Consider the following 230,686-nt stretch of genomic DNA (forward strand, 5'->3'; position numbering starts at 1 on the left):
TCCTGGAACCAAGCGATGGTAAGAGTTAAGCGAAGGATTCGTAAATGCAAGCACAGAAGAAGCGTGCTTAATCAAGCCGCCAATGTACCAACGTGCAATATCAGAAAGTTGAGCGTAGCCAGTTTCCGCATAGAACAATGGCTTGCCATCCTTCCAAAGCGACTGATGGCAGTGCATGCCAGTGCCGTTATCTCCAGCAATTGGCTTTGGCATAAATGTTGCAGCCTTACCAGCTAAAGCGGCAGTTTCATGAACCACATACTTGTATTTCATCAAATCATCGCCAGCATGAACAAGCGTATTGTAACGGTAGTTGATTTCCTGCTGACCTGCGCCGCCGACTTCGTGGTGAGAACGCTCAAGAATCAAACCAACTTTTTGCAAGTTGTAAACCATGTCATCGCGCAAATCCTGATTGTGATCTACTGGTGGCACAGGGAAGTAGCCGTGCTTTACTCGATTCTTAAAACCAATATTGTTGCTACCGTCATCTTCAGTGTCGATGCCAGAATTCCAAGGAGCTTCGTTAGAATCAACCTCATAGAAGGAGCGCTGCATGTCGTTAGCAAAACGCACCTTGTCAAAGATGAAGAACTCAGCTTCAGGGGCAAAGCTTGCAGTGTCAGCAATGCCAGTTGATTTCAAATAGGATTCTGCTTTAATAGCGACTTGACGAGGATCCCTAGAATATGGCTCATCTGTTACAGGGTCAACAATAGAGAAAGCAACATTCAGAGTCTTATGCTTACGGAATGGGTCAATATAAGCAGTGTCAACATCTGGAATAAGCTTCATATCTGATTCGTTAATAGCCTGGAAGCCTTGCATTGAAGAACCATCGAACGCCATTCCATCAGTGAAAGCGCTGTGTAAGAACTCGTCAGCAGGAACAGTAAAGTGCTGCTGAACGCCAATTAAATCAGTAAATCGTACGGATACGTACTCAATGCCTTCCTTTTCAATAAGGGCTGCGGCATCTTCTTTAGTTTGCAAAGTGGTCATGGTCACCATTCCTTTCTTAAAAAACCCAGTAATGAGTTTATGACTATGAATGCCATTTTGGATTTCAGCGACTCGAATATCTCGTTACGTTTGTGTTACATAATGTTACGTGTAGTTGCGTAGATGCGCATAATTGCAATCGTTTAGTAGGAAATAGTAGAAAATTGTAATAAATAGTAATAAATAGCGTAACTATTAAGTATTACAAAAATAGTTACCATTACATGCCGCTAATTCGCATTCATCAGTTCGCGCAGTTACAATAGTACCTATGAATTACCAAGAGCAAGAAATGCATGAATATAAGATGCATGAGCATATTAAGGAAAGTGAAAATAAGCTAGATTTAGCTTCACTTTTCCCAGCCAAAGGCGATGACAGAAGGCCGCCAGATTGGCTAGGTCGTGCACTTATTTACGTTGCAATTATTACTTTTGTGTCTATCTTCTTATGGTTCGCTTGGAATAGCATTTCATTCATTGTTTTCGATGTTGTGATTTCTATTTTTATTGCGCTCGCAATGGAACCGCTTGTTGTTCGGTTAATTAAGCATGGTTGGAGGCGAGGAGTTGCTTCTGGCTTTACGCTAACGGGCTTGCTTGTTGTAATTAGCTTGCTACTTGCTTTGTTTGGTAATTTATTTGCTCAGCAGGTTGTTTCAATGGTTATGGGCTTGCCTGATTTATACAATCAATTTGCAAATTTTGTGCTTCACTATACCGGTTTTAAAATGCCTAATATTGAGCAGCTTGGCATGGAAATTTTGAAGCATGTGCAAACATCTTGGGTTGTTGATTTTGCTGGCCAAGCACTTAACACAACATGGGGATTGATGACTGTTCTGCTTGATTTACTTACCATTATTATGGTTACGTATTACATTTCTGCAGCAGGTCCGGCTATGCGTCGTAGCATGTGCCGTTGGATGAATCCGCAATCTCAGCGTCGTTTCCTATTTATTTGGTCAGTTGTTCAAGAGCAGATTTCGAGCTTCTTATTTTCGCGAATTATTTTGGCAGCGATTAACGCAGTGGGTACCGCAATTTTCCTTATTGTGATGAATATACCGTATTGGCTTCCGCTATCCTTATTCTGCGGAATTGTTTCGCAGTTTGTGCCTACAATTGGTGGCTATTTGGGTGGAGCTTTGCCTATCTTGGTTGCATGGGGTTCCAATGGTTTTGGTGCGGCTGTTGCAACATTAATTTTTATTACGATTTATCAGCAAATTGAGAACATGGTTATTTCGCCGAAGATTTCCGAGAAGACTATGGATCTGAATCCTGCAGTAGCTTTTATTTCAGTTCTTGTAATGGGCGCTGTATTTGGTGCTCTTGGAGCATTTTTGGCTTTGCCTGTGACTGCAAGTTTGCAAGCAATTTTTAGAGTATGCACGAAGCAATATAGTTTAGTTTCTTCTCCGCTTATGAACGATCCTCACCCTGATCATACTTCTATTATTGTTCGTTGCGTTGAAGCGATTGGCCGTAAGTTCATGAATCCAATGAGTGAAAGTGTTCATCGTGTAATGAAAGGCACAAGCTCTCGCATTTCTCTGAACGAGGATATTCTATATTGGTATAAGCAAGCTTATGTGTCAGACTCTGACGATGCGAATGGTAGCAAAGTTTCTTCTAACGATTCTGATCAAACTGACGTATTGGCAACAATGCCAATTTCGCGCGAAATATTAGATGCCGTAAATAAAGATATTGCAAATCGTAAAGTAAATTCTGAAAATAAGGATTCTCCTAAAGCAAAATTGCAAGTAGGCGAGTCTAAAATAGTAAAAAATACAAAAAATAATAAAAGTAACGTAAAAAATAATCCACGGAGCGGATGGAAGCGATGATTCTTCTATCAATATTTGATGTACTAGTAATACTTATTGGCATAAGCGGTGTTGTGTATCAAGGTGTTTGTGCTGTTGCATCTTTATTCGCTAAGCCTATTGTTTTTCCTGAAGCACCAATGGATAAGCATTATGCTGTGCTTATTTCTGCGCGCAATGAGGAAGCTGTTATAGGTAATCTTATTCATTGCATTCAAACTCAAACATATAGACAAGATTTTATTGATATTTGGCTTGTTGCAGATAATTGCACTGATTCTACTGCACAAGTTGGTCGCAATTGTGGATGCAACGTAGTCGAACGTTTTGATAAAGAGCATATTGGTAAAGGTTATGCGCTCAGCTATCTTCTCGATCATATTATGAAAATTGGTGCAGATAAAGTTTATGACGCATACTTTGTTTTCGATGCAGACAATAAACTTGATCCGCATTATTTTGAGGAAATGAATAAAGGTTTCCACGCAGGATATCAAATTTTAACCAGCTATCGTAATTCCGTGAATCTTTCAGATAATTGGGTTTCTTCTGGCTCTGCACTTTGGTTTATTCGAGAATCGCGATTTACTAACAACTCTCGAATGCTATTCGGTTCGAGTTGCCATGCTGGTGGAACTGGATTCATGTTCTCGCGTGAGATTATGCACAGAAATAGCGGATGGAAATTCCATCTTCTTACTGAGGATCTTGAATTTACTATGGACGCTATTCTTCACGGAGACAAAGTTGGATATTGCGGTTCTGCAGTATTGTATGATGAACAACCTGTGTCGTTTAGGCAGAGCTGGAGGCAGCGTCTTCGTTGGAGCAAGGGATTCTTGCAGGTATTTCGTTACTATGGAGCAGCTCTTATTCGACATGGTATTCGCGAAAGAGATTTTTCGTCGGTTGATTTTACGCTTATGCTTTTCCCATTTATGGTTTTGGCTGTTGCAAGAATAATACTTGGGTTTATTTTTGCTGCATTTGGATTTGTAACATGGATGAGTCAAATCTATTCAATGATTAACTTCATTACAACTACTGTTACAAGTGTTTTAGGCATGATGATATTTGTGTCGCTCACTATTTTAGTTGAACACGATAAGCTTGGTGCAACGAATAAGGAACTATTTGCGTACGCTCTTAGCTTCCCGATTTTTATGCTTTCGTACGTGCCTATTGCGTTCCAAGCTATTTTCTCAAAGAGCGAGTGGAAGCCGATTCAGCACACTGGTCGCTGAGTGCTCTTGCTTATTGTGGTGCGAGTTTTGGGCTGGTGTTTGGCTGGCGTGTTTCTGAAGTGGCTGTGAGTGGTGGGTGTTACTAGCGCGACGACATGCTTGAGCGTAGCATTGTACGCGCGAGAGCAATTCGGAGCGTGAGCTTGCTCAAGTTGAAAGCACGGTGTGCTTTCAACGCAAGCTCAGTCGAACGGCGATTAGCCGTAAGGACAGCGCTCCACTCTTATACCTTATTTGGACTTAGCGGTTGCGTAGTTAAGTTTAGTTTTTTTACTTACTTTCTTTTAAAAATAGTATTCGTCAACAAGATTATTACTATCGTTCCGCTTTTATATTGCTCGACCAAGCAACAACCACCCCTCACTCGTAAATTCACCCACAGTTGTTTTTAGTGTGGTAGGGGTGTTTGGTGTGGCGTGCGCAGTAGCAATGATGCTAGTGTTCGCTATGAATAAATACTCAACGTCTGCAGAGCACAACTGCAAAACTTCATAAGCATGCAAACATTCAATCAGTGCGAAAAATCTCAAATCTCTACCACACGAATATGAAGGTAGCGTGCGGATAGTGCTAGCATTGCGATTGCGCAAAAATTGCGGGTATGAGATAATAGAAGCCTTGATATAAGCGTGTGATTGCGCAATTAATGTAGTGCAATGCGTGCGTTTATCTGTATACTGCGAGGTTTCTATGGTAGATTCTATTCCGTCTGAATATCCGTCCGAGTATCCGTCCGGAAATACTTTTGCTAGCAGCGTTCCAGTTTTTGGCGCAAACACTTACGACGCTACTAACGAAGATGTTCCAGCGGTTTCTATTAGCGGATTTGTTAAGACTTTTGGCAAGAAAGTTGCTGTAGATAATCTTTCGTTGAGCATTCCAGTAGGCTCTTTCTATGGATTAGTCGGCCCGAACGGTGCTGGCAAAACCACTACGATTAAAATGCTTACGGGCTTGCTTATGCCAGATGCTGGCTCAGCTTCGATTTTTGGCAACGACGTTTGGAGTGACGTAAATAGTGCTAAGCGCGCAATCGGTTTAATGCCTCAGGCCGACGAGATTTTTAAGACGATTACTGGCCTTCAGCTTTTAACTTACGCTGGCATGCTTCGCGAGATGAGCCGCGCTGAGGCTGTTCGTCGCGCGACCGACTTGCTTTCTGCATTCGACTTAACAGAAGCCGCAAACACCATGGTTTCTGACTATTCAACTGGTATGACTAAGAAGATTTGCCTTGCAACAGCTATGATTCATAGCCCACGCGTGCTTGTGTTGGACGAGCCTTTTGAGGCAGTGGACCCTGTTTCTAGCGCAAATTTGAAGGATATTCTTGCCGAGTATGTTTCTACTGGCGGCACAGTGATTATTTCTTCGCACGTTATGGAATTAGTCGAAAAAATGTGCTCGCACGTTGCGATTATTAACGAAGGTCATGTTGCGGCTGCTGGCTCTCTTGAAGAAGTTGCTCAGGGCAAGAATCTTGAAGATCGCTTCATGGAGCTTGTTGGCGGACGTCACGCGGCTGCGCGCATCGACTGGCTTAACGGCGGCAAATCTGATAACGCTCCTGCATCTTCCACCAATCTCAACGCTTAAAAGGGAAAACCGTAATGTCTATGATTTTTACCATGGTTCGCCTTCGCTGGGCGCTTACTTTTTCTGTTATGCGAAAGTCAATTTGGCAAAAAATTGGCTTTGCTATAGCAATTGTTTTTGGACTTGCGCTTATATGCGCTCTTGGTTTTGCTGGCTGGGAAACTGGCAAGTACATTAATCCAGGAATGCTTGCAGATACTAAAAATTGGCAGGAATTCCAATTGGCTCCAATAATGGTTGCGTCGATTGTGTCAATTTTTACGCTGTTTATAAACGTGTTTATGTTTGGCAGCGACACAACACTAAAATCGCGTAGTTTTGCGCTTTACGGCATTCCTTACGTAAAGCAGCAAGCTGGCATGCTTCTTGGCTCTCTTTTTGGAGCGCTTTCAGTAAGCTGCACAATCGCGCTTGCTTTGTGGTCTTTAGCGTACAGAAGCTTTGGAATTGTGCCGGTTTTAGTCAGCGTAATTGCAGCTCCGCTTTACGTTGCAACAATCGTGTCTTTAAGCAAAATGCTTATTGAGCTTTTAGATACTATTTTAATAAACAAGCGTTCAAGAAACATTTTTTACTTTGCCATTTTTATAGCGTACATGATTTTTGTTTCATCAATGAATACGCATAGCCCTTCGCCAAATGGAATTGCGCTAGGCACAAGTTTCTGTGCTGCGTCCGCTTTTACACCATTAAGTGCAGCTATGGCTTTGCCGCTCGATGCTATTAATGGCAATTGGCTTGCTCTTGCTATTCGCTTCCTTATTTGCGTTGTAACGATTGCTGCTTGCTTTGCAATCTCTGTATTTTGCGCAAAATTAGAGCCGAAGTTGCTTCGTGGTGAGCAAAAAACAGTTGTTAAAACTAAGGGAATCGGCTTGTTTGCAGCAGTTCCAGACAACACAGTTGGTGCGATTATTGCGCGAATTATTAGCGTTATGAGAAGAGATATGCGTCAGCTATTTTTGCTTATTGCGCCGCTTTTTATGCTGGTAGTTGCAGGAGGAAGTAGTTTTAAGGCTAAAGGATTTGATTCTCTAACAGATAACTTAGGTGTTTCTGGATGGATGATGTATGCTGCTTTGCTTATGGGCATGGTTGTTGGAAACAATATTGCTTACGATGGCACAGCTTTTACTATGCATGCGATTATTGGAGTAAAAGGTTTGCACGATCGCTTAGCGAACGCAATAGTTTGGTCAGTGATTTGCGCTGTTTATTTTGCGATTATTGGAGTAGGGGTTTACGTTTTCCTTTTCTTTGTAGCAAATGTTAAGCAAAATGTGAATGCAGTTATGTTCCAGATTCTTTCGCCAATTGGAATAGCTTTTGCTTCCATAGGCATTGGCTTAATTTCTTCGTGCATTGCAATGTACCCTGTGGCATCAATCGAAAAGCCATTTTCTAGGCCGCAAGGAAGTGCTGGCGGGCGAAGTTTTGCAGCTATAGGCTTTATGCTTCTTTCTGTAGTTTGCATGATTCCTTCGGTTGCGGCTGCGATTGCGTTTATGATTCTTGCGCCGCAACTGCTGTGGATTGCAAGCATTTTGTTTGTAGTAAACGGCTTGATTGTGCTGGTTGTTGGCGTGATTCTTGGTGGCAAAGTAATGGATAAGCGCATGATTCGCATTGTAGAAAACTTGCGCAGATTCGCGTCTATTACTGCGTAACTTACGCACGCTTTGTTGCAAGCGCAATGTATAGTTAAGCGCGGTATTTGCAATCGATTTAAAGGTGTGCTCGCATGGAAAGTAATAAAGGCTTAAACGATGCCTTAAATATTCCTAATGCGAGCACGCCAGCGCAAAGCGGCGAACCCAACAAAAGTATCGAGCCTAAACCAAGTAGTGAAAAAAAACTAAGTAGTGAATCTAAATCAAGCAGTGAGATTAAACCAAGTAGCGCACAGAAGAAAAGTAAATACGCTGCTATGGTTTTAAGAAGCCAATATCCTTCTCGTTGGCGATTGCTTATTGCATTTATAGCAGTTATAGTTAGTGCAGCAATTATTTTTACTTATTTTTTGCTTGACGTATACGATATTCTTCCTGGTCCTTTGACGTTGCGAAAACAACATTATGCTGTAACTGTTTCTTCTCCTAAATCACTTTTGCGAGTTAAATCACTAGCTAAAGGCGTGACTTATGGTAAAGAAATAAATCATTCGCAAGCTCAAAAACTTATTAACGAGTTGGTTTCCGATGCTTCTATGAGTAGCAGCACTTCAGCAGTAATTATGGATGCTAATGGGCGAGTAGTTGCTTCACATGAGCCAAATGCTTTAAGAGAGCCAGCGTCAACGCTTAAAACTTTAACTGCTAGCGTAGCTTCTCGCACTCTTGACATGGGTTCAACTCTTGATACTCAAGTATTTTTGTTGCCTAAAACAGGCGGTGAACCAGAACGAGCTTCTAGTACGAATGCTAGAAAGCTTGTGCTTCGCGGCAATGGTGACATGCTTCTTGGCGTTGGAGAAAACGATTGGCACCATGTCAATGGCAGAGCAGGTTTAACGACATTAGCGAGAAGAACAGCCAACGCGTTGAAGCTTGAAAATATTCACACAGTTTCTTTAGCTGTTGATGACTCATTGTTTGGCGCAAAACGTGCTCCTGATTTGATTTATGAAACAGATGTTGAACGCCGCTTTTATGCTCAAACGTCATCTTTGGCTATAGATGATGCTCGTCAGCGTGACCTTTCAGTGCAAGGTGTTGACGCTGACGCTATGACAGATTTTCCGCTTTCTGATCCTCATCCTGCTTTAAGTGTCGGTCATGTTTTTGCTAAATTATTAAGCAAACAAGGAATAGTTATAAGTAATTATTCTAATAAAACCGCTTCTGATGAAAAAAATTCCGGTTCAGGCTCGTCTGCAGATGATTCTTCTGAAAACAATAAAGATTCTGAAAATGAAAATAAGTCTGCACAATCTGAAAATCTTGTAATACCAGTAAGCGAAACTCAATCGTTAATATCATCTAATTCGCGTTTAATTGCACAAGTTTCTTCTGCACCTTTAAACGAAATAATGGCATATACGCTTCGTATTTCAGACAACACATTGGCGGAAGAGTTTGGTCGTTTGACTGCGCTTGCAACTCACAAATCCAACTCTCCGGAGGGTGCAGTTCAGGCAGTAAAAGAGGGATTGCGCAAGCTCAATATCGATATACGTGGTTTGCACATGTCTGATTGCTCAGGCTTGTCTCCAAAATCAAGGTTGCGCGCAACAACGCTAGCTCAAGTACAAGTGTTTAATATTAAAGCCGATTCTGGAGGTGCTGCAGCTGCTGAAGGATTGTCTCTTCCTGGTTTAGTTGGAACAGCAAGAAAGCGTTTAGCGGATGAATCTTCTGCCGGCATGCTTCGCGTAAAGACTGGTTCTTTAAGTGAAGTTACTTCTATGGTTGGTAATGTATCTAGGAAAAGTGCTGGAGTGCTAACTTTCGCTGTTGTTGCGAACCAGCCAGCTGATATTTGGGGAGCGTTCGTAGCGATTAATAAGTTTATGGCAGAATTGCCAAAACTATGATTTATGAGTTGCAATTTAGCATTATTGGCGCGCTACACTAGAAGCTATGGTGTATTCTTCTCGCATACGCGCAGGAATTGGCGCAATCAAGCATTGTTTTGACGAACTTTCATTATGTGCACAAGACGCGCGTTTTTCCGAACATGGCAATCACGCGACAGATGTTGATGCTCCTCTGGTTCTTATTGCGTGCTCTGGAGGTAGAGATTCTCTTGCACTTACAGCATTGAGCGTGATTGTGTGCGCAAGTAGGGGTATTCGTTGCGGTGTCGTAATAGTAGATCACCATTTGCAGCCACACTCAACTGAAATTGCCAATACTGCTGCTAAACATTGTTTGCAATCTGGAATAGATGAAAAGTACGTGTATATTCAATCTGTGAACGTTGAAGATTCGGGAGAAGGCGAAGAATCTGCTGCTAGAAATGCTAGGTATCAAGCAATTATTGAGGTCGCTAAAAAGCAGCGAGCTGCAGCCGTGCTTCTAGCTCATACTGCAAATGATCAAGCAGAAACTGTAATGATGGGGCTAAAAGATTCTGCAGGTTTAGAAGCAGTTGCTGGCATGAAAGCAGTGACATTGCGTCAAAACGTGCTTTTTGCGAGGCCTCTTATTAAGCTTAGTAGAGAAGATACTACTGGTATTTGCGAGGATTTAGGCATTTCATGGTGGGATGATCCTACAAATGGTGACGATATTTCGCAAAATGAGGAACTTTCAGAAAATTATCCATTGAGATCTCGAGTTAGACACACGTTAATGCCTTATATTTCGCGATTTTTTAATGCAAATATGGTTACTTTGCTTTCTCGTGGAGCTGAAATAGCTAGAGACGATCTTGACTATATTAATTCTCAAGTTGACGAAGCTAGTTCACAAGTGATGGAATTTGATAAAAATGCGAAAACTGTTAGGTTAAAAGCTGAGAAGTTAGCGCAATATCATCCATCAATTCGTAGACGAATTATAGTGCGTGCGTTAAGTGAGCTTGGTCTGCGTTTCTCGTCAAGTCACATATCGGCAGTGGACGAACTATGTACAAAATGGCATGGTCAGAAGCCTTTTTCGCTGCCAAATTATTACGAAGCGACTCGGCTCTCGCGCAATATCGTCATTCGCTTATGCAAAGATAGTGAACATGCAAATTGCAGATATACGAGATGACATCGACTATGAATTAATTAGCCACGAAGACCTTATGAAGCGTATTCGTGAAGTTGCTAAACAAGTAAGTGAAGATTACAAAAACCGTAATGTTTTGCTTGTTGCAGTTCTCAAAGGTGCTGTAAATACTCTTGCTGTATTTTCGCAAGAATTAAGCATTAACGCATCAATGGACTTTATGAGCTTGTCTAGTTACGGCAGTGGCACTCAAACTAGCGGACAAATCACTGTTCGCGAAGATTTAAGTACTGATGTACGTGGTCGAGATGTGCTTATTGTAGAAGACATTGTTGATTCCGGTCGCACGCTAGCTTGGCTTGTAGATGAGCTAAAAGGTCGTGGTGCTGCAAGTGTAAAAGTTTTTGCATTGCTCAGTAAGCCTGCACGTCGCGAAGTAGACGTACAAATCGACTACTCGGGCTTTGAAATTCCTGATGCATTTGTCGTTGGTTTCGGAATGGACTACGACGAACGCTACCGCAATCTCAATAGTATTGCGGTATTAAAGCCATCAGTGTATGGTGCTTGATTTTATAGATTCTATTCAGAATTTTTATATAAATTGAGGAGTTTGAAAGGAGCCTTATTACATGGGCGCTTCTCCTATGACACCGCAAGGCCCAATGGGCGGTCCTGGGCGTGGAAATAACGGGAATAATCCGTTTTTAAATCCACGTAACCCTAGGAATCAGCGAAACAACGGTCAACAGGGCAAGAATAATAAAAATAACGAGAACAACCATAACAATCGTCGTTCCTTCTGGCAGTCGCCATGGACGTGGATTGTGCTTCTTGTGTTGCTTTCAGTTGTCGGATTCCAAATGTTTGTTCATAACGGATCGCAAACTATCGATACTCAGGATGGTATTGAGTTAGTGCGATCTCATAAAGCAAGTTATGTGGAAATTATTGACAATAAACAGTTAGTTAAGCTTACGCTTGATAGTCCGTTTAAGAAGTTCGATAAACGAAGTAAGCAAAAGCGTGACTTTGGCAAGGATGTGCAATTCTACTACGCGTATGCACAAGGTAGGTCAATTGTACAAGAAGTCGAAAAGGCGAAGCCTTCTAACGGCTGGACTGCTAGCTTACAGTCATCTAGCATTATTTCGTATTTGATTACTTCGCTTGCTCCAATATTGTTCTTCCTTGGCATGATTTGGTTCATGTTTAGCAGAATAGGCGGTGCCGGTGGAAGTATGCTTGGCATGGGTGGCGGACGTGGCCGTGGCAAGTTGCTTGAAGGTCAGACTCCTAAAACTAAGTTTGCTGACGTTGCTGGCGAACAAGCTGCTGTTGAAGAAGTTGAAGAGATTAAAGACTTCTTGAAGGATCCTTCGCGCTACAAGGCTTTGGGCGCTCGCATTCCGCGCGGTGTGCTGCTTTATGGTCCTCCAGGAACTGGTAAGACTTTGTTGGCTCGTGCTATTGCAGGTGAAGCTGGTGTGCCGTTCTATGCAATGGCTGGCTCTGACTTCGTGGAAATGTTCGTAGGCTTGGGCGCGTCTCGCGTTCGTGAACTTTTTGACGAAGCTAAGAAGAATGCTCCTGCAATCATCTTTATCGATGAGATTGATGCTGTTGGTCGTCGCCGCGGAAGTGGCATGACTGGCGGTCATGATGAGCGCGAGCAGACACTTAATCAGCTGCTTGTTGAGATGGACGGCTTCGACAACGACACTAATTTGATTATTATTGCCGCAACAAACCGTCCAGATGTGCTTGATTCCGCACTTCTTCGTCCTGGTCGTTTTGACCGTCAGGTGGCTGTTGAGGCTCCTGATTTGGAAGGTCGCGAGGCAATTTTGAAGGTTCACGCTAAGGGTAAGCCTTTTGTGCCGGATGTTGATCTTCATATGGTTGCTGTGCGCACTCCTGGTTTTACTGGTGCAGACTTAGCTAACGTGCTTAACGAAGCTGCGTTGCTTTGCGCTCGATCTGGTGCTCAATATATCGATAATCGCGCTATTGATGAGGCAATTGATCGTGTTCAAGCAGGACCTCGACGTAAGTCTAAGGGTATGGCTTTGGATGAATTGCGTAACACTGCTTACCATGAGGGTGGTCATGCGCTTGTTGCTGCTGCGTTGCACCACACGGATCCTGTTACTAAAGTAACGATTTTGCCGCGAGGTCACGCACTTGGCTACACTGCTGTGATGCCAACAAGCGACCGTTACTCGCAGTCTCGCAACGAATTATTGGATCAAATGGCATATGCTATGGGCGGACGCACAGCAGAGGAAGTTGTGTTCCATGATCCAACAACTGGTGCTTCTAACGACATTGAGAAAGCTACTGCTATTGCTCGTAAGATGGTTGTTGAATATGGTTTCTCAGCGAAGCTTGGAGCTGTTAAGTGGATGGATACTGACGAAGATTCTTCCGGTTCACTCGATTCTTTGCAACCTCGTAAGTTCTCGAATCGTACTGCTGAAGTAATCGATGAAGAAGTTCATAAGCTTATCGAAACTGCTCATACTGAAGCGTGGGAGATTATTAACAATAATCGTGACGTATTAGATGAGCTGGTTCGTCAGTTGCTCGCTAAGGAAACTCTTAACGAGAAGGAACTTAAGGAAATCTTCAGTAAGATTCGTAAGGCTCCTGAGCGTACTCTTTGGCTTTCGGACGATAGAAGACCAGATTCTGATCTTCCTCCTGTTGAAATTCCAGAAAGTTTAAAGCGCAACGTTGAAGGTAAGAATGAGCAGAGTGAAGCTTCTGAACTTTCTGAATCTTCCAATAACGCAACTTCACAAAACCAGCAGTCTGATCAGATGCCTGTTGATACGTCTATTCAGACTACTGCACCTGCTCCTCGAACTGTTATTGGAACTGTTAAACCACCAGTTAATCCGTCTACTAATCAAAATGACGGCACTCAATTTGGTGCTTAATAGTGTAAATACAGTGCTAAGAAGCAGATAAAATACAATCATTAATAAACGCTGATAACAATATAATTTATTGCTGTCAGCGTTTATTTTTATTTTTCTAAGAATTTAATAATAAAAATTAGTGTTATATGCAAAAAATTACGCATGTTGATTTATATCGAGTACAATGTATCGAAATATTAATTTTGCGTATTATAGGTAAGAGTAAAAGATAAATAAACGAATAATTGGAATTTTAAATTGTTTTTATTAGAGAGTAGAAGATGAAATTATGAATACAACCATAAGTTTGAAGGGTATTCGCCCAAGCGGTGACTCAATAGTCATTGGATTATATTCTTCTATTTACATAGATGCTGTTTTAAAAGTTAATTTGAGTAATGCATTAGACGGAGATGAGACTAACGCAATAGATATTCCTCAAATTGCTGAGCGTCTTGCTTTTATGCTTAAACGTTGCGAAAAAGATAGCGAAATTGAGGAGCATCCTGCTATAGCTTTAGAACTTATTGCTAAATCTGTTTTAAATTCTGCTATGCACACTTGGCAAATTAGTGAGGCTGATATTACTGTTCATGCTGCTTTAAGAAGCGAATATTACGGCATGAAAAGCACTGTTGACGATATTTGTGTTACTTTGAATAGTGTTTCTAGAGAAGAGTTAAATTATTCGGAACGGCGTGTAATTCCTGATTCTCTTGCGCATGTTGCTGTTCGTAGTGGAAGCGTATCAGTTGACGATCTTGAGGAAGGCGAAATAGCAGATTACTATCGTTCTCTTATTGAGGAAGATAGAAAAGAAAAGCAGCGCAAAGAAGACGAGGACGCTGCTGCAGCTGCTAAAGCTGCCGTTGATATCGCAAATTCTTTCGCGGATGATTATGAAAATAATGGAGATTCAGAGTGCTCTTGTGTCGATGAATCTAAAAGTGTCAATTATGGCAGTGAGCTTGTTAAAAGAGAAACTAAGTCTCCTTTGTTCCGTATATGTCCGACTCCGTTACAGACAACTGCAGTAATTTCTATGAAGGGTGTCGCGAAACAAGACACGCGTTCTGCTATGCTGAGAATAGTTGCAATGCTTGAGCAGGATAGAGAATCTCGCGTAGATGGCGTATCGGCACTATATGTTGCCAATATGCTTGAAGGTGATTATTACGCGGCTGTATTTATTCTGTCTTCGGGCGGTGACGAGTATGAACTGCTTCGCTTGCTTCGCGCTGTTGCTACTTTGTATAAAGATAAGGTGACTGTGCGAGTGTTGGGTACGCGTTCATATGGTGCTTCTGCTGCTGATACAAGAACTGTTGATGCAGAAAAATTGCCGCAACAACTAGCGGAAATGGTGATGGTTGACCCTAAGTCGCCTGAACTTATGCCGTGGCTGCAGATAGAGTCGGATGCTGCTTTGGATGACAACTCAGTTTCGTACTCATTAGCGTTTGCTTTTGATGCTCAAACTGTTGGGGTATACTCAGAGCAATGGCTTATAGGGGATGGTTGTTAATGAAAGCGTATCGCACACCTTGGTGGTATCTGGTACTAGGGTTACTGTTTGGCTTTGTGCTGGGCGCATTTCTAGTGTCGTCAACAGAGTCTAGTGCTATGTCGTTAGCAGGAGCTCCGTGGGTTGTTGTTGCAATTATGGTGATTGCTGGCTTAATAACTTTTGTTATGGCGTTGCAAACTCATCAAAGTGTTGCTAACAAAGATAAAAATAAGAAGCCTGTAAGTTCTCAATTTGCTGTTGCAGCTCTTATGCTGTCTAAGGCATTGGGAATGGCAGGTGCTATTTTGTCTGGCTGGTACGTTGGGCAGTTGTTAATGAGTCTGCCGCACAGTGAAATAATTCTGTATAACTCTGTTGTGCGTGAATGCTCTATTGCTGGCTTGGTGTGCTTTATTGATATGGTCGTTGGGATTTTGGGCGAGTGGCTCTGCCAGATTCCGCCTGAAGATGATTCTGAGTCTGTCAATAAGTCAAATCGTACGCCAGCAACGTGCTAGTATTTGCTAGCTATTAGTTTGCGTAGTTTTATGTAAGTTGCATCTTGCTTGAATTAAGTAGGTAAAAGTACTAAACGCTTTTTACGCAAGTTGCAACAAACGCTGGAATTTCAACGTTTGTAAGGATGGTATATTACTTTGGCTGAATTTATCTATCAGATGATTAAGGCGCGTAAATCGTACGGAGATCGTGTAATTCTCGACGATGTTACTTTAAGCTTCCTTCCGGGCGCAAAAATTGGTGTTGTGGGTCCGAACGGCATGGGTAAGTCGACGCTGCTGAAAATTATGGCCGGTTTGGAAAATGTGACCAATGGTGAAGCTTCTTTGACTCCTGGCTATACGGTAGGTATTTTGCAGCAGGAACCACCTCTTGATGACACTAAGACGGTTGGCGAAAACATTAAGATGGCTTTTGGTGAGATTGCGCAAAAAGTGGCGCGTTTTAACCAAATCGGCGAAGAAATGGCTAATCCAGACGCTGATTTTGATGCGTTAATGGAAGAAATGGGTAAGCTTCAGACTGAAATTGACGCTGCAAACGGTTGGGATTTGGATTCGCAGCTTGAGCAGGCTATGGATGCTTTGCAATGCCCAGATCCGGATTCGCCTGTTTCTGTGTGCTCTGGTGGTGAAAGGCGTCGAGTTGCATTGTGTAAGCTTCTTCTTGAAGCTCCAGATTTGCTGCTTTTGGATGAGCCTACTAACCATTTGGATGCGGAATCTATTTTGTGGCTTGAACAGTTCTTGCACAAGTACGAGGGTGCTGTCATTGCTGTTACGCACGACCGCTACTTTATGGATAACGTAGCGGAGTGGATTTGCGAAGTTGACCGTGGTCAGCTTTATCCATATAAGGGAAATTACTCAACGTATTTGGAAACTAAAGCAAAGCGTATGGAAATCCAGGGTGCCAAGGATGCCAAGCTTGCTAAGCGTTTGAAGAATGAGCTTGATTGGGTGCGTAGCTCGCCGAAAGCTCGCCAAGCTAAGAACAAGGCTCGTTTGGAACGCTACGACCAAATGGAGCAAGAGGCACGTAATTCCAAGAAGCTTGACTTCTCTGAAATTCAAATTCCAGCAGGTCCACGTTTGGGCTCGCAAGTTTTGGAAGCAAAGCATATTCACAAGGCTTTTGGCGACCGTGTACTTATCGACGACTTGTCGTTTACGCTGCCTCGTAACGGTATTGTTGGCGTGATTGGTCCAAACGGCGTTGGTAAGTCTACGCTGTTCAAGACGATTGTGGGCTTGGAGCCTCTTTCTGGCGGAGAGCTTATTGTTGGCGATACTGTGAAGATTTCTTACGTGGATCAGAATCGTGCAGGATTGGATCCTAATAAGAACTTGTGGGAAGCTGTTTCCGGCGGACTTGATTTTATTGAGGTTGCAGGCGTTGAGATTCCTACTCGCGCATATGTTGCAAGCTTTGGATTTAAAGGTTCGGATCAGCAGAAGCTTACTGGTGTGCTTTCCGGCGGTGAGCGTAACCGTTTGAACTTGGCTTTGACTCTTAAGCAGGGTGGAAACTTGCTTCTTCTCGATGAGCCTACTAACGATTTGGATGTTGAGACTTTGGAAAGCTTGGAAAACGCTTTACTTGATTTCCCAGGCTGCGCTGTTGTGGTTTCGCACGATCGCTGGTTCCTCGACCGAGTTGCAACGCATATTCTTGCTTGGGAAGGCGACGACGAGAATCCTGCAAAGTGGTACTGGTTCGAAGGTAACTTCCAAGCTTACGAAGAAAATAAGATTGCGCGCTTGGGTGAGGAAGCTGCTCGTCCGCATCGCTTGCACCGTAAGCTCACTCGCTAGTTGAGTTTTGTTTTCATTTCTTGGTGGAAACATTTGCTGGTGATTTTTCCGGCGTTTGCGCGACGACCTGCTTTCGCGCTTGGAGCGTAGTGTGCGAAAGTAACTCGGAGCGTGAGCTTGCGTGGAAAGTCCAGTGGACTTTTTCCATGCAAGCTCAGAAGCGAGTGCTTATAGTGCGAGCATCTTGGCGCTTTTTGACAACATTTGCCGTGATTGTGCCAGGCGTATGCTAAGCTCGATTAGTTCACGTTTTGAAATTTAAGTTTTGAATACACATATTTTACGAAAGGCTATTGTGCCGCATACTCATCATGCTGCGTTCGCCCAAAAGCGAGGCGCGAAGAATACCAAGAACGTCAAAAATACTAGGAAATCAGCTGAAAAACGCAATCCTTTTGAATATCAGGGTAGTCATAAAAATTACGGTTCTAATCATGAGTTCAATTCGCGCAGGGAGCGCAATCGCAAAGCAGAAAAAGCTCGTCAAAAAGCGCGCGAAAAAGCTTTGCGTTATGAAGAAGTAGCTATTGCGGATGCTGAACAAGATTTTGCTAAAAATAATGTTGTTAAGCATAATATTGCTAAAAATAATGTTGTTAAAAATGATATTGCAAAATCTCATAATACAAAACAAAATTCTGCAATATCTTTGCGTCCTACTTCAAAAAAGCAAAATCAAGATTCTCATAACGCAACAATTATTCCAGACTCTGCTATTGAATCTTGTGAAAATTACCGTGACGATGTCACTTTTGCGCAACTTGGAGTCCCAGAGCCCTTGGTAGAAGTGTTGCGTGCTGATGGGAAAACTACTGCATTCCCAATTCAGCAAGCAACGCTTCCTGATTCATTACAAGGTGCAAATATCCTAGGGCGAGGTCGCACAGGAAGTGGTAAAACATTAGCATTTTCTATTCCACTTGTTGCGCGTTTAGCTGAGAATTTTGTTGATTTAATTCATTCTGATAAAAACCGTAAGTCACGCGAGTTTAGTGAAATTCCTGCTCCTAGAGCAATAATTCTTGCTCCAACTCGCGAGCTTGTGCATCAAATTGATGACGTAATAGCGCCGCTTGCTACAGCTTATGGCATGCGTACTGTGACAGTGTATGGAGGTGTGAGATACCAGCGTCAGGTATCGCAACTTAAGCAGGGTGCGCAGATTGTGCTTGCTTGCCCTGGTCGTTTGGAAGATTTGCTGCGTCAGGGAGCACTTACGCTTGAAAAAGTGATGGTTAGTGTGCTTGATGAAGCAGATGAAATGGCGGATATGGGATTCCTTCCTGCTGTTACTAGACTTCTTGAACAAGTTGCGCCAGATGGTCAACGCATGCTGTTTTCTGCAACGCTTGATAAGCAAGTTTCTACATTGGTTGAGCGTTTCCTTCCAAATGCTGTTGTTCATGCTGTGGATGATGCTGATTGCCAAGTTGACACTATGACGCATCATATTTTTGCTGTGTCTGCAGGGGATAAATACGAAGTTTTGCGAAAGCTTGCTTCTGGAAAGAAACGTTCTATATTCTTTACGCGCACGAAATATCAAGCGAAGAATATGGCGAAAAAATTTGTGCAGCAAGGTATTCCTGCAGTTGATTTGCAAGGTAATTTGTCGCAGAATCAGCGAGATCGTCATTTGGCTGTGTTCGCTGAAGGCTTGGTGCGCGTGCTGGTTGCTACGGACGTTGCTGCGCGAGGTATTGATATTAGCGACGTTGCATTAGTTGTGCAAACTGAGCCTCCTGAGGATCCTAAGTCTTTCTTGCATCGTTCGGGTCGCACTGCTCGAGCTGGTGAAGAAGGCGATGTCGTAACGCTTGTGCTTCCTAATCAGAAGCGCGCTGCTCATATGATGCTTCGTAAGGCTGGAATTCATGCGAAAGCTGAGGATGTGAGTCCTTCTTCATCGGTTCTAGATGAGATTGTTGGTGAAGCTGCCGAGCTTCAAGAAGGCTGGAGTATGCCGGAGCCGGAGCAGCAGAAGCGTAAAGGTCGCGGTCGTGGACGCGGTGGGCGCGGGCGCGTACGTGGGCAACGTGGTGAGCGCAGTGAACGTCGTTGGCACGGTAAACGTGGCGAACGCGGTAGTCGTGTTCATCGCTTCGGTCGTGAGTTTTAGAAACAAATGCTGTGTGTTTTACAGCATTTGTTTTCGTTTTCACTACTTTTGATAACATTCGCCAGTGATTTTCCGGCTTTTGTTTTCGCTTTAGTTTTCTTGTCTGTTGTGGTGCGAGGCTGTGATATTTTTCTCCTCGCGCTTTTTATTTGCGTTATTCTTGTATTTTTGTCTATTTCGCCGAATGATTATGTGTTTTCGACAGAATTGCCCTATGTTTTATATATAGCACCAACTGGTTTGGTGTTTTCGACAAAACAGCAGCAATACTACAAAAGTAAGTAGCAAGTTGGCAAGCAATAAGCAACTTAGTAATCAGTTAATCAGCCTGTTAAGCAAGTCAACAGTCGGTTGAACTAGTTAAGCCAATTAGCAAATACTTACTTAGATTGACCTTTACCAAATGCGCGCAGTTGAACGCCGTTCCAGTCAGTGCTTACGGTTAACGGAGTGGCTGCGTTCATGCCAGCTGTTTTTGCTGCAGATTGAACGGTACTAGAACTTGGGGAACCTTCGCGACCTGGTTTTGGAGTAAGAACCCACATAGGAGCGTCATTGTCAAGCATATTTGTGGCATCCATAATAGTGTCTGCGAGCTCATCTTCGTCGTCGCCGTCGCGCCACCAAATAATCACACCATCAACAGCAGCGTCGTAATCCTCATCTACCAACTCTTCGCCGGTAAGTTTCTCGATGCTTTCGCAAATTGTTTCGTCAACATCGTCATCCCAGAGCCATTGTTGGACAATGTCTCCTGGTTGGAATCCGAATTCCTGTGCATGCTGAAAAGCTATCTGTTCCACGTGATTTAATATATCAAAGCGTCACGAAGTGCGCACATTTAACGGCGTGTATTCAGTAATTTATCGTTTATCAATTACGACACACCAGGACACGCCGCAAAAATCGCGATTGTGACATAAATCACTATATATAGGTGGTTATCTTTGCGTCTTGCCCTAGATATTGTGCATGAGTTGGGTTATAGTAGAGCGAGTTGTTAGAAATAGTTCCCATGTTTGCAACGAGAGATTTTGCTAGAAGGAACAGTGTTTGAGAAAGGTCTGTACCGATGCAGGTTTTGGAAGAAACTGCTGTCACAAGCGCAGAAAATTGTACGGATGATGTAGTTGAAATTCCAGTTTCTCGCGTGCAGGTCGAAAAGCGCGATGGTCGCGTAGTTGATTTTGATCCGCTGAATATCATTATGGCAATCAAGGCTGCTTTTAAGGATTTGGGCAAGGAAGTCGGTCCGCAAGAAGAGCAGTTGATTCGTAATATTTCTGATCATATTGAGGCTGAAATTCAAGATCGTTACAATGGCCCGGCGAAGATTGAAGATATTCAGACCTTGGTTGAGCATAGTCTTATTGAAAATCACCTTTATGAGGTTGCTCGTTGCTACACGAGCTACCGACTGAACCGAGATATAGACCGCGCTAAAGCTACTGATATTAACGAGGCTGTTAACCGTCTTGTAAATCGTGATGAGTCTCTTGTTCGTGAAAACGCAAATAAGGATTCTAATGTTTATGCAACTCAGCGTGATCTTCTTGCAGGTGCTGTTTCTAAAGCTTCTGCGTTCTCTATGCTTCCTCACGCAGTTTCTAACGCTCATATGAAGGGTGATATTCACTTCCATGACGCTGATTATTCGCCATTTACTTGCATGAGCAACTGCTCGCTTCCTGATTTTGGCGATATGCTTGCTAAGGGATTTGCTCTTGGTAATGCAATGATGGATAGTCCAAAGTCTATTGGTACTGCTGCAACTCAGGTTACGCAAATTATTAAGGATATTGCTGGCGCGCAATACGGTGGTCAGACTGTTAATCGCGCTGACGAAATGCTTGAGCCTTACGCTAAGTGCGATTACGACAAGAATCTTGCTATGGCACACGCAATGATTCCTGATTCCACGCCAATTCAAGTCGCAAAAGATATGATTGACGGCTTGAAGGCTCAGGAGCCTAAGAATCTCCACTGCTTGGACAGGGATCCACTGCCTGCTGATACTCCTTTTGATAAGAATTTGGGCGAGTTGGATCAGCTCCGTGAAGTTTACGCAAAGATTATGACGCGTAAGGCGATCTACGACGCTATGCAAACAATGGAATATCAAATCAATTCTAACCGCGTTTCTAACGGTCAGACTCCGTTCGTAACTGTTGGCTTTGGCTTGGGTACTTCTTGGTTTGCTCGTGAAATTCAGCGCGCTATTTTGCTTAACCGTATTCGTGGTCTCGGCAAAGATCGTCATACTGCAATCTTCCCTAAGCTTGTGTTTACTATTAAGCACGGTGTTAACGCGGACGCTGGCGACCCGAACTACGATTTGAAGCAGCTTGCGCTTGAGTGCTCTACAAAGCGCATGTACCCAGACGTTGTGTTCTACGAGAATATTGTTAAGATTACTGGCTCCTTCAAGGCTCCTATGGGTTGCCGTTCGTTCCTTCAGGGTTGGATTGATCCAAAGACCGGCAAGGACGTTGAAGATGGCCGTATGAATCTTGGCGTTGTAACTGTTAACATGCCACGTATTGCTCTTGAATCTCACGGCGATGTGACTCGCTTCTGGAAGCTTTTCGACGAGCGTATGGAAGTAGCTCACCAAGCTTTGCGATTCCGTATTATGCGTTGCAAGCAGGCAACTCCTGTAAATGCTCCAACGCTGTTCCGTTACGGTGCTTTTGGTCGTTTGGAAGCTAACGAAAGCGTGGATCAGTTGTTCCGTAATGAGCGCGCAACTGTTTCTCTTGGCTACATTGGTTTGTACGAAACTACGGCCGTGTTCTTCGGCAAGGATTGGATGCAAGATCACAGCTGGAATGAGGAAGGCAAGGAGTTTGCGCTTTCTTTGGTTCGCCGCATGAATAAGCTTTGCCAGCAGTGGTCAAAGGCGGAAGGTTACCATTATTCCGTTTACTCAACTCCTGCTGAGTCTTTGACTGACCGCTTTAACCGCATGGATCGCCAGAAGTTCGGTCGCATTGAAGGCGTAACCGATCACGACTTCTACACTAATTCCTTCCATTACCCTGTTTGGTTGCAGCCAACTCCTATGGAGAAGCTTCGCTACGAGGTAGACTTCCCGTATCTTGCTTCCGGCGGTTTTATTAACTACTGCGAGTTCCCATGTTTGCAGGCGAATCCTAAGGCTTTGGAAGCCGTTTGGGATTACGCTTACAAGATTGGCATTGGTTACTTGGGTACGAATACGCCAATCGATCATTGCTTCGTTTGTGGTTTCCAGGGCGATTTTGAGCCGACTAAAGAAGGCTTCCGCTGCCCTGAGTGCGGAAACAGCGACCCAGATAAGTGCAATGTTACGAAGCGTACTTGCGGCTACTTGGGCAATCCTGTTCAGCGTCCAATGGTTCACGGTCGTCACGAGGAAATCGCTCACCGCGTAAAGCACATGTCTGGCGAAACTGGTCATGTGACTCTTAACAACGGTGAGTCTCGCGAATGGTATGAGGAAACAAAATAAACTTAGCTAATTAGCTATGTTGAAACTTAGTAAAATAAGTATGACTAGATAATTTAGCTAAATAAATAGCTTTTCTTGTGTTTGTTGTTTGGTGATAATCTGGCCGTTAGAAATGTATTGCGTTTTGTGATTGCACTTTCTAACGGCTGGATTTATTTTATTTTCGCAAATTTGGTTGTTTATTTTTAGTTGTTTATTTGGTTTGAAAGGGGGTTGGATATGGCTCGCATGAGTTTGCACGATTTTGCGCCTGCAGATGTGAATCGTGGACCGTGGATTCCTACCTCTCTTTCAAATAACCCTCGCGCAGGACAGTGGTCTAGTGAGCGCATGAGTCAGGGCATGGTTGCCGATTACAAGCGTTTTTTGATGACAGACGGCGAGGGAATTCGCTGCTCGCTTTACGTCTCCGGTTGCCCGTTCCATTGCGTTGAGTGCTATAACGAGTCGATTTGGGATTTTCGCGCTGGGCATCCTTATACTCAAAAGCTTGAAGATCAAATTATGGAAGATTTGGCGCAGCCTTATGTGCAAGGATTGACTTTGCTTGGCGGCGAGCCTTTGCTTAATACGGGCATTTTGCTGCCTCTTTGCAAGCGTATTAGAAAAGAGTTTGGCAATACAAAAGATATTTGGAGTTGGACTGGATACACTTGGGAAGAGCTTATGCGCCCAGGGGAGACTTTGGATAAGCTTGAGTTGCTGCAATACATTGATATTCTTGTTGACGGCCGTTATATGAAGGATTTGCATGATTCGCTTTTGCAATTCCGCGGTTCTAGTAATCAGCGAATTATCAATGTTCCAAAGTCTCTGGAAAATCCGCAAAATCCTCCTGTAATTTGGGAAAAGCTTCACGATCAGGAGCGTTTTATTCCGTCAATTTACGGCAAAGACCGTGCGCAAGGCGAAGGCGATGCTTCATAATCCTATTGAATTTGCTACTCATACGATATATTTAACAATGTTTGCGGACGATTATAAGAATGCATACATATACACATGTTAAGGTAAATATAATTAATCTCGTAACATCTGTATTGCAAACTGCTAAAAGAATTATGCTAACTATGCTCATAAATACTGTAATTAAACGATAGATAGTTTGGTATGTCTTTTCTTTGCATAAATATAAAAGATAGATTATTAATATTAATAGGACGAATGCTTGAATGGTGAGACTAGCAATATTAATACAAGTGTTATCGTCTTTTAATTCCTTCAATTGTTTAAAGAAATAAATAGCTGACGAAATATAACAAAGCAACGTTATTGGCAGTAGAACTACGTGTTTGCTGTTCATATTGTTCCTCACATAATTGTTGATATTAATAATGGAAATTCTCACTGCAAGTCGACACAAATGCCTTTCTGCTGTGTACAGTGCCAACTATCTTCGTGTTGCTCAATAAGTTTCTTCTTGGGTGTTGGCTTGAGCTTGCAATGATAGTAAAAAAGACATGGATAATGCTACTGAGCAAGTAAGCATTTTATTAATAGCTTTTTTATATTCATAACAGTACCTCTTTATACATGCGAATATACATTTTTTCAGTATATAACTTTTATAAGATGAAATTAATGGTTTTTGTAAGTTGAATCTGTAGAAGCACTTTTTCGTATGTGATTTGTCTGTATGCTAATATGTCAAAGATTAATCTATTTATGCATTTGGTAATGAAGTAACTCAATACGGGAATATTTCCATGCGCAATAGTTAAAATTTGAGAAGTGATATTATTAAACCTACACATTACATTATATATGGGGAGGAGCACAATGGCGGGGAATTTGAAGGACAATTCGCGAAAAATTAAAAATAATCCTCCTCGCGCATTGCGTACGATTCTGTCATCTTTAAAAAAGTACCGTTTTCTCGGCGTCTTAACAGCTGTTACTATTCTCGTTGAAGCTGCTATGCAAATTGAGATCCCTACAGTAATGTCAAATCTTATTGATTTTGGCATTATGTCACGTTCTCAAGAAGTTGTGCAATATTATGGTTTGCAATTGCTTATTTTTGCTGCAATTGCAATGATTGCAGGCGTTATTTCTGGTATTTGTTGCGCGCATTCTAGTGCTGGTTTCGGTAAAAATTTACGTCACAACATGTTTTCACGCTTACAAAGTTTAAGTTTTTCTGATTTAGATAAGTTTTCTAGCGGCACTGTTGTTACGCGTATGACTAGCGATGTGTCAAATGTGCAATTTGCTTACCAAATGATTATTCGCTCTGGTGTTCGCAGCGTTATGATTATCATCACTGCTTGGTGGTTTACTTTTTCAATTAGCCCTGCTATCTCGTGGGTTTTTCTTTCTTTCGTGCCTATTATTGGTGCAATTGGCGCTGTTGGAGCTAGTATAGTTGCTCCAGCATTTTCTCGAATTTATCGAATGATTGACGAGATGAATAATAGAGTTGGCGAGAATTTGCATAATATTCGCATCGTAAAGTCTTATGTGCGTTCTGATTATGAAATAAGTCGTTTTACGCGTATTTCACATAAAATCTATGATTATTTTATTAAAGCTGAGTATGTGTTAAATTGTAGTATTCCTTTGTTTAACTTATGTTTTTATTCTGGCATGCTACTTATTGCGTGGTTGGCTTCGCACGAAATTGTGGCTTCGGGAAATAATCCTGCTTTTGGTTTAACAACAGGAAATCTTGCTGCATTAGTAGTGTATGCTTTGCAAATTTTGTTTGCTTTAGCGAATTTAGTTGCAGTTTTTGTAATGTCGTTAACAGCTCGAGCTTCGATGCATCGTATTTCACATGTTTTGCAATCTCGAAATACTGAAGTTGTTTCCAAGCATCCGCTGACAAAGCTTTCTGACGCTTCTGTGCGTTTTGAAAATGTTTCGTTACGCTATCCTCAATCAGATAATACAGATGAATCTGCTCCAGCAGAACAGGAAATTTTACATGATATAAATATATCTATTCCTTCTGGAGCAACTGTTGGTGTTGTTGGTGCAACGGGATCTGGAAAATCAAGTTTAGTGCAATTAATTGCAAGACTTTATGACGTAACTTCTGGCACTCTTTTTGTAGGTGGAAAAGATATTCGCGATTATGATTCTTCTAGTTTGCGTGGAGAAGTTGGCGTTGTCCTACAAAAAAATATTTTGTTTAGTGGCACAATTGCAGAAAATCTTCGCTGGGGTAGAGCGGAAGCAAGCGATGATGATTTGCGTCAAGCTTGCGAAATTGCTTGTGCTGATGAGTTTATTAAAGATTTACCAGATGGCTACAATACGCATATTGATCAGGGCGGTAAGAATGTTTCCGGTGGTCAACGACAGCGTTTGTGTATCGCGCGCGCACTTTTGAGGAAGCCGAAAATTTTAATCCTTGACGACTCGATGAGTGCAGTTGATATGAAAACTGATAGTAAAATTCGCGATGGCTTGAAAAAGTTTATGCCTGATTCTACGCAAATTATCGTTGCTCAGCGCATATCTTCAATCGAACATGCAGATATTATTGTTGTTCTTAAAGATGGTCGTGTTGTTGCTAACGGTTCGCATGATGAATTATTTAAGTCTTGTGAATTTTACAGAAATATGGCGATTTCTCAAGAAAAAAGTAGCATAACTGGCGCAACTAAAGAAGAAGGAGCTAAATAACAATGGCTAAGAATAAAACGGCTCACTCTTCTAAAAATGATTCAGCTATTAGTTGGGAAACTCTTAGCAGACTTGCCTCTTATGTGCTGGTGTATCGAGTTAAAATTTACGTAATTATTGCATCAATAATAGTTAGCGCAATTGTGCAAGCTGCAAGTGCAGTGTTTTTGCAATCTCTTGTGGACTCGTATATTCTTCCGCTTGTTGGTAAGCATAATCAGGATTGGACGCCTCTTGTTCGCATGATTATTCTGATGGCAAGTGTTTACGCTGTTGGTGTGTTTTGTTCTTGGCTTTGGAGCAGACTTGTTGCGAATATATCTGAAAGTGTTATGCGTGATTTGCGAGATTCTATGTTTAAGCATCAGCAGAAGCTTTCATTGCGTTACTTAGATTCTCAAGGTTACGGCGATATTATGAGTCGTTACACAAACGATACTGAGGTTCTTCGTGAGGCAATTTCGTGGGCATTTCCGGACTCTTTTTCTGCACTAATGTCAATTTTGGCAGCGTTTATATCTATTATGTGCCTATCGCTTCCGGTTGCAGTTTTTGTAGTTATATTTACTGCAATATTGCTTTATTTAGTGCGTTTTATGCTAAAGAAATCTGGCAGTCTATTTGAGCAATTCCAGCATGCATTAGGTGAGCTAAATGAGTTTGTTGAAGAATCTGCAACAGGCAGCAAAGTGATTAAAATTTTTAATCATGAGACAGATTCTATTGAAAAATTAGATAATTGCATAGAAAAAGTGCAAAAAATTTCTGCAAGTGCAAATTCTTATGCAAATAATGTAATGCCTGTTATTAGTAATGCAAGCTATTTGCTTTATGTATTAATTGCTTTACTCGGTGCGTGGGCTGCTTCAGCAGGTCTGCCAACGCTGGGATTAGCTGGATCTAGTACTCTTACATTGGGTACACTTATATCTTTGCTGGCACTTTCGCGCGCATTTATTAACCCTATTGGCGAAATTACAATGCAAGCTAACGCACTTATGATGGCTCTTGCAGGAGCTTCTCGTATTTTTGAGTTACTTGATGAAAAGCCAGAACTTGATTCTGGCAGTGTGCAATTAGTTAAAGTGCGTGTACTTCAGTCTGATGAAGATCTTGGAGAAAAATCAGCATTTGATGTGCTTGAAGAAGTAGATGAACAATCTGAAGGAAGCAATATTTATTGGGCTTGGAAAAGATCAAAGCAAGATAATGGTACTAAAGCTAAAAAGCGCGCTCAAAACTTAAGTGAAATGGCTCAAGAGATTGTGTGCCATGCAAAGCGAGATGCTCGCACTTCTAAGGATGGCCGCTATACTTTGCTTCGAGGCGACGTGCGTTTTACGGATGTTGTGTTTGGTTACAAAGAAAATCATCCTGTTTTACACGATATTACGTGGTTTGCGAAACCTGGTCAAAAAGTTGCTCTTGTTGGAGCTACAGGTGCTGGAAAAACTACTATTGCTAACCTTCTTACGCGTTTTTACGACATCGATGATGGGCAAATTTTGTATGATGGCATTGACGTGCGCGATATTTGCAAAACGGATTTGCGCCACGCTATTGGCACTGTTTTGCAAGATGTGAATTTATTTACAGGCACAATAATGGACAATATTCGTTATGGAAATCTTGATGCTAGCGACGAAGATTGTATTCAAGCTGCAAAATTAGCTCATGCTGACGCGTTTATTTCTCATCTTCCTGACGGATACAATACGCAGCTTAACAATGGTGGTGAAGGGCTTTCTCAAGGTCAGAAGCAGCTTATTTCTATTGCTCGTGCTGCAGTAGAAAATCCGCCTGTGTTGATTCTCGATGAAGCAACTTCATCGATTGACACGCATACTGAAGAGTTAGTTCAGCATGGAATGGATTCTTTGATGGAAAGGCGTACTGTGTTTGTAATCGCTCACAGACTGTCTACAGTGCGCAATGCTGATGTGATTATGGTGCTGGATCACGGTCGCATTATTGAGCGCGGTTCACATGAGGAATTATTGGCAAAACGTGGGGAGTATTATCAGCTTTGCACTGGAGCTGTTGAGCTTGAATAATAGCTTGATTTTGTGCGGCAACACGCCGAACACGCGCGGCACTTGCATTTTGCTAAGGATTCTGTAAGATAGTGACTCGGCTGTTCGAGAGAACAAAGCCACGGCCCCGTAGCTCAGTTGGTTAGAGCGCCGCCCTGTCACGGCGGAGGTCACCGGTTCAAGTCCGGCCGGGGTCGCGATTAATAGAATACCCGGTTCGCCGGGTTTTTTATTCGTCATGGCTCTGTAGCTCAGTTGGTAGAGCGAACGACTGAAAATCGTTAGGTCAGCGGATCGATCCCGCTCGGAGCCACAACAAAAACGCGCGACACGATTTGTGCCGCGCGTTTTGTTTTATTCGCTAGTCAAGCTGCTTCCACGAATCAACATCAATATGATGCTCAGGATTTGCCTGCCAAGCTGCCCAAGCAGATTCTACGATATCCTTAACGTCGTAGCGAGCATGCCATCCCATTTCTTCGTTAATTCGCTTCGTGCTGCCAATAAGCTGTGGAGGATCTCCAGCTCTGCGATCAAGAACAGTTTCTTTAAATGGTAAACCGGTAACTCTGCGCACTTCGTCAACAATTTCGCGCACAGACGTGCCCTTACCAGTTCCTACGTTAAAAGCATCGTACTTGCGCTCGTCGCGATCCAAATATGTGAGTGCCGCAATATGCGCGTCTGCTAAATCAGAAACGTGAATATAGTCGCGAATGCAAGTGCCATCAGCAGTAGGATAGTCGTCGCCAAAAATAGCAGGTGCTTTTCCTCGCTGTAGTCTGTCAAGAAGCATAGGAATTAAGTTCAAAATCGCAGGATCTTCCAATTCCACCGGACCGCATCCAGCTACGTTGAAGTAACGCAGTGCGCAGAAGCGAATTCCGTATGTGTGCTCGCAAGCACGTGCCATCCACTCGCCAAAAAGCTTGGTTTGACCATAAGGGTTAATTGGCAACATTGGCACAACATCTTCTGGTACAACTTCAACAGGAGGCACTCCATAAGTTGCTGCAGAAGAAGAAAATACGAGCTTCTTAACTCCGCTATCTTTCATGCCTTCAAGCACATTAAGCATGCCGTTAATATTCTGTTGATAATACCAAAGTGGCTTTTCTACGGACTCTCCAACTTGCTTTCTAGCAGCAAAGTGAATTACAGCATCGACGTGCTCATCTTTCATAATTTGCGCAAGTCGCTTTCCTGCATCAGGAGAAGAGATATCCATACCATAAAGACGTGCGCCTTCAATTCTTGTAGGCTTTCCGTAGCTTAAATCGTCAACGACGACGACATTTTGCTTTGTTTCATGTAAAGCGTGAACTACATGTGCTCCAATGTATCCGCATCCACCTGTAACAAGAACAGTCATTGTCGACCTTCCTTTTGAATAATATCAATACAATCAGTGAGATTATATCTCGTAAAACTGAAGTTTAATGATATGCATCTGTTGCATAACATCTGTTATTCTCGCATTTTGATTCTGTAGCGTATGCTTAACTTGAATGTGTTAGTTGTATTATTTTGTAAGGTGATGTTCGAATGATATTTGTTGCGTTATCTATATTACGTGTGATTATACGCGCTTATTTGATAATAATGATTATTCGAATGGTTGCAGATTGGTTATTTGTGCTTGTTCCTCGTATGCGTCCTAGAGGTGCTTTTAATTTTCTAATACGGATTATTTATTTCATAACAGAACCGCCATTACGCGTATTGCGCAAGTTTATTCCGCCAACTCGTTGTGGAAATATTAGTATTGACGTAAGTTATATGCTTTTATATTTTGCTCTATACGTTCTTCAAATTTGGTTATAGATGAGTTTATGGTTTTTTAACGCGTAATTTTTATAAAAGCGGCGTTTTGTTGCATAAATTTTTGTATTAACCGCACTAATTTTCTGCGGACGTGATAGCATCGAATAGATATATATCAAAGGGCTATGCCCAAAAAGCGAGGTGTAAAGCATATGACTCTGTTGACGCCTAAGGACATTCGAGAGCATACCTTCCAAATTGTACGTTTTAAGGGAGGTTATGACGTTGACGAGGTCGACGAGTTTCTCGATCAGGTTACAGAAACAATAGAAGCACTCGGTCAGCAGGCAGTGCAGGGCCTAGGGGCTTCCACGCAATCTCTTGGCCGTGATGTTGCGGGTTTGAATACGAAGATTGCTGAGTTAACTTCTAAGGTAGAATCCTTAACTAAAGAAAATGAGGCATTGCGTGATGCTTCTAAGAAGCAGGGTGAATCAAATGAAGCTGCTTCTCAACTTGAAGCTACTGCAACTAAGTTGCGTGAAGCTGAAGAAAGTAATCGTGCTTTGACTGCTCAAAACCAGCAGTTGAAGGAACAGTTAGATGGTTTGGGTGCGCAGGTAGATCAGTTAACTGCTCAAACTGCTCAAGCAGACAATGCTAAGCAGGTTCAAAAAGAGCTTGAAACTGTTACTCGCGAGCGTGACGACTTCCGTGCAAGCAGCGAAAACTTGGGTCGCGAGCTTGAAACTGTTCGCCAGCAGCTTGTTGTCACTCAGCAAGAAAACACTAAGATTGAGGAACTTTCCAAGCAGTTGGAAGAGTCTCGTCAGCGTGAAGAGCAGCTTCGAAAGCAGGTTGCTAAGATGGAACCAAATACTGAAACTGGTAGCTTGCAAAAGATTGCTGGTGCTGGTGCAGAAGCACAAGGTTCTGAGCCAGAGCGTGCAACTGCAATGTTGACTCTTGCTATGCAATTGCATGATCAATATGTAGATAAAGGCAAGGCTAAGGCTCAACAAATTGTTGAAGAAAGCCAAGCTCGTTATAACGAAACTGTTGCTAAGGCAGATGAATATTCTGCACGCACTCGTTCTGAAGCTGAAGAATACAGCAAGCAGACTCATGCTGATGCTGACGATTACTCTACTCGTACTCGCGGCGATGCTGATTCTTATGCTGCTCGTGCTCACAATGAGGCTGATGCTTACTCTGGTAAGGTTCGTCAAGCTGCTGATGATTACTCTAAGCAGACGCATGATCAAGCTGACCAGTATGAAGCTGAAGTACAGCATCGTGCTGCAGACTATGATTCTACAACTCGTACAGCTGCTGATGCATATGCTCGTCAGGTACGTGAGAATCTTGAGAAGCAAACTCAAGTTATTGAAGGAAATATTCAGAGCCTCAAGCAATTTGAGACTGAATATCGTACTCGCTTGACTGATTTCCTTGGTCAGTTGGTTGCTCAAGTTTCTGATGAAAATACCTATGCTGCATTAGGCAACAAGCAGGGTGAAGAATCTGGTAAGCAAGAGTAGTTTTTAGCAGTGCGTGACTGATATTTTAAAATGTTGCGCACTGCACCGATACTATTTGAATTACTAAAGATCGGATAAATATTGACGCATAGAGATGTGCGTGTGAAACGGCTACGTACTCGCGTAGCCGTTTTTGCACTAATTGTTTTTATTGGTGTTGTGCTAGATCGCATAACAAAACTTTGGGCTTTGGCGACGCTTAGTGACGGGAAAAACATTGAGCTTGTGCCGCACTTGCTTTCTTTAACTCTTGTACGAAATCCTGGAGCATCATTTGGCTTAGGTTCTTCTTTTACATGGGTTATTAGCGTATTAGCTTGTGCTGCTTGTGGTGCCATGATAGCGGCTATTAAGCACACAAAATCTTTGTATTGGACTATTGCGTTTGCTCTAGCGTTTGCTGGAGCTTTCGGAAACCTCATTGATAGAGCGCAATATGCTCAAGGTTTTTTGAATGGCAAAGTCGTAGATTTTATAAACTACGGTTGGTCTGTTGGGAACGTTGCAGATATTGAGCTTATGTTTGCAGGAATCGCAGTTGTATGCCTTATTTTGATTGGGATTCCTCTTTTCGGGCATGCCGATGAGTGATATTTGCTTTAAAGTTACAAGCCAATTTTCCGGCTGCAGATTTGATGTTTGCTTATCAAAACTAATGGGAGTTTCGCGTGCAAGTGCGATATCTCTTATTGAGCGTAACCAAGCGAAAATCTTAGGTAGAAAATCGCAAAAATCCTCCATTTTGCAAGATGGCGATACGATTGTTGTCGATCAAAAAGAAAGTGCAGAACAAAAAGAAGAGCAAAATAATGAATCTTCTGTATGTAATATTCCAATTATTTACAACGACGACGATGTTGTTGTAATAGATAAGCCTGTTGGAGTTGCCTCTCACGCAGCAAAGGGATGGAGTGGGCCGACAGTTCCAGAATGCCTAGAAGCTGTTGGAATAGATATAAAAACAACGCTGTGCGACGAATCGCGCAAAGGAATCGTAAGCAGATTAGACGTTGGAACAAGCGGATTAATGCTAGTTTGTAAAACAGATTTTGCTTATGAAGTAATGAAAAATCAGTTTGCAAAGCATATCGTTAAAAAAACGTATCATGCGCTTGTTCAAGGAGATTTAGCGCAAGATAAAGCTACTATTGATGCTCCTATAGGTCGCGCAAAAGTATCTGATTTTCGTTTTACTATTACTTCTGACGGCAAGCCTGCTGTTACGCACTGGGATGTGCTTGAGCGTTTTAGTCAAGCAACGTTAGTAAGCGTTAATTTGGAAACTGGTCGTACACATCAAATACGCGTCCATTTTTCGTCTATAGGTCACCCTTTGGTTGGGGATTCAATGTATGGAGCGAACCCAGTTTTGGCTCAAAAACTTGGGTTGCAACGTCAATGGTTGCATTCTATGGAACTTACTTTTACACATCCTCGCACGGGTAAATCAGTGACGGTTAAGTCGCATTATCCTCTTGATTTGCAACACGCGTTAGAAGCTATGCGAGCATTATTAAAGTAACGTTTTTGCATTTTTTCAGTCAACTTTCGCTTATAGAATATCTTTTATGACTCAGCCGGAAACCAACTTCGTACATTTGCACAATCACACGCATTATTCACTTCTAGATGGTGCGTCAAAAATACCTGATTTAGTAGCGCGCGCTAAAGAATTAGGTATGCCGGCTGTAGCTATTACGGATCATGGCAACATGCACGGCGCGTACGAAATGTGGAGTACGGCTGTAAAAGCTGGGATTAAGCCAATTATTGGCATAGAAGCGTATGTTACTCCTGAAACAGCAAGACAAGACAAAAGTCGCGTGCATTGGGGCACGGAAGATCAGCGTGCAGATGACGTTTCTGGCGGCGGTTTAATTACGCATATGACTTTGTGGGCGGAAAACGATACTGGCTTAACAAATCTTCTTAAAGCTTCGTCTGTGGCGAATCTTGAGGGTAGAGTTATGCGCTACCCACGTATGGATAAAGACGTGCTTTCAACCTACTCAAAAGGTGTAATTGCGTCTTCAGGATGCCCTTCTGGAATTATCCAGACGCGTCTTCGCTTAGGTCAGTTCAAAGAGGCTTTACGAGCAGCTGGTGAGTTTCAAGATATTTTCGGGCGTGACAATTTCTTTATCGAGCTTATGAATCACGGGCTTTCTATTGAAACGCGCGTAACTAAAGACTTGCTTGAAATTGCAAAAAAACTTAACGCACCTCTTCTTGCAACAAACGATTTGCATTACGTTCATGAAGAAGATCGTGAAGCGCAAGATGCTATGCTTTGCATTAATTCCGGCTCGCGCTTGGACGATCCTGACCGTTTTAAGTTTGACGGTTCAGGATACTATTTGAAGTCCGCTGAGCAAATGCGTGAGCTTTTTAAAGAATTTCCAGAAGCTTGCGATAACACGCTTGAGATTGCTCGTCGATGCAATGTTATGTTCGACGACGGCGAAGATGGCGCTTTTATGCCGCAATTTGACTGCCCGGAAGGTTGGGATGAGACTTCGCTATTCCTTAAAAAAGTCGAGGAAGGTTTGGAGCGTCGTTACAATAACAACATTCCAATGGAAGTTTTAAAGCAGGCTGATTACGAGTGCGGTGTGATTTGCCAAATGCAATTCTGCGGATACTTTTTAGTTGTTGCAGATTATATTAATTGGGCTAAAGCGCATGGTGTAATGGTAGGTCCTGGTCGTGGTTCTGCTGCAGGCGCTATGGTTGCGTACGCAATGGGCATCACAGAGCTTGATCCTATGAAGCATGGTCTGATTTTTGAACGCTTCTTAAACCCGGAGCGCGTATCCTTGCCTGATATTGATGTTGATTTTGACCCGGATGGCAGGGCCAAAGTTCTTGAATACGTGGGCGAAAAATACGGTAGAGATAAAGTTGCTCAGTGCGTTATTTACGGAACTATTAAAACGAAGCAAGCTCTTAAAGATTCTGCGCGTATTATGGGCTACGAGTTTTCAGTAGGCGAAAAAATTACGAAAGTTCTTCCTCCTGCTAAAAACGGCAAAGATATGAGCTTGCACGATATTTTCGACGAAAAATCAAAGCGTTACGCTGAAGCGCGCGAGTTTCGCGAAATGTACGACACGGATCCAGATACTCATCGCATTACGGAAGAAGCTAAGGGCATTGAAGGTTTGATTCGTCAAACAGGTGTGCATGCTTGTGCAACAATCATGGGCTCGGAGCCAATCACAAACACTTCGCCACTTTTAGAGCGCACTGACGGTACTATTACTACAACTTTTGAGTATCACACTTGTGAAACGCTCGGTCTTGTAAAAATGGACTTTTTGGGTCTTTCCAACTTGACAGTTATTCGCGATACTTTGCGAAATATCGAAAATAATGGGAAGGATCCGATTGATTATACTAAGATTCCGTTAGACGATAAAGCTACTTATCAACTGCTTTCTAGGGGTGATACTTTAGGCGTTTTCCAGCTTGATTCCGACGGTATGCGTGCGCTTCTACGTACTTTGAAACCGGATAATTTCAACGATATTTCGGCTTTGATTGCACTTTACAGGCCTGGTCCTATGGATATGGATTCGCATACGAATTATGCTAAGCGCAAGAATGGTTTGCAAGATATTATCCCTATTCATCCAGAAGTTGCTGAGCCGTTAAAGGAAGTTTTGGACGAAACTTACGGTTTAATTGTTTACCAGGAGCAGGTGCAGTCTGCAGCGCGTATTTTAGCAGGATACAGTCTTGGTAAAGCAGATGTGTTACGTCGAGCAATGGGCAAGAAAAAGCCGGAAGTGCTGGCAAAAGAACAGGTGCCATTCTTTGAAGGTATGAAAGCTCACGGATATTCTGAAGAAGCTGCACAAGCTGTGTGGGATGTTTTGGTTCCGTTCTCTGGTTACGCGTTTAATAAAGCTCACTCTGCAGCTTATGGCTTGATTTCTTACTGGACTGCATACCTAAAAACGCATTATCCTGTGGAATTTATGGCAGCTTTGCTTCAAAACGAACGTACGAATAAAGACAAAACTGCACTGTACTTGGGCGAGGCAAGGCGCATGGGTATTCAAGTTTTGCAACCTGATGTAAACGAGTCTGTTCTTGAGTATTCTGCAGTTGGAGATGTTGTGCGCTTTGGTTTGGGTGCTATTCGTAACGTTGGAGACAAAGCAGTAAACGATATTATTACTGAGCGTGAAGGTGAGCGCGGACGTTTCGTAAACTTTATGGATTTCGTACAACGTGTTCCTATTAGTGCACTTAATCGACGTTTAGTAGAGTCGCTTATTAAAGCTGGAGCTTTTGATTCTATTGATTCAAATCGTCGTGCGCTGTTTCAAATTTGTGATCCTGCAATTGATTCTGTGATTGCGCTTAAGCGCAAGCAGGCAGAGGGTCAGTTTGATTTATTTGCTGATCTTGATTCGTCTTCTGACTCGGATGACGACAACGGTATGGGAGATATGCAAATTACTGTACCTGATGTTGAAGAGTGGGATAAAAAGACAAAGCTTAATTTTGAGCGAGAAATGCTTGGATTGTACGTTTCTGATCATCCACTAAGCGGATTGTCTGCAGTTTTGGCAGATTTACGTGAGATGTCAATCGCTCAACTGATCGACAGAGCAAGAACTATGAGCGATGGTCAGCAAGTAACTATTGCAGGCCTAGTTACGAGCGTAGATAGGCGAGTGTCTCGAAAAGGTAATGCTTGGGCGATTGTCACAGTTGAAGACATGGAAAGTTCAATACAATGCATGTTCTTTGGCAAAGTGTACGAAGCTTCAGCGCAAGAACTTGCAATTGATCAAGTTGTGCGTATTCGTGGACAAGTTGAAGTGCGTGATGAAACTGTTTCCATGCGTGCTACAGAGTTTGAAATACCAACTCTTGAATCAGTGGGTGAGAGACCTTTAACAGTTGTTATTCCTCGTAAAGTTCTAGATAAAGGTCGTGTTGCGCAATTAAGTAATATTTTGAGCCGACATCCAGGCTGCTGTGAAGTGCGCTTGGCTCTTGTCGACGATACAGGCAAGGCGCAAGTTCTTACTTTTGGAGATCGTTTCCGCGTAAAACGAGATACTTCTTTGTTTGCTGAAATGAAAATTGTTTTTGGATCTAGTTGTTTGCCTAGCGCGTAGAAAATATGCACTACTGGTTTGATAAAATATAAAACTAGGTATGCTTTAAGAATTACATTGAAAGAGGAGGAAATAACGAATATGTTAAACAACGGTGACGAGCGTAACAGTGACGATAAGCGTAAAAATGATGGTGAGCGTAACAATGACGATTCTGTGCGCACTTCTTTTACTGATGCGGAATTAGATAATGCGCTCGCTGGATTTGAACGTGAATTTAAAGAAGAGTCGCAAGAAAATTTAAATAGCGAAAATTTAGAAAATAACCAAAAAAGCGACGATAATCAAGAAAATGATTTTCTTGATCAAGCTATGCGCAATATTGAAGAAGCTAATTTTGAAGAAGATTTGCAAGGTTTGCTTGGAAATAAAGCAAAAGTTGCGTTAATGATTACGTATGTGCAGCCTGCTCAGTTACTAGCTGCTTTTTGCAAAATGGCTAGTGTTTCAGCACGATGCTTCGATGAAGAGCAAGGTGCTGTTGCAGTATTAAAAAATTTGGACGGCAATGAGCCGGAAGAAGCAGTGCAAAAATTTGTTGATTTCTTCCGTGGAATGGATGTTATGCTCATTACAAATAGAGCTGATAAATTAACTGCAAAAGTTTACGAATATAATTGCGAACCGCAAGAAATAGTTGCGCCTATGGCGTTAGCTGTGTGGTCGCGTACAGTAGAAGATTTAGCTATTGGCATGGAAACAGTTGAAACTATTTCGAAACAAAATATAGAAATGTTCAATAGTGACGATTTGAGCGATGCGAACGCGTACGAGCTATTCCAAAAATATGGCAAAAGAAAGTAAAAATAATTAAGCAATTAATTGGCATATTAAATTGAAGAAGTTGCGTTAGAAAGTAGAAATTTCATTACAATTACGTAAATTCATTGCAGATAAGCTCAACATATGAAGCGCAATACGAAATAATACACTACAATTGCACGTGAATATGCATATGTGCGTGGCTATGCATACAACCGGATGATACCCAAGGGGTTTATTATGGATCGACAACAAGAGTTTGCTCTACGTACTGTTGAAGAGCGAGACGTGCGTTTTATTCGACTCTGGTTTACGGACGTCTTAGGCACGCTTAAATCCGTTGCTATTGCCCCTGCTGAATTAGAAGCAGCTTTTGAAGAGGGAATAGGGTTCGACGGCTCAGCAATAGAAGGCATGACTCGCGTCCTAGAAGACGATATGATTGTGAAGCCGGATCCGTCGACGTTCCAAATTCTTCCATGGCATGGAGGTCCGGAAGGCACAGCGCGCATGTTCTGCGATGTGCTAACTCCAGACGGAGAGCCTTCACTGGGAGACCCTCGTCACGTTTTGAAGACTGCGCTCGCAAAAGCGAAAGAAAAAGGATTTACTTTCTACGTTCATCCGGAAATTGAGTTTTATTTGTTTGAAGCTCAAGATGATTGGTCCAAAGCTCCTGTGCCGATTGATGAGGGTGGCTATTTTGACCACGTTCCTAGAAGTTCGGCTATGGATTTCCGTCGTAGTGCAGTTAGTATGCTTGAGCAAATGGGTATTTCTGTAGAATACTCGCATCACGAGGGCGGTCCTGGTCAAAACGAAATTGACTTGCGTTATGCAGATGCTCTTACTACCGCGGACAATATTATGACTTTCCGCACTGTAGTTAAGGAAATTTCTCTTGAGCGCGGAATGTATGCAAGCTTTATGCCAAAGCCGCTAACTGATCAGCCTGGATCGGGTATGCATACGCATTTGAGTTTGTTCGAAGGTGACACGAACGCTTTTTATGAGGCGGGTCAAGAATTTAATATGTCTCTTATTGCGCGTCAATTTGCGGCTGGTATTTTGCATCATGCTTCAGAAATTTGTGCTGTAACTGATCAATATGTGAACTCTTACAAGCGTTTGTGGGGTGGTGCGGAAGCTCCTAGCTACGTTTGCTGGGGTCATAGCAACCGTTCTGCACTTCTGCGTGTGCCGCAATACAAGCCTGGTAAAGGCAATTCTTGCCGAATGGAATTCCGTGCGCTAGATCCTGTGGCGAATCCGTATCTTGCTTACTCTGTGCTTCTTGCTGCTGGTTTGGATGGTATTGAAAAGCAAATGACTTTGTGCGATCCAACTAGCGACGATGTTTGGGAGCTTACTGATGCTGAGCGTCAAGCAATGGGTATTCAGCCATTGCCGGAATCCTTGGATGAAGCACTAAAGATTATGGAGCGCTCGGACTTCGTTGCAAGCGTATTAGGTGAACACGCTTTTGAGTACTTCTTGCGCAATAAGCATCAAGAGTGGGAAGAGTACCGTCGTCAGGTTACGCCTTTTGAGCTTGAGAAGTATTTGCCGCGTTTGTAACGCGAGCGACTTTGTACTTTAGAGGCCTTAACGCAGAAACTGTACTGCGTTAGGGTCTTTTGTTTGATGTTTTGGGACACTGCTGCAGATTGCGCTCGCGCGGATTACGCGCTCGCTTACGAAACTCGCGTTGGAAGTCCACTGGACTTCCAACTTTAGCGAGTTTCCGCTCCGAGTTGCCTTCGCGCTAAATGTCAGCGCTCAGGCAGGTCGTCAGCGCACACTAACCACAACCTAGTTTTTAAAGCGCAACCACGCAACTCTGCCCTGCCTTCGTCAATCGAGACGAAGGCAGACCTCGCTTGCGGTGAAAGCACACTGTGCTTTCAACTCTGAGCAAGCTCGGCGCTCCGAGTTGCCTTCGCGCGCTAAATCGCAGCGCTCAAGCAGGTCGTCGCGCTGCGTGAGGGTCTTTTGTTTGTTGTTTTGGGACATTGCTGCAGATTGCATACTGCTTTAGGGTCTTTTGTTTTCTATTGGTGGTTTGCTTCAAAAAAATCAAAAATTTTGTAAAAAAGTGGGGATTTTTGGGGAGGAATGGGGTAAAATGGTGAACAACGTGTAAATGGCATAGTACATGTTGAGTTAAGGAGGTGGAGTATGGCACGTCGTGCTGCTGATAAGCAACCGCGCAATAACGCCAATTCTTCCTCTTCGCATTCCATAAATCAGGCTCAACAAGCTGCTGATTCAAATGTTTCTCAGCAATCGCAGATGCCACTGCAAATGCAAGATTCACAAGTGTCTCAGCAGCAATACGTTCAGCCTGTTCAACCTGTACAGTCTAAGCAGTCAATTCAGGGTTATTATGGTATGCCTTCAACTGTTATGCCAGCAATGCAGCAATATATGCCAGCACCGGTTTTCACCTCCACTCCGTCTGGCGCTGCTGATTCGTCTGCACAAGCTGCAGCTATGCCAGTTGCACCTTTTTATGCTTCTCAATATCAAGAAGCTGTGTCAACTCATCCAGCAACACCTATTTTGTTAGGCACTTATACTCCAAAAATTGACGATAAAGGTCGTGTTGCACTTCCTGCAAAATTCCGTTCTCAGCTCGGAACTGGTTTTGTTATGGCTCGCGGTCAGGAGCATTGTGTTTACGTGCTACCTATGGTTGAGTTCCAGCGTATGGCAACGCAAATTCAGCGCACATCTATGAGCAATAAGTCAGCTCGCGATTATCTTCGTGTGTTCCTTTCTGGTGCTGTTGATGAAGAGCCAGATAAGCAGGGACGCATTGTTGTGCCGCCAATGTTAAGAGATTACGCCAATTTGGGCGATCAAATTGTTGTTATTGGTGTTGGTATGCGTGCAGAGATTTGGAATAAGTCTGCTTGGGAAGAATATCTTGCCGATCGTGAGCAAGGTTATGCAGATATTGCTGACGATGTACTTCCGGCGGTGATGTGATGACTGATGCTATGAAAGATATTACAGCTATTCACGCACCGGTATTATTGCAGGATTGTGTTGATTTAGTTACTCCTTCTTTGCAACACAAAGGCGCAATAGTAGTAGATTGCACTTTAGGCCTTGCTGGTCATGCGACTGCTTTTCTTAAAGCTGCGCCTTTTGCAACACTTATTGGTATTGATCGTGATTCTGAAGCACTTTCGTTAGCAACGCAAAGAATGCGCAGCGAAGGTCTCGAGAATCGTTTTATTCCTGCACATGCAGCATTCGATGAGATTGATGAAGTGCTACAAGAAAACAGCATTGACCGTATTGATGCTGCTTTTATGGATTTGGGTCTTTCAAGTTTGCAAATTGACGAAACTGATCGCGGTTTTTCTTATTCTCACGATACAGCACTTGACATGCGTATGGATACGACGCAAGCAACTACTGCCGCAACGATTTTAGCTACTTATGATTCTCGAGAATTAACTAGAATTTTCCGAGAGTATGGTGAAGAACGTTTTGCTTCTCCTATTGCTCGTCGTATTGTTGAAGTTCGTGCTACGGAGCCTATTGCTACTTCGGGTCAGTTGGTTAGCTTAGTTGACTCTGTAATTCCGAAAGCTCATCGCGCTACTGGAAATCCAGCAAAACGAGTGTTCCAAGCTTTGCGTATTGAAGTGAACGGTGAATTAGATAAATTGAGCCGTACTCTTCCTAAAATTGCTTTACATCTTCGTGAGCATGGTCGCTTAGTTGTTGAATCTTATCATTCGTTGGAAGATACAGCTGTAAAACGTTTTATGAATCAAGGATTAACAGTTGATGTTCCTGCAAACATGCCTGTTATTCCTGATGATGCTCAGCCGTTCTTTAAAGCTCTTACTCGCGGAGCTATGAAAGCTTCTAAAGAAGAAATTGTTCATAACACTAGATCTTCTTCAGTTCGTTTGCGCGCTGTCGAATTATGCCGCCCTATCCCGGAGCGTTGGATTCCAAGGCTTGAAGATGAGGCGGCTGGTCGTAAAGCTATAAAAGGAGGTCGCTGACATGGTATTGAACATGCAAAATCGTGTTTTGCGCTCTTCTGCGTCTTCTGCTTCAGCTCCAGCTGGTCGTACTAAAGATAATTCGACTCGTAAAGAATACGTACATAATTCTGCTCCTTCGGTGTTTAACCCATCTCAACGTAAATCTTCTGCTGTGCTTGAACGATTCAGCAAGGTTATGACATGGAGCAATACGCGCAAAGTACCTCTTGTGAATTGCATGATTATTGTGATTTTTATGGTTGTTACGTTGTTGACTTCGCTTCTTTTGCGTACGCAAATGGCAGAGATTTCCTTCGACCAAACTGCAGTACAGATGCGTATTTCTCGTTTGCATCAGGATGTGGAAGCTCGTCAAGCGAAATTAGATACTTTGGAATCTGAACTTCCTGCAAGAGCGCAACGAATGGGAATGGTTCCGCAACAAGGTTCTATTTCTATTGACTTGAGTGATTATGCAGCAAAACGAAAACATAGTCATTCTGAGAAAACTAAGCACGAAAAACAAGCCGATAACTCAAAACAAACAAATAACTCAAAACAAACAAATAACTCAAATAAAACTCAAAAACAAGACCAACAAAATCGTCAATATCAACAGAAAGCAAAACAGGAGAAACATTGATGCGCCACATTTTTAAACAACGTTTCGCCAGAGAACAAAACTTTGTTCGTAAATGCGCTGTTATTGCTATAGTTTTCGCTTTCATAGGCATTTGTGCCGTTGTAAAGCTTAGCTATATTCAGCTAATTAACGCACGTTCTACTGCACAGGCAGCTCAAGCAGAACGCAGTAGAGTGCGCCCAATTCTTGCTCGTCGTGGCAAAATTTTGGATTCCAATGGTGCTGTTCTTGCACAAAGCGTTGAGAGATTCAATATTATTGGAGACCCTCTTAACGCTCAGGCTTTTAAGCCTACGCCATGCACTAAGCAGACTGAAAATAATTGCCATATGCTAAATGGTAAACCGGTAGAGGGCACGGGCGCTGTGGCGGTTGCTCGTTTGCTAGCTCCGATTCTTCACATGAGTTCTGTAGAGCTTGGCGGAAAATTAGCTGGCGTTGGTCGTTACGTTTTGTTGAAGCGTAACGTAACTCCTGCAGTTAAGCGCGCTATTGACAATCTTAATCTTTCCGGATGCATTTATGCAGAAAATAGTAGTGAGCGCGTGTATTCTAGCGGTCCAATTCTTGGTTCTGTAATTGGCGCAGTTTCAAATGCAGATGAAGTTAATCGTAAAGACTTAAAGAATCGCAAGGGCGAAGTTGGTGTTTCTGGACTTGAGCTAACTCATGACTCCACCTTAAACGGTGTAGACGGCTACCAGCGTTATCAAGGTAATAATGTTGGAAATGAGAAGATTCCAGGAACTGTAACAGAATCTAAACCTGCTGTAAACGGCAGTGATATTAAGCTTACGATTGATAGCGATGTTGATTGGTATGTTAAGAAGGTTCTTCTTGACGGAAAGAAACAATATCGTGCAGCATGGGGTGTTGCAGTAGTTCAGGATGTTCGAACTGGCGAAATTCTTGCTTTGGAAGATACTGACGATATTAAAGCTGGTAGCACACAATCCAAAGTAAACGTGTCTCGTGCAGTAAGTCAAACCTTTGAACCAGGTTCTATTGGTAAGGCTTTTGCAATGGCTGGTATGTTGCAAACCGGCGCTCACAAGCTTAGCGATCAGTTTGCGGTTCCTAACAGCATTAATAAGAATGGTCAAACATATCATGATGCTGTTGATCATGGTGTTGAACATTGGACTTTGGCTGGTATTCTTGCTGAATCTTCAAACATTGGTATGGTTATGGCTGGCGAAAGGTATCCGTTAGATAAGCGCTACGAATATCTTTATAAGTTTGGTCTTGGTCAGTATACCGGATTGAATTTGCAGGGTGAATCTCGCGGTTTGCTTCCTAGCATGCAATCTTGGGATGGTCGTAAGAAAGATACTGTTCTCTTCGGCCAAGGTTATGCTGTGAACGCTTTGCAGCTTACTAATGCTATGGCAACTATTGCGAATAAAGGCGTGAAACTGCGTCAAACTTTGATTAAGTCTGTTATTGATTCTAATGGTCATGTAACTAAAGCTGGGCGTGCTCAAGGAACGCGAGTTATTGATGAGAATGTTGCAGCTCAAATGATGAACGCTCTTGAAAACTCAGGTGAGCATTATCACAGTTTCGCAGGTGTTGATGGTTACCGTGTTGCTGCAAAGAGTGGTACTGCAGAAGTTGCGGGACCTGATGGCCGTCTTAGCTCCACAATTAGCGACTGGTCTGGTGCTATTCCGGCGGATAATCCTCGATTCATCGTAACCGTTGTGCTAAAAGATCCACAAGGTATTTATGGTGGTATGACTGCAGGTCCACTGTTCAAAACTATTGGAGAATTCTTAATGCAAAAGTATGATATTCCAGCTTCTTCTCCACGCACAAATCCTGTTCCTGTGAATTGGTAGTGTACGCATTACAATGTTGTTATCTATAAAGTAGGGTGTGCAATGAGTGCGGTTGATGAATACTCTAGAATTAGAGTGACGCTAGGTTTTGCTGCAAAAAATTATGGTTTTGAAGTTGTTCCTGCGTTTGCTTCAGAGGTAACTATTACTTCTATTGCTCATGATGTGCGTCATGTGCGTCCTGGTGGATTATTTGTGCCAATTGGTCATATCGATCGTCGTCAGCTTGAAGCTGCACGTGATGCTGGGGCATATGCTGCATTAGTTTCACCAGAATTTCGTGGTGAGGCTGCAGATTTAGGTCTGCCTTTGCTTGTTTCTTCTGCTAATCCAGTTGCTTTGGGCAAGCTTGCTTGTGATATTAATGCAGATCCTTCTTCATGCGTTGCAATATTTGCGATTGCTGGTGACGATGATGATGAGATCCATGCTAATGTTTTGCGATTAGCTGATTTTTTGCATATGTTAGGTAATCCTGTTGGTGTTATTAGTGATGCTGGATCTACTTCATTGCAGCGCGAATTGTCTTTGCAATATCCTTTAAATATTGCAGATGTACAGCATGCTTTATCTGTGTGTGCAGAAGATGGTGCTGCAGCTGTTGTTATTGCACTTAATTCTGCAACTTTAGCTAAGAACGCGTTACAATCCGTCAGTATTGATGTTCTTGGCGTTGAGCAAACTCAGAATGAAAGCAATTCTGGCGCAGGGTCTGATTCTCAATCTGATGCTAAGTCTAAAGATAGTTCTGATACTAATTCTGAATCTAAAGATGCAGCCTCAAATGTGAAAGTTAGTGCAAAGGCATCTTCTTCACCGCTTTACCCGGCATATGCAACCGGCATGAGTTTTTATGCGTTGCGTCAACGTTATGGTTTTTCTGGAAGAGAGCACGCTTATTGTGTTACTAGATCGGCTGAGTCTGACGAATTAGCTGAATTAGCGGATCAAATTGGTGGCAATGATGTGCAGCGGCATCTTTCATTATCTATTGCAATGGTGTTAGCTGCTGGTGTTCGTTGTGGGACTATTAAAAGTGCGCTGCGAGTTTCGCATGAACTGCACTGAATTATGCTGATTTCATTCGAGTTTTCAAATAAATTAATTGCGTGAGTTTTGTTTAAGAGCTTTTAATTATGTGGCTAATTTGGAGGATGTTATGAGTTGTGTTGAAACTTCGTGTGCCAGCAATGCTGAGAGTTTAGATCATGCCGATATGATGCCTATGAGCATAAGCGAAATTGCTAAAGCTGTTCATGGGGAAATACACGAGTTTAATAGTTGTGACACAGATTTAGTTGCAAATTCCGTTTTTAGTGATTCTCGTCAAATCCGTAACGGTTCTGTGTTCGTAGCTATAGTTGGTGAACATGTTGACGGTCATGATTATGTAAAGAATGCTGAAAAATCTGGAGCTGTTGTAGCTATTGTTGAACATGTTGTCGAAGGCACTAATCTCAATCAAATAGTTGTGAATAATTCTATAGAAGCGCTGGGCTTGCTAGCTAAACATAATTTGGAACTTCGCCGCAATCTTAACAAACCTTTCACTATTATTGGTATTACTGGTTCCGTTGGCAAAACAACAACGAAAGATATGTTGAAGGCTTTGTTGAGCACGCTAGGCGAAACAGTTGCTCCTGTTGGATCTTTTAATAATAATATTGGTTTGCCTCTTACTGCTTTGCAAGTTGGCAGTAATACTCGATTTTTAATAGCAGAAATGGGAGCTAATCATGTTGGCGAAATTGCCAATTTAACTCATATTGCTCCTCCGGATCTCGCAATAGTGCTTAAAGTTGGTGTGGCTCATTTAGGTGAATTTGGCTCAGTTGAGCGCATTGCGCAAGCAAAAAGTGAGATTGTGCGTGGGCTTTTGCCACATGGCATAGCAGTATTAAATTCCGACGATAAGCGAGTTTCTGCAATGTCTTGTCTTGTAGAAAATAAGCATGTGCGCTGGTTCGGTAGAAATGTTAAAAACGGATTGCTGGAATCAGCTAGTAAAGATGACTACCAACTTTCAGCTAGTAATATAAAGTTAGATTCTTTTGGTAAAGCAGTTTTTACTACCACTGAACGTAGTAATTCTTCTGATCTAATGAATCATATTGAAGTGCATCTTGCTATACAAGGCGAGCATAATGTTATGAATGCGCTTGCAGCAGCAAATGTTGCTAGATATTTGGGAATGACTTTAGATGATATTGCTTCTGTGCTGTCTAAAGTTTCGCATATTAGCCCGCATCGCATGCAATTGAGTACAGTTTCTAAGAATGACGAGAAATTTACACTTATTGATGATTCCTTTAATGCAAATCCTGATTCTATGAAAGCAGGAATCGATGGTTTGTGCGCCTATGAAAATGATTCTTGTAGTGCATCTTCGAAACCTTTCCGTATAGCGGTTCTTGGTTCTATGTTGGAGCTTGGCAGCAACGAAGATGAATTGCACACAAATATTGGAGAATATGTGGCAAATTCGAGTGTCGATGCAGTTGTTGCTGTTGGTTCAAAAACGGACTCTGACTTAGATAAATTAGCTCACTGTATTGCTCAAGGTGCACGTTCTTCTTGGAATAATAAACTACTTTCTTCTCACGATGCAGTCTACTTTGTGCACAGTGCGGATGAGGCTGATGATATTGTTTGGAAAATTGTGGCCGAGCATCCGAGTAGTGTTGTGTTATTGAAAGGCTCTCATGCTTCAGGCTTGAGTGTGCTTGCTGAACATTGGGCAAATATTTAACTGCTCGATGCTCAATATAAGTGTGAAATTAATAAATTAAGTATTATAGCAAACGGAACAGTAAACGGAGGTTAAGCGGTGATTGCGCTTATTGTAGGAATTGTGGTGTCGCTCGTAGTTACGATTGTTGGCACGCCTTTGCTTATTCGTTTAGTGCATCGTTTGCACTACGGTCAGTACATTCGCCAAGATGGACCACAATCTCATTTAGTAAAGCGCGGCACGCCAACTATGGGCGGTGTTGTTATTAACTTTGCTGTAGTAGCAGGTTGGGCTGCTTCTGCTCTTTATAGATATGTTTCTGTTGGTCGCTCGCCTTCATGGTCTGCTGTTTTGGTGCTGTTTGCAATGCTTTCAATGGGTTTGCTTGGCTTTATTGATGATTTTGCTAAGGTTCGTAAAAAGCAGAATCTTGGTCTTTCTGTACATGCGAAGTTTACTGGTCAAATTATTTTTGCAAGTATTTACGCGCTTTTGTCATTGCTATTGCCAACTCAATCTGGTATTGCTAGCGCTCAACCTGGAATGAGTTTTATTGAAAAACCATTTTTTGATTTTTCTATACTCGGCAACGGTGTAGGAATTGTAGTATTTATTGTTTGGGTTAATTTCCTTATTGCTGCTTGGTCTAACGCTGTAAACTTGACTGATGGACTTGATGGTTTAGCTTCTGGATCTTCTATGATTGCTTTTGCTGGTTACGCTTTGATTGCTTTTTGGGAAAGCTACCATGTGCGTGGAGGCGGTCATTTTGGATTCTCTTACGCTGTTTCTGACCCTCTCGATTTAACTATTATTGCTGTTTGCGCTGCTGTTGCTTGCTTTGGATTCTTGTGGTTTAATTCGAATCCTGCTCAAGTATTTATGGGAGATACTGGTTCGTTGGCTTTAGGCGGATTATTTGCAGCTCTTTCTATTGCAACTCACACAGAGTTTTTGGCTGTGATTTTGGGTGGATTATTTGTAATGGAAGCTGCAAGTGACGTTATTCAAGTTGGATTCTTTAAAGCTACGCATAAGCGCGTGTTCAAAATGGCTCCTATTCATCATCATTTTGAATTGCTCGGCTGGACGGAAACTAAAGTTGTTGTACGATTCTGGATGATTGAGCTTATGTTTGTGCTTTCTGCACTTATGATGTTCTACGCCGATTGGGCAGGGCATTCTGGCTTGCTTATTTAATTTCAAAAATTGGAAGGCTTCAATATGAATATTGTCGATGGCAATGAAGTATCTGTTTCGTCTGAATCTACTTGTAAGTCGTGCACAAGCGATAAAGCATTTGCTTTTAAGCGTGTATTAGTTGCAGGTCTTGGAGTTTCGGGTCGTGGCGCAGCTGAGGTTTTGCGCGCTGTTGGATCTGAGCCTGTGACTGCAGACGAAAATAAGCCTGATGCCGATATACATGATTTTTCAGCAATAGACTGGTCTAAAATCGATGCTGTTGTTACATCTCCAGTATTTAACCCTCGCACGCCATTTTTGCAAGAAGCTGCATCGCGCAATATTCCAGTAATGAGCGAAGTTGAATTAGCGTGGCGCTTGCGCGTACCTTCTAAGCGCACGAATAAACCTGCTTATTGGATTGGCATTACTGGCACAAATGGTAAGACTTCTACTACAGAAATGACTTCTGCAATGCTAACCGCTTGCGGATTAAATGCTCCAGCCGTGGGAAATATTGGAAAGTCTGTGTCACATGCTGCTTTGGAATGTGAGCATGATGCTTTATGCGTTGAATTAAGCTCTTTCCAATTGCATTTCACTGATTCTTTAGCTCTTGATTGTGCTGCTATTACTAATATTGCTGCTGATCATTTAGATTGGCATGGTGGCATGGAAGCGTACGCTCGTGACAAGTCAAAAGTATTTAATAATGTGCAAAAAGCTTTGGTTTACAATGCTCAAGATGAGCGTGTAAGCAAATTGGCAGATTGTGCACAAGTTGCTGATGGTTGTAAAAAGATTGGTTTTACGTTAGGAGAGCCTAAAGATGGTGAAATTGGCGTAAAAGACGGTTGGATTGTCGATAACAGCGGTGTTGCTGGAGGAACTAAAGGCACTCTAAAACCTATTGTCGAATTGCGTGAGCTAAAACATCTGTGCGAGCCTGATGGCAGTGTGTATCCGCATTTATTAGCTGATGCTCTTACTGCGTTAGCTTTATCTTTAGGTTTAACTGGTGACGTAGATTCTTCAGTTCGTGCTTTACGCGAATTTGCTCCTGGAGGTCATCGCATTCAAACAGTTGCGACTTTGATGTCTGAAGATGAAAATCCTTCGCATTGTATTAGATTTGTAGATGATTCTAAAGCAACTAATGCTCATGCTGCTTGTGCATCTTTAGCTAGTTTTGCTAATAATTCGGTTGTTTGGATTGCTGGCGGTTTAGCTAAAGGTGGTCATTTTGAAGATTTAATTGCAAACCAACTTCATGTGATTAAAGCAGTTGTTGTTATTGGAATAGATCAACGTCCAATTGTTGAAGCTCTTCACAGTTCAGCTCCTCACATTCCAGTAACTATTGTTTCACAAGATGGTTCTTGCGCTAAATCATATGATTGCGTTGATGACTTAGTTTGTGAGTATATTGAGAATACTTCGCTTGTAAATCCTGATTCTTCATTCGGTGAGGCTGTTATGCGTCAAACTGTAGAAGCTGCTGGGCGTTATGCTAAGCCTGGTGATGTTGTTCTGCTTGCTCCTGCTTGTGCCTCTATGGATCAATTTGTTTCGTACGCCGATCGCGGCAATCGTTTTGCTAAAGAATCTCAACGATGGGTGCATAATCATGGTATTCAACAGTAATAAGCCTAAAAAGTTTTTGCGTTCATTAGCGTGCAAAGTCTCAGAAGTTATTATGGAAGATCATATTGAAACAGATTCAGATTCTTCTCATTCTTCCCAAAAGCAAAAATTTGAATCTTTTAAAAAATCTATTAGAACTTCAGCAAGTAAAGTAGGCGAGTCCGTAAGCAAAGCAGGAGCGTATGCAAGCAAAGCGGGTAAGGAATTAGGCAAATCTGTAGGAAAGTCTGTAAGTAAGTCCGTAAGTAGTTCTGTTACTAAAGTTGGCAAATCTGTAGGTTCTTCTTTAAATGAATCTGTAAAATTTGTAAAAGATGTAAAGAAGTCGAAAGCTGCGAAACCAGCGAAACCAGCAAAGCTAGCGAAACCAGCAAATACAGTAAAGCCAGCAAATACAGCAAAGCCAGCAAATACAGCAAAGCCGGCAAAGTCAATCAAATACGCAAAATTAGCGCATACTGTATCTGGAATATTTTCCTCGAAAAAAGACTACTCAAAAAACTCGTTAGAGCGCAAAACTCAAGATTCAGAATTAAAGAAATACGTTGGCTTGCGCAGTTTAACTAACCCACTGTGGTGCTTATACGGCATGAGAGTATCAGTGGTTATACTGTCGATTTTCGGCTTATTTATGGTGTTTTCTAGTTCTTCAGTAACTATGATCACCTACGGAATTGCACCTTGGGGTCAAGGCGTAAACCAAACAATGTATTGCGTTTTAGGCTTAATTGGCTATATTTTCGCTTCTCGACTTCCAGTTACAGTTTATAGACGATACGTTGCTGTTATTTACATTATTTCTGTTATTGCACAGTTCTTAACATTTGTTCCAGGTTTACGACGTGAAGTTAATGGTAATGCTGGTTGGATTGCTTTCGGCCCTATGACTTTGCAGCCTGCAGAAATTACAAAACTTGCATTATGTATTTGGCTTCCAGTAGCTTTGATTGCTGCAAAACAAGCATATGAGCGTGTGCAAATGCGCGCGTATATTCCTGTAGCAGCAGGACTTGGCGTATCGTTGTTGCTTGTTATTGCAGGTAAGGATCTTGGTACTGCTTTAATTATTATTCTTATTGCACTTATAGCTTTCTACTTAGGTGGATTCCCAACAAAATGGCTTGTTGGAAGCATATTTATTGCTTGCATAATGGTTGCTCTTTTGGTTTTAACAAGCCAAAATCGTATGCGACGTATTCTTGCTACTTTGCACGGATGTGATGCAAAATCAGCTAAAGGCGTTTGTTTCCAAGCAATTCACGCTCAATATGCAATGGCTTCTGGTGGACTATTAGGCGTTGGCATCGGAAACTCTCGTGAAAAATGGAATTATTTGCCTTACGCTCACAATGACTTTATTTTCGCTATTATTGGCGAAGAGATGGGCTTTTTGGTTGCAGCAGCAGTGATTTTGCTATACGTAATTATTGGTTGGTGCATACTATCTTCAGCATTAAAAGCGAAATCGCAATTTATTTCAATCACATTAATGTGTATTGCAACGTGGATTGTAGGCCAAGGATTAGTTAATATTCTTGTTGTTGTGCAAATACTTCCGGTTATGGGAGTGCCTATGCCGTTTGTGTCCGCAGGTGGTTCTTCGCTTGTTATGTGTTTGGTCGCAATTGGCGTAGCTGATGGTCTTATGCGTTCCAATCCGCAACTTACTATATCGAAGTAGTAAGTATTTACAACTTTTTATAATATGAAAGTTATAACAAGGGTAGTGAAATGAAATTTGATAATGCTATTGAGCATGAAGTGCATATTGTTCTTGCAGGCGGGGGCACTGCAGGTCATGTCAATCCTTTGCTTTCTGTCGCAAACGCTATTAAAAAGCTCAATCCTGAAGCGTTAATTAGTGTAATTGGCACAGAAGTTGGTTTGGAAAAAAGTCTTGTTCCGAATGCAGGGTACGAACTTGACACTATAGAAAAAGTGCCGTTCCCGCGTAAGCCAAATCTAGATGCAATTAAGTTTCCAATTCGATGGATGCGCGAAAAACGCAAAGTGCGAAATATACTAGCCGCTAGAAAAGCAGATATAGTAGTGGGCTTCGGTGGCTATGCTTCTGCTCCAGTATATTCTCAAGCTCATGCGCAGCATATTCCTATTGTGATTCACGAGCAGAATGCTAAATCTGGAATGGCAAATCGCTTGGGCGCAAGTTGGGCTGATGCTGTTGGAACAGTTTATGGGAATACTGATTTGCGCACACGAAAAGGTGTCAAAGTTGAAAGAGTTGGTTTACCTCTTAGACCTGCTATTTCTCAATTGTGTGAAAGATTAGAAAAAGATTATGATTCCGCTCGCGTTGAAGGTGCGCAAAAACTTGGCGTTGACCCTAAACGTCCAATTATTCTTGTTACTGGCGGATCTTTGGGTGCAAAAAGCATAAATCAAGCTGTTGCTGCAGCAGCAGGAGATATTTTAAAACATGCGCAAGTAATTCACTTAACTGGTCGCGCAAAAGCGGAAGAAGTGCGAAATATAGTTGCAAAGCAAGTAGGCGAATCGCAAATAAACGATATTAAACCAGAGCATGCTGGCTGTGGCGATTATCATATTGCAGAATATCTAGAGCGTATTGATTGGGCTTTTGCTTGTGCAGATTTAGTTATATGTCGTGCAGGAGCTGGAACGGTTGCAGAAATTTCTGCACTTGGCTTACCTGCTGTATACGTGCCATTGCCTATTGGCAACGGCGAGCAGCGTTTCAATGCTGAGCCTGTAGTAAATGCAGGGGGAGCAGTAATGGTAAATGATGCTGATTTCAATGCAAAGTGGTTTATAGATGAAGGATTAGCTTTATTGCAAAACAAAAAGCAATTACAAGCTATGCGTACTAAATCTTGGAATTATGGTATTCGTGATGCTGCAGACGTTATGGCGAAGCATATTCTTGAAATCGCAAAAGAAGGCAGAAAGTAATGACTAATCTTAATAGCAATACAACTTCATTTCATAATAATATTGATTTAAACCCAGTAAAATCAGCATTTGATGATTCGCAAACAATTTCAAAATTAGGTCGAGTGCATTTTATTGGTATTGGTGGAGCTGGAATGAGTGTTCTGGCAGAAATGTTGCATGAAGAGGGGGTAAGCGTAAGTGGATGTGATCGCGAAGCAAATGATCACACTCAACGCTTGGAAGAATTAGGTATTGAAGTAGAAATTGGACAAAGTGCTTCACACGTTGAGCATGCAGATGTACTCGTGTATTCAAGCGCTATTAAACCGAGCAATCCGGAGATTATGGCAGCACATGAGCGCGGCATAAAGCTTGTTCATCGCAGCGATATTCTTGCGTTATTATTATCTGCAAAAACTGGCGTGACTGTTGCTGGAGCGCATGGTAAAACAACTACTAGCTCACTTCTTTCTCATATATTAACTGTGGCTGCAGCAGGCGATTTGGCTGATCCAAGCTACGCAATCGGCGGATCTATTCAAGCCGCAGACGGAACAGTTTTAGACGGTGGTCATGCTGGCAATGGAATTGTTATGGTTGCTGAAGCTGACGAATCTGACGGAAGTTTTGAAAAATACAGCCCAAGTATTGCAATCGTAACAAATGCTGAAGCAGATCACTTGGATCATTACGGCTCTAGTGAACGATACAGAGAAGCATTTGTTGAGCACGTAAGTCATGCTATTAATAACGTAATAATTTGTGCAGAAGACGAAGGTGCTAGAAAAGTACTTGAAGCTATGCCGGATAATATTTTAAACAAAACAATTGCTTACGGTAATTTGGATACTTGGAGCATGAAAGTCAGCTCGCGCGTACAAAAATTAGCTATGTTCGCAAGTATTGAGCATGAAAATGAGCAAGCTGTAAGTGGTCGAGAAATGTTTACGCTTGTATTGCCAGAAAAAATTTTGGATGAACATGCTAAATGTTCGAATAAGGTGCAAGTTAGCTTGTTAATACCAGGTTTGCATAATGCGCTTAATGCTTCTGCAGCTATTGTTGCTGCAGTATTGCTCGGTATGAATCCAGAAGATGCGGCTCGTAGTGCAGAAAGCTTCCGAGGTGCGTCTCGTCGTTTTGATATTCGTGGATGTGTTGATGGTGTGACAGTTGTGGACGATTATGCTCACCATCCAACTGAAATAGCTGCATTATTGCGCGCTGCTCGAAGAAAGTACACTTCTTCTACTCTTCGCGTGCTGTTTCAGCCTCATTTGTTCTCCAGAACGCAGGCTTTTGCTAATGAGTTTGCAAAATCTTTGGCTCTTGCAGACGATGTAATTGTTACAGGAATTTTCCCAGCTCGCGAAAAGCAGGAAGATTTTCCAAATATTAATGCTGAAACTATTGTTAAAGCTGCAAAATCGCAGAATCTTGATGTAAAAATTGAAGCGGTTGACGATATGCGCGAAGCTGCGTTGAAACTGGCTTCGCGTGCAAAATCTGGTGATGTGCTGCTTACAGTTGGTGCAGGAAGTATTACTGCTATGACGTCTGTTATGCTAGAAGCATTGTAGTGCTTTGAAATTAAGCGATTAAAATATAAATAGATTATTACGAGAGGTAATTATGGGTCGCGTGAGGTCAAGCAAATCGTACGATGCTGATGCAAATAATTCGCATCGTCGTACCGTTTCAAGTCTTAATATTGCGCGTACTGAAGAGTCTCGTAGTAATAAATCCAGCAGCATTACGTCTCGTAGCAGTGCGTCTCGTAGTGCTGAATTGCTTAATAATGAATTACGTAGTGGTGTAGCTCGTGGTGCGAAATCTAATATCGGAAAATCTAATATAAAAAAATCTAGTATCAAAAAAACGCGTGATGAAAAAATTCATATTTCTAAACCTAGATCTGCTTCGTCGTTGCGCAAAGACCAGCGTTTTCAAAGGCATATAATCAGCCAAAACACATCGCAAATACGAGTAGCTGATATCAATGAAAAAAATCATCAAGGTAAGTTTGTTGACGCTAGACTTTTGCCGAAGCTTGATTTTGTAAGAAAAACTTTAAGTCAAACTTCTGGTTCTCTTGGAATGATTACTCGTCCTAGAATAATTAATTTTCGAGAGCGTTTGAAAGAACGTAAATCTGCTTATTTGCAATTTACTGTTAAACGAATTCTTGCAATTCTTGCAGTGATTGCTTCTGTTTCAGCGATTGTTTGGTTTTTATTCTTCTCGCCAGTTTTTCTTCTTAAGTCTAACGATATAAGTATTTCTGGTTCTAACGAGTGGGTGAGTGAGCAAAAAATTGCTTCAATTGCGTCAACTCAGGTTGGTAAATCGCTATTTTTAGTTTCTTCTCAAGAAGTAATTAACCAACTTAACGATATTCCTGGTGTAACTGAAGCAAAAGTTTCTAAGAATTTCCCTAATGGTTTGCATGTTTCTGTACATGCGCAACGTCCTGCAGCAATGCTCAAAACTCGAGATAGCAATAAATTAACTGCTGTTGACGCTAAAGGTCGCGTGTTAAATGCCGTAGCTCAAGTTCCAACGCAAGGAATACCTGTTATCGAAGTTTCAAATGTGCAAAGAAGTTTGAATAATAGAGCGGTACTTGAAGCTGTAAAAATTGTTAGTTCACTTTCGGAATCTTTGCGAGCTAGAGTTACGAAAGTTAGTGCAAAAACTCAAGATTCTGTCGAAACAGAATTAGGGGATGTTAAAAAAACTATCATATGGGGCAATTCGTCTCAGATTGAGTTAAAGAAAGCTATTGTTGCCAAGATTATTGATGATCCTAGTAAAATTGGCAATAAACGCAGCTTAGATGTGTCTGCTCCTGTGCGTCCAATTCTTAAATAGGGTTTTAAAACTTTATTAATTGCATTGTCAAGATTAGGTGTATAATAGCAATTTGTGTGTGCCAACAACGTGCCTTATGTTATAGGCGTGTTGGTTGGGATATCCCAAGTGCCAAAGATAGCGCGCAGTAATGTGTGGCTGGAGGCGCGAGGGCCATCGGGCCGGTGGACTGTGGCTTTTACTCTTTAACCGATTCTTTGGTTATGGTGTGCTGCAGTGTGGCGGTTTTCACCAAATAGAAGATAACAATGAATCGGAGAACTTAAGTTGCCTACGATTGAACAACTTGTCCGTAAAGGACGTCAGGCCAAGCCGAAAAAGTCAAAGACTTTGGCCTTGAAGGGTAGCCCGCTGCGTCGTGGCGTATGCACCCGTGTATACACCACCACTCCTAAGAAGCCAAATTCCGCGCTTCGTAAGGTTGCTCGTGTGCGCCTCAGCTCTGGTATTGAAGTAACCGCCTATATTCCAGGCGAAGGTCACAACTTGCAGGAGCACTCCATCGTGCTCGTGCGTGGTGGCCGTGTGAAGGATCTCCCAGGTGTGCGTTACCACATCGTGCGTGGCGCATTAGATACCCAGGGTGTCAAGGACCGCAAGCAGGGTCGTTCCCTGTATGGAGCAAAGAAGGCGAAGTAAAACATGTCACGTAAAGGACCTGCAAAAAAGCATCAACTGCTTCCTGATCCAATCTACGGCTCGACCGTCGTGGCTCAGTTGATTAACAAAATCCTTCTCGATGGTAAGAAGTCCATCGCAGAAAACATCGTCTACACCGCTCTTGAGCAGGTGAAGGCAAAGACCGAGCAGGAGCCAGTTTCTGTATTGAAGCGCGCTCTTGATAACATTCGTCCAAATCTTGAGGTTCGTTCTCGCCGCGTTGGTGGTGCAACTTATCAGGTTCCAGTCGAAGTTAAGCCTGCTCGCGCAAACACTCTTTCCCTCCGCTGGCTTACTGACTTCTCACGCGCTCGTCGTGAAAAGACTATGGCTGAGCGCTTGGCCAACGAAATTCTCGATGCCTCCAATGGCTTGGGTGCTTCCGTGAAGCGCCGCGAGGATACCCACAAGATGGCAGAAGCAAACAAGGCTTTTGCTCACTATCGCTGGTAATCCACAAGATAATCGGTATCTTAAAGAGCTAAGGATAAGAATATGGCACAAGATGTGCTTAACGACCTGAATATGGTTCGTAATATCGGCATCATGGCGCACATTGATGCTGGTAAGACTACTACCACCGAACGTATTCTTTACTACACTGGTAAGAACTACAAAATCGGTGAAACTCATGATGGTGCTTCTACCATGGACTTCATGGCTCAGGAGCAGGAGCGCGGTATTACTATTCAGTCTGCTGCAACTACCTGCTTCTGGAAGCGTCAAACTCATGACGTTGATGACCGCTATCAGATCAACATCATCGATACCCCAGGTCACGTGGACTTCACCGCTGAGGTGGAACGTTCCCTTCGCGTGCTCGATGGTGCTGTAGCAGTTTTCGATGGTAAGGAAGGTGTGGAACCTCAGTCTGAAACCGTGTGGCGTCAGGCTGATAAGTATAGCGTCCCACGTATCTGCTTCATCAATAAGATGGATAAGCTTGGCGCTGATTTCTACTATTCCGTCAAGACCATCAAGGAGAAGCTCGGTGCAACTCCACTCGTTATTCAGCTTCCAATCGGTGCTGAAAACGACTTCGTTGGCGTTGTTGACTTGATTCGTATGAAGGCTTACGTCTGGAATGACGTTAAGGACGATATGGGTGCTCACTATGACACCGTTGACATTCCTGAAGATTTGCAGGAACGTGCAGAACAGTATCGTGCTGAACTTATGGATCAGGTTGCTGAAGCTGACGATGAGCTGGTTGAGAAGTACCTCGAAACTGGCGAACTTACTGAAGAAGAAATGCGCGCTGGTATCCGTAAGCTTACCATTGAGCGTAAGGCATTCCCAGTAACTTGCGGTTCTGCATTCAAGGATAAGGGTGTTCAGCCAATGCTGGATGCTGTTGTCGACTTCCTCCCAAGCCCAGAAGATGTTCCATCTATTAAGGGCTTCAAGCCAGGCGACGAATCTGTTGAAATTGACCGTAAGCCAGTTAATACAGATCCATTCGCAGCATTGGTATTCAAGATTTCAACCCATCCATTCTATGGCAAGCTCGTGTTCGTGCGCGTTTACTCTGGCGAAGTAAAGCCAGGCGATTCCGTGTACGATTCCACGAAGTCCAAGAAGGAACGCGTTGGTAAGATTTTCCAGATGCATGCTGATAAGGAAAATCCTGTAGATTCAGCTGAAGCTGGTAACATCTACACCTTCGTTGGTTTGAAGAACGTCAGCACTGGTGATACTTTGTGCGACGAAAAGAACCCAATTTCTTTGGAATCCATGACATTCCCAGATCCTGTTATTGAGGTTGCTGTGGAGCCAAAGACGAAGGCTGATCAGGAAAAGATGAGCTTGGCTTTGGCTAAGCTTTCTGACGAGGATCCTACATTCCAGGTTAAGACCGATGAGGAATCTGGTCAGACTTTGATTTCCGGTATGGGCGAGCTTCAGCTTGACATTATCGTTGATCGTATGCGTCGTGAGTTCAAGGTCGAAGCGAATGTTGGTAAGCCACAGGTTGCTTACCGTGAGACGATTCGTAAGGCTGTTATGAACCAGGAATACACTCACAAGAAGCAGACCGGTGGTTCTGGTCAGTTTGCAAAGGTTTTGATGAACTTCGAACCTCTCGACACAGAATCTGGCGAAACCTACCAGTTTGTCAACGAAGTTACCGGCGGTCACATCACCAAGGAATTCATTCCTTCAATCGATGCAGGCGTGCAGGAAGCTATGGAATCCGGCGTTTTGGCTGGCTTCCCAGTTGTGGGTGTAAAGGCAACCGTCACCGACGGTCAGACTCACGATGTCGATTCTTCGGAAATGGCCTTCAAGATCGCAGGTTCCATGTGCTTCAAGGAAGCTGCTCCTAAGGCTAATCCGGTAATTCTCGAACCAATTATGGCTGTCGAAGTCCGTACTCCAGAAGAGTACATGGGCGACGTCATGGGCGATTTGAACTCTCGTCGCGGTAACATCCAGTCTATGACTGATGCCACTGGCGTGAAAGTTATCGACGCCAAGGTGCCGCTGAGCGAAATGTTCGGCTACATTGGCGATCTTCGTTCCAAGACTCAGGGCCGCGCAATGTTCACCATGCAGATGGACTCTTACGCGGAGGTCCCGAAGGCCGTTTCGGACGAGATTATTAAGGCTCAGCGCGGCGAATAAAGCGCACGCTACTTCGGTGTTTTCTGTCCCCGGTCAACGCTAGAATTTCCTACGTTGACTGGGTTCTGGCACCGAAGTGGCACCTAACCCAGAAACCCAGTAATATGTAGCGAAAGACCTCTCACAAATGTGTGAGGCAAACTACGAGACGTCCAGGAGGACAAACACATGGCAAAGGAAAAGTACGAGCGTACTAAGCCGCATGTTAACATTGGTACCATTGGTCACGTTGATCACGGTAAGACTACCTTGACCGCGGCTATTTCTAAGGTGCTGCATGGCGAGTATCCAGATCTGAACCCTCAGTATGACTTCGATCAGATTGATGCCGCTCCAGAAGAGAAGGAACGCGGCATTACCATTAACATCGCACACATCGAGTATCAGACCGCTGAGCGTCACTACGCTCACGTGGACGCTCCAGGCCACGCTGATTACGTGAAGAACATGATCACCGGTGCTGCTCAGATGGATGGCGCAATCCTCGTGGTTGCTGCTACCGATGGTCCTATGGCTCAGACCCGTGAGCACGTTTTGCTCGCTAAGCAGGTCGGTGTCCCGAAGATTCTCGTTGCTTTGAACAAGTGCGATATGGTTGATGATCCAGAACTTATCGACCTCGTCGAAGAAGAGGTTCGTGACCTCCTCGAAGAAAACGGCTTCGATCGCGACTGCCCAGTCATCCGCACCTCTGCTTACGGTGCTTTGCATGATGACGCTCCAGATCACGAGAAGTGGGTAGAGACCGTCAAGGAGCTCATGAAGGCTGTTGACGAGTACATCCCAACCCCAACTCACGATCTTGACAAGCCATTCTTGATGCCAATCGAAGATGTGTTCACCATCTCCGGTCGTGGTACCGTTGTCACCGGTCGTGTTGAGCGTGGTAAGCTCCCAATCAACACCCCAGTTGAGATCGTTGGTTTGCGTCCAACTCAGACCACCACCGTTACCTCCATCGAGACCTTCCACAAGCAGATGGATGAGGCCGAGGCTGGCGATAACACTGGTCTTCTTCTCCGTGGTATCAACCGTACCGATGTTGAGCGTGGTCAGGTTGTGGCTGCTCCAGGTTCTGTGACCCCACACACCAAGTTCGAAGGCGAAGTTTACGTCTTGACCAAGGACGAAGGTGGCCGTCACTCGCCGTTCTTCTCCAACTACCGTCCACAGTTCTACTTCCGCACCACCGACGTCACCGGCGTTATCACCTTGCCAGACGGTGTTGAGATGGTTCAGCCAGGCGATCATGCAACCTTCACTGTTGAGTTGATTCAGGCAATCGCAATGGAAGAGGGCTTGACCTTCGCAGTTCGTGAAGGTGGCCGTACCGTTGGTTCCGGTCGTGTGACCAAGATTCTTGCCTAGTATTTTTTCTAACTGAAAAATATTAGCTAAGGCTTAATAAAGACCCCGCGAGGAAACTCGTGGGGTCTTTTGTTGTATGCGCTTGTTTTATCAGCGCGACGACCTGCTTGAGCGCTGCGATTTAGCGCGCGAAAGCAATTCGGAGCGCCGAGCTTGCTTAGAGTTGAAAGCACGGTGTGCTTTCAACGCAAGCGAGGTCTGCCTTCGTCAATAAAGACGAAGGCAGGGCAGATTAGTGGGGTAGTGTTCTCTTGTTTGGAGTGTTTTGGTGGGTTTGGAGCTCCAATCGTGGGATTTGATGCTCACGTTGGCGTGACGACCTGCTTGAGAGCTGCGATTTAGCGCGCGAAAGCAACTCGGAGCGGAAACTCGCTTAGGTTGGAAGTCCTGGGGACTTCCAACGCGAGTTTCGTAAGCGAGCGCGTTACCCACGTGAGCGCCACTGTTTTTTCGTTACTGGTGCAGTTTGTGTTCTGTGTTAGTGTCTCATTTTGCTTGTTTTAGGACACTGGTGCAGTTTGTGTTCTGCGTCAGTGTCTCATTTTGCTTGTTTTGGGACACTGGTGCAGATTGCGTACTGCGTTAGTGTCTGTCTCTGGTAGGTGATTTGAGAAGTGTGTGAGAGATGGGTGTTAGTAACGCTCGGCACTGTTAACGCATTCGCGTTTGGAGTACAGAGAGCATAATAAAACCCTGCCAAATACTAATCTGGCAGGGTTAAATAGCTAAGCAACTAACACACGTATGTTAGTTTAGTATTGCTAATCTCTATTATCTCCAAGCAACTCTAGCAAGTAGATGAACATGTTAATGAAGTCCAAGAACAGTTGGAATGCGCAGAAAATAGATACTTTCTTAACCATTTCAGGCTGATTTTCATATTGTGCAAGTAATGCGCGAGTTTGCTGAGCATCGTAAGCTGTTAAACCTGCAAAAATAACGATGCCAATTCCAGCCATAAGACGCATTGTTCCAGTATCTTGCCCAATAAACGAAATAATAATTTGCGCAACAACGAATACAAGTAATGCAACCATTAAAATTGGACCAGCTTTAAGCAAATCCTTTTTTGTAGTAAGTGCAAGCATTGTCAAGCACAGGAAGAATCCTGCAGTTAAAGCAAATACTAATGCCACAGATCCAAGGCTAAATACTTGAAAGACTGAGCTTAAAGTAAATCCTGTTAAAGCAGCATAAGCATAGAACAAAACTCGTACTGTTGTCTCACTCATTTTCATTAAGCGTGTTCCAAGAACAACTGCTATCACAACCTGAGCAATTGCCAACATTATCCAACCCCATCCGCGGGTTGCAAACATAAATCTAAGCCAGAAATTACCGCTCTGAGTGAACAGTGCCACAAGAGTTGTAACAATCAATCCAAGCGTCATTTCGCCATAAGTGCGTCCTACTGAAACTCTTTTTGCTTCTTCAAAAGCATATGTTGCCTGAGTGTCAATAACTTCAGGAGCACCGCTTCTGTAATAATCTTGAGTAAAGTTTGTCATTATTTCTCCTTAACAGCTATGAAATAAAACGCTGTCAAGACAACGTTCTCACATAATTATAATTAAAGCATCTGGGAAAATGCTAAAAAAATACAGCATAATTTATACGTTCGTACAATAAGCTGGTTTTAATCTTGCATAAGATTACGCCTAATATGGCATAAGCTTGCGCTTCGTATTTATATTATGCCTTACTATTAGGTGCTTCTTCAACTTGAGGAGCACCATTAATATCGCGGTGAATACCTTGCATTTGTGTTTCAATATTTTGCAAGCTATGCGCGCAATCGAGCAAAGTTTGAGAGTGCTCAGCCAACTTTGCATCCGGCAAACCGGCTTTGTATCTTAAAGCATGCTCCAAGCTAGCCCAATAATCCATAGCAATAGTTCGGAATTGCACCTCAACTGGCGTGTAGTGTGCTCCAGAAGACAAGAACACAGGAACTGCATAAATTACGTGCAAACTGCGGTATCCATTAGATTTTGGATTCTTAATATAATCCTTAACTTGCAATACTTGAATGTCTGTTTGTTTAGAAAGATATTGCGCTACAGAATACACATCGTCGCAGTAGTTGCAAATTACGCGAATTCCAGCTACGTCGAAAAGATTATCGCGTATAGAGCGTGTGGAAATATCTAGATGACGCCTTTGCAGTTTCTCAAAAATTGAGTGCACTGATTTAAGACGACGCTCCATGTGATGAATTGGGTCGTGAGAGAACCGCACCTGAAATTCGCTATCTAGAATCTCGAGCTTTGTACTTATTTCGTACATTGCTCCTTCGTAAATTTGCATCATGTTTACAAATTCGTCGATTTGGTCTTCAGGAAGCATAAGCGAATTAGTTTTGCCGCATTGGGAGCAATTTTGTTGGTTTTTTGTATTGTCAACATTGCTGCTAACGTTGCTGCTTTCATTAGCTGCTTCGTTGCTATGAAGACGCGCATAGAGTTCTGCTGCGTTTACGCGGTTATGACGATCAAGTATCACGTCTTTTAATAATACTATAAAAACTGCTAAACGTCTGGGAGTGCGTATGTAAATGTAATATTCTTTGCAAAGCGTGATATAAATATCTTAGGTAATTGAGCGCAAGCAAAATCTAGCAAAGTATTTTGACGAGGAGTGTATTTTGTCTGAAAATAAGCAGGATAATATTCCTAAAGTAATTTCAATAGTTGGTCCTACGGCTTCAGGCAAAACTAGTCTTGGTATTGCGCTTGCGAAAAAATTAGCTGAGCGTGGGATTCGTGCGGAAATCATCAACGCAGACGCGTATCAAATGTATCGTTATATGGATATTGGCACGGCTAAGGCGAGTGCGCAGGAGCAGGCGGAAGTACCGCACCATTTGCTTGACATAATTGATCCTGAAGAAATGATGACGGTTGCGCGATTTCAAGTTTTGGCCAGGCAGTGTATTAGTGAGTTGCAATCGCGTGGTGTGAGGCCGATTTTAGTTGGAGGATCGGGATTGTATGCTCGTGCTGCTGTGGATGATATTACATTTCCAGGCACGGATGAGTCTATTCGTGCAGCTTGGGAGGAGCGCGAGCGCAAAGAGGGAGCGAGTGCGCTGTTTGATGAGTTGCAACAAAAGGATCCGGTTGCTGCGGCTCATATGGATGCGCGCAATCCGCGACGTACAATTCGCGCGCTTGAAGTGATTGAGCTTACGGGAAAGCCTTATTCCGCAACGCTTCCGAAGTATAAGTATGTGATTGATTGCGTGCAAATTGGCTTAGATTTGCGTCGTGAAGATTTAGATAAGCGCGTGGATTTACGTACGCAAATTATGCGTGAGCAGGGTTTTGTGGATGAGGTGCGCGCGATTCGAGGGCGATTGGGTGTGACTGCAGCTCGTGCTCTTGGCTACCAGCAGATCATGGATTATTTGGATGGCGTGTGGAGCGAGGATGAGGCTTTTGCGGATATTGCACAAAAAACTCGACGACTTGCACGCAAACAAATGGGTTGGTTTGGTAGGGATGCTCGCATCCACTGGTTGGACGCGTTGCGACCGGATCTTGCGGAAGCTGCGCTCGCGATTGTTGATGCTGCGGATGCGGGGGAGTTTGATTGCAATAGTTCTGATGCTACTGAGCACGCTACTCAGCACCATCTCGGAGATGCTTTCGAAGCTTAACTTAAATCTTGGAAACATTGGGTTTTGCTACAAAAAACGCCACTGTGTGAGCAGTGGCGTTATTGCGTTTGTGGAGTCGCGGGGAATTGAACCCCGGTCCGGTGACCGTACCCTCGGTCTTCTACGTGCGTAGTCTGCTGGCCGTGCGGCAGTTTTTCTGCCCCCATGTTATCGCAGACAATTCATGGCGAGCATATCTACAGTAAAAGTCCCTGAATTGCCCTGCAGCCCAGCAATTCAAGCAAGTCTTCTCATGACGTTCAGCACCACCCCGAAGACGTGAGTGGGTGAACGGAGCAGCTGCTCACTGGTTAATCCTGGCGCGAAGCTCAGGCAGCGAGAGCGAACTCAGTGCGATTAGATTTAGCACTTATTCTTTTGCGAAAGGACGTTTACGAGTGGACTTTCGCATTCTCGGCACGCTTCCCCGCGGCGAACAGATCGCCGTCGAAACCGATCGACCCCTTTTGATTTTTCAAACAATCGTTGCGCTAGAGCACACGTTTTTATATTGTATCATATTTTAATGCGACGAATTGCTTGAGCGCTTATTTCTCACGGAATAGCAGTTCGTCTAACGCATGATGATATGGGCGCCCTCACTGAGCTTATTCCTCACGGCATAGTCGTTTGGATGATTTTTTTTGGGGGGGGGGTATTGATTAGTATATTATTAGTTAGGTGATTTTATTTGCCAAGTGTAAATATGAGTTGTAGTTGATTTGTAACGAATAAAAGATTATAACAAATGTTTATTTTATGCCCGTATACTGTATTCATATATAATATATATGAAGATTTATAAGTATGCGCGATTTACTTGAAAATGGTTGGAGTGAGGAGAAATAATGGCAGAGCGTAAAGATTTATATGGTGATATGGCACCAAGAAGAACACTTCGTAAGGCTCATGCAGTGAAGCGTTCTCGTGCTTTGCGTAAGGGAGTTGCTGGAGTTGCTGTTGCTTCAACTTTGGCAATGATGCTTCCATCTGTTGTGGCTTCCGCGCTTCAGCCTACTCAAAAAGATATTATCGATGCGTCTAATACGACGCAAAAATGGGCAAAGGTAAAGCCTGATGTAGATGAATTGAATATGCAGCGGTGGGGTGCTGGCGTACTCAATAAGGGTGCACAAATTCAAAAGTTTGTAGAGCTTGCGCGCCATGATGCACGAATGCAAAAGTTGCGTGAAGCACAACAGCGTGAGATTGAGCAGCGTGAAATAAATAAGAGTGAAGCAAAGCAGCGCGAATCGCAACAACACGAAGTGCAACAGCGTGATGGAATTGACTCGCAGTTAGGTAGTTCTTCAGAACAGGTTAATTTCGGACATTCTTATGCAGTAAGTGCGCCTGCGCCAGTGCAGCCAGTTCATCCAGCAGTAAAGCCAGAGTCGACTCCAACTTTGAAGCCGACTGCAAAGCCAGAATCAACGTCAACTGCAAAACAAGATGCAAAGCAACCTGCAGAAACAAAGCAGCCGGAAGCAAAGCAACCGGAAGAAAATGCTGGTGACGTTAAGCCTGCTGAGGTTAAGCCAGGTGAAAATAAGCAGCCTGCACAACCAGCAAATACGCAGCCTGTAAATACTGAAAGCGCAAAGCCTGCAAACGAGCAGAATACAAGCGAACAACCTTCAAGCACTCACGCAGAAAATACGAATGCGGCAAGCGATGCAAATACGCCAAGAGTGCGTGTTCGTAGGTCTGTTGAGAGCGGCGATGGTGCTTCCGACGGGAATAGTGTAACTACTACAACAAGTGCGCCTGCAACCTCGACTGCACCGTCTGCAAATAATGCGTCTGCAGCTCCGACTGCGAACACTGTAGATAATACGACTGCACCGTCTGCTCCTGCACCTTCAACAGGTACAGCGTCTAACGCTGGTGCTGGAACTACAGCGAAACCAAGTACAGAAAATACAACTGCACAAGGTGCAAATGCAAACGTCTCAGGCGAAGAGAAAAGCACTACGCCTGCTTCGAACAATGAGCATCCTTCACCTGCTTCTACATCGAACGCTGGCACAACAACTAATAACGCAGCAACTGATCCAAACAGCCAGGTAATTAAGCCGAATGAGCAGCATCCAACTGCTGAAAACACAGAGCAAGCCAACGAACAGGTACAAACCGACAAAAAGCCAAAAGCCACTTACAATTTGAAAATTCGCTATACGATTGGTGGTGCTGCGAATAAGCAGCTTGTGCAGCCGTATGAGCTTACAATTGATCAAGAAGACTTCGATAATCTAGGCAAAGATGGCAAGTACGAATACATTGAGCTTCCAAAGGCTGCTGGATACCGTCCGTCCGTATATCACTCCGGTGATTACCAGTACTACATTAAAAACAGCGAAGACAAGTTTGTTATTGACGACGGTACGGATGCGGATGCTAAGCGTTACTTGCGTTTAAGCAAGAAGCTGATTACTGATTACGCTGTAAAGAAAAGGCAGGCTGTTGAAAGCAACAACAGTGCTCAATCTTCGCAGAATCCATCGTCTACGCAGTCAGGTTCGGACGACGGTATTCAGTACTACGGCGAGTTGAATATCAACTACGCTCCTAAAACAGCTAAGTACTATGTGCGTCACTTGGTGCAGGATCTCGATCATAAGGATGAGTTTCACGATGCTCCAAATCTTGGCGTTGGCAAGACTATTGAAGTAACTTACAAAGATGGCAAAAAAGAACGTATCCACGTCACTGAAGTTACTGGCACTGTTGGTTCAGATGTGAGTGCTGTAGCTCTGTACATTCCAGGCTACGAGCCGGAGCATAATCTTATTAGCTCGCCGCTTTCGGATTCTGAAGATGAAAAAGATAAGCTAGTTTTGAACCTTCGCTACTACCGTAAGGCGTATGAAGTTACTTACGATTCTGCTGGCGGCACGGATGTTACTGCTCAAAAAGTGTATTACCAGCAAGATGTGCCACAAGTTACGAAACCAACTAGGCGAGGTTACACTTTTAAAGGATGGTCTTTAGTAGATCCTAGCAAAGAGAGTGATCCGCTTTATGCTGAGAATACTATTGTTTCTCTTGATGACTACAAGATGCCGGATCACAATGTGCAATTCCGCGCTAATTGGGAAGCGAACAATACTACTAGCTACCGCGTGAACGTGTGGGTGCAAAAAGCGGATTTGGTTGACAAAGAGCATCCGGATTCGCTTGCAAACTACGACTTTGTTGGTCTTGTTGAGCGCAAGAACGTGAAGACAGAGAGTGACGTTGCGCTTAATAAGATGAATGATGCCGGCGTTGCTAATGATACTAGTAAGCTTAATGGTAAAAACGAAGATAATTATGTAGAAAACCCAGAGCTTGGCTTAACGAAAGAAGAGTTGCAAGGCACGAAGGATAAGAGTTACAAAGACGGCTTAATTTCAAAGTTCAACTGGATGAACGATACGCCTGTAACAAGCTTAGACGGGTATGATACCGCGAATCCTGGTGACGCTTCAAACAAAGGCAAGGATATATTCACACGCTACTTCCATGTGAATAAGGAGCTTACTAAAAAGCTTAACACTGAGCAATATGATTTTGTGCCGGGTCACCCAGATTTAGGCAAACGTAGTAAATCGCAGCTTTGCGCGAACGACTTAAACAACACTCTTAACTTAGTTTACGACCGCAAGACTTACGAGCTTATTTTTGCTAAGCCTACTGGCGTAGATAGGGGTAACAATGCTGCTATAAAAAGAAAAGACGAAAGCGGCAAAACAACTATTTATTGCTATGCTGATGGTGGCAATTGCTCAACGAAGTATGATAGCGAAAATGAAGATAACGATGGCAACAAAATTGACCATAAGGGCTACCGCGTAAAAGTTCGTTACGGTCAAAAGCTTACTGATATTTGGCCTGATATAAATGAATTAGATTTTAATGAAGAAAATATAGGCTCTTTAGGATGGCAGCTTGGATATGCAGGTGAAGTGAATTATCGTGACACTCCTCCGTATCGTTTTACTATAAAAGAATTTGCTGATCCTAAATTCCGTGTACAAGGTAATAATCAAGCGCCTAAAATTAGTGATGACCCTTCGAATCCTAGTGCACAGCAATACGAGCTAAAAGATAATCAGCGTCTGCTTACGGCTGATATCAGTAGTAAAAGTGCGCCTATACAGGTGATTATTAGGAAGCAAAGTATTGCGTCTGCTAAAAACGGTGGCGATGATATAGACGACAATGATTATGAGCTTTCAACTGATTCATATAGCAAAGATGATACTGACAATTCGGGTTATTTATATACAGCTCCATCTATTGCAGGTTTTAATCCTGCTGATGGTTATGATAAGAAAAATGTTGGTGATTCGTTAGATCCATTCGACTTTGAAGATAATCGGGAAGAGTGGTATAACGAATCTCATGGTCATGGGAATTGGGATGATTTAAGTGATGATGAGAAGAATGCTTTTGCTAAAAAGTATCATTTAGCATTTCGAAAGTATAGGGGCGTTCCAGTAGATGAACAAGAAGATTATTCTGGTGATGCAACTGAATTTGAAACTAACAAACTACTTGAATTTAGGTACAACCGCAAGTCGTACGATGTGCAGTTTTATAATGCGGATGGCAAGGCTATAGCTACAAACGGTAGCGCTGCTACAGAGAGCCTGCCGTTCGAGTATAGTTTGACTAAGCGCGGCAAAAAAGATTTGACGGGCGAAGACAAAGAGCTATACGGAAACGATACATCTTATGATGCTTCTGTAACTAAAGACGATGCCGGTAATACGTCTAAGCAGTTCGACGGCAAGTACACTTTCACGCTTAATAACAAGACTTACTCCATCGTTCGCCCTGCTGATTTGCCAGAAGACTATGTGTTTAAAGGCTGGGCTGTTGATCAGGCTGGTACTCAGTTTATAAATGGCGAAAACAAAGATATTACAATGCCAGTCAACGGCATTAAGCTTTACGCTGCGTGGGGTCTTCCAACTGATATTCAGCACACTGTAACGTTTGACTACCATATGCCGAAAACCGACGACAACGGCAATGAAATAAGTGGCTCCGACGTAGTTACGGAAAAGAAGTTCCCTCGCTACCATGTTATTGACGAAAAGAAGATAAGCACCCCAACGCGCAAAGGCTACGACTTCTACGGCTGGGAGATTAAAAAGAACGGCACGACTTTGCCGTACGCTTTTGGCAATAAAGTAGTAGAAGATATAAAGCTTGATGCAGTGTGGGTTAAGGATACTCGCTACAACGGTACTTTTAAGCACATATTCTTAAAGCCAGGCGTAACGTTTGCTGACTATAAGAAAGAGGGTCTTTCAGACGCAGAAAAAGCCGCGATGGTGGATCACGTTTCTACTCAAACGGTTTCCGGCTTGCGCGAGCATTTGCGCTACAATGCGGAAGCAGTCTACAGCGACGAAACGCACTTCCCAGATAAGCAGTTCACGAGCTTTGAAGCTTCGAGTGATGAGAAGCAGAATACTGGCGAGTTTATTTACCAAACGTACAATACGCGCAAGTATAAGGTAAAGTATATTGATCAAAACGGTAAGGAGCTTCTTCCAGAAAGCGAAGTCAGCTCTGTAAACAGAAAGTACGACGTAGTATTCTACAAGCCGATTGAAGGCTTTGTGCCGGAAAGCACACAGCAGAATATTACTTATACTACTGATAGCGAAGGTAAGCAGACTAGAGAAGATACATTCATCTTCAAATATAAAGACGTTCGCGTGCTTAAACGCAATGACGATAAGCAAGCTCGTCCAGATCACTACACGCGCTACGTGTTCAAAGTGGCTGATGGTCAAGACTCTATGGGCAGCGTTGTTGACTGGCAGAACAAGGATGTAGCTGACGACTCTGCTCTTGTGTACGACGCAATTAAGGGCACAAAAGCTTATCAAATGCCACTTCCAACAGTAAAAGCAAAGCCTGGATTTGAGTTTGTTGGTTGGACTTCAAAAGTCGGTTCGTCTGAAGTTGGCTCGCATACGCTTCAGTATTCCGATGGTGTGAATCGCTTGCCGATTCGCTCCGAAGAGCAGAACAATCCTGAAGTAATTTACATTGCTCACTTCAAGCTTAAAGCTCCTGTTGCTGCAGCTCCGCAAGTGCTTAAGCCAATTGAGAAGATTAGTACTGGAAGTAGTGATGATGCTAAGAAGCTTATAACGAATGCTAGTGATTATCCAGATGGTGCTACGTTCAGCTTTGCGCCTGGCGAAAAGTTTGACAACACTCCAGGATTACACAAGATTAAAGTGCAAGTGCATCTTGGCAATAACATTGCTGAAGCTGAAGTGCTGTACCGCGTGCTGCCGGATTTGGTGTACGCAAGCGAGTGGGATAAGTTTAAAGCTACTGACTACGGCAAAGCGCATATTGACGAGTATGCGCCGATTACTTTCACCGGCAAGAATGATGAAGGCACTATTATTGGTCACGATGGAGATAATGCCAATCATCCTGCTGGTGAAAAAACTACGCTTACTGCGTACGTTTATAAGGGCAAGGAAGTTAGAATCCGCGTGCCGCAAGCTTTCGGCAATGATTACAGCGACCAGCATTACCACTACGTGTTTAAGGGTTGGGCGACTAATGTTGTAAAGCCAACTGCTGAAAATCCAAAACAAGAGCAGACGTTTGACATAAATTCAAGCGACCGCTACAAGAAAGTAAATTTGCAAGACGGCGTAACTTACCACGCTATTTACAAGCGAATCGACTACTTCTCCAGCTCGTCCGACAATGGAACAGTTCCAGAAGATTCTGTAGTTGCAATCTTCAAGCCTGCTCCAGGACGAAAGTGGAAGGACGGCACAGACGGCCCTAAGGTGTTCTACGTAAAGAAGGGTACTGATCTTTCGCAAATTCCTTACAGTGCTAGCGACCAGACTAGTGCGTTGACAAGGCTTCAAGAGAACCTAACCAATGCTAAGGGAACTTGGAATCGAAGCAGCATGATTAATGGCAAAGAAGAAGTAACGCCTATAGATGATGTTTCGAATTGGAAAGTTGATAAACCATTCCAAGAGTTCGTGGCAGATCAAACCCCTTGGACAGAGCCAACAGTGCAGACTGATTACTTGGTCGCTGTGCAAGATAAGCCTGACACGCTTCCAAAGTTAACCGATTTTATAACTAATATGTCTCAGCTCAAAGCAGATGCTGCTGTGAATAATGGCATAGAAGACATAAAAGTCGAATATGATTTGCCAACTGAAGCTGAACAAAATAAGTTAAAGCAGAAGATGCTTAAGAAGCCTGCTTTGTACACTGTTCCTTTGAAAGTTACAGTTAAGTATAAGGATGCAGCAGATTACAAGACTTATAGACTTGTAGGACGCTTAAAGGTGCTTTACCAGTTGATGTACGATAAGAGCCTACCGAAACCAGATAGTACTCAGCCTTCACATCAGCCTGGCGATACTAATCCTCTTACTGGTGTTGCTGCAGAGCGTGATCTTGTTCTCAATAAGGATAAGTATGTTAAGGTCAACTTTATAAATGCCAATCAAGTTGATCATAAAGATCAGGGCAGCCTTGATAAAGATACTACTAAGCTGTACTACGTTCTTAAAGACGATGTTACGGGCGTAAAAGCTCCGCAAGCTGTTGGCAAGAATTATGACGCTGATGGATACCATTACGTGTTCAAAGGCTGGAGGAAGCTTGAGAATTTTGTTGATAATGATAATTCTAATGCTCGTTCGAGTGTAAGAAGAGGCTCAGCAAATCAACCTGAAATTCCTGTCACTACTTTGATGGTAAGTGAACCAGCATCTGCAACTAGCGTTGATGTGCAAAACGCGAATGGTGAAAAGTTGTTAACGAATGATGAGATTCGTAAATTAAAGTACTCTGAAAATACTACATACCAAGCAGTGTATGAAAAGGTGATGAACATCATCGACGCGAAGAGTAATGAGAAAATTCCAGATAACTACGTGCCGTATGTGTTCTTACCAGCTTTCGGAAGGAAGTGGGATGATGGCTCATACAAACCGAAAGTTATCTACTTTAAGTCCGATAGTACTACATATGAAAATGACGTTAATAATAAAACTAATGAGTTAAAGCAACAGCTTAAGGGCTTTAGCAAGTGGGAAGTTTATGATGCAGGCAACAAGCCTGTTCCGTCAACTGACACAAATAAGAATAGACAAATTCGCGTATATGTTGCAAATCAGATTGCTGATATGCCTGTGAATGTATCTCAGTTTGTTAAGAGTGTTGGAGATGAAGTTCCTGCTCCTGATGAGCTTGTGTCTGGTGTTGATCCTAATAACCTAGAGATTGCGGGCATGCACGGTGCTGGTGTAGTTTATTCTTCCGGTGCCAATTCTGTTCGAATTGCGAAGCCTGGAATTACTACCGTTAGAGTGAAGGTTGAAACATCTGATCCAAATAAGAAGGATGCAAAGATAGTACGTTATGAAAATGTACCTATTCAAGTGCTTCCGAATGTGATTGCAGAGCGAGATTTGCCTTCAGCTGGCAGCCAAGCAGGAAAGTTCATTTTAGAAAACTACACAAAGGTAACGTATGTAGCTGGCAATGGCGGAACTATGCAGTCACCAATGCATACATACTGGGTGCGTAAAGATAGAATGTCTGAAATAAAGAATTATATTCCAGACGTTCTTGCTAACAAAGGTTACATATTCAAGAATTGGGATGAAGTATCTTACTCTAAACATATTGATACCATCTATAACAGTGCTGATAACCACAAATCAACTGATATTGAGCGTGAAACATTAGCTAAGATTGCTGAACGCTATGGCATGTCGTTTACAGCTAATGTAATCCGCAAATCTAAGAATTCTACATTTGCGGCTATAAAGAATATTCTTGCTGAAGCTATAAATAACGAGAATATGAGTTATGAAGCAAGTCGTAATAGATTGGCTATTGTTGCTGAAACATTAGGAAAGTCATATACGGCAAAAATAATTCGTAATTCACAACACTCAACTATTGAAGCTTTGAAGAATTTACTTGTGCAAGCTGGTATTACTGACGCCGATATTGCAATGGTATTCCCAGAAAGCGAAACCATTATTACTGCAAACTTCGAGAAGATGGCTCCTATGAAGTTTAAGTTTAGTGGTTCTGCTCGCGAGGGTGTTTTAACGAACTTCAGATTGCAAAACATGACTGAAGGAGATGTTAATAACACAACGGTTACAGTAGACGGCAAGAAAGTAACTATTAACGAGTTAGTTGCTCAAGGCTTAACTTCTGTAAACGGCATTAACGCAAATTGCGCTGGTACTGAATGCAAGATTTCTGGCACGCCTAAGATTGTTGACGGCAAGCCGAAAGTTGAGCTAACGTTTACTACTACCGACAAGTATGGTCGCGAAGCGGAAATTACTGTTGAAATTGATGTGATTTCTGAGAGTAAACCTGCTCCAACGCCTGAACAAGCTATTCCTTCTCTTGATTCTTATACTTCATATGACGTAACTATTGAGAATGAAAAGAAGCAAGAAAAGGATGTAAAAGAAACTGCTGAAGCAAAGCCGGAATTAGCTAAAACTGGTAGCAATACGGTTTCTTCTGCATCCGCTGGTATTTTGTCGGCAGCAATCGCAGCAATTGGTCTCGCGGTTGTAAAGACTGGCAAACACCATCGCAAGCGTCGCAATAATAAATAATTTATTTAAATTTGGAGCGTTTGAATTTTTCATGCGCTCCATTTTTATGCGGATTATAAGCGCGTCGAGGGTGGTGACTAGAATTACGAAGGTTCCGGTTCACGCTTAGCTATTGGGGCTTTGCGACCCGGGTCGCCCGAATTCCATAGGAGACATTATGAAGCAGGGTATTCATCCCGACTATCACGCAGTGCAGGTTACCTGCTCTTGCGGAAGCACTTTCGTAACTCGTTCTACCGCTGATGGCGATCACATGACGGTTGACGTGTGCTCAAAGTGCCACCCATTCTATACCGGCAAGCAGAAGATTCTCGACACCGGCGGTCGCGTGGCTCGCTTCGAGAAGCGCTACGGTAAGAAGACTAAGTAGCTTTTGTGATGCCAGCCCTGCTTTCGTGTAACTCGCGGAATCGGGGCTGGCGTTTTATGTGCTAAACATGTGTGTTTAATATTTAACATTTAAATTTTTGATTTACAATCCGCGTTAAGCGTGACTACAAAGGAATATGATGGCTGAGTCAGTAGAGGAACAATTCCCGGCAGCAGTTACCGCGTTAGAAGAGTATCGCGATATTGAAAGTCGTATGGGAAGCCCGGAAGTTGCGTCAAATCCGGACGCTATTCGTAAGCTTGGTCGTAGGCACGCAGAACTTGGATCAATCGTAAACGCTTACCTAAATTACAAACAGCTTTGCGACGACTTTGAAGCCGCAAACGAAATGGCAAGCGACGATCCAGATTTCGCTGAAGAAGCTAAGCGCTTAGAAGAGCAGATTCCAGCAGCAAAAGAAAAGCTTCGCACTGCATTAATTCCTAGGGATCCGGATGATGCGCGCGATATGATTATGGAAATTAAAGCTGGCACAGGCGGCGAAGAAGCGGCTTTGTTTGCTGGCGATTTATTGCGTATGTACATGCGTTACGCGGAAAAGCGCGGCTGGACTACCGTAATCCAAAGCGAAAATTCAACGGAACTTGGCGGCGTAAAAGACGTGCAGCTTGCGATTCGAGCAAAAGGTACGCCTGCTCCAGAAGATGGCGTGTGGGCAAGCATGAAGTATGAGGGCGGAGTGCATCGCGTGCAGCGAATCCCAGTTACGGAATCGCAGGGACGTATTCAAACTTCCGCAGCTGGCGTAATCGTGTTCCCAGAAGCAGACGAAGATGACGACGAAATCGAAATCGATCCAAAAGATTTGAAGATCGACATTTTCATGAGCTCCGGCCCTGGTGGGCAGTCCGTGAACACTACTTATTCTGCGGTTCGCATGACACATATTCCAACCGGAATTGTTGTTAGCATGCAAGACGAAAAGTCGCAGATTCAAAACCGTGCGGCAGCCCTTCGCGTGTTAAAGTCTCGTTTGCTCGCTATGAAGCACGAGCAGGAGGCAGCAGAAGCGGCGGATATGCGCCACTCACAGGTGCGTTCGCTCGACCGCTCTGAGCGAATCCGCACGTACAATTTCCCAGAAAATCGTATTGTGGATCATCGCACGAATTACAAGGCTTACAATCTTGATCAGGTTCTTGACGGCGATTTGCAGCCTGTTATCGACAGTGATATTCAGGCGGATGAAGCTGACCGCTTAGCGCAAGCCAAGTAAGTCAAGTAAAATTACTGAAATAACCAAGCAATTCTTAAAATGCAAGAACTTTTGCGAGTTTTGCGCGATGCTGTTAAAAAGCTTGATTCTGCAGGCGTGGAGTCAGCAGAATATGATGCACGCTTGCTGCTGGCTCATGCTTGCGGCGTAAGCTTAGCTGAGCTGAACAAGGCGCTAATACTTGGCGATTTAACCGATTTTTCGCAAGATTATGCTAGTAAATATAGCGATTTTGTATCTAGGCGTGCTTCTCGTGAGCCGTTGCAGCATATTGTTGGTCGCGCGCCTTTTCGCTACTTGGATTTGCAAGTTGGTAAGGGCGTTTTTGTGCCGCGGCCGGAAACGGAAATTGTTGTTGAAGCTGGATTGGATTGGCTTAGAGAGTCTGGTATTAGCAAGCCGACGGTAGTCGATTTATGCGCCGGATCGGGCGCAATTGGATTGTCGATTGCGGCGGAAGTTGCAGACGCGCAAGTATGGGCTGTAGAAAAATCTCCTGAAGCTTTCCAATATTTGCAAAAAAATTTCGAAGAAGCTGCAAAAAAGTGGGAAAATATTCAGATTTTCAGTCGCTATCATGCCGTGCTTGCAGACGCAACCAAATCGCATATTTCGGATTGCACGCCGGAACTTCACGCAATTTGTGGCAAAGTAGATTTAGTAATAACGAATCCGCCTTACGTGCCGGAAAGTCAAGTGCCAGAACAGGTTGAAGTGCGAGAGTATGATCCTCCGCTTGCGCTTTATGGCGGTTCTGCGGACGGCTTGCTTATTCCGGAGCAGATTATGCGTGCGGCTTTTGCGCTGCTTAAGTCTGGGGGAGCGATGGTTATGGAGCACGATATTTCGCAAGGGGATGCGCTTAAAAAGTATGCGGAAAGCGTAGGTTTTTTGCGTGCGCGCGTTGGAAACGACTTAACTGGCAGACCGCGGTACACTTTTGCGGAAAAGTAAAATTTTAATCAAAAATAAAACTTGACTCAAACAGAATAAAATAAGCAAAATAAGCAAAATAAGCAATAAAAGAGGCAAAAATGAGCAAAATTTGCAATATCAACGAAGAATCCCTGCAAATGGCAGCGCAAATTATTAACGAAGGCGGCGTAATCGTAGTGCCGACTGACACCGTGTACGGCGTTGCTTGCGATCCATTCAATGAAGCTGCTGTTGCAAAAATTTACGAGCTTAAGCGCAGACCGCGCACAAAGGCGCTGCAAATTTTAATGAGTGGAGTGGAAGATTTAGAAAAACTTGGGCTTTATTTGCCTTCTCCGCTGGATATTCTAGGTAAAAAGTTCCTTCCGGGCGGATATTCTCCGATTGCGCGTGCGAAGAAGGATTCAGTTGCTTCAAATCTTGCAACGCTGTGCAAAACGAATGAAACTGATGCTCAAAACGATGCGAAAACTCAAGCAACTCAAGGCGTGCGCGTGCCGGATTGCCCTGAATTAATGCAAATTTTGCGAGTCACCGGTCCACTGGCTGCTTCTAGCGCGAATCGCAGCGGTAACGAAAGTGCAGACAGTGTAGAAGAAGCATTTGCAGCTTTCGGCAACGAAATTCCGCTGTATTTGAACGCAGGCCCGACTTGCTCGCACGTGGCAAGCACGGTAGTTGGCGCGAATTCAAGCGATAAAGACGGTATTGTGATTTTGCGCGAAGGTGTGATTTCGGAGAGTGAAATTCGTAATGCGTTAAGTGAGTAAGTTTATTAACTTATTTCTGGTACTAAATTTCTGGTACTAACAAATCGCTACAATCAAAATAAGCAAGCGAAAATTTAGCAAACGCTGCTAAAACCAACGAAGTAATCGCATAGCAAAGGACGCATTCATGAGGGTATACCTGTTTATTGCAGCAATTGCAGGCGGTGCTACGTGGCTTATTATGCCGCTTGTTCGTCACCTTGCAATCCGTATGGGTGCTGTTGGCAAAGTTCGCGCGCGCGATGTGCATACTATTCCAACGCCACGTATGGGTGGTGTAGGTATGCTTTTTGGTTTCGCAGTTGCGATGGCTTTCGCTAGTTCTATGCCATTTATTTCCGGGCTTTTTGCAGGAACGCACCAGCCGTGGGTTGTACTAGCAGGAGCCGTTATGATATGCCTGCTTGGGGTATGCGACGACATTTGGGATCTAGATTGGATGCTAAAGCTTGCCGGTCAGCTGCTTATAGCTGTTTTTGTAGCGTGGGGAGGGTTGCAAATCGTAACTTTGCCGCTAGGATCGCTCGTAACGGCATCTCCAAGCGTGTCAATCGCAATAACTGCAATACTAATCGTTGCTTCAATTAATGCAGTAAATTTTGTAGATGGGCTGGACGGACTGGCTTCTGGAATCGTTGCAATCGGCGGCATTGCCTTCGCAACATACTCATACATGCTTGCGCGCACGTCGCCATCCTACGCTTCAATGGCAACTCTTATTGACGTTGCAATGGTAGGTATGTGCGTTGGATTTATTATGCACAATTGGCATCCAGCAAAACTTTTTATGGGTGACTCAGGCTCCATGTTAATCGGCTACTTAATTACTTGCGCGTCGATTATTATGACCGGCCATTTGGATCCTTCCGCCGTTCATACGAGTATTTATTTGCCTGTATTTATGCCGATTTTGTTGCCGATTCTTGTGCTGTTTTTGCCGGTTCTTGACATGTGCTTGGCTATTTTTAGGCGTGTTGCTAAAGGGCAGTCGCCAATGCATCCGGATCGCATGCACTTGCATCATCGCATGCTGCGCATTGGGCATTCTGTGCAGGGTGCTGTGCTGATTTTGTGGGGATGGGCTGCGCTAATTGCGTTTGGCTCTATTATGATTTTGTTCTTTAAAGCTGTGTATGTGCTTGTTGGAATGATTCTTGCTGCTGCGCTACTTACTGTGCTCACAATGATGCCGTACTTGCGTTGTCGCCTGCCCGAACTTCGCAATTCGTAACAACTGCTTAATTTTGTTTTTCTTAATGTGGCGTGGCGCTCAAAACGTGCGAGTACGCTCGTGCTATAAGCGCTCGCTACGAAACTCGCGTTGGAAGTCCACTGGACTTCCAACTTGAGCGAGTTTCCGCTCCGAATTGCTTTCGCGCGCGCTGTGCTGCGCTCAAGCATGTCGTCGCGCCCGCGTTTGGAGGGTGCGTTTCGGCAAACGTCATAGCAAAAACGTATAGTAACCCTATGGCTACAACTGATATGAACACGGAATCCGTGTATGCTCCTGTTCCACCAATTTTCGAGAAGCTCGGTCTCGCTTATGACGATGTCCTTTTGCTTCCAAATGAAACTGATGTTATTCCGTCCGAAGTGGATACTTCCACTCGTCTGACTCGCGAAATTACCATGAAAGTGCCGACTATTTCGGCAGCTATGGATACTGTTACCGAGTCCGATATGGCTATTGCCATGGCGCGTAACGGTGGCATTGGAGTACTTCACCGCAATCTTTCTATTGATGATCAAGCTGCGCAGGTTGATATTGTTAAGCGCAGTGAATCCGGTATGATTACCGACCCGCTTACTGTTCACCCAGATGCTACGCTCGCCGATTTAGATAAATTGTGCGGGCGTTTCCATATTTCTGGTCTTCCGGTAGTGGATAGCGAAAATCGTTTAGTTGGTATTATTACCAACCGCGATATGCGTTTCATTGCTTCCGAAGACTACGATCGCTTGAAAGTTAAGGACGTGATGACGCGCGAAAATCTCGTCACCGGTCCTTCAAATATTTCTAAGGAAGATGCTCACCGCTTGCTTGCGGATAACAAGATTGAAAAGTTGCCTTTGGTTGATGCTGAAGGTAAGCTTACAGGCTTGATTACTGTTAAGGACTTTGTGAAGACTGAACAGTATCCGGATGCTACTAAGGATGATCAGGGTCGCTTGCGCGTTGCTGCTGGCATTGGCTTCTTGGGTGATGCTTGGCAGCGTGCGTGCGCTCTTATGGAAGCTGGAGTTGACGTGCTTGTGGTCGATACCGCAAACGGCGAGGCTCGCTTGGCTCTCGACATGATTCGTCGCATTAAGGCAGATAAGGCTTTCGACGGCGTGCAAATTATTGGCGGAAATATTGCAACTCGCCAAGGCGCACAGGCTATGATTGACGCTGGCGTTGACGCTGTAAAGGTTGGCGTTGGTCCAGGCTCTATTTGCACTACGCGTGTTGTTGCAGGCGTTGGCGTGCCTCAGCTTACCGCAGTTTACGATGCGGCTCAGGCTTGCAAGGCTGCTGGAATTCCATGCATTGCAGACGGTGGTATTCACTATTCCGGCGATATTGCTAAGGCTTTGGTTGCAGGCGCGGACACTGTTATGCTCGGCGGCACTTTGGCTGGATGTGAGGAAGCTCCAGGCGAGAAGGTTCTTCTTCACGGCAAGCAGTACAAGCTTTACCGCGGCATGGGCTCGCTTGGTGCAATGGCTCCTCGCGGTAAGAAGTCTTATTCGAAGGATCGTTACTTCCAGGCAGACGTTACCAGCTCCGACAAGGTGGTTCCAGAAGGCGTTGAAGGCGAAGTTCCATATCGCGGTCCGCTTAACGCTGTGCTTTACCAGCTTCTCGGCGGCTTACACCAGTCAATGTTCTACGTTGGTGCGCACAATATTAAGGAAATGCAAGAGCGCGGCCGCTTTATTCGCATTACTGATGCTGGCCTTCGCGAATCTCATCCTCACGATATTGTGATGACTGCAGAAGCACCAAACTACAGCGGTTTCCACAACTAAGTCGCGTGGTGCGTAAGTTGCGCGATTAAATCGCGTATAAGTCGCGTATAAATCGCAAGTAATTTTGCATTAAACGACGAAAAGTTAAGCAAGTTATCTACAACTTGCCTGCTTTTCGTCGTTTTTAATACGCGTCTCGTCGGTACGAAGATGTAGGCTGATGGGTTCGAAAAAATATTAGGAAAGGAACGAAAATGGCTGAAGCTAAGGAAGATCTTACGTTTACGCCGGAAGAGTCGCGCTTAATTTGGATTGATTGCGAGATGACTGGACTCGATATTTTCCATGACGAATTATGCGAAGTATCTGTAGTTCCAACTGATTTTAATCTGAAAGTTTTGGACGACGGAATTGATTTAGTGATTAAGCCAAGCGACGCTGCTGTGGCTCATATGAACGATTTTGTGCGCAATATGCACACTTCTTCTGGACTTGTTGACGAGTGGAATAAAAACGGTTTGCCTTTGGAAGAAGCGCAAAAGCAGGTAGTTGAATACGTAAAACGCTTCCTGCCGGCTCGCGGAAAAGCTCATCTTGCTGGAAACTCCGTCGGTTCCGACAAAAAGTTCCTCGACCGTTACATGCCAGATTTAATGGCAAATCTGCACTATCGTGTAATAGACGTAAGCACGTTGAAGGAAATTTCGCGCAGGCTTTACCCGGACGTTTACCGCAATAAGCCGGCAAAACATGGCGGTCACCGTGCGCTCGCGGATATTATTGAGTCGATTGACGAGCTTCGTTACTACCGCGATATGATGTTCGTTCCAGCTCCAGGCCCAAGCGAGTCTCAAGCAAAAGCCGGTGCGCAACACATTGAAAGCACGAGCTTGCTTCGTGACTATGAGCGTCGCGGAGAGGCGCTAGAAGACGTAAATTCCGCAGAAAAGCGCGACTACTAAACACAACGCTACTATTAAATAAAGCGCGACTACTAAACGCAATAAAAGGTACTGCCAATGAAGCAATCCGAAGCCTTAACCATAATCAACGCTGGCGCGAGCGCGTTCATTACCGGCGCTCCGGGTGCAGGTAAAACCTACGTATTAAACGAAGCTATTCGCGCAATGCGAAAGAACGGTTTAAGCGTTGCTGTAACTGCCTCTACCGGTATTGCGGCAACGCACTTAAACGGTCAAACCATTCACTCGTGGAGTGGAGTTGGAGTTTCAAACGCGCTTACGGATACGCTTCTTAAAACCATTAGAGCTAGGCGAGGAAAGCGCATAAAAGCCACGGACGTGCTCGTGTTGGACGAAGTTTCCATGATTCACGCGTGGCTTTTTGACATGGTTGATGAAGTTTGCCGGAAGGTGCGCAAAAATCCCGCTCCTTTCGGCGGGCTTCAAGTAGTTATTTCGGGCGACTTCTTCCAATTGCCGCCTGTTAGCACTTCTATGCGAAATCGTGACGTGTTCGAGCCGAGCTCGGAGTTTATTTCGTCGCGCGAAAAGTATACTGCAGCTGGAAAAAATCCGGAAGGCTATATTACGGAATCGTTTGCATGGGACGCTTTGAAACCTGTTGTGTGTTACTTAACTGAGCAACATCGTCAAGACGACGGCAAGTTGCTAGAAGTTTTGACGGATATTCGTAGCGGTCTCGTGAGTGACGACGATAAGCAAGTGCTTGCTAGCCGCCTTGGTGAGTATCCGCAAGATGACGAAGTTGCAGTACATCTTTTCCCAACGAACTCGCAAGCAGATGGCTTAAATAATATGCAGCTTGCGGAAATTAATGCTGAGCCTCACGAATTCGTTGCAACGGAAGCCGGGCCTAAAAATCTTGTTGATCGCTTAAAAAAGAATATGCTTGCTCCGGAGCGTTTAGTTTTGAAGGCCGGAGCTGCTGTGATGGCGTTGCGAAACGATCAGGAAAAGCAGTACGTAAATGGCTCTGTTGGGCGTGTGTTGCGTTTTGCGCCTGAATCTAAGGGCGGCTGGCCGATTGTTGAGTTTGAAAACGGCAATATTGTGACGCTTAAGCCTGCAGCGTGGGAAATGACGGACGGTGAGACTGTACTTGCTAGCGTAAATCAAGTGCCGCTTCGTTGCGCGTGGGGAATTACGATTCATAAGTCGCAAGGTATGACTCTCGATAGTGCGGTAATGGATTTGCGTAGAACTTTCGCTCCTGGAATGGGATATGTTGCGCTTTCTCGCGTGGAAAATCTGGGCGGTCTTTATTTGGAAGGTATTAACGATTGCGCGTTTAGCGTTTCGGCGGATGCTGTACTGCTAGACGGATCTTTGCGTGAGGCGTCAAGGTGCGCAAGTGAGCTGCTTGCTAGCGATGGGGCTTCCGCGTTTGTTGCTAAAAAAGCAGATGGTGATTTTGCGGATCAGCAGGAGTTTAGTCTTTTTGAAAATGCCGGTGATGGCGTTACGGACGAATTTTCTTTCGACGACGAGTTTTAATATTCTATAAGCTTTTGCCTTGTGCACGGCATAAACTACTCGCGGCTGAGTCGTTTTGGTTGCTTTGTTATATTTTTGCACGTTATGATTTAATCGAGTATTACTTTTGTTGATGCGTGTAAACAAGTGTTTATGTCCTCATGCGCAAATAGATTGGAACGCATGAATTCCAATGTACTTCGTATGTCTCAGCTATTCCTTCGTACGCTGCGCGAGGATCCTGCAGACGCGGACGTGACTTCCGCAAAACTTATGCAGCGCGCAGGCTATATTCGTAAATCTGCTCCAGGTGTGTGGACTTGGCTTCCGCTAGGACTTAAGGTTTTAAACAAGGTTCAGGCGATTATTCGCGACGAAATCAACGGTATCGGTGCGCAGGAAGTTCACTTCCCGGCACTTCTTCCGCGTGAGCCTTACGAGGCTACCAACCGTTGGGAAGAATATGGCGACAATATCTTCCGTCTTAAGGATCGCCACCAAGCTGACTATCTTCTTGCTCCAACGCACGAAGAAGTTTTCACGCTTCTCGTTAAGGATATGTATTCTTCTTACAAGGATTTACCAGTTACTTTGTATCAGATTCAAACGAAGTATCGCGACGAGTTCCGTCCGCGCGCTGGTCTTATTCGCGGTCGCGAGTTTATTATGCAGGATGCTTATTCGTTCTCGATTGACGAAGATGGTTTGAAATCTGCTTACGTTGAGGAGCGCGCTGCTTACGCTCGAATTTTCGACCGTTTGGGCATTAAATACGTGATTGTTCACGCTGTTTCCGGCCCAATGGGTGGCTCTGATTCCGAAGAGTTCTTGGCTCCAATGCCAATTGGTGAAGATACTTTTGCGCTCGCACCTTCAGGAAAAGCTTGGAATGTTGAGGCTCTTACCACTCCAGAAATGCAAGATGTTGATTATTCGGCAACTCCTGCAGCGCAATCTCTCGAAACTCCAGACGCTAAGACGATTGAAGCTTTGGTTAAGGTTTCTAACGACTTGCATTCGCGTAAAGATGGTCGCGAATGGCAAGCAGACGACACTTTGAAGAACTTGATTATTGCTGTTAAGCATCCGGCAGATGCTGAAGGCGGCGAGCATGAGGAGCCATGGCGCGAAATCGTGGCGATTGGTATTCCAGGGGATCGCCAAGTAGATATGAAGCGTCTTGAAGCTCAGTTTGCTCCTGCAGAAATCGAAGAAGCAACTGAGGATGATTTGAAGTCTCATCCTGAGTTTGTTAAGGGCTACATTGGCTTTAGCGTATTAGGTCCTCAAGCTCGCAAAGAGGGTAGGGGTATTGAAAATCCTGTTCGCTACTTGATGGATGCTCACGTTGCAAAGGGAAGTGCTTGGATTACAGGAGCTGACGAAGACGGAAAGCACGTTTACAACGCTGTTTACGGCCGCGATTTTGAGGCGGACGGTGTTGTTGAAGCAGCCCAGGTTCGCGATGGCGATATGAGCCCAGATGGTTCCGGTCCGTTGAGCTTCGAACGCGGTGTGGAAATCGGCCAGGTGTTCCAGCTTGGCTTAAAGTATTCTAAGGCTTTGGGCTTAAGCGTTCTTAACGAAAATGGTAAAGCTGTGCCAGTTTGGATGGGTTGCTACGGTATTGGCGTTAGCCGCGTGATCGCATGCTTGGCAGAAACACATCACGACGACGCTGGTCTCGCATGGCCTATGGCAATTGCTCCAGCTCAAGTTCATGTTGTTGCAACAGGCAAAGATCAAGTTGCTTTCGACGCTGCTGAAAAGGTTGTTGAAGAGCTTAGTAAGCAGGGAATCGAAGTAATCTTTGACGACCGTCCAAAGGTTTCTCCAGGCGTAAAGTTTAAGGATGCTGAGCTTGTTGGCGTACCGCTGATTGCTGTAGCAGGTCGCGATACCGTGAACAACGGTACGATTGAAATCCGCGATCGTAACGGCTCAAATGTTGAAGCAGTCCCAGTTGACGAGGCAGCGGCTCGCATTGTAGAGCGCGTCAGTGAGCTCTTAGCTTAATTCATTGTCTTAAAAAATTTGCTATCTGCTTTTACGAAAAACGTGGGTGTATCTTTGTATATCCCACGTTTTTTGTATATGTTTTATGTACAAAAGTAGATTTTCATATGATTATGTTATTGTGTCCGCGAGCGTATCTAAAACTTACATTGTATATTGTGAAAGTGCCAGTTTTGTAAGAATTACAATTAAGAAAAACTTTTTTCGTATTATATTTTTCTTAAATATTGCAAGTATGGAAAACTTCATGATTGAGTTCGGTATTAGTATGCTTGATTACATTATTTTTTTTCTACAGTTATAAGAGTTTTACAAGAATAGAATGTAAGCTGTTGAAGATGAAGTAATGTAGCTATATCAGTTTTCCATGCAAAAGTAGTTATATTATAATGTTATACCCAGATTGAAAGGATGAAAATAATGAAATGCAGTAATTGTGGTGCAGAATGTTATGGTACAGTATGCAAGCAATGTGGAATGAATTTCGAAACTCATAAAATAGAGTTACTTCCTACTGCGGCACAAACGAACTCTGCTACCCCCCCCTACATCTTATACGCAAAATTATGCATTTCCATCTTATCCGGGTAATGTAGCAGCTTATCAGAAGCGTAAAAAACCGATTTATCGAAGATGGTGGTTTTATTTACTTGTAATTGCAGCTATCATTTCAATTGCTAATATTGCTATGCATAGAGATAAAACTATTAATTGGGATGAGATGGTTTTGAGTGCTCAGTTGCCCAAGCCTCCTTCTGATAAAGGTGATGTCATTATTAATTCTGCAGATGAGCTTGATGTTGATATTAAAGACATTTCTGCTAAACAATATAACGATTATACTGTAGATTGTAAGACGAAAAAGGGTTTTACAATTGATGCGGAATCTGATTCCTCAGAATATAAAGCCTACAATAATAAAGGTTATAAATTAGATTTGACCTATTATGAGTCAAGTAAAGAATTGAGTATTCATCTTAATAAGCCGATGGAAATGTCGTCTATTGTATGGCCTTCTAGCAAAGCTGCTAGTCAATTGCCTGTTCCAAAGTCTACTATTGGTAATTTCATTTCAGACAGTGACGATAATCTGAATGTGTATGTTGGTAATACAAGTAGAGAAGATTACAATAATTATGTGAAGGCTTGTGCTGATAGAGGTTTCAAGGTTGGATACGACAATTCAAAGAACAGGTATTCTGCTAAGAATGATGCAGGGTGGGATCTTTCGCTATCCTATGAGGGGAATAGCGTAATGAATATAATGCTTTCAGCTCCAGATAATAATTCTGGTAGTAATGATAATAAGAAGTCAACTAATTCAAAAGATTCATCAAATAGCGCAGAATCTAAGTCTGCTAAACCGCAGCAAAATGATGCTAAATCTGCTAATGGTTTGCGTAGTGATTTTAAGGCAGCTATGGATAGCTATGAATCAACTATGAATGAGTATGTTGAATTCATGAAAAAGTATAAAGCTAATTCAAGTGATGCTGAACTTATCTCGGAATATGCAGATTATATGCAGAAATATGCTGATATGACGGATAAATTCCAAAGTTGGAAGAGCAATAATCTCAACAATGCAGAGTTGTCATATTATCTTGCTGTTCAAGCTAGAGTCACAAAGAAACTAGCTGAAGTAGCATAAATAGTATCAGTGTTTCTCATTGCTGTTTTGTAATAAGAAATAGTAGAAATTAGTTACCACTGTGTTCTAGTTTCTACTATTTCTTAACTATAAATTTAATTTGTATAGATAGAGAAATCTTACATATTAGAAATAAATATTAAAATTTTGAATAGGGAGTGATATATATGAAAAAGTTCAAAATTCCACAAATTGTTAATTTTATTTTTATCTTGATTGGTTTATTAGGTTTGTGGTTGCCGTATGCAACTTCTACTAATGAGCAAAAACAATTTATACTTAGTAATCCTGATGCAATTGCCATTGGTGCATTGAATATGAAATATAGAGATATGATTGATTTGTCTATGATAAAATATTTTCGGTTTTATTTGTATATAGTGAATAATCCCAAAAAAATGATCTTTGCGCGCACTGATGTAATGATTGATTTAGTTCTTATTAGTATACTGGCTGTTTCTATACTTTTTATTGTCTTATTTACTCTATTGAATAAGCCTATTGGTAATATTGTCTTTGCATTCCTTATGCTTGGTGCTTCGCTTATTATGAATTATGATATGGTAAGTCGTGGTGTTATTCCTTCGAAAAGTTACACATATGGAATTAGTTACTATCTTTATGTCATACTTGCGATAGCAATTATCATTTGTTCAATAGCTAATATTGTTGTAAATAAAATAGATAAAAAGAAAATTATAAATAGATATTAAATTTGTGAAATTTGCCGCCAGGAATACTACTATTCTTGGCGGCATTATTGTTTATCGTGGTGCGTGAAGTATTATTTACTTTCTTTAGATATCAGCATCACCTCCATATTCGTCGTCCGTGCTGTCTGAGTGAGAGTCAGTACGTTCTATTTTCTCGTTTTGTGACTGATTGCTGTCTTTCGTATGATCATTTTTAGCGGAATCAGCGTTTCGCTTTGTAAATTGCGTAGTTCCGCGATTTAAATCGTGCCCAATAGCAGAAGCTTCCAAAATTACGCGATTATAATCGTTTCCATCTTTTGTCCAGCTTTCTGTACTCAAATTGCCATATACAACGATTGCATCGCCTTTATGAACGCTTTTTAGCACGTTTGAAGCCAAAGTCCTATACGCTTTCACAGTCATCCAAGTAGTTGGACGCTCATGCCATTGCTGTTCGTCGTTGCGGTAATATGATTGCGTGCTCGCGATTCGTAGCGAACAAGCCGGAGAATTTTCACTTCGCCCAAAGTTTACAGGCTCAGCGCCTACGTATCCACTAATAGTCACGGTCGACTGTTGTTGTGCCATATTTCATAGTCCTTTCACAAATGGACTGCAGCCATTTCAGCCCCGAAATACAGAGCCATCATTGCCTCTGAGCTTCGCAGCCACGAGGAAATGCCGCAGTAATAACAACTATGAACTTTGCGCAACAACTTTGCCAGCAAACTTTTCTATTGTGGTTAAAACCTAGGTTTTATCCACAATGTAATTGATCTCTTGACTACAGCAAAATATTTAGTAAAAGCTCAACAATTAACTGTGCATACGTAATCATTCCTCATTGCAGGGTAGTATTGAGCAAACGTATTGAAAATATTGAATGCAGTGAAGAAGATATTTATGGTGGAAAATAATCAGCAATATGCAAAGCATAAATCTAATATGCGCATAAGTTGGGTTAGTATCCTTGTTATTTCGGCTGTATGCCTAGCTGCGTGTGCAATATCGCAAAATTTTGCTGATTTTACTTTAGAACATTCTAAGGCGTATCATCAGGCGTATAATCGCGAATATCATCATAAGTATCATCAGAATCCAATAATTCAAACAACTAATTTTGCTTCTTCTGCAGCTTTTATTCAGTCAAGTAATGTAGCGCGTTACGTTCTTTCTTCTATTCGAAGCGCAAGATCTAGGCTTTACGATGATCGCAGCACGTATTTTAATGGCGTTCCTTTGCAAGATTACGTGAGCCGCTACGGTCTTACTAAAGAAGCGTATGTTAATAATATTCAGTACGATTCTGCAAATGAAGAGGATGCTTTCCGTCGCGCGCAAGAAACCGCCAGCATGGGCAGTTTGGCCATTTGGGCCCAGATGGTGTGAGCGAGCCTGATTACACTGGCCGAAAAGCGTGGGGTGAAAATTTAAGTTGGGGTGTGGATCTTGCTGGTTCTATGCAATTGTGGATTCAAGATGAAGAGTCGGCTTTGCGCGCAACCGGCGGAAGTTTTAACGAAGATAATGGTCATTTGTATCAGATTTTGAATCCTAGCAATATTTCTTTCGGTTACGGAGAGGCTTCGGGCGGCCCTTATGGTGTTGTTGGAGCGTTGACACTGTCGGAATATAACGGTGATATTGATTATCTGGATGGCAAGATTGGCCCAGAATCTCCCGAAGAGCAAAAAAGCGTGCTGAAGAGGAGCGAAAGAAGAAGGAAGAGCAGAAGCGTAAAGACGAGGAAGCTAAGAAGAAAAAAGCTTTGGCTAAAAAGAAGCATTTGAAGCATAAGCATCATAAAAAGTTAGCGAAAGCTATGAAGAAAAATGCTTCAACGTATAAATTTATTGTGATTATTTCTGCGATTTTAAGCGTGCTTGTTTTGTGCGCAATTGCAGTGGTAGCTTGGATTTTCTTAAGACGAAGAATGATTTCTAAAAATAGTTTGCACGTGAAGCATATTGCGCGTAGCAAAACTTGCGGAAGTGAAAAATCTTCTGATAATTCAAAAGATAAACAATAATATTACTAAAAATATTAATAAAAATAGAAAATAATAAGCCTGCAAACGTTTATTAAGCGTCTGCAGGCTTCTATTTTTGACTTATTTTTGACTTATAGCGACTTATTTGCGATTTATTCGCAACTTACCAAATGTGTACGCGCTCAGCAGGGTCGAGCCACATTTCGTCGCCTTCTTTAACGTCGAAAGCATCGTAGAACAAGTCTACGTTACGAGCAATGCCGTTAGTGCGGCATTCGGCTGGGGAGTGCGGGTCGATTTGAAGCAGCTGTTCCGCAATTTCATTACGAGCCTTGGAACGCCATACTAACGCGTAGCTTAAGAAGAATCGCTGCAAAGCAGTGAAACCATCTACTTCAGGAGCGTTCAACAAAGTTTCGCGAATCGCATCTTCACTTCCGTCAATTTCATGTCCTTCGCTCTTTTGCAAAGCGAAAGCGTATGCTTTAAGCGCAATAGTTACGCCGCTTAAATCGCCAATATTCTCGCCGATTGTTAAAGCACCGTTTACGTGAGGCATCGCATTGCGCTCTTCTTTGCTCTTCAAGTGAGAGTACTTAACGATAAGCTGCGTTGGTGTAAAAGCATTGTATTGTTCAATAAGCTTCTTAGTGCGCTCAGCAAAGTTAGCTTTGTCTTCTTCAGTCCACCAATTGTTAAGCACGCCGTCGCCGTCGTATTCGCAACCCTGATCGTCAAAACCGTGGCCGATTTCATGACCAATCACGGCACCAATAGCACCGTAATTTGCTGCGTCTGGAGCGCTTGGGTTAAAGAATGGCGGTTGCAAAATAGCAGCAGGGAACACGATTACGTTCAGCAGAGGATCGTAGTAAGCGTTCACAGTTTGCGGAGTCATCTGCCATTCTTCGCGATCCACAGGATTTCCGGCTTTTGCAGTATTTTTACCAAAGCCAAATCGATAAACTTCGCGCATATTATCAACTAAGTCAGCGTCTTCCTTAATATTTAGCGCAGAGTAGTCAACCCAATGGTTTGTGTAACCAATATTTGGCTCAAATTTACTAATCTTTTCCAAAGCCTTCGCTTTAGTTTCCTCACCAAGCCAGCTGCTGTGAGAAATCGACTCGCGGTAAGCGTTAATAAGATTGTCAACTAAGCCTTGCATATATTCCTTAGAAGACTCAGGGAAATGCAATCGCACGTATTCGCGTCCAACTTCCTCGCCGCAGGCATCGTCAACAACTCCAACTGCTCGCTTCCAGCGGTCGCGCTGCTTTGTGGCACCAGAAAGCACCTTGCCGTAGAAGTCGAATCGCGCTTGTGCAAAATCTTCACTAAGTAAGCTTGCCCAGCGCAAAATCACGTGCACGCGCGTCCAAAGCTTTAAATCTTCTAAGTCGGCTTCTTGCCAAATCTTATTCAAACCTTCCATAAAGCTTGGCTCGTGAACTACAACTTTGTTAAAAGCTTCACGAAGGTTGATTGGCTGATTTGTTGCTTCTTCGCAATTATCGTACGCTTTTTGAGTAGCGTCTAAGAAAGCGTCGAGATTAAGCGCTTCAAGAGTTTTTGCTAAATCGGCATAATTGCAAGGATTATAAGTTTTTTGAGAATCGCGAGTTGCTACGTTATCCCAATGGTAGCTCGCTATTTTAGTTTCAACATTCAAGAAACGCTCGGCTTGCGCTTGTGTAGTAGTTGCGTCTCCGTAGCCTGCTAAGCGCAGCAAAGAAGCTACCATTTTTACATATTCAGTGCGAATTGGAGCGTAGTTATCTTCGCGATAGTATGCTTCGTCTGGCAAGCCCAATCCCGATTGCTCAATATGCATAATATTCGTCTTAGGATCTTTAGGGTCTCCGTAAACGCCAAAATAAAACATTGCATCTGGACCGCCGTACGGATTAAGCGCGCCAATAGTGCGAACCAAATCTTCCTTAGTTTCTGCTGAATCCACAGCGTCTAAATCGCCCTTAATTGGCGTAATTCCAGCTTTTTCAATAGATGCGGTATCCAAATAGTTACGGTATAAGGTTTGCGACTTTTTGGCTGGGCAATTTTCGTTTTCTAAAATATCTCGAATTTGCTTTTCTGCATCTTCTGCAAGCTTGTGGAAAGCACCATACATTGGTTTGTCTTCTGGGAGAGTGTAAGTGTCAATCCAAGGACCGTTTATGTAACGGAACAAGTCGTCTTGTGGACGAATAACCGACGAGAAGGAGGCTGGGTCAAAATCTACAGCAGAAATTTCCTTCTGCGATTCCTTATTATTACTATTATTATTGTTGTTAGACATGTGATTAGCTTACAAGTATTAAGCGACACTATTGGTTAGTATTTTCGCTATATTTTGCTTTATTTTCGTGCCTGCGCGTTAGTCTTGAAGCATGATTGAACTTAAAACTCCATCTGAAATTGAAGCGATGAAGCCTGCAGGTCGCTTCGTCGGTAGTATTCTTAAAGACTTGAAAGCAATGACCAAAGTTGGCACGAATCTTCTTGAGATTGATGATTTCGTTCGCCAGCGTATTATGAGTCGCAAAGGTGCGTCTTCTTGCTATGTTGATTACGCTCCTGATTTTGGTACAGGTCCTTTTGCGCACTATATTTGCACGTCTGTAAACGATGCTGTTCTTCACGGAGTTCCATACGATTACAACCTTAAAGATGGTGATTTATTAACTCTTGACTTGGCAATTAACGTTGACGGATGGGTTGGAGATTCCGCTATTAGTTTCGTTGTTGGAAAGCATGCAGATCCTGAGGATTTGCGCTTGATTAAGTGCACTGAGGAAGCTTTGGAGGCTGGCATTAACATGGCTCAGCCTGGCAACCGTCTTGGCGATATTTCTGCAGCTGTTGGTTGCGTTGCTCACGAGTATGGTTATAGCGTAAATCTTGAGTTTGGCGGTCACGGAGTCGGTCATATTATGCACGGCGATCCGCATGTTCCTAACGATGGCACTGCTCACCATGGCTACAAGCTTCGCCCAGGTTTAGTTATTGCAATTGAGCCATGGTTCTTAAAGACTACTGACGAAATTTACCAGGATCCTAAGGATGGTTGGACTCTTCGCTCTGCTGATGGTTCTCGCGGTGCTCACAGCGAGCACACGATTGCAATTACGGAAAACGGTCCTGAGATTTTGACCGTGCGCTAAACTTATAAATAGTTGATTTTGTAAGTATTTTGCGAATAGTAATTGCGTAAAACAGGTATGTAAAGAGGTACTTTAAGTAAATGGCGGAATTTGATTTTTCCCAAGCATTAAATGATGTTGAAGCAAAGTATTCTTCGATTTCTAAAGCACTAGACGTTGATTCGTTGAAAGTTACGATTGCTGATTTAGAAAAGCAGGCTGCTGAGCCTGGGCTTTGGGATGATTCGGAGCATGCTCAGCAGGTTACGAGTAAGCTTTCCGCGGCTCAGTCTCAGTTGAAGCGTTTGCAAGCTGTAGATCAGCGCATTGAAGATACTAAGACTTTAATTGAGCTTGGCCAAGAAGAAGGCGATGCTGATTCTATGAGCGAGGCTCAAGATGAGCTTGGCTCTATTGCTCACGAGTTGGACGATATGGAGGTTCAGACTCTTCTTGACGGCGAATATGATGCTCGTTCTGCAGTTGTTACGATTCGCTCTGGTGCGGGCGGCGTGGATGCTGCTGATTTTGCTCAAATGCTTCTTCGTATGTACTTGCGCTGGGCTGAGCGAAACGGTTACAAAACTAAGATGATGGACACGTCTTATGCGGAAGAAGCTGGTATTAAATCTGCTACTTTCCAAGTGGATGCCCCGTACGCGTATGGTCGTCTTTCTGTAGAAGGCGGCACTCACAGAATGGTTCGTATTTCGCCATTCGATAATCAAGGCCGTCGACAGACAGGCTTTAGCGCAGTGGAAGTAATCCCTTTGGTTGAAGCTACAGATCATATTGATATTCCAGATTCGGATATTCGCGTGGATACTTTCCAGGCTTCAGGGCCAGGAGGTCAGGGCGTGAACACTACGTATTCTGCTGTTCGTATTACGCATTTGCCAACCGGCTTAGTTGTTTCTATGCAAGATGAGCGCAGCCAGATTCAAAACCGCGCAGCTGCAATGGCTGTTTTACAATCGCGTTTGCTTGTGCTTAAGCATGCTGAGGAAGCTGCAAAAAAGAAGGAACTTGCTGGAGATATTAAGGCAAGTTGGGGAGATCAAATGCGCTCTTACGTGCTTCACCCTTATCAGATGGTGAAGGATTTGCGCACTGGTTACGAAACTTCACAAACTCAAGCTGTTTTTGACGGCGATATTGACGGTTTTATTGAAGCTGGCATTCGTTGGCGTCACGAGCAGCGAGTTGCAGCTCAAAAAGAAGCTGAAGCAGAATCTTAAATAAAACTAAAGCTAGAACTAAAAACCAATAATTACACATAATCTTCGGAAGGAATTGAAACAATGTCGCTGATTTCATTAGATCATGTGTCAAAAATATATCCTCGAGGTACACGTCCTGCATTAGACGATGTGTCTTTGCATGTAGATCGCGGAGATTTTGTGTTTCTTGTTGGCGCTTCCGGTTCTGGTAAAACTACATTGCTTAGTTTGCTGCTTCGTGAAGAAGAAGCAAATGGTGGGGAAATTCACGTAGCTGGTAACGATTTGCGCAGACTTTCTAACCGACAAGTGCCGCAGTATCGTAGATCTCTTGGCTTTATTTTCCAAGATTATAAGCTGCTTAATAATAAAACAGTTTACCAAAATGTTGCTTTTGCTTTGGAAGTGATTGGCACGAGTCGGTCTACGATTCGTTCACTTGTTCCTCGTGTTCTTGAAACGGTTGGTTTGACTGGTAAAGAAAATAATTACCCACACGAGCTTTCTGGTGGTGAGGCGCAGCGAGTTGCAATTGCTCGCGCATACGTCAATCACCCTCAAATTATTCTTGCAGATGAGCCTACTGGTAATTTGGATCCAACTACTTCTCTTGGAATTATGGAAGTTTTGGATGCTATTAATCGAACTGGCACAACGATTGTTATGGCTACGCATAATGAGGAAATTGTGAACTCAATGCGTAAGCGAGTTGTGGAGCTTCATGCTGGAAAAATTGTGCGTGATGAGCGTGAAGGATCATATGATTCTGCATTGTATTTCCCAGATAGTGAAGTTGAGCATAATTCTAAAGCACAACAAACTGTTGAAAATTCTCAAGATCAATCAGATCGCGATGTTCAAAAATCAATTACTCAATCTGAGCATACTGAACGTCATAAGAGGCTTTCTAAAAAAGCTCAACGTGCTGCTCAGGCGCGTGAAGTTGTTGACATGGTAACGCAATCGTTGAAGAGTGACACTTCAGAAAATGAAGGAATTGCACGTTTGGCTCAGTCTGTTCATTCTGGCAGAACTGGTCGTTACGGCGAAGTGTTCCAGTCTTTGGAAACAACGATGACTTGGGGACGAGGATTGATTTCTTCAAACGATAATGAAGATGTTGAAGAGAATGATTCAGAAGTTGAGATTTCGGAAGATAATAAAGAATCCTCTGAAGTTGCCGGAAATTCTGAAACTGCAGAAACTGCTAATACTACTGAGACTACTGAGACTGCTGATAATCACGAAACTGCAGAAACTAATGAATCTCACGAATCTCACGAAACTACTGAAAACTCTGAAGTGAGCGAAGAATCACAATCCGAAACCGGCGATGAGTTGCAGTCAGAAGCAGAAAGTAAGTTACAATCCGATGCTGAATCTGAGCGTAAATCTCAGCTTCCTCCTATGCCTCCAGCTCCGCCTAAGCCACCTGTTGCAGCTGAAAATACTAATAATGAGAACATTAGTGTTGACGATAGCAATAATGACATTAATAAAACTGAAGGAGCAGAGTAATGCGTTTACGATTTATTTTTTCCGAAACTTGCATTAGTTTGCGTCGTAATGTTTCGATGATTCTTTCGGTTATGCTTGTAACGTTCATCTCTTTCCTTTTTATTGGTGTTTCAGTGCTTATGCAAGCGCAGATTACCAAGGCAAAAGGCGACTGGTATGACAAAGTAGAAGTGGTTGCCTGGCTGTGCCCGGATGGAACTAGCCAATCTCCTTCTTGTGCTTCTGGAAAAGCACCTACTAATGCCGAAATTGTAAAATTGGAGCATATTATTCACCAAGAATTAGGCGATGATGTTTCAAATATCACTTATGTTAGCCGCAATGAATTTTATAAAAACACATTCTTAAAGCAATATCCTAACGGAATGTATCAAGGACGTACTTTAACTGCGGCAGACATGCAAGATTCGTTGCGCTTGAAGCTTACTAATCCTATGAAATATCAGGTTGTCTCAGAAGTTCTTTCTGGACGCGATGGTGTGGAAGAAGTTGTTGATCAGCGTCAGATTTTTGATCCTGTTTTCAGTGTGCTTAATCGCGCTACTGTTGTGACAATTGTGCTTGCAGCAGTTATGGTTGTTGTAGCGATTATGCTTACTGGCACTACGATTCGAATGTCTGCTGCTAGCCGTCGTCAAGAAACCGAAATTATGCGCTTAGTTGGTGCCTCTAACTGGACTATTCGTATGCCGTTTCTTCTTGAAGGAGCGTTCGCGTCGTTTGTGGGTTCTTTACTTGCTGGTGCTGCGCTAAGTTTAGTAGTTAAAGTTTTTGTAACTGATTGGCTTGCGCAGAATGTGCGTTGGATGCCATTTGTTACTCAAACAACTGTGTGGCTATGCGTTCCAATACTTGTAGCTGGTGCAGTAGTGTTATCTATAGTTGCTTCTGCTATTGCTTTGAGGCGATACTTAAAAGCTTAAAATGCAAAATAATAGGTGCGTAATTATTTGCGTTATTTTCGCATGAGCATTGTGAAAGTAATATTTTAGAAGATTTGAAGTAGAAACTCGCGTGATTCCTTGCATTACGGTATAATTCGCAATAGTGATGTTGAAAGGGAAGTGATATGAGCGAAGATCGACATAGCATGTATGCAATTCGACGCACTCACACTGTAGTGAGTTTAATAGTTGCTATTTCAATGATGTTTGCTGGTGTTGCTGGTGCATTATTTAATGCGTCTACAGCAAGTGCTGTCAACATGAAGGAATATAGGCGCAAAATACAACGAAACGAGAATTTGAAGCACCAACTTGCTGGTGTAAGTAAACAACTTGCAAATAAGATCATTGAATTGAATGATTTAAATGAGCATAAAATTCCAAATCAAATACGAGCTGCTCAACAAGCAGAAGAGCAAGCTTCTCAGGCGCGCAGTCTTGTAGAATCAACGCAGCAGCGTCTAGAGTCTGCACAAAAAGATAAGCGTGATTTGGAAGAGAAAATTAAAAAAACTGGTGAAGATTTTGATGATGCTAAGGCTGCTGTAGCACAGCTTGCTCGTAAGAGTTTCCATGGTTCTCAGGCATCTAATGTTATGGATATTGTGACTAAATCAACTACTACAGAACAGTTTGTTGGAAAGTTACAATCCGAGGCTGCTGTTGCTAGAAGTGAAGCAAATGCTGCTAATGATGCTGCTATTAAGTTGAATACTTCTATGAATCGTCGTCAGCGTTTGGCTGCTATTGAAGCAGAAATAACCAAGTTAAAGCAGCAGGCGGATGTTCAAGCGCAAAGTGCTCAAATCGCTGCGAAAGCCGCCAATGATCGCAAAAAGTCCTTGCAAAGTTTGCGAGATCATGGTGAAGAGATTCGTAAGCAGCTGGAAGGTCAAAAGAGTAGTTTGACTTCTCAGTCTGCGCGTGAGGCTGCAGAAATTATAGCAATGAAATCTGCCATCGATGCTCAAGCGCGTGCTCTTGCTAATAAGTCATTCGCTAAAGCTGATCCGAATGCTGGTAATCGCCAGCAATTGAATGGAAGCTCTGGAAAGAATGTTTACCTTCCTCCGATGCAACTTTCTAATGGTGCTGCTAATGGTATGAATTATACTGTTCCTGGAAATTGCGCAGAAGGTTCTAAGTTCTGCTACGGGCATAATACTGGAAACACTGTTGGTGGTTCTGCTTATCCTGCTCGTCAATGCACGTTATGGGCTTATTTGCGTCGTTCGCAACTTGGTCTGCCAGTTGGCTCCTACATGGGTAATGGTGCTGAGTGGGCGAATACTGGTCGTAGGTTTGGATATTTAGTTAATAGAATTCCACATGTTGGTGCTGTTATGGTGTTTGCTCGCGGTCAACGCGTCGGCAACTGGAATGCTGATTGGCAATATGGACATGTTGCGGTTGTGGAACGTGTGAATGCTGATGGATCAGTTCTTATTTCTGAAGGTGGAACTGGTTTTTCGACATTCCCTGCTTATGAAACTATTTATAATCCAGGCGATTACGAGTATGTGCATTATTAAATATAAGTACTTCAAAGTTTTCAATTTGTTGAAATTGAAAACTTTGTAAGTTTACGACTTATTGTTCTTGCCATAAGATAGTAGTATCTTATGGCAAGTTTCTTTTGTGTGTGATGTGTACTGGAGGGGAATTATGGCAAATAAGCCTGCGCAAGATGGCACTGTTACTGTGGCACAAAACCGTAAAGCGCATCATGATTATGTAATTGAAGATTGTTATGAAGCAGGTCTTGCTCTTACTGGTACTGAAGTTAAGTCACTTCGCGAAGGGCGTGCTTCTTTAGCTGAATCATTTGTGAATATTGATCGTCGTGGTGAAATGTGGCTTGAAGGAGCAAATATTCCTGAATATTTAAACGGCACATGGAATAATCATGCTCCTAAGCGCAAGCGTAAGCTTCTGCTTCACGCTGCTGAGATTGCTAAGCTTTCTAGGCAAACTGAGGCGAAAGGCTACACTGTTGTGCCTTTGCGTTTGTATTTTAAGGGAAGCTACGTAAAAGTAGAAATTGCTTTAGCGCGCGGTAAAAAGGAATTTGATAAGCGTCAGGCTTTGCGTGAGGAGCAAGATAAGCGAGAGGCTTTGCGTGAAATGCGTTACCGTAATCTGCGTTCTCGTAGTATTGATTAAGAGTTGACGCTTCTTTTTTATGCGTTTGTGAAACACTTGCTTGCTTCGCACGTGATAAAAAGTGAGGCAATGCGACACGCACATATTATACATTATTGCGAATAATATGCAGTTTTTGTTTATGAAAAGCATAATTATTGTGCAGATGTACCGCATGAGTATCTTTGTATATTCAATAATCGTATAAAAGGCTGTTGAATTTGTAGGGTTATCGTGTATAGTTATACACATTAATGCAAATTATAGATTCTTAGTACATACATGAGGAGAAGAACTATGTTTAAATCTATGAAGCCTGTTGCTATTGTTGCATCTTTAGTAATGATTGGCAGTATTGCTGCATGTGGACCTGCTGATTCTAAAGAAGCAGACCCTGATGTTGCTCGTAGCTATGATGTAAGTCATGTGCAAAAAGATGATGCTGTTGCAGCCTTGGTACCAGCACCAGTTGCAAAAACAGGAGAGTTAACTGTTGGTGTAAACGTAAGTTATGCCCCTGCAGAATTCTTTGCTGCAGACGGTAAAACTCCTGTAGGTTACGAAATTGATTTTTCGAAGGCTCTTGCAAAGGTCATGGGCTTAAAAGCAAAAATTATGCATGCTCAGTTTGACTCAATTATTCCAGCAATAGGAAGCAAATATAATGTCGGTATTTCTGGTTTTACAGTAAATGCTGAACGTATGAAGTCTGTAGACTTTATTACTTATGCAAACGCAGGTTTGTCTTTTGAAGTGCGTAAGGGAAATCCTACTAAAGTAGATCCAAAGAACCTTTGTGGCAAGAAAGTAACTTTGGAAACTGGAACTGTTGGCGAACCTATTATGGAAGAAGCAAAGAAACAGTGCGCAGCTAAAGGAAATAAGCCTCTTGAAATCATGAGCTTCAAGGAGCAAACTGACGCAACTACCGCACTTCTTTCCGGTCGCGCTGATGTTATGTATGCAGATACTCCTGTTGCAGGTTACGCTTCAATTAAGAATCCTGGAAAGCTTGAAATTTTGGAAAACAGCAAGGATTCTGAACCAATGGGAGCGGCTGTTAAAAAGGGTGATGCAGCGATGCTGAAGGCTGTAAAAGCTGGCATTGATAAGCTTATGAAATCCGGCGTCTACAAGGATATCTTGAAGAAGTGGGGCGTTGAAGATGTTGCTATTGAAAAGTCTGTAGTTAATCCAAAACTATAAAACTTTAGCTATGAAACTTTAGCTATCAAATAATTGAATAATTATCTAAAATGATATTGTTAATCTGAGTCGTGATTGAATTCTCGGCTCAGATTGTTTCTTTACTTTGCTGTTTTTGTATAAACGTACTTATTGGAGCATATTTTGAATTCTTTAATTGGTAACTCTGCTAAGAGCAAGTCCGGAGTAACTAACTCTGAACGTATTTTGCCAGTAAAAAAGCCAGGACCTATTATTGCCGGAGTCATTGTAGCTGTAATAGCATGTTCGCTTCTTTACAGTATTATTACTAACCCTCGTTTTGAATGGCAAGTAGTCGGAATATATTTAATAAGCGATAACGTGCTTTCTGGTATTGGCTGGACGTTACTTCTTACGCTAATTGCTATGGTAATTTCAATCGTGTTTGCTGTAGGCTTAGCGATGATGCGCAAGTCAGTTAATCCTGTGCTTCGTGGCGTAAGTTGGTTCTTTATTTGGTTTTTCCGTGGTACTCCTGTTTATACGCAGCTTGTATTTTGGGGCATGTTTGCAGTGCTTGTGCCGAGAATTAGTATTGGCATTCCTTTTACTTCTGTAGAATTTTGGTCTATTGATTCTAATGTAATTATGACTTCTCTTACTGCTGCTGTAGTTGGTTTGTCTTTGAATGAATCCGCTTATTTGTCGGAAATCGTTCGAGCAGGATTGGAAGCCGTTGATAGTGGACAAGTTGAAGCTGCTAAGGCTCTTGGAATGGGTAGAGCTTTAACTATGAGGCGTGTAATTCTTCCTCAAGCAATGCGTATTATTGTTCCTCCGCTTGGTAACGAAACAATCGGTATGCTAAAAACGACTTCGTTAGTTCTTGCAGTTCCGTTTACTCTTGAATTGCAATTTGCTACAAATGCTATTGCTAACCGTATCTATAAACCAATTCCGCTTCTTCTTGTTGCGAGTATTTGGTATTTGATTATTACTTCCATTTTGATGGTTTTGCAATACATGCTCGAGAAGCATTTTGCTAAAGGTTTTGAAGCAAGAGATATTGTAAAGCATGCTCAACTTAATACTGATTCTGATCAGCGCGGCGATCAATCATTAGATGCTAAACGGAAAAATGTTAAAGGACGAAATGATGCTGCTATGCTCGGATTTAATGCTTAAATAAGCGCATAATAGCTTAAATTTTAATATTTTTCTTTGTAAACTTTAAATTTTGCATGAAACAAACAAATTGGATGTGAATAAATGGTAGAAGCAAAATCTAATCTTCCTGCGGTTGCTATTAGCGATGTGCAAAAATCTTTCGGTCAATTGCATGTACTTAACGGTATTAATATGACAGTGAACCCAGGTAGTGTAACAGTTATTTTGGGTCCGTCCGGTTCAGGAAAATCGACATTATTGCGTTTAATTAATCAACTAGAAACTTTGACTGCAGGAAGTATAAGTATTTATGGCGAGCGCATCGGTGTAAAGCAAGTAATGCATAAAGGTGAGAGATGTCTGCAGGCTCTTAACGACAAAGAAATTGCTCAACAGCGTGCGAAGCTTGGCATGGTATTCCAGCGTTTTAATTTATTCCCTCATATGACGGCTTTAGAAAACGTTATGGAAGCTCCTATTCATGTTATGCATATGGAAGCTCAAGAAGCGCGCGATTTAGCTATTGAAGAACTAAAGCGAGTTGGCATGGATGAGCGTATGAACCATTATCCTGCAGAACTTTCAGGCGGTCAGCAGCAGCGCGTTGCAATTGCTCGCGCTCTTGCTATGAAACCGGAAATTATGCTATTTGACGAGCCAACATCTGCGCTAGATCCAGAGCTTGTAGGTGAAGTGTTAACCGTTATGCGAAATCTTGCTAAAGATGGCATGACTATGATTGTAGTAACTCACGAAATTGGTTTTGCGCGTGAGGTTGCAGATCAGGTTGTGTTTATGGATGGCGGTGTCATAGTTGAGCAGGGTAGTGCAGATATTATTACTAGTCCGCAAACTGATCGTTTTAAAGATTTCCTAAATCACGTATTGTAATTTACGTAAGAAACACATCTTATTTATGTAGTTTTGCGTAGTTTTTGTGTGCTTCTCTGGCGTGCACTCGCTCGCATAACGTACAATAGAAGATTATGTGTGGCATTGTAGGATACGCAGGTTTTGGAAAAGTTTGTGCAAAACCTTTAGAAGTTTGTTTAGGTGGGTTAGAGCGTCTAGAATATCGCGGATATGACTCTTCGGGCGTAGCTTTAGTTGCTCCTGGAATGAAATGTGCGACTGTGCGAAAGAAAGCTGGTCGTTTATCTGTTCTTCGCAATGATATTGATGCAAATCCTATGCCTGAGGCGAGTGCAGCTATTGGTCATACTCGTTGGGCTACTAATGGTGCTCCTTGTGACACTAATGCGCATCCTCATACTAGTGCAGATGGCAAAATCGCGCTTATTCATAACGGCATTATTGAAAATGCTGTTGTATTAAAAGAGCAGCTTCACGAAGAAGGATACGAATTTTCTTCTCAAACAGATACTGAAGTTGCTGCAAAATTACTTGGTAAAATTGCGAATGATATTGTAGATGAAACTGGCAAGCCGGATTTATTTACAGCTCTTCGTCATACTGCAAAAATGTTAAAAGGAGCTTTCACGTTACTTGCTGTTGACGTTCGTCAGCCTGGTATTGTGGCTGCTGTTCGTCACGATTCGCCTTTGGTCGTAGGTCTTGGAGACGGTGAATATTTCCTTGGCTCTGACGTTGCAGCTTTTGTTGCTTATACGGATCGAGTCTTGGAAGTTGGTCAAGATCAAGCTGTGTGCATTGGAGATGTAGATGGCAGCGGCAAAGCATCTTTGCTTCTAACTGATTTTGACAATAATATTGTTGAAAATCCTACTTGTTTTACAGTTGACTGGGATGCGTCTGCTGTAGAAAAAGGCGGTTGGGATTCCTTTATGGATAAGGAAATTCATGAGGATCCGCATGCTGTCGCTGACACTTTGCGCGGGCGTTTTGACGCTCAGGGAAATATTGTTCTTGACGAAGTTCATATTAGCCAAGACGTGTTGCGCGCAATTGACAAAATTATTGTTGTTGCTTGCGGAACTGCAAGTTATGCCGGATTGGTTGCAAAATATGCTATTGAGCATTGGGTTCGTGTGCCTGTAGAAGTTGAATTAGCGCACGAGTTTCGCTACCGTGACCCTATTTTGACGCATCGAACATTGGTGGTTGCAATATCGCAGTCTGGCGAAACAATGGACACTCTTATGGCTTTGCGTCACGCGCGCGAGCAGGGAAGTAGGGTTCTTGCAATTTGCAATACGCAAGGTTCTAGCATTCCGCGCGAATCTGATGCAGTTCTTTACACGCATGCAGGTCCCGAAATAGCAGTTGCATCTACTAAAGCTTTTGTTGCGCAAATAGTTGCAGCTTATATGCTTGGTCTGTTTTTGGCGCAAGTAAAAGGCACTATGTATCGCGACGAAATTCAGCAAATCGTTGCGCAATTAAAAGAGATGCCGGATAAAATTCAGCATGTACTTGATACACAATCTGAATCAATTATGAAAGCTGCTGAGCATACTCTGGAAGCTAAATCTTTCCTTTTCTTAGGTCGACATGTTGGCTATCCTGTTGCACTAGAAGGTGCGTTGAAGCTTAAGGAAATTGCGTATACCTTTACTGAAGGTTTTGCTGCAGGTGAGCTTAAGCACGGTCCTATTGCGCTTGTAGATGAAGGTGAGCCGGTAGTTGTGATTGTGCCATCTTCTCGCGGTCGTGATGTGCTTCATGCGAAAGTTATTTCTGGAATTGAAGAAGTTAAAGCGCGCGGAGCTTTCACTATAGCTGTTGCCGAAGAGGGTGATCCGGATGCTTCTCGCTATGCCGATATTGTGTTCTGGCGTCCTAAATGTGCGACTTTGCTAAGTCCTCTTGTAGATGTAGTTGCATTGCAATTATTTGCAATGGATATGGCAAAGTTAAAAGGTTATGATGTTGATAAGCCTCGTAATCTTGCAAAGTCTGTAACTGTTGAGTAATCGCATAACAACGTTGAGTAACATAAAGTAACGGATGGCAAATCTTATGTCTGCATTTGCAAGAATTTTGCAACAACGCAATCATTTTTCGCGCTTGCTTCTGTCGATGCTTTGTGTTTTTTCTTTGCTATTTTCTTGCGGATGCGGAACTAAAGATTCTAGAACTCAAATTAGTGTTTGGTCTTGGGAACCAAGCATGAAGCGACTTGCTGAAGAATTTGAACTACATAATCCGGATGTTCATGTAACTGTAAAAGATACTAGCGGATATAGCAATCTTAATAGCGCTATTCAAGATGGCTATGGTATGCCAGATATTGTTCAATTAGAATATTTTGCTCTTCCGCAATATGCTGTAAGTGGACAGCTTTTAGATATTACTGATCGTGTGAAAAATACTCGCACTTTCTATACTCCTGGAACATGGTCTTCTGTGCAACTTGGTGGACGTGTTTACGGTTTGCCAATGGATTCTGGCCCAATGGCTTGGTTTTATAATGATGACGTGTTTAAGCAGGCTGGTGTAGATGCCACAAAAATACACACTTGGGAAGATTACCGTCATGCTGCTCGTAAGCTTAAAGATATCGGTGTGTATATTGCAGCAGACTCAGGTGACGCAAGTTTCTATAACGCTATGATTTGGCTTGCAGGTGGACACCCGTTTATGACTTCTCATGATGGGAAAACAGTTACTGTTAGATTGAGTAAAGATAAGGGTACTGAAGAGTTCACAAAGTTCTGGCAATCAATGATTGATGAAGGCTTGATTGACATTAGAACTACAACTTGGAGTCAACGCTGGAAGAACGGTGTTGGAGCTGGAAAAATTGCTTCTGTTTTCTCAGGAGCCTGGATGCCGTCTTTGCTTCTGGAAAATGTGCCTGGAACTGCAGGATTGTGGAAGGTGACGAATGTGCCAACTATGCACGGAGAAAAGCGTAATGCAGAAATGGGCGGTTCTTCGTTATCTGTGCTTAAATCGAGTCGTAAGCCTGAAGCAGCAATGCGATTTGTGAATTTTGTATGCCATGATATGCATGGAATTCGTACTCGTGTCAATGGTGGAGCGTTTCCTGCAGATGTTGTTACGCTTAGAGATAAGTCATTTTTAGATAGAGCTACTATTCGTGATTCACGAGGCATTGATATACCTTATTTTGGCGGTCAGAAGTTTAATCGTGTATTTGCAGATGCCGCTAATCGCGTGGATACGGGATACAGGTATTTACCTTTTGAAGTGTACTCGCGAAGTGATTTTAGAGCAACTATGGGTCGAGCATATGACTGGAGTGTTAAATCTTTAGCTAGATTAAACGTGCAAGCCATGATTGATGCTGGTGTTACTCAAGATGATGGAAGTAAATTGTGGCTTCCAGATGATCCTGGTAAACGTATTTCTTTAAAAGATGGTCTTTTATTGTGGGAAAAAGATCTTCAAGAATATGGTTACAATCAAGGATTTGTAGTTAGATAATTTCGTAACTTATTACAATTAAGTGATTTCATAAAAGCAGCTTAATTTTGTATAAATGTAAGATTATTAGCAAAAGTAGTATAAATACAATAGGATAGTATACATACACATACAATACGTGCGCACGTGATTGCAGATTAACTTAATTAATCCGTAAATGCCAATATAGGAAGTAGGCACACATGTTATTAGCAGTAGACATTGGTAATACGAATATTGTGCTGGGTTTTTTGGAAAATAACCGAATTGTTGGCACTTATCGTATGACAACAAAGTCTAATCATACATCAGACGAGTATGGCATTATGATTGCGCAATTTTTGCATTTAAGCGGATTTACAATAAACGATGTTGAAGATGTTATCGTTGCTTCTGTTGTGCCGAAAGTTATGCATTCATTCCGCGCTAGTATTATCAAATTTCTTCATATTGATCCTATGATTGTAGGCCCTGGTGTTAAAACCGGTATGAATATTCGTATTGATGAGCCAAGAACTCTTGGCGCGGATTGTTTAGCTGATTGCGTTGGTGCGTTTAGTGAGTATGGAGGATCTGTACTAGTTATTGATTTTGGTACGGCAACAACTTACAACTATATAGATAAAAGTGGTGCTATTACTTGCGGACTTATTTGCACAGGTATTCGTACTGCAGCTGCGGCACTTTGGGATAACACGGCTCAGCTTCCAGAAGTGGAAATAGCTAGACCGCAGTCTGTTCTTGCAAAATCTACTAAACTCGCAATGCAAGCTGGATTATATTACAGCTTCTTGGGTGGAATTGAGCGCACAATAGAACAGTTTAAGACGGAGATTGGTGAGCCGTTTAAGGTAATTGCTACTGGCGGATTGGGTAGATTGTTTGAAAAAGACGTGAAAACGATTGACTTTTACGATCCTGACTTGATTTTCAAAGGTATGGCTTCGATTTATCAACGAAACTTGCGCTAATAGAAATATCGTTTATTTGTTGTTTTTTGCTCCAAACGTGGGTAATTTTGCTCGTGTTTGGAGGGTTTGGGTTGTGTTGTGCTCCAAATGTGAGGGAGGTCTGCCTTCGTCGATAAATATGAAGGCAGGATAGTTTTCGTTCTGTGTCAATGTTCAGAATAAAAAACCTCCGCAAATATTGCTACTTGCGAAGGTTTGTATGTAACTTATTTAAGATTTACGCTTTAACTGGTGCTTTACTTACGTTTTTATTTGCAAATTCGATTATAAATCCAGGAAAAGCTGGTGGATTCGCGTATCGTTGTCAAGCTCCGGGTGGAAGGATGTGCCGATTTGCTTTCCTTGGCACGCGGCGACAACATGACCATCTACAGTTGCAAGAGCTTTGGCATTAGAGCCTACTTCTGCAATGTAAGGCGCGCGAATAAACGTCATCGGCACATTGCCTAGCTCACCAAACTCAGCCTCGCAATGGAAGCTTCCGAGCTGACGTCCGTAAGCATTGCGTTTAACTGTTACGTCTAAAGTGCCAAAACCGTTTACTTCGTCACCTTCCACGTTCTTCGCAAGCAAAATCAAACCTGCGCAAGTGCCAAGAACAGGTATTCCTCCTGCAATGCGCTCACGCAAAGGTTCGAGCATATTTTGTTCACGAAGAAGCTTAGCTTGCACAGTGCTTTCGCCGCCCGGAAGTACTAAGCGGTCAAAAGACTGCTCCAAGTCGTGCGCTTGACGAAGTTCAATAACGTGTGCGCCTAATTTTTCAAGCATTAAACGATGTTCAAGAAAAGCACCTTGAACAGCTAAAACTGCTACAGTATGAGCGGAGTTATCAGTATTGGTAGGTGAGTTTGACAAAATCACTCGCCTCGCTCAGCCATTAAAAGCTTGATTTCCTGCTCGTTAATGCCAACCATAGCTTCGCCCAAGTTTTCGGAAAGCTTAGCAATCATCTTGGCATCCTTGTAATTAGTTACAGCTTTAACGATTGCTGCAGCACGCTTTGCTGGGTCTCCAGACTTAAAGATACCGGAGCCAACGAATACGCCTTCGGCACCAAGCTGCATCATTAAAGCAGCGTCGGCTGGGGTAGCAACGCCGCCGGCTGCGAAGTTAACAACAGGAAGCTTTCCGTTTTGTGCAACATACTTTACGAGTTCGAAAGGCACGCGCAAATTCTTAGCTTCCTCAAAAAGCTCATCCTCGCGCATGCTTGTAAGCTTACGAATAGCAGAATTCATCATGCGCATGTGACGCACAGCCTGAATCACGTCGCCAGTTCCTGGCTCGCCCTTAGTGCGAATCATGGAAGCACCTTCGTTGATTCGTCGCAAAGCTTCACCCAAATCTTTTGCGCCGCAAACAAAAGGCACGGCAAAATCGCGCTTATTAATGTGGTATACGTCGTCAGCTGGGGAAAGCACTTCGCTTTCGTCAATGTAGTCAATTTCAATAGCTTCAAGCACTTGTGCTTCAACAAAATGACCAATACGGCATTTTGCCATAACAGGAATAGACACAGCTTCCTGAATGCCGTGAATCATTGCTGGATCGCTCATACGAGAAACGCCGCCGGCTGCGCGAATATCAGCAGGAATACGTTCCAAAGCCATAACTGCGCACGCGCCAGAATCCTCAGCAATTCGCGCCTGCTCTGGGGTGGTGACATCCATAATCACGCCGCCTTTAAGCATTTGTGCCAGTTGACGGTTCAATGCTGTACGGTCTTCGCCGCTTTTGTTTTGCGGATCCGAGGATTCGTTCACAGTTACCGTAGTATTCAAGTTCTCAGCCATCATTCCTCGCTTTAGCTTTAACATATGAGCTTTAACATATGAGATACGTGTATGCATCTTAATATTTCGTGAATTTGCGCGCTTCTACGCTGTAATCTTATGTCGATTATTGCGTACGTTTGCAAGTTTACGTTCTGTTGGAATTTAACCACATTCGTAGGATATATCTCATATGTATTGGCATAAAAATATTACAAAAATATACAAAATATGATTTGATTTTTTGGACGCGCCATAGGTGAGACTGGCTTGTCAATCGACTACGATTAGTAATGCAGTCGACTTGTATTTGGGTTTATGTGGTATGCAAATAGTTATGTTTGCAAATGTGCATTTCCAATAAAGCGGCGAGCTATAAGACAAAAATAAATAAAGAATAAATAATAACAAAATAAATAATGTTTATATGCCATTAAGAAAGGTTTATGGTATGTCTAACAGCAAACCTGAGGAAAGCGTGCACGAAGAAAACGGCGCGACTGAAAAATTCTCCGGTAAAACTAACGATGAAGCTAACAAAAGCACTTCTTTCGCTGCGAGCACTGACTCTTCGCTGAATGAAGCTGAAAAATATGCTTATTCAGGCTCGAAACGCAAAATGGGCAAGATATGGCTATTTGGCTTAGCTATTGTTTTGGTAGTAGTGTTTAGTGCAATTTTTGCAACTCTTACTACATCTAATAAACCAAATAAATCAAATTCAGTATCGGAAATTTCGAACAAAACTGTATCTATAGGTCTAAAGCTAGCTCCTACGAATCTTGATATCCGTAATCAATCAGGTTCATCGCTTGACCAGTTGCTTATTGGCAATGTGTATGAAGGCTTAGTTGCTCGCGATGCTACTAATCAGGTAGTTCCTTCGTTAGCTCAAAGCTGGGAAGTAAGTAAAGATGGTTTGCGTTACACATTCCACATTCGTAAGGGCGCTGTATTTTCTAATGGTGATAAACTTACTGCGCATGATGTGGAATGGTCGTTTAACGAGCTTATTGCTAAAAAATATCGCGGCTCTAACATGGTTGGAAAAGTTGAGTCTGCTAAAGCAAAAGATGATTACACGTTTGAAATCACTCTTAAAGAGCCAAATGCTAAGCTTTTGTGGGCACTTTGCAGTCGTTCAGGTTTAGTTTTTGATAAAAACGCAAAGTATGATGCAAAAACTCAAGCAGTCGGTTCTGGACCGTATCTAATTGACAAATTTGTGCCAAATGATCGTGTTGTTTTAAAAGCAAATCCGCGTTATAAAGGTATTCATCGTGCGCAAACTAATAAGATAGTAGTTCGCTATTTTGTTGACGATAACGCAGCAGTTGACGCACTTTCTTCCGGTTCTGTGCAAGCATTAGCTCCTATTTCTGGTCAACTTGCTAAGCCTTTTAAAGATGATTCCAAGCGTTACGATGTCAGTGCAGGTAATGGCACAGATAAATTTGTTCTAGCTATGAATATGAAAGGCGAACGTACTAAAGATAAGCGCGTGCGCAAAGCTATTCGTTACGCGATTGATCACAAGCAAATTATTGCATCTCGTGGCGGCACGGATTTAGCTCTTGGTGGTCCAATTCCTTCTCTTGACCCTGGTTATGAGGATTTAACTAAGCTGTATCCACATGATTTGCATCGCGCTAAGGCGTTAATGAAGGAAGTTGGATTTGACGAATCGCATCCTATGGATTTGACGCTTACTTATCCGAATATTTACGGCACGCAAATTGGCGATCAGCTGCGCTCGCAATTGAAGCCTATTGGAATCAATTTGAAAGTTAATATTGTCGAGTTTACTACTTGGCTTCAGGATGTTTATAAGAATAAGCAGTATGATTTGTCGATGGTTGATCACAATGAGAGTCACGATTTTGGGCAGTGGGCGGATCCTACGTATTACTACGGTTATGACAATAAGCAAGTCCAGGATTTGTATGCTAAAGCTATGCTTTGTGCGGATCCTAAAGAGTCAGATAAATTGCTTGCTCAAGCTGCGCGAATTATTAGCGAGGATGCTCCTGCTGATTGGCTGTTTAACTATCGCGTTGTAACTGCGAAAGTGAAGAATCTTGAAGGAATGTCTTTTGATATGAATCAAGAGATTTTGCCGCTATACAACCTGCGACTTAGTTGATTTTTATTTGCTAGTCGCCATCTAGTTTCTAATGTAGAAATGAAACTGCGCGCGTGTCCGAAAACCACTAATCAGAGACACTCGCGCAGTATGTAATCTGCGTGAGTGTCCCAAAATGGGCAAAATAAGACACTCGCGCAGCGCGCAAACTGCACTAGTGTCCGAATTTGTGTATTTGTGGTGTGTTTCGACTAGAAGAACATAGAAAGTAGGCATTTTATGTTTCGTATGATTTGCTACAGAGTATTGCTGTTTCTTCTTGCTTTACTTGGCATTTCTGTAGTTATTTTCATATCGTTACGTGTACTTCCGGGCGATGTTGCGCAAGTTATGGCCGGCTTAAACGCTCCTAGCGGAAAAGTAGAGGAGCTTAGAGCAGAACTTGGTATTAATAAGCCACTTTTTACGCAGTATGTTGACTGGATTTGTGGTGTTTTCCGCGGTGACTTTGGCGTGTCTATGTTGACTGGTCGTTCTGTAAGTTCAACTATTGCGATGCGTGCTTCTATTACTTTTCCGCTGATTCTTTTGGGTCTGTTTATTGCTTTAGTAGTTGGTATTTCACTTGGTTGTTTGCAAATTACTCATGAAGGCAAACTTTCACAGGCAATTATGCGCTTTTTGGCTATTACAGCAGGCTCTGTTCCAGCATTATGGGGTTGCATGCTACTTATTTTGCTATTAGGACGCGGTATTGGTGTGTTCAGTTTGTTGCCAACTCAAGGTGTCCCTACAGATGGCTGGAGTGAATTTCCTGAAGCTTTTGCGTCTCTTCTTATTCCGGCTCTTACAGTCGGACTTATTGTTGGCTCTAGTTTTATGCGTTACACTGCTGCAACTGTTGAAAATATTGTTAAAAGTGAAGTAGCTTCTCAAGCTATGGCTTGCGGAATGACTCGCAAACAAGTTGTGTGGCGTGTTGGTTTGCGGCTTGCTCTTCCTCAACTTGTATCTGTTATTGGTTTAACTTTCGCTCATATGGTTATGGGTGTGATGGTTATTGAAAACCTGTTTTCCTTACCTGGTATTGGTACGGGTATGGTTCGAGATGTTGGTTTGCGCGATCTAATTGCAGTGCAAGGTGAGCTTTTTATGCTTGCTGCGCTGTTCTTACTAATCGGCTTTGTAGTTGACATTACGCACCGACTACTTGATCCTAGGTTATCTAAAGATAGTTTGAATTAATTTCCTATTGTTGAATCTAACATGCGAATAAGGTGAGTTTTTATGTGCAATATGTCTAAAAAAAGTATCAAAGTAAAATCTACTTTATGTAAGCGCATATGGAATGCTACTTTCGGTAAATTTGTGTGTTTAACGTTTGCAATATGGTTTTTTGTTGCGTTGCTTTCGCTTTTATGGACTCCGTACTCACTTTTAGAAACTAATGGTTTTAAAGTATGGCAGAAGCCGTCTTTTTCGCATTGGCTTGGCACGGACGGCACTGGTTCAGATATGCTTAGTTGGCTTATGGCAGGTTCAAGAATTGAGCTGATTCTCGTTTTTTCTACTGTTCTAGTTGCTGCTTGTGTTGGGTTTATTGTTTTGAGCTTTATGATTTCTAGTTCACAAATGGTTCGCACAATAAGCATTATGTCTGTTGACGCATTGATTTCTGTTCCAACTGTTTTAATTGCGCTTATGCTTGCAGTTCCGTTTGGAGCTAGTGTTGTTGTGATTGTTATTGCTTGTGGAACTGGCTATGGCTTGAATTTAGCACGTATTGTACGACCTAGTGCGCAGCTTGCGTTGCAATCTGATTATGTGACTTCAGCTGTTTTGCAAGGTGCTTCGCGTAAATATGTTCTTATTCATCATGTTTTACCCAATATTATTCCTGTTGCTTTTGTTGAGCTTTCTCTTTCTGCAGGAACTGTTATTTTGGCTGAAAGTGGCTTAACATACTTGGGTATTGGTGTTCCTTCTGGAGTTCCTAGCTGGGGGCGCGTGTTGGCTACTTCTGTTTCGTTAATTCACGTAAATCCTTTATCGGTTGTCTGGCCGGGTTTGATTGTGACTGTGGTTGTTGTTGCTCTTAATCTTTTTGGTGACGTATTGCGCAAAGTTTTAGATCCTTCATCAAAAAGTACGGATAAAGTAGGGGAAAAATGAGCTTAAATATTCAAAATCTTACGCTAAAACTTGGCGGAAAAGTAATTCTTGACAACGTATCAATTGAGATTTCTGACGGTGAGCGTGTTGGCTTAGTTGGTTCCTCTGGCTCTGGTAAATCTATGCTAATTCGAGCTATAACTGGATTATTGCCGTCAAATGCTGAAATTTCAGGCTCTTGTATGCTTGGCAATCTTCAAACGGTGAAAGCAAAAGATGAAAATTTAGCTTCTATTCGCGGAAAATACGTTGGTGTAGTATTTCAGCAAGCTAATAGAGCACTTAATCCAATGCTAAGCGTTGAAAAACAAATTTCTTTGCCTTTGCGAATACATTACAATCTAGATGATGACGATATTCACAATCGAGTATGCATGATGCTTGAAAAAGTGGGGTTGTCGAAAAATCTCGCATCTAAACGCACGTTTGAGCTTTCTGGAGGTCAACAGCAGCGAGTTGGTATTGCTACAGCTTTGATTACCTCTCCGCGTTTGATTTTGGCTGATGAGCCTACTACTGCGCTTGACTCGGTTACACAAAGTGAAGTTGTGCGAATGCTTGCTTCACTTGTAGATGATATGGGCGCTTCAATGCTTTTTGTAACGCACGATTTTTCTGTGCTTTCGCATGCTGCTAATCGTTGCTATGTGCTTGATTCTGGGCGTGTGGTCGATAGTGAAAATATTAAGAATTTGCTTGATAATCCGCGTATTTCTTCGACTAAACAATTAGTGAGTGCTGCTAAAAAGTTGACTTTTAGAGCGCAAAATTTAGGTTCTAAAAATTTAGATTCTGTAAAAGTGGGTTCTGCAAATGTTGATTCTGAAAACGCTGATTTTAAGAAATTTAATTCCCGTATTGGCAATAGTGAAGAAAATTCGCTTATAAATGCAAAAAATATTCACGTTACTTTAGGTCGCGCAAAAACTCGTGCTGAAGTTTTAAGCGGTGTAGATTTGCATCTTAATATTGGCGAATCTTTGGCGATTATTGGCGGATCTGGTTCTGGCAAAACAACTCTTATACGCGCTATGTTGGGGCTTGAAACTCTTTGCGAAGGTAACGTTACTTATTGCGGTGAAATCGTAAATAACGTCAATTTATTAGAAGTAAATAAAAATGCTTGTACACTTATGAGACGCGAATCGTCGCTTGTATTTCAGCATCCGTTTGCTGCATTGGATCCTAGGTGGACAGTTCAAAAAAGTGTTGCTGAGCCTCTTAGAATATGGCGAAAATCGCTTAAATTAGACGATGCAACTATTGAGCAGCGTGTTTGCGAAATGTTGAAATTAGTAGGCTTAAAACCTGAAGATTTTTTGGAACGTCACCCTCACGAGCTTTCTGGCGGTCAAGCGCAATGTGTTTGTATTGCTCGCGCCTTAATTAATAATCCTCGAGTTTTGCTTGCTGACGAGCCTATGAGTGCAATTGACGTTGCTGAAAGAACTCGCATTTTAGACGCTTTTGCGTCCATTCGCTCCGAGCGTAAAAGCATGTCATGCATATTTGTAAGTCATGATTTGGGTATGATCCGGCATTTAGCAACGCGAGTTATTGTTCTTAATGAAGGAAAAGTTGTGGAATGTGGCAGTGTAAATGATGTGCTCAATAATCCACAAAATGACTACACTCGTGCTCTTGTAAACGCAGCAATCATGTAAATAAATCTTTCAACTAATAAATCTTTCAACTAATTAGGCGACTACCGTCTACTATAGAAGTACTCAGTACGTTAAAGAGTACGTTGTTTATTGTGTAGTTAAGTGAAGGGAATGCTTATGAATAAGCAGGATGCGTCTAGACCTAGACCAGAAAGTTTTGAACTAGATCATACTAAAGTAAAAGCACCTTATGTGCGCTATATCAATACGCAAAAAGGTCCTAATGGGGATGTTATTTCCAACTATGATATTCGTTTAACGCAGCCTAATGAGGAAGCGATTCCTACTGCAGCTTTGCACACAATTGAGCATATGATTGCAGTGTTACTTCGCGAGCGTATTGATGGCTATATTGATTGCTCGCCTTTTGGTTGCAGAACTGGTTTTCATCTGCTAACTTGGGGCGAACACAGCACAGAAGATGTGGCGCGCGCTTTAAAGGAATCTCTTGAGTTTATTGCGTTTAAGGCGACTTGGGATGATGTTCCTGCAACAACTATTGAATCTTGTGGCAACTATAGAGACCACAGTTTATTTGGTGCTAGTCAATGGTGTAAAGATATTCTAGCGAAGGGAATTAGTTCGGATCCTTTTGAGCGCAAACTTGTGTAAGTAATAATTAGCTAATTTTGCGTAGTTTTATTTGCTTTCTTTTTAGAGGTTGACATGGAAGATATAACATTGAGAAAAGCAACTCTTGGTGACTTGCGAGATATTGAGCATATTTATGAAAATGCTCGCAAATTTATGCGTGTTACAGGCAATCCTCATCAGTGGGGGAATAGTTTTCCACTTGTTTCAAGTGTTATTGAGGATATTCGTTTAAAACGTTTCTATTTGATTGTTGACGAGGATCCAGAATCGCATAACGAGCGTATTCTAGCGCAATTCGCATTATGCGAAGGTGTTGATGAAGTGTATGCCAGTATTGACGGTGCGTGGCTTGATGATATTTCTCCTTATGTAACAATTCACCGCTTAGCGTCTTCAGGAATAAAACCAAAAATGGCAACAGCGTGCTTGCATTGGGTGCAAGAAAACTATAATAATGTACGCATTGACACGCATCCAGATAACGTAATTATGCAAAAAATAATTACGCGTGCAGGGTTTAGTCGTTGTGGATTGGTCGTTATTCCAGATCGTGCACACAGTGCAGTACGTATTGCATACCAATGGGTGCAAACACTTAATCATGTCATATGAAATGCGCATGTGTTCTTAAAAGCTTATGGAGAGTATACAAAAGAGCATGTAGCATTAAAAGCATACTAAATCAGTTAGGTGAGTTATGAGTACAGATTTAAGTAATGCGGCAAGTAATAGTGCAAGTAATGCGGCAATGTTAGAAGCAAACTATGCTCGCGCGTTAAGTGCATACCCTGGGCAGGTAATCGTCGATTTGAAGGCACTTCGAGACAATATGCGCACTTTGGTTGCGCGCGTTTCGCAAGATTTGCAGCATGGTCAGAATGCGCCGGAAGTTATGGGAGTCGTAAAAGCAGACGGATACGGTCACGGGCTTATTCCTAGTGCACTAGCAGCATTAGCTGGAGGCGCTACTTGGCTTGGCACAGCTCAACCATACGAAGCGTTACGTTTGCGCGCAGCAGGTATTGATTCCAGCTGTTGCCATATTCTCACTTGGCTTACTAGTGCTCCAACTACGAGATTTGCAGATCTGATTACAGCAGATATTGATATTTCAGTAGGCTCTGTTGACTCTCTTGATGCTGTAGCTGTTGCTGCACGTAATTTAGCAAAGCCTGCTCGCGTGCACGTAAAAGTCGATACTGGTTTTGGACGAAACGGTTTTACGCCAGAAGGTTTTAGTGCCGCTTTAGCAAAGTTAAAGCAGTATGCGAGCGAAGGTGTAATTGAGGTTATTGGTCAATGGAGTCACTTAGCTGTGGCAGATTCGCCGGACGTTCCAGAATTTGTAGATGCAACCGACCGGCAAATCCAACAATTCCACGAGTTTACAAATCGCATGAGTGAAGCTGGTTTAGCACCTAAAATCCGCCATTTAGCGAATACTGCTGCAACGCTTAATCGTCCAGAAATTCGTTTTGAGCTTGTTCGTCCAGGAATTGGTTTGTACGGATACGAGCCGGATCCTGCAATGGGGGATTCGCAAACTTATGGATTGCAACCAGCTATGACGCTTCAAGCGCAACTTGGCACTGTAAAAGCTGTAGAAGAAGGGCATGGAATTTCTTACGGGCGTACGTATTTAACTCCAAATAATACGAGTACTGCTATTGTGCCGCTTGGTTACGCTGACGGAATTTTGCGTTCTGCCTCTGGATTTGATATGCAAGGTGCTCGTCATATTGATAAGCCGGGCGGACCGGTTAGAGTAGAAACCAATAAAGGTGCGCGAATTTTGAACGTTTCTGGGCGAGTTTGTATGGATCAGTTCATAGTTGATTTAAAAGGAGATGCTTCAGAGTTAGGCGTTCGAGAAGGCGATACTGTAACGCTTTTTGGACCTGGAAGAGGCGTGAAATTTGCTGAGCCTACTGCAGACGATTGGGCAGAAGCTGCAGGAACAATCAGCTACGAAATCATGACTGGAATTGGGCCTCGCGTGCCGCGGCTTTACCGCAACGCTTACGAAGTGCTATCTTCTAGCGATATTGCAAAACTGGACGCAAAAAGTCTTATATAGCTTGTTACTGCTTGTTTTAGAAGGTTAATAATAGCCTTAATTGCAAATAAAAGAGGTGCTGTATGTGCAACGAAGTAATTGCATCGGATAATGAGATCGTTGGCGAATACGATTTGCATGATACTGAGCGCTGGGCGAGTGAGCCTCATCACACTCGTGTGAGAACGCCTTTTGAACGAGATCGCGCGCGAATCATACACTCGTCTGCGCTTCGTCGATTGGGTGCAAAAAGCCAGGTTTTAGTTGCAGGTTCGGATGATTTTGCTCGCACTCGATTGACGCATACTTTGGAAGTTGCGCAAATTGGTAGGCAAATTGCAGCAATGCTTGGATGTGATCCAGATGTTGTTGATTGCGCTTGCTTATCGCACGACTTAGGGCACCCACCATTTGGTCATAACGGGGAACGCGCACTCGCAGAATTAGCGAAAAATATTGGTGGATTTGAAGGAAACGCACAAACTCTTCGCTTACTTACGCGCTTGGAACCGAAAGTTTTTCGTGAAAACGGCAGTAGTGCAGGAGTAAATCTTACACGCGCAGCATTAGATGCTGCAGTGAAGTATCCGTGGGGATTAGAAGAAGCAAAAGCGCACGATAAAGGCGAGCGTGATTTGAAATTCTGCGTGTATCCGGATGATCGAGATGTGTTTGAATGGCTGAAAATTGGTGCTCCATGCGAAGCAAAACCAATGGAATGTCAAATAATGGATCTTTCAGACGACATTGCTTACAGTGTGCATGATATTGAGGATGCGATTGTAACCGGCGCTTTTAATCCGGCTTTAGTTGCAGATTCAAAAGTTGTAGATGAAGTTATTGAAGAAACCCACGCATGGTATGGTGAGCGTTGGGATGTAGATAAACTTTTGGATGCTTTGAAACGTTTGCGCTCGCTTCACATGTTTCCTAATTCTTTCGACGGTTCTCGTCGAGCGCTAGCGCAGTTGAAAAATATTACTAGTGCTCTTATTGGTCGTTTTGCAAGCTCTGTTGAGCACGCTACGCGTGAGCGTTATGGCAACGGTCCGCTTGTTCGCTACCGAGCAAACCTTGTGATTCCGGAAAATACTTCCTACGAAATTGTGATGCTGAAAAGCTTAGCTGTGCACTTTATAATCGCCCCTCGAGAGCGTGAAGTTTATAAGCGCGAACAGAAAATTTTGACAGATTTAGTAGAAGTATTTATGAGCAAGTCGCCGCGCTCGCACGATGCAATGGAGGAAGTATTCGTGGGAGATTGGAACGAGTGCACTAACGATGATGAGCGTCTTCGTGTTGCAATCGACCAAGTAGCAAGTCTTACAGACGGTTCTGCTACAACTCTTCACGCGGCTTTGTGCTAACGAATCCACTAGGAGTTTCCAGCACTGGCGAAGAAATTTACCACTCGACGCAGATTTGCGATAAGCTAGATAGCATGGTTGGAATGATTGTGAAAGAAGACATTGAGCGCGTGCGCGCTGCGGCAGATTTGTATGACATTGTGTCTGCAACAGTGACGCTTAAGCCTTCCGGAACTGGCACTTTTGTAGGTCTTTGCCCATTCCACGATGAAAAAACGCCAAGTTTTAGTGTGCGACCAAGCTTGGGAGTATGGCACTGTTTCGGTTGCGGCGCTGGCGGCGATGTATTTAAGTACGTTGAGCAAAAAGAGAATATTGATTTTCGTGAAGCGGTCGAGTTTTTAGCAGATCGTTATCACATTGAGATGCATTATAAGCAGGAGCAAAATAATGATTCTCAAGCGCGCGGTTCTAAACGAGCCAGGCTTTTAGAAGCAAATGAAGAAGCGCAAAAGTTTTTCGTTTCAAATCTCGGCACTAAAGAGGCAGCTCCTGCGCGCGAATTACTTGCAGGGCGAAACTTTACTCCGCAACAAAGTGCGCGTTTTTCTTGTGGTTACGCGCCTAAAGGCTGGGATAATTTAGTTAGATATTTGGCAAATAAAGGTTTTACGCGTCAAGAACTTCTTGATGCTGGTCTCGCTAGACTCGGTCAGCGCGGAATATATGACTATTTCCGCGGTCGCTTAACTTGGCCTATTCGCGACTCGACTGGTCGAACTCTTGGCTTTGGTGCAAGAAAGCTTTATGACGACGACTCCATTAGCGCAAAATATATTAACACTCCCGATACTGCACTGTATCGAAAAACGCAAGTTTTGTACGGAATTGACTTAGCTAAAGCAAATATTGTAAAAAAGCGTCAAGTTGTAATTGTCGAAGGCTACACGGACGTTATGGCATGCCATTTAGCTGGTATTGATACTGCAGTTGCAACTTGCGGAACTGCGTTTGGCGTTGAGCATGCAAAAATTGTGCGCCGCCTTATTGCAGACGATTCTTTGGGTGCAATTCAGCTTGTTGGTCCGCTGAAGGTAGATGGACAGTCTGTAAGTTCGCGCATCGTTTTTACTTTCGACGGTGATGCTGCAGGTCAAAAGGCTGCGCTACACGCTTTTGGTTTGGATTCTGCGTTTTTGACGCAAACTTTTGTTGCTGTAGCAGACAATAATCTCGATCCTTGCGATTTGCGTATTCAGCGCGGTGACGACGCTGTGCGTTCGCTTGTTGCACATGCAAGTCCGCTATACGATTTCGTTATTGACACAGTAATTAATCGTTTTGAGACTTCGTACACTACTGGTCAAATGGGCGCTATAAAGGCTGTCGCTCCTCTTATTGCGCAAATTCGAGACCGTTCGCTGCTTGACTTGTATATGCGCAAAGCCGTGCGCTCAATTGGCGTTGATTTAGCTGTTATGCGCAATGAAGTTGAGTCTGCGCGTAGACGTTTGAAAGTGCGTGACGACGATGCTTATGCGCAAAAGCATAACGTTATTCCGCCTTTTGGTCAGCAAATTCATGACGATCGTAATGCAGGTTTTAAAGCTTCTCGCATGGGAATTATTAAAAGTTCTGCTAAAAATCAGCATTATTATCGTGTGGATGATGCTGTATTTATGTGCGAACAACAATTTATGGCGTTACTTTTGCAAGTTCCGCTTGCTTTTGATGAAAAATTATTTGCGCAATTGACTTTGAATAATTTTATTACACCAGTATTTCGTACGCTGTTTCAGGCATTTGTAGCTGCAGGTGGATTGCCAGTTGGCAATGTTTCGCAAGGATTGTGGCTGCACATGATGACAAAAGCTGCAGGTCCTTTGCTTGAATCCGTTATTACAGAACTTTCTGTAATGCCGTTGCCGCTTCCTTCTCCTGCGGATACATTGGAAGATACCGGCAATCGACAGAATCAGCAAGTTTCGAACGGATCTCCTTCAGATTTTTTGCGGAAAGCTACGAGTGCAGAAAGTAAGTATGCAAACGAGCTGCTTATTCGCCTTCTTGATATCGGTTATATGCGTAGAATCGGTGCTGCTAGAGTGCGTATGGCGAAACTCAAGGATGGTCAGGAAAAGCTTGAGCTTCTAGGAAAAATTACTTCAATGGAAGCTGCTCGCAAAAACTTACAATCGCAAATCATGTAGCCTTTCATGCAATCTTTTGTACAAAACTGTACTAACAAACAAAAGACCACGTAATCTAGTGTGATTACGTAGCCTTTTGTCTGCAAAAATTTATTGAAACTCAGTTACTAAAGTCAATATCGCCGAGCTTTTCAATAAGCTTCATATTCTCGCTGTAATCGACTGGGCAAGAAATCACATCGACACCGTTTTCCTGATCCAGCGCTTCACGCAACATGTTGTACAAATCCTCCGGCTTTTTAACAGCATGACCGCGCGCGCCAAAGCTTTCAGCCAGTTTTGGCACATCCGGATTATGGAAATCAACGTATTCGTGCTCGCCTGCATGAAGCTCCATCTTCCACTTAATTAAGCCATAAGCGTTATCTTCCCAAACAAGAACTACCATTCGGCTGCCAACGCGCACTGCAGTTTCAATTTCCTGCACGTTCATCATAAAGCTTCCGTCGCCCATCACAGCCAAAACCGGTTTCGCGTTCATTTTGCCGGAATTATCTCGAATAAACGAAGCTCCAACAGCGCCCGGAAGTGTCCAAGCCATAGTAGAAAGGCTGTTGTCGATTATGCAAGTATTCGGGTGCATAGTTGGGTACAAGCGAGCCATCCACATTTTCAAAGCGCCCGTATCTACAAGCACCTTCGTTCCTTCAGGAACAGCGCGGCGAATATCGTAAACTACGCGCTGAGGTTTCATTGGCATACTTTCGTCGTTTTCGCAAGAATGTAATTCTTCCGTAAGAAGTTGTCGAATACGAGGGTGACTTACGTCGAAAGTAATTTTGCGATCCTTTAATACCGAAGTAAGAGTTTTAAGCGTTTGGCCAATATTCGCCATAATGTTCAGCGCAGTAGGGTAGTGCGCGTCGGTATCTTCCACAAAAGTATTGATGTGAATAATAGTTTTATCAATATTCGGGTTGATTTTCTTAGGATCAAATTGTTGAATTGAAAAACCTACGGCAATAATCAAATCAGCCGTGTCAAAAGCGAAGTTTTCGTAGTCGCGATGCATAAATCCAACGACTCCAAGCGCATTCGGATGATTATCTGGGAAAACGCCTTTTCCTTCAAAAGTAGTTGCGACCGGCACGTTAAGCTGCTCGGCAAACGCAAGAAGCTGATTTTCTGCGTGAGATCGCGCAACACCATTTCCAGCTAAAATAATAGGCTGCTTTGCTTTACTAATAATTTGAGCAGCTTCTTCAATAGTGTCGGGCGCTGGCATAATATGCAGAGGATGAGGAAGTGGAAGAGGTTTTGCGTCGTCAGGTGCTGGCATTTCGCTAATATCTTCCGGAATAACAAGGCACGTGGCTCCCGGACGGTTGCGACCGGCAATAGAGAAAGCTTTTCTGACCATTTCCGGCGCAGATTCTGGAGCAAGCATCATAGAAGACCATTGCGTGATCGGTTGGAAGAGCGCAACCAAATCAATAATTTGGTGAGATTCCTTATAAAGCCTAGAAACATTACCTTGTGCGCAAATCGCTACAAGCGGTGTAGTGCTTGCGTTTGCTTGAGCTACAGGAAGCGTTAAATTCAATGCGCCAGGACCTAGAGTTGCCAAGCATACGCCCGGTTTTCCAGTAATATGAGCGTATGTTGCTGCCATAAAACCGGCACCCTGCTCGTGGCGAGTAAGCACAAAACGAATGCGTCCATCGCGCTCAATTGCTTCAAGAAGCGGAATATTTTCCTCACCTGGAATACCGAATACTGCTTCAACGCCTTCGTTTACCAAGCATTCAACAACTAAATCTGCAGTATTGCGCTTGTGGTTTTCACGAAGATGCTTTTGACGAGCAAGTTTTTGTTCAAGCTTCTGATCTTCTGTTTTGTTTATTTCTGCCATAATTCGCTTCTTGTGTAGACAACAAATTCTTTGTTTTAATATGATATACGCAATCTTGTCTTTAAACGCAATTTTTGCGATGCGCGTGTCATAAAAAAGGGCGGAATTTTGTGTTAGCTACTTTAGGCTAAATCACGCTATTAATAGTTGCTAATTTATTGTTATTGCAACGATTTTGTCGGGAATTTAACCTGATTGTAGGACTGGGTTTCTAGTACAATAGAACCATTGTGTCTATTGCGTTACGGAGGAATGATGAAGCGCTGGCTGTTGAATCTGGTCAAGTGTGAAACCATTCTTATTGTTGCCGCAATTTTAGCGGTTATTTCTTGTTTTTTTGTACCTCCAGATCCGCAATATTTGAGTTATATTCATGTCAACACTATTTCGCAATTAGTGTGTCTTATGATGGTTGTGTGCGGATTCCAGCGCATTGGTGTGTTTCGATCTATTGGTGCGCGTTTGCTAAGGCATGTGCGCACTGAGCGCGGCTTGGTGCTCGTGCTTATGTCGTTAACATTCTTTTCAGCAATGTGGATTACGAACGACGTTGCTTTGGTTACTTTTGTGCCTTTTGCACTATCTGTGCTCGTAATGGCGAATGCTGAAAAGCAGTCAATTCTTGTAATTACGCTTATGACCATTGGTGCCAATGTTGGAAGTATGCTCACTCCTATTGGCAATGCTCACAATCTGTATTTAAAGGCGTTGACTCATATGTCTACGCAAGATTTTTTGAAGATTATGGCTCCTTATACGATTACAGCAGCACTGTTGATGATCGTATTTGCATTCGTATTCTTTAAGTCGCGCACAGTTGACCAGTTTGCAGGTTTGCATGGTGACGATATTGAACAAAGCGTGTTGGCTCCTTCGCATGGTCATCCGCAGCCTGATGAAATTCGTGTTATGGGTTACGGCATGAATTTTACTCGCTGGCGTGTTGCTGTTTATAGTTTGCTGTTTGTCGTTTGCTTGTGTGGTGTTAGTGGATGGATTCCTGACTGGATTATGGTGCTTATTATGGTTGCAGCTTTTCTTGTTTGCGACCGCCACGTATTCCGTGTTTTAGATTGGGCTTTGCCACTCACGTTTATTATGTTCTTTGTTTTTATTGGCAATATGCGCCGAGTTTCTGGATTTAGCGATCTTGCGCAAATGTGGGTTGGTGCGCATCCGATGGAAGTTTCTATTGCTTCAAGCCAATTTATTAGTAATGTACCAACGACAATTCTGCTTTCTGGATTCTGTGATCAGTGGAAGCTTCTTATTATTGGCACGAATCTTGGTGGAATGGGTACTTTGATTGCTTCTATGGCTTCGCTTATTTCTTATAAGGGAATTACGCACCAGTATTCGCATTACCGTGGGCGTTATTTGCTCACGTATACTATTGTCAATGTGTTCTTTCTTGCAGTGTTGATGTCACTTGCGTGGATTATTGAATAACAATTTTTATATAAACGTTTGATATTTATAATTTTATGGCGCGTTGATAACAGTTTTTTGGTATAATAACCATTTGTTTGCCTCTGTAGCTCAAAGGATAGAGCAACGGCCTTCTAATCCGTTGGTTGCGCGTTCGAGTCGCGTCGGGGGCACGATGAAATCTTGAAATAGCATAGTGCATTTCAAGATTTTTCAGAGTGCCTAGCTTGCTTATGGTTGAAAGCACTGTGTGCTTTCAACGCAAGCGAGGTCTGTACGCGTCTTAAAGACGCGTACAGGTTACTTATCTTCTTCGCGGCAGCTTTCGCATAAGCCAAATACTTCTAGCGTATGATCCACCACAGTGTACCCGTGAGATTCAGCTACTTTATGAATCCATCCTTCGTCGTCAGGCGGCTCAATGTCGACGGTTTTTCCGCAACGTTCGCACACTAAATGATGGTGATGAGTATTTTCATCGCAAATACGGAATAATTGCTGTCCATTAAAGCGCACGGTATCTACTTCGCCGCTTTGAGTTAAAGAATTAAGTTGACGATACACTGTTGCTAAGCCAATAATCTCCCCGTCTTTGGCGAGTATTCGGTGCAAATCTTGTGCAGAAACAAAATTACGAGACTCGCGTAAGTAGGAGAGTACTATTTCTTTTTGTTTTGTATGTCTACGCATAGGCTCACTAGACATTTCGCATCCTTTCGTCGTTTTTAGTCTAGCTCGTCGTCCCAGCAGCCTGTTGCATCTAATGCTGCAGCAGCGTCAACAGGATTATCGCATAGCACAGTAATATGACCCATTTTGCGATTCTTACGAACTTCAGCTTTTCCATAATCATGTATATGCCATTCTGGATGTTCCAAAATCAGCGAACGTGTAGGAGCCACATGTTGCCCAAGAACATTTACCATAACAGCAGGGGAAAGTAGCTTAGGCTTCTTTAAAGGCCAACCAACAATACCGCGAATATGTGCTTCAAATTGATCCATATCGCAAGCTTCAATCGTATAATGCCCGGAATTGTGAGGGCGAGGAGCAAGTTCGTTTACTACTACGCGATTATCTTTAGTGATGAAAAGCTCGATTCCTAATGTTCCTGCTAGTTTGAATCCTTTAGCTAAGCGCAAAGCTAATTCGTGAGCTGTTTTTTCAACTTCAGGATCAACTACTGCAGGAGCTAAAGTCATGTGCAAAATACTATTGTGATGCACGTTTTTTACTAGAGGATAAGTTACGAAATCCTTACCATTTCCAGAAACCAAGATTGATGCTTCAAAAGCAAAATCGACGAAACCCTCGAGAATTGAAGGAGGGAATTTTCCTCCGCGATCCGAGCGATGGTGAATGTTAGCAACGTCTTCTTCTGTGCGCAAAACATCTTGACCATGACCGTCGTAGCCGCCGCGACGAGTTTTAAGAATTGCTGGCAAGCCTATTTCGTCAATAGCAGCATCTAAGTCGTCCAAATTATTTACTTCACGCCACGGAGCTGTTTCGATTTTATGACTATTAATGAACGTTTTTTCACTGACGCGATCTTGAGTTACGCGTAACAGGTCAGTTCCTTGTGGGATTGCGGTTAAATGACGAACTTTATCAAGTGCGTCTGCGTTAACATTTTCAAATTCGTAGGTTAATACATCGCAACGTTCAGCAAGCTCACGCAAGCCTTCAGGATCGTCGTAATTAGCTTCAACTTGCAAATCTGCTACTTGGAACACAGGGCAGTCAAGCGTAGGGTCAAGAACACCAATACGAAAACCCATATGGCGAGCTGCAATAGCCATCATGCGCCCTAACTGGCCGCCGCCAATAATTCCAATAGTGGATCCTGGCATTAAACGTTCAACAGCGCCATTAGTTACTTCAGATAAGGTTGGCATTTGATTCCTCGACTTTTTCTTTTAGTTCATTGCGATATTCTGCTAGTTCTTTAGCAAGACGATTATCAGTTGTACTTAAAATGCTTACAGCAAGCAATCCAGCATTTGTCGCACCAGAGTTTCCAACTGCAGTAGTTGCAACAGGAATACCTCCTGGCATTTGTACTATTGAAAGCAATGAATCCCAGCCTGATAGCGCATGCGAGCGTACTGGCACTCCAATAACAGGAAGCGTGGTTTGTGCCGCAATCATGCCAGGCAAGTGGGCGGCTCCGCCGGCTCCAGCAATAATAATGTGGAAACCGTTTGAGCGAGCATTATGCGCAAAATCTGCCATTAATTCCGGTGTACGATGTGCGGAAATAACTCGTTTCATATACGGAACTTGGAATTTATCTAGAATTTCACAAGCATGACGCATGGTTTCCCAATCACTTGAGGATCCCATTACGACAGCGACGGTTGGCTTTACTTCTGACACGATGAACCTCCCTGACGTGCACTTGTTACTTTACGCAACACTAGGGAGAACTCGCCGAAGTTTATCTAAAACTTAACAAATTATTTGTTCGCTTCATTGCTTTTTGGTCGCAACGATTTTACCATTTCTAGTATTTGTTTAGGATTAGCTTCCGGTAAATAGGCGTGAGTTACAGCTAGTGAAATCTGAGCTAATTTTGCAGAATCCATATAGCAAACATATACGGAACTTGCGGATGGCTGGAATTTTTTCTTGAAGAAATATAGCGATTTGAACCCATAAGCTGGTTCCAAAATGTCAGACATCATTTCTAGCGCATGATTAATAACGTTAGAAGATTTTTGACCATTTTCGTTCAATATGTCTTCGTTTATGCCAGCTAGAGGTGCTGCAGAAAGGCTCATAAATTCTACAGAACAGTCTGGGTTTTCTAATCCTTCATCTCTTAAACGTTCTGCCATTCTAGCAATTAATAATTCCATAATCCCATTAGGACTATCTGTGCGGTGACGCATAAAATCAAGTGTCCAACCAATAATTCGATTATTTCTATACGTTGGCATCCAGCTTGTTACTCCAAGTACCCTGCCGTCTTCATTAATAGCGTATAAAATTTTGACGCGGCTATCTTGAAGTTCGTCAAGTCCTCCGAGAGTAAATTTCATTTCTGGAAGAGCTTTTAACTCTGCCCATTCTTCTGAAATTTCTACAATTTGTTGCCGTACGTCCCAAGAGGCTTCGTTATAAGTTGTAAGTACGTCGGCAATTCCATCTCGTTTTGCTTTGTTTATAGCTGTACGAATATCTTGCCATTTTTTCCCTCGCGTCTGCCAAGTATTAGGGTCTACTAGCATGTCTGTTCCGACTTTAATAGAAGTAAATCCAAGTTTTTCTAGTTCTTGACGCGTTTTATCGTGCACAGCATAGAATGCTGGAGACCACGAATTTTGTTCGCAGAATTTAATAAATCCTCGAATATCTTGTGAATACTCTTTTTCATCTCCAAAAGGTTCTGTAAGAGTGAGCGCAATACCGTAATTTAGTCTATAGGCAATTGCAGATTGCCCGCTTTGAGAGAACCAATAATGGTTATTCGCCCAAGTCGTCATAAAGCTCATTGTGTTTCCACCAAGTTCTACTAATGAGCTTGCTTTTTTTCTATCGTTTTCGCTTGTAGAGATGCTGCTGCTGAACCACGTAAAGCAGACAATAAACAATATTGTCCAGAATATCACGCCCACGCTTTGTGCTAGTAAAGAAGATAGGGGTGTTTCAGTGCGAAGCATTGCGTTAGATCTGTTTCCAAATCCCATAGGCATCCAGCGCCCTGGTAAATCTCGCAATAAGTGGTAAATATCAGCAGATGGAGTAAATTCTTCAGGTATCATAAGACCAAAAGCAACATATCCAGCACCAGTTATATACAATGCTATAAAAATTGCTATTAGTCCCAAACGTGCCTGTAGTTTGCTCGTATGAACAGAAAAATGCTTTAAATTAATTATCAACAAAATAGTAAGCAATAATGGTGGGAGAGCGGTAAGCATAAAAGCAACAGCAACAGCATTATGTTGATGTTCCAAAATATTTTGTTTTGTGGCAATTAAAGGCAAAACAGTGAAATACATTCCTGCATATAGCACAGTCAGTGCGTTTATAAATATAGAAGTTAATGCAGCTAGTCTACGCCCTCGTAACATTCCCCACGCAATAATCATCAGTGTGATGCTTGGTAATAGAATGCGAATCCATAATTCGCCAATTGCAGCGTGATGTAGACCTGAATGAAGAAAACAATTATTTGTGCTGTAATTTGTCATGCATCGCGTAAGCCATGTCTTAGAGCCTAGTTGCGGTGACATAAACAAACCAAGAGTAGTAAGAATTCCTGCGTGAGAGCGTGAAGATAATGCCAACACTGGACCTAATGCAATAATGCTCTGAGCTACTGCAAAAAGCCTACGAATTTCGTAATCTGTACCTTCCCACCAGTTTACACTTCGTCTAACGCCTTTTGTTTTGCTCATAATATTGCCGATGATGTGTCCTGTAAGGGCTGCAATAATAGTGCAATAATCGCCTGGATTTCCACTATAAAGAAGCATTGCTGAAGTAGTAGCGTATCCAATTACTAAAGTTCTTCTGCGCCACAAAATAGATTCGTAAGATGCAGAAGCCATAAAAGCGCCAATAAACAGTGTGAATGGAGATAGTCGAATAGGAATCTTGGTAATCCAATGCATGTTTCGAATAATGATTGAAAGATTACCTATGATTGTTAATCCTACAATTATGCCAACAAGTGTGCTAAATATTGCAATATAAATAATATTAAGTCTACTTATACGAGTTTCTGCAACGCCAATAAGTACGGCAACAAGTAAACAATTAACCATAAGAGATGGCATATTATTTACGAAAATAAGCGAATGGCACACTTTTATCAGCAGCTCTGTGACGTTTCCGTGCCCGAAGAATAGGCTTGGACCTTTTGAATGATGATGTCGCATAAACAATTGTGCAAGAGTAGCGCTTGTGCCATAAGTATAAAAATGCATAAGTGCTAATACGAGCCAGTGTATGCAATTTATAACAATAAAAATGCATGTAAGCGTTAATGCAAAAACTTTATGTTGCATCCAGGTTATGAAATCGTGCATCAATATTTTTGTATGCCGAATTGCTGAATGTTTAGAATCAGAATCATTTTTCTTACAACGTTTATGAAAGAAAGACAGCATCATATTAGTCTCGATTCACTTGCTGGTTGATAAGAATTTGTACATTTTGGTAGGTATTAAGTTTTGGTGCAGTGCTTGAAATACCTGTTTTTTTGCAGAATTGATCAATTGCTATTTTTAATCCAGCTTTTACTGTGTGCCAATCATGACCATTGCCTTGAGAAAGCATGGTTATAACATTCATTCCAGCGCGATGTGCGCTTAGTGCGATGGTTGCCTGATTCGCTTGAGATTTAGTATCCCATGAGCCCGCAATAGCGTAATAATTTTGTTTCAAAGGAGCATTTTTACGCATTATCACGCTAGGTACATGTCGCTCATATTCTGATGTGTTTCCATTGAAATAATGATTAATTGTTTCTTGGCGATTCTTATATGTTGGTTCTAGTTCCCCTCCGGCAGAAAAAATGTTTCCAAATATATCAGGGTGAGATGGAACTAGTTGCGTTGAGCAAGTGCCTCCTTGTGAGAAGCCGCCCATAAGCCACATTTTAGGATCTTTGCTTACTGGCAAATGTTTGCGTATCCATTTAGGAACATCATTAATTAAATATGTTTCTGCTTTGCCGAACACATGTGTATCCGCACACAGAGAATTATGCGAAGATTTACCATTTTGGTCAGGGGCTACAACAATAGGTGCAAGACCGTAGTGATTTTTCGCGTAATTGTCTAAAGTATTTGCAATATCGCTTGCTGCAAAAAAGTGATTAGGGCTACCAGGTTGTCCTGCAAACATGACCATAACTGGCAGTTTTGGTGGTTTTTTAACAAGTGCAGCAGGTGGCAAGTATACGTTTGCTATTCTGGCATTGAAATGTGAAGCAGTGTTAGGGATATAAACTGAACGAACAATACCTTTTTTAGGCAGTTTTGGCAGTTTTTGTTGTGCTGCTAACTCTCTCCATTGTTTAATACTAGAGGATGCGGATTTTTGCTTATTAACTTCTAGTTTTGGAAAACCGCCCATTCCAAATATTGAACCTATTGTCGTGTATTCCCCATAAATCATGTCTACATGAAGAGCTGTGCTTGCTAACGTCAAGATAATAGCTATTACTGCAACTAGTTTTCTCCATTTGTGTAAGAAAACAAATGCTGTTGCTGCAAAACCTATAAGCCCGAAGCCGCATGCAATAGAAAAAATAACGAGCCATCCAAGACTTACTTCGAATACAAGAAACACGTCAGAAATAAGCCAAGCAATTATTCCACCGACAAAAAATGTTATGACACCTATTGCAAGTTGTATTAGTAAGTGGAACATTTTCTTGCCGCGTTTTGTTTTCATAAAAAGCAACAAGACTAAAGAAATACCATTTACGCTAAAAAGGCTTACTGGTAGCCATCCTTGCAAAAGACTCACTTTTGCCAATTGCAGCATGTTTGACTCCTATACTTTCTAGTCTAATTTGCGTACCAGTTACTAATCTAAGCGACATATACGCACAGTAATTGCCCAACCTAGTAATGTAATGCTAGTATCTGAAATTTTCCTCAATATTTGTTTTATTTTTTATTATTTATTCTATTTAAATAATAAATATCGAAACATATATTGTAATCAGTCCTAAGTATTAAAATTGCTATTTTTTCTTGTTTCAATGCATTGTTAAAAATTTATGACGATAGCAATAAGTAGACTTGCACATTATTAGTAATAATTAGTACGTGTGTGATTTATTGAGGATAGTATGAAGTCATTTTTGCGCTTGAAAGTTCCGTATTGGCTGTATGCATTTCTTTTCTTTGTTATTGACGGCATGTCGGTAATTATTGTGCAAATGGGTGTGCAGCGCGCTGGAAGAGTTGAGATGACTTCTGCAATGTCTGGTGGACGTTGGGGATTAATAACTAAAACCTGGAAAGAACTTAATTTCGTTATTGTTCTTAGTGCGCTCGTTGTTGCGATGATATACGGTTTAATTCTTTTGATTAGTAACCGATTTTGGATATCAAGTGCAATAATTCTAAGTGTTTCATTGCTTATTGCTGTTATTGAATATATGAAAGTAAATGTTCGTTATGAAACTATTCTTCCTGCGGACTTAAACTTTTTAAAAAGTAACACTGGTAATGTCGCTTCATTTTTGCCAGATAATGCTCCTATGGTCATTGGTGTTGCTTTAGGCGTTTTTATTTTGCTTTTAGTTACAACTGTTTGCTTACACATATTTGATACAAATCATGGAAAGATTGTGCGATTTAAAGATTGGCGTTATTCTGCTGGTATTCGTGTTGCAATTGCGTTGATTTTAATAGGGAATTTAAGCTGGTATATTGGCGGCGTTGGCACAGTTGACTCTTCGGCTAATGTTTTTTCTAAAATGCTTGGTGACAGTCCTGCTATGTGGGATTCTGTTTATGACGCTCAACGCAATGGTGCTATTGTGGCATTTTTGCGTAATGTAAATCCTAAAATTATGGATAGGCCGGCTGATTACAGTGAAGAAACTATGAAGGCTGTATACAAGCGTTATAACGATGAAGCTAAACGTATAAATCGTTCTCGTACAACAAATATGAACGATAATACTTTTATTCTTATCTTGTCTGAATCGTTCTCTGATCCTACTCGTGTTCCTGGTTTGAAGTTGAACAAGAATCCAATACCATTTATTAGCAATTTAAAGAAGCATACGGATAGTGGTTTGATGCTTTCTTCTGGTTATGGTGGCGGTACTGCAAATCTAGAGTACATGTCTTTAACTGGTTTGAGCATGGCTAATTTTGATCCTTCAATGACGAGTCCGTATCAGCAGTTGGTTCCTAATGCTCAATGGTCTCCAACTATTAATCAATATTGGGATGATTCTCGTAATTCTATTAAATCTATAGCTTTCCACCCGTATGAGCCGAGCATGTATTTGCGCGCTACTAATTACAAAAAGTTTGGATTTAGTAAGTTCTACGCATTGCAAGGACCTGATGTTATTGCTCACCGTGATGTTATAGATAAATCACCGTATGTTTCTGACGCATCAGCATATAAGAGTGCGTTAGAAAAGATTAAAGAGCATAAGCAACCTAGGTTCGTACAAATTGTTACTATGCAAAACCATATGCCTTATAGGGATTGGTATGCGAATAATGAATTCGAAGTGTCTTCTAAAGATGGTGCCGCTGATCTTGGTGATGATGAAAAAACTTCTATTGAAACGTATGCTAAGGGTGTGCAGCACACTGATGAGGCAACACAAGCGTTTTTGAAGAGTTTAGATAAACTAAATAAGCCTATTACTGTTATGTTTTATGGTGACCATTTGCCAGGAATTTACGGCACTGCAAGTTCAGATGAAAAGAATTCATTGTCTTTGCATTTGACTGATTATTTTATTTGGTCAAATAAAGTTGCTTTGGAGCGTAAAGAGCGTAGTGAGAAAAAATCTTCAAACAAAAATGTAGAGCATTCTAATACAAGTAAAGATGTAGATCGTACTAATAAGTATTCTTCACCTAACTTCTTTATTTCTCAGGCTGCTTTACATATGAACGCTAAAGTTTCTCCGTATCTTGCTTTCTTAACTTGTTTACATGAGCATGTGAGCGCTATGGAGCCTCCTGTTGTAAATACTATTCAAGGCTGGGATAGAATTCCTGAGGGACAATCAATTTATTTGGATAACGATGGTAATCCTATGATTTTGTCTAAGATGGATAAGAAGTCACGTCAACTTCTTCATGACTATCGCTTAATACAATACGATATTACTGCTGGAAAGCATTATTTGCGTAATACTGATTTTCTGAAATTACCGCGCTAAAAGCTAGTTTGATTATTACAATGCCCCTCGTTTGTATTTGATACATAGTATGTTTCAAATAGCGAGGGGCTTATTGATTTGCAATTTGTTAATGAAAACTATATCAATTAACAAACTATTTTAAGGCTTTAGATGCGATATCATGCCTAAAGAACATGTGTGGAAGATTAAGCTTATTTAATATGCTGTAGACGTTGTTTTGAGCGTCTTTTACGTCATCTCCATGCACTTGCACAAGAGCTACTCTACCTGAAGAAGTAAGAAGTTTGCCGCTTTCTTCATCGCTTTTTACTCCTGCATAATACACGTGTTGACCTTGATTTTCGTCAACAGGAATTTGAGGAAGAGGAGTTCCAGTAACTAAAGTGCCAGGGTAGCCTTCGCTTGCAATAATTACGCCGAGCGTAACACCGTTATTTTTCCAAGTAAAAGTTGGGCTTTTATGTCGCAAAATATTCCATATAGCTTCACCAAAATCTGAAGTAAGGCGAGGAAGCACAACTTCTGTTTCTGGGTCTCCAAAGCGAGCATTAAACTCAATAACTTTAGGACCTGTTGCTGTATCAATTAAGCCAGCATAAAGCACGCCGGTAAAAGGCGTACCCTCTTTAGCTAGTCCTTCAACAGTTGGGCGCACAATTTCGTCGATAGCACGCTGAACTGTTTCGTCGCTAATTTGCGGCACAGGGCTATAAGCTCCCATGCCTCCAGTATTTGGTCCTTTGTCTCCGTCATAAGCACGCTTGTGATCTTGAGAAATAGGCATAACCCAAAAATCAGTTCCGCTTACAAAACTCATAAGCGAAAACTCTTGACCTTGCAAAAATTCTTCAATAACAACTTTTGCTCCAGCTTGACCAAAACGATGATCTACGAAGATATCATCCAAAGCATCAACTGCTGTTTGCTCATCCATAGCAACAGTAACGCCTTTTCCAGCAGCCAAACCATCCGCTTTAATAACAATTGGAGCACCATGCTCAAGAACGTATGCGCGTGCCGGCTCCAAAGCGTCAAATGTTTTGTAGGAGGCAGTTGGAACGTTGTGACGAGCCATAAGCTTTTTTGCGAAATCTTTAGAGCCTTCAATTTGAGCTGCGGCTTTGTTTGGACCAAAAGCGGCAATTCCATGCGCTTCAAAATCGTCAACAATGCCATTCATAAGGGGAACTTCAGGACCAATGAACGCAAAATCGTAGTTATTGTCTTTAACGAACTTAATAAGAGCGTCATGATCTGATTGACTTATGTTTGCAGTTTGAATGCCATCTGCTGCAATACCAGGATTTCCAGGAGCAACAGTTACTTCTTCAACGCTTTCTCCTTTAAGTAGCGCGTGTGCAATAGCATGTTCGCGAGCGCCAGAACCAACTACTAAAACTTTCATTTTTGATCCTTTATTGCTTTAAAATTTTGCTGTTTTGTGGATTACAACAATTCGACTGCAACGTTTTCGCGCTTAGCCATTTTGCCAATAATATAAGCGGTTTCGTTATGCTCTTTTAGTATTCGCATTGCCTCGTCTGCTTTGTTTTCGTCAACTGCCAAAACCATGCCAATACCCATATTAAAAACGTTGAACATTTCAGCGTGAGCAACTTTTCCAGCTTTTTCAATAACTCCAAAAATAGGTGGAACGCTCCAGCTAGTGGTATCAATTTTTGCAGCCAAATCATCTGCGTACATGCGTGGAACATTTTCAATAAATCCGCCGCCTGTAATATGAGCAACTCCCTTAATAAGATGTTCTGCAAAAAGTGGCTTTAAAGCTTTTACGTAGATTCGAGTAGGTTCAAGAAGAACTTCGCCAAGTGTTTTGCCATTAAGCTCATCTAGCTTGGTGTCAACGCTAAAACCTGCTTCTTCAAACAAAGCTTTGCGAACAAGAGAGAATCCATTTGAATGAACTCCTGAAGAAGGAAGTCCGATAAGCACGTCGCCGGCAGTAATAGTGGATCCATCAACAATATTCGAACGTTCTGCAACGCCTACTGCAAAACCTGCAAGATCGTACTCGTCTTCGTCATACATTCCAGGCATTTCAGCAGTTTCGCCGCCAATTAAACCTGCTTCTGATTGCACGCAACCATCTGCAACGCCTGAAACTACCTGCTCAAGTATTTCAGGATTGTTTTTTCCGCATGCAATATAATCGAGGAAGAAAAGCGGCTCGGCACCTTGAGCTGCAATATCGTTTACGCACATTGCAACGCAATCAATGCCAATAGTGTTATGCTTATTCATCATTTTTGCAATCACAAGCTTGGTTCCAACGCCATCCGTGCCAGAAATCAGCACTGGCTCTTTGTAACCAAGAGATGCCAAATCAAATAAGCCGCCAAATCCGCCAATGCCACCTACAACGCCTGGGCGCTTTGTGCGATTTACATGAGATTTAATACGACGTACTACTTCGTATCCTGCTTCTACGCTTACGCCAGCTTCTTCATATGCGTGTGGCATATTGGTTCCTTTCGTAACAATGTTATAAGTATTTTCTTAAGTTTTATTTATAAATTGCAATGAACAATTTAATTAATAAATAATCAAGTTATTAAGTTATATAAGATTTTCGTGTGAATATTTACTGTGCTTCCTTACTTCTTGCAAATGTTCGCGTTCTTCAGGAGTAAGTGAAGCCAAGAATTCTTCGCCATAATCGTCTAGTGCAGTAGGGTAGTCGCCATTAAAGTAAGCAACGCACAAACCGCCATAAGGAGCGGGCTTTTTTAATCCAATCGACTCGACTAATCCATCTAAAGACAAAAATGCTAAGGAATCAGCATCGATATACTCACGAATTTCTTCAACTGAATGCTTTGCTGCAATAAGTTCCTTCGTAGTTTGAATATCGATACCGTAGAAGCAAGGATATTTAAGCGGAGGGGAAGAAATACGCATATGCACTTCTTTAGCGCCAGCTTCTCGAAGCAATTGCACAATGCGCTTAGAAGTAGTTCCGCGAACAATCGAATCGTCAATAACGATAACGCGTTTTCCTGCAACTACACCACGAACAGCAGAAAGTTTCATACGAACGCCTTGCTCGCGTAATTCTTGCGTCGGTTGAATAAAAGTGCGTGCAACATACTGGTTTTTAATCAATCCCATTTCGTTTGGAATTCCGCTTGTTTCAGCGTATCCTGCAGCAGCAGAAAGTGAAGAATTAGGAACTCCAATAACCATATCTGCTTCAACAGGAGATTCTTTAGCCAAACGTGCACCCATGCGCTTTCGTACAGAATGAACATTAATACCGTAAATATTAGAATCTGGGCGAGCGAAATAAATAAATTCCATTGAGCATACTGCATGCTGCACGTGCTTTGTATATTGCTCAATAGTGTAGCCATCGTCATTAATAACAATGATTTCGCCAGGCTCAATATCGCGAATAAACTCTGCTCGCACAATATCAAGCGCACAAGTTTCAGAAGCAAGCACGTACGCGCCGTTCTTCATACGACCAAGCGAAAGAGGGCGGAAACCATTTGGATCAGTTGCTCCGATTAATGCGTCTTGAGTAAGCAATAAGTAAGCAAAACCGCCATGAACAGTTTGTAAAGCTTCTTTTAGGCGATCCATAAAAGTTGCTTTACTAGAGTGGCGAATCAAATGCATCAATATTTCAGTATCAGAATTTGAATGGAATATTGAGCCTTTATCTTCCAAGGAATTACGTAGGCTAGTGCAATTTGTCAAATTTCCGTTATGAGCAAGAGCTACGTCTCCATCGTGGAAACGGAATAGGAAAGGCTGAATGTTATCAACGCTTCCAGAACCTGCAGTAGCATATCGCACGTGACCGATAGCCCGGTTTCCAGTAAGACGATCCATAACTTGTTCATTGCTAAATACTTGAGTTAGCAATCCCAATCCGCGATACCCATGCAGTTTGCCATTGTCGTTAGATACAATGCCGGCACCTTCTTGTCCTCGATGCTGTAGCGCATGAAGTCCAAAATATGTCAGCCTAGCTGCATCTTGATGACCCCACACACCAAATACGCCGCATTCTTCGTGAATATCTTCAAGTTCTGCAGACATTCATACCCCCTAATAATCGATGATTGTAATCGTCGAATTTGTAGTTATTTTGATACAAGTTTTGCAACTGTAAACTAAAGCTCATGCAGTGAAATATTCAACGCCAGCTTCAAACAATGGTTGCTCATGGAAATCAGGAATATTGACATACAAGTCACGACCTGCGCGCTCGCAATGTCCCATTTTTCCAAAAACTCGACCGTCTGGGCTTGTAATACCTTCTACTGACATCATTGAGCCGTTAGGATTTACGTTTAAGCTCATACTTGGTACGCCATTGCTGTCAACATATTGTGTAGCTATTTGACCGTTTTTAATAAGCTTTTCCATAACTTCGTTAGTAGCAATAAAGCGACCTTCTCCATGAGAAATTGCAACAGTATGCATGTCTCCAACTTGCGTATTTGCTAACCATGGTGAAAGATTTGAAGCAACTCTAGTGCGAACAATCCTACTTTGGTGTCTGCCAATAGTGTTGTAGGTAAGAGTTGGGCAGTTAGAATCCATAGGAACAATATCTCCAAAAGGAACCAAGCCCAGCTTAATAAGCGCTTGGAAGCCATTGCAAATTCCAAGCATTAAACCGTCACGATTATTAAGCAAGTCACGAACTGCGTCTGTTACTGCTGGATTCCTAAAGAATGCTGTAATGAATTTCGCAGAACCGTCCGGCTCATCGCCTCCGGAGAAGCCTCCCGGAATCATTACAATTTGACTCTTTTTAATCTCTTCAACCAATTTCTCAGCTGATTGTGCAATATCTTTTGCGCTTAAATTATTAATAATAAGCGTATGAGCGTCTGCTCCAGCTTTTTCAAAAGCAGCTTGCGTATCGTATTCGCAATTATTTCCAGGGAAAACCGGGATAATAACGCGAGGATGCGAAAGCGGCTTTAGTTTTCCTATGTGCATGTGATTTGTAGTAGAAACATTAGTTTTGTTATTAATAGTTTCTACAATCTCGCCAGGCTTTTTGTACGGGAAGATTGAGGAAAGTTCGCTTTCCCAAACCTTTTGCAAATCACTTAAATCAATTTCTTCGCTATTTGATGAAGTAATTGCGTAATTTTCAGTTGTTTCGCCAACAATCTCAACGTCAACCAAGCTTGTATTAGCTAAAGATGGAACTTCAGCGTCTTCCTTGAGTTCAACGTAGAAGCTTCCATATGCTGGCTTAAATAAATCATCGTCGCTTAAATTGTTGAATAATTTAAGACCAATATGATTTCCAAGCGTCATTTTGAATAAGCTTTCTGCGCTAGCACCGTAGCCAGGAGTGGATATAGCAAGAGCTTGCTTGTTTTTCGTAATATTTTCTACAATTTCTAGTGCTTTCAGGAAGCTTTCTTTTTCTGGAGTGATTCCGTCGGATTTATACTTTGGAGCAATACGTATAACTTTATGATTTACACCCTTAAATTCAGGTGAAACAGTTAAACGTGCGTCTCCGGTAGAAACAGCAAACGAAATCAAAGTTGGTGGCACATCCAGATTCTCAAAACTGCCGCTCATAGAATCTTTGCCGCCAATAGCACCAACTCCAAAATCAAGCTGTGCACTTAAAGCACCAAGAACTGCTGCAGCTGGCTTTCCCCAACGCTCTGGAATATCGTGAGGCTTGCCAAAATATTCTTGCAAACTCAAGTAAGCACGTTCGCGCGTGAAACCGCTAGCTGCTAGCTTTGCCAATGATTCAACAACAGCAACATAGGCACCAGTGAATTGGTTTTTTTCCATTAAATACGGATTAAAGCCCCAAGCCATTGCGGAAGCTGTGTTTGTTTCGCCAAATACTGGGAATTTAGCAACCATAGCTTGAGCAGGAGTAAGCTGACGGCGACCGCCAAAAGGCATAAGCACAGTAGCAGCGCCAATAGTAGAATCAAATCGTTCAGATAAGCCTTTATTTGAAGCAATATTAATATCCGAAACTAAGTTATGCATGCGCTTTTCTAACGGCAAATTTGACTGATTCTGCCATGGAGTTTCGTAAGATTCTCCACTTTCAATATGCAGTATCTGCTGTTTTGGAGCGCCATTAGAAGCTAAGAATGCTCTGCTTAAGTCAACAATGGTTTTTCCACGCCAAGTCATTCGCATTCGCGCTTCTTCAGTAACAGTCGCTATTATTTCTGCTTCAAGATTTTCTTCACGAGCATACTTCAAAAATTCTTCAGCATCACTTGACGCAACGTCGACAGCCATGCGCTCTTGAGATTCAGAAATAGCAAGCTCAGTGCCATCGAGACCTTCATACTTTTTAGAAACTTTGTCGAGATTAATAGTTAAGCCGTCGGCAATTTCGCCAGTTGCGACAGAAACGCCGCCAGCGCCAAAATCGTTGCAACGCTTAATAAGTTGGCAAGCATCCTTGCGTCGGAAAAGTCGTTGGAGTTTTCGCTCAATAGGAGCATTACCTTTTTGAACTTCAGCTCCGCACTCTTCAATACTTTCAACATCTTGAGCTTTAGAAGCGCCGGTAGCACCACCAATGCCATCTCTGCCAGTGCGTCCACCAAGAAGAATAATCACATCGCCAGGAGCTGGAGTTTCTCTGCGCACATGGTCGGCTGGGGTAGCGGCAACAACCGCACCAACCTCCATACGTTTTGCAACATAACCCGGATGATAAAGTTCATGCACTTCGCCAGTAGCTAAACCAATTTGATTTCCGTAAGAAGAGTATCCTGCGGCGGCAGAAGTTACGATTTTTCGCTGTGGAAGCTTACCGTTTAAAGTCTCGCTAATAGGCGTGCGTGGATCTGCAGCACCAGTTACGCGCATTGCTTGATACACGTAAGAGCGTCCAGAAAGAGGATCGCGGATGCAGCCACCAATGCACGTTGCAGCTCCACCGAAAGGCTCAATCTCTGTAGGATGATTATGTGTTTCGTTTTTAAACAGGAATAGCCAATCTTCGTCGTGACCGTTTACGTCCACTTTAACTTTTACTGTGCAAGCGTTGATTTCTTCTGACTCGTCCAAATTTTTAAGCTCGCCAGTATGCTTTAAGTATTTTGCGCCAATAGTTGCCATATCCATAAGGCAAACAGGCTTATTTTCGCGATTTAGTTCTTTTCGCAAATCAAGATAACGGCTAAACGCTTCTTGAACAGTGTTATCGTCAATAGAAATATCTGTAAGCTCGGTGCCAAAAGTCGTGTGACGGCAGTGGTCGGACCAGTACGTATCAATAACGCGAATTTCTGTAATAGTAGGATTTCTATGTTCTTCACAGAAATACTTCTGGCAGAACTTTGCGTCAGCCAAATCCATTGCCAAACCGCGAGTATTAATAAAGTCTTGTAATCCAGCTTCGTCTAAATCGTTAAATGAGCTAATTACTTCTACATCAGATGGTACAACTGCTTCTCGCTGTAAACTTTTTACCTCATCAAGTGAAGCTTCTCGCGCTTCAACAGGATTAATAACGTAGTGTTTAATATCGTTTAGTGCTTTTTCGTCAAGATCACCTTTTAAAGCGATTACTCTAGCAGTGCGCACTGTTGGACGTTCGCCTTGACTAATAAGTTGAATGCATTCGCTAGCAGATTGCGCACGCTGATCGAATTGACCAGGCAAAAATTCTACAGCAAATACGTGCTCGTCGGTTTCAATAGGCAAGTAATCGTAAGTATTATCAACTGGAGGTTCGCTTAATACTGTTTGCACAGCATTGTCGAATAAATCTTTGCTGATACCTTCAACGTCATAACGGTTAATAATTCTTGCGGAAGTAATCGCGCTTATGCCAAGAATCTCCCTAAGCTCATGTAAAAGCTGTTGCGCTTGAACGTCAAAACCAGTGCGTTTTTCCACATATACGCGAAATACCACGAGAAACCTACCTTGTTGAATGTGCGGTATGAATGCAGTGTTTATTGTTGTATTGGTTTTAAATTATAAATATTAAATTATTCAAAATCACATTAAGAATGCATGTGGCTCGCACCCCTAAAGGTACGAGCCACAACAATCATTATCGTTCTACGCAATCGTCAGGTTTGCGCACAGAGACATCCAAGCCTTCGCTTTGAGCTAAAGATGCAAGCCTATCGTAAATCTCTTCATAAGCAGGAATGATGTCGCCTAAATCGCGTCTGAACAAGTCCTTGTCCAAATGGCTTACCTCATTCGTACCAGCATTGCGCTTATCCCAAAGTCTGCAAGTATCAGGAGTTATTTCATCAGCGAGAAGAATATTACCTTGCGCGTCTACGCCCTCTTCAATCTTGAAGTCAACAAGCTGAACATCAATCTTGGAGAAAATATCCAACAAAGCATTGTTAACAGCATGAGCTTGACGAGTGACTTCCGTCATTTCTTCATCTGTTGCTAATCCAAGAGCTACAACGCCTTCTGGATTGATAAATGGATCACCAAGCTCGTCGGACTTTACGCAGAACTCCAACAATGGCTTCTTTAAAGGTGTTCCTTCTTTAACGTTATAACGTTTTGCAAAAGAACCTGCAGCAGTATTTCGCATAATAATTTCCAGTGGGAACATGCGCATACGCTTTACAAGTTGTTCAGTATCGGAAATTCGTCCGAGGAAGTGGCTTTTTACGCCGCGCGCCTCAAGTAAATGGAATAGTAACGAAGTAATCCGGTTATTTAAACTGCCTTTACCTGCAATCTGAGCTTTCTTCAGACCGTTACCAGCTGTTGCCTGGTTCATGTATTCAACCCATAGCACATTGGTGTCATCGGTAGCATACAGTTTTTTGGCTTTGCCTTCGTACAACTTCTCAAGTTTTTCCATGATATGCCCTCTCTTATGTGCATTCACAGTTGTAGGCGCAAACCAACAATATTTGTAGGTTTACCTGACCTTTGCCAGCACGATTAGCGTAACAATTGTTACCTACAAAATTTCCCTTCGTACATACTGTAAATTATTATCTTTTTTAACTCTTATGCCTTAATTTTCAATGTATCTAAGCATTCGTTTGTATAGTTTTTAGCGACATAGCGATGCGTGTCGCATTTTCTCTAGCTTCTTCCTGCGTTAATCCAGTAGCTAAAGAAACTGCCATTCGTCTGTGACCATGTACAGAAGGCTTAGCAAAAATACGCAAGTTGCATCGATGATTTTCGCCAGATTGCAAAGCTTGAGCAATATTCGTAAATCCAACAGATCCTTCCGCTTTAATAACAATGGCGTGACTTGCTGCAACTTCATTATTTTTCAAAGAAAGTTCAGTATAGTTAGCTGTAATTGGGACTCCCAAAATAGCCAATGCGTGTAATGCGAATTCACTGTAGTGCTGTGAAATCATAGTTACCATGCCAGTATCGTGTGGGCGAGGTGAAAGCTCGTTAAATAACAGTGAGCCATCTTTTAATACAAATAGTTCGACTCCATAAATGCCCCAACCTGTTTCGCCAGCTTCTTGCGCAATATCAGTCAAACCTTCTACAGCACGCTTTGCAATATCTTTCGCATTAGTGCGGATCGATTCAGGAATATTTGCAGGCTGCCAAGATTCTCTATAGTCTCCGTCTTGCTGACACTGAGCGATCGGCTCACAAGTAGTAATTCCTGCGCAAGAGCTTATTGTAAGTACTGTAAGCTCATAATCAAGCGGAGCTAAAGCTTCAACAATAACGCGTGAACACTCATTTTCATGCCCAGCTGCTGCACGCCTGCCATGCTGAGCTTCATTCCAAGCTGCGAGCAAATTTTCAGAACTACGAACTATTGACTGACCATGACCAGAAGAGCTCATAACAGGTTTAACTACACAAGGATAGCCAACTTTTTTAGCTCCATCCTCTAACTCTTCATAAGATGAAGCGAAACAATACGGTGTAGTAGGCAGTCCTAAATCTTCGTGCGCAATTCTACGCAAGCGCTCGCGATCCATTGCAATCGCGGCAATATCTGAGCTAGGAGCAACTTGAATATTCTTTTTAGCAGCATCTTTCAAAACTTCAGTAGCAATAGCTTCAACTTCTGGGATAATAATGTCAGGATTCACATTGGAAATAAGTTCTTGCAATTCTTGCGGATTCGACATATCTAGCACGTGGTATTCGTGAGCTATTTGCATTGCAGGAGCGTTTTTGTAGCTATCGGCAGCGCATACTCGCACGCCTAATCGCATAAGCTCAATCGCAATTTCCTTGCCAAGCTCGCCTGAGCCAAGAAGAAGTGCTGTCGTGTTGTTGCTGTTTGCAGTTACGCCAAAAATGCGTTGATTTTGCTCAGAAAAACTCATACACCCATTGTTGCATTTGCCATTGTCGAATAATTGATGTTGCTACTACGACGCGCCGAAGTGTGTTGCTCTGGCGGAAATCTAGAAAATCGTGTATAGTATCCCTTTGTTGTGTGATTATGTATGTTTTCACGCGCATGGTGGCTATAGCTCAGTCGGTAGAGCATCTGATTGTGGTTCAGAAGGTCGCGCGTTCAAGCCGCGTTAGCCACCCCACTTAAACGGCTGGTAATTGACCAGCCGTTTTTTGTTAGTTTTGTAACCCTTCAAGCCAAACAGTACATAGGGTAAACTGATATGGTTAGGGTGTTTCCCGACTTAAATTGTGCGTGCGCAATGAAGTAATGCACAGAAGGAGTATTTATGGCTGGTAAGGCTTCACCTAGTGAACCATTGTGGGAGACAATTTTCCTGTTTGTGCCTAGAACTTTAGGAAAGTTAGTGCGCTCGTTTTTTGGTGTTGGAGAATACGATGAGGCATATCGCAGGGATGGTTTGTGCTTCGTTATGCTTGTTCTTGCGATTTTGTTCTGCGCATCAGAATGGTTTAGAGTTAGTGGATTTATTGGAGTAGGTCTCCATTTTGTGTCTTCTAGTTTGCTTGGAATTATGAGCGTTGTTCTGCCTGTGTGGTTAAGCGTTGTTGCTTTTAGGTTGATGCGTAACAGTGGAGCTGGCTCTGGTAATCCTCGTGTTATTAGCGGATTTATTATTCTATTGTTGTCTGTTTGCTCAATTCTTGATATTTCTTCTGCACCTCGCGGAAAAGCGTTTAATTTAGACACTGTACAGAAGTCAGGTGGGTTATTAGGATTTGTGCTCGGATCTCCGCTATCGTGGGGTCTTTCTCGTATTTTTGCAATTATTATTTTTGTAGTAGCTGCTATTTTTTCGATATTAATGATTGCTCACCTTCATGTAACTGATATAGCTCAAAGTGTTGTTACTATTTTTGCTAAATATAACAGTAAAAAGTCTTCTGAAGATTTAGGAAACTCTGAAGAAGATAATTCTGAAAGCAAAACCAATTCTTTGGAATTTGCAGATGGCGTGCCAACTCACAATGAAGAATCGTCTAAAAATAATAGCGGATCTTCTCAAATGTCTTCTGTATTGAAACTGTTTAAATCATTCTTTAAGCGTAAAAACAGCAATAATAATGGGGAATTGCTTGACGAATATGCTGGAGATGACGCATTTTCGCATGCTGCTTCTCACGGTAATAGTGCAGATAATCCTGAAAGAGTTGAACCTCGTAAAGCAAGAACTGTGAGCAGCTCTTCAGACAATAATGCTGCAAATAATTCTCAATTTGAAAATGCTGATAATAATTCGAGTCGACTTACACCTAGAAGTGTTTCATCTTCATCAAAGCCTGTTCCTGAAGAAATATTGCCAAAAGCTCCTATGAGTGATTCCTCTTTATCTGCAAGCGATCCGTGGTCAAGTATTCCAGCTGAACGTATGGATCAATATCGCAGGGATCAAGAAGATTCAGATGATGAAAATGCTGCCGGCAGTGAAAGTGGTGCTGGCAATAATAATGAGCCTTCTTTTGATTCTTCCTCTGAACCTTACAAGCTCCCTGATTTGAATCTTTTAGCTCATGGCAAGCCTCATGCTGCGAGAACTCCAGCAAACGATAACGTTATTCGCGCGTTAACTTCTACTTTCGAACAGTTTGACGTTGACGCTCACGTTATTGGATTCCTTAGAGGCCCATCTGTTACGCAGTACGAGGTTGAGCTTGGTCCTGGTGTAAAAGTTGAAAAAGTTACGAATTTGCAAAAAAATATTGCATACGCTGTAGCTAGTACGGATGTGCGTATTTTGTCGCCAATCCCAGGAAAGTCTGCTATTGGTATTGAAATTCCAAACGTCGACCGCGAAATTGTGCATTTGGGAGATGTTCTGCGCTCGCAAAAAGCTATGAATGACCCTAATCCTATGCTTACAGGCGTTGGAAAAGATGTTGAAGGTCATTTCGTAACGGCAGCTCTCGATAAAATGCCGCATTTGCTTGTTGCTGGTGCTACTGGTTCTGGTAAGTCGAGTTTCATTAATTCAATGCTTACTTCGATTATTATGAGAGCAACTCCTGAACAAGTTCGCATGATTATGGTCGATCCTAAGCGCGTGGAGCTTTCTGCTTATGCTGGCATTCCGCATTTGCTTACTCCGATTATTACAGATCCTAAGAAGGCTGCGCAGGCTCTTGAATGGGTTGTTAAAGAGATGGATGCTCGTTACGATGACTTGCAATTCTTTGGTTTCCGTCATGTTAAAGATTTCAACAAGGCTGTTCGTGAAGGAAAGGTTCATGCTCCGGCTGGATCTGAGCGAAAAGTTGCTCCATACCCGTATTTACTTGTGGTTGTAGATGAGATGGCTGATTTGATGATGGTTGCTAAGAACGATGTGGAAAGTTCTATTCAGCGTATTACTCAGCTTGCTCGAGCTGCAGGTGTGCATTTAGTTCTCGCTACTCAGCGTCCGTCTGTTGATGTTGTAACAGGCCTGATTAAAGCAAATATTCCTTCTCGCTTGGCTTTTGCTACTTCATCTGCAACGGATTCCAGGGTTATTCTCGATACTGTTGGTGCGGAAACTTTGATTGGTCAAGGTGACGCTTTGTTCCTTCCAATGGGTGCTGCTAAGCCTCAGCGTGTGCAGGGTTCGTGGGTGAGTGAATCTGAAATTCGTAAGGCTGTTGAGTATGTTCGCACGCAGCGCAAGCCAAAGTATCGTGAAGATATTGAGCAAATGGCTCAAAAAGCTGATGCTCAAGCTCAAAGCAAGCTTAAAACTAGCGATATTGGCGACGATATGGATGAGTTGCTTCAGGCTGCAGAGCTTGTTGTTAGCTCGCAATTTGGCTCTACTTCAATGCTTCAGCGCAAGTTGCGCGTTGGCTTTGCAAAGGCAGGTCGATTGATGGATTTGCTTGAATCTCGAGGAGTAGTGGGACCTTCTGAAGGTTCTAAAGCTCGCGAAGTTTTGGTTCAGCCGGAAGATTTGCCAAAAGTTTTGGCTTTTATTCGTGGTGAGTCAGATTCGTTATAAGATATTGTATTGTTATGTGCAGTACCAAGTTGTGTGATGTGCTAGAAGTTTTTACTTTGCAGTAGAATGAAGGTTATGTGTATGAAGAAAAAAGCTAAGTCATCATTTTTTGTTGGCTGGAATTATGCTCCGAATATTGTGACTTATATCCGTATTTTGCTTTCGCTTGTTTTTATTGTTTTATATTTGAAAGCAGGTATATGGGGTTTTGATTCAGTTTCGTTGCGTTGGGCTGCGTTTGTGCTGTTTGTTGTAGCTGCTTCTACGGATAAGCTTGACGGGTGGATGGCTCGTAAATATCATAAGGTTACAGAATTAGGTAAGTTGCTTGATCCAATTGCGGATAAAATTCTTATTTTAGCTGCGCTTATTATTGCTTCTGTTTTCGGCGAAATTTATTGGTGGATAACCATCTTGTTCATGATTCGCGAAATTGCCATTACTCTTGTGCGAATTTATGTTGTTAATGTTCGTGGAAGGGTAATTGCTGCATCCTCTGCAGGAAAATATAAGACTCTTACGCAGTCGATTGGTATTGCAATGATTATTGCACCTCTTGTTGCAACTCTTCATGCTAATCCATTGCCTTCTTGGATGGTTTCTTACTATGCAGTTGCTTTTGGCTTGCTTGGTATTTCTTTGGGCTTTGCTTTCTATTCTGCAGTTTTGTATGTCTATAGTGCTTTCTTTGAGGGTTCTTCAAATAGCGAATCTCAAGTTGATGATGCAAAAAATGCAGTGCCTTTGTCTCCTGTGAAGTAAATAAAATATAACGAGTTAAACTTCTTGTTTGTAGCTTACGGTTTTTCATAGATTATCCCTAAAGGGTTTATGTTTTGGAAAATCGTAAGCTACAATCATATCGAGCGTATTATGAATAATTCTTCAGGTTTTAATACAGTTTCTTTAGCTGCGGATCTATTGGAAAAAAGTTTTATTAAAGGAATGCATATTGCTTCAGCAGAGTCGTTAACTGGCGGGCTTTTGGCTGATGCTTTTGTTTCTGTTCCTGGTGCGTCACGAGTTTTTTGTGGATCTGCTGTCACTTATGATATTCATGCTAAATCCAAAATTCTTGGCGTAAATTCTAATCTTTTACAATCTGAAGGCGCGGTTTACCAGGATGTTGCTTTTCAAATGGCGATTGGAGCTGCTCAAATATATCGTGGCAGTGGATGGATGTATGAGGAAGATTGTGAGTGTTGTGCAAATTTTCCTATTATTGGCTTGTCTACAACTGGTGTTGCAGGTCCTGGTCCTGATGGTAATAAACCAGCAGGTTTAGTTTATGTTGGAATATTTTTGCCTCAAGTTAGTGATGTTATGGATTCTGTTAAAGATGTAGCTCGTAAAGAACTTGAAAATGGCTGTGTGAGTAACGTCTATGATTATGATTTTGCTCAAATCGAAAGTCAAAGCGTAACTAAAATTGCGCCATCAAGTGCTGCTTTTGTTTTTGAATTGAGATTATCTGGCAGTCGTCAAGAAGTTCGCGAATCTACTGTATTTCAGTTATTGAGAATAGCTAATGACTTGATTGCTTATGTCGAAGATTGTAAGTAGTTGGGGTGTAATCAAGACACGCGCTATCGAACAAATGTTCGCATATGTAGTATACTTATGTTTGTCGAGATGATTTAAGCTGAGTTAAGTGTTTAAGTGCTTGGATTAAATGTTTTATCCACATTGCACAAAAATGCTTGTACTTGAATCTAGTATGGAACTAAGGTCGTTCGATACATAACGGCATGCGAAAGGAGTAGCATACATGGCGCAAACAAAAAGTAAAGGCAGTATTAATCGCCTTATTGATGCGGATAAAACAGATCCACGTCGCCAAGCAGCGTTAGAAACTGCTTTAGCCAATGTTGAACGACAATATGGAAAAGGTTCTGCAATGCGCTTAGGTGATAGACCTATGCAAGATGTAGAAGTTATTCCTACTGGTTCATTAGCGTTGGACACTGCTTTGGGGATTGGCGGTGTTCCTAGAGGGCGAATAGTTGAAGTCTACGGTCCTGAGTCTTCTGGTAAAACAACTCTTGCTTTGCATATTGTTGCAAATGCTCAAAAAAATGGTGGGGTAGCGGCATTTATTGATGCTGAGCATGCGTTGGATCCTGTCTATGCGCGAAAGCTTGGAGTAGACACGGATGCTCTTATTGTTTCTCAGCCAGATAATGGTGAGCAGGCATTGGAAATTGCTGATATGCTTATTCGTTCTGGTGCGTTAGATGTTATTGTTGTTGATTCTGTAGCGGCATTAGTTCCTAAAGCTGAAATCGATGGCGATATGGGAGATAGTCATGTGGGCTTACAAGCTCGCTTAATGAGTCAGGCGTTGCGTAAGATGACTGGTGCTCTGTCACAAGCTGGCACTACTGCTATTTTTATTAATCAGCTTCGTGAAAAAATTGGCGTATTCTTTGGTAATCCTGAAACTACCACTGGTGGTAAAGCTTTGAAGTTCTATGCGTCTGTGCGTATGGATATTCGCAGAGTTTCTACTATTAAAGAGGGCGAAGAAGCTGTTGGCAACCGAACTAAAGTTAAGATTGTCAAGAATAAAATGGCTCCGCCTTTCAAAACTGCTGAGTTTGATGTTCTTTACGGAGAAGGTATCTCGACTGAAGGTTCTGTTATCGATATGGGACTGCAAGCTGAAGTTATTAAGAAATCTGGTTCTTGGTTTACTTATGAAGGTGAGCAGCTTGGACAAGGTCGTGAAAACGTCCGTAAATTCTTGAAAGATAATCCAGCTATTACTGAAGAAATTAGCGAAAAAGTCAAAGCTTCGTTAGGTTTAATGCATCCTGAAGATCAATTCGCTGAAGATTCTGAACTAGATCAATTCGATGATGATTCTGTAGCTAAAAATTCTGCACAAAAGTCATCCGAATCGAAGTAATAATAAGATTACAGTGTAAAGCGAATGCAATATGCCTATTAGTGTAGAGAATTTTCTTCGCGATCATCCAGTAGAGCGTGCTGAAGAAAATGACGAAAGTAATAGTGTAGTGACACATACTCGCAAAAAAATATCGCATAAGTCAGTACTTTTAAGCGCAAAAAATAATACAAAAAACATGCCGTATGTAAAAAACGCTAAAGTAAGTGATTTAAGCGACGAACTTTGCAATAGTAGTGAAGATGATTGCAGGGAAGCTGCTTTAAGGCTTTTAGATTATGCTCCTCGCTCTGTGATGAACATGCGCAAAAAGCTTAAAGAAAAAGGTTACACGGAAGTTGCTGTTGACGCGGTTATTCATCGCTTGCTTGAATTGCATCTTCTTGATGACAATCAATACGCTCAAATGGTGATTCGCTCTTGCGCAGTGAGGCTTCTTGGTGCTAGAGCTACTCGAATGGAATTGCAGCGTAAAAATGTTGATCCTGCTGCTATTTCACAAAATGTAGCTTCTGCTCAAAACTCTGGAGTATTCACTGAAGCAGCGTGGGAACTCGGTCGCAAAACGGCTTCGCGCACGAGAAATCTTGAGCCTTTAGTTCGAAGACGAAGATTTTTCGCAGCAGCTGCAAGAAAAGGTCATGATTTAAACGTTATTAACGAAGTGTATGCAGCTTTATTCGAAAGTAATAACGAATGAATAGTAAAAGAGGCTGGATTATACAAGTAAACCAGCCTCTTTCGCTTAAAACTTTATGATTATTTTGCGAAATTATGCGCTTGAGCTAAAACATACTCAGGCATATCTTCAACATTAATAACATCATTAAAGCGTGGAGTTTTATTTTCAAGATTTCTAAGCATGCTTGGAGCTTTAGTTCCTGTAGCTTTACTAAGAGCGTCCATGCATTTGAAATCATTCATATCTTGCACATGCTCAATATTCAAAGCTTCAGCAACAACGCGAGGGAATTTGTATGGGCTTGCAGTGCTTAGCAATACTCTAGGTGTGCTTTCGTCATGTGGAATATTTTGCATAACGAAGAATCCGCAAGCAGTATGTGGGTCGATCACATACTTGTACTTGTTCCAGCAGTCATAAATAGCTTCGCGAATTTGATCTTCATTTGCCCAACCGCAGCCAAACAGTGAGCGAATCTTTGCAAGCACATTTTCTGGAATCTCAAAAGCGCCCCACTGCTGTAAATCGTTCATAAGCATTTGTATTAAACGCGTGTCTTTATCGCACATGTAATAAAGCATTCGTTCCAAATTAGAAGAAACCAAAATATCCATAGAAGGAGCAACAGTGTGATGGAATGAGCGCTGACGGTTATAAGTGCCGCTTACCAAAAAATCAAACAAAACATTATTGCTATTGCTTGCAACAATAAGATGTTTTACAGGAAGACCAAGCATTTTTGCGTAATATCCAGCAAGAATATCGCCAAAATTGCCGGTTGGTACGCAAAACTCAACTTCGTCTCCAAGAGCTATTGCTTTACGCTCAACAAGTTGCTTATAAGCCGCAAAATAGTACACGACTTGCGGCACGAGTCGTCCAACATTTATTGAATTAGCAGAAGACAATTCAGTATTCGCAGATTCTTCAATATTTTTATTAAGCTCACTATTGGTGAAAATCTGTTTTACGCCAGTTTGAGCATCGTCAAAATTGCCTCGAACTGCGCAAACTTTCACATTTTCGCCCACCTGCGTAGTCATTTGCAATTCTTGAACGCGGCTAACTTTTCCTTCTGGATAAAAAGTAACCATAGAAGTGCCTGGAACATCAGCAAAACCAGCCAAAGCAGCTTTACCTGTATCTCCAGAAGTTGCAGTTAGAATCATAACGCTTTTTTCAATATCAGATTCGTTTTTGTGTTGAGTTTTAGTGCGAGACATTAATTGTGGCAACATTTGCAAAGCAACGTCTTTAAACGCGCATGTAGGACCATGGAAAAGTTCCATCACAAAATCGCGAGTGTTTCCAAGCTGCTGGAGTGGAGTAATAGCGTTATTAGCCCATTGATTGCCGTATGCCAGTTTAATGCAAGAAGAAAGCTCTTCTGAAGTATAATCTGGCAGTAACAGTTGTAAAATATCTTGCGCAATTTCTTGATACGATTTGCCTTGCAATTTAGAAATATCGTAACGCTCGCTACCAAGGCTATCGGCTACAAATAATCCGCCATCTTCAGCAATTCCTTTACGTATTGCTTCTTTTGAAGTGCATGTTGGCTTAAGCGAACGAGTGCTATGGAAAATAGTTGTATCTGATGCCATAATAACTCCGTAACCGTCTGTTTATAGAGAATATTTTTTACTTACATAGATTATTTATGTAAATTATTTACACAACTTATATCAAATTATGGTACCTGAAGTGCTGGGCGAATGGGCGTGTGCTAATCTCATATGTATAAATGCTTTTGTTTTACTATTAATTAATTGGCGATTAGGCAAATAATCTATAGGGGGAAACGTTGTCTGTTGATGATTTAGTGAATGCTCGTGCGGATTGTGCGCGCAAAGCGTGGCGTAATTTTGCTCATGCAGACACTCGCGCAAAAAATGCGCTTCTCGAAAAAATGGCAGATGCCTTAGAGTATGCAGCTTCAAATATTGCTGAGGCTAACAAAAAAGATCTTAAAGAAGCTGAAGCTAAAGGAATGGATGCTGGAAAGCTCGACAGGCTTAAATTTGACGAAGAGCGAATCCAAGCTTCTGCAAAAAGCGTGCGAAAAATTGCACAATTGCAAGATCCTGTAGGAGAGGTTGTTCGCGGATACACTCTTCCTAATGGCATTAAACTTTCGCAAATTCGAGTTCCAATGGGCGTTATGGGAATGATTTACGAAGCTCGTCCAAACGTAACTATTGATGTAGCTGCTTTGTGTATTAAATCTGGAAATGCTGCGATTTTGCGTGGTGGAAGCGCGGCTCTCCATACGAATCAGGCGAGTATTGAAGTTATACAATCGGTTCTTAAAAATTCTAACTTTAGTGCTGATTTGATTCAGTCTGTTGATGATTTAGGAAGAGACGGAGCTACGTCAATGATGCATGCTCACGGTCATATTGATGTGCTTGTGCCTAGAGGTAGCGCAAATCTTATTGCAGCAGTTGTTCAAGAATCTACGGTTCCTGTTATTGAGACTGGAGCTGGAAACGTACATATTTATGTAGATAAAAGCGCTGATATTAAAAAAGCTGTACCGATTATTATTAATGCAAAAACGCAACGAGTGGGCGTGTGCAACGCTGCTGAAAAATTATTAGTGCATAAAGCTGTTGCGCAAGAATTTTTGCCAAAAATCGCTGCTGCTTTAGCTGAGCATAATGTAATTTTGCATGCAGATGATAAATCTTACGATATTTTACAATCCGCTAATATTCAAGGATTGCAGCTTGAGTGTGCCACTGAGGAAGATTGGAAGCGAGAATATTTGTCGCTGAATATGGGTGTGAAAGTTGTAAATGATTATACTGATGCAGCTTCTCATATTGCGAAATATTCTACTGGTCATACTGAAACCATTATTGCTGAAGATTATTCAACTATTCAAAGTTTTATTGCAAGTGTTGATTCCGCTGTAGTTATGGTAAATGCTTCAACGCGCTTTACGGATGGCGGCGAGTTTGGTTTTGGTGCAGAACTTGGTATTTCTACGCAAAAATTGCATGCAAGAGGCCCTATGGGTTTGTTTGAAATGACAACAACCAAATGGATCGGCTACGGAGATGGGCAGATACGCGAGTAGTACTGGTTTTAATAGTTACGTGGCGGTAAGGTAAGAGTATGCCTAATAATGACGTGAATTTGAGTACAGCTGAGGCGCTTGATGTTGCTGCTGAACGTTTGTCCATTGTGCGATATGTTTTTTTGGTGCAAATTGAAGATGGTATTGCTTCTGCATCGCAACGTTCATCGCTTGAGTATGCTGACGCAGTGTTGATGGGCTGGCCAGATTCTGATTCGAATGATGTGACTATTCCTGATGAAACTTCGTTTAATAATGTTCTTAAAAATGTTCGCAATATGGAAAAGAATATTATTAAGTTTAGCGAATTAGAACGTGATCATGATATTGATGGCATGACATCCATGCTTGCTAAAATTTCGGAATCTGTAGCGAAAATTCGTGGTGCATATCAACCAGATTTCCCTCTTCCAACTTTTGCCGAAATCCAGCGTGTTGTAAAAGATGAGTGGGATGAAGAAATGGGCAATATTAATCCGGATAGCGCAAATGTTGCATCTGGATTAGTGAATGAAACTCAAGTGGAAGACAAGGAATCTGAAGCGAATGAGTCCTGAAATTCACGAAGATGCAGAACGTCGCATGTCTGACCTATTTCATGGCGCGTTTACTGGTAAAGAAGCGGCTCCTCCTGCGGTTGTGAATTCAGTTCATAAACGTACTTCTGCTCGTGGCAATGTGCATGAACGTCAGCGCATTGGAATTATGGGCGGCACATTCGATCCAATACACAATGGTCACTTGGTTGCGGCTTCGGAAGTTGCTTGGGTTTATGATCTTGACGAAGTTATTTTCGTTCCTACCGGTAGGCCTGTTTTTAAGCTTGATAAAAAAGTTACGAATGCAGAAGATCGTTATTTAATGACTGTTATTGCCACAGCCTCAAATCCAAAGTTCACTGTTTCTAGGGTTGATATTGATCGCCCTGGAGTTACTTATACTATCGATACTTTGCGAGATATACGTGCTCAACATCCTGATGCGGAACTTTTCTTTATTACTGGAGCTGACGCTATTGCTGAAATAATGCAATGGAAAAATGCGCGCGAAATGTGGAATTTGGCTCGATTTGTGGCTGTTACTCGTCCTGGCTATTCGAGGCCAGAAAAGTTAGCAGATTCTAATTCTCCGTTAATGCCTCGCCAAATGCATACGAATGATACTGGTATTGCAGCGAATCGTGACGATATGGTTCATTGTGATTCTACGCATTTGCCGGTTGATATTTTAGAGATTCCAGCGTTGTCTATTTCTTCTACTGATGTTCGTCGTCGAGCTGAGCATGGTGAGCCGGTGTGGTATTTAGTTCCAGATGGAGTAGTTCAATACATAGTTAAGCATGGTTTATATCGTGCGTAATTATTGATTTTGTAGGCTTGTCGTTTATCGTCTGTGCAAAAAGTTAGTATTGATTATGTTCATTTCGCGAATTAAAGCGAACTAATGTTTGGAGATATGGTGAGCATCGTCCTTGAAGGAAAGCCAGATAAAAACCTTGTTCTCGTTACCGGTCGCGCACATCCGAAGCTTGCTCGTGATGTAGCTGATCAGCTTGGAATTGATGTACTTGAAACTACGGCATACGATTTTGCTAATGGTGAAATGTATGTTCGCTATACGCAATCTGTGCGTGGTACAGATGTATTCGTGCTTCAAAGCCACAGTGATCCTGTTAACAAGTCCATTATGGAACAGTTAATTATGATTGACGCTTTGAAGAGGGCTTCTGCTCGTTCAATTACTGCAGTATGCCCGTTGCTTGGTTATTCTCGACAAGATAAAAAGCATCGCGGTCGCGAACCTATTTCTTGCCGCTTGATGTTTGATTTGCTAAAGACTGCTGGTGCTGATCGCATTATGAGCGTCGATTTGCATGCAGCTCAGTCTCAAGGATTCTTCGACGGTCCTGTTGATCACTTGATTGCTATGCCAGTTTTGGTTGATTACGTACGTGATCGTTTCCGCGATGATCTTGCAAACGTAACTGTTGTGTCTCCTGATGCTGGTCGTATTCGCGTAGCAGAACAGTGGGCTCAGCGCTTAGGTGGCGGTCCTTTGGCTTTTGTGCACAAAACTCGCGATATCACTTGCCCTAATAAGACGGTTGCAAATCGCGTCGTTGGTGACGTTGCTGGACGCGATTGCGTTATGGTTGACGACTTGATCGATACTGCAGGAACTATTGCAGGAGCTTGCAATGTGTTGAAGGAAGCTGGAGCTAAGTCTGTTACAGTTGTTGCAACTCACGGCGTGCTTTCTGGTCCCGCAGTCGAGCGTTTGAAGTCTTGTGGTGCTAGGGAAGTTGTTTTGACTGATACTGTGCCAATTCCAGAAGAGAAGCGTTGGGATGGTTTGACTGTTCTTTCAATTGCTCCGCTTCTTGCAAGCGCTATTAAAGCAGTGTTTGAGGATGGTTCGGTTGCTAAGCTTTTCGACACTTATCCTGAGCATCACGGACAAGGATTCTTATTTGCTTAAGTATTGATTTCGTACGGTTTGCTTTTCGGCACGCCAATTTGACGTTTTTCGATATTATGGCATAATAGTGACTTGGCGGTTTTTCCGCCGTTCCCTCATGGTGTAATGGCAGCACACGGGTCTTTGGAACCCTTTGTCTTGGTTCGAATCCAGGTGAGGGAGCTTACTTGAAGCGCTACTCGTTGAATCGAGTGGCGTTTTTTGTTTTGAACGCTGCTAATAAGTAATAGAATTACATACAGCGAAATTTATTAAAATAGTATAAGGAGCGTATGCGTGGAAAAGCATGATGTAACTGCGGCAATAATTTTGGCAGCAGGCGATGGGACGCGTATGCGTTCAGAAACTCCGAAAGTACTACATCCATTTGCTGGTAAAACATTTCTCAATCGTGTTATGGATGCCATGAATGGCGTAAATCCTAAAAAACTAGCTGTAGTTGTGCATGCTCAAGCTGAACGCGTAGCTGCTGCTGCTATTAGCTATAACGAAAATGTGCATATTGTAAATCAGGACGAAACTCCTGGAACCGGCAGAGCAGTGCAATGTGCTATTAAAGATCTTAACGAAATTGCTAAAAACGAAACTGGTGAAGCATTAAAAGGAGCTGTGCTGATTGCCGCAAGCGATATGCCGCTACTTGATACGCAAACTTTGCAGTCTTTAGTTGATTTTCACAATAATAATAACAATGTGGCAACAGTTCTTACAGCAGTATTAGACGATGCAACTGGATACGGTCGTATTGTGCGCGAAGCAAACGGTGACGTTTTGCGTATTGTTGAGCATAAGGATGCAAATGCTGGAGAGCTTGCTATTCATGAAGTGAACACTTCTGTATATGTATTCGATGCTACTGTATTATGTGACGCAATTGCAGATCTTAACTCTCAAAATGCCCAAGGTGAGTTCTATTTGACTGATGCTTTGGAACATGCCCGAAAGTTTGGTCATGTTGGTGCAATGTCTGCTCCAGATCCGCTTACTGTAGAGGGCGTAAATAATCGTGTGCAATTAGCTGCGCTCGCAAAAGCACATAATAAGCGCGTGTGCGAAAAATGGATGCTTGAAGGTGTAACTATTCTTGACCCTGATACTACTTGGATTGAAGATAGTGTTACGCTCGCACAAGATGTTACTGTGCTTCCTGGGTGCTTCCTTCAAGGTTGTACTACGGTTGCAAGTGGTGCTGTAGTTGGCCCTTACACGACTCTTATTGATGCGCAAATTGATGAGGATGCTGTGGTTGAACGTTCGCGTGTACAGGAATCGCATATTTGTAGGGCTGCAAACATTGGTCCTTGGACGTATTTGCGTGCAGGAAACGTACTTGGTGAGGAAAGTAAAGCAGGAGCTTTCGTAGAAATGAAGAAAGCTCATATTGGAAATGGCACTAAAGTACCTCATTTAAGCTATATTGGCGATGCTGATTTGGGTGAGCATACGAATATTGGTGGCGGTACGATTACTGCAAATTATGACGGAGTGCATAAGAATCATACTACGATTGGTTCTGGTGCTCACGTTGGTGCAGGAAACCTGTTTGTAGCACCGGTTACTGTGGGAGATGATGTTACTACCGGCGCTGGATCGGTGGTACGTCACGATGTTCCGGCTGATTCTATGGTGTACTCTGAAAATACTCAGCATGTAGTCGAAAATTGGAAGCCAGCTTGGGAACGCTAAAAAGCGTTTGTTGGAGAATTAAGGAGTAGTAACGTTATGACAGCTTTAGAAAGCTCAATTAGTGCAATTCGTATTGCTGCCGCTGCTGCAGACCGTTTGAAAGCAACGAACGAGCAGGCTTTTGATGTAAGCGATTTGCTTGGTATTACGGATGCTATGTTAGTTGTTTCTGCTTCAAACGAGCGTCAAGTATTGGCTGTTGCAGAAGAAATCGAAAAAGACTTGTACTTGAAAGACAACAAGCGCAAGGCTTTATCTCGTGAAGGCTTGGAATTAGCACAGTGGATTTTGCTTGATTTTGGCGATTTTGTGGTTCATGTAATGCATGAGGAAGCACGAGCATTTTACCGCTTGGAACGCCTGTGGAATGATTGCCCAGCAATCGATTTGCAACTGCCAGAGCATGCTAGCGAAACTGGAGATGCTATCGAAACTGAAGATTCTAGCAAAACTGAATAATAAGAAGAAAGTACGGTACGAACCATGGTTGATTTCGTAGAAAATGTTGCGAGTAACGTAAATAATTCCATTAATAGTGCGCACGAAGGAATTGCTCGCTCTGTTATGCTTATTCGCCACGGTCAAACTCCGTATAATGCACAGTTCCGTTTGCAAGGCATGATTGATATTGCTTTGGATGAGTCTGGAATGGATCAGGTAACTCGCTCTGGAAAAGCTTTGCGCGTGCTTTTTGGTGCTTCTGACTTAGAAGATCCAAAGGATCCGAACAGCGCTGAGCATGTGCGCATTACAGCGGAAGAAGCGGACGCGAGTTTTGTGGCGATTGCTTCTCCGCTTATTCGCGCGCAGCAGACAGCTCATGCTTTTGCAGATAAGATTGGGCTTCATGTGCAAGTTGAAAATGGTGTGCGCGAGCGTTTCTTTGGCGAGTGGGAAGGTTTGAATCGCCAGCAGATTAGCGAACAGTGGCCGGAAGATTTCAAAGCTTGGGTCGAAGGTAAAGGCGGGGAGCTTCGTCATGGTGCTGAAGCTAAGCAGGAAGTAGGAGAGCGCGCTGCTACTGCAGTAGAAGATTGGACTCGCAAAACTGGCGCAGACCGCGATTTGCTAGTGTTTTCGCATGGCTCTTGCCTTTCGCAAACTGTTCATAAGCTGCTTGGATTAGATAAAGTAGATCCTTCTTACAAAACGATTGGTGGCATGGGAAATGGTCGCTGGGCGCGCTTAATTCCAAGTCTTAACGCGGATGGTTCGATTCATTGGCGTTTGGATGCTTATGATCAAGGTCCTGCAGCTGACCCTACAAGCCAGCGTCTTATTCGCATTTGGGGAGCGGCTTAATCTGCGTAATATCTCCTTTTTACCGCTTAATTACCGAAAGCTACCGTTTAGCGATTTTGTAAAGACAGACTATTTACAGTGCCGTATAGTCAAAATTACAAAACAAAAAGCTAACAAACGCTAACAGTAGTGCACGGAAAGGAGGCTTGATGAAAGTAACTATTGCTATTGTTCCGCCTGAGGAAGAGCAGTCAGTTCAGTTGTCAATTCACAATATTGACGATGAGCTTAAGCGCATTATCGCTCAGTTACAAAGCATTGACTCAAATGATGCAAATGTAAGAAGTGCTGAAAATAATACTGAAATTAATACTTCAGATAAATTAAGCAATAATAATCCATTCATATACGGTTATATTAACGATTCGATTATTGTTATGCACGAGCCGGATGTGATTATGATTTGCGTTGAAAATTCGCGCGTAATCATTCACAGTGATAAAGGTGAGTGCGTTTCTTACAAGCGCCTAATGGATTTCGACAATCCGCAATTCGCGTCGTTTGTGCGCATATCTAAATCCGCAATCGTGAACTTGAATCGCATTGTTCGAGTCGATCCAGGATTCGGCGGAAGTATGAGCGTAAAAATGGACGACGGAAGCGTTGAGTGGATTAGTCGCAGATGCTTAGCAGGGTTCAAAAAGCGCTTAGGGATGTAGTTATAGTAATAACGAATGTAGCTAGAATGTAGTCAAATATAAAACTATCAAAAATTTTAATACTGATTTTTTTTAATACTAGATTTTAATACTTAAAAGGAAGCGATTATTATGGAAAAGCAAGTTGCAACATTAGGTAAAACAATGGTAAAAAACATTGTTAAAGGCATTGGCATAGGGTGCACTATTTTTACAGTAATGTCTTTTATATCAAGTCTGTTAGCGCATAGTGAGGTTGGAAATAGAATTGCATCTTATGCTGTAGCATCGTTTGTTATAGGCATAGGATATGGAGTGTTCGCTATTTTTTGGTCGAATGAACGCATGTCAAATTTTGCAAAGTTCGTTTTTGCGCTAGTTCCGCCAATTGCTATTCAGTTTATTGTATCGGTGATTGTTGGATGGATTTCGTTCAAAGATGAGCCAGCGGTGATTTGCGGATGGATTGCGTTCACTGTTATTTTACCGATTCCTATTGCTGCAATAATTTATTACTTCGAGAAGAAGAAAGCGAAAGAAATGAACGCTAGACTGAAAGCATTGCGTAAAGAAAGCAAGTAAATTAGTGACAACTAAATAATCAAGTAAAGAATTGAGTGGTGTTCATCTTCGCCGTTGAGGACGAACGCCACTCGATATTGTATGACGCCTACTATAGACGTACTAATTCGGCGTTTTGCGCGACGACCTGCCTGAGCGTTTAAAGCGTAGCGCGCGAAGGCAACTCGGAGCGGAAACTCGCTTAAGTTGGAAGTCCAGTGGACTTCCAACGCGAGTTTCGTAGTGAGCGCGTTACCCGCGCGAGCGTCCGCGCTCAGTGCGAAAAATCTCAAATCTCTACCGCACTAATATCCACACGACTGAATGACGATGTATTAATCTTTTGCAATAGTTTTGCCGGCAGTAGCTCCAGAAGTCAAGTCCTGAATCTCAGTGATTTCCATAACTGGAACTGCAGCTGGCTTCTTCGTACCTTTTTCTTCAGCCACACGCACTTGCTCTTCGTAAATCGCGTCATCAGTGTGAAGGGTGACGGTTCCGCGGAAGCGATAGCCCTTCTTTTCTGCCAAATTAGCAACTGCTACAACCAGCTGGCTGCCGTCTTGCAAGTTCTTATAATGCTGACCTGCAGTGCGCTCGTGGTAGGCAAGGTGGTTGTCGTCGAGTACGAACATAGACATTTTTGGTCCCAAATCAAGCTCGCCATCTTTGCTTACTGTTGCAATCCAAGCCAAATTATTCGCAATAAATTCTTTCATATCTGCGCTAAGAGTTGCCATAATATTCCTTTCCTAACAAGATTGCGCACTTTCTTCGTACGCAATTTATAAGCCTACATTGCTACATTACGCTGATTTAAAAGTGTATACGAGCGTGTAGCGTAAAAAATTGTAAGTTGTGATATAAATCACCCAATTCTTCAATAGTTTCGTGGGTGAAATTTATACAGCAAAATACTTGATTGCCACTGTTTTCTGAAGCGTATATCGGAAATTTTACGAAAGAACGCCAGAAAGTTGTACTTTTCACGATTTTACGGCTATTCTGTCTATTTTATAAGCTAAAACGCTTTATAAAAGAAAAATTTTAAAGAATCAACTTTTATAGTTGAAGGGGAAACATTATGAAGGTGAAATATGAAACAGCTAAATCTATAGCTGAACCGCTTTCGGATAAATCGGGCATGCCTCAAGGTAAAAGTGTTCATACTGCTCAGATTATGTTGTTGATTTGTGCTGCTATTTGGGGTGGCAGCTATGTTTCTTCAAAATATGCTCTTGAAGTGTTTCCTGTGCAATGGCTTATGGGCGTTCGTATGGTTGGTGCTTGCGCAATTATGGCTGTTATTTTTTTCAGTACTCTTCGTAAAACTTTTACAAAAAAGCTTATTGTTCCTTCTTTGCTAACTGGAATTACGTATTATGCTACTTTAATTTTGCAAACTGAAGGGTTACGTTCAATTGATCCAGGTCGTAGCGCGTTTTTGACAGCAGCATATTGCGTAATTACGCCATTTTCTGCTTGGTTAATCGTCAAGAAAAAGCCAACTCTTTTAGGATTAGTAGCTGCAGTTATGTGCGTTGCTGGAGTAGGTTTTGTGGCATTAAAGCCTGGAATGCTTGTGCTCACATTGTCTTATGGAGATTTTCTTACTCTATTATGTGCTGCAATTTTTGCTTTTAATCTTACGTTCCTTGCGTATTATTCTCGTAAATATAATCCAGTTACGTTAACTTTTGGGCAATTTGTTGTTTCAGGCGTACTTTTTGTAGCTGGTGCGCTTATTTGTGAGCCTTTGCCAAACTTTAACGCTGCTAATCATTTCTCTATTTTTGCTAATATGTTCTACCTTACAGTAGTAGTAACAGTAGTTGCACAAATTATGCAAAACTATAGTTTGGTGAATCTTTCTACTGCAAACGCTTCTGTGATTATGTGCACTGAAAGTTTGTTCACGCTTTTATTCTCTACTGTTCTTTTTCATGAGCATGTTTCTAACATGGCTTTTGTGGGATTTGCTTTAATATTTGCTGCAATTATTACTGCAAGCTTAGGTGAGCATTATTGTGATAAAAAAGCGAATTGTGAGCTTTCTTATAAAGATAGAGATTTTGAGGTTGCTAAGTCTTAGGCATTTCAGTTTTGTGTAGCTAAGTTTTATGTATATAAGACTTGTGATTTTGTTGTAAGAATGCTCTGGCAATACTGTGCAATTTTTGCGTAGAGTGATACCATCATTGTTGTAATAATGTTGGTAGTGGAATTTGCATATTTGCCATGCATTTTGGCATTATATTCGCATAAATAGTTAAGGTGCATAAGTGAAGAATTTCTTCAAAGGCATATCGTTTACGCAAGTATTAGCTGGATCGCTCGCTGCAGTGACTTCGTTTTTACTTGCTTCGAAAATTGGTATTGCTGGTTCAGTTATTGGCGTAGCTATTGGTTCTATTGTCTCAGCAGTAGCATCACAGTTGTATCAGAATGTTATTCACGCTTCATCGCGTAAACTTTCGGAAGTAAATCCGAATACTTCTACAGAACAGTCTAATTTTAGTAATGTGTCAGATTCTAGCGTGCGTTCAAATGGTTTAGAGAATGTTGATTCTAAAAGAATTGGAGATGATATTCATATGCAATATTCATCAAATTCGTTGCAATGTAATACTGATCCTTCAGATGACAAAAATATGGCTGTTCAAGATGCAAGATTTGGACGCACTGTTAGTTCGCAAGTCCGTAATCCAGAATTAGAAAATACGCGTATTTTGGAATTGTCGAAATTACGTGAACAGCATGAAGAAGACATGGAACTGTCGGAAGGCACAATTCCAGAGCCGGTGCCGTTATCTAAGGTTGTTAGTGAAAACTACGGTTACTCTTCTAGATCTTACCAAAATAGAAACGATCATCGTACAACAATTGTTGTTGCTGTTATAAGTGCTCTTATGGCTGTTATTGTTACTGCAGGTGCTGTTCTTTTGTTTACACAAGGAAAAGGCACAGACAATATTGATAAGCCTGAAGAAATTAGTCATGAGCAACAGCAAAATCAACCACAACCTAAGCAACGTCTTAATACGAATACTAATCAAGACCATAAGAAATCTCATGATGATTCTGATAGTAAAGATGGTAATGAAGATGAAAATGATGAACATGGCAATGAAAATGCAGATAGTTCGACAGGTGGTCATTCCGATAATGATTTAGGTAGTGATACTAACAATGATTCAGGAACGAATTCAGGTGATGCTGCTAGTGGGAATAGTGGATCGGGTGCTGATAGTTCTGATGCAGGTGCTGGATCTGCTGGATCTTCGGGATCTACTGGTTCTTCAAACAATGTAACTTCTCCTGGTAATGGTGATCAATCTGGAAGTGCCAATGGTAACTAATTTTCGAATTGGTTCTTGAATTGGTTTGCCGAATTGGCGACTAAATTGTTAGTAGAATTCGCAGGATTTTTGGAATTTGTAAGTTGAATTCGACACGCCGCATTTGGATAGAACGGCTATTTGTTGTAACCTATCAAAGGTTCGTTTGAACGGCATAAGTAAAAACGGGGCTATGGCGCAGCTGGTAGCGCATCTCCATGGCATGGAGGGGGTCGGGGGTTCGAATCCCCCTAGCTCCACAAATTTTAAACGTCACCTCTTTTTGGGGTGGCGTTTTTTGTTATTATTTTTTAATTTTTATGCGCCACGCCGTATTTTTTACTGTTTGTCTGCAAGTCGTACTAATAATGAACACCATCGACCAGAGGTCGCGCTCGACAAGAGTAGTAAGCATGAGCTAGGGAAAGCGTTAATTGCTTACAAAAGGGGAGAGCGCCGAAGTTTACTGCTTAATCCCAAAAGTAGTGAGCTGGGACTTGGCTTAATATACCAAGGACTGTCGCAGCGAGTCGGCATTCGCTGCGGAGAGCTATCGACACGCTTGCTTTTGCTTGCTTGTTTTTGCCTCTGATTGTCATGAAAGGAGGAAAAATGAGTAGCTCATTATCATCTACTGCTGCACAGAATACTCAGCAGAATGCTCAGCAAAATAACGATGTTCATCGAGGATTAAAAACCCGACATATTTCCATGATTGCTTTAGGTGGCAGCATTGGTACCGGCTTATTCGTTGCTAGTGGTGCAACAATCCATATGGCTGGTCCTGGTGGTGCTTTGCTTGCTTATGGTGCGATTGGCATTATGGTGTACTTCCTTATGACTTCCCTTGGTGAAATGGCAACATTTATGCCTATTAGTGGATCGTTTGCATCGTATTCTGGACGTTTTATTGATCCTGCACTAGGTTTCGCAATGGGCTGGAACTATTGGTTTAATTGGGCTATTACGGTTGCGGTGGACGTTAGTACTGCAGCAATAGTTCTGCAATATTGGTTCCCAACAGTGCCAATATGGATTTTCTCACTGTCGGTTCTTATGCTTATTTTGGTTATCAATGTGCTTACAGTTAAGTGCTTTGGAGAAACCGAATACTGGCTTTCTATTATTAAAGTGTTGGCAGTAATCGTATTCCTTGTTATCGGTTCGCTTACGATTGTTGGCATTGTTGGCGGCAAAGCGCCATTCTTGCAAAACTTCACTCATAAGGACGCTCCATTTGCAGGCGGTGTTCCTGCAGTGTTGTGTGCGTTCGCTATTGCAGGCTTCTCTTTCCAAGGAACTGAGCTTATTGGTATTACTGCTGGAGAGTCTGCAACTCCTGAAAAGAGTATTCCAAAAGCTGTAAAGCAAGTGTTCTGGCGTATTCTTCTCTTCTACATTCTTGCAATTTTCGTTATTGCTTGCATTATTCCTTATACTGACAAGAACTTACTTGGTTCTGATGTAACTGATATTGCTATTAGTCCGTTTACGCTTGTGTTCCAACGTGCAGGGCTTGCAGCTGCAGCGGCAGTTATGAATGCAGTGATTCTGACTTCTGTTATTTCTGCAGCAAATTCCGGCATGTATGCTTCAACAAGAATGCTTTATTCGCTCGCAAAAGAAGATAATGCTCCAAAAGTATTTGGCAAGGTAAGTCTTCGTGGTATTCCTGTTCCTGCGTTGATTGCTACATTTGTAGTTGCTTTATTTACTTTCTTTATGAGTATTTTTGGTTCGCAAATTTACATGTTCCTGGTTGCTGCAAGTGGTTTGACTGGTTTTATTGCTTGGGCTGGTATTGCTGCAGCTCATTATCGCTTCCGTAAAGCATACTTGGCTCAAGGTCATTCCTTAGATGAATTAGTTTATCGAGCAAAGTGGTATCCGTTTGGTCCTATTGTTGCGTTCTTCTTATGTATTCTTGTTATTGTTGGTCAGGATTTGCATTCATTTGCAACGCTTAACTGGCAGGCTATTGGAATCACGTACATGTCTGTGCCGCTATTTATCGTTCTATACATTGGTTATAAGATTAAAAATCATACTCGAGTAATTCCTCTTGAGGAAGTCGATTTAACTCATGTTCGAGTAGCAAAATGAATGAATAGTTTATAAAGTTCAATATCGTTTACGATGTAGAGTTAGATAATGTAAAAGCTCCCAGCGTATATCACTGGGAGCTTTTATTATTGAGTTAGATAACAGAGGAATATGTTTTATGGTTTTTGTGGAGATTCTGAAGATGGTGGAGGTCCTATTAGATCCGCTTTAGCAGAGGAATCTTGGTCGCCCTTTTTTGCTTTATCATTCGGATCTTCTTGACCATCATTTCCTTTATGGTTTCCGTCGCCAGATCCGTCTTCGCTGCCTTTTGTATCCTTATCTTTTTCTTTGTTCTTTTCCTGTTCTTTTTCCTTATCTTTGTTCTTGTCTTTGTTCTTGTCTTTGTCTTTATTCTTATTCTTCTCAGTCTTCTGTTTCTTAGTGTCTTGAGTATTTGTCGTCGGCGCTGGTGTTGGCTTTGGCTTTGGTGGGACAACATTTGAACGCTGAATTACAATTCCAGTCGATTCATTTATCTCTTGCTTCTTTGTTTCTTCGTCTTGCTTGTCTTTGTCTTTATCTTTTTTGTTATTTTCATCGATTAATGTAACAGCCAACTCGCGCACTCTTTTTGCTTTGACTGCATACCATTCAGAAGCAGCTAAAGCTTCTACGCTTTGGGAACCAAGTTCTTCAGGAGAGTTTGCTGTGCAAGATACTGCGTCAGGAACCTTTTCGCTCATGATTTTAGCAAGTTCTTTTGCGTTATCAGAGTCACCTTTTGTGAGATCTGTTATTACGCTGTTGTGTACTAAACTTTTCCATACGGCTTTGGCTTTAGAAATTTGTGCAACTTTTATTTCGCACTGTTTGCGAGCTGCTTTAGTGCGTTCAGTCTGCTTCATATACCAAAGTGTGCCAACTGCGCCAAGAGCTAAAGCTAGCACAACAATTCCCACAATGAGAATAATGAGCTTTTTCTTTTGACTCTTTTCAACACTATCGGAGCTATGTTGATTCATATTTGTCCTCTGTTATCTATTGCTGCTCAACATTAGCGCATTTAAATACGCAACTTGTTTATATAATACGCCAAAATGTTTATGTTAGCCACGCTCATGAGCACTAAACAATCAAGATTTTGCTTGTGGATACAAGTCGTAATATTTAACGCAAAAAGCCACTGGAAAACCAGTGGCTTCATGGCTCCTGCGGCTGGGCTTGAACCAGCGACCATTCGATTAACAGTCGAACGCTCTGCCAACTGAGCTACGCAGGAATATCTTGTACTCAACTAAGCGCTGTGCACAAGACATTTATATTACACGTAATTTTCAAAGATGCAAATATGGCGTGTTTTGGCGTGTCGAAACAGTGATTATAAGCATATGTTTTATCCACAATGCTTTAAAAGCTTATGATTTTCGCAAATTAGCTGCAAAACTTTTATAAAAGTCGTTTTATAAAAATATGGATGGGGAATATATGTGTATTCGCAAAAATTATGAATTATATTACAAAATATCTGCCTGTTTGGGGATTTTTATAATCTCAGTTATTTTATTAGATACGCTGTTTTTACAACCCGAAATTTCGCAAAATAGTCATCATCTTAAATATTATGTTGTAGAATCTGCTGTGACATGTTGCCACAAGTGTGCTCTTTCTAAAGGCTCTTATAGCGAAAAAACATGCAAGTCAGCTATGCAATGGCCTGTAAAACCTGCACGAATAGTAAAAGCTTTTAATCCTCCGCCTAAACCTTGGATGGCTGGGCATCGCGGCGTAGATTTAGCTGCAAGCACAGGGACTCCTTTATTTGCGCCTGCAGATGGCGTTATTAGTTTTGCTGGTAAAGTCGCTGGTAAATCAGTTGTGACTATTAGGCATGGTGAACTGACATCCACTTTTGAGCCTGCTGTAACAAAGTTTAGCGTTGGTGTTTTTGTGAAAAGAGGCCAGAATTTTGCACATGTCGAAGGAGGTTCGGACCATTGCGGCACAACTTGTGTGCAGTGGGGTTTAAAACGTAAAAATCGTACATATGCTAATCCTGAAAGAATGACTGTTAAGCGTCGCATTGTGCTTAAGCCTGTGGAATAAGCAAAATACTATATTTGTATCGTAGATATTTGTAGATAAATGAACAAAATTTATTACAATCTTGTAGATATTCGCATATGCGAGGGCTTGCAAATCGCGTATAGTAAAGATATACATCAATTCAGCAGATAGAGGAGCTAATATGCAAGAATATTCTCGTCCACTTGATGAGTCTATTGATACAGATGTTAATGTTTTCTCACTGCTAGAAGAGCGAGCAGAGCGCAATCCTAATGGTTCTTTGGTTGAATACGTTGGAGCTGACGGCGTTTGGAAGTCATATACTGCTCAAGAATTTAGAGATACAGTAATAGCTGTCGCTAAAGGCTTTATTGCTAGAGGGGTAATGCCTGGTGACGCTGTGTCAATTATTGCTCACACTTCATGGCAATGGACAATTCTTGATATGGCTATTATGTCTATAGGCGCATTGACAGTGCCAATTTATGAAACAAGCTCTTCGTTGCAAATACAACATATTGTTCAAGATTCTCAAGTATGTTCAATATTTGTGGAGTCTCCTGAAATGTTGCCGAAAGTAGAGGCTGTTCAAGAAGAATGTCCTACTCTTCACGACGTATATGTGATGAATCGTGGTGCTATCGACGCGTGCATTGAATACGGTAAAGCAGTAACTGATGCTGAATTTTATGAGCGAGTGCACGCTGTTAATGGAAGTGACATAGCAACAATTGTGTACACTTCAGGTTCAACTGGTGAGCCAAAAGGAATTGAACTTACTCATAGCAATTTTGTCTTTATTGCTAAATCAGGTGTTATTTCTATGCCAGACATTGCGTTAAAAGGCAGCCCGCGTCTTTTGCTGTTCTTGCCTCTTGCGCACGTTTTTGCTAGGTTTATGCAATTGTTCTGCTTTGCTGGAAATATAACTCTTGGTTTGACGAGTAATTTGAAAACTGTATTGTCTGATTTTCAAACTTTTAAACCAACATTTATTCTTGGGGTTCCACGCATTTTTGAGAAGATTTACAATGCTGCTTCTCAAAAAGCAGGCAGAGGAGTAAAAGGTTTTATTTTTGCTTATGCATCTAAGGTTGCTCGCGAATGGTCTCGCGCTCAACAGTCTAGTTCAATGGTTCCTCCAATGCTCGCTCTTAGCCATTCAATATGTAAAAAATTAGTGTATGCTCCACTACTACACGTATTTGGAGGCTCTGTTTCATACGCTATTTCGGGCGGTGCTCCTTTAGATTTGTCGATTGCACACTTCTTTAATGGCATTGGTTTGCCTCTTCTAGAAGGCTATGGAATGACAGAAACTTGTGCTCCTTCTATGGTGAATCCTACGACAGGTTATCGCATTGGTACCGTTGGTTTGCCTGTAAAGGGTGTATCTGTTGCTATTGCTGATGATGGTGAATTGTGTATTAAAAGTCCTGCAGTGTGCAGAGGCTACCATAATAATCCTGAGCTTACCAAACAGCAGATTGTAAATGGCTGGTTGCATACTGGAGATTTTGGATCTTTAGACGATGACGGTTTTGTGCGTATTACAGGCAGAAAGAAAGATCTTATTATTACTGCTGGCGGTAAGAACTTATCTCCAAATGCGTTAGAAGCTTCATTAATGTCTTCACCTATTATTTCTCAAGCTGTTGTTATCGGAGACAGGAAGCCGTTTGTTTCAGCAATTATTGCGCTCGATTTATCAGAAGTAAATACTTGGCTTTCTTCGCGTGGTGCATGCCCCGTACGGTCTTTAAAAGAAGCTTCACATAACGGTATTGTGCGAGCAGAAGTTGAACGTGCTGTTAGCAAAGCAAATGAGCTAGTTTCTAGAGCTGAGTCTATTCGCAAGTTCGAAATAGTTCCAGATGAGTTTACTCAAGCAAACGGTTTGATTACGCCAAGTTTAAAGGCGCGTCGTCAAGTTGTTGTAGAGCGTTATAACGACCTTATCGAACACGTTATTTATGCTCCACGCAAACGTTAGCTGTGTGTAAATTCGTGGGGAATATAGCTTGAAGTTAGCTTGAAGCTGCAGATTGCGTTCCACAACTTATATTTCACAACTTGCGTTCCATAACTTGCGTTCAAAAATTGTATTTACAAGCCTGCGTCTGCTAATGATACGTAACCTGGGTCAATTAAACGTGACTTTAGATTTGTTGCGCTTACTGCCACTAATTGCTCGTTAACAGTAGGTACAGTTTCCCCGTGTTCAATTTTTATTTGCACTGTAGCGATTTTTTTGTCAAGTTTACCGTTTCTGTTCAAAGAATAACAAGTAGCAGTAAGATCTTGAACAATCTGCTTATGATTTTCTATAGTTGTCATCCATTGCTTTCCGCTCACAATGTTTGGCATAATATTTTTGTACGCGCCATAACCAGTTATTACTGGCCATTTCTTTGCTTCTGATTCTTCTTCCTCATCTTTTTTCTGCTGTTGTTGTAATTCTTTTTCGGATTTCTTTGCAGAATCTTTTGGAGCAGGAACTGGTCTTTTATTAAGATCTCGTTTCCCTATGAAGTTTCCGATAACGTCCGGCAAATTGAAAGATGGGTTTATATCTGCTGCGCTTCCTTCATAACCGAGATTGTTTAGTACTTGTACGGCTTGTAAAGCAATTTGATCATCGAGCGCAATAATTCCATCAACGCGATGCTTTGAGTGTGAAAAAAGACTTGTACTTTTCGTAATTCGTTTTGTTAACTCATTTTTCACAGAGTCAGCTACATCTGCGTCGAAAGCAACATTGGTCCAGTCTTTTTCGCTACTATTCACATTCAATCTTCCAGAAGTGCTTATTAATGTCCCAGAAGCAAAATATGGTCTCAAAACTTTCCAAATGCCAGCGAATGCTTCTTCAGCAAAATCATCATGGAATGCTGTTTCGCTATTTGCATGCGTATTGTTGTTAGAATCATCATCTTCGCTTGCTTCGTCGCTGTTATTTTGTTGATTATTATTGTTTGCATTAATATTTTTTTGATTGTGACATGGCAAAAGAACTTCAATATAGCGTGGATTTTCTTTAGTTGCACGATCTAGAGCGATTTTTTGTATCAGAGTTGTTGCTTGAATTTCGCCAATGGTTCTTGCGTCAGATAAATGGAACATCACATCAGGTTTGAAACCGCTAACACGTCGTGAGAGCATAACAACGTGGATTCCCGCCTTTTTTGCTAGGCGAAGTGAGGATGCCAATCGTTTTTCTGCATTAAGCTCATCTTTAGATGATTGAGAGTTATCGTCGTTTTGTAAATTTAAGTCCTGAGTATTTGATTTTTGTGTATTTTCAGAATTAGACGCAGGCAACGTTGCATAATCTCCATAGTTATTATTGCCGTTTTTGCTAGTCCATGGAGCTATAACAATTGTCGTTTTACTTAATTGTTTTTTGATTTTTGAATTTTCAGAAACAGAATTGTGCTTTCCTGAATTATTCTGTTTTGCATTGTTCAATGAGCTTAGCAAATTTACTACATAATCTTGCACATCGCGGCTTTGTTCTGAAAGGCTAGAAGAAGTTTTAGTAGTAATAGAATTATCGTCAAATCCCTTATCTTTTAACGATTTTATTAATTCTGGAACCAATATGTCCCACGTGCTTAGAGGCTTATTGCGTGTTATTGCTAATCCGTCTGATGGAGTAAAAACAATAACGTTACCGTGATTCGCTTGTTCTTTATTTTCAGATTTTAAAGAAGTTTTTGTTGAACTTGCGCACGAGCTAACAACAAAAAGCATCGTAACTAATGCTGCCAGCATAACTAAAGAACGATGCATAGTTCTGTTGCACAAACGAATCATAGTAGTGACCTCTCGTTTCGTGGTCTATCTGTTGCTGTCTATATGTGATCTACTTGTAACTATCTTCTAACATTGTATATAGCCATGTGCTAAATACTTACATTGCTATTTTAGTGAGCAAAATTATCTTATAGAACTTTTTATAAGACTTTCGCACATATTACGGTATTCGCTCACGTAGCCTCCGCCAAAGAACACGCAATGTCCTGCAATAGGGTAGAGCTGCCAAATAATCATGCGCTGCTCAAAACCTGCTTTAAGTGGATGAACAGACTGATAGCCGTCTAAAATCTGCCTAAAATAGCTGATTCCAAACAGATGAAGCATAGCTAAATCTTCTTCGCGGTGCCCACCATGTGCTGCAGGGTCGATAAGAACAGCTTCAGTGTGTTCGCCGTCTGAACTTTTAGTCCATAACACGTTTCCACTCCACAAGTCTCCGTGAACTCGAGCAGGCTTATCTTCTGCAGCTTTTCCTAATAAATCAGGCAGCGCATCAATAACTTCGTTTGTAAGATCTAAATCGCTTTGAGTAAGCTCTCCGCGAGCAATACCAAGCTCAACCATAGGACGCAATCGTCCGTCCGCAAGGTAGTCAATAACATTACTCCAAGTGCCAGTTGGCATTTCAACTGGATCACTTAAAGGTCCAAAATAGCATTTTCCATCGTAAGCTGCTGGTGCCTCACCAAAATATTTTGCACCGTAATCGTGCATATGAGCGAGCGATGCACCAAACTCAAATGCAGCCATTGGTGTTGCTGAGTGAGTGTCAATGCGCTCAATATTAAGGTAACCGTTTCCCCAATCAAATACTTCAGCCACTCTAGGACCGCCATATTTGTGAGCTTCAGAAAGCCATTTTAAGCCTTTACCTTCGCATTCAAAGAAACGCTCAGGAGCATATAATCTACTTTTCTTATATACAGCGTTGTTCATAGAAGCCTTCTTAACGTAGTAGCGCATACGAAACATGCGCTACATACTTAATAAAATATTTATTAATAAATTAAATTATTCCCAAGCTCACTATTTTACTGAAGTATTAGCACAATCAGATGCTTTGTGTTTAAGTGCAGGGCAGAGCGTTTTTGCAAATTGATAACCAAAAAGTAATCCTGCTAAAAATAGTGCAGTTCCTAAGCCTGTGTAGAACACTGCAATAAACTGTTCTGGAGCTGCGTTAGTTGCGCGCAAAGCAATTCCGCCTGTCATCATAAAAGCCATAATTATGAAGGATTTTACGTCAAAGAATTTTAGGAAAAACTGCTTTTCTTCCGCATAGCTGTTAATTCTTTGAGTATGCTTTTTTACAAGTTTGCCAAAAATTAGGAATTGGAATATGCCAAAAACAAGAATAGACAAAGCATAATTAAGTGGTTGCAAATAATTTTGGTATGCTAACAACCCAATATTGAGAATATTAAAGCCTGCTGCTGCCCAAACTAAACAAGCAATAAGTAGTAGTGTATTCTTCGGTACTTTCAATTCTTAACCTCTTGTATTAAAAAGTTATTTAATAATAATTTGTTTACTATTGTTTTGTTTACTATTGTAATAATGGATTTTATGAAAAAGCTTGTTTGCATAAATTTATTGCATTAAACAGTAAAACTTTCGTAAAAAGCATATTTTTCTTAACAAAACTTGTAAAAAGTGTTGCGTAATGACGATATTAGACGCTATAGTCCTAGGGTATGAACGACAACGATCAACAGTATGCAACAGCTGACAACAAAGCTACTATTGCTGAGCCAGCTTTTCGTTACAACGCGCAGCTCGCACAAGATATTGAGCAGCGCTGGCAAAAAACCTGGGACGAGCAGGGCACATTTTGGGCCGCTAATGTTAAGGGCAATTTGAAGGATGGCGAAGGCAGGAATGCTGACGGTCGTCCTTCTTTCTTTGCAATGGATATGTTCCCGTATCCTTCCGGCAAAGGCTTACATGTTGGACATCCTCTTGGATATTTGGCAACGGATGTTGTAAGCCGCTACCATCGCATGAAGGGTGAGAATGTTCTTCATGCAATGGGTTACGATGCTTTTGGTTTGCCGGCGGAACAGTACGCTGTGCAAACTGGTCAGCACCCTCGCATTACTACCGAAGCGAATATTGCTAATATGCGCAGGCAGCTGCACCGCATGGGCTTGAGCTTTGATGATCGTAGGTCTTTTGCAACTATTGATACGAATTATGTGCGTTGGACGCAGTGGATTTTCTCCAAGCTTTATGACGCTTGGTACAACCCTGATTTTGTGCGCAAAGACGGCGGAAAGGGTTCTGCTCGTCCGATTGTTGAACTCGTTGATGAGTTTAAGAGCGGAAAGCGCGAAATTCCTGGTTTTGCAGGCAAAAAGTGGGAAGAGCTTAATAAAGTAGAGCAAGCGGATGTATTAAACAATTTCCGCATTGCTTATATTTCTAAATCTCCTGTAAATTGGTGCCCAGGCTTGGGAACTGTGCTCGCAAACGAAGAAGTTACTGCAGAAGGTAAGTCTGAACGCGGAAACTTCCCAGTATTCCAGCGCAACCTTCGCCAGTGGTCCATGCGAATTACCGATTATGGACACCGCTTGGTGGAAGATTTGAACACTATTGATTGGCCAGAAAAAGTTAAGCTTATGCAGCGAAACTGGATTGGCGAATCTCACGGTGCATCTGTGCACTTTGAAGTGCCATGTGCGGATGGCGAAACGCGCGATTTGGAAGTGTACACTACTCGTCCAGACACGCTTTTTGGTACAACTTTTGCTGTTGTTTCTGTGGATCACCCAATTCTTGAGCATGTTCCAGAAGCTTGGGGTGCGGACGTTCCAGAAGGCTGGAAGGGCGGTTACGCAAGTCTTAAAGAAGGCTTGGCAGAGTATCAAGCTCAAGCTCGCGCGAAGACTGCTAAAGATCGCACGGAAGACGCAGGAGCAAAAACAGGCTTGTTTACGGGTCTTTATGCAATTAATCCTGTAACTGGAGCAAAGCTTCCACTGTTTGCTGCTGACTACGTGCTTATGGGCTACGGCACAGGTGCAATTATGGCAGTTCCTGGCGGAGACCAGCGCGATTATGATTTCGCAAAAGCATTCGGTTTGCCAGTAATTTACACTGTTGAGCCTTTGCCTGATTCCGAAGAAAAGTTGGAGGATTACGAGGGTAAAGCTCCGTTTGTTTCTCACGACGGAATTGTTATTAATTCAGCAGTAGAACATACTCATAAGCTTGGCGATGCTTTGTCTATTAACGGTTTGCGTGTAGATGAAGCTATTAAAAAGGTGACGACTTGGCTTGAAGCTGCAGGCGTAGGAAAAGGTAGAGTTTCTTACCGACTTCGCGACTGGCTGTTCTCTCGTCAGCGCTACTGGGGTGAACCATTCCCAATCGTTTACGATGAGGACGGTGTTGCTCACTTAGTGTCAGATAGTGAGCTTCCAATTGCATTGCCGGACGTTCCTGATTATCAGCCAAAAACTTACGCTCCAGACGACGCAAATTCTGAGCCTGAAGCACCTTTGAGCCGAAACGAGGATTGGGTAAAAGTTCAGCTCGACCTTGGTGACGGCGTAAAAACCTACTATCGCGACACCAACACTATGCCAAACTGGGCTGGTTCTTGCTGGTATTACATGCGCTACTTGGATCCAAACGACGCTGAGCATATGGTTGACAGCGATGAATATGACTACTGGATGGGCACAAACCGTCCAGGCAAAGAGCATGTTTCTGGCGGCGTTGACCTTTATGTTGGTGGTGTAGAGCACGCAGTTTTGCACTTGCTTTACTCCAGATTCTGGCATAAGGCGCTTTACGACTTGGGTTACGTGGATTCTGCTGAGCCATTCCACCGCTTGTTTAACCAGGGCATGATTCAGGCTTACGCTTATACGGATGAGCGCGGACAGTACGTTCCTGCTGACGAGGTTGAAGAAGGTGCTTCAAACGGCACTGGCGAGCCAACCTTTACGTGGCATGGCGAAACTGTGAACCGCGAGTTCGGCAAAATGGGCAAGAGCTTAAAGAATATTGTGACCCCAGACTACATGTACGAAAACTACGGTGCAGATACGTTCCGCTTGTACGAAATGAGCATGGGTCCGCTTTCTGAGTCTCGTCCGTGGAACACGCGTAACGTTGTTGGTGGCATGCGATTCTTGCAGCGCTTGTGGCGTAACGTTGTGAACGAAGAAACCGGAGCTTGCGTGGTAACTGACGACGCTTTGGATGAGAAGACGTTGAAGATTCTTAACAACACAATTGCAGAAGTGACTGTGGAAATGGAAGCAATGCGTCCAAATACTGCAATTGCTAAGCTGATTGTGCTTAACAACCACTTGACTTCGCTTCCTCACGTGCCGAGAGCAGCTGTTGAGCCGCTGGTTCTTATGTTGGCTCCAATTGCGCCGCATATTTGCGAAGAAATGTGGAGCAAGCTTGGGCATGATAAGTCTATTGCTCACGCAGATTGGCCTGTTGCAGATGCTCGCTACGTTGGTGAGGATACTGTTACTGCCGTTGTGCAAATAAAGGGCAAGGTTCGTGCAAAGCTTGAAGTTGATCCAAATATTGACGCTTCTGAGCTTGAAAAGCTTGCGCTAGAAGCTGTAGCTGATCGCTTGGGCGGTAAGGCTCCGCGCAAGGTGATTGTGAAGGCTCCGAAGATTGTGTCTATTGTGCCTGACGAGAGCTGAGTCAAGGTTAAAGTTGGCTTAATTAAGCTGCGCATTGACTTGCCGGAGCGCTCAAAGCGTAGCGCGCGTAGGCATTTCAATGCGGAAACTCGCTTAAGTTGGAAGTCCAGTGGACTTCCAACGCGAGTTTCGTAGCGAGCGCGTTAACCGCGCGAGCGATTTTTCGTGCTTCACAGCATTTTTTTTCGAGGTTTCTGCGTTAGTAACGAATAAGTGGGGTTATACATTACTTGCGAAGTGCGGTTTCTGCGTTAGTAATACGATTGTAAAAGATAGCGGTGTTGCTCATTTTTTGCTTTTAACCACAGGCGCATATTTTTGTTGCGAAGTGTTATAAGTTGCCCAATAGTTAAGTTAAGAACTTTAAGAGTTGGGGGATTTATGGAAGACTTTGAGCAGAATTTTGGGCAGAATTATGCGCATAATTTTAGGTTTAATAAGCCTGCGTCTGATTTGCCTCGGAGACGAATTGCAACGTCTTTAGAAGAATTTTCTAACAGCAATTTTGGTAAAAATTTTAGTGACGACTATTGCGAAAAAGCTTGTAATTCTTTTGATGAAGAAATTATAAGTAGCAAAACTTCTCCTAGATTTCACATGAAGCCTGTACATACGCTTGCTTTAATGCTGATACTAGTTGCAGCTCTTTGTGCAAGCCTGACAATGCTCATTTCTCAATCCTTAACATATCAACGAGTTCAGAACGAAAAAGCAGGCGCGTTTGCAATAGAAAACGACGATACTAGTCGCGAAAAGTATTCTTTTAATAATGTAAAAGATAAGAATAAAAATGATGATGAAGAAAAAAGCGTAAGTAATGAAAGCGACGAAAACAGCGGAGGTGACGGAAGTGACGGAGATGACGTAAGCAAAGGCAACGGCGGCAGTAAAGGCAACAGAGGAAGTAAAGGTGACAGTAACGACAAAAGCGACAGTAATAACAAAAGCGACAAAAGCAACGAGAATACTGCTTCTCATCAAAGTAACACTGGCAGAATCAATATAAACACTGCAACGCTTGATCAACTACAAACCTTAAAAGGAATCGGCCCCAAAACTGCTGCGCGCATTATTGCTCAGCGTAAAAGAGTTGGTTATTTTCGCAGTTTAGAAGATTTGATGCAAATTAAAGGAATTGGACCTAAAACCTTGAATAAATTCCGTGGGAATGTTGACGTCAAATAGGTGAATTATGCGAGAAAACGTAGAAAAAGTAGAAAACGTTTCTGGAAGTCGTGACTTTCGTATGATTCCTGTTGCTGCAGCGTGCTGGGCTGGGTGCTTAATTGGAAAATTCTTATGCAATTTTACTATAATTTATTGCATTTCAATAGTTTTATTCAATGCAACTATAGTTTCGATTTTTATATTTTGCAAAAAATTTAAGTTTTTTATATGGCGCAGAACAGTTTTAGTAATAATAAACGTTTTTGTAGCTGCGTGCATGCTTTCGTACATAACTCAATATGTGATATCTGGTGACGTTATTATGCGAGAAATACGCGGCAATAATCCTACTAAAGCACTGTATTTTCAAGGAAATAATGCCGAGCGCGCGCGATTTGCAGAATTTACAGTAGTTGCTCCTGTGCGCTCGTCTAGAAGTTTTAAAGGAGATTGCCAAGCTAATGTTCAAGTGCATAAGTTTGATGCGCAAAAAAGTTACGTTCAAGCGCGACTGTATGCGTATTCGCCAATATGCAAGCAACTTAGCTATGGTTCGAGCCTAAGCGTTCCTGTTAGCGTGAAAGCTTCGAGATTTGATAGTAGTAAGCCTGAATTGCATGTAGAAAAAACTCAACGAAACTTGCATGTTGTACAAGACTCAGACTTTTGGCATAAAGCTGTTAGTAATTTGTGGAAATCGTTTTATGACGTAACAAATAAGCTCGATATGCAAGGCAGAATGTTGGTTCCTGGAGTAACTGTTGGCATGCTTGGACAAGAATATGTGCCAGTAGAGGATGCAAGTTCACTTGAGCCGGTCGACGAAACTTATGCGAATATGACGCGTCAACATTTTCAACATGCTGGAATCATGCATGTTATGGCAGTTTCAGGTGGGCACTTTTTGCTACTTAGTATGATTATTCGCAAGTTTTGCGCACGATTACTGTTGCCTCGTTGGTCTACATCTTTAATACAAATTACGTTGCAAATTGCTTTGGCTGCAATAGTTTACCCTTCTGCATCTGTGCTTCGAGCGTTAATTATGGGAATAATATCCGCTGTTGCATGGTGTTGTAAACGACCATACCAGTCAGCTAGTGCTTTAAGTTGGACTGTTATAGGCGTGCTTGTGGTAAATCCCTCATACGCTTGGGACTATGCTTTTGCTCTTTCTTCCGCAGCAACTTTGGGAATTGTTGTTATGGGAGTGCCGATTTCTAAAACGTTTGCAAAATATATGCCATCTTGTGTTGCTTCTGCGCTAGCTATAACGCTTTCTGCACAATTTTGGACTATGCCAGTGCAAATTCTTATGCAACCGGAAGTGTCTTTTATGTCTGTGCCAGCTAACTTAATAGTTGCGCCTCTTATGGATTGGGCAACAGTGTTCGGCTTAATTTCGCTAGTTTGTGCGAGCTTTAACGATGGATTATCGCTTATTTTTGCGAAAGCTTCATCAATTGGAACAAGCTTTATGGAAAAGTGCGCGTATTGGTGTGACGAAGCAGCTTTTGGTGTGTTTCCTTGGATGAAGGGTGCTGCTGGAGCGTGGATGATGGCAGGGGTAGAAGTTGCAATATTTGCTGTTTTTATGCTTGCTTTTCGTGTCTTTCACAATCGAGCTTGCGTTCAGCGTATGAGCATAATCGGGCAATTATGGGAATCTTCTGCAAAGCGAACCATAAGTGAAGCCGCGCAAATCTTCGAGTAATACTAAACACGCACGCATATTCGAATGCAATATTATGATGGTTAAGAGTTGGTTGGTTTAAGGAGCATTATGGCAGCAAATAATAAGCGCGCGCAACGCGTTATGCCAGTTACGCTGGTAGTTGGAGGTGACGCTTACTTAAACGAGCTAAATGCTCGAAATGTGCGTGAAAAAGTTCAAAAAAGTGCTCCGGATGCTGAAATTATTGAACTTGATGCGTCAACTGCGGATCAGTACGCATTTGACGAAGCTGTAGGTCCTTCGCTTTTCGGTGACGGAACGATTGTAATAATAAATAATTTGCAACAAGCAGACGAGTCTTTAGTGGAAGCAATCGAAAATTTCTGCAAACAAGCGCAAAATAGTGAAAATAGCGAAAATAATTTTGTAGACTCTTCTGCAACTTGGGTTATTGCACGTCACGAAGGTGGGCTTAAAGGAAAGTCTATTATTACGCGCCTTACGAAAGCTGGCGCAAACACAATTACAGTGCCGGATCTTAAAAAAGACGATGCCAAGCTCAACTTCGTTATGAGCATATTTGAGCGTCACAATCGAAGCGTTGAGCCTCAAGCAGCACAACGTCTTGTGTCAGTTTTGGGAAGTAAAACGGGAGAGCTTGCAGCATTATGCTCGCAATTATGCTTCGACTATGACGATAATCCAATAACGCTTGATATTGTCGATCGATACTTGGTTGCAGATCCGCAAGTTACCGGCTTTTTTGTTGCAGATAAAGCTGTTGCAGGTCATGCAGGTTCTGCTGTGCTTGCAGCAAGAACTGCAATTGCTCAAGGAGTTGACGCCATAGCATTAATAGGTGCTTTGGCTGCAAAAGTACGCGTAATTGCGCTCGCAATGGCAATTCGCAACGGCACGATTTCTAGTGCTGAAGCGAAAGTAAACCCGTGGGCTCTGAAAATGGCAATGCGTCAGCTTGCTGGATGGAATAGTGCAGGTGTTTCTCAATGTTTGCAATCTTTAGCTTGGGCGGATGAGCAGTGCAAAGGCGGATCTAGTGACGCGAATTATGCGCTTGAAAAATGTATTATGCTCATTGCGTCTCGAGGAAATTAGAAAGCGTAAATTAAGAATCGTGAATAAGAAACGTAAATTAAGAACTGCAAATTAGAAAGATTGTGTTAAGTATGAAAGAAGAAACGGTGTCAGAACAGCAAAAAGTTTGTACTGTGCCTACGGATACTGATATGCGCGAGCTTGGTAAAGCTGTTGCAAAGCTAGTTAAAGAAGGCGACGTTTTGCTGCTTTCTGGCCCTCTTGGAGCTGGTAAAACAACGTTCGCTCAAGGTTTTGGCGCAGGGCTTTCAATTAGTGAGCCGATTGTGTCTCCAACTTTTACGATTGCGCGCGAATTGCATGGCACTTTTGCGGATGGTAAGCCGGCGACGCTAATTCACGTTGACGCTTACCGTTTGGGTGGCGAAGATTTTGCTCCGGGGCAAGATACTGTTTCGCGTTTGCTTGACGAGCTTGAATCTTTGGGACTTGACGAAGCTTTGGAAGAGCCAGGAGACGGCACTGTTGTGCTTATGGAGTGGGGTGAGCAAATGGCAGGAGTGCTTGCTGCTGAGCGCTTAGAAGTTCATATTGCAAGACCTATTGACTCTTCGCAAGTAGACGATTTTACTAGCGATGGCGAGCGAATCGTAACTTTGAAAGCTGCTGGCAAGGATTGGCTTAATCGACTTGCAAAATTGTAATTAAGAAATAGGCAGAGTAATACGCGAGTAATACATAAGTAAATAACGCAGTAAATAACGCAAGTTGTGCTAAGCGAGTAAGCTAGTCTGGTACGTGACTTCGAGGAATGAACATGAGTAATACGCTGATTATTGACACATCATTTGGCTCTACTGTTGGAATTGTGGACCATGAGCCGATTGTTGAAACCGACTCTCGCACTCACGTGGAGCGTTTACAAGTAAATATTGCAAAAGTTGTGGAGGACGCTGGGTTTAAGCCTTCCGATATTAAACGCGTGGTTGTGGGAGTAGGTCCTGCTCCTTTTACAGGACTTCGCGCAGGATTAGTTGCAGCAAAAGCGATTGCGTTTGCAAATAATGCTGAAATTTTGGGGTGTGATAGTCTTCTTCCTCAAAGTTTGATGATGCGTTCTGGCGCGTTCGAAGAAGCTCGCAAAAATGGCAGTATAGAGAAGGGTTTTCTACTAAATCTTCCGAATGATGCTGATTCTTGCGACTCTAATATTCGTCACTACGTGCTTTCACTAAATGATGCACGCCGTCGTCAAGTGTACATGTCCTTGTACGACGACGAAGGAAATGCGCTAATAGATATGGATATTGACTATCCGCAAAATGTTGTATCTCGCGTAAACGAGTATTTAGCAAGACAAACTAACGAAAATTATTGCGTGGATGTGCTCGGACACGGTGCTAAAAAATACGTTGAAGACTGGCGAAATATTGCGCATGTTGGCGTTATTGCAGAAGTTTGCGCGCTTGACTTGGGTGTGCAAGGCTTGCAAATTTTCGAGCAATGCTCTTTGGAATGTGCAAATAAAGATGAGCACGTAAAAGCTGTTGAACCGCTGTATTTGCGCCGTCCGGACGTGTCTGTGCCAAATCCGCTTAAGCATGTGCTTGGCTCTGGTGAAGCGAATAAGGCAAAAGAGAAATAGAAGCGTTTTAACGATTTGAGTAATTATGATTGTTGATATAACGCGTTCTCAATTTCCAGCAGTAGCCGAGAATTGCAATATAGTTCCAAAGTGCGATTTTACTTGCGATGAGTTAGCGCAAAAAATAGCGCCTATTGAAGCTGACTTGTTTGGCAAAGGCTCATGGAATGAGAGCATGATTTCGCAAGAATTGCAAGCTCCTATGCGCGCGTATTACGCTCAAATCGACGAAAATACGCATACATTATGCGGGTATGCTGGCTACTGGTTTGACGGCGATGACGCGCAAATAATGACAATTGGCGTTGCAAAACAATATCAACGAAAAAGCATAGCCTCTAAGCTTTTGTTGATAATGATTAAAACTGCAAAACAAATTGGTGCTAAACGCATGCTGCTAGAAGTGCGAGTTGACAATGTTCCTGCGCTCGCGTTGTATGAACGTTTTGGTTTTAAGAAAATGGGTTTGCGAAAACGTTACTATCAGCCGGAAGGTGTGGATGCGTACACAATGTGTGCTGATCTAACCGCAAAAAATAACGGAACTGAGGAATAACGAGGAATAACGAGGAATAAAATGAGCGAAGCAATCGTATTGGGAATTGAATCAACTTGTGACGAAACTGCCGCAGCTATTGTGCGCGGACGCACGCTGGTGTCAAATGTGGTGGCATCTTCAATGCAAGAGCATGCGCGCTACGGCGGTGTGATTCCAGAAATTGCTTCTCGTGCGCACGCTGAAGCTTTTGTGCCGGTTGTTTCTAAAGCTTTAGCAGACGCAAACATGGATTTAAGCGATGTTGACGCGATTGCAGTAAGCGCAGGTCCTGGTCTTGCTGGCTGCTTAGCTGTGGGAGTTTCGGGAGCTAAAGCATTAGCTTGGGCTGCAAATAAGCCGATTTATGGTATTAATCATGTAATTGGGCATATTGCAGTAACGCAATTGCAATTCGGCGATGTGCCGGAAGATGTACTTGCTTTAATTGTTTCCGGCGGTCACACTTCGCTTCTTCACGTGAACGATATTGCTAAAAGTATTGACGTTGTTGGCACAACTTTGGACGATGCTGCCGGCGAGTGCTTTGATAAGGTTGCGCGATTGCTTGGATTCCCATACCCGGGTGGTCCTCATATTGATAGGCATGGAAGGCTTGGAAATCCGAATACTTTGAAAGTTCCGCAAGGTTTAACGCAAGGTCGTTCCGGCAAAGAGCATCCGTACGATTTCAGCTTCTCGGGTGTAAAAACTGCTGTTGCTCGTTGGGTTGAAGCGCGTGAAGCTCAGGGTCTTGAAATTCCAGTTGATGACGTGTGTGCTTCTTTGGCTAATTCTGTGGCGGAAGTGCTTTCTAGAAAAGCTATGATGGGCTGCGAGCAGTACGGTTCTAAAACGCTTATGATTGGTGGCGGATTCTCCGCTAATTCGCAGCTTCGCGAGCATTTGTTGGCTTGCGGCAAGGAGCATGGAATTGAAGTGCGTTTGCCAGAGCTTAAGCTTTGCACGGATAACGGTGCGATGGTTGCAATGCTAGGCGTGAATTTGGTAGAAGCAGGGGTTCGTCCTTCTGCTCCTGATTTTGCAATCGATTCTGCTATGCCGCTTACGACGGTGAGCTTATAATAGTAGAAATAATAAAAGTCGCGCTAAGAAATCGTGCTCTAAAAATAAGTGAGGTGTTTTGTGCAGTCAGTTAATTCGCGTAGTGGAGTGTTACGAGTAGGTGAGAAGATTCAGTTCACCGATCGTAAAGGTAAGCGAATTACTGCACAGCTTGTTGCAGGCGGGGTTACGCAAACTGAGCACGGTCTTATTTGTCACGACGACGTGATTGGTCAAAGCGAAGGCGTTGTAATTACTACTGTTAGCGCAAAGCGCGAAACGCAACAAACTATTGTTGATCCTTCTAAATCGTCCAACAAACCTTGGAAGGCGGCGCGCGCTATTGGTGGCTGGGATTATGTAGTTATGCGGCCGCGCATGGTTGACTACGTGCTTTCTATGCCTAGGGGTGCGCAAATTATGTATCCGAAAGATATTGCGCAAGTAATCGCTTTAGGAGATATTCGTTCTGGCATGCGCGTTTTGGAGTCGGGGGCAGGCTCTGGCGCGATGAGCTTAAGCCTTTTGGACGCAGTTGGGGAGTGCGGAAAGCTTACTACGATTGAGCTTCGCCCGGATTTTGCACGAATTGCTGAATCTAACGCAACTTTGTACTACGGAAAGCGACCAGAATGGTGGAATTTGCTTACTGGCGATTTTGATTCTGTTGCAAAAACCTTAGATGCGCACAGCGTGGATCGCATTATGCTAGACATGCTTGACCCTTGGAATCGCCTTGAACAAGCACATCGCGTTATTGTGCCTGGAGGCGTGCTTATTGCGTATGTTACGACTACTACGCAAATGTCTCGCATGGCTGAAGCTTTGCGAGAAAGTGGCATGTGGACTGAGCCAGAAATTCAAGAAACATTGGAGCGCACTTGGAAAGCTCAAGGTTTGGCTGTGCGCCCGGATCACGCGATGATTGGTCACACTGGATTTTTGATTGTTTCACGCGCAATGGCTGAAGGTTTTAGTGCTTTGAAGAAGCGTGAACACGGTACTAAAGATACTGTGAGCGATATTGACGATATGACAGCAGAAGAGCGCGCTGAACAGTTGGAAGACTTGTCTTTGCGCGATATTTCGGATCGTAAATTGCGTAAAGTTTTACGTGATTTAGACGTGCAGCTTGCGCAATTGCCGGAAGATTCGCAGTCGCAAGATTTGCAAGATTCGCAGTCTGCACAACAATCAGCGCATAATCAAGCTAAGTAGGAGAGCATTATGGCATCACCAATGAAAAAGCTTATGAAGAAAGCACATCATAGTAAGTACGTTTTGTTGCTGATGCGTCATGCGAAGGCTGAAGCTCCTGAAATGGGCGACGACTGGGGTCGTGGTCTTACTGATAAGGGCTTGAAGCAGGCGAAAATTATGGCAAAAGGCTTGGAATCTTTGAAGCTTGTGCCGAATTATATTGTGTGTTCTAGTGCGAATCGCACTGAGCAAACTTTGAAACGCATGTTGAAGCGTTTTGGCGACTCTCCTGTGGTTGAGTCGCGCAAAAGTCTTTATGATGGCGGCATGCAATCTGTTATGGACGAGTTGCAAGCGATTCGAGGCGATGTTCATACGACGATGATTGTTGGGCATGAGCCGACGATGTCGATGGCTGCGCAGTGGCTTTCTTCGCCTGATTCGGATCCGGATGTGCTTGGGGCGATGCGTTTGGGGCTTGCTAATGCGTCGGTTGTGGTGCTTGTGTCTGATCGTCCATTCGCGACTTGCGGATTGCGCGGTGCTACTGCTCTCGCAATCCTTACGCCCAAATCCTTTGCCTAGCTAAGAATGCGCTGATTTCTGTTGTTCAAGGCACACTAGCATCAGTGCTGCCGCCCACACCACGCCAAAAAATAATCCCCCCGCTGCGCACCCACCCGTAGCTTAATTTCGTGACTTTAGTTGCACGAATACCAGTGTGGTAGAGATTTGAGATTTTTCGCACTGAGCGCGGACGCTCGCGCGGGTAACGCGCTTGCTACGAAACTCGCGTTGGAAGTCCATTGGACTTCCAACTTAAGCGAGTTTCCGCTCCGAGTTGCCTTCGCGCGCTACGCTTTAAGCGCTTCGGCAGGTCGTCGCGCAGAGCCGCAGGCTGCTGATTCGCCAAGCGAAGAAGAAAAATCGAAAAATCTCTGCGATAGACACGGTTATTAAAGGCTAGCATGCAGAGTTTGGGGGATTTCTTTACGAGCACTAAAAGAGGACTGATGGAGCAACGTTCGTAGAGAACGAAGTAGACATGAGAGTCTTTAACAACCAAAGCGACTGAAGGACGGGACGTGCGAGGAAAGAAATCCCCCGAAACTCGCGCCACGTTAATCAATTCGGCGCGCTGGTAATTTCCATTGCTCACATTTCGCCAAGGAAAAGAAACGCGCACGAAATTAAGCATATAAATTAATCTTATAACGACACCCCAAGTTCTTGAATGACCGCATTCAAGCATTTCTTTGCTAGGCTAAAGCGAGTCAAAGAAATTTTTTGGAGGATGTATGTCTACGGTTTTTACTTCGGTTTCCGGTTTTCCACGTATTGGCGCTAATCGTGAGTTGAAGAAGATTATTGAACGTTACTGGAAGCAGGATGCTTCTTTGGATGAAGTGCGTGAAGTTGCTCAGTCTTTGCGAGCTAAGCATTGGCGTTTGCAAGCTGAAGCTGGGATTGATTTAATTCCAAGTAACGATTTTAGCTACTATGATCAAATGCTCGATACTGCTATTTTGCTGGGTGCTGTGCCTGAGCGTTATCGTAAATTGAATTTTGAGCATGCTGAGGATACGCTTTTTGCCATCGCGCGCGGCTACCAGGGTGAGCGCGGAGATGTGACGGCTTTGCCAATGAAGAAGTGGTTTACTACGAACTACCACTATATTGTTCCGGAAGTTGAGAATCCGGAAGGCTTGCATTTGGCTGGAACTAAGCCTTTTGACGAGTTTTTGGAGGCTCGCGCGCAGGGTTTGGAAACGAAGCCTGTGCTGATTGGTCCGTACACTTTTTTGAAGTTGGCTCGTACTCCTGAAGCTCAGGAGTTGGAAGTAACAGAGTCTGTGATTTCGGCTCTGGCTTTTGCTTATGCGAGTATTGTTAAGCGTTTTGGCGAGCTTCACGCAACTTGGTTGCAATTTGATGAGCCTTATTTGGCGTTGGATAAAGAGCAAGGCGATTTGGAGCTTTTTGAAGCTTTGTATAAGCCTTTGCTTGAAGTCAGGAGTGCGGAAGTTAAGCTTCTTCTTAACACGTATTTTGGCAATATTGCTGACGCTTACGAAACTGTGAATAATCTTGGTTTTGACGGCGTTGGCGTTGATTTAGTGGAAGGCAAGGAAGAAAATCTTGCAGCCATTGAGCATTATGGTGTGAACGAAAAAACTACGCTTTTTGCAGGCGTTGTGAACGGCCGTAATATTTGGCGCAACGATTATGCTGTAAGCCTTGGTTTGGTTGACGCTTTGCGCGAGAATATTACGGATCGCGTAGCTGTTTCTACTGCTTGCTCGCTTCTTCACGTGCCTTTTAGCACTGTTGGTGAGGATGCTTTGGGTGCGGATGTGTTGCAACATTTTGCTTTTGCTGTTGAAAAGTTGCAAGAGATTCGCGATATTGCCAATCTTTCTGCAGAAGGCGACGAAAGCCGCAAATCTAGTAACGTTTTGGCTAAAAATCAGGCTTTGTTTGACGGTTCACGCGTGAAAGCGGATGTTGCTGTTGCTAATCGTCTTGCGAATCTTAAAGATTCTGATTTTGTGCGATTGCCTAAGAGGGCGGAGCGTCAGCGTCTGCAAAAGGAATCGCTTGGCTTGCCGGATTTGCCAACGACAACTATTGGATCCTTCCCACAAACTAAGGATATTCGTAACGCTCGTGCTGATCTTCGTAAGGGTGAAATTACTCGCGAAGCTTACGACGAGTTTATGCGCAATCGCATTGCTCAGTGCATTGAGCATCAGGAGCAAATTGGCTTGGATGTACTTGTTCACGGCGAGTTTGAGCGAAACGACATGGTTGAATATTTTGGCCAGCATTTGCGCGGCTTTAAGTTTACGAAGAACGCTTGGGTACAGTCTTATGGCACTCGCTGCGTGAAGCCTCCAATCGTGTGGTCGGATGTTTCTCGCGAGTCTGCAATTACTGTGGAGTGGAGTGCTTATGCTCAAAGCTGCACGAAGCATATTGTTAAGGGCATGCTTACAGGTCCTGTGACGATTCTTAACTGGTCTTGGCCTCGCGAGGATATTACGCACGAGGAGCAGACTCAGCAGTTGGCTCTTGCTATTCGCGATGAAGTGTTGGATTTGGAGCGCGCTGGTATTCGCGTGATTCAGATTGATGAGGCTGCTTTGCGCGAAAAGTTGCCGCTTCGTCGTTCTGATTGGCATAAGAAGTATTTGGATTGGGCTATTGCTGCTTTCCGCCTGGTTCATTCTGCTGTGGCTGCGACTACGCAAATTCACACGCATATGTGCTATTCGGAGTTTAATGACATTATTCGTGACATTGACGCTATGGATGCGGATGTGATTTCTTTTGAGGCTTCTCGCGGTGACTTGGTTGTGCTTGACGCTATTCACGACGCGCATTTTGAGACTGAGGCTGGTCCTGGCGTTTACGACATCCATTCTCCTCGCGTGCCTAGTGAGACGGAGCTTGTGGAGCGTATTCACGAGATTTTGCGCAAGATGCCTGCCGAGAAGCTGTGGATTAACCCGGATTGCGGTCTTAAAACTCGAGGTGACGCTGAAACTTGGCCAAGCTTGGAGAATCTTGTTTCTGCAGCTAAAGAGGTTCGCGCGCAATTGCAAGCTAACAAGCTAAGCAATCAGCAGTGCAATTCTCAGTGCAAGGGGTGAGTTATGCCATATAAACCAAAGTTTTCGCTGGAAGTTTTCCCACCTAAGCGCACATCTCCTATTGGTACGATTTACGATACTTTGGATGGGTTGAAAGGCCTTGACCCGGATTTTATTTCGGTTACTTACGGCACTGGAAAGCTGCAGGATCGCACTGCTACTGCGCGTATTGCGAATACTATTCGCTCCGAATACGGCATTGATGCGGTTGCTCATTTAACAGCTCGATACCTTGATTACGATGCTGTTGATGAAGCTTTGGAAATGTTTGATAATGCTGGTGTTTCCGGTGTTTTGGCTTTGCGCGGCGACGTGATTGCAGGCCAGGAAGCGGCAGGCGTTTTTGAGCACGCTAGCGACTTGGTTTATTATATTCGTTCAAAGCACCCGGATTTGCCGATTTTGGGTGCTTGCTACCCGGAGAAGCATCCGGAAGCGGAAAGTTTGCAAGCGGATATTGATAATTTGAAGCGCAAGGTTGATGCGGGTGTTACGCATTTAATTTCGCAACTTTTTTACGATAACGAGGATTTTTTGCGTTTCCGTGATTTAGCTCGTGCCGCTGGTATTAATGTGCCAATTGAAGCTGGCGTGATGCCTGTTGCGAACGCTTCGCAAGTTAAGCGCATGACGAGTTTGTGTGCGTCTCGCATTACTTCGCAAGTTTCCGCAATGATGGATCGTTGGGGGAGTAATGCTGATTGTTTGCGCGATGCTGGCAGTATTTTTGCTTCTCAGCAGATTAACGATTTAATTGCTGAAGGTGTGGATGGCATTCACTTGTATACCATGAATCACCCGGGCATTGCGCGCAGGATTTGGGCGAATGTGAAGCCGCTGTTTACGAAGATTGGGTAGTTTGCGGCTTTTTGCGAGTTTTTGTTTGATGTGGCGCGAGTGCGCGGCTGGTTGCGCGGCTTTATAAATATTAATGTTAGTGTATAAATGTATAAAAAATTGCGTTTTATACTAAACATGTGTTTAGAATCGCCATTAAAACTGTAATCTAGCTTACATTTACTATATTAATTTTGATTGCAAAAACCTGCCGAAAACGTTGAAATAAAGTCTCGCGGGGGGGGGGTTAGTAGGCTATGCATCATAACAGATACATTGCAAAATATTCATATATTAGGTATTATTGAACATAAATCTCAACAAGGGATTCGTGCTTTTGAAAGCTGAGTGGAAGTTTTATATGTATCTGATTGTAGTTCAATCAGCGTTTGATTACTACATAAAGCTCTTCACTAATAAATTCATAAAGACTTATTCAGAGAGAATCGATATTAAGGAGATATCATTATGATAAATTCAAATTCCGGAAAGCACGCACGCAAGGTTACATTGGATGCTGCAGTAAGTAACGCGATTGCGAAGGCTGTGGATGCTCGCAAGGTGGCGGCGTTTACGGTTGGCGCTGCAGGCGTGTTAGCTGGTGCGTCGTTCGCTTTTGGTGCAACTCCGGCAATGGCGGCGGAGGTGAGTGGTACTCCTGATACTAAGCCGGATGTAGCTCAGACGCCTGTGACTGCTGGTGAGAATGCTGGGACTGGTAAGAAGGCTGAAGCTGGCGATAAGAATCAGACTGAAGCTAATAAAGAGGCTGGGTATAAGGCTGAGAATACCAATAAGCAGGCTGAGCAGAAATCCGAGAATACTGTAAATACTGATGGTACTGAAAATAAATCGACTGTTGTAAAGATTCGTGGTAAGCGCTCGGTAGATAATCCGCCGTCTGGACATACTGCGACTGTTCAAGATCGCGCTTCTGGTGGTTCAGCAGGTCAAGATCCTAATAAAATTAATCCAGACACAACGGATACCTCTAATACCAAAATCGATATTAACGAGAATAACGCTGAAACTATGCCAAATGCGTATGCTTGGGGAAGCTCAGACAACACGTATAGTGTAGATGGCGAAAAGCATACTGTTACTTTCCACTTTGCAGCACCAAAAGATGGTAGCAAGATTACCAGTATTGCTATTTTCCCTGCTAGGACAAATGGTTTCAATAATGCAAAAAGTGAGAAAGGTATTGATTTTTACTCGAAAGATCAAAACAAACACCAAGCTTATTCTGGTGAATATACATTTACTCCTAATAACGATGGATCTGCTGATCTTAAGATGACAACTCTTTTCAGAGATGGCAACCTTAATGGCGGCGCTGAGAAGTATGTAGCCAGTCGCTCTATTTTCGTGTACGTAACTAAAGATGGTAGTAGCACAGAAACTATTGCATATAAAACAAACGTATTCCGCGCTGTAACGCTTGTTCCGCCAAAGACTTCTGGCTCTGTGGTGCTTAAGTATAACCAAGAGCTTACTCCTGAAAAGGTTCAAGCAGCAATTACTGAAGCTGGCAATGTTAATACTGAGCGTAGCGATAAAAAGTCGGTAAATGATCAGCTTTCTGGAGCGTTTACGCAAAATATTAACGTAAAGTCTGATGATGCTTACGACAAGACTACATTTAATGCTATTAATACTGAAACCTCAGCTCAAGGCGCAACGGATAAGACTTACGTAGCTGGCGCGAAGACGCTTAACACCTATATGGTTACGGATTTGGGCTTTAAGTCGCAAGCTATTCCGCTTACGGTTGCGCGCTACGACACGCGTATCGACAAGCCAACTGTTGAAGATCCAACTAACGTTTCGCAAGAAGTAAAAACCGACATCATCAAAAAACTTGCGGCGCTTAACAATGTTGCCCAAGACAAGGTAAGTATCAACGACAAAGGCGAAGCTGTAATCCACTTTGATGGTGTTGATGAAAAGGACGCTCCTAAGATTGCGCTCAAAGACCTCGTCCTCAAGAATCTCAAAGCTGGCGAGTACGTTGTTCCAAGCGATGATAAAGCAGTCTTTGTTGCTAACCCACTCGATTACTCGAAAGACGAGATTGCGCGCATTAAGCAGGCTATTTTTGATGCTAATAAGACCAATAAAGACCTTAACCTTACCAGCGTAGATCAGATTTCACTTGAATATCTTAAGGGCGATTTTACTAAAGCTGGTCAAGCTAATCAGGGCATCTCGAACGGTCAGGCGGAAAATACGATTACCGTTAAGATCAAGACCGATAAGGCGGTTGCTGAGTTTACGTCTAATGTAAAAGAGAGCAAGCTTACTAAGCTTCCAGACATCCGCAAGGATTATGACGTTTCGTGGACTAAAACCAAAATTGATGGTCGCGACACCGACGAGGGTATTTCTTGGAGTAATGATCAGAAAACCACTATCATCTATCGTTACGATCCAACTAAAGCAGAAGGGTTTGATACAACAAAGATTCTTGGTTTGCTGAAAGCTACGCCAAAAGACAAGCAAGCTGGTTTGCGCGACCTTACAGGCGGCGAGACGCTTCAGTATGAAGGTACAGGGACTAACGCGCAGAAGTCACACATGCACTATGCGTTGCAAAATGGCGAGCCAACGGGCGAGCTTACGCTTGGCAATATGGGTGGTCCATACTGGTCTGGGAATCAGAAAGTCTCTAATTCTGATGTAGACCTCGGTGATGCAGAGTCTGAAGCAGGCTCGTATTCGTGGGATACAGAAGCTGGCCCTGTAAAGGTAGCCGGCAAGAAGGGCAAGATTTTCAAGGCGCGTCTGTTTGTTGAGCCGTATGCAATGACGTACTATAAGCATGTTTATATGGAGCAAGGCCGCAATCCTGGTAATACAGCAAAGGCAATTAACGTTATCTTTGTGCCGCAGACGAATCATAAGACGAAAGACCTTTCGGATTCGATTGGCGAGCACAAGACCGAAAACGTTGAGGGCAAGGATGTTCCAACACAGTCGAAGTATTACAACGCGTCTGCTGATAAGAAAGATGCGTATGAAAAGGCATTAAAGACTGCAACAGACTTGCTTGCAACTGTTAAGGACAAGCAAGAAAAAGACCTTACCGAAGAGCAGAAGGCGCAAATCGATAACGCTACGATTAACCTTAATAAGGCACGCGCCGAGCTTGATGGTGCTGACACCAACAAGGATAAGCTGAACGACTCGATTGATGCTAATGGTAAGGCTGCAGAAGGCACTACCGCCGCAACTGGCACGCAAGCAACAAACCAGTTCAAGAACGTAAGCGACCCTGACTTCAAGAAGGCAGACGGTTCTGATGATAAGGACAGAAACGAAGCTGCTAAGAAGGCAAAGACAGATTACGACAAGGCTCTTGAGGAAGCTAATAAGGTAAAGGAAGACAAGAACGCCACGCAGAAGGCTGTTGACGACGCTAAGGCTAAGCTTGATGCTGCGCGCGAAAAGCTTAACGACTTTACCACCAACAAGGATGAGTTGAATAATGCCATCGCTAAGGACGGCAAGGTAAACACGGGTAGGGATAATCAAGGCAATCAAACGCTGACAAATGCCGATCCAACTTACCAGAACTCGACTCCTGAACAGCGCAAGGCGTACGACGACGCTGTTAAGAAGGCTGATGAGGTCTTCAAGGATCCAAACGCTTCTCAAAAAGAAGTAAACAAGGCTATTGATGATCTTAAGAAAGCTAAGGCAGCACTTGATGCCAACGCAACCGACAAGGCTCCTCTTGCCGCTGCGGTGCAAAAGAGCTTAGATAAAGATCCTAACAAGCATAGCGTGTTCTACACGAACGCCAAGAATAAGACTGGCGATACTGCTGCTCAGCAAGCCGTTAAGAATTACGATGACGCACTTGCAAAAGCTAAGCAGGTTCTTGCTGACGACAAGGCCACCAAGAAAGACGTTGAGGATGCCAAGAAAGCACTCGAAGATGCTGAAAAGGTACTTTATGCTGAAACTTATCAGACAAAAGCAACTGATTTAGCGGAAGCTATTGCGGACAACTTCAGCGGTTATTTGATGCCGGCCTACTTCAATGCCTTTGATAAGGCACAAGCTGAGGGCAAAGATTCTCAGGCTGCTAAGGACTTCAAAGCCTATAACGACGCTTATCACGCTGCAAAAGACTTGATGGATGAATTAAATAAGCCTGGGAGCACCGTAGATCAGAAAAAGGTTGATGCGGTTAAAGAGCAGCTAATCGCTGCTCGCAAGATTATTGACACCTACGCAACCGACACCAGCAGACTTTCGGCTGCTGCGCTTAATGACTTTGCAATACAACACAGCCCAGCCTACGCGAATTTGAAAGAACTTGCCGAAAAGCAAAATCCTAGTGAAGAAGAAAAAGCTAAGGTAGAAGCTGCTAAAAAGGCTAAGGAAGCGTATGAAAAGGCAGCAGCGAAACTAACAGCTGCGCTTACTAACACGCTTCCGAAGGATCAAGCAAATGGCCAGGATATTCCTGATAGCAATATCCCGAAGAAAGATGGCGACCTTAATAGTAAGGACTACCTGAAAGACATTCAGGCGCACAAGAACGGTGAGCCACTGAACAGGGATGTTGACAGTATCCTTCAGGAAATGAACGACGCGGCGAAGGCGTTGGATAAGTTCGCCACCAAGACCGACGAGCTTCTTAAGTCTGTTAACGAGCATGACAATACCAAGCAGACGCCTGCATTCAAGAATGCAAATCAACCTGCTTTCAAGCAAGCTGACGGAACTGATGATACTGCTAAGAATACTGCTGCTAAGGCAGCTGTAGATGCCTATGGTGATGCTCTTAATGCCGCAAAGGAATTGCTCAAGAAACCTGATGCAACGCAGAAGGAAGTCAATGATGCGTTGAAGAAGCTTGACGATGCTCGCAAAGAGCTTGACAAGTACAACACCGATACCGCCAAGCTCAAGGAGAGTGTTGACAAGCACGGCTCTACAGATGGCCCTGCAGCTACAGAAGGCACGCAAACTTCTGACGCGTATCGCAATGCGTCTGATCCTCACTTCTTAACTGCTGATGGCAAGCCTGATACTAAGAAAAATGATGATGCCAAAGCGGCTAAGAAGGCTTACGATGAAGCTTTGACAAAAGCTCAAGAGCTTTTGAAGAAGCATGATGATAAAGATACGCCGCAAGACGCAAAGCCAACTCAAACAGACATCAACAATGCGCTTGATGCTCTTGATAAAGCACGTACTGAGGTTGAGAAGTATAAGACTGTTACTACTGATCTTGAGACAGAAATTAATAAGTCTACTGCGGAGGGTGCTCCTGCTGTTACTGAAAACGACTTCGAGAATACGCCGGAGTTCAAGAATGCTAAAGCTAAGACAAGTAACGGTGTGGAAAACACAGATGTTACTGCTTACAACGCAGCTCTAAAGAAAGCGCGCGACCTTGTAAAGGCTGCTAATCCTACAGATCCGGATGCTAAGAACAGCTCACATCCAACGCAGCAGCAGATTAACGAGGCGCTTGACGCTCTTAAAGCAGCTAAGAAGCAAATTACTGATAACTACAAGACGAATCTTGAGCCGTTGACTTCTGCTAAAGACTTTGCAGATGGTGACTTCAAGAAGACGCCTGAGTACAAGAATGCTCTTGCTAAGAAGACTGCTGGTGATCCAGGTGCTACAAATGACTTGGGTGAAACTGGCAAAGACACTGGCTTCGAGAATGTTCTCAATCAAATCAAGCAGAAGCTTAATGATGATAACTGGAAGAAGACAGCAACTCAGAAGTCTGTAAACAACTTGCTAAAGAAACTGCAAGCAGCTCAAGACAAGATTGCTAACAACTACAAGACTGATGCAAAGCTTCTTGAAAACGAAGTCGGCGATAAGGACGCACAGGGTCAACCTGTAACACCTCCATTCGAGGCGTCGGTTGAGTACAAGAATGCGCTTGAAAAGAAGAACGCTGGTGACGCTACTGCAACGGAAAAGCTTAAAGCTTATGCCGAGAAGCTTGCTAAAGCAAACGAGCTTATTGAAAAGGTCAAGAATCCTGATCCAAACGCAAAGCCAGAAGATCGTCCAACTCAGAAGCAGGTTGATGATGCTCTTGCGGCTTTGAAGAAGGCCAAGAAGGATATCGACGACAACTTCAAGACCAAAGTCGACGCTCTTAAGAAAGAAACGAAAGAGCTTAAGGACGACGGCGGAGCTAAGCCAGACACCGAGAAGTTCGAAAAGTCTACCGAGTACCAGAATGCTCTTGCCAAGAAGGGTGCTGACAGCAAGGATAACGCAGACATACAAGCGTACAATGACGCTTTAGCGAAAGCCAATGAACTTCTTGATCTATTCGACGAGAGTGGCAATCCAAAAGCCAACATTCCAGCTGGAAAGCAACTCCCAACTCAGCAAGAAGTTGACGAGGCTCTTAAGAATCTGAAGGAAATTAAGGATAAGATTACTAAGAACTACGTCACCAGCCCGCATGACTTGCAAGAAGAAGTTGATAAGTCGAAGGGCGGAGATACTGACACCAGAACCGACGTGTTCGAGAATACTCCAGAGTTCAAGAATGCGACTGCTAAGGGTGATGACGCTGCTAAGAAAGCTCTTGACGACTATAACAAGAAGCTCAAGGCTGCCAAGGATCTTCTTGATAAGTTTGATCGCACTACTGGAAAGCCAAAGACTGATCTTCCAGATGGTACTAAAGTCCCAACTCAAAAGCAACTTGACGATGCTCTAAAGGATCTCCAAGCCGCCAAGAAGAAGATTGCCGATGATTACAAGACTGATTCTTCCAAGCTGAAAACAGAAGCAGATGCTGATGCTAAGTTCCGTGATTCTGTATTCTTTATGATTGGAATGACTGAGGATATTGACGCCTATAACAAGGCTTTGGCTGAGGCTAACAGTGTGCTTAAGGATCCGAATGCTACTCAGGCTGAGGTTGACGCGGCTTTGAAGAAGCTTCAGGCGGCTAAGTATAAGATTAATCACCCGTTTGGCATAGGCAGTGGTGTTGGAAGCGGTAGCGGCTATGATGCTGATGCTAGTGATTCTCAGAGTGCTTCGGTTGATAAGACTGCTTTGAGAGTTGAGGTTAATAATTCTGAAGCAGATTCTTCTGCTGCGTCTAAGGCGAATACTGCTGCTGCTAGAGCTTATGTGAGTGCTTTGGCTGAGGCTAAGCGTGTGCTTGCTGATAAGAATGCTACTCAGGCTCAGGTTGATGATGCTTTGAGGAATCTTAAGGCTGCTAAGGCTGCGTTGCGTAATGCTTCCGGTAATGCTGGTGGTCTTGTTAAGACGGGTGCTGCAACTGGCTTGTTTGCAAGTCTTGCTGCAATCTTCTCCGGTCTTGGTGCTGCTGGCGTAGCTTCTCGCCGTCGTAAGCACTCTAACGAGTAGTCTATCGCGTAACTAAAATCCCTCGCAGGTTATCTTCCGATAATCCGCGAGGGATTTTTTCTCGCTGCTGCACTAAACTAAACGCTCCAAATGTGAGATATGTTTTCCGCGTTTGGAGCTCTACGCAACCCTAAACTCTCCAAACGTGAGGTATGTTCCCCACGTTTGGAGCGAAATGTATCCTCAAACGCTCCGAACGTGAGGTAAGTTACGCGCGCAGTATGCAATCTGCGCTAGTAATGCACACATCTTATACGCAATTCGCCTTGTACACCACCACAATGTAAAGTTGCGGTATGGAAAGTGCGAACAGAACAGATAGTGCAACTACTGAAACCAACTGCAACGAAAGCAGCACAAACTCTTCCGCACTCACCTCAAGAAGCCTTATTAAAGCCGGTTTTTCTCGCCCGGATGCCGCACGTTGCGCAATGATAGCAATATGCAAAAACTGCAATAAAATATCTTTTGAAACACTACTAAGAAGCGCGCTTACAGTTGAAGATCCAGATTCTGCATTGCTTTCATTGCAAGATTTAAGTGAAGCATACCCCGAAATAATAAATAATATTTCAACTTCAAATTCGCAAGTATCTGACTCATTAACAAGCCTAATGCAAGTATTAGGTGCGTCTAACGCGTTGGCAATGCTTATGCGCACAAGACCTAATCTTATAAAAGCCGCTGCAAACGACCCGAATCATCTTTTTGCAATGACTAGGGAAGAACGCGTAAAAGACTTACTCGAAGCAATACAAGCGTACACTGCAACAGTTGTTTCTTCTGAAAGCAGCAATTCCAACACAATTTACTTAACATCACTCGGCTTTGCGCAAGCAGTTTCTGCGCTTCGTGCGCGCTACCGTGAGCATGTTGCTGCAATTATGGCAGCTGATTTAGCGAGCACTGACCCTGTTGAAGTGCAGCCAGATATTAGTCGTAAGCTTTCCGACGCTGCCGATGCTGTTCTAGAGGCAGCGTTGTCTATTTCGCGCGGACAGGTTACTGGTTCTTCCGCATGCAGATTTGCGATTATTGCTATGGGTAAGCTTGGCGCGCAAGAAATTAACTACGTTTCCGATATTGATTTGATTTACGTTGTGGAGCCTGCGGATTTAAGCAACAAGCAGAACCAGGATGCTGCTTTGCGTGTTGGTGCTTCTATGGCGATGGTTTTGCAAAAAGTATGCCAGTCGGTGGTTATGGGCTCTGTGGAGCCTCCACTTTGGCAGATTGATACTGCGCTTCGCCCGGAAGGTAAGGATGGTCCTCTTGTTCGTAGGCTTGATTCTCATAGAGAATATTATGAAAAGTGGGCGAGTAGCTGGGAGTTTCAGGCACTTTTGAAGTCGCGCCCTGCAGCAGGGGATGCGGATCTTGGAAAAGCTTATCGCGATATGGTCGAGCCGTTTATTTGGAAGGCTTCTGGTCGTGAGCATTTTGTAGCTGACTGCCAGCATATGCGTCAGCGTGTGGAGTCGCTTATTCCGGCTTCTCAACGCGATTTGGATATGAAGCTTGGTCGCGGCGGCTTGCGTGACGTGGAGTTTACTGTGCAAATGTTGCAGCTTGTGCACGGAAGTGAGGATGAGTCGCTTCGAGTAAGGGATACTATTTCCGCTTTGCAAGCGTTGGCTCAAGGTGGCTACGTCTCTAGGTCTCAGGCGGCGCTTTTGGCAGAACACTACCGTTTTGAGCGCGTTCTTGAGCATCGTCAGCAAATGTGGAGTATGCATCGCACGCATTTGTTCCCAGATTTGGGTGCGCAAGGAAACGGCGGCTTGGATCGTGCGCGCACAATTTCTACAGAGCAGCTTAACAATAATGATCAGATTTGCCGTCTTGCTCGTGCTGTGCGGCTTCGTCCGGAAGAGTTAGTTGCGCGTTTTGATAAAGCTCGTCGTGAAATTCGGCACTTGCATAAGGATATTTACTACCGTCCGATGCTTCCTATTAACGCTCAAACGGATGCGGATCCTATTGTACTTTCGCCGGAGGCTGCTCGCGCGCGCTTTGCTTCTATTGGTTTTGCGGATGCTCGCGCAGCACAGTTGCATGTTGAAGCGCTTACGGAGGGGCTTTCTAGGGCTGCTAAAATTCACAGAATTTTGCTTCCGGCAGTGTTGAAGTGGCTTGGCGACGGGCAGAATCCAGATATGGGTTTGCTTGCGTGGCGGCGTCTTGCTGAGCGTTTTGGTGGAAAAAACACGTATCTTGGTTTTTTGCGTGATTCTCCTTCCGCAGCTCAGCGTCTTTGCCACGTTTTGGCGGATTCGCGCTATCTTGGAGACGCTATGATGCAGTCAATGCAGTCTATTACTTGGCTTGGCGACGACGAAGCGTTATCTGCGCGCGATAGGGCAAGTCTTGACATGCAAACTAGCGCAATGGTTGCGCGTTATGCAAGTAATATTGAGGATTTTGCGCAGTCTTTGCGTGCTCTTCGCCGGCAGGAAATTGAGCGAGTTGCTTTAGCTTGGATGTGTGGTCTAATTGATGACGATACTTCTATGCTTGCAATGAGTGATGTGTTTGATGCTATTTTAGATGCGACTTTGCAATGGTCCATGCGTGAAGCTGTGTCAGTCATGAATTTGAATGCTCCTCAAGCTGAAATTGCTATTATTGCTTTAGGTCGTTACGGTGGTAGAGAAGTAAACTTCTGTTCTGACGCAGATATTATGGTAATTTACAAGCCTGTTGGTGAAGATTGCGATTTCAACGCAGCTCACCGCTTTGCGCAAAAAACTGTAGATATTTTGCGTAATATTTTGCAAGGTCCTCTTACGCTTGAACCAAAAATCATGGTCGATTTGGATTTGCGTCCGGAAGGAAAAGACGGTCCGCTTGTTCGTTCGCTAGAATCTTGCGAAAAGTATTATCGTCAATGGGCTAGCACTTGGGAGCATCAAGCGTTGTTGCGAGCGCGTTTTGCTGCAGGTTCTAAGGAGTTGGCGGATGCTTTGCTTGATGGCGTTGTAAACGAATTGCGTTACGCTGCAAATCCTCTTAGTGATTCTCAGCTTGCTGAAATTCGTAAGCTCAAAGCGCGCATGGAAGCGGAGCGTTTGCCTCGAGGTGTGAGTAGGGACAGGCATTTGAAGCTTGGTCGTGGCAGTTTAAGCGATGTTGAGTGGACTGTGCAATTGATGCAATTGCAATATGCTTCAAAGCATGAATCTTTACGAGTAGTTGGAACTATGCAAGCGTTGAAAGCATTGCAATCTGAGCATTTTATAAGCGACGAGGATGCTGAAGTTTTAAGCCGCTGCTGGCATATGTGTTCCGCGGTGCGCAACGCAAACTTCTTGTGGTCTGGCTCAATGGCTCGCGCAGATATTATTCCAACTGACTCGTATTCTTTGGGTGGAATTGCAACTTACCTTGGCTACGAGCCGAACCAGGGCCGCGTTTTTGAAAACGATCTTTTAGCAACTATGCGTCAGTGCCGTGAAATCATGTCTCGTCTTTTCTACGCTCGCTAATTTCTCAATCTTTAGTCGCTTCACATTTATTGTTGCATTCTCTTCTTTAGGTTATAATTTCAGGACGGGAGGTGATTTTAATGAAAAATACAGTAATGAGTAATAATGTAAAAGAAAGAGCCAACACTTCAGTTTTTTATGCTGATGTTTCTGCGCCTATAAAACAAGCAGTCAGTGGTGAAAATTTAGAAGAAAATGACGAATTATTATCTACTGATTTTGCTGCAAAACTTATGCATAGTTATAAGCAGTCAGTTTCTGGTTTAGTGCGTCCGTATGCGGATGTTTTTGCTGAGTTAGAAAAGGGCTTGTAATGAGTTCCTTTGATATTCTTGTTACTCAGGATGCAGAAAATGATTTAAAAAATATAAGAGACTATATTGCATCTAATATCTCTAAGAAAACTTCCATAAGAATTATTAATTTTATTAAATCTAGTATTGAAAGACTGTCTCTTTTTCCTCAGTTTGCACCTGTAGTTAAGTATGAGCCTTGGAATTCACTTGGTGTGCGTCGTATTATTGTAAAGAATTTTCTTGTTTATTACAGAGTTGTTTTAGAAGAAAATACAGTTTATATTTTGAAGGTTACTTATGGTAAACGTAATCAACAAACTGTATTGGAACAAATAGATTTATTGGATTAAGTACTTATTAAATGTTGCATAATAAGTTATAGTTCTCCGCCACTCCGGGGGTGGGGGGATTCGTCAACGCTAATCAGTAAAATTACGTAGGTCGCGTGTGGTTGCGACCGTTTGCCAATTGACGGAAGGTGAGCGGTACTTATTATGACGAACGCAATTTCTAGTTCTTTGCATCAAACTTTTTCTCGCAGTACAATTGCAAATTCTCTAGCTGGCAAAAGTGTTGTTACATTAGACGATATTTCAACTGCGCAAATACGAATGCTTTTAGACAAAGCGCGATACATTGATTCGCACCGTAAAGAAGTGGCTCACACTTGCGATGGCAGAGTGTTGGCCACTCTTTTTTATGAGCCGAGCACGCGCACCCGCTTAAGCTTCGAAACAGCAATGCTGCGTTTAGGTGGAAAAGTAATCGGTTTTGCAGGTGCGCAACTTTCCAGTGCGAGCAAAGGTGAGACTGTAAACGATACTTTGAAAGTCGTGTCTAACTATGTCGATGTTGTTGCAATGCGTCACCCAAAGGAGGGTGCTGCTTTTGTTGCAACGCAAGCTGTGAGCACGCCTATTATTAACGCTGGCGACGGCGGTCACATGCATCCAACTCAAACTCTTGCAGACTTGGCAACGATTCTTGCGCGTTTCGGCCGCCTTAATAATCTCACTGTCGGCTTGTGCGGCGACTTAACATATGGCCGCACGGTTCACTCGCTTATTGAAACTTTGTGCCGCTTTGGAAACGTTCATTTTGTGCTGATTAGCCCGGATGAGCTTAAAACTCCGCAGTACGTAATCGACCGTATTATTGACACTCCTTCGTGCACTTATGAAGAAACTCGCGACTTGATGGAAGTTATTGGCAAGCTTGACGTGCTTTACATGACTCGCGTGCAAGAAGAACGTTTTACGGATCGCGAGCAATACTTGCGACTTCGTGACACGTACATTTTGACTGAAGAAAAATTGCAAAAAGCAAAGTCGCATATGCCTGTGCTGCATCCGCTTCCTCGAATTAACGAGATTGCTCTTGACGTTGATGATGATCCTCGCGCAGCATACTTTGAGCAGGTTAAAAACGGTATGCTTATGCGTATGGCTTTGGAAAGTTCCGTTCTTGGAGACGAGCTTTGCGGCTACGAGCCAACTGATTTTGTAAACGTGCCAGAAGACGAATTGCGAGCAGTTGACGCACACGGAATTTCTTTGGCGGATCCTCGCGTGCACGTAACGGACGTGAATGTGCCTGAAGATCTTACTTGCCCGAATCCTCGTTGCATAACAAACAGCGAACTAACTCTTAAACGCAAGTTCTACAAAGCTGATTCCGTAAGGCACGAGTATCGCTGCATGTATTGCGACGAAGAAGCAGAAACTAAATAAAAAATTTAATAATATTATTATATAACTGTAAAAATTACGCAAAACCAGGAGTGAAATGAACGAATCAGGCACCTTAACTTTGCGCAATATCTCTGTGTGGGATACTGGCGAACGTATTGATCTTATTGTTGATGGCGTTCGTCAGGATGCCCTTATAGAGCGGAATGCGCGCGTTACTGGCGACATTGACGCAAGCGATTGGGTTGTTGCTCCTGGCTTTGCAGATCCGCATGTGCATTTTAGAGATCCAGGTCAAACAGCAAAAGAAACAATGATGACCGGCAGTGAGGCTGCTGCGGCTGGCGGTTATACGCAAGTTTTGATTATGCCAAATACTGTTCCAGCTCTTGACGGCGAGCCTTGGGAAGATGCTCCATTTGATGTAGATAATGTAGTTGACTATTTGCAGCGCTATGGTTGCATTTACGGCGTAAAATTGCCAGTTCGCTACGATTTGAGCGTGTGCGCATCATTGGGGCGTAAAGGCTTAAAACCAAGCAATATTGAGCTTTGGAAAAAGTATGTTGCTGGAATCGACGATGACGAAAAAACTTCTCCTATGAAAAAGCACCCGATTACTGCTATAAGCGACGACGGTGCTGCAGTGCCTGAACCGATTTTGCGAGATGTGTTAGCTATGGCAAAACAAACTGGTTTGCCATTCGTGGAGCATTGTGAGCATCATGATACGGGAGCTGTGAACGAGGGTCCGATCGCAAAAATGCTTGGTGTTGGTGGAATTCCAGCTTCTACTGAGCTTGCAATTGTTCAGCGAGATATTGATGCTTCCCGCGAAACTGGCGTACATGTGCATTTCCAGCATGTGAGCACTGCTGCTGCGTTTGAAGCTATTCGTAAGGCAAAGAAAGAGGGTTTGCCGATTACGTGCGAAACTGCGCCTCACTATTTAGCTTTGTGTGATGAGGATGTTTTGCGATATGGCGCGATGGCTAAGATGAATCCTCCTCTTCGTTCAAAAGCAGACAGGCAAGCAACGCTCGCTGCTATTGCGGATGGTACAGTTGACATGATTGCAACAGATCACGCGCCTCACACTGCGGAAGAAAAGTCAGGAGATTTTGCAAGCACTCCTAACGGAATTATTGGGCTTGAGTGCGCGTATGGTGTGTGCCGTAAAGTGCTTGTTGATGCAGGATATACGGACGATAAGCATTTAATCGAATTAATGGCAGTAAATCCAATGCAATTGATGAGCAGAAGACCTACTGATATTGCGGCTTTGCTTAACGTTTCTTCGCGATGCGCAAACAAGCGAACGCTGCGTTTAAGTATTACTGAGCACCCTGAAAACGTTGATTTAGTGCTGATTAATATGCGCGAAAATTGGGCGGTTGATGCAAATTCGTTCCATTCAAAAGCTCGAAATACTCCTTTTGATGGATGGCAACTTACAGGAAGGCCTGTTGCGACGATTATTGGTTCAGAAATTGCTTTCTCGAGAATGTGATTGATTAAATATAAATTTGGAATGGTAGTAAATTATGGACGAACTTATTGAAGCGATTGCAGCCAAGCAAAATCCTAGCGTTGTTGGCTTGGACCCTAAGCCAGGTATTGTACCAGCCGAAATTATTAGCTCTCTTGCGGACGAAGTTTTACAGGAAGTAGAAGGCGAGGATGCGCTGCCAACGCTTTTAGCTACAGCCTATTTTGAGTTTAATCGCGCTATTATTGACGCGGTTGCAGATTTTGTGCCTGCAGTAAAGCCGCAAATTGCAATGTACGAAGCACTTGGTTCCGCTGGAATGGACACGTACGCAATGACTTGCGAGTATGCGAAATCGCAAGGATTAGTTGTAATAGGTGACGCAAAGCGCGGAGACATTGGCTCTACAGCTGGTCAATATGCTGCTCATTTAAGCGGTTTTGCTAATCTTTCTTCATATTTTGAAGACGAAAATACTACTGGTAACGTGCTTCCTCAATCTCTTAAAAATCTTCTAAAAAGCTCTAAAAATCTTGACGTTTGGCATGAAGATTCGCTTACAGTAAACCCTTATATGGGTTCGGATGGTGTGAAGCCTTTTATCGATGAAGCAGTAGCGCACGATAAAAGCATTTTTGTGCTGCTTCGCACTTCGAATCCTTCTAGCAAAGAGCTGCAGGAGCTTATTTTGCAAGATGGCAAGCCAGTGTATGAGCATATGGCTGATTTGATTGAGAACTGGGGTGCTTCAGGCATTGGTAAGCACGGTTATTCAAGAGTTGGTGCAGTTGTAGGTGCCACGCATCCGCAGGAGGGCAAGCATTTGCGCGAGATTATGCCGCACACTTTCTTCTTGGTTCCAGGCTATGGTGCTCAAGGCGGTACTGCTCAAGATGTTGCTGGAATGTTTGATGCAAACTCTGAAGGTGCTATTGTCAATTCTTCTCGCGGTATTATTGGTGCTTGGAAAAAGTCTGAAGATTACGCTAAAAATCAAGGTCATATGTCTCTCGATGACATTCTTGATATTGTGCGTGATTCTGCAACTGTTGCTGCGAAAAATATGCGTGACGACTTGCGCAATGCAGTGTATCGCTAGTATGTATAACTAAAATAAATATAACTAAAAATATAATTAAAATTAAAAATAAAACGCAACGGTACAAAACACATACAAGGGTAGGGGAAACCACATGAGTGATGGCATGTTTATTCCAACGCGAAAAGCTTCTGGAAACGCCATAATTACGTTACGTGAAGACGCTTTTGATTCTTCCGGATCAAGTTCTGCAGACGAAAGCAATAATGCAAAATATTCGCGCCTTTGGGGGCGCAGATCTGTAGAAGTACTCAATAATGAGAAGCTAGACGAAGGCGTGTACCGTTTGACTTTGCGAGATTCTGAGATTGCTAAAAAAGCTGCTCCTGCGCAATTTGTGAACTTGTATTCCCCTGATCCAACTGCTATGCTTCCGCGTCCTTTTGGAGTTGCAAGCGTAGAAGGTGATACTTTTACTTTGATTTTTGCTGTGATTGGCAAGGGCACTGCTAAGTTTGCTGAGCTTAAACCAAGAGATAGTATTGACGCTCTTGGCCCTTTAGGGCTTGGCTTTAATATTTCCAAACCTGCACATTATGTGTTGGTCAGTGGAGGTTTGGGCGTGCCGCCTATTTTGTGTGCTGCTCAAACGCTTTCAAAGCGTGAAGATTCTAGCGTAACGGCAGTGCTTGGCTACCGTAACAAGCGTTTTGCAGATGATTTAATGAAAGAATATATTTCAGACGTACACAGTATTACAAATGCTGAAGGAACTGTTATTACACTTCTTGACGAACTTGAAAAAGTTAAGCATTTTGATTTCGAAGACAATTTACCAACGGTTATTTTGTCTTGCGGACCTTTGCCTATGATGAAAGCTGTAGCTCACTGGGCGCATGAAAGAAATATTGAGTGCCAGCTCAGTTTAGAAGCGCGTATGGGCTGCGGATACGGAACTTGCGTTGCTTGCGTTGTTGACACTTTGGAAGGCAGGCTGAAAGTTTGCAACGACGGTCCTGTTTTTGATGCGAATCGTTTGGGTTGGGAGTAAAAAATATGAGTGCTGTAAATAATGCCGAAAATAATTCTGTAAATAACGCAAATTCTGCAACAAATTCCGCTGAAACTTTTGGCTTTGACACAAGCCACGTGTGGAAGCATCCAACTCAAGTTGCAGGCGTTAAGTGGAAAAACATGGTTGGAACTGCTTCTGGAACTTTCCAGCTTGCAGCTTGCCGACGCTTTTACGACGTAAGCCAACTCGGCGCAATTTGCACAAAAGGCGTTTCACCTGTTCCGTGGGAAGGAAATCCTTCTCCGCGCACTGCAGAGTCTCCTTCTGGAATGGTAAACGCAGTCGGATTGCAAAATCCTGGCGTTGACCACTACTTAGTAGACGAGCTGCCGAAATTAAAGTCCATGGGAGCGCTTGTTATTACTAATGTTGCAGGGCACAGTGACGACGATTATGCGCAAGTTGTTGAAAAGCTTGCAGATTCTGCTGCAGACATGCTTGAAATTAACGTAAGCTGCCCAAACGTGACTCACGGCGGAATGAGCGTTGGCACGGATCCGGTGGCGCTTCACCGCTTAATTAAGCGTCTTCGCGCAATGACAGATAAGCCAATGATTGTAAAAATGACGCCAAATGTGACGGATATTGTTTCGATTTGCAAAGCTGCTGTTGACGCTGGTGCGGATGCTTTAAGCATGATTAATACGCTAGTTGGTTTGCGAATTGATATTCGAACCGGCGAGCCGATTATTGCAAACCGTACGGGCGGCGTTTCCGGCCCTGCAATCTTCCCGATTGGTCTTGGATTTGTGTGGAGAGTTCGTCAAGCTATGCCAGATATTCCAATTATTGGCATTGGTGGCATTGATTCCGGCGAAAAAGCTTTGGAATACTTGTATGCTGGCGCTAATGCTGTAGAAGTTGGTGCTGCCGCTTTGGTGGATCCTACTGCTCCTATTCGCATTGCTCGCGAGCTTGATGATTTGCTTGATTCTCGTCCAAAGCTTGCGTCTTTACTTGCCGAAGGAAAGACTTGGCGCTGAAATTAAGTATTTAAAAAGTATTTATAAAAGTATTTATAAAAGTATTTAGAAAGTATTTAAAATTATTTTAAGAAAGAGAGCTAATTATGGCAGAATTAGACGAACGTTTTACAAAGTTTTTGCTTGATTCAGGCGCGCTTAAATTTGGTGACTTTACACTGAAATCTGGTCGCAAATCGCCTTATTTTATTAACGCTGGAGCTTTTGACGACGGCATGAAAATCGCGAGCTTAGGCGCGTATTATGCTCAGCGCGTTGTTGCAGCAATCGAAGACGGCAAACTTCCGCAAGATATCGACACTGTTTTCGGTCCTGCTTATAAGGGCATTCCGCTGGCAGTTTCTACGGCAATGGCTTTGACGAATAATCACAATATGCCTGTTGGTTTTACTTTCGACCGTAAAGAGCGAAAGGACCACGGCGACGGCGGAATTATGGTTGGAAAGCCGCTAAAAGACGGCATGAAAGTTCTGTTAGTTGACGACGTGATGACTGCTGGAACTGCAGTTCGCGAAACTTTGCCGAAGCTTAAAGCGGAAGCAAATGTGCAAGTTGTTGGCTTGATTTTGGCAGTAGACAGAATGGAACGCACGAAAGACAGTGAGCTTTCTGCAGTAAAAGCAGTAGAGCAGGAGTTTGGTTTCCCAGTTTTGCCAATTGCAAATGTGCGCGAAATTTTCGCTGCAGCAAAGCGTTTAGTTAATGCTGACGGTAAGCCAGTTATGGATGAGGAATTAGCTTCGCGCGCTGCCGATTACTTGCGTACATATGGTGCGTAACTATCTTCTACAATTTCGGAACCAAACGGCCACAACGCAAGTTTTGCCATTTTGAAAGATTGTATGCCAAATGGAATGCCAACAATTGTGCAGCAGCAAATGAATCCTGAAACGATATAGCCTAATGCAAGCATTGGCCCAATGAAAAATACAATCCATAGTATGTTCCAAATTGTGCTAGTGCCGCCTCGGTAAATAACATGTTTTCCAAATGGCGTGAGCGTGAGCTTTGCCATTTTGAATGCTTGAATACCGAATGGTATGCCAATAACGGTTATGCAAAGAAGGAAACTTATAAGTAACCAGCTTGCAGCAATGAAAAGACCGCCGAATATCAGCCACACAATATTGCCAAGAAGTTTCATAAAAGTAGTATATTAGTTTTTTAAGTTTTAATGAAGTATGATTTTGTTCGGTATTTATAGTGTGTTATGGCATTATGATTGTATTGCTGTATGTAGGTATGCTGGTGTTGCGTTATTGCTACGCAGTCTTTGTAGTTAAAGAAAAGGCAATTTTTATAAAGAATTTGAAATATTTATTGTAGGCTGGTGTAAAATCATGTGTTGCAATAGATGCATTTGTTTAAAGGAAGAATATGTTCTGCACGCAATGTGGTAATAAAAATGATGATAATAGCAAGTTTTGCAATACTTGCGGAGCGCTTTTAGAAGTTACGCCAGCAGTCGAGTCAGCAATCCAAAATCAACAATACGAATTGCCTACTAACGAAGTGCCTACTACTGTATTTCCTGCGCAGGAAGCTTTATCGGATAATCTAAGCGTTTCAGGTTCTCCTATTATGGGTTCTTCGAACGAACAGCCTTCTATGAATAATTCACCTTACGCACAAGGCGAAGCTCCGGCTAATTATTCTCATTCAGATGATGATAAGCGCAAGAAGAAAGTAATTATTACTTTAATAGCCGCTATTATTGCCTGTGTTTTGGTGATAGGTGCTGGTGCATGGTGGTATGTAAATAATGCGCGAACAGCTCAATCAAATAATAAAACTGAATTACAATCATCAAAATCAAAAAATAATAAATCTAAGCAGCATGTTCTAACCAATGATGATTTAGATTCAGACGATGAAGATAGTGATACTAGCAGCGATAAGGATAACGCTATTGGAGCGAGTGAAAAGCTCAATACCAAAAAAATCAATAAATTAGTAAACAATTTTGCTTCAAATAATAGCGTATCTGTAGCAATTTCTGGCAAGAAGGGCATATTGTATGAGTCTTCTAATTCTCGTAAAACATTCCCTGCTGTAGGTTTTTACTTCCCTGTTGTTCTTTATACTAAGGATAATCCACATCATGATTATGAAGATAAATGTGAAGATGTTATTAAGACAATGAGTAATGATTCCGCTAATGAACTTTTAGATGATCAAGGTGGCATAGACGGATTAGATCAATGGCTGTCAGATAATGGCTATGCAAATACATCTTTTACTCGCAAATATGGTGATATTGATGCATCGAACGATGGTCACGAAAATCTTACTTCTTCTCATGATGCTGCGATGATGCTTTCAAAAGCTATGCAAAATTCGACTATTGCCAATGCGACGGGTTACGATATTTCTGCTGATGGCGTGAACGTTCCAGACGGCATAGAGGTTATGGCTCATCGTGGTCAAGGAATTAAGAATGTTTATAACTATTTCTTGATTCTTAAGAAGGGCAAGAACAAGATTGGAGTGTCTGTTTTAACAAAAAGTGCAGATAAAGATGACGTTGCTGAATTTGTTTCAAAATTGTTGAATTTGCTGAAAAATAATCTTCAAATATATTAAGTTGACACTTTGTGGCATAATAAGCAAGGTTTATTTCTTAGCTGCTTAACTTGCAGCCTATTAGCGAAAGAAACGGGTAACTCGTGGCACAGACTACCAATGATATTAAGAATGGATCGGTTTTGAACCTTGACGGTCAGCTTTGGACCGTCGTTAAGTTCCAGCACGTGAAGCCAGGCAAGGGTCCTGCTTTTGTGCGTACCACCATTAAGAACGTGCTCTCGGGCAAGATTGTCGACAAGACTTTTAATGCCGGCATGAAGATGGAGTTCGAGACCGTTGATAACCGCACGTTGCAATATTCATACGAAGATGGCGACAACTTCGTCTTTATGGATATGACCACTTACGACCAGGTTTATATTCCTAAGGTTTTGGTTGGCGAGCAGAGCAAGTATTTGCTTGAGGGCACCGACTGCATCGTAAGTTTCCATGACGGTACTCCTTTGAGCGTTGAGCTTCCAGCTTCAGTGATTTTGACTATTACTCACACTGAGCCAGGCTTGCAAGGCAACCGTTCTAACGCTGGTACTAAGCCTGCAACAGTGGAAACCGGTGCTGAAATCCAGGTTCCACTCTTTGTGGGTGAAGGCGAAAAGGTGAAGGTCGACACTCGTGACGGCTCTTATCTTGGTCGTGAAAACTAAAGAATTAATTATCTAATTAAAATAATTAGTTATCTAATTAAATTAGCTATTTATTTCTCAATAATTTTTATAGAGTGACCCGGTGGCGATTATTCGTTGCTGGGTCGCGTAATTTTTGATACAACTTTATTAAGTAATTTTTATACGTTACACAGAAGGGCGTTACGATGGCACGTTCCACCGCTCGTAAGAGGGCTTTGAATACGCTGTATGAGGCGGATGAGAAGAATCAGCATATTCTTTCTTTGCTTGAGGAGCGAGTTAAGGAGCCTGGCGCTCAAACTCCGCTCCCAGAGTACGCTATTGAGATTGTTCGAGGCGTAGGAGAGCGACGTAACAGAATCGACAAGACGCTAAACCGCTATTCGACTGGCTGGAAAGTTGGCAGAATGGCTGTTATCGATCGCAATATTTTGCGCATTGCGGTGTGGGAAATGCTTCTTAACGATGAGATTCCAGATAAAGTTGCTATTGACGAGGCGATTGCGCTCGCAAAAATGTATAGCGATGACGAAGCTATTGCGTTTATTCACGGCTTACTAAGCGCGATTATGGCAGATAAAGATGCTTGCTTGGCAAAGTTTAATGGCGAATCTCAAGACTCTAGCGACGAGGCTGCGGAACCTACTGCTGACACTCAGGAGTAGTTGAGTTAGTATTTTCGCAGACATCGATTTCTGTTGATTGGGTAACACTAGCATTAATGCTCTGCTTACGCCACGCTAAACATTCCTATCAATTACAAGACAAAGTGTAAGTTATTGCGCTATTCCACGCACTTTGCGTAACTTTTTGCACGAGTCTATGAGTTTTGTGTTGACGGTTAGCGTGTTGAGAGGCTGGAAAAATTGTGTTCAGTGCTAAAAGAGGACTGAGAAGCTACATTCTTTAAATATAGGCGAACACAATAAGCGTCTTTAGCAACCAGAGCGCACGAAGGACGGAACGCACGCAAACACAATTTTTCCAGCCTCGTCAAAACCAAAAAACTAAATCAGTTACAAAACTCATAGACGATACTCAAGAACACATAACGCGCAATAACTTATTGCCGGCGCGTCGCCCGTCCGCCAAGCTGAGTAGACTTACCACGAATATCCTAAAGCCATAAGGGGGTTAAGGTGGATTACAACGACACCTTTGCCGGATTCGGCAGTGATGATGCAGTATTGGTGTTGGAGGATGGTCAGGTTTACGTTGGTAAGCCTTTTGGTGCGCAAGGTTCTACGCGCGCTGAGATTGTGTTCTCCACGGGCATGACTGGTTATCAAGAAACATTAACTGATCCAAGTTATGATCAACAAATCGTAGTTCAAACATTCCCACACATAGGTAATACAGGAATGAACCACGAAGATCCTGAATCTAATCGCATTTGGGTTGCAGGTTACGTGGTTAAGGAGCCGAGCCCAGTAGTTAGCAATTGGCGTGCTGAAGGTTCTTTGGAAGACGATTTACAAAAGCAAGGTATCGTTGGCATTAGTGGTATTGATACTCGAAAGCTGGTACGTCATTTACGCTCGGTAGGCGTTATGCGTGCCGGCATTTTTTCTAATAGAGCCCTGGTTGATTCGTCAACCGGGGCTTTTCGTACCGTTGCTTCTTTCGTTGACGAAATTAAGCAGACTCCTCAAATGCAGGGCTTGCGTTTAACGGATGAAGTAAGCACTAAAGAAACGTACACGATTGAGCCTTGTGGCGATTTTGAAGGAAAAGATCCACTTTACACGGTTGTAGCAGTCGACTTTGGTATTAAATCTATGACTCCTCACCGTTTGGCTGAGCGCGGCTGCCGCGTGCACGTCGTAAGCTCCTCAATAAGCTTCGAATCGCTGCAAGCTCTTAACGCAGACGGTGTATTCTTCTCGAATGGTCCTGGAGACCCTGGCCAAGCAAATCGCGAAGTTGAGCTTTTGCGCAAAGTTTTGGACGCAGGCTACCCGTTCTTTGGTATCTGCTTTGGAAACCAGTTGCTTGGTCGCGCTCTCGGCTTTGGCACTTACAAGCTGAAGTTTGGCCACCGCGGTATCAATCAGCCTGTAAAAGACGTTACAACCGGAAAAGTGGAAGTTACGGCTCACAATCACGGCTTTGCAGTGGACGCACCTCTTGACGGCCCTGTTAAATCTCCTTACGAAAACGGTCACTTTGGTCGCGTGCTAGTTTCCCATATTGACTTGAACGACAATGTTGTAGAAGGCTTACAATGCCTTGATATTCCAGCGTTCTCGGTGCAATATCATCCGGAAGCTGCAGCAGGCCCGCACGACGCTTCCTACCTATTTGACCGCTTTGTGCAATTAATGCGCGAAAACGCTCGAAAAAGCAAGTAATACTCGAAAAAGCAAGTAAGATTTTAATATTTACGGAAAAGAGAAATTTACTATGCCAAAACGTACTGATATTAAGTCGGTTATGGTAATTGGTTCCGGCCCGATTGTTATTGGTCAGGCTGCAGAATTTGATTATTCTGGAACGCAGGCTTGCCGAGTTCTTCGTGAAGAAGGCATTCGCGTAATTTTGGTTAATTCTAACCCGGCTACGATTATGACCGACCCGGAGCTTGCGGACGCAACTTACATTGAGCCAATTGACACTTCGATTTTGGAGCGAATTATTGCGAAGGAGCGTCCGGATGCGCTTCTTCCAACGCTTGGCGGCCAAACTGCGCTTAACGCGGCAATGGATTTGGGTCGTGCAGGAATCTTAGAAAAATACAATGTTGAGCTTATTGGCGCTTCTTTGGAAGCAATTGACCGCGGCGAAGATCGTGAGCTTTTCAAAAAAGTTGTTGAAAAAGCCGGTGCTGAGTCTGCAAAATCTTTTATTGCTCACTCAATCGAAGAAGTAGACAAAATTGTTGAAACTTTAGGATACCCGGTAGTAGTACGCCCAAGCTTCACAATGGGCGGCCTCGGCTCTGGCATTGCTCATAACGAAGAAGAGCTTCACCGAATTGCAGGAGCAGGCATTCACTATTCTCCAACCAACGAAGTGCTTATTGAAGAAGGCATTGAAGGTTGGAAGGAGTTTGAGCTTGAGCTTATGCGCGACGCAAAAGATAACGTCGTAGTTGTTTGCCCAATCGAAAACGTGGATCCTGTGGGCGTGCACACTGGCGACTCGATTACAGTAGCTCCATGCTTTACTCTTACAGACCGCGAGTATCAGAAGATGCGCGATATTGGTATCGCTATTATTCGAGGCGTAGGCGTTGACACCGGCGGCTGCAATATTCAGTTTGCAATCAACCCTCAAACCGGTCGCATTATCGTAATCGAAATGAACCCGCGCGTATCTCGCTCTTCCGCGCTCGCATCTAAAGCAACCGGCTTCCCAATCGCAAAAATCGCAACGAAACTTGCTCTCGGCTACACTTTGGACGAAATTCAAAACGATATTACTCGCTCAACTCCTGCAAGCTTCGAGCCAACAATCGACTACGTTGTAACGAAGATTCCGCGTTTTGCTTTCGAAAAGTTCCCAGGAGCAGACACCACGCTTACAACTTCCATGAAGTCAGTTGGCGAAGCAATGGCTTTGGCTGGAAACTTCCAGGAATCCCTTGGAAAAGCAATGCGCTCAATCGACAAGCGTCACGCATGCTTTAGCTGGGACGGCGAGCGCCCAAGCAAGGAAGAAGTTATCAAGCTTCTTGAAGAAATGCATACTCCAACAGAGCATCGCTACTTGCAAATTCAGCGTGCGCTTTGGGGCGGGGCAACGCCGGAGCAGATTTTTGCCGCAACAAAAATCGACCCTTGGTTTGTTGAGCAGCTGGCTCAAATTAACGAGACTGCGCTCGCGGTTCGTGAAGCTGAAACTTTAACTCCTAAAGTTTTGAAGCGCGCTAAGCTTGCTGGTCTTTCGGACGTTCAAATTGCGCATTTACGTAATCTTGGCGACGAGGGCGAAAACATGGTTCGTGAGCTTCGTTGGGCGTACGGTTTGCGCCCTGTTTATAAGACTGTTGATACTTGCGCAGCCGAGTTCGACGCAGCAACCCCGTACTACTATTCTTGCTACGCTGACGAAAGCGAGTTGAAGAAGCGCGATCGCGAAGCTGTGATTATTCTTGGTTCTGGCCCGAACCGAATTGGTCAGGGTATTGAGTTTGATTACACTTGCGTTCACGCTGTTCAGGAATTGGGCAAGGATTACGACACCATTATGGTTAATTGCAATCCTGAAACAGTTTCTACAGATTACGATATGTCTGACCGCCTTTACTTTGAGCCGCTTACTTTCGAAGATGTGCTTGAAATTTACGAAGCAGAAAAGAAGCTTGGACCTGTTAAGGGTGTGATTGTGCAGCTTGGTGGTCAAACGCCGCTTTCGCTTGCTGCTCGTCTTAAAGCTGCAGGAGTTCCAATTTTGGGAACGACTCCTGAGGCTATTGATTTGGCTGAAAACCGTGAGCTTTTCGGCGAGGTTCTTCGTCAAGAAGGCATGAACGCTCCTCGATACGGCACAGCTTTGAGTCTTGAGGAAGCAAAAGATGCAGCTCACGCAATCGGCTACCCGGTTCTTGTGCGCCCAAGCTACGTGCTCGGCGGTCGCGGAATGGAGATTGTATACGACGACGCTCAGCTTGCAAAGTATGTTGATCGCGCATTGGATGAGGCTCGAGCAGACACTGTTGTTTCTGGCCGCTTGCCTTCGCCGCTTTTGATTGATAAGTTCCTTCAGGACGCTATTGAAATCGATGTTGACGCGCTTTACGACGGCAACGAGCTTTATATTGGCGGCATTATGGAGCATGTTGAGGAAGCTGGTGTGCACTCTGGTGACGCTGCTTGTACTCTTCCTCCAAGCACGCTTTCGGACGATCAAATTCGACGCCTTCGCGAGGGTACGCTTTCGATTGCTCGCGGCTGCTCTGTTCGCGGTCTGATTAACGTGCAGTACGCTTTTATGGCAAACACTTTGTATGTAATTGAAGCAAATCCTCGAGCGTCTCGTACTGTTCCGTTTGCTTCTAAAGCTACTGGCGTTGCTCTTGCTAAAGCTGCTGCTCGAATTATGGCTGGTGAAACCATTGCACAGCAGCGCAAGCGTGGACTTCTTCTCCCGCAAGGCGATGGCGGAGATATTCACCCAGGTCAGCAGGTTGCTATCAAAGCTTCTGTGCTGCCTTTCAAGCGTTTCCGTACTCCTGTTGGTCGTACGGTTGATATTTTACTTGGACCAGAAATGCGCTCTACTGGCGAAGTTATGGGCTTCGATCGTGACTTCCCACATGCTTTTGCTAAGAGCCAGCTTGCAGCATACAAGGGTGGTTTGCCTACCAGCGGCAACGTGTTTGTGTCTGTAAGTGATGCAGATAAGCGTCAACTTCCGCTTCTTGCAGTGCGATTAGTGGAGCTTGGTTTTACTATTTGGGCTACTGAAGGTACAGCTTCTGTGCTTCGTCGTTATGGTATTGATTCCGTGATTGTCGATAAGCTTTCTAGTCAGGGCGACACGGCGAAGGATATGCCAAATAGTGAGAAAGCGCATGAAAGAATCGGTAAGAATGTTGTAGAGCTTATCGAAAATGGTAAGATTGATATGGTATTGAATACGCCGAATTCAAGGGGATCGCGCACTGATGGTTATGCCATTCGTGCAGCAGCTGTAGCAGCTGATCTTCCGCAATTCACTACTATTACCGAATTCGCACCAGTATTAATGGCTATTGAAGCTGTTAAGAACAACGATTATCAGGTGATGAGCATACAAGAACATGCTCAGCAGTTGTTTGCAATTGAACAGGCAGAAAGTCAAGAAAGTCGGGCTTAATACATGACCGAGAGCATTCGTGATCAAGAAGTGCAGGCGCAACGATCCGATTTTGGTTTGCGTTTGAAGAACGCTATGGCAAAATATGGACCATTGTGTGTTGGAATCGATCCTCATCGCAAAATGCTGCTTAATTGGGGATACAACATGGATGCTCTTGGAGCTGAACTTTTTTCTATGCGCATGCTGCAAGCTATGAATGGTAGGGCAGCGGCAGTTAAATTCCAATCCAGCATGTTTGAGCGCTATGGTTCTAAGGGTTTCGCAGCGCTTGAGCGTGTGCTGTATGCCGCTCGTCAAATGGATATTATTACTATTGTTGATTGCGGTCATGGAGGATTGTCTACTACTATTTCTGCGCTTGCAGACGCATATTTTAAGCCTGGAGCTCCGCTTCTTGCTGATGCTATTACTTTGCTTCCTTATTATGGCGCACGTTCTATGGGCGGCTTAATTAACGAAGCTCTTAATAACGGTCGCGGTGTTTTTATTGCGTCTCTAACTTCTAATCGCGAAGGCGCAAGTTTGCAAACTGCTATTAGGCAAAGCGGAACTTACCGCGGAACTACTGTAGCTCACGGAATTGCTCAAACGGCTCAAAGTTTTAACAATAAAACTAAAGGAATGGGTTCTGTTGGTTTAATTGTTGGAGCGACTATTGGCGACTGGATGAACGGTGGTGGAATTGACGTAACCAGTTTTACTGGTCCAATTCTTTCTCCTGGTTATGGGTGGCAAGGTGCAGAAGCTGACGATTTAAAGCGTGTTTTTGCTGGTACACATGGTAATGTATTGGTAACTGTTTCGCGTTCGATTGCGTCGCATGGTCCAAATATTGGTGAGCTTTCGGCTGCAACTGAACGCATAGCATTGGATATTCGTCAGGCTCTTGTTGATTCAGGCGAATGTGTGTAAACGAGAGGTAAACAAATGGGTGCCACGGATGAGACTGCAGTTTCGCAGTCTAGACGTCGATTAATCGTATTAACGGGTCCTACTGCGGCTGGTAAAGGCACAGTAGAAGGCATACTTCGTGAGAAGCATCCACATATTTGGCTATCTGTTTCTGCTACCACTCGTGCGCCTAGACCTGGTGAATTTAATGGTATTCACTATTGGTTCTTAGATGAAGAAGAATTTGAGCGTCGTAAGCGTAATGGCGAATTCTTGGAAACTGCGCTGGTTCATGGCATGGCTCATTATGGCACCCTTCTTCAGCCTGTTTTGGATCATCTTACGCAAGATATTCCTACTTTGTTGGAAATAGATTTGCAAGGAGCTAGGCGTGTAAAACAAGAGGCAGCTCGTCTTGGATTAGAAGTCGTGTACGTGTTCATTGCGCCTCCGAGCTTTGAAGAGCTTAAGCGTCGTCTTATTGGTCGTGGTACTGAAACTCCTGAGCAGCAAGCAAAACGTTTGGAAACCGCTAAAGTTGAGATTGCTGCAGCTAAAGAGTTCGATGTTGTTATTGTGAACGATAATGCTGAGCGTGCCGCAGATGAACTGTGGAATGTTATTGCAAGCGAATACGACTTATAGTTAAAACTTACGCAATATCCAATCGATAGCATATAATAAGCCTTTTGGAACTATTGTGGCACCATAGAATTTGGAGAATATTATGGCATTAGGCACTCAGCCAACACCTACTGGTCTTGCGAATCCACCGATTGATGATTTAATGCAACATGCGGATTCCAAGTATGCGCTTGCCTTATTTGCTGCAAAACGAGCACGTCAAATTAATGCTTATTTTACTCAGCTTAATGAAGGTTTGCTTCAAAATGTTGGCCCACTAGTTGAGTATCAAAATCAAGAAAAGCCTTTAGCTATTGCTTTCCGCGAGATTAATGCTGGATTGCTTGAAGAGACTCTTGGTGAGGACGATTTAAGCGAAGGTAATTAATAAGCCTTGCTAATAAACGTCTTTATGGGTATTCGCAGTCGCGTATCATCCGTGCTCAATAAAGCGGATGCACGGCTGCGTTTTTCGCTTTATTTAGCCTTTATCGACTATGAACTTAAGGGGGAAATGTGGAAGAACGTAAATTAATTTCTGCAGAATCTGTAACTGAAGGTCATCCTGACAAGTTATGCGATCAAATTGCTGACGCTATATTGGACGATATGCTTCGTCAAGATTCTCATGCGCATGTTGCTGTAGAGGTTTGTGCTTCCGTTGGTCAGTTTGTGGTTTTTGGCGAAGTGCGTGGTGAAGTTTATAGCGATATTCCGGGAATCGTGCGTCAAGTTGTTCGTAATGTTGGCTACACGAGCTCCACAATTGGTCTTGATGCTGATTCTTGTGGTGTTATGGTTTCTTTAACTGAGCAAAGTGCGGAAATCAATCAAGGTGTTGCTAGGTTGGATGCTTCTTGCGAGAGTGCATCTTCTCGTGAGGAGCGCTACGCTGCTCAAGGTGCAGGCGATCAAGGTGTTATGTTTGGTTACGCTAGCGACGAAACAGATACTTTAATGCCTTTGCCGATTTATCTTGCTCATCGTTTAGCTCAAAAGCTTGCTAAAGTTCGTAAAGATGACACTGTTGCGCATTTGCGTCCAGATGGGAAAACTCAAGTAACGATTGAGTATGATTCAAAAGGATCGCCTAAACGTTTGGATACTGTGCTTATTTCTACTCAGCATGACCCAGAAGTTTCTAGAGACTGGTTACAAGATCAGCTTGTTGAACATGTTGTTAATCCTGTGTTGGACGAAGTTCTTGCTCAAAAAGTTGCGCACGATTCGTACCGTATGCTTGTAAACCCTACTGGCTCCTTCGTTTTGGGAGGTCCTGCAGCTGATTCGGGCTTAACTGGTCGAAAAATTATTGTTGACACTTATGGTGGTGCTGCTCATCATGGTGGTGGAGCTTTTTCCGGTAAGGATCCTAGCAAAGTTGACCGTTCTGCAGCTTATGCAGCTCGCTGGGTTGCAAAAAATATTGTGGCAGCTGGTTTAGCTCATAAGGCAGAAGTTCAAGTTGCTTATGCTATTGGTATTGCTGATCCTGTAAGCGTAAACGTAGAAACTTTCGGAACTGAAGCTGAAGGTATTACGCGTGCAGATATTGCGCGTGCTGTGCGTGAAGTATTTGATTTGCGTCCGGCTGCGATTATTGACGAGCTTAACTTGCTTCAGCCAATTTATGCTCCAACTGCAGCTTATGGTCATTTTGGCCGTACGGATGTTAAATTCCCTTGGGAAGAAACGAATCGTATTGAGCAATTGAAAGATGCGCTAAAAAAGTAGTTTTATTGATAAATTTTGCTGTAAAATAACAGTAATTATGTGATGTAATTCAAGTAAAACTAAGGGTTATTTATGGCAGAGCAACCTTCGCTAGACGGCTTAGCGCGTAAAACGAGACGTAAGCGCAATGCTGTTTCTCTAGTGCCTGCTAATGAATGCCCTATTGCGCATGTGATGCTTGATGTTCAAGCTTCACATTTAGGTCGTACTTTTGATTACTTGATATCGCAAGATCAAGATGAATCTGCTCAGCCTGGGGCGTTTGTACGCGTTCGTTTTGGAGCACAAAAGCTCACTGGAGTTATTTGGTCTCGTTCTTCGCATACAGACACCCCTCATACTGCTTTAAGATTTTTAGAGCGCGTGTTTCCTCCAGATGTTTTGCTTTCTAAATCTTTGCGAGACGATATTGACGCCATAGCTAAAGCTTATGGTGGAACTAGCTCAAATATTTTGCGTCTTGCTGTGCCTCAACGCGTAGCTCGTGTTGAGCATGAGGAAGTTTTTGACAACATACGCTTGCAACGCAGAAAACAGTGGCGTGAAAATCTTAAGAAGCGTTTGCAAAACGATAACAATACAAACCCAGGTTACGCTACAACTTCTCGCATGATTTATGATTACGAAAATGCAAATATTTTATACAATGCATTAATCAAAAAATCTATTGACGCAAGTTTTAGTGAAAATAAAACAGAAAATCAATTAGTCAAGCAAGCAGAAAATAATTCTTCTCAATCTTTTATTGTAGACGCTTTACCAGGTTCTTGCCGACTTGCACAAGATTTAGCGTGGATGATTGTCACTGCTTTAAGCGCGTGTAAGCAAGCTGTTGTAGTTTTGCCGACGCTAAGAGAAGTAAATGATGTAATGCGCGCGCTAATGGTTTACGGATTAAAGCCATATAAGCGTGTCAGTGAGAATCATCGTGGTTTTTCTGCTGGAAGTTTTGATGGCGATGTAGCTCGACTTTGTGCTGCGGATCCTCCAGCTGATAGATATAGAGCTTGGCGTGCAATCGCGTCCGGAATAGTTCCTTGCGTTCTTGGCACTAGAGCTGCAATGTATGCTCCAGTTGAGGGAGATGCTTTATTTGCGATTGTTGAAGATTGCGCGTATCAATATGCTGATGGCATGATGCCGTATGCTCAAGCGCGTGGAGTTATGCGACTTCGTGCGAAAAGGCATGGCGGCGTATTTGTGTCAATGTCGTATTCCAGAAGCGCGCTTAGTCAAAGTGAAGTAGACTGCTATATGTCAAATGCGCAAGATGCGCAAGGTGAGCAATCTGTTCAAACTACTAAAGTTATTCAAACTACTCAATCTGCTAAAACTGCTGAAACAATAAGCGGATCTAGCATCCCTGTAAGTGCGAGTAAACTTGCTCGCGAAAAGTTAGTTCCGTGGGTTCGTTGGCTTAATCGTGAAGCTTTATTGAAATTAGCTGACCCAAGTATTGGCGCTCGCATACCGCATAGCGCAGTAAGAGCTATTAATGATGCTCTTTCGAATGGTAAGCCTGTGCTGCTTTCTATTGCGCAAGATGGTGTGACGCAATCGGCTATATGCTCTTCTTGCAAACGTCAAGCGCGCTGTAGACGATGTACCGGGCCTCTCGATGTTGCAAATAGTCAGCAAACAGCACGTTGCTCGTGGTGTGGTGCTAGTGCAATAAATTGGTCTTGTTCTAATTGTGGCAGTAGCAATATGCGAGTTATACAAGTTGGCGCTGCTGGTGTTGCAGAAGAATTATCTAAACTATTTCGCAACGTGCCTATTATTATTTCGTCACAACACCAACCGAACGGAATTATCCAGTGTATTGATGAAAAACCTGTAATTGTTGTTGCAACTCCTGGATGTGAGCCTCGCGTACAAACGCAAGACGCAAATTGTAACGGAGAATATGGTGTTGTAGCAATACTCGATACGTGGGTAAGTTTGTACGCTTCGGGGCTTGATGCGCGAATAGATACACTTAATTCGTGGATGAAAGCTTCTGCTTTATGTGCTCCTAGAGCGCGCGGAGGAAGTGTGCTTTTGATTGGCGAAACGTATCCTGTTCTTGCGCGTGCGCTTACATTGTGGGATACGACTCAACTTTCTTGCAATGAGCTTTCAGAAAGAGCTCAAGCAATATTGCCGCCTTGTGTAACTGCAGCATGCGTATGGGGTGCTCGTGATGCGGTTATGCATGCGCTTGAAAACATTGGTGCAATGCAAGAAAATCTTGGGTGCGAAAGTAGTCAAGATGCTGATTTTTCAGCAATTTCTCCATTATTAGGAATTGTTCCAATGCATCCGCCTGTTACAGACAGATACCAGCATTTTGACGATATTTACGACCGTGTAAAAGCTGTAGTAAGAGTTCCGCTTTATTTAAGACAAGAATTAGTGAACCGATTGCACAAGGAAGTAGCTCGTCACGTAGCAACACGTGCTGCAGGAGAGTTGCGTTTTTGTGTTGATCCAAAAGATTTATTAGCGTACTAACTTACTAATAGGGGAGAGAAAAATGTTAAAAACATATCATTGCGCAGTTTTGGGAGATCCTATTTCACATTCGCTGTCGCCTGTGCTTCACAACACGGCTTATAAGGCTTTAGGTCTTACAAATTGGCAATATAGTAAGGAAAAAGTAAGCGAAACAGAGCTTCGCGATTTTATTGCGCATCTTGACGATTCTTGGAAAGGCTTAAGCCTTACTATGCCGCTTAAAAAAACCGTAATGAAACTCGGTACACCTTGCGACTACTGGTCGCGCGCGCTTAACGTGGCAAATACTGCAGTTTTTACTAGCAACCCAGCAACAGCTTCGCAATCGCAAATAAAGCTATACAACACTGACGTAAGTGGCATATTAATAACATTTATGCAAGCATTACATGAGCGCATATGCGAAGTAAAAAAGGCTGTTATTATTGGCAGCGGCAACACTGCGTCCTCTGCATTGGCAGCTTTAATTGAAATTGCGCAAGTAGCAAAGCTTGAGCAGGTGCAAGTTGTTGCTAGAACTGAAGATAACGGTAGTGTAAAAGGCGTTGAACGTTTTAATAATCTTATACAAAAGTATTGCGCTGATTTTCCAAATAAAATAAGCATAGGTCAAAATAATAAAAGCGAAGAAAATGACGCTATGTATGAGCCTGTGCAAGGTATTGAGTTCCCAACAATAAGCGAAGAAGTATTTTCAAAATTTGCAGACTATAGCGCAGAAAAATTGAGTGCAGAAAAATTGTCAGAATGTGATAAATCTCTCATTTTGAAATCTTTAAATTCACTCGAAGCTGTTCGTGCAATCGCAGAAGCAGACATAGTCATAAGCACAGTTCCAGCGCATGTAGCAGATCCAATTGCGCTTGCGTTGAAAGCGTACTGTCAAGATAGTGCGAATAATCAAACGAAATTAGGAACATTGCTTGACGTAGTTTACGATCCTCGCCCAAGCATGCTACTTAGTGTATGGCAACAATACGGTTGCGCTATTGGCGGAGAAGAAATGCTTTTGCAACAAGCTTTAGCACAAGTAAGTCTTATGACGATTGAGTACAGGCAATCTAAAGAAAATTTTGGGAATTGTGCTAAGACTGGCGCTGAGGATTGTGCTGAGACTGGTTCTGAGCTTGGTTATAAACCTAGTGCTGACAAGGCTAGATATTACGATGACTTAAGTAGTCTCATGCGAAAAGCCTTACAGGAGGCATTATGAGCGATAATACGCAACATACTACGCAAAGTGATGTGCAACGTGATGCGCAACATACTACGCAACGTTCCGCGTCGACTAGTATGCAACTATCTGACAGATTTGAAGTTATGCTAATTACAGGCATGAGCGGAGCTGGGCGCTCGCACGCCGCTAACGCGTTGGAAGATATGGGATGGTATGTTATCGATAATCTTCCGCCAAAACTGCTCATACCGCTAGTAGATATGATGACTTCATCCGGTTCTAAAGTGCATAAGCTTGCTGCTGTTATTGACGTGCGTTCTAGAGGATATTTCGACGACCTGTTTGCAGTTCTTGCGCATATTGATGACCTTGGTGTAAAAACGCGAATTCTGTTTCTAGATGCTTCAGATGCTGTGCTTATCAAGCGTTACGAGTCTGTGCGTAGACCGCATCCTTTGCAGCGCGGTGGCAGACTTATTGACGGTATTCTAGAAGAGCGAGAGCTGCTCAGTCATTTGAAAGATTGCGCAAATATTATTATCGATACTTCTGCACTTAGTATTCACCAACTTTCTACAAAGCTTTACGAAGGATTGCTTGGAAAAGGCTCTTCTACTGTTTCTGTGCATATTTTCAGCTTTGGATTTAAATACGGCATGCCAATGGACGCTGATTTTGTTGCCGATATGCGATTTTTACCGAATCCTTTCTGGGTTCCTGAATTAAGGGAGCTTACAGGTAAGGATCAAGCTGTGCAAGATTACGTTTTATCGAATCCTGCGGCAATTACATTCTTAGATTCTTATGAAAATGCGCTTCTTACAGCTATCGACGGATTCGCTAAAGAAGACAAGCATTACGTGACTATTGCTGTAGGATGTACTGGCGGTCAGCATCGTTCTGTTGCCGTAAGTATTGAGCTTGCTAGACGTTTGAGATTGCATGGTTTGCAAGTTACAGTATCTGCAAGAGAGCTACAGAGAAGATCATAATAAGTGGAGAAGTAAAGTAGCAAAAAGTAAAGTAGTGAAATGCGATTATGAAACTAATCAATTAAAATTAATTAAAAAATTAAATAAAAATTGTGTAAATTATATAAAATATAAAAAATCTTGTACTAAAAGCATGTAAAGCATGTGCAAAAACCGGTAAAATGTCCAACGTATTCTGTATCACAGAAAGCCGGGCATGTCGTGTGCCACAGCATCATGCAAGTACCCAACAGCACTCATATTTTAAGAAGAACAAAAGTAGGAGGTTGTCCCTTGGCTCTTCTTGACGACGTCAAAAATGAACTCGTTTCAAACAACAATGAGCTCCCGACTGTCATTATGGCTCAAGCTGCAGCAATGATGCGCTTTGCTGGCGGCTTAAGGCCAGTAAATAATCAAGCTGTTATTCGCGCTCAGTTGGATTCTCAGCGCGCAGCTCAGTGGCTTGTTGAGGTATTGAAAACTTATTTCCAGAGGGAAGCAACAATTGCTCAAGTTTCTCGGCAAACTCCTACGGGCACTGTAGTTCGCTATGACGTGGTAGTTGAGCGTGGTGCTGCAGCACTGGCTTTGCAATCTGGTCTTCTTGATCGACGTATGAGAATTGTTGCAGGTCTTGCACCTGAGATTGTTGGTGGAAGTATCGCCCAAATCAAAGCAGCTTGGCGTGGTGCTTTCTTGGCTCACGGTGCTATTTCCGACCCTGGCAAAGCTAGCTATTTGGAAGTTGTTTGCCCAACTCATGAGGCTGCAAATGCTTTGCAAACTATGGCGGCGCGACTTGGCATTAGCGCCAAGGCTCGTCAGGTTCGTAGCTCTGAGCGAGTGACGTTGCGCGATTCTGACGCAATTGAGCGAATGTTGATTTTGATTGGCGCTCCTCGTTCTGCTCGCGAATGGACCGGTAAGCGTTCGGACGGTGAAGCTCGCGGAAAAGCAAACCGTTTGGCTAATTTTGACGATGCGAATATGCGTCGTAGTGCTAAGGCTGCTGCTGAGGCATGCGAAAAGGTTCGTCACGCATTCGATATTTTGGGCGACGATATTCCAGATAATTTGTTGATGGCTGGAAAGCTTCGTCTTGAGCATAGCGACGCAAGTTTGGAAGAGCTTGGTCACTTGGCTGATCCTCCTATTACAAAGGATGCGATTGCAGGGCGAATTCGTAGACTTTTGCAGCTTTCGGCGAAGGTTGAGAAATCGCGTATGCAGCAGCTTTAATGCTGATTTTGCGTGGTTTGTAGCTGTATTGGCTGGCGGGTTTTTTTATGTGGCTGTGAGCGGTGGGTGTTACTAGCGCGACGACATGCTTGAGCGTAGCATTGTACGCGCGAGAGCAATTCGGAGCGTGAGCTTGCTCAAGTTGAAAGCACGGTGTGCTTTCAACGCAAGCTCAGCCGAACGGCGATTAGCCGTAAGGACAGCGCTCCGCTCTTATACCTTACTTGGACTTAGCGGTTGCGTAGTTAAGTTTAGTTTTTTACTTACTTTCTCTGCAAAAATAGTATTCGTCAACAAGATTATTACTATCGTTCCGCTTTTATATTGCTCGACCAAGCAACACCCACCCCTCACTCGTTAATTCCAATCGCAGTTGTTTTTGGTGTGGTAGGAAGAGTGATTGGTGTGGAGTGTGCAGCAGCACCGATGTTAGTGTTCGCCAAGCAATAAATACTCAACGTCTGCAGAGCATTAATGTCAAAGTTTACTAAGCAACATATAGTCGACGTTTGCAAAGCGCAACTGCAAAGCTACAAAACCACTTTTCGCAGAAGCATTACTGCAAAGCTACAGACGCAACGTTTGCAAAGCAATGGTGCAAAGCTGCGTTGTTCATAGGGATTGTTGAAGATGTGCGGTATAATTGCACCCGGCAATGTGTTGATGTTTGAGGCTGATTTTGTGTTTTGTTGAACGAAGTAAGCCGGCACGGTAAGCCAGTATGTAAGTCAAATATGGTAAGCCAATATGGTTTGGAAAGGATACCAATGAAGACACTGAAAGATTTGGGAGATTTGAGTGGTAAGCGCGTATTGGTTCGCGCTGATTTTAACGTTCCTCTCAAGGGTACGACGATTACTGATGATGGTCGTATTTGTGCTGCTTTACCAACCATTAAGGCTTTGCGTGAGCAGGGTGCTAAGGTGATTTTGATGGCTCACCTTGGTCGTCCAAAGGGTCAGGTTGTTCCAGAGCTTTCCTTGGCTCCAGTTGCGCAGCGTTTGGGTGAATTGCTCGGCACAAATGTTGTTTTGGCTGCAGACACTTACGGCGAAGATGCTCAAGCTAAGGTAGCTGCCATGAATAATGGCGACGTTGTTTTGCTTGAAAATGTGCGCTTCAACGCGGAAGAAACCAGCAAGGATGCTTCCGAGCGCGCAGCTTACGCTAAGAAGATTGCTTCTCTTGGCGAAGTATTTGTTTCCGACGGCTTTGGTGTTGTGCACCGCGCTCAGGGGTCAAATTACGATGTTGCTGCCGATCTTCCAGCAGCTGCAGGCTTGCTTGTTGAAAAGGAAGTTAAGGCACTTTCTCGCGCAACTGAAAACCCAGAGCGTCCTTTGACTGTTGTTCTCGGCGGCTCTAAAGTTTCCGACAAGCTCGGCGTTATTGAAAACTTGCTTTCTAAGGCTGATCGTCTTGTTATTGGCGGCGGTATGGTGTTCACATTCCTCAAGGCTTTGGGTAACGAAGTTGGTACTTCCTTGCTCGAGGAAGATCAGCTCGAAAAAGTCAAGGGCTACATTGAAACCGCTAAGAAGAACGGCGTTGAGCTTGTGCTTCCAACCGATATTGTTGTGAACGCTGGCTTCCCAGCAGGGGATACTCCAGTTGCTCCAGAAGTAGTTCCAGCAGACGCTATTCCTGCAGACAAGATGGGCTTGGATATTGGTCCTGACTCTCAGAAGCTTTTCCACGACAAGATTGTTGACTCCAAGACTGTTGTTTGGAACGGTCCTATGGGTGTGTTCGAGGTTCCAGAGTTTGCAGCCGGTACTCGCGCTGTAGCTCAGGGCTTGGTCGATGCAACTAAGAACGGCACTTTCACTATAGTCGGCGGTGGTGATTCTGCTTCTGCAGTGCGCAATCTTGGATTCCCAGAAGATGGCTTCTCGCACATTTCTACTGGCGGCGGCGCTTCTCTCGAGTTCTTGGAAGGCAAGACTCTTCCAGGTTTGAGTGTGCTTGAGTAAGTAATATTGCTTGAGTAAGTAATATTTACGCGAGCAAGTATAAACTAAATATTTTCGCTTATGCCGACTTTCGATTTTATGAATCCGCTTTGTAAATCGAGGTCGGCATAACACTAATTTGCGCAATACTATTAATCTCAATCGTAAATTTTTAAGGGTGATTATGGTTTCCAAAAGAAAGCCGTTAGTCGCTGGTAATTGGAAAATGAATTTCAATCACCGCGAAGCTACGCATTTTATACAAAAATTTGCGTGGCTACTGCGTGACGCGCATTACGACTATCACGATTGTGAAATTGCACTTATGCCTTCTTTTACTTCAATAAGAAGCGTGCAAGTTCTTGTTGAGTCTGACCATTTGCCAATATTGTACGGAGCTCAAGCTGTTTCTGTTACTGCTCAAGGTGCTTTTACTGGTGATGTTTCTGCAGATATGCTTGCAAGTCTTGGATGTTCAATGGTTATTGTTGGTCATTCTGAAAGACGCAAGTATCATCCTGAAGATGATGCAAATATAGTTGATCAAGTTCGAGCTGTTCTTGCCGCAGGAATGCAGCCAATTCTTTGCGTTGGTGAAAGTCTTAAAGAACGTCAACAGGGTGTTGCGCTCGATTTTGCTGTAGGGCAAGTGCATGATGTAACGCGCGATTTAGACGCGAAGCAAGCTAAGCGTTTAATTATTGCGTACGAGCCAGTTTGGGCAATTGGTACTGGTATGGTTGCCACTGCTAATTCAGCTCAGGAAGCTGCATTGGCTATTCGTGAAGACTTGCGCGTTACGTTCGGTGACGATGTTGCAGATACTGTCCGTATTCTTTACGGCGGATCTGTAACTTCTTCTAATGCTTCAAGTCTTATCGCGGAGCCAGATGTCGATGGATTCTTAATTGGTGGTGCTTCTCTTGATGCGCAAGAACTTGCTAATATTGTGCGACTAACGGCTGCGCAAACACGTTTAGAGACTAAATAAGCTTAAGCGGTCAAAGGTTATTATTAAACTTAATTAAGTACTGTAAAACAGGAGGTTGGTTGTGTCCACTGTGAAGATTATTTTGCAGGTGTTGCTTGTGCTCACTAGCATTTTGCTCACATTGTTAATTTTGATGCACAAGGGCAAGGGCGGCGGCCTTTCCGACATGTTCGGCGGCGGTTTAACGAAGAACGCTGGTAGCTCTGGTGTTGCAGAAAAGAACTTAAATCGTTGGACGGTTATTATAGCGTTGATTTGGGTGGCTGTTATTGTTGCCTTGAACCTTATGACTAAGTTCTCACTTATCTAAGTATTCTTTTAAGCGCGTAGTCGAAAGATTGCGCGCTTTTTATTTTATAAATCAAAATTTATGGGCTTGTGTGTGATCTTGCGTACGCGCTTGCATTTGTGCGATTTACAAATTCATTATGCACATTAAAAATAGTGGGTAACTATAATGCTTCGTTTTTCTCCTTCTTTAGTAATTGCTGATCTTGACGGCACAATGCTTCACGATTCCGATACTTTTGAAGGCCGCTTTTTAAGCAGCGAAACTGTGCAGGCTGCTGAGCGTTTGCACGAATCTGGTATTCCGCTTGCTATTATTACGGCTCGTCCTGTTGGAAGCGCTTTTGATTTTGTTCACGATTTAAAAGCTCAAGTTTGCGCGTATCTAAACGGTGCGCTTATTGATTTTGATTGCGTTCACAGCACTATTTCTGAACTTACTTCGCAGCGAAGCATTGATACTCTTACTCGCTTTGGTTTTGACTCTAATCTTGCTGCTGATGTTTGCCTGCGATTGCTTGATAAAATACCTACGCTCCGTCTTGGTATTGTGATGAACGACGTTCGTTACACTAATTTTGATGTTCGTATGCTTTGGAACGAGCAGGATTTTATTATTACAGATTTTTCCAATGTTCCAAGTGGCATAGCAGACAAAATCATTATTGTGCCGCGAGATTGCGAGAAGGAACAGCTTCAGCGTATTATTCCGGATGATTTTTCCTTGCATATTAGCGAAGATGTGTTGTGGATGCTTACGAATCCTCTTGCGAACAAGGGACATGCACTGAACGTTATTTGCGATCGTTTGGGCGTTAAGCCTAGCCGTACTGTTGTTTTTGGCGACGATATTATTGATATTGATATGTTCCGTGCCGGTGGTTATGGGGTAGCGGTGGCGAATAGTAATCCGCGTTTGCTTGCGATTGCGGACGAAGTTTGCGATTCCAACAATGACGACGGTGTTGCCAACTGGCTTCATTCAACCCTTTTTACTAGATTGTGAATAACCAACCTTTTTTCGTTACTGGCGCAGTTGGGCGGAGTCATACGTCGAGCGCTCCAATTGTGGGGAAATTTCCTCGCGTTTGGAGCGTCTAACCCTCCGCAACCCTCCAAATGCGAGATGATGCTCGCGCTCTAAGCGCTCGCTTACGAAACTCGCGTGCGCCATCGCAACGTTTTAACCAAATCTCGCTGGCGAACTCTTTCTGGCAAGTAATCACCGTTATTTTCTCAGTTCGTTAGCTGAGTTAGTAACGGTGTTGTGCCTATTACCGTTATTTTCTCAGTTGGTTAGCTGAGTTTTTAACAGTGTTGTGCTTATCACCGTTATTTTCTCAGTTGGTTAGCTGAGTTTTTAACAGTGTTTTGGTTATTACTGTTACTTTCTCAGTTTATTAGCTGAGAAAGTAATAGTGGGTAGATTATTTTATTACGATTGATAAAAACGTAAAACAAAAACCGCACATGTGTGAATTAATCCACGAACATGTGCGGTTTATGTTATTTAGCAGTTTCGCTGATTAGCAGTTTCGCTATCAGACGATTAGCAAAATCAGGCGTTTACGCGATCGATGCCGGACTGCACGTCAGCAATCACGGAATCCCAAGACTTGATGAAGGCGGCAACACCGTCAGCCTCAAGCTTGTCGGTAACGTCCTTGATGCTGATGCCAAGCTCAGCGAGCTTGTTCATAACAGCGTGGCTCTCTTCGTAAGTGCCCTTAACGGAAGCAGCGCCGTTGCCGTGATCAGCAAGAGCGTTCAAAGTCTTTTCTGGCATGGTGTTAACAACATGCTCAGCAACCAACTCGTCAACATACTTGCAATCGGAGTAAGCTGCGTTCTTGGTGCCAGTAGAAGCCCAAAGTGGACGCTGCTTCTTAGCACCCTTGGCTTCAAGCTCAGCCCAACGTGGATCAGCTGCGAACTTCTTCTCGAAGAGTTCGTAAGCCAAGCGAGCATTAGCAACAGCAGCTTTGCCTTCAAGAGCCTTAGCTTCTTCAGAACCGTTAGCTTCGAGGAGCTTGTCAACAGCGGTATCAACGCGGGAGACGAAGAAGGAAGCTACGGAACCAATGTGCTTCAAGTCGTGGCCGTTAGCGGCAGCCTGAGCGATACCTTCGATGAAGGCGTCGATAACCTGCTCGTAGCGCTCGAGGGAGAAGATCAAGGTTACGTTCACAGAAATACCCTTAGCAAGGGTAGCGGTGATAGCTGGAAGACCTTCCAAAGTTGCTGGAATCTTAATCATAACGTTTGGACGATCAACCTTTGCCCAAAGCTCTTCAGCCTGCTTCTCAGTGTTAGCAGTATCGTGAGCCAAGCGTGGGTCAACTTCGATGGAGACGCGGCCGTCAACGAAGTCGGTCTTTTCAGCGATCTCGCGGAAGATATCGGTTGCGTTACGAACGTCGGTGGTGGTCAACTCGCGGATAGCGGTTTCAACGTCGACCTTGCCGAGTTCCTTAAGCTGTGCATCGTATGGACCAACCTGGCTCAAAGCCTTCTGGAAGATGGATGGGTTGGTAGTAACGCCAACAACATTCTTGTTAGCAATCAAATCCTGCAAAGAGCCGGACTCAATGCGGGTGCGGGACAAATCGTCCAACCAAATAGAAACGCCGGAATCGCTGGTGCGCTGCGTTGCTTCAGTCATGTTATCTCCTTAACACTGTGCTCCACCAATTGGGGCACGTCGGTATTTTGGCGTTTTTACAAGAAACAGCGGTTGATGTCGAACCAACGGTAGCTCGGCATCAACACGCCGTCGCTGTCTCTTGTGAAGTGTTTCGTTAGCACTTCTAGTTTTGTGACATACCAATTTTATTTTGATACATCAAGCTTTATTTTGCTTACTTGCTTTTTGTCAAGCTATCTTAGGCGCGAGCTTCTTCGATAGAAGCCTTAGCAGCTTCTACTACGTGCTCAGCAGTAATGCCCAAGTCAATCATGTTCTGACCGCCGTCACCCTGCAAGCCGTACTGTTCGATAGAAACAGCCTTGCCGCAATCGCCAAGATACTTGTACCAAGGCAATGCCAAGCCAGCTTCGATGGAAACGCGAGCCTTGACGGACTTTGGCAAGATTGCTTCCTTGTACTCTTCGTCCTGCTCTTCGAACCATTCGAGAGATGGCATGGAAAGAACGCGAGCCTTAATGCCTTCAGCAGCCAAAGTCTTGGCACCAGCAACAGCCCACTGAACTTCGGAACCGGTTGCCATGATGATTACGTCTGGAGTGCCTTCGCAATCAACCAAAACGTAAGCGCCGTGCTTCACGCCTTCGCGAGCCTTTTCAGCAGTCTCAGCGAGGGTTGGAACGCCCTGGCGGGTCAAAATCATAGCAGTTGGATAGCTGTTTTTCTTCTCGAAGAAGTAACGGTAAGCTTCAGCAGTTTCGTACTCATCTGCAGGGCGCACAACCTCAAGCTGAGGAATAGCGCGGAAAGCAGCCAAGTGTTCGATTGGCTGGTGAGTTGGACCATCTTCGCCCAAGGCTACAGAGTCGTGAGTCCAAACGTAGAGGTTTGGAATCTCCATCAAAGCAGCCAAGCGAACTGCTGGACGCTCGTAGTCAGAGAACTGGAAGAATGTACCATTGAATGGTCGAGTGTCAGAACCAAGCAAAATGCCGTTGGTAATAGCACCCATTGCGAACTCGCGCACACCAAAGTGAAGCTGGCGACCGTACTCGGAAACGTTTGGCCAAGTGCGGGTTGCGTCTTCGGATGGGCCGAAGGAGTCAGCGCCCTTAATGTTGGTGTTATTGGAGCCGCCCAAATCAGCGGAACCGCCCCAAAGTTCTGGCATAACAGCAGCAATTGCGTTAAGAACTGCGCCGGAAGCCTTACGGGTAGCAACCTTAGAGCCAACTTCGAAGCCAGCAACCAAGTCGTCAATAGCCTTGTCGAAGCCTTCAGGAAGCTTGCCAGCCTTAAGACGCTCGTAAAGAGCAGCCTTATCTGGGTTGGCGGCAGCCCACTTTGCAAGAGCTTCGTCCCAAGCCTTGTGAGCAGCCAAGCCGCGCTCTGCAACCTTGCGAGCGTGAGCCAAAGCTTCTTCGTCGATTGGGAACGAAACTTCTGGGTCGAAACCGCAAAGTTCCTTCAAGCCCTTCACAGCTTCCTCGCCAAGCTTGGAGCCGTGGGAAGCTTCGTTGTTGGTCTTGCCTGGGGTTGGCCAAGCAATCAAAGTATTAACCTTAATGAAGTGAGGCTTATCGGTAACTTCCTGAGCCTTTTCAATAGCTGCAGCCAAAGCCTGAACGTCTTCCTTGTAGGATCCGTCTGGCTGGATGAAGCTAACTTCATCGGTGTACCAACCGTATGCACGGTAACGAGCAAGAATATCCTCAGAGAAGGTGAGCTTAGTGTCACCTTCAATCTGAATGTGGTTTGCATCGAAGATTACAGTCAAATTGCCAAGCTTCTGGTTTCCAGCCAAGGAAGCAGCTTCAGAAGAAACGCCTTCCTCAACGTCGCCTTCGCCGCAGATAACCCAAACCTTGTGATCGAATGGGGAAGTGCCAGCTGAAGCTTCTGGATCAAGAAGACCGCGCTCAAAGCGCTGGCCGTAAGCGAAACCAACAGCAGAAGCAAGACCCTGACCGAGTGGGCCAGTAGTCATTTCGATGCCTGGAGTCAAGCCGTATTCTGGGTGACCTGGAGTACGCGTGTCTGCACCGCCACGGAAATACTTGAGATCGTCAAGAGTCAAGCCGTATCCAGAGAAGAACAACTGCACGTATTGCGTAAGCGAAGCGTGACCGCCAGAAAGAATAAAACGATCGCGGCCAGCCCACTTTGGGTCAGCTGGATCGTGCTTAATGAAATGCTGGTACAATGTGTACGCAATCGGTGCTAATGAAACAGGGGAGCCAGGATGTCCGTGTCCTGCTCGCTCAACAGCATCAGCCGAGAGAACCTTCGCCATCTTTACGGCGCGCTCGTCTAATGCAGACCAGTTGAAATCGGTCATGTGATCTACTTTCCTTCCAATAATCCGGGTTTTTAAGCACAGCTTACGCTGGCTTTTTACCCTCTCATTGCCCTTCAATCCTATCTTTCGCGCGCGACGAATATGTTACAAAGTGTGTCAAAAGTTTGCTTTTATGTTCTGTTGCGAGTTTGCTTTCACACTATACTTATACTTTGCTTTTACGCTACGTTTAGTGCTAATAAATTGCCAAAAATAAGCTAGTATAGAAATCGAATAAGCTAGTATAGAAATCAAATAATATAGTATAGAAATCAAATAATATAGTATAGGAATACATTATTTATGCGTATTTGGGAGGAGCAGTAATGCAGTCGCGACGCATGATGATTTTGCGCGCAGTCG

Annotated in this window: 167 protein-coding genes, 7 tRNA genes, 1 other RNA gene and 1 riboswitch (2 of these 176 running past the window's edge); of the genes, 143 read left to right on the forward strand and 32 right to left on the reverse strand. The window is 43.0% G+C overall.

Going from position 1 to position 230,686, the window contains the following annotated elements; all coding sequences use genetic code 11:
- On the reverse strand, nt 1-1,002 hold the 5' portion of the coding sequence (gene glnA / locus HXT40_RS01725; RefSeq protein ID WP_004109385.1) for a type I glutamate--ammonia ligase. The gene continues 435 nt to the left of window position 1, outside the view; 1,002 of the gene's 1,437 nt are visible here — the first part of the coding sequence; its start codon is at nt 1,000-1,002; the stop codon falls past the left edge of the window.
- A 271-nt stretch (nt 1,003-1,273) separates the two neighbouring features.
- Here glnA (HXT40_RS01725) and HXT40_RS01730 point away from each other — a divergent pair, with 271 nt between their 5' ends.
- From HXT40_RS01730 to HXT40_RS01785, 12 genes are all read left to right on the forward strand, one after another.
- Complete coding sequence (locus tag HXT40_RS01730) at nt 1,274-2,854, forward strand: AI-2E family transporter (protein WP_116431565.1); 1,581 nt, start codon at nt 1,274-1,276, stop codon at nt 2,852-2,854.
- Nucleotides 2,851-4,077 carry a glycosyltransferase family 2 protein gene (locus HXT40_RS01735; protein WP_116432018.1) on the forward strand — a complete coding sequence of 409 codons (1,227 nt, stop codon included), beginning with the start codon at nt 2,851-2,853 and terminating at the stop codon, nt 4,075-4,077. Before HXT40_RS01730 ends, HXT40_RS01735 begins: the two co-directional genes overlap by 4 nt.
- 690 nt (nt 4,078-4,767) lie before the next feature.
- Entirely contained in the window at nt 4,768-5,673 is a 906-nt protein-coding gene (locus tag HXT40_RS01740) for an ABC transporter ATP-binding protein (RefSeq protein ID WP_421777294.1), read from the forward strand.
- Nucleotides 5,674-5,687: 14 nt separating this feature from the next.
- Entirely contained in the window at nt 5,688-7,340 is a 1,653-nt protein-coding gene (locus tag HXT40_RS01745; protein ID WP_415693655.1) for a hypothetical protein, read from the forward strand.
- A 74-nt stretch (nt 7,341-7,414) separates the two neighbouring features.
- A complete protein-coding gene (locus tag HXT40_RS01750; protein WP_410310317.1) occupies nt 7,415-9,205 on the forward strand; it encodes a D-alanyl-D-alanine carboxypeptidase in 1,791 nt (596 codons plus the stop codon).
- 46 nt (nt 9,206-9,251) lie between these two features.
- A complete protein-coding gene (gene tilS / locus HXT40_RS01755; protein ID WP_285089436.1) occupies nt 9,252-10,370 on the forward strand; it encodes a tRNA lysidine(34) synthetase TilS in 1,119 nt (372 codons plus the stop codon).
- Nucleotides 10,345-10,899, forward strand: coding sequence for a hypoxanthine phosphoribosyltransferase (gene hpt / locus HXT40_RS01760; RefSeq protein ID WP_101886119.1), 555 nt, complete (start codon nt 10,345-10,347; stop codon nt 10,897-10,899). Before tilS ends, hpt begins: the two co-directional genes overlap by 26 nt.
- 61 nt (nt 10,900-10,960) lie before the next feature.
- Nucleotides 10,961-13,270: an ATP-dependent zinc metalloprotease FtsH gene (gene ftsH / locus HXT40_RS01765; RefSeq protein WP_116431567.1), complete on the forward strand. Its 2,310-nt coding sequence runs from the start codon at nt 10,961-10,963 to the stop codon at nt 13,268-13,270.
- A 271-nt stretch (nt 13,271-13,541) separates the two neighbouring features.
- Nucleotides 13,542-14,777, forward strand: coding sequence for a dihydroneopterin aldolase (locus HXT40_RS01770; RefSeq protein WP_102703220.1), 1,236 nt, complete (start codon nt 13,542-13,544; stop codon nt 14,775-14,777).
- Nucleotides 14,777-15,277 (forward strand): DUF3180 domain-containing protein, encoded by a 501-nt coding sequence (locus tag HXT40_RS01775; protein ID WP_102703219.1) that lies wholly within the window; start codon nt 14,777-14,779, stop codon nt 15,275-15,277. Before HXT40_RS01770 ends, HXT40_RS01775 begins: the two co-directional genes overlap by 1 nt.
- A 138-nt stretch (nt 15,278-15,415) precedes the next feature.
- Nucleotides 15,416-17,092: an energy-dependent translational throttle protein EttA gene (ettA, locus tag HXT40_RS01780; protein WP_004118724.1), complete on the forward strand. Its 1,677-nt coding sequence runs from the start codon at nt 15,416-15,418 to the stop codon at nt 17,090-17,092.
- A gap of 295 nt (nt 17,093-17,387) precedes the next feature.
- Complete coding sequence (locus tag HXT40_RS01785) at nt 17,388-19,211, forward strand: DEAD/DEAH box helicase (protein ID WP_421777331.1); 1,824 nt, start codon at nt 17,388-17,390, stop codon at nt 19,209-19,211.
- Between the two features lie 380 nt (nt 19,212-19,591).
- Here HXT40_RS01785 and HXT40_RS01790 read toward each other — a convergent pair whose 3' ends face one another.
- Nucleotides 19,592-20,014 (reverse strand): DUF3052 domain-containing protein, encoded by a 423-nt coding sequence (locus HXT40_RS01790; RefSeq protein ID WP_012914411.1) that lies wholly within the window; start codon nt 20,012-20,014, stop codon nt 19,592-19,594.
- A gap of 269 nt (nt 20,015-20,283) precedes the next feature.
- Between HXT40_RS01790 and nrdD the strand changes: the two genes are divergently transcribed.
- From nrdD to HXT40_RS01820, 6 genes are all read left to right on the forward strand, one after another.
- Nucleotides 20,284-22,701, forward strand: coding sequence for an anaerobic ribonucleoside-triphosphate reductase (nrdD, locus tag HXT40_RS01795; protein ID WP_004108547.1), 2,418 nt, complete (start codon nt 20,284-20,286; stop codon nt 22,699-22,701).
- Between the two features lie 219 nt (nt 22,702-22,920).
- Complete coding sequence (gene nrdG, locus HXT40_RS01800) at nt 22,921-23,628, forward strand: anaerobic ribonucleoside-triphosphate reductase activating protein (RefSeq protein ID WP_410310318.1); 708 nt, start codon at nt 22,921-22,923, stop codon at nt 23,626-23,628.
- Between the two features lie 852 nt (nt 23,629-24,480).
- Nucleotides 24,481-26,331 (forward strand): ABC transporter ATP-binding protein, encoded by a 1,851-nt coding sequence (locus HXT40_RS01805; RefSeq protein ID WP_288231245.1) that lies wholly within the window; start codon nt 24,481-24,483, stop codon nt 26,329-26,331.
- A gap of 2 nt (nt 26,332-26,333) precedes the next feature.
- On the forward strand, nt 26,334-28,385 hold the full coding sequence (locus tag HXT40_RS01810; protein ID WP_410310319.1) for an ABC transporter ATP-binding protein: 2,052 nt from the start codon (nt 26,334-26,336) through the stop codon (nt 28,383-28,385).
- Between the two features lie 102 nt (nt 28,386-28,487).
- A tRNA-Asp gene (locus HXT40_RS01815) sits at nt 28,488-28,561 on the forward strand.
- Between the two features lie 43 nt (nt 28,562-28,604).
- Nucleotides 28,605-28,677: transfer RNA gene (locus HXT40_RS01820), tRNA-Phe, on the forward strand.
- Nucleotides 28,678-28,725: 48 nt separating this feature from the next.
- On the opposite strand, the gene galE is transcribed toward HXT40_RS01820, so the two are convergent.
- Nucleotides 28,726-29,736 (reverse strand): UDP-glucose 4-epimerase GalE, encoded by a 1,011-nt coding sequence (galE, locus tag HXT40_RS01825; RefSeq protein ID WP_004108540.1) that lies wholly within the window; start codon nt 29,734-29,736, stop codon nt 28,726-28,728.
- 242 nt (nt 29,737-29,978) lie between these two features.
- Here galE and HXT40_RS01830 point away from each other — a divergent pair, with 242 nt between their 5' ends.
- The 23 genes from HXT40_RS01830 (at nt 29,979) to tuf (ending at nt 60,054) form a co-directional block, all read left to right on the forward strand.
- On the forward strand, nt 29,979-30,188 hold the full coding sequence (locus tag HXT40_RS01830; protein ID WP_231130981.1) for a YggT family protein: 210 nt from the start codon (nt 29,979-29,981) through the stop codon (nt 30,186-30,188).
- 152 nt (nt 30,189-30,340) lie between these two features.
- Nucleotides 30,341-31,669, forward strand: coding sequence for a DivIVA domain-containing protein (locus tag HXT40_RS01835; protein WP_012914407.1), 1,329 nt, complete (start codon nt 30,341-30,343; stop codon nt 31,667-31,669).
- A gap of 96 nt (nt 31,670-31,765) precedes the next feature.
- Nucleotides 31,766-32,260, forward strand: a complete 495-nt coding sequence (locus HXT40_RS01840; protein WP_033888518.1) for a signal peptidase II — start codon at nt 31,766-31,768, stop codon at nt 32,258-32,260.
- A complete protein-coding gene (locus HXT40_RS01845) occupies nt 32,253-33,191 on the forward strand; it encodes an RluA family pseudouridine synthase (RefSeq protein ID WP_033888466.1) in 939 nt (312 codons plus the stop codon). Before HXT40_RS01840 ends, HXT40_RS01845 begins: the two co-directional genes overlap by 8 nt.
- A 46-nt stretch (nt 33,192-33,237) precedes the next feature.
- The gene (dnaE, locus tag HXT40_RS01850) at nt 33,238-36,804 is read left to right on the forward strand and encodes a DNA polymerase III subunit alpha (protein WP_116994638.1); all 3,567 of its coding nucleotides are present in this window, start codon (nt 33,238-33,240) and stop codon (nt 36,802-36,804) included.
- A gap of 81 nt (nt 36,805-36,885) precedes the next feature.
- Complete coding sequence (locus HXT40_RS01855) at nt 36,886-37,608, forward strand: hypothetical protein (protein WP_004108527.1); 723 nt, start codon at nt 36,886-36,888, stop codon at nt 37,606-37,608.
- A 198-nt stretch (nt 37,609-37,806) separates the two neighbouring features.
- Nucleotides 37,807-39,144, forward strand: coding sequence for a type I glutamate--ammonia ligase (gene glnA, locus HXT40_RS01860; RefSeq protein WP_004107357.1), 1,338 nt, complete (start codon nt 37,807-37,809; stop codon nt 39,142-39,144).
- A gap of 600 nt (nt 39,145-39,744) precedes the next feature.
- A complete protein-coding gene (mraZ, locus tag HXT40_RS01865; RefSeq protein WP_421777295.1) occupies nt 39,745-40,557 on the forward strand; it encodes a division/cell wall cluster transcriptional repressor MraZ in 813 nt (270 codons plus the stop codon).
- Nucleotides 40,558-40,568: 11 nt separating this feature from the next.
- The gene (rsmH, locus tag HXT40_RS01870) at nt 40,569-41,594 is read left to right on the forward strand and encodes a 16S rRNA (cytosine(1402)-N(4))-methyltransferase RsmH (protein ID WP_033888517.1); all 1,026 of its coding nucleotides are present in this window, start codon (nt 40,569-40,571) and stop codon (nt 41,592-41,594) included.
- Nucleotide 41,595: 1 nt separating this feature from the next.
- Nucleotides 41,596-42,219 (forward strand): hypothetical protein, encoded by a 624-nt coding sequence (locus tag HXT40_RS01875; RefSeq protein WP_102703206.1) that lies wholly within the window; start codon nt 41,596-41,598, stop codon nt 42,217-42,219.
- Nucleotides 42,219-44,060 (forward strand): peptidoglycan D,D-transpeptidase FtsI family protein, encoded by a 1,842-nt coding sequence (locus tag HXT40_RS01880; protein ID WP_410310320.1) that lies wholly within the window; start codon nt 42,219-42,221, stop codon nt 44,058-44,060. Before HXT40_RS01875 ends, HXT40_RS01880 begins: the two co-directional genes overlap by 1 nt.
- 42 nt (nt 44,061-44,102) lie before the next feature.
- Nucleotides 44,103-45,128 carry a UDP-N-acetylmuramyl peptide synthase gene (locus HXT40_RS01885; RefSeq protein ID WP_421777296.1) on the forward strand — a complete coding sequence of 342 codons (1,026 nt, stop codon included), beginning with the start codon at nt 44,103-44,105 and terminating at the stop codon, nt 45,126-45,128.
- Nucleotides 45,129-45,219: 91 nt separating this feature from the next.
- On the forward strand, nt 45,220-46,809 hold the full coding sequence (locus tag HXT40_RS01890; protein ID WP_033888465.1) for a UDP-N-acetylmuramoyl-tripeptide--D-alanyl-D-alanine ligase: 1,590 nt from the start codon (nt 45,220-45,222) through the stop codon (nt 46,807-46,809).
- A 78-nt stretch (nt 46,810-46,887) separates the two neighbouring features.
- On the forward strand, nt 46,888-47,991 hold the full coding sequence (gene mraY / locus HXT40_RS01895) for a phospho-N-acetylmuramoyl-pentapeptide-transferase (RefSeq protein WP_004108513.1): 1,104 nt from the start codon (nt 46,888-46,890) through the stop codon (nt 47,989-47,991).
- 24 nt (nt 47,992-48,015) lie between these two features.
- Entirely contained in the window at nt 48,016-49,617 is a 1,602-nt protein-coding gene (gene murD, locus HXT40_RS01900; RefSeq protein ID WP_421777297.1) for a UDP-N-acetylmuramoyl-L-alanine--D-glutamate ligase, read from the forward strand.
- 469 nt (nt 49,618-50,086) lie between these two features.
- The gene (locus HXT40_RS01905) at nt 50,087-51,298 is read left to right on the forward strand and encodes a peptidoglycan glycosyltransferase FtsW (protein WP_233186349.1); all 1,212 of its coding nucleotides are present in this window, start codon (nt 50,087-50,089) and stop codon (nt 51,296-51,298) included.
- Nucleotides 51,299-51,348: 50 nt separating this feature from the next.
- Entirely contained in the window at nt 51,349-52,548 is a 1,200-nt protein-coding gene (locus HXT40_RS01910; protein ID WP_076003024.1) for a UDP-N-acetylglucosamine--N-acetylmuramyl-(pentapeptide) pyrophosphoryl-undecaprenol N-acetylglucosamine transferase, read from the forward strand.
- Nucleotides 52,548-54,110 (forward strand): UDP-N-acetylmuramate--L-alanine ligase, encoded by a 1,563-nt coding sequence (gene murC, locus HXT40_RS01915; protein ID WP_116440507.1) that lies wholly within the window; start codon nt 52,548-52,550, stop codon nt 54,108-54,110. Before HXT40_RS01910 ends, murC begins: the two co-directional genes overlap by 1 nt.
- A 52-nt stretch (nt 54,111-54,162) precedes the next feature.
- Nucleotides 54,163-55,401 carry a cell division protein FtsQ/DivIB gene (locus HXT40_RS01920; RefSeq protein WP_064621565.1) on the forward strand — a complete coding sequence of 413 codons (1,239 nt, stop codon included), beginning with the start codon at nt 54,163-54,165 and terminating at the stop codon, nt 55,399-55,401.
- A 267-nt stretch (nt 55,402-55,668) separates the two neighbouring features.
- Nucleotides 55,669-56,040 (forward strand): 30S ribosomal protein S12, encoded by a 372-nt coding sequence (gene rpsL, locus HXT40_RS01925; protein ID WP_003813881.1) that lies wholly within the window; start codon nt 55,669-55,671, stop codon nt 56,038-56,040.
- A 3-nt stretch (nt 56,041-56,043) separates the two neighbouring features.
- A complete protein-coding gene (gene rpsG, locus HXT40_RS01930) occupies nt 56,044-56,514 on the forward strand; it encodes a 30S ribosomal protein S7 (protein ID WP_012914396.1) in 471 nt (156 codons plus the stop codon).
- A 42-nt stretch (nt 56,515-56,556) separates the two neighbouring features.
- On the forward strand, nt 56,557-58,686 hold the full coding sequence (fusA, locus tag HXT40_RS01935) for an elongation factor G (protein WP_004107409.1): 2,130 nt from the start codon (nt 56,557-56,559) through the stop codon (nt 58,684-58,686).
- A 168-nt stretch (nt 58,687-58,854) separates the two neighbouring features.
- Nucleotides 58,855-60,054 carry an elongation factor Tu gene (tuf, locus tag HXT40_RS01940; protein WP_004118785.1) on the forward strand — a complete coding sequence of 400 codons (1,200 nt, stop codon included), beginning with the start codon at nt 58,855-58,857 and terminating at the stop codon, nt 60,052-60,054.
- Between the two features lie 761 nt (nt 60,055-60,815).
- Here tuf and HXT40_RS01945 read toward each other — a convergent pair.
- On the reverse strand, nt 60,816-61,562 hold the full coding sequence (locus HXT40_RS01945) for a Bax inhibitor-1/YccA family protein (protein ID WP_004108493.1): 747 nt from the start codon (nt 61,560-61,562) through the stop codon (nt 60,816-60,818).
- A gap of 184 nt (nt 61,563-61,746) precedes the next feature.
- On the reverse strand, nt 61,747-62,556 hold the full coding sequence (locus HXT40_RS01950; protein WP_410310321.1) for a GTP pyrophosphokinase: 810 nt from the start codon (nt 62,554-62,556) through the stop codon (nt 61,747-61,749).
- A 142-nt stretch (nt 62,557-62,698) separates the two neighbouring features.
- Here HXT40_RS01950 and miaA point away from each other — a divergent pair, with 142 nt between their 5' ends.
- A complete protein-coding gene (miaA, locus tag HXT40_RS01955) occupies nt 62,699-63,712 on the forward strand; it encodes a tRNA (adenosine(37)-N6)-dimethylallyltransferase MiaA (RefSeq protein WP_116994643.1) in 1,014 nt (337 codons plus the stop codon).
- A 68-nt stretch (nt 63,713-63,780) separates the two neighbouring features.
- Here the strand turns inward: miaA and ssrA are convergent.
- Nucleotides 63,781-64,177: a transfer-messenger RNA gene (gene ssrA / locus HXT40_RS01960) on the reverse strand.
- 383 nt (nt 64,178-64,560) lie between these two features.
- Here ssrA and HXT40_RS01965 point away from each other — a divergent pair.
- From HXT40_RS01965 to HXT40_RS02020, 12 genes are all read left to right on the forward strand, one after another.
- Nucleotides 64,561-73,359 (forward strand): InlB B-repeat-containing protein, encoded by an 8,799-nt coding sequence (locus HXT40_RS01965; protein WP_410310322.1) that lies wholly within the window; start codon nt 64,561-64,563, stop codon nt 73,357-73,359.
- Between the two features lie 157 nt (nt 73,360-73,516).
- A complete protein-coding gene (gene rpmE / locus HXT40_RS01970) occupies nt 73,517-73,729 on the forward strand; it encodes a 50S ribosomal protein L31 (RefSeq protein ID WP_004118797.1) in 213 nt (70 codons plus the stop codon).
- Between the two features lie 139 nt (nt 73,730-73,868).
- Nucleotides 73,869-74,966, forward strand: a complete 1,098-nt coding sequence (prfA, locus tag HXT40_RS01975) for a peptide chain release factor 1 (protein ID WP_012914392.1) — start codon at nt 73,869-73,871, stop codon at nt 74,964-74,966.
- 39 nt (nt 74,967-75,005) lie between these two features.
- Nucleotides 75,006-75,920, forward strand: coding sequence for a peptide chain release factor N(5)-glutamine methyltransferase (gene prmC, locus HXT40_RS01980; protein WP_116994644.1), 915 nt, complete (start codon nt 75,006-75,008; stop codon nt 75,918-75,920).
- Between the two features lie 80 nt (nt 75,921-76,000).
- Nucleotides 76,001-76,672, forward strand: coding sequence for an L-threonylcarbamoyladenylate synthase (locus HXT40_RS01985; RefSeq protein WP_116994645.1), 672 nt, complete (start codon nt 76,001-76,003; stop codon nt 76,670-76,672).
- A 127-nt stretch (nt 76,673-76,799) separates the two neighbouring features.
- Entirely contained in the window at nt 76,800-77,903 is a 1,104-nt protein-coding gene (locus HXT40_RS01990) for an MraY family glycosyltransferase (protein WP_004108465.1), read from the forward strand.
- 236 nt (nt 77,904-78,139) lie between these two features.
- Nucleotides 78,140-79,684, forward strand: a complete 1,545-nt coding sequence (guaB, locus tag HXT40_RS01995; protein ID WP_004108463.1) for an IMP dehydrogenase — start codon at nt 78,140-78,142, stop codon at nt 79,682-79,684.
- 194 nt (nt 79,685-79,878) lie between these two features.
- Nucleotides 79,879-80,586 carry an oligoribonuclease gene (gene orn / locus HXT40_RS02000; RefSeq protein ID WP_004107431.1) on the forward strand — a complete coding sequence of 236 codons (708 nt, stop codon included), beginning with the start codon at nt 79,879-79,881 and terminating at the stop codon, nt 80,584-80,586.
- 57 nt (nt 80,587-80,643) lie between these two features.
- On the forward strand, nt 80,644-82,101 hold the full coding sequence (locus HXT40_RS02005; RefSeq protein ID WP_285089280.1) for an ATP-dependent DNA helicase: 1,458 nt from the start codon (nt 80,644-80,646) through the stop codon (nt 82,099-82,101).
- Between the two features lie 162 nt (nt 82,102-82,263).
- A complete protein-coding gene (locus HXT40_RS02010) occupies nt 82,264-84,096 on the forward strand; it encodes a proline--tRNA ligase (protein ID WP_116773685.1) in 1,833 nt (610 codons plus the stop codon).
- Nucleotides 84,097-84,784: 688 nt separating this feature from the next.
- Nucleotides 84,785-85,747, forward strand: coding sequence for a DUF6591 domain-containing protein (locus HXT40_RS02015; protein WP_421777298.1), 963 nt, complete (start codon nt 84,785-84,787; stop codon nt 85,745-85,747).
- Between the two features lie 167 nt (nt 85,748-85,914).
- Complete coding sequence (locus HXT40_RS02020) at nt 85,915-86,460, forward strand: hypothetical protein (RefSeq protein WP_012914386.1); 546 nt, start codon at nt 85,915-85,917, stop codon at nt 86,458-86,460.
- 84 nt (nt 86,461-86,544) lie between these two features.
- Here the strand turns inward: HXT40_RS02020 and HXT40_RS02025 are convergent, their stop codons facing one another.
- Nucleotides 86,545-87,030 carry a single-stranded DNA-binding protein gene (locus tag HXT40_RS02025; protein ID WP_415697850.1) on the reverse strand — a complete coding sequence of 162 codons (486 nt, stop codon included), beginning with the start codon at nt 87,028-87,030 and terminating at the stop codon, nt 86,545-86,547.
- A gap of 315 nt (nt 87,031-87,345) precedes the next feature.
- Here HXT40_RS02025 and HXT40_RS02030 point away from each other — a divergent pair, with 315 nt between their 5' ends.
- From HXT40_RS02030 to HXT40_RS02040, 3 genes are read left to right on the forward strand one after another with little or no spacing between them, the layout of a single operon-like run.
- Nucleotides 87,346-87,831, forward strand: coding sequence for a hypothetical protein (locus tag HXT40_RS02030; protein WP_410310325.1), 486 nt, complete (start codon nt 87,346-87,348; stop codon nt 87,829-87,831).
- Entirely contained in the window at nt 87,813-88,232 is a 420-nt protein-coding gene (locus tag HXT40_RS02035) for a hypothetical protein (protein WP_240318921.1), read from the forward strand. The genes HXT40_RS02030 and HXT40_RS02035 overlap by 19 nt, the downstream gene beginning before the upstream one ends.
- Nucleotides 88,211-88,471, forward strand: coding sequence for a hypothetical protein (locus HXT40_RS02040; RefSeq protein WP_240318922.1), 261 nt, complete (start codon nt 88,211-88,213; stop codon nt 88,469-88,471). Before HXT40_RS02035 ends, HXT40_RS02040 begins: the two co-directional genes overlap by 22 nt.
- A 124-nt stretch (nt 88,472-88,595) precedes the next feature.
- Here the strand turns inward: HXT40_RS02040 and HXT40_RS02045 are convergent, their stop codons facing one another.
- Entirely contained in the window at nt 88,596-90,731 is a 2,136-nt protein-coding gene (locus tag HXT40_RS02045; protein WP_410310326.1) for a M13 family metallopeptidase, read from the reverse strand.
- Nucleotides 90,732-90,822: 91 nt separating this feature from the next.
- Here HXT40_RS02045 and map point away from each other — a divergent pair, with 91 nt between their 5' ends.
- From map to HXT40_RS02105, 12 genes are all read left to right on the forward strand, one after another.
- Nucleotides 90,823-91,596 (forward strand): type I methionyl aminopeptidase, encoded by a 774-nt coding sequence (gene map, locus HXT40_RS02050; RefSeq protein WP_004108441.1) that lies wholly within the window; start codon nt 90,823-90,825, stop codon nt 91,594-91,596.
- A gap of 80 nt (nt 91,597-91,676) precedes the next feature.
- Nucleotides 91,677-92,813: a peptide chain release factor 2 gene (gene prfB, locus HXT40_RS02055; RefSeq protein ID WP_076002974.1), complete on the forward strand. Its 1,137-nt coding sequence runs from the start codon at nt 91,677-91,679 to the stop codon at nt 92,811-92,813.
- A 63-nt stretch (nt 92,814-92,876) separates the two neighbouring features.
- Complete coding sequence (ftsE, locus tag HXT40_RS02060) at nt 92,877-94,313, forward strand: cell division ATP-binding protein FtsE (protein ID WP_421777299.1); 1,437 nt, start codon at nt 92,877-92,879, stop codon at nt 94,311-94,313.
- Nucleotides 94,313-95,236 (forward strand): permease-like cell division protein FtsX, encoded by a 924-nt coding sequence (gene ftsX / locus HXT40_RS02065; protein WP_076002972.1) that lies wholly within the window; start codon nt 94,313-94,315, stop codon nt 95,234-95,236. The genes ftsE and ftsX overlap by 1 nt, the downstream gene beginning before the upstream one ends.
- A gap of 146 nt (nt 95,237-95,382) precedes the next feature.
- Nucleotides 95,383-96,789, forward strand: coding sequence for a CHAP domain-containing protein (locus HXT40_RS02070; RefSeq protein WP_012914380.1), 1,407 nt, complete (start codon nt 95,383-95,385; stop codon nt 96,787-96,789).
- Nucleotides 96,790-96,922: 133 nt separating this feature from the next.
- Nucleotides 96,923-97,420: an SsrA-binding protein SmpB gene (gene smpB, locus HXT40_RS02075; RefSeq protein ID WP_004107461.1), complete on the forward strand. Its 498-nt coding sequence runs from the start codon at nt 96,923-96,925 to the stop codon at nt 97,418-97,420.
- A 276-nt stretch (nt 97,421-97,696) separates the two neighbouring features.
- Nucleotides 97,697-98,605 (forward strand): ABC transporter substrate-binding protein, encoded by a 909-nt coding sequence (locus HXT40_RS02080; protein WP_004108432.1) that lies wholly within the window; start codon nt 97,697-97,699, stop codon nt 98,603-98,605.
- 144 nt (nt 98,606-98,749) lie between these two features.
- Nucleotides 98,750-99,751 (forward strand): amino acid ABC transporter permease, encoded by a 1,002-nt coding sequence (locus tag HXT40_RS02085; protein ID WP_102155694.1) that lies wholly within the window; start codon nt 98,750-98,752, stop codon nt 99,749-99,751.
- An 84-nt stretch (nt 99,752-99,835) separates the two neighbouring features.
- The gene (locus HXT40_RS02090) at nt 99,836-100,624 is read left to right on the forward strand and encodes an amino acid ABC transporter ATP-binding protein (protein ID WP_116773689.1); all 789 of its coding nucleotides are present in this window, start codon (nt 99,836-99,838) and stop codon (nt 100,622-100,624) included.
- 95 nt (nt 100,625-100,719) lie between these two features.
- On the forward strand, nt 100,720-102,627 hold the full coding sequence (gene glmS, locus HXT40_RS02095) for a glutamine--fructose-6-phosphate transaminase (isomerizing) (protein WP_421777300.1): 1,908 nt from the start codon (nt 100,720-100,722) through the stop codon (nt 102,625-102,627).
- 46 nt (nt 102,628-102,673) lie between these two features.
- On the forward strand, nt 102,674-104,104 hold the full coding sequence (locus tag HXT40_RS02100) for an ABC transporter substrate-binding protein (protein WP_076003173.1): 1,431 nt from the start codon (nt 102,674-102,676) through the stop codon (nt 104,102-104,104).
- A gap of 182 nt (nt 104,105-104,286) precedes the next feature.
- Entirely contained in the window at nt 104,287-105,054 is a 768-nt protein-coding gene (locus HXT40_RS02105) for a type III pantothenate kinase (RefSeq protein WP_119504488.1), read from the forward strand.
- A gap of 264 nt (nt 105,055-105,318) precedes the next feature.
- On the opposite strand, the gene pdxT is transcribed toward HXT40_RS02105, so the two are convergent.
- Together pdxT and pdxS are read right to left on the reverse strand one after the other, a co-directional pair.
- Nucleotides 105,319-105,918 carry a pyridoxal 5'-phosphate synthase glutaminase subunit PdxT gene (gene pdxT / locus HXT40_RS02110; protein WP_421777301.1) on the reverse strand — a complete coding sequence of 200 codons (600 nt, stop codon included), beginning with the start codon at nt 105,916-105,918 and terminating at the stop codon, nt 105,319-105,321.
- Nucleotides 105,915-106,748 carry a pyridoxal 5'-phosphate synthase lyase subunit PdxS gene (gene pdxS, locus HXT40_RS02115; protein ID WP_050397242.1) on the reverse strand — a complete coding sequence of 278 codons (834 nt, stop codon included), beginning with the start codon at nt 106,746-106,748 and terminating at the stop codon, nt 105,915-105,917. The genes pdxT and pdxS overlap by 4 nt, the downstream gene beginning before the upstream one ends.
- A gap of 532 nt (nt 106,749-107,280) precedes the next feature.
- Here pdxS and HXT40_RS02120 point away from each other — a divergent pair.
- The 9 genes from HXT40_RS02120 to dnaG all read left to right on the forward strand — a co-directional run bounded on the left by HXT40_RS02120 (nt 107,281) and on the right by dnaG (nt 118,915).
- Nucleotides 107,281-108,972 carry an ABC transporter substrate-binding protein gene (locus tag HXT40_RS02120; protein WP_421777302.1) on the forward strand — a complete coding sequence of 564 codons (1,692 nt, stop codon included), beginning with the start codon at nt 107,281-107,283 and terminating at the stop codon, nt 108,970-108,972.
- A 219-nt stretch (nt 108,973-109,191) separates the two neighbouring features.
- Nucleotides 109,192-110,157 carry an ABC transporter permease gene (locus HXT40_RS02125; RefSeq protein WP_248893454.1) on the forward strand — a complete coding sequence of 322 codons (966 nt, stop codon included), beginning with the start codon at nt 109,192-109,194 and terminating at the stop codon, nt 110,155-110,157.
- Nucleotides 110,158-110,199: 42 nt separating this feature from the next.
- A complete protein-coding gene (locus tag HXT40_RS02130) occupies nt 110,200-111,084 on the forward strand; it encodes an ABC transporter permease (protein WP_248893452.1) in 885 nt (294 codons plus the stop codon).
- Nucleotides 111,081-112,748, forward strand: a complete 1,668-nt coding sequence (locus HXT40_RS02135; RefSeq protein WP_415691701.1) for an ABC transporter ATP-binding protein — start codon at nt 111,081-111,083, stop codon at nt 112,746-112,748. The genes HXT40_RS02130 and HXT40_RS02135 overlap by 4 nt, the downstream gene beginning before the upstream one ends.
- A gap of 117 nt (nt 112,749-112,865) precedes the next feature.
- Nucleotides 112,866-113,360: an S-ribosylhomocysteine lyase gene (locus HXT40_RS02140; protein ID WP_004106032.1), complete on the forward strand. Its 495-nt coding sequence runs from the start codon at nt 112,866-112,868 to the stop codon at nt 113,358-113,360.
- 54 nt (nt 113,361-113,414) lie between these two features.
- The gene (locus HXT40_RS02145) at nt 113,415-113,954 is read left to right on the forward strand and encodes an N-acetyltransferase (protein ID WP_248893448.1); all 540 of its coding nucleotides are present in this window, start codon (nt 113,415-113,417) and stop codon (nt 113,952-113,954) included.
- Between the two features lie 85 nt (nt 113,955-114,039).
- The gene (gene alr, locus HXT40_RS02150) at nt 114,040-115,419 is read left to right on the forward strand and encodes an alanine racemase (protein ID WP_410310339.1); all 1,380 of its coding nucleotides are present in this window, start codon (nt 114,040-114,042) and stop codon (nt 115,417-115,419) included.
- Nucleotides 115,420-115,481: 62 nt separating this feature from the next.
- The gene (locus tag HXT40_RS02155; RefSeq protein ID WP_076002958.1) at nt 115,482-116,765 is read left to right on the forward strand and encodes a deoxyguanosinetriphosphate triphosphohydrolase; all 1,284 of its coding nucleotides are present in this window, start codon (nt 115,482-115,484) and stop codon (nt 116,763-116,765) included.
- On the forward strand, nt 116,759-118,915 hold the full coding sequence (gene dnaG, locus HXT40_RS02160; RefSeq protein WP_421777303.1) for a DNA primase: 2,157 nt from the start codon (nt 116,759-116,761) through the stop codon (nt 118,913-118,915). The genes HXT40_RS02155 and dnaG overlap by 7 nt, the downstream gene beginning before the upstream one ends.
- Before the next feature lie 100 nt (nt 118,916-119,015).
- Here the strand turns inward: dnaG and HXT40_RS02165 are convergent, their stop codons facing one another.
- Entirely contained in the window at nt 119,016-120,767 is a 1,752-nt protein-coding gene (locus HXT40_RS02165; RefSeq protein ID WP_082915474.1) for an acetolactate synthase large subunit, read from the reverse strand.
- A 255-nt stretch (nt 120,768-121,022) separates the two neighbouring features.
- Between HXT40_RS02165 and HXT40_RS02170 the strand changes: the two genes are divergently transcribed.
- Both HXT40_RS02170 and HXT40_RS02175 read left to right on the forward strand, forming a co-directional pair.
- Nucleotides 121,023-122,216 (forward strand): SLC13 family permease, encoded by a 1,194-nt coding sequence (locus HXT40_RS02170; RefSeq protein WP_064621705.1) that lies wholly within the window; start codon nt 121,023-121,025, stop codon nt 122,214-122,216.
- A gap of 79 nt (nt 122,217-122,295) precedes the next feature.
- A tRNA-Arg gene (locus HXT40_RS02175) sits at nt 122,296-122,368 on the forward strand.
- Between the two features lie 127 nt (nt 122,369-122,495).
- Here HXT40_RS02175 and HXT40_RS02180 read toward each other — a convergent pair.
- The 5 genes from HXT40_RS02180 to HXT40_RS02200 form a co-directional block, all read right to left on the reverse strand.
- Nucleotides 122,496-122,900: a Fur family transcriptional regulator gene (locus HXT40_RS02180; protein WP_004106002.1), complete on the reverse strand. Its 405-nt coding sequence runs from the start codon at nt 122,898-122,900 to the stop codon at nt 122,496-122,498.
- A 20-nt stretch (nt 122,901-122,920) separates the two neighbouring features.
- Nucleotides 122,921-124,093 carry a 5-(carboxyamino)imidazole ribonucleotide synthase gene (gene purK / locus HXT40_RS02185; RefSeq protein ID WP_421777304.1) on the reverse strand — a complete coding sequence of 391 codons (1,173 nt, stop codon included), beginning with the start codon at nt 124,091-124,093 and terminating at the stop codon, nt 122,921-122,923.
- On the reverse strand, nt 124,077-124,541 hold the full coding sequence (gene purE, locus HXT40_RS02190) for a 5-(carboxyamino)imidazole ribonucleotide mutase (protein ID WP_004108375.1): 465 nt from the start codon (nt 124,539-124,541) through the stop codon (nt 124,077-124,079). Before purE ends, purK begins: the two co-directional genes overlap by 17 nt.
- A 113-nt stretch (nt 124,542-124,654) precedes the next feature.
- A complete protein-coding gene (locus HXT40_RS02195) occupies nt 124,655-127,318 on the reverse strand; it encodes a bifunctional lysylphosphatidylglycerol flippase/synthetase MprF (protein WP_421777305.1) in 2,664 nt (887 codons plus the stop codon).
- Between the two features lies 1 nt (nt 127,319).
- Complete coding sequence (locus HXT40_RS02200; RefSeq protein ID WP_076002952.1) at nt 127,320-128,699, reverse strand: alpha/beta hydrolase; 1,380 nt, start codon at nt 128,697-128,699, stop codon at nt 127,320-127,322.
- A 310-nt stretch (nt 128,700-129,009) separates the two neighbouring features.
- On the opposite strand from HXT40_RS02200, the gene HXT40_RS02205 reads away from it, so the two are divergent.
- Nucleotides 129,010-131,079: an LTA synthase family protein gene (locus HXT40_RS02205; protein ID WP_102703186.1), complete on the forward strand. Its 2,070-nt coding sequence runs from the start codon at nt 129,010-129,012 to the stop codon at nt 131,077-131,079.
- Nucleotides 131,080-131,194: 115 nt separating this feature from the next.
- On the opposite strand, the gene purD is transcribed toward HXT40_RS02205, so the two are convergent.
- The 6 genes from purD to purT form a co-directional block, all read right to left on the reverse strand.
- Nucleotides 131,195-132,466 (reverse strand): phosphoribosylamine--glycine ligase, encoded by a 1,272-nt coding sequence (purD, locus tag HXT40_RS02210; protein WP_415685147.1) that lies wholly within the window; start codon nt 132,464-132,466, stop codon nt 131,195-131,197.
- A 41-nt stretch (nt 132,467-132,507) separates the two neighbouring features.
- Nucleotides 132,508-133,542 carry a phosphoribosylformylglycinamidine cyclo-ligase gene (purM, locus tag HXT40_RS02215; protein ID WP_064621828.1) on the reverse strand — a complete coding sequence of 345 codons (1,035 nt, stop codon included), beginning with the start codon at nt 133,540-133,542 and terminating at the stop codon, nt 132,508-132,510.
- A 96-nt stretch (nt 133,543-133,638) separates the two neighbouring features.
- On the reverse strand, nt 133,639-135,126 hold the full coding sequence (gene purF, locus HXT40_RS02220) for an amidophosphoribosyltransferase (RefSeq protein WP_004105975.1): 1,488 nt from the start codon (nt 135,124-135,126) through the stop codon (nt 133,639-133,641).
- 81 nt (nt 135,127-135,207) lie between these two features.
- On the reverse strand, nt 135,208-138,963 hold the full coding sequence (locus HXT40_RS02225) for a phosphoribosylformylglycinamidine synthase (RefSeq protein WP_116971114.1): 3,756 nt from the start codon (nt 138,961-138,963) through the stop codon (nt 135,208-135,210).
- A gap of 142 nt (nt 138,964-139,105) precedes the next feature.
- Complete coding sequence (purC, locus tag HXT40_RS02230) at nt 139,106-139,888, reverse strand: phosphoribosylaminoimidazolesuccinocarboxamide synthase (protein ID WP_064621603.1); 783 nt, start codon at nt 139,886-139,888, stop codon at nt 139,106-139,108.
- Between the two features lie 175 nt (nt 139,889-140,063).
- On the reverse strand, nt 140,064-141,347 hold the full coding sequence (gene purT / locus HXT40_RS02235) for a formate-dependent phosphoribosylglycinamide formyltransferase (RefSeq protein WP_012914354.1): 1,284 nt from the start codon (nt 141,345-141,347) through the stop codon (nt 140,064-140,066).
- Between the two features lie 140 nt (nt 141,348-141,487).
- Here purT and HXT40_RS02240 point away from each other — a divergent pair.
- The 6 genes from HXT40_RS02240 (at nt 141,488) to HXT40_RS02265 (ending at nt 148,018) form a co-directional block, all read left to right on the forward strand.
- A tRNA-His gene (locus HXT40_RS02240) sits at nt 141,488-141,563 on the forward strand.
- Nucleotides 141,564-141,710: 147 nt separating this feature from the next.
- Nucleotides 141,711-144,410 carry a DNA translocase FtsK 4TM domain-containing protein gene (locus HXT40_RS02245; RefSeq protein ID WP_421777306.1) on the forward strand — a complete coding sequence of 900 codons (2,700 nt, stop codon included), beginning with the start codon at nt 141,711-141,713 and terminating at the stop codon, nt 144,408-144,410.
- 81 nt (nt 144,411-144,491) lie between these two features.
- Nucleotides 144,492-145,172: a CDP-diacylglycerol--glycerol-3-phosphate 3-phosphatidyltransferase gene (gene pgsA / locus HXT40_RS02250; protein ID WP_076002943.1), complete on the forward strand. Its 681-nt coding sequence runs from the start codon at nt 144,492-144,494 to the stop codon at nt 145,170-145,172.
- Nucleotides 145,173-145,283: 111 nt separating this feature from the next.
- Complete coding sequence (locus HXT40_RS02255) at nt 145,284-145,973, forward strand: CinA family protein (protein WP_248893584.1); 690 nt, start codon at nt 145,284-145,286, stop codon at nt 145,971-145,973.
- Nucleotides 145,974-146,178: 205 nt separating this feature from the next.
- Nucleotides 146,179-147,318, forward strand: a complete 1,140-nt coding sequence (gene recA / locus HXT40_RS02260) for a recombinase RecA (RefSeq protein WP_064621600.1) — start codon at nt 146,179-146,181, stop codon at nt 147,316-147,318.
- Between the two features lie 31 nt (nt 147,319-147,349).
- On the forward strand, nt 147,350-148,018 hold the full coding sequence (locus tag HXT40_RS02265) for a regulatory protein RecX (RefSeq protein WP_421777307.1): 669 nt from the start codon (nt 147,350-147,352) through the stop codon (nt 148,016-148,018).
- 59 nt (nt 148,019-148,077) lie between these two features.
- Here HXT40_RS02265 and thrC read toward each other — a convergent pair whose 3' ends face one another.
- Nucleotides 148,078-149,604 carry a threonine synthase gene (gene thrC, locus HXT40_RS02270; protein WP_421777308.1) on the reverse strand — a complete coding sequence of 509 codons (1,527 nt, stop codon included), beginning with the start codon at nt 149,602-149,604 and terminating at the stop codon, nt 148,078-148,080.
- Nucleotides 149,605-149,804: 200 nt separating this feature from the next.
- On the opposite strand from thrC, the gene HXT40_RS02275 reads away from it, so the two are divergent.
- From HXT40_RS02275 to HXT40_RS02320, 10 genes are all read left to right on the forward strand, one after another.
- On the forward strand, nt 149,805-151,082 hold the full coding sequence (locus HXT40_RS02275; protein ID WP_064621530.1) for a glutamate-5-semialdehyde dehydrogenase: 1,278 nt from the start codon (nt 149,805-149,807) through the stop codon (nt 151,080-151,082).
- A gap of 38 nt (nt 151,083-151,120) precedes the next feature.
- Nucleotides 151,121-151,639 (forward strand): hypothetical protein, encoded by a 519-nt coding sequence (locus HXT40_RS02280; protein WP_004108325.1) that lies wholly within the window; start codon nt 151,121-151,123, stop codon nt 151,637-151,639.
- Nucleotides 151,629-152,441 (forward strand): nicotinate-nucleotide adenylyltransferase, encoded by an 813-nt coding sequence (gene nadD / locus HXT40_RS02285; protein WP_012914348.1) that lies wholly within the window; start codon nt 151,629-151,631, stop codon nt 152,439-152,441. Before HXT40_RS02280 ends, nadD begins: the two co-directional genes overlap by 11 nt.
- Nucleotides 152,442-152,537: 96 nt before the next feature.
- Nucleotides 152,538-153,560 (forward strand): ribose-phosphate diphosphokinase, encoded by a 1,023-nt coding sequence (locus HXT40_RS02290; protein WP_032837849.1) that lies wholly within the window; start codon nt 152,538-152,540, stop codon nt 153,558-153,560.
- A 91-nt stretch (nt 153,561-153,651) separates the two neighbouring features.
- Nucleotides 153,652-153,722 (forward strand) — tRNA-Gln (locus tag HXT40_RS02295).
- Nucleotides 153,723-153,836: 114 nt separating this feature from the next.
- Nucleotides 153,837-155,246 (forward strand): bifunctional UDP-N-acetylglucosamine diphosphorylase/glucosamine-1-phosphate N-acetyltransferase GlmU, encoded by a 1,410-nt coding sequence (gene glmU, locus HXT40_RS02300; RefSeq protein ID WP_012914347.1) that lies wholly within the window; start codon nt 153,837-153,839, stop codon nt 155,244-155,246.
- 36 nt (nt 155,247-155,282) lie between these two features.
- Nucleotides 155,283-155,705, forward strand: coding sequence for a ribosome silencing factor (gene rsfS / locus HXT40_RS02305; RefSeq protein WP_102703175.1), 423 nt, complete (start codon nt 155,283-155,285; stop codon nt 155,703-155,705).
- Between the two features lie 24 nt (nt 155,706-155,729).
- Entirely contained in the window at nt 155,730-156,548 is an 819-nt protein-coding gene (locus tag HXT40_RS02310) for a histidine phosphatase family protein (protein WP_064621533.1), read from the forward strand.
- 149 nt (nt 156,549-156,697) lie between these two features.
- The gene (locus tag HXT40_RS02315) at nt 156,698-157,207 is read left to right on the forward strand and encodes a LytTR family DNA-binding domain-containing protein (protein WP_004108298.1); all 510 of its coding nucleotides are present in this window, start codon (nt 156,698-156,700) and stop codon (nt 157,205-157,207) included.
- A gap of 111 nt (nt 157,208-157,318) precedes the next feature.
- Entirely contained in the window at nt 157,319-157,768 is a 450-nt protein-coding gene (locus tag HXT40_RS02320) for a DUF3021 family protein (protein ID WP_004106474.1), read from the forward strand.
- A gap of 314 nt (nt 157,769-158,082) precedes the next feature.
- Here the strand turns inward: HXT40_RS02320 and HXT40_RS02325 are convergent, their stop codons facing one another.
- Nucleotides 158,083-158,487: a pyridoxamine 5'-phosphate oxidase family protein gene (locus HXT40_RS02325; protein WP_004106472.1), complete on the reverse strand. Its 405-nt coding sequence runs from the start codon at nt 158,485-158,487 to the stop codon at nt 158,083-158,085.
- A 344-nt stretch (nt 158,488-158,831) separates the two neighbouring features.
- Here HXT40_RS02325 and HXT40_RS02330 point away from each other — a divergent pair, with 344 nt between their 5' ends.
- The 4 genes from HXT40_RS02330 (at nt 158,832) to HXT40_RS02345 (ending at nt 163,188) form a co-directional block, all read left to right on the forward strand.
- Complete coding sequence (locus tag HXT40_RS02330; RefSeq protein ID WP_421777309.1) at nt 158,832-159,839, forward strand: DMT family transporter; 1,008 nt, start codon at nt 158,832-158,834, stop codon at nt 159,837-159,839.
- A 190-nt stretch (nt 159,840-160,029) separates the two neighbouring features.
- Nucleotides 160,030-161,106 carry a hypothetical protein gene (locus HXT40_RS02335; protein ID WP_064622000.1) on the forward strand — a complete coding sequence of 359 codons (1,077 nt, stop codon included), beginning with the start codon at nt 160,030-160,032 and terminating at the stop codon, nt 161,104-161,106.
- A 166-nt stretch (nt 161,107-161,272) separates the two neighbouring features.
- Nucleotides 161,273-161,345: transfer RNA gene (locus HXT40_RS02340), tRNA-Ala, on the forward strand.
- 114 nt (nt 161,346-161,459) lie between these two features.
- A riboswitch (Lysine riboswitch) is annotated at nt 161,460-161,646 on the forward strand.
- Nucleotides 161,647-161,796: 150 nt separating this feature from the next.
- A complete protein-coding gene (locus HXT40_RS02345; RefSeq protein ID WP_162861137.1) occupies nt 161,797-163,188 on the forward strand; it encodes an amino acid permease in 1,392 nt (463 codons plus the stop codon).
- Nucleotides 163,189-163,304: 116 nt separating this feature from the next.
- On the opposite strand, the gene HXT40_RS02350 is transcribed toward HXT40_RS02345, so the two are convergent.
- Both HXT40_RS02350 and HXT40_RS02355 read right to left on the reverse strand, forming a co-directional pair.
- Nucleotides 163,305-164,153: an ATPase gene (locus HXT40_RS02350; protein WP_416091155.1), complete on the reverse strand. Its 849-nt coding sequence runs from the start codon at nt 164,151-164,153 to the stop codon at nt 163,305-163,307.
- A 181-nt stretch (nt 164,154-164,334) separates the two neighbouring features.
- Nucleotides 164,335-164,410: transfer RNA gene (locus tag HXT40_RS02355), tRNA-Asn, on the reverse strand.
- 206 nt (nt 164,411-164,616) lie between these two features.
- Here HXT40_RS02355 and HXT40_RS02360 point away from each other — a divergent pair.
- Nucleotides 164,617-165,234, forward strand: a complete 618-nt coding sequence (locus HXT40_RS02360; protein ID WP_012914292.1) for a M23 family metallopeptidase — start codon at nt 164,617-164,619, stop codon at nt 165,232-165,234.
- A gap of 142 nt (nt 165,235-165,376) precedes the next feature.
- Entirely contained in the window at nt 165,377-167,188 is a 1,812-nt protein-coding gene (locus HXT40_RS02365; protein ID WP_416091156.1) for an AMP-dependent synthetase/ligase, read from the forward strand.
- 113 nt (nt 167,189-167,301) lie between these two features.
- Here the strand turns inward: HXT40_RS02365 and HXT40_RS02370 are convergent, their stop codons facing one another.
- From HXT40_RS02370 to HXT40_RS02380, 3 genes are all read right to left on the reverse strand, one after another.
- Nucleotides 167,302-169,011 carry a hypothetical protein gene (locus HXT40_RS02370; protein ID WP_248893415.1) on the reverse strand — a complete coding sequence of 570 codons (1,710 nt, stop codon included), beginning with the start codon at nt 169,009-169,011 and terminating at the stop codon, nt 167,302-167,304.
- Nucleotides 169,012-169,134: 123 nt separating this feature from the next.
- Nucleotides 169,135-169,950: a fructosamine kinase family protein gene (locus HXT40_RS02375; RefSeq protein WP_421777310.1), complete on the reverse strand. Its 816-nt coding sequence runs from the start codon at nt 169,948-169,950 to the stop codon at nt 169,135-169,137.
- 90 nt (nt 169,951-170,040) lie between these two features.
- Nucleotides 170,041-170,499, reverse strand: coding sequence for a hypothetical protein (locus HXT40_RS02380; protein ID WP_116994666.1), 459 nt, complete (start codon nt 170,497-170,499; stop codon nt 170,041-170,043).
- Nucleotides 170,500-170,708: 209 nt separating this feature from the next.
- Here HXT40_RS02380 and leuS point away from each other — a divergent pair, with 209 nt between their 5' ends.
- From leuS to pyrE, 22 genes are all read left to right on the forward strand, one after another.
- Nucleotides 170,709-173,693, forward strand: a complete 2,985-nt coding sequence (gene leuS, locus HXT40_RS02385; RefSeq protein WP_410310348.1) for a leucine--tRNA ligase — start codon at nt 170,709-170,711, stop codon at nt 173,691-173,693.
- A 381-nt stretch (nt 173,694-174,074) separates the two neighbouring features.
- Complete coding sequence (locus HXT40_RS02390) at nt 174,075-174,878, forward strand: ComEA family DNA-binding protein (protein ID WP_410310349.1); 804 nt, start codon at nt 174,075-174,077, stop codon at nt 174,876-174,878.
- Between the two features lie 7 nt (nt 174,879-174,885).
- Nucleotides 174,886-176,574 carry a ComEC/Rec2 family competence protein gene (locus tag HXT40_RS02395; RefSeq protein WP_076002928.1) on the forward strand — a complete coding sequence of 563 codons (1,689 nt, stop codon included), beginning with the start codon at nt 174,886-174,888 and terminating at the stop codon, nt 176,572-176,574.
- 69 nt (nt 176,575-176,643) lie between these two features.
- Nucleotides 176,644-177,651, forward strand: a complete 1,008-nt coding sequence (holA, locus tag HXT40_RS02400) for a DNA polymerase III subunit delta (protein ID WP_116994669.1) — start codon at nt 176,644-176,646, stop codon at nt 177,649-177,651.
- 71 nt (nt 177,652-177,722) lie between these two features.
- Nucleotides 177,723-178,295, forward strand: coding sequence for a tRNA (adenosine(37)-N6)-threonylcarbamoyltransferase complex ATPase subunit type 1 TsaE (gene tsaE / locus HXT40_RS02405; protein ID WP_012914282.1), 573 nt, complete (start codon nt 177,723-177,725; stop codon nt 178,293-178,295).
- A gap of 113 nt (nt 178,296-178,408) precedes the next feature.
- Nucleotides 178,409-179,236, forward strand: coding sequence for a tRNA (adenosine(37)-N6)-threonylcarbamoyltransferase complex dimerization subunit type 1 TsaB (tsaB, locus tag HXT40_RS02410; protein WP_012914281.1), 828 nt, complete (start codon nt 178,409-178,411; stop codon nt 179,234-179,236).
- 25 nt (nt 179,237-179,261) lie between these two features.
- A complete protein-coding gene (gene rimI, locus HXT40_RS02415; protein WP_012914280.1) occupies nt 179,262-179,792 on the forward strand; it encodes a ribosomal protein S18-alanine N-acetyltransferase in 531 nt (176 codons plus the stop codon).
- Between the two features lie 21 nt (nt 179,793-179,813).
- Nucleotides 179,814-180,857 (forward strand): tRNA (adenosine(37)-N6)-threonylcarbamoyltransferase complex transferase subunit TsaD, encoded by a 1,044-nt coding sequence (gene tsaD, locus HXT40_RS02420; RefSeq protein ID WP_076002926.1) that lies wholly within the window; start codon nt 179,814-179,816, stop codon nt 180,855-180,857.
- A 60-nt stretch (nt 180,858-180,917) separates the two neighbouring features.
- A complete protein-coding gene (locus HXT40_RS02425) occupies nt 180,918-182,054 on the forward strand; it encodes a tRNA (adenine-N1)-methyltransferase (RefSeq protein WP_076002925.1) in 1,137 nt (378 codons plus the stop codon).
- A 9-nt stretch (nt 182,055-182,063) separates the two neighbouring features.
- Nucleotides 182,064-182,621 carry a SixA phosphatase family protein gene (locus HXT40_RS02430; protein ID WP_004108244.1) on the forward strand — a complete coding sequence of 186 codons (558 nt, stop codon included), beginning with the start codon at nt 182,064-182,066 and terminating at the stop codon, nt 182,619-182,621.
- 713 nt (nt 182,622-183,334) lie between these two features.
- A complete protein-coding gene (gene metE, locus HXT40_RS02435; RefSeq protein WP_116440469.1) occupies nt 183,335-185,689 on the forward strand; it encodes a 5-methyltetrahydropteroyltriglutamate--homocysteine S-methyltransferase in 2,355 nt (784 codons plus the stop codon).
- Between the two features lie 3 nt (nt 185,690-185,692).
- Nucleotides 185,693-186,547, forward strand: coding sequence for a methylenetetrahydrofolate reductase [NAD(P)H] (gene metF / locus HXT40_RS02440; RefSeq protein ID WP_116440468.1), 855 nt, complete (start codon nt 185,693-185,695; stop codon nt 186,545-186,547).
- A gap of 447 nt (nt 186,548-186,994) precedes the next feature.
- On the forward strand, nt 186,995-193,906 hold the full coding sequence (locus HXT40_RS02445) for a peptidase (protein ID WP_421777311.1): 6,912 nt from the start codon (nt 186,995-186,997) through the stop codon (nt 193,904-193,906).
- Nucleotides 193,907-194,202: 296 nt separating this feature from the next.
- A complete protein-coding gene (locus HXT40_RS02450) occupies nt 194,203-197,391 on the forward strand; it encodes a bifunctional [glutamine synthetase] adenylyltransferase/[glutamine synthetase]-adenylyl-L-tyrosine phosphorylase (RefSeq protein ID WP_410310353.1) in 3,189 nt (1,062 codons plus the stop codon).
- An 80-nt stretch (nt 197,392-197,471) separates the two neighbouring features.
- Nucleotides 197,472-197,705, forward strand: coding sequence for a hypothetical protein (locus HXT40_RS02455; RefSeq protein WP_174182559.1), 234 nt, complete (start codon nt 197,472-197,474; stop codon nt 197,703-197,705).
- Nucleotides 197,705-198,037 (forward strand): type II toxin-antitoxin system mRNA interferase toxin, RelE/StbE family, encoded by a 333-nt coding sequence (locus HXT40_RS02460; RefSeq protein WP_174182560.1) that lies wholly within the window; start codon nt 197,705-197,707, stop codon nt 198,035-198,037. Before HXT40_RS02455 ends, HXT40_RS02460 begins: the two co-directional genes overlap by 1 nt.
- Nucleotides 198,038-198,181: 144 nt before the next feature.
- Nucleotides 198,182-199,417: an aspartate carbamoyltransferase gene (gene pyrB, locus HXT40_RS02465; RefSeq protein ID WP_103013848.1), complete on the forward strand. Its 1,236-nt coding sequence runs from the start codon at nt 198,182-198,184 to the stop codon at nt 199,415-199,417.
- 55 nt (nt 199,418-199,472) lie between these two features.
- On the forward strand, nt 199,473-200,885 hold the full coding sequence (locus HXT40_RS02470; protein WP_174182561.1) for a dihydroorotase: 1,413 nt from the start codon (nt 199,473-199,475) through the stop codon (nt 200,883-200,885).
- A gap of 34 nt (nt 200,886-200,919) precedes the next feature.
- Nucleotides 200,920-201,963, forward strand: a complete 1,044-nt coding sequence (pyrF, locus tag HXT40_RS02475) for an orotidine-5'-phosphate decarboxylase (RefSeq protein ID WP_421777312.1) — start codon at nt 200,920-200,922, stop codon at nt 201,961-201,963.
- Nucleotides 201,964-202,057: 94 nt separating this feature from the next.
- Nucleotides 202,058-202,954, forward strand: coding sequence for a dihydroorotate dehydrogenase electron transfer subunit (locus HXT40_RS02480; protein ID WP_116994677.1), 897 nt, complete (start codon nt 202,058-202,060; stop codon nt 202,952-202,954).
- Nucleotides 202,955-202,959: 5 nt separating this feature from the next.
- Nucleotides 202,960-203,961: a dihydroorotate dehydrogenase gene (locus HXT40_RS02485; RefSeq protein WP_033888448.1), complete on the forward strand. Its 1,002-nt coding sequence runs from the start codon at nt 202,960-202,962 to the stop codon at nt 203,959-203,961.
- An 86-nt stretch (nt 203,962-204,047) separates the two neighbouring features.
- On the forward strand, nt 204,048-204,740 hold the full coding sequence (gene pyrE, locus HXT40_RS02490; RefSeq protein WP_004108601.1) for an orotate phosphoribosyltransferase: 693 nt from the start codon (nt 204,048-204,050) through the stop codon (nt 204,738-204,740).
- On the opposite strand, the gene HXT40_RS02495 is transcribed toward pyrE, so the two are convergent.
- A complete protein-coding gene (locus HXT40_RS02495) occupies nt 204,716-205,105 on the reverse strand; it encodes a YccF domain-containing protein (RefSeq protein ID WP_004108603.1) in 390 nt (129 codons plus the stop codon). The two genes, pyrE and HXT40_RS02495, sit on opposite strands and share 25 nt — an antisense overlap.
- A gap of 233 nt (nt 205,106-205,338) precedes the next feature.
- Between HXT40_RS02495 and HXT40_RS02500 the strand changes: the two genes are divergently transcribed.
- The 17 genes from HXT40_RS02500 to HXT40_RS02580 all read left to right on the forward strand — a co-directional run bounded on the left by HXT40_RS02500 (nt 205,339) and on the right by HXT40_RS02580 (nt 226,347).
- Nucleotides 205,339-206,544: a zinc-ribbon domain-containing protein gene (locus HXT40_RS02500; RefSeq protein ID WP_004108607.1), complete on the forward strand. Its 1,206-nt coding sequence runs from the start codon at nt 205,339-205,341 to the stop codon at nt 206,542-206,544.
- 83 nt (nt 206,545-206,627) lie between these two features.
- On the forward strand, nt 206,628-207,191 hold the full coding sequence (gene efp / locus HXT40_RS02505) for an elongation factor P (protein ID WP_004111770.1): 564 nt from the start codon (nt 206,628-206,630) through the stop codon (nt 207,189-207,191).
- 167 nt (nt 207,192-207,358) lie between these two features.
- Nucleotides 207,359-207,838 carry a transcription antitermination factor NusB gene (gene nusB, locus HXT40_RS02510; RefSeq protein WP_102155096.1) on the forward strand — a complete coding sequence of 160 codons (480 nt, stop codon included), beginning with the start codon at nt 207,359-207,361 and terminating at the stop codon, nt 207,836-207,838.
- Nucleotides 207,839-208,312: 474 nt separating this feature from the next.
- Nucleotides 208,313-209,524, forward strand: a complete 1,212-nt coding sequence (gene carA / locus HXT40_RS02515; protein WP_421777313.1) for a glutamine-hydrolyzing carbamoyl-phosphate synthase small subunit — start codon at nt 208,313-208,315, stop codon at nt 209,522-209,524.
- 52 nt (nt 209,525-209,576) lie between these two features.
- Nucleotides 209,577-212,972: a carbamoyl-phosphate synthase large subunit gene (gene carB, locus HXT40_RS02520; protein ID WP_410310357.1), complete on the forward strand. Its 3,396-nt coding sequence runs from the start codon at nt 209,577-209,579 to the stop codon at nt 212,970-212,972.
- A gap of 3 nt (nt 212,973-212,975) precedes the next feature.
- The gene (gene pyrF / locus HXT40_RS02525) at nt 212,976-213,887 is read left to right on the forward strand and encodes an orotidine-5'-phosphate decarboxylase (RefSeq protein ID WP_004106386.1); all 912 of its coding nucleotides are present in this window, start codon (nt 212,976-212,978) and stop codon (nt 213,885-213,887) included.
- Between the two features lie 15 nt (nt 213,888-213,902).
- Nucleotides 213,903-214,511 (forward strand): guanylate kinase, encoded by a 609-nt coding sequence (gene gmk, locus HXT40_RS02530; RefSeq protein WP_012914263.1) that lies wholly within the window; start codon nt 213,903-213,905, stop codon nt 214,509-214,511.
- Nucleotides 214,512-214,593: 82 nt separating this feature from the next.
- The gene (gene rpoZ / locus HXT40_RS02535) at nt 214,594-214,878 is read left to right on the forward strand and encodes a DNA-directed RNA polymerase subunit omega (RefSeq protein ID WP_004108619.1); all 285 of its coding nucleotides are present in this window, start codon (nt 214,594-214,596) and stop codon (nt 214,876-214,878) included.
- 128 nt (nt 214,879-215,006) lie between these two features.
- Nucleotides 215,007-216,224, forward strand: a complete 1,218-nt coding sequence (gene metK, locus HXT40_RS02540; protein ID WP_410310359.1) for a methionine adenosyltransferase — start codon at nt 215,007-215,009, stop codon at nt 216,222-216,224.
- Nucleotides 216,225-216,296: 72 nt separating this feature from the next.
- Complete coding sequence (locus HXT40_RS02545; protein ID WP_421777314.1) at nt 216,297-218,717, forward strand: primosomal protein N'; 2,421 nt, start codon at nt 216,297-216,299, stop codon at nt 218,715-218,717.
- A gap of 22 nt (nt 218,718-218,739) precedes the next feature.
- Nucleotides 218,740-219,933 carry a shikimate dehydrogenase family protein gene (locus HXT40_RS02550; protein ID WP_004108623.1) on the forward strand — a complete coding sequence of 398 codons (1,194 nt, stop codon included), beginning with the start codon at nt 218,740-218,742 and terminating at the stop codon, nt 219,931-219,933.
- 80 nt (nt 219,934-220,013) lie between these two features.
- The gene (gene rapZ, locus HXT40_RS02555; protein ID WP_421777332.1) at nt 220,014-220,889 is read left to right on the forward strand and encodes an RNase adapter RapZ; all 876 of its coding nucleotides are present in this window, start codon (nt 220,014-220,016) and stop codon (nt 220,887-220,889) included.
- Between the two features lie 273 nt (nt 220,890-221,162).
- Nucleotides 221,163-222,110: a DNA-binding protein WhiA gene (gene whiA / locus HXT40_RS02560; protein ID WP_012914259.1), complete on the forward strand. Its 948-nt coding sequence runs from the start codon at nt 221,163-221,165 to the stop codon at nt 222,108-222,110.
- A gap of 767 nt (nt 222,111-222,877) precedes the next feature.
- Entirely contained in the window at nt 222,878-224,083 is a 1,206-nt protein-coding gene (locus tag HXT40_RS02565; protein ID WP_421777315.1) for a phosphoglycerate kinase, read from the forward strand.
- Nucleotides 224,084-224,246: 163 nt separating this feature from the next.
- Entirely contained in the window at nt 224,247-225,053 is an 807-nt protein-coding gene (gene tpiA / locus HXT40_RS02570) for a triose-phosphate isomerase (protein WP_064340411.1), read from the forward strand.
- 61 nt (nt 225,054-225,114) lie between these two features.
- On the forward strand, nt 225,115-225,363 hold the full coding sequence (gene secG / locus HXT40_RS02575; protein WP_004119067.1) for a preprotein translocase subunit SecG: 249 nt from the start codon (nt 225,115-225,117) through the stop codon (nt 225,361-225,363).
- 147 nt (nt 225,364-225,510) lie between these two features.
- Nucleotides 225,511-226,347, forward strand: a complete 837-nt coding sequence (locus HXT40_RS02580; RefSeq protein ID WP_116440454.1) for an HAD hydrolase family protein — start codon at nt 225,511-225,513, stop codon at nt 226,345-226,347.
- Between the two features lie 552 nt (nt 226,348-226,899).
- Here the strand turns inward: HXT40_RS02580 and tal are convergent.
- Complete coding sequence (gene tal, locus HXT40_RS02585; protein WP_116994688.1) at nt 226,900-228,003, reverse strand: transaldolase; 1,104 nt, start codon at nt 228,001-228,003, stop codon at nt 226,900-226,902.
- A 220-nt stretch (nt 228,004-228,223) separates the two neighbouring features.
- Complete coding sequence (gene tkt, locus HXT40_RS02590) at nt 228,224-230,323, reverse strand: transketolase (RefSeq protein WP_421777316.1); 2,100 nt, start codon at nt 230,321-230,323, stop codon at nt 228,224-228,226.
- A gap of 341 nt (nt 230,324-230,664) precedes the next feature.
- On the opposite strand from tkt, the gene hrcA reads away from it, so the two are divergent.
- Nucleotides 230,665-230,686 carry the 5' portion of a heat-inducible transcriptional repressor HrcA gene (gene hrcA / locus HXT40_RS02595; RefSeq protein WP_162861136.1) on the forward strand. The gene runs 995 nt beyond the window's last position, so the window shows 22 of its 1,017 coding nt (coding positions 1-22); the start codon lies at nt 230,665-230,667; its stop codon lies beyond the right edge, outside the window.

Source organism: Gardnerella sp. DNF01180P (genome assembly GCF_049244205.1).
GTDB classification, from domain to species: Bacteria; Actinomycetota; Actinomycetes; order Actinomycetales; family Bifidobacteriaceae; genus Bifidobacterium; species Bifidobacterium swidsinskii.

Excerpts from the sequence above, each read along its gene's own strand:
- HXT40_RS01885 (WP_421777296.1), top strand. The coding sequence starts at position 44,103 with ATGAGTGCGGTTGATGAATACTCTAGAATTAGAGTGACGCTAGGTTTT.
- purF (WP_004105975.1), bottom strand. The coding sequence starts at position 135,126 with ATGTCTGCAGAACTTGAAGATATTCACGAAGAATGCGGCGTATTTGGT.
- HXT40_RS01845 (WP_033888466.1), top strand. The coding sequence starts at position 32,253 with ATGAGTGATATTTGCTTTAAAGTTACAAGCCAATTTTCCGGCTGCAGA.
- tilS (WP_285089436.1), top strand. The coding sequence starts at position 9,252 with ATGGTGTATTCTTCTCGCATACGCGCAGGAATTGGCGCAATCAAGCAT.
- HXT40_RS02320 (WP_004106474.1), top strand. The coding sequence starts at position 157,319 with ATGGAAAAGCAAGTTGCAACATTAGGTAAAACAATGGTAAAAAACATT.
- HXT40_RS02200 (WP_076002952.1), bottom strand. The coding sequence starts at position 128,699 with ATGCTGCAATTGGCAAAAGTGAGTCTTTTGCAAGGATGGCTACCAGTA.
- recA (WP_064621600.1), top strand. The coding sequence starts at position 146,179 with ATGGCGCAAACAAAAAGTAAAGGCAGTATTAATCGCCTTATTGATGCG.
- HXT40_RS02330 (WP_421777309.1), top strand. The coding sequence starts at position 158,832 with ATGAAGGTGAAATATGAAACAGCTAAATCTATAGCTGAACCGCTTTCG.
- HXT40_RS02015 (WP_421777298.1), top strand. The coding sequence starts at position 84,785 with ATGCATAGAGATAAAACTATTAATTGGGATGAGATGGTTTTGAGTGCT.
- glmS (WP_421777300.1), top strand. The coding sequence starts at position 100,720 with ATGTGTGGCATTGTAGGATACGCAGGTTTTGGAAAAGTTTGTGCAAAA.
- HXT40_RS01805 (WP_288231245.1), top strand. The coding sequence starts at position 24,481 with ATGGCGGGGAATTTGAAGGACAATTCGCGAAAAATTAAAAATAATCCT.
- HXT40_RS02280 (WP_004108325.1), top strand. The coding sequence starts at position 151,121 with ATGCCTAATAATGACGTGAATTTGAGTACAGCTGAGGCGCTTGATGTT.
- rimI (WP_012914280.1), top strand. The coding sequence starts at position 179,262 with ATGATTGTTGATATAACGCGTTCTCAATTTCCAGCAGTAGCCGAGAAT.
- HXT40_RS02470 (WP_174182561.1), top strand. The coding sequence starts at position 199,473 with ATGAACGAATCAGGCACCTTAACTTTGCGCAATATCTCTGTGTGGGAT.
- tsaE (WP_012914282.1), top strand. The coding sequence starts at position 177,723 with ATGAAAGAAGAAACGGTGTCAGAACAGCAAAAAGTTTGTACTGTGCCT.
- pgsA (WP_076002943.1), top strand. The coding sequence starts at position 144,492 with ATGAAGAAAAAAGCTAAGTCATCATTTTTTGTTGGCTGGAATTATGCT.
- HXT40_RS02010 (WP_116773685.1), top strand. The coding sequence starts at position 82,264 with ATGAATTCCAATGTACTTCGTATGTCTCAGCTATTCCTTCGTACGCTG.
- tal (WP_116994688.1), bottom strand. The coding sequence starts at position 228,003 with ATGACTGAAGCAACGCAGCGCACCAGCGATTCCGGCGTTTCTATTTGG.
- HXT40_RS01985 (WP_116994645.1), top strand. The coding sequence starts at position 76,001 with ATGAGCAAAATTTGCAATATCAACGAAGAATCCCTGCAAATGGCAGCG.
- HXT40_RS02500 (WP_004108607.1), top strand. The coding sequence starts at position 205,339 with ATGTTCTGCACGCAATGTGGTAATAAAAATGATGATAATAGCAAGTTT.
- HXT40_RS02130 (WP_248893452.1), top strand. The coding sequence starts at position 110,200 with ATGTGCAATATGTCTAAAAAAAGTATCAAAGTAAAATCTACTTTATGT.
- HXT40_RS02135 (WP_415691701.1), top strand. The coding sequence starts at position 111,081 with ATGAGCTTAAATATTCAAAATCTTACGCTAAAACTTGGCGGAAAAGTA.
- HXT40_RS01920 (WP_064621565.1), top strand. The coding sequence starts at position 54,163 with ATGGGTCGCGTGAGGTCAAGCAAATCGTACGATGCTGATGCAAATAAT.
- HXT40_RS02090 (WP_116773689.1), top strand. The coding sequence starts at position 99,836 with ATGGTAGAAGCAAAATCTAATCTTCCTGCGGTTGCTATTAGCGATGTG.
- HXT40_RS01740 (WP_421777294.1), top strand. The coding sequence starts at position 4,768 with ATGGTAGATTCTATTCCGTCTGAATATCCGTCCGAGTATCCGTCCGGA.
- HXT40_RS02105 (WP_119504488.1), top strand. The coding sequence starts at position 104,287 with ATGTTATTAGCAGTAGACATTGGTAATACGAATATTGTGCTGGGTTTT.
- HXT40_RS02120 (WP_421777302.1), top strand. The coding sequence starts at position 107,281 with ATGTCTAACAGCAAACCTGAGGAAAGCGTGCACGAAGAAAACGGCGCG.
- HXT40_RS01945 (WP_004108493.1), bottom strand. The coding sequence starts at position 61,562 with ATGACAAACTTTACTCAAGATTATTACAGAAGCGGTGCTCCTGAAGTT.
- HXT40_RS02450 (WP_410310353.1), top strand. The coding sequence starts at position 194,203 with ATGGAAAGTGCGAACAGAACAGATAGTGCAACTACTGAAACCAACTGC.
- HXT40_RS02460 (WP_174182560.1), top strand. The coding sequence starts at position 197,705 with ATGAGTTCCTTTGATATTCTTGTTACTCAGGATGCAGAAAATGATTTA.
- tkt (WP_421777316.1), bottom strand. The coding sequence starts at position 230,323 with ATGACCGATTTCAACTGGTCTGCATTAGACGAGCGCGCCGTAAAGATG.
- rapZ (WP_421777332.1), top strand. The coding sequence starts at position 220,014 with ATGCAACTATCTGACAGATTTGAAGTTATGCTAATTACAGGCATGAGC.
- purT (WP_012914354.1), bottom strand. The coding sequence starts at position 141,347 with ATGAGTTTTTCTGAGCAAAATCAACGCATTTTTGGCGTAACTGCAAAC.
- HXT40_RS01910 (WP_076003024.1), top strand. The coding sequence starts at position 51,349 with ATGAAATTTGATAATGCTATTGAGCATGAAGTGCATATTGTTCTTGCA.
- HXT40_RS02360 (WP_012914292.1), top strand. The coding sequence starts at position 164,617 with ATGTGTATTCGCAAAAATTATGAATTATATTACAAAATATCTGCCTGT.
- glnA (WP_004107357.1), top strand. The coding sequence starts at position 37,807 with ATGGATCGACAACAAGAGTTTGCTCTACGTACTGTTGAAGAGCGAGAC.
- gmk (WP_012914263.1), top strand. The coding sequence starts at position 213,903 with ATGGGTGCCACGGATGAGACTGCAGTTTCGCAGTCTAGACGTCGATTA.
- HXT40_RS01745 (WP_415693655.1), top strand. The coding sequence starts at position 5,688 with ATGTCTATGATTTTTACCATGGTTCGCCTTCGCTGGGCGCTTACTTTT.
- smpB (WP_004107461.1), top strand. The coding sequence starts at position 96,923 with ATGGCAAATAAGCCTGCGCAAGATGGCACTGTTACTGTGGCACAAAAC.
- dnaE (WP_116994638.1), top strand. The coding sequence starts at position 33,238 with ATGACTCAGCCGGAAACCAACTTCGTACATTTGCACAATCACACGCAT.
- prmC (WP_116994644.1), top strand. The coding sequence starts at position 75,006 with ATGCAAGAACTTTTGCGAGTTTTGCGCGATGCTGTTAAAAAGCTTGAT.
- ftsX (WP_076002972.1), top strand. The coding sequence starts at position 94,313 with ATGCGTTTACGATTTATTTTTTCCGAAACTTGCATTAGTTTGCGTCGT.
- tuf (WP_004118785.1), top strand. The coding sequence starts at position 58,855 with ATGGCAAAGGAAAAGTACGAGCGTACTAAGCCGCATGTTAACATTGGT.
- HXT40_RS02350 (WP_416091155.1), bottom strand. The coding sequence starts at position 164,153 with ATGAATCAACATAGCTCCGATAGTGTTGAAAAGAGTCAAAAGAAAAAG.
- HXT40_RS02430 (WP_004108244.1), top strand. The coding sequence starts at position 182,064 with ATGGCATCACCAATGAAAAAGCTTATGAAGAAAGCACATCATAGTAAG.
- tsaB (WP_012914281.1), top strand. The coding sequence starts at position 178,409 with ATGAGTAATACGCTGATTATTGACACATCATTTGGCTCTACTGTTGGA.
- nadD (WP_012914348.1), top strand. The coding sequence starts at position 151,629 with ATGAGTCCTGAAATTCACGAAGATGCAGAACGTCGCATGTCTGACCTA.
- HXT40_RS02045 (WP_410310326.1), bottom strand. The coding sequence starts at position 90,731 with ATGTCTAACAACAATAATAATAGTAATAATAAGGAATCGCAGAAGGAA.
- HXT40_RS02345 (WP_162861137.1), top strand. The coding sequence starts at position 161,797 with ATGATTGCTTTAGGTGGCAGCATTGGTACCGGCTTATTCGTTGCTAGT.
- carB (WP_410310357.1), top strand. The coding sequence starts at position 209,577 with ATGCCAAAACGTACTGATATTAAGTCGGTTATGGTAATTGGTTCCGGC.
- HXT40_RS01750 (WP_410310317.1), top strand. The coding sequence starts at position 7,415 with ATGGAAAGTAATAAAGGCTTAAACGATGCCTTAAATATTCCTAATGCG.
- HXT40_RS02290 (WP_032837849.1), top strand. The coding sequence starts at position 152,538 with ATGGTGAGCATCGTCCTTGAAGGAAAGCCAGATAAAAACCTTGTTCTC.
- nrdD (WP_004108547.1), top strand. The coding sequence starts at position 20,284 with ATGCAGGTTTTGGAAGAAACTGCTGTCACAAGCGCAGAAAATTGTACG.
- HXT40_RS01855 (WP_004108527.1), top strand. The coding sequence starts at position 36,886 with ATGTTAAACAACGGTGACGAGCGTAACAGTGACGATAAGCGTAAAAAT.
- HXT40_RS01835 (WP_012914407.1), top strand. The coding sequence starts at position 30,341 with ATGACTCTGTTGACGCCTAAGGACATTCGAGAGCATACCTTCCAAATT.
- pyrE (WP_004108601.1), top strand. The coding sequence starts at position 204,048 with ATGGCAGAATTAGACGAACGTTTTACAAAGTTTTTGCTTGATTCAGGC.
- ftsE (WP_421777299.1), top strand. The coding sequence starts at position 92,877 with ATGTCGCTGATTTCATTAGATCATGTGTCAAAAATATATCCTCGAGGT.
- pyrB (WP_103013848.1), top strand. The coding sequence starts at position 198,182 with ATGACGAACGCAATTTCTAGTTCTTTGCATCAAACTTTTTCTCGCAGT.
- HXT40_RS01730 (WP_116431565.1), top strand. The coding sequence starts at position 1,274 with ATGAATTACCAAGAGCAAGAAATGCATGAATATAAGATGCATGAGCAT.
- HXT40_RS02140 (WP_004106032.1), top strand. The coding sequence starts at position 112,866 with ATGAATAAGCAGGATGCGTCTAGACCTAGACCAGAAAGTTTTGAACTA.
- HXT40_RS02445 (WP_421777311.1), top strand. The coding sequence starts at position 186,995 with ATGATAAATTCAAATTCCGGAAAGCACGCACGCAAGGTTACATTGGAT.
- HXT40_RS02180 (WP_004106002.1), bottom strand. The coding sequence starts at position 122,900 with ATGTCTAGTGAGCCTATGCGTAGACATACAAAACAAAAAGAAATAGTA.
- purE (WP_004108375.1), bottom strand. The coding sequence starts at position 124,541 with ATGGGATCCTCAAGTGATTGGGAAACCATGCGTCATGCTTGTGAAATT.
- metE (WP_116440469.1), top strand. The coding sequence starts at position 183,335 with ATGTCTACGGTTTTTACTTCGGTTTCCGGTTTTCCACGTATTGGCGCT.
- guaB (WP_004108463.1), top strand. The coding sequence starts at position 78,140 with ATGGCTACAACTGATATGAACACGGAATCCGTGTATGCTCCTGTTCCA.
- HXT40_RS02395 (WP_076002928.1), top strand. The coding sequence starts at position 174,886 with ATGCGAGAAAACGTAGAAAAAGTAGAAAACGTTTCTGGAAGTCGTGAC.
- HXT40_RS02390 (WP_410310349.1), top strand. The coding sequence starts at position 174,075 with ATGGAAGACTTTGAGCAGAATTTTGGGCAGAATTATGCGCATAATTTT.
- HXT40_RS02365 (WP_416091156.1), top strand. The coding sequence starts at position 165,377 with ATGCAAGAATATTCTCGTCCACTTGATGAGTCTATTGATACAGATGTT.
- HXT40_RS02455 (WP_174182559.1), top strand. The coding sequence starts at position 197,472 with ATGAAAAATACAGTAATGAGTAATAATGTAAAAGAAAGAGCCAACACT.
- HXT40_RS01775 (WP_102703219.1), top strand. The coding sequence starts at position 14,777 with ATGAAAGCGTATCGCACACCTTGGTGGTATCTGGTACTAGGGTTACTG.
- rsmH (WP_033888517.1), top strand. The coding sequence starts at position 40,569 with ATGAAAGATATTACAGCTATTCACGCACCGGTATTATTGCAGGATTGT.
- HXT40_RS01880 (WP_410310320.1), top strand. The coding sequence starts at position 42,219 with ATGCGCCACATTTTTAAACAACGTTTCGCCAGAGAACAAAACTTTGTT.
- HXT40_RS02020 (WP_012914386.1), top strand. The coding sequence starts at position 85,915 with ATGAAAAAGTTCAAAATTCCACAAATTGTTAATTTTATTTTTATCTTG.
- HXT40_RS02025 (WP_415697850.1), bottom strand. The coding sequence starts at position 87,030 with ATGGCACAACAACAGTCGACCGTGACTATTAGTGGATACGTAGGCGCT.
- HXT40_RS01830 (WP_231130981.1), top strand. The coding sequence starts at position 29,979 with ATGGTTGCAGATTGGTTATTTGTGCTTGTTCCTCGTATGCGTCCTAGA.
- HXT40_RS02565 (WP_421777315.1), top strand. The coding sequence starts at position 222,878 with ATGAAGACACTGAAAGATTTGGGAGATTTGAGTGGTAAGCGCGTATTG.
- thrC (WP_421777308.1), bottom strand. The coding sequence starts at position 149,604 with ATGGCATCAGATACAACTATTTTCCATAGCACTCGTTCGCTTAAGCCA.
- HXT40_RS01735 (WP_116432018.1), top strand. The coding sequence starts at position 2,851 with ATGATTCTTCTATCAATATTTGATGTACTAGTAATACTTATTGGCATA.
- nrdG (WP_410310318.1), top strand. The coding sequence starts at position 22,921 with ATGGCTCGCATGAGTTTGCACGATTTTGCGCCTGCAGATGTGAATCGT.
- HXT40_RS02245 (WP_421777306.1), top strand. The coding sequence starts at position 141,711 with ATGGCTGGTAAGGCTTCACCTAGTGAACCATTGTGGGAGACAATTTTC.
- purD (WP_415685147.1), bottom strand. The coding sequence starts at position 132,466 with ATGAAAGTTTTAGTAGTTGGTTCTGGCGCTCGCGAACATGCTATTGCA.
- HXT40_RS02030 (WP_410310325.1), top strand. The coding sequence starts at position 87,346 with ATGGTGGAAAATAATCAGCAATATGCAAAGCATAAATCTAATATGCGC.
- fusA (WP_004107409.1), top strand. The coding sequence starts at position 56,557 with ATGGCACAAGATGTGCTTAACGACCTGAATATGGTTCGTAATATCGGC.
- prfB (WP_076002974.1), top strand. The coding sequence starts at position 91,677 with ATGGCGGAATTTGATTTTTCCCAAGCATTAAATGATGTTGAAGCAAAG.
- holA (WP_116994669.1), top strand. The coding sequence starts at position 176,644 with ATGGCAGCAAATAATAAGCGCGCGCAACGCGTTATGCCAGTTACGCTG.
- HXT40_RS02370 (WP_248893415.1), bottom strand. The coding sequence starts at position 169,011 with ATGATTCGTTTGTGCAACAGAACTATGCATCGTTCTTTAGTTATGCTG.
- HXT40_RS01875 (WP_102703206.1), top strand. The coding sequence starts at position 41,596 with ATGGTATTGAACATGCAAAATCGTGTTTTGCGCTCTTCTGCGTCTTCT.
- purC (WP_064621603.1), bottom strand. The coding sequence starts at position 139,888 with ATGGAAAAACTTGAGAAGTTGTACGAAGGCAAAGCCAAAAAACTGTAT.
- orn (WP_004107431.1), top strand. The coding sequence starts at position 79,879 with ATGGCTGAAGCTAAGGAAGATCTTACGTTTACGCCGGAAGAGTCGCGC.
- HXT40_RS02195 (WP_421777305.1), bottom strand. The coding sequence starts at position 127,318 with ATGATGCTGTCTTTCTTTCATAAACGTTGTAAGAAAAATGATTCTGAT.
- purM (WP_064621828.1), bottom strand. The coding sequence starts at position 133,542 with ATGCCACACGCATATGAAGAAGCTGGCGTAAGCGTAGAAGCAGGATAC.
- rpsG (WP_012914396.1), top strand. The coding sequence starts at position 56,044 with ATGTCACGTAAAGGACCTGCAAAAAAGCATCAACTGCTTCCTGATCCA.
- HXT40_RS02485 (WP_033888448.1), top strand. The coding sequence starts at position 202,960 with ATGAGTGCTGTAAATAATGCCGAAAATAATTCTGTAAATAACGCAAAT.
- HXT40_RS01890 (WP_033888465.1), top strand. The coding sequence starts at position 45,220 with ATGAGTTGTGTTGAAACTTCGTGTGCCAGCAATGCTGAGAGTTTAGAT.
- pdxS (WP_050397242.1), bottom strand. The coding sequence starts at position 106,748 with ATGCTTAAAGGCGGCGTGATTATGGATGTCACCACCCCAGAGCAGGCG.
- HXT40_RS02170 (WP_064621705.1), top strand. The coding sequence starts at position 121,023 with ATGAAGCGCTGGCTGTTGAATCTGGTCAAGTGTGAAACCATTCTTATT.
- HXT40_RS02205 (WP_102703186.1), top strand. The coding sequence starts at position 129,010 with ATGAAGTCATTTTTGCGCTTGAAAGTTCCGTATTGGCTGTATGCATTT.
- HXT40_RS01810 (WP_410310319.1), top strand. The coding sequence starts at position 26,334 with ATGGCTAAGAATAAAACGGCTCACTCTTCTAAAAATGATTCAGCTATT.
- alr (WP_410310339.1), top strand. The coding sequence starts at position 114,040 with ATGAGTACAGATTTAAGTAATGCGGCAAGTAATAGTGCAAGTAATGCG.
- HXT40_RS02495 (WP_004108603.1), bottom strand. The coding sequence starts at position 205,105 with ATGAAACTTCTTGGCAATATTGTGTGGCTGATATTCGGCGGTCTTTTC.
- tpiA (WP_064340411.1), top strand. The coding sequence starts at position 224,247 with ATGGTTTCCAAAAGAAAGCCGTTAGTCGCTGGTAATTGGAAAATGAAT.
- HXT40_RS02255 (WP_248893584.1), top strand. The coding sequence starts at position 145,284 with ATGAATAATTCTTCAGGTTTTAATACAGTTTCTTTAGCTGCGGATCTA.
- HXT40_RS02155 (WP_076002958.1), top strand. The coding sequence starts at position 115,482 with ATGTGCAACGAAGTAATTGCATCGGATAATGAGATCGTTGGCGAATAC.
- rpoZ (WP_004108619.1), top strand. The coding sequence starts at position 214,594 with ATGGCATTAGGCACTCAGCCAACACCTACTGGTCTTGCGAATCCACCG.
- nusB (WP_102155096.1), top strand. The coding sequence starts at position 207,359 with ATGGCACGTTCCACCGCTCGTAAGAGGGCTTTGAATACGCTGTATGAG.
- galE (WP_004108540.1), bottom strand. The coding sequence starts at position 29,736 with ATGACTGTTCTTGTTACAGGTGGATGCGGATACATTGGAGCACATGTA.
- HXT40_RS02325 (WP_004106472.1), bottom strand. The coding sequence starts at position 158,487 with ATGGCAACTCTTAGCGCAGATATGAAAGAATTTATTGCGAATAATTTG.
- rsfS (WP_102703175.1), top strand. The coding sequence starts at position 155,283 with ATGACAGCTTTAGAAAGCTCAATTAGTGCAATTCGTATTGCTGCCGCT.
- purK (WP_421777304.1), bottom strand. The coding sequence starts at position 124,093 with ATGCCAACCTTATCTGAAGTAACTAATGGCGCTGTTGAACGTTTAATG.
- pyrF (WP_421777312.1), top strand. The coding sequence starts at position 200,920 with ATGGACGAACTTATTGAAGCGATTGCAGCCAAGCAAAATCCTAGCGTT.
- HXT40_RS01770 (WP_102703220.1), top strand. The coding sequence starts at position 13,542 with ATGAATACAACCATAAGTTTGAAGGGTATTCGCCCAAGCGGTGACTCA.
- HXT40_RS02545 (WP_421777314.1), top strand. The coding sequence starts at position 216,297 with ATGGCAGAGCAACCTTCGCTAGACGGCTTAGCGCGTAAAACGAGACGT.
- map (WP_004108441.1), top strand. The coding sequence starts at position 90,823 with ATGATTGAACTTAAAACTCCATCTGAAATTGAAGCGATGAAGCCTGCA.
- hpt (WP_101886119.1), top strand. The coding sequence starts at position 10,345 with ATGCAAATTGCAGATATACGAGATGACATCGACTATGAATTAATTAGC.
- HXT40_RS02145 (WP_248893448.1), top strand. The coding sequence starts at position 113,415 with ATGGAAGATATAACATTGAGAAAAGCAACTCTTGGTGACTTGCGAGAT.
- HXT40_RS02100 (WP_076003173.1), top strand. The coding sequence starts at position 102,674 with ATGTCTGCATTTGCAAGAATTTTGCAACAACGCAATCATTTTTCGCGC.
- HXT40_RS01990 (WP_004108465.1), top strand. The coding sequence starts at position 76,800 with ATGAGGGTATACCTGTTTATTGCAGCAATTGCAGGCGGTGCTACGTGG.
- HXT40_RS02480 (WP_116994677.1), top strand. The coding sequence starts at position 202,058 with ATGAGTGATGGCATGTTTATTCCAACGCGAAAAGCTTCTGGAAACGCC.
- murC (WP_116440507.1), top strand. The coding sequence starts at position 52,548 with ATGACTAATCTTAATAGCAATACAACTTCATTTCATAATAATATTGAT.
- HXT40_RS02310 (WP_064621533.1), top strand. The coding sequence starts at position 155,730 with ATGGTTGATTTCGTAGAAAATGTTGCGAGTAACGTAAATAATTCCATT.
- ftsH (WP_116431567.1), top strand. The coding sequence starts at position 10,961 with ATGGGCGCTTCTCCTATGACACCGCAAGGCCCAATGGGCGGTCCTGGG.
- HXT40_RS02080 (WP_004108432.1), top strand. The coding sequence starts at position 97,697 with ATGTTTAAATCTATGAAGCCTGTTGCTATTGTTGCATCTTTAGTAATG.
- HXT40_RS01965 (WP_410310322.1), top strand. The coding sequence starts at position 64,561 with ATGGCAGAGCGTAAAGATTTATATGGTGATATGGCACCAAGAAGAACA.
- leuS (WP_410310348.1), top strand. The coding sequence starts at position 170,709 with ATGAACGACAACGATCAACAGTATGCAACAGCTGACAACAAAGCTACT.
- tsaD (WP_076002926.1), top strand. The coding sequence starts at position 179,814 with ATGAGCGAAGCAATCGTATTGGGAATTGAATCAACTTGTGACGAAACT.
- HXT40_RS02375 (WP_421777310.1), bottom strand. The coding sequence starts at position 169,950 with ATGAACAACGCTGTATATAAGAAAAGTAGATTATATGCTCCTGAGCGT.
- prfA (WP_012914392.1), top strand. The coding sequence starts at position 73,869 with ATGGCTGAGTCAGTAGAGGAACAATTCCCGGCAGCAGTTACCGCGTTA.
- metF (WP_116440468.1), top strand. The coding sequence starts at position 185,693 with ATGCCATATAAACCAAAGTTTTCGCTGGAAGTTTTCCCACCTAAGCGC.
- HXT40_RS02005 (WP_285089280.1), top strand. The coding sequence starts at position 80,644 with ATGAAGCAATCCGAAGCCTTAACCATAATCAACGCTGGCGCGAGCGCG.
- HXT40_RS02315 (WP_004108298.1), top strand. The coding sequence starts at position 156,698 with ATGAAAGTAACTATTGCTATTGTTCCGCCTGAGGAAGAGCAGTCAGTT.
- rpmE (WP_004118797.1), top strand. The coding sequence starts at position 73,517 with ATGAAGCAGGGTATTCATCCCGACTATCACGCAGTGCAGGTTACCTGC.
- HXT40_RS02165 (WP_082915474.1), bottom strand. The coding sequence starts at position 120,767 with ATGGCAGAAATAAACAAAACAGAAGATCAGAAGCTTGAACAAAAACTT.
- HXT40_RS02070 (WP_012914380.1), top strand. The coding sequence starts at position 95,383 with ATGAGCGAAGATCGACATAGCATGTATGCAATTCGACGCACTCACACT.
- HXT40_RS02580 (WP_116440454.1), top strand. The coding sequence starts at position 225,511 with ATGCTTCGTTTTTCTCCTTCTTTAGTAATTGCTGATCTTGACGGCACA.
- pyrF (WP_004106386.1), top strand. The coding sequence starts at position 212,976 with ATGACCGAGAGCATTCGTGATCAAGAAGTGCAGGCGCAACGATCCGAT.
- HXT40_RS02550 (WP_004108623.1), top strand. The coding sequence starts at position 218,740 with ATGTTAAAAACATATCATTGCGCAGTTTTGGGAGATCCTATTTCACAT.
- murD (WP_421777297.1), top strand. The coding sequence starts at position 48,016 with ATGAATATTGTCGATGGCAATGAAGTATCTGTTTCGTCTGAATCTACT.
- mraZ (WP_421777295.1), top strand. The coding sequence starts at position 39,745 with ATGGCACGTCGTGCTGCTGATAAGCAACCGCGCAATAACGCCAATTCT.
- HXT40_RS02265 (WP_421777307.1), top strand. The coding sequence starts at position 147,350 with ATGCCTATTAGTGTAGAGAATTTTCTTCGCGATCATCCAGTAGAGCGT.
- HXT40_RS02125 (WP_248893454.1), top strand. The coding sequence starts at position 109,192 with ATGTTTCGTATGATTTGCTACAGAGTATTGCTGTTTCTTCTTGCTTTA.